169 protein-coding genes, 2 tRNA genes and 3 pseudogenes (1 of these 174 cut by a window edge) are annotated in these 181,022 nt (G+C 71.5%); 83 read left to right on the top strand and 91 right to left on the bottom strand.

Annotation, left to right across the window (positions count from 1 at the left end; all coding sequences use genetic code 11):
* Positions 1–294 precede the first annotated feature (294 nt).
* The 6 genes from ABTY62_RS06545 to ABTY62_RS06520 all read left to right on the top strand — a co-directional run bounded on the left by ABTY62_RS06545 (position 295) and on the right by ABTY62_RS06520 (position 7,123).
* A complete protein-coding gene (locus ABTY62_RS06545) occupies positions 295–1,521 on the top strand; it encodes an amidohydrolase family protein (protein WP_352128263.1) in 1,227 nt (408 codons plus the stop codon).
* Between the two features lie 42 nt (positions 1,522–1,563).
* The gene (locus tag ABTY62_RS06540; RefSeq protein ID WP_352128289.1) at positions 1,564–2,490 is read left to right on the top strand and encodes a TIGR03619 family F420-dependent LLM class oxidoreductase; all 927 of its coding nucleotides are present in this window, start codon (positions 1,564–1,566) and stop codon (positions 2,488–2,490) included.
* Between the two features lie 26 nt (positions 2,491–2,516).
* The gene (locus ABTY62_RS06535) at positions 2,517–3,299 is read left to right on the top strand and encodes an SDR family NAD(P)-dependent oxidoreductase (RefSeq protein ID WP_352128262.1); all 783 of its coding nucleotides are present in this window, start codon (positions 2,517–2,519) and stop codon (positions 3,297–3,299) included.
* Between the two features lie 146 nt (positions 3,300–3,445).
* Positions 3,446–4,573, top strand: a complete 1,128-nt coding sequence (locus ABTY62_RS06530; RefSeq protein WP_352128261.1) for an LLM class flavin-dependent oxidoreductase — start codon at positions 3,446–3,448, stop codon at positions 4,571–4,573.
* 29 nt (positions 4,574–4,602) lie between these two features.
* A complete protein-coding gene (locus ABTY62_RS06525; protein WP_352128260.1) occupies positions 4,603–6,360 on the top strand; it encodes an N-acyl-D-amino-acid deacylase family protein in 1,758 nt (585 codons plus the stop codon).
* A gap of 4 nt (positions 6,361–6,364) precedes the next feature.
* Complete coding sequence (locus tag ABTY62_RS06520; protein WP_352128259.1) at positions 6,365–7,123, top strand: SDR family oxidoreductase; 759 nt, start codon at positions 6,365–6,367, stop codon at positions 7,121–7,123.
* Here ABTY62_RS06520 and ABTY62_RS06515 read toward each other — a convergent pair whose 3' ends face one another.
* Positions 7,124–8,650, bottom strand: coding sequence for a CehA/McbA family metallohydrolase (locus ABTY62_RS06515; protein WP_352128258.1), 1,527 nt, complete (start codon positions 8,648–8,650; stop codon positions 7,124–7,126).
* Positions 8,651–8,803: 153 nt separating this feature from the next.
* Here ABTY62_RS06515 and ABTY62_RS06510 point away from each other — a divergent pair, with 153 nt between their 5' ends.
* Both ABTY62_RS06510 and ABTY62_RS06505 read left to right on the top strand, forming a co-directional pair.
* A complete protein-coding gene (locus ABTY62_RS06510) occupies positions 8,804–9,652 on the top strand; it encodes a TIGR03619 family F420-dependent LLM class oxidoreductase (RefSeq protein WP_352128257.1) in 849 nt (282 codons plus the stop codon).
* Positions 9,653–9,810: 158 nt separating this feature from the next.
* A complete protein-coding gene (locus ABTY62_RS06505) occupies positions 9,811–12,414 on the top strand; it encodes a bifunctional FO biosynthesis protein CofGH (RefSeq protein ID WP_352128256.1) in 2,604 nt (867 codons plus the stop codon).
* A gap of 95 nt (positions 12,415–12,509) precedes the next feature.
* On the opposite strand, the gene ABTY62_RS06500 is transcribed toward ABTY62_RS06505, so the two are convergent.
* Positions 12,510–13,220, bottom strand: a complete 711-nt coding sequence (locus tag ABTY62_RS06500; protein WP_352128255.1) for a type 1 glutamine amidotransferase — start codon at positions 13,218–13,220, stop codon at positions 12,510–12,512.
* Positions 13,217–13,501 carry a hypothetical protein gene (locus ABTY62_RS06495; RefSeq protein ID WP_352128254.1) on the bottom strand — a complete coding sequence of 95 codons (285 nt, stop codon included), beginning with the start codon at positions 13,499–13,501 and terminating at the stop codon, positions 13,217–13,219. Before ABTY62_RS06495 ends, ABTY62_RS06500 begins: the two co-directional genes overlap by 4 nt.
* A gap of 202 nt (positions 13,502–13,703) precedes the next feature.
* On the opposite strand from ABTY62_RS06495, the gene ABTY62_RS06490 reads away from it, so the two are divergent.
* Positions 13,704–14,588, top strand: a complete 885-nt coding sequence (locus ABTY62_RS06490) for an NAD(P)-dependent oxidoreductase (RefSeq protein ID WP_352128253.1) — start codon at positions 13,704–13,706, stop codon at positions 14,586–14,588.
* A gap of 224 nt (positions 14,589–14,812) precedes the next feature.
* Positions 14,813–15,955 carry an ADP-ribosylglycohydrolase family protein gene (locus ABTY62_RS06485; RefSeq protein ID WP_352128252.1) on the top strand — a complete coding sequence of 381 codons (1,143 nt, stop codon included), beginning with the start codon at positions 14,813–14,815 and terminating at the stop codon, positions 15,953–15,955.
* On the opposite strand, the gene ABTY62_RS06480 is transcribed toward ABTY62_RS06485, so the two are convergent.
* On the bottom strand, positions 15,940–17,271 hold the full coding sequence (locus tag ABTY62_RS06480) for a glycosyltransferase 87 family protein (RefSeq protein WP_352128251.1): 1,332 nt from the start codon (positions 17,269–17,271) through the stop codon (positions 15,940–15,942). The genes ABTY62_RS06485 and ABTY62_RS06480 overlap by 16 nt on opposite strands.
* 176 nt (positions 17,272–17,447) lie before the next feature.
* Here ABTY62_RS06480 and ABTY62_RS06475 point away from each other — a divergent pair, with 176 nt between their 5' ends.
* Both ABTY62_RS06475 and ABTY62_RS06470 read left to right on the top strand, forming a co-directional pair.
* Positions 17,448–17,900 (top strand): nuclear transport factor 2 family protein, encoded by a 453-nt coding sequence (locus ABTY62_RS06475; RefSeq protein WP_352128250.1) that lies wholly within the window; start codon positions 17,448–17,450, stop codon positions 17,898–17,900.
* A gap of 74 nt (positions 17,901–17,974) precedes the next feature.
* Entirely contained in the window at positions 17,975–18,496 is a 522-nt protein-coding gene (locus ABTY62_RS06470; protein ID WP_352128249.1) for an anthrone oxygenase family protein, read from the top strand.
* 42 nt (positions 18,497–18,538) lie between these two features.
* On the opposite strand, the gene ABTY62_RS06465 is transcribed toward ABTY62_RS06470, so the two are convergent.
* From ABTY62_RS06465 to ABTY62_RS06455, 3 genes are all read right to left on the bottom strand, one after another.
* A complete protein-coding gene (locus ABTY62_RS06465) occupies positions 18,539–20,110 on the bottom strand; it encodes a sodium:solute symporter family protein (protein WP_352128248.1) in 1,572 nt (523 codons plus the stop codon).
* Positions 20,111–20,477: 367 nt separating this feature from the next.
* Positions 20,478–21,260 carry an SDR family oxidoreductase gene (locus tag ABTY62_RS06460; RefSeq protein WP_352128247.1) on the bottom strand — a complete coding sequence of 261 codons (783 nt, stop codon included), beginning with the start codon at positions 21,258–21,260 and terminating at the stop codon, positions 20,478–20,480.
* Between the two features lie 336 nt (positions 21,261–21,596).
* Positions 21,597–22,778, bottom strand: coding sequence for an aminotransferase-like domain-containing protein (locus ABTY62_RS06455; RefSeq protein WP_352128246.1), 1,182 nt, complete (start codon positions 22,776–22,778; stop codon positions 21,597–21,599).
* A 151-nt stretch (positions 22,779–22,929) separates the two neighbouring features.
* On the opposite strand from ABTY62_RS06455, the gene ABTY62_RS06450 reads away from it, so the two are divergent.
* Positions 22,930–23,781, top strand: a complete 852-nt coding sequence (locus ABTY62_RS06450) for a hypothetical protein (RefSeq protein WP_502997408.1) — start codon at positions 22,930–22,932, stop codon at positions 23,779–23,781.
* 79 nt (positions 23,782–23,860) lie between these two features.
* Here ABTY62_RS06450 and ABTY62_RS06445 read toward each other — a convergent pair whose 3' ends face one another.
* The 3 genes from ABTY62_RS06445 to ABTY62_RS06435 all read right to left on the bottom strand — a co-directional run bounded on the left by ABTY62_RS06445 (position 23,861) and on the right by ABTY62_RS06435 (position 26,134).
* Entirely contained in the window at positions 23,861–24,070 is a 210-nt protein-coding gene (locus ABTY62_RS06445; protein ID WP_311730236.1) for a DUF397 domain-containing protein, read from the bottom strand.
* A 183-nt stretch (positions 24,071–24,253) separates the two neighbouring features.
* Positions 24,254–25,126 carry a helix-turn-helix domain-containing protein gene (locus tag ABTY62_RS06440; protein WP_311730237.1) on the bottom strand — a complete coding sequence of 291 codons (873 nt, stop codon included), beginning with the start codon at positions 25,124–25,126 and terminating at the stop codon, positions 24,254–24,256.
* 258 nt (positions 25,127–25,384) lie between these two features.
* Positions 25,385–26,134 carry a GOLPH3/VPS74 family protein gene (locus ABTY62_RS06435; protein WP_352128244.1) on the bottom strand — a complete coding sequence of 250 codons (750 nt, stop codon included), beginning with the start codon at positions 26,132–26,134 and terminating at the stop codon, positions 25,385–25,387.
* A 269-nt stretch (positions 26,135–26,403) separates the two neighbouring features.
* Here ABTY62_RS06435 and ABTY62_RS06430 point away from each other — a divergent pair, with 269 nt between their 5' ends.
* Together ABTY62_RS06430 and ABTY62_RS06425 are read left to right on the top strand one after the other, a co-directional pair.
* Positions 26,404–28,659, top strand: a complete 2,256-nt coding sequence (locus ABTY62_RS06430) for a D-alanyl-D-alanine carboxypeptidase family protein (protein ID WP_352128243.1) — start codon at positions 26,404–26,406, stop codon at positions 28,657–28,659.
* 248 nt (positions 28,660–28,907) lie between these two features.
* Entirely contained in the window at positions 28,908–30,893 is a 1,986-nt protein-coding gene (locus tag ABTY62_RS06425; protein ID WP_352128242.1) for a DUF8823 domain-containing protein, read from the top strand.
* A gap of 93 nt (positions 30,894–30,986) precedes the next feature.
* Here ABTY62_RS06425 and ABTY62_RS06420 read toward each other — a convergent pair whose 3' ends face one another.
* The 7 genes from ABTY62_RS06420 to ABTY62_RS06390 all read right to left on the bottom strand — a co-directional run bounded on the left by ABTY62_RS06420 (position 30,987) and on the right by ABTY62_RS06390 (position 42,153).
* Entirely contained in the window at positions 30,987–32,312 is a 1,326-nt protein-coding gene (locus tag ABTY62_RS06420) for an ABC transporter substrate-binding protein (protein WP_352128241.1), read from the bottom strand.
* A complete protein-coding gene (locus ABTY62_RS06415; protein ID WP_352128240.1) occupies positions 32,309–33,274 on the bottom strand; it encodes a GlnX family signal transduction membrane protein in 966 nt (321 codons plus the stop codon). The genes ABTY62_RS06420 and ABTY62_RS06415 overlap by 4 nt, the downstream gene beginning before the upstream one ends.
* Positions 33,271–34,872, bottom strand: a complete 1,602-nt coding sequence (locus tag ABTY62_RS06410; RefSeq protein ID WP_352128239.1) for a vWA domain-containing protein — start codon at positions 34,870–34,872, stop codon at positions 33,271–33,273. Before ABTY62_RS06410 ends, ABTY62_RS06415 begins: the two co-directional genes overlap by 4 nt.
* A 12-nt stretch (positions 34,873–34,884) precedes the next feature.
* Complete coding sequence (locus ABTY62_RS06405; RefSeq protein WP_352128238.1) at positions 34,885–37,242, bottom strand: serine/threonine-protein kinase; 2,358 nt, start codon at positions 37,240–37,242, stop codon at positions 34,885–34,887.
* 34 nt (positions 37,243–37,276) lie between these two features.
* Positions 37,277–38,989 (bottom strand): trypsin-like peptidase domain-containing protein, encoded by a 1,713-nt coding sequence (locus ABTY62_RS06400; protein WP_352128237.1) that lies wholly within the window; start codon positions 38,987–38,989, stop codon positions 37,277–37,279.
* 54 nt (positions 38,990–39,043) lie between these two features.
* Positions 39,044–41,182, bottom strand: a complete 2,139-nt coding sequence (gene otr(A) / locus ABTY62_RS06395; RefSeq protein ID WP_352128236.1) for a tetracycline resistance ribosomal protection protein Otr(A) — start codon at positions 41,180–41,182, stop codon at positions 39,044–39,046.
* Positions 41,183–41,538: 356 nt separating this feature from the next.
* Positions 41,539–42,153, bottom strand: coding sequence for a TetR/AcrR family transcriptional regulator (locus ABTY62_RS06390; protein ID WP_352128235.1), 615 nt, complete (start codon positions 42,151–42,153; stop codon positions 41,539–41,541).
* A gap of 124 nt (positions 42,154–42,277) precedes the next feature.
* Between ABTY62_RS06390 and ABTY62_RS06385 the strand changes: the two genes are divergently transcribed.
* Positions 42,278–43,099: an NAD(P)H-binding protein gene (locus ABTY62_RS06385; RefSeq protein ID WP_352128234.1), complete on the top strand. Its 822-nt coding sequence runs from the start codon at positions 42,278–42,280 to the stop codon at positions 43,097–43,099.
* A gap of 31 nt (positions 43,100–43,130) precedes the next feature.
* Here ABTY62_RS06385 and ku read toward each other — a convergent pair whose 3' ends face one another.
* Positions 43,131–44,198: a non-homologous end joining protein Ku gene (ku, locus tag ABTY62_RS06380; protein WP_352128233.1), complete on the bottom strand. Its 1,068-nt coding sequence runs from the start codon at positions 44,196–44,198 to the stop codon at positions 43,131–43,133.
* 30 nt (positions 44,199–44,228) lie between these two features.
* Here ku and ligD point away from each other — a divergent pair, with 30 nt between their 5' ends.
* Positions 44,229–45,131 (top strand): non-homologous end-joining DNA ligase, encoded by a 903-nt coding sequence (ligD, locus tag ABTY62_RS06375; RefSeq protein WP_352128232.1) that lies wholly within the window; start codon positions 44,229–44,231, stop codon positions 45,129–45,131.
* A gap of 124 nt (positions 45,132–45,255) precedes the next feature.
* Positions 45,256–46,206 carry an ATP-dependent DNA ligase gene (locus ABTY62_RS06370; RefSeq protein ID WP_352128231.1) on the top strand — a complete coding sequence of 317 codons (951 nt, stop codon included), beginning with the start codon at positions 45,256–45,258 and terminating at the stop codon, positions 46,204–46,206.
* A gap of 78 nt (positions 46,207–46,284) precedes the next feature.
* Here the strand turns inward: ABTY62_RS06370 and ABTY62_RS06365 are convergent, their stop codons facing one another.
* Together ABTY62_RS06365 and ABTY62_RS06360 are read right to left on the bottom strand one after the other, a co-directional pair.
* Entirely contained in the window at positions 46,285–47,217 is a 933-nt protein-coding gene (locus tag ABTY62_RS06365; protein ID WP_352128230.1) for a 1-aminocyclopropane-1-carboxylate deaminase/D-cysteine desulfhydrase, read from the bottom strand.
* A gap of 90 nt (positions 47,218–47,307) precedes the next feature.
* A complete protein-coding gene (locus tag ABTY62_RS06360; protein ID WP_352128229.1) occupies positions 47,308–48,144 on the bottom strand; it encodes a class I SAM-dependent methyltransferase in 837 nt (278 codons plus the stop codon).
* A gap of 164 nt (positions 48,145–48,308) precedes the next feature.
* On the opposite strand from ABTY62_RS06360, the gene ABTY62_RS06355 reads away from it, so the two are divergent.
* From ABTY62_RS06355 to ABTY62_RS06315, 9 genes are all read left to right on the top strand, one after another.
* Positions 48,309–49,352 carry a trypsin-like peptidase domain-containing protein gene (locus tag ABTY62_RS06355; protein ID WP_352128227.1) on the top strand — a complete coding sequence of 348 codons (1,044 nt, stop codon included), beginning with the start codon at positions 48,309–48,311 and terminating at the stop codon, positions 49,350–49,352.
* Entirely contained in the window at positions 49,349–49,930 is a 582-nt protein-coding gene (locus tag ABTY62_RS06350) for an effector-associated domain EAD1-containing protein (RefSeq protein WP_352128226.1), read from the top strand. The genes ABTY62_RS06355 and ABTY62_RS06350 overlap by 4 nt, the downstream gene beginning before the upstream one ends.
* A gap of 2 nt (positions 49,931–49,932) precedes the next feature.
* On the top strand, positions 49,933–50,583 hold the full coding sequence (locus ABTY62_RS06345) for a hypothetical protein (RefSeq protein ID WP_352128225.1): 651 nt from the start codon (positions 49,933–49,935) through the stop codon (positions 50,581–50,583).
* 59 nt (positions 50,584–50,642) lie between these two features.
* The gene (locus ABTY62_RS06340) at positions 50,643–52,043 is read left to right on the top strand and encodes a radical SAM protein (protein WP_352128224.1); all 1,401 of its coding nucleotides are present in this window, start codon (positions 50,643–50,645) and stop codon (positions 52,041–52,043) included.
* 3 nt (positions 52,044–52,046) lie between these two features.
* Positions 52,047–53,222, top strand: a complete 1,176-nt coding sequence (locus tag ABTY62_RS06335; protein ID WP_352128223.1) for a formylglycine-generating enzyme family protein — start codon at positions 52,047–52,049, stop codon at positions 53,220–53,222.
* Positions 53,186–55,762: a hypothetical protein gene (locus tag ABTY62_RS06330; RefSeq protein WP_352128222.1), complete on the top strand. Its 2,577-nt coding sequence runs from the start codon at positions 53,186–53,188 to the stop codon at positions 55,760–55,762. The genes ABTY62_RS06335 and ABTY62_RS06330 overlap by 37 nt, the downstream gene beginning before the upstream one ends.
* A gap of 33 nt (positions 55,763–55,795) precedes the next feature.
* Positions 55,796–57,052 carry an HNH endonuclease gene (locus tag ABTY62_RS06325; protein ID WP_352128221.1) on the top strand — a complete coding sequence of 419 codons (1,257 nt, stop codon included), beginning with the start codon at positions 55,796–55,798 and terminating at the stop codon, positions 57,050–57,052.
* A 49-nt stretch (positions 57,053–57,101) separates the two neighbouring features.
* On the top strand, positions 57,102–57,566 hold the full coding sequence (locus ABTY62_RS06320) for a hypothetical protein (RefSeq protein ID WP_352128220.1): 465 nt from the start codon (positions 57,102–57,104) through the stop codon (positions 57,564–57,566).
* Positions 57,567–57,698: 132 nt separating this feature from the next.
* Positions 57,699–58,625: an aminoglycoside phosphotransferase family protein gene (locus ABTY62_RS06315; protein ID WP_352128219.1), complete on the top strand. Its 927-nt coding sequence runs from the start codon at positions 57,699–57,701 to the stop codon at positions 58,623–58,625.
* On the opposite strand, the gene ABTY62_RS06310 is transcribed toward ABTY62_RS06315, so the two are convergent.
* Positions 58,622–59,308, bottom strand: coding sequence for a TetR/AcrR family transcriptional regulator (locus ABTY62_RS06310; protein ID WP_352128218.1), 687 nt, complete (start codon positions 59,306–59,308; stop codon positions 58,622–58,624). The genes ABTY62_RS06315 and ABTY62_RS06310 overlap by 4 nt on opposite strands.
* A 122-nt stretch (positions 59,309–59,430) precedes the next feature.
* On the opposite strand from ABTY62_RS06310, the gene ABTY62_RS06305 reads away from it, so the two are divergent.
* Both ABTY62_RS06305 and ABTY62_RS06300 read left to right on the top strand, forming a co-directional pair.
* Complete coding sequence (locus tag ABTY62_RS06305; RefSeq protein WP_352128288.1) at positions 59,431–60,375, top strand: beta-ketoacyl-ACP synthase III; 945 nt, start codon at positions 59,431–59,433, stop codon at positions 60,373–60,375.
* Between the two features lie 27 nt (positions 60,376–60,402).
* On the top strand, positions 60,403–61,134 hold the full coding sequence (locus tag ABTY62_RS06300; RefSeq protein WP_352128217.1) for a TSUP family transporter: 732 nt from the start codon (positions 60,403–60,405) through the stop codon (positions 61,132–61,134).
* A gap of 80 nt (positions 61,135–61,214) precedes the next feature.
* Here the strand turns inward: ABTY62_RS06300 and ABTY62_RS06295 are convergent, their stop codons facing one another.
* Positions 61,215–61,832, bottom strand: a complete 618-nt coding sequence (locus tag ABTY62_RS06295) for a LysE family translocator (protein ID WP_352128216.1) — start codon at positions 61,830–61,832, stop codon at positions 61,215–61,217.
* Between the two features lie 113 nt (positions 61,833–61,945).
* On the opposite strand from ABTY62_RS06295, the gene ABTY62_RS06290 reads away from it, so the two are divergent.
* Entirely contained in the window at positions 61,946–62,398 is a 453-nt protein-coding gene (locus ABTY62_RS06290; RefSeq protein ID WP_352128215.1) for an Lrp/AsnC family transcriptional regulator, read from the top strand.
* Here ABTY62_RS06290 and ABTY62_RS06285 read toward each other — a convergent pair.
* Positions 62,358–63,278, bottom strand: a complete 921-nt coding sequence (locus tag ABTY62_RS06285; protein ID WP_352128214.1) for an AraC family transcriptional regulator — start codon at positions 63,276–63,278, stop codon at positions 62,358–62,360. The two genes, ABTY62_RS06290 and ABTY62_RS06285, sit on opposite strands and share 41 nt — an antisense overlap.
* A gap of 76 nt (positions 63,279–63,354) precedes the next feature.
* Complete coding sequence (locus tag ABTY62_RS06280; RefSeq protein WP_352128213.1) at positions 63,355–63,945, bottom strand: TetR/AcrR family transcriptional regulator; 591 nt, start codon at positions 63,943–63,945, stop codon at positions 63,355–63,357.
* A gap of 95 nt (positions 63,946–64,040) precedes the next feature.
* Between ABTY62_RS06280 and ABTY62_RS06275 the strand changes: the two genes are divergently transcribed.
* Positions 64,041–65,105 carry an FAD-dependent oxidoreductase gene (locus tag ABTY62_RS06275; RefSeq protein WP_352128212.1) on the top strand — a complete coding sequence of 355 codons (1,065 nt, stop codon included), beginning with the start codon at positions 64,041–64,043 and terminating at the stop codon, positions 65,103–65,105.
* Between the two features lie 12 nt (positions 65,106–65,117).
* Here ABTY62_RS06275 and ABTY62_RS06270 read toward each other — a convergent pair whose 3' ends face one another.
* Entirely contained in the window at positions 65,118–65,759 is a 642-nt protein-coding gene (locus ABTY62_RS06270; protein WP_352128211.1) for a GNAT family N-acetyltransferase, read from the bottom strand.
* A gap of 123 nt (positions 65,760–65,882) precedes the next feature.
* Here ABTY62_RS06270 and ABTY62_RS06265 point away from each other — a divergent pair.
* Positions 65,883–66,344: pseudogene (locus ABTY62_RS06265) on the top strand (pyridoxamine 5'-phosphate oxidase family protein).
* Between the two features lie 3 nt (positions 66,345–66,347).
* On the opposite strand, the gene ABTY62_RS06260 reads toward ABTY62_RS06265, so the two are convergent.
* Positions 66,348–70,031, bottom strand: a complete 3,684-nt coding sequence (locus ABTY62_RS06260; protein ID WP_352128210.1) for an nSTAND1 domain-containing NTPase — start codon at positions 70,029–70,031, stop codon at positions 66,348–66,350.
* Between the two features lie 242 nt (positions 70,032–70,273).
* On the opposite strand from ABTY62_RS06260, the gene ABTY62_RS06255 reads away from it, so the two are divergent.
* Complete coding sequence (locus tag ABTY62_RS06255; protein ID WP_352128209.1) at positions 70,274–70,780, top strand: hypothetical protein; 507 nt, start codon at positions 70,274–70,276, stop codon at positions 70,778–70,780.
* Between the two features lie 436 nt (positions 70,781–71,216).
* Here the strand turns inward: ABTY62_RS06255 and ABTY62_RS06250 are convergent, their stop codons facing one another.
* The 3 genes from ABTY62_RS06250 to ABTY62_RS06240 all read right to left on the bottom strand — a co-directional run bounded on the left by ABTY62_RS06250 (position 71,217) and on the right by ABTY62_RS06240 (position 73,282).
* On the bottom strand, positions 71,217–72,005 hold the full coding sequence (locus ABTY62_RS06250; protein WP_352128207.1) for a hypothetical protein: 789 nt from the start codon (positions 72,003–72,005) through the stop codon (positions 71,217–71,219).
* 271 nt (positions 72,006–72,276) lie between these two features.
* Positions 72,277–72,405 (bottom strand): DUF397 domain-containing protein, encoded by a 129-nt coding sequence (locus ABTY62_RS06245; protein WP_352128206.1) that lies wholly within the window; start codon positions 72,403–72,405, stop codon positions 72,277–72,279.
* Complete coding sequence (locus tag ABTY62_RS06240; RefSeq protein WP_352128204.1) at positions 72,368–73,282, bottom strand: helix-turn-helix domain-containing protein; 915 nt, start codon at positions 73,280–73,282, stop codon at positions 72,368–72,370. The genes ABTY62_RS06245 and ABTY62_RS06240 overlap by 38 nt, the downstream gene beginning before the upstream one ends.
* A gap of 180 nt (positions 73,283–73,462) precedes the next feature.
* On the opposite strand from ABTY62_RS06240, the gene ABTY62_RS06235 reads away from it, so the two are divergent.
* On the top strand, positions 73,463–73,894 hold the full coding sequence (locus ABTY62_RS06235) for an ATP-binding protein (protein WP_352128203.1): 432 nt from the start codon (positions 73,463–73,465) through the stop codon (positions 73,892–73,894).
* Positions 73,895–73,913: 19 nt separating this feature from the next.
* On the opposite strand, the gene ABTY62_RS06230 is transcribed toward ABTY62_RS06235, so the two are convergent.
* The 3 genes from ABTY62_RS06230 to ABTY62_RS06220 form a co-directional block, all read right to left on the bottom strand.
* Complete coding sequence (locus ABTY62_RS06230) at positions 73,914–74,183, bottom strand: prevent-host-death protein (RefSeq protein ID WP_352128202.1); 270 nt, start codon at positions 74,181–74,183, stop codon at positions 73,914–73,916.
* Between the two features lie 63 nt (positions 74,184–74,246).
* A complete protein-coding gene (locus ABTY62_RS06225; RefSeq protein WP_352128201.1) occupies positions 74,247–76,520 on the bottom strand; it encodes a protein kinase domain-containing protein in 2,274 nt (757 codons plus the stop codon).
* Between the two features lie 239 nt (positions 76,521–76,759).
* A complete protein-coding gene (locus ABTY62_RS06220; RefSeq protein ID WP_352128200.1) occupies positions 76,760–77,284 on the bottom strand; it encodes a hypothetical protein in 525 nt (174 codons plus the stop codon).
* Between the two features lie 314 nt (positions 77,285–77,598).
* Between ABTY62_RS06220 and ABTY62_RS06215 the strand changes: the two genes are divergently transcribed.
* Positions 77,599–78,327 carry a VOC family protein gene (locus tag ABTY62_RS06215; protein WP_352128199.1) on the top strand — a complete coding sequence of 243 codons (729 nt, stop codon included), beginning with the start codon at positions 77,599–77,601 and terminating at the stop codon, positions 78,325–78,327.
* Positions 78,328–78,338: 11 nt separating this feature from the next.
* Here the strand turns inward: ABTY62_RS06215 and ABTY62_RS06210 are convergent, their stop codons facing one another.
* A complete protein-coding gene (locus tag ABTY62_RS06210) occupies positions 78,339–78,755 on the bottom strand; it encodes a hemerythrin domain-containing protein (RefSeq protein ID WP_502997413.1) in 417 nt (138 codons plus the stop codon).
* Positions 78,756–79,063: 308 nt separating this feature from the next.
* Between ABTY62_RS06210 and ABTY62_RS06205 the strand changes: the two genes are divergently transcribed.
* The 4 genes from ABTY62_RS06205 to ABTY62_RS06190 all read left to right on the top strand — a co-directional run bounded on the left by ABTY62_RS06205 (position 79,064) and on the right by ABTY62_RS06190 (position 83,574).
* Positions 79,064–79,765, top strand: coding sequence for a DUF4232 domain-containing protein (locus ABTY62_RS06205; RefSeq protein ID WP_352128197.1), 702 nt, complete (start codon positions 79,064–79,066; stop codon positions 79,763–79,765).
* A gap of 213 nt (positions 79,766–79,978) precedes the next feature.
* Complete coding sequence (dctA, locus tag ABTY62_RS06200; protein ID WP_352128196.1) at positions 79,979–81,367, top strand: C4-dicarboxylate transporter DctA; 1,389 nt, start codon at positions 79,979–79,981, stop codon at positions 81,365–81,367.
* A gap of 71 nt (positions 81,368–81,438) precedes the next feature.
* Positions 81,439–82,350 (top strand): LysR family transcriptional regulator, encoded by a 912-nt coding sequence (locus tag ABTY62_RS06195; protein ID WP_352128195.1) that lies wholly within the window; start codon positions 81,439–81,441, stop codon positions 82,348–82,350.
* Between the two features lie 129 nt (positions 82,351–82,479).
* Entirely contained in the window at positions 82,480–83,574 is a 1,095-nt protein-coding gene (locus tag ABTY62_RS06190; RefSeq protein ID WP_352128194.1) for a tartrate dehydrogenase, read from the top strand.
* A gap of 8 nt (positions 83,575–83,582) precedes the next feature.
* Here ABTY62_RS06190 and ABTY62_RS06185 read toward each other — a convergent pair whose 3' ends face one another.
* The 3 genes and pseudogenes from ABTY62_RS06185 to ABTY62_RS06175 form a co-directional block, all read right to left on the bottom strand.
* On the bottom strand, positions 83,583–84,053 hold the full coding sequence (locus ABTY62_RS06185; protein WP_352128193.1) for a helix-turn-helix domain-containing protein: 471 nt from the start codon (positions 84,051–84,053) through the stop codon (positions 83,583–83,585).
* 47 nt (positions 84,054–84,100) lie between these two features.
* Entirely contained in the window at positions 84,101–84,511 is a 411-nt protein-coding gene (locus tag ABTY62_RS06180; RefSeq protein ID WP_352128192.1) for a VOC family protein, read from the bottom strand.
* Positions 84,512–84,686: 175 nt separating this feature from the next.
* Positions 84,687–84,797 (bottom strand): annotated as a pseudogene (locus ABTY62_RS06175) (cold shock domain-containing protein); the annotation flags it as partial.
* Between the two features lie 166 nt (positions 84,798–84,963).
* Here ABTY62_RS06175 and ABTY62_RS06170 point away from each other — a divergent pair.
* The 3 genes from ABTY62_RS06170 to ABTY62_RS06160 all read left to right on the top strand — a co-directional run bounded on the left by ABTY62_RS06170 (position 84,964) and on the right by ABTY62_RS06160 (position 87,811).
* Complete coding sequence (locus ABTY62_RS06170; protein ID WP_352128191.1) at positions 84,964–86,454, top strand: FG-GAP-like repeat-containing protein; 1,491 nt, start codon at positions 84,964–84,966, stop codon at positions 86,452–86,454.
* A gap of 207 nt (positions 86,455–86,661) precedes the next feature.
* Positions 86,662–87,393, top strand: coding sequence for a ferritin-like domain-containing protein (locus tag ABTY62_RS06165; protein ID WP_352128190.1), 732 nt, complete (start codon positions 86,662–86,664; stop codon positions 87,391–87,393).
* A gap of 121 nt (positions 87,394–87,514) precedes the next feature.
* Positions 87,515–87,811, top strand: a complete 297-nt coding sequence (locus ABTY62_RS06160; protein ID WP_352128189.1) for a GYD domain-containing protein — start codon at positions 87,515–87,517, stop codon at positions 87,809–87,811.
* 150 nt (positions 87,812–87,961) lie between these two features.
* On the opposite strand, the gene ABTY62_RS06155 is transcribed toward ABTY62_RS06160, so the two are convergent.
* The 10 genes from ABTY62_RS06155 to ABTY62_RS06105 form a co-directional block, all read right to left on the bottom strand.
* The gene (locus ABTY62_RS06155) at positions 87,962–88,474 is read right to left on the bottom strand and encodes a hypothetical protein (RefSeq protein WP_352128188.1); all 513 of its coding nucleotides are present in this window, start codon (positions 88,472–88,474) and stop codon (positions 87,962–87,964) included.
* A 572-nt stretch (positions 88,475–89,046) separates the two neighbouring features.
* Positions 89,047–89,307 carry a hypothetical protein gene (locus tag ABTY62_RS06150; protein ID WP_352128187.1) on the bottom strand — a complete coding sequence of 87 codons (261 nt, stop codon included), beginning with the start codon at positions 89,305–89,307 and terminating at the stop codon, positions 89,047–89,049.
* On the bottom strand, positions 89,304–91,751 hold the full coding sequence (locus tag ABTY62_RS06145) for an N-6 DNA methylase (RefSeq protein ID WP_352128186.1): 2,448 nt from the start codon (positions 91,749–91,751) through the stop codon (positions 89,304–89,306). Before ABTY62_RS06145 ends, ABTY62_RS06150 begins: the two co-directional genes overlap by 4 nt.
* A gap of 543 nt (positions 91,752–92,294) precedes the next feature.
* Complete coding sequence (locus ABTY62_RS06140; protein WP_352128185.1) at positions 92,295–92,804, bottom strand: hypothetical protein; 510 nt, start codon at positions 92,802–92,804, stop codon at positions 92,295–92,297.
* 596 nt (positions 92,805–93,400) lie between these two features.
* Entirely contained in the window at positions 93,401–94,378 is a 978-nt protein-coding gene (locus ABTY62_RS06135) for a thiopeptide-type bacteriocin biosynthesis protein (RefSeq protein WP_352128184.1), read from the bottom strand.
* A gap of 32 nt (positions 94,379–94,410) precedes the next feature.
* Positions 94,411–95,559, bottom strand: coding sequence for a lanthionine synthetase C family protein (locus ABTY62_RS06130; RefSeq protein WP_352128183.1), 1,149 nt, complete (start codon positions 95,557–95,559; stop codon positions 94,411–94,413).
* Positions 95,556–98,594, bottom strand: a complete 3,039-nt coding sequence (locus ABTY62_RS06125; RefSeq protein WP_352128182.1) for a lantibiotic dehydratase — start codon at positions 98,592–98,594, stop codon at positions 95,556–95,558. Before ABTY62_RS06125 ends, ABTY62_RS06130 begins: the two co-directional genes overlap by 4 nt.
* Positions 98,595–98,664: 70 nt before the next feature.
* Positions 98,665–98,853: an FxLD family lanthipeptide gene (locus tag ABTY62_RS06120; RefSeq protein ID WP_352128181.1), complete on the bottom strand. Its 189-nt coding sequence runs from the start codon at positions 98,851–98,853 to the stop codon at positions 98,665–98,667.
* Positions 98,854–98,914: 61 nt separating this feature from the next.
* Entirely contained in the window at positions 98,915–100,117 is a 1,203-nt protein-coding gene (gene fxlM / locus ABTY62_RS06115; protein ID WP_352128180.1) for a methyltransferase, FxLD system, read from the bottom strand.
* 540 nt (positions 100,118–100,657) lie between these two features.
* Positions 100,658–101,464 (bottom strand): TauD/TfdA family dioxygenase, encoded by an 807-nt coding sequence (locus tag ABTY62_RS06105; protein WP_352128178.1) that lies wholly within the window; start codon positions 101,462–101,464, stop codon positions 100,658–100,660.
* Between the two features lie 167 nt (positions 101,465–101,631).
* Between ABTY62_RS06105 and ABTY62_RS06100 the strand changes: the two genes are divergently transcribed.
* Entirely contained in the window at positions 101,632–102,087 is a 456-nt protein-coding gene (locus ABTY62_RS06100) for an NUDIX hydrolase (RefSeq protein ID WP_352128177.1), read from the top strand.
* Between the two features lie 61 nt (positions 102,088–102,148).
* Positions 102,149–103,303, top strand: a complete 1,155-nt coding sequence (locus ABTY62_RS06095; RefSeq protein WP_352128176.1) for a helix-turn-helix domain-containing protein — start codon at positions 102,149–102,151, stop codon at positions 103,301–103,303.
* 568 nt (positions 103,304–103,871) lie between these two features.
* Here ABTY62_RS06095 and ABTY62_RS06085 read toward each other — a convergent pair.
* Positions 103,872–103,947, bottom strand: a tRNA-Arg gene (locus ABTY62_RS06085).
* Positions 103,948–104,155: 208 nt separating this feature from the next.
* Here ABTY62_RS06085 and ABTY62_RS06080 point away from each other — a divergent pair.
* Positions 104,156–104,671, top strand: a complete 516-nt coding sequence (locus tag ABTY62_RS06080; RefSeq protein WP_352128175.1) for a SigE family RNA polymerase sigma factor — start codon at positions 104,156–104,158, stop codon at positions 104,669–104,671.
* The gene (locus ABTY62_RS06075) at positions 104,655–105,440 is read left to right on the top strand and encodes a hypothetical protein (RefSeq protein WP_502997407.1); all 786 of its coding nucleotides are present in this window, start codon (positions 104,655–104,657) and stop codon (positions 105,438–105,440) included. The genes ABTY62_RS06080 and ABTY62_RS06075 overlap by 17 nt, the downstream gene beginning before the upstream one ends.
* On the opposite strand, the gene ABTY62_RS06070 is transcribed toward ABTY62_RS06075, so the two are convergent.
* From ABTY62_RS06070 to ABTY62_RS06020, 11 genes are all read right to left on the bottom strand, one after another.
* Entirely contained in the window at positions 105,430–107,220 is a 1,791-nt protein-coding gene (locus tag ABTY62_RS06070) for an IucA/IucC family protein (RefSeq protein WP_352128174.1), read from the bottom strand. The genes ABTY62_RS06075 and ABTY62_RS06070 overlap by 11 nt on opposite strands.
* Positions 107,217–107,807 carry a GNAT family N-acetyltransferase gene (locus ABTY62_RS06065; protein ID WP_352128173.1) on the bottom strand — a complete coding sequence of 197 codons (591 nt, stop codon included), beginning with the start codon at positions 107,805–107,807 and terminating at the stop codon, positions 107,217–107,219. The genes ABTY62_RS06070 and ABTY62_RS06065 overlap by 4 nt, the downstream gene beginning before the upstream one ends.
* A complete protein-coding gene (locus ABTY62_RS06060; protein WP_352128172.1) occupies positions 107,804–109,111 on the bottom strand; it encodes a lysine N(6)-hydroxylase/L-ornithine N(5)-oxygenase family protein in 1,308 nt (435 codons plus the stop codon). Before ABTY62_RS06060 ends, ABTY62_RS06065 begins: the two co-directional genes overlap by 4 nt.
* A gap of 27 nt (positions 109,112–109,138) precedes the next feature.
* A complete protein-coding gene (locus tag ABTY62_RS06055; protein WP_352128171.1) occupies positions 109,139–110,722 on the bottom strand; it encodes a pyridoxal phosphate-dependent decarboxylase family protein in 1,584 nt (527 codons plus the stop codon).
* 148 nt (positions 110,723–110,870) lie between these two features.
* Positions 110,871–111,797 (bottom strand): siderophore-interacting protein, encoded by a 927-nt coding sequence (locus tag ABTY62_RS06050; protein ID WP_352128170.1) that lies wholly within the window; start codon positions 111,795–111,797, stop codon positions 110,871–110,873.
* Between the two features lie 49 nt (positions 111,798–111,846).
* Complete coding sequence (locus ABTY62_RS06045) at positions 111,847–112,893, bottom strand: ABC transporter substrate-binding protein (RefSeq protein ID WP_352128169.1); 1,047 nt, start codon at positions 112,891–112,893, stop codon at positions 111,847–111,849.
* Between the two features lie 129 nt (positions 112,894–113,022).
* Positions 113,023–114,051, bottom strand: coding sequence for a PDR/VanB family oxidoreductase (locus ABTY62_RS06040; RefSeq protein WP_352128168.1), 1,029 nt, complete (start codon positions 114,049–114,051; stop codon positions 113,023–113,025).
* Positions 114,048–114,248 carry a hypothetical protein gene (locus tag ABTY62_RS06035; RefSeq protein WP_352128167.1) on the bottom strand — a complete coding sequence of 67 codons (201 nt, stop codon included), beginning with the start codon at positions 114,246–114,248 and terminating at the stop codon, positions 114,048–114,050. Before ABTY62_RS06035 ends, ABTY62_RS06040 begins: the two co-directional genes overlap by 4 nt.
* The gene (locus tag ABTY62_RS06030; RefSeq protein ID WP_352128166.1) at positions 114,245–115,354 is read right to left on the bottom strand and encodes a Rieske 2Fe-2S domain-containing protein; all 1,110 of its coding nucleotides are present in this window, start codon (positions 115,352–115,354) and stop codon (positions 114,245–114,247) included. The genes ABTY62_RS06035 and ABTY62_RS06030 overlap by 4 nt, the downstream gene beginning before the upstream one ends.
* 109 nt (positions 115,355–115,463) lie before the next feature.
* A complete protein-coding gene (locus tag ABTY62_RS06025; RefSeq protein ID WP_352128165.1) occupies positions 115,464–115,757 on the bottom strand; it encodes a DUF4190 domain-containing protein in 294 nt (97 codons plus the stop codon).
* A gap of 3 nt (positions 115,758–115,760) precedes the next feature.
* Positions 115,761–115,916 carry a hypothetical protein gene (locus ABTY62_RS06020; protein WP_311726461.1) on the bottom strand — a complete coding sequence of 52 codons (156 nt, stop codon included), beginning with the start codon at positions 115,914–115,916 and terminating at the stop codon, positions 115,761–115,763.
* A gap of 147 nt (positions 115,917–116,063) precedes the next feature.
* Between ABTY62_RS06020 and ABTY62_RS06015 the strand changes: the two genes are divergently transcribed.
* Entirely contained in the window at positions 116,064–116,795 is a 732-nt protein-coding gene (locus ABTY62_RS06015; protein WP_352128164.1) for a TetR family transcriptional regulator, read from the top strand.
* Here ABTY62_RS06015 and ABTY62_RS06010 read toward each other — a convergent pair.
* Positions 116,761–118,119 carry a M6 family metalloprotease domain-containing protein gene (locus ABTY62_RS06010; protein ID WP_502997406.1) on the bottom strand — a complete coding sequence of 453 codons (1,359 nt, stop codon included), beginning with the start codon at positions 118,117–118,119 and terminating at the stop codon, positions 116,761–116,763. The genes ABTY62_RS06015 and ABTY62_RS06010 overlap by 35 nt on opposite strands.
* Positions 118,120–118,368: 249 nt before the next feature.
* Here ABTY62_RS06010 and ABTY62_RS06005 point away from each other — a divergent pair, with 249 nt between their 5' ends.
* Positions 118,369–119,016, top strand: a complete 648-nt coding sequence (locus ABTY62_RS06005) for a TetR/AcrR family transcriptional regulator (protein WP_352128160.1) — start codon at positions 118,369–118,371, stop codon at positions 119,014–119,016.
* Positions 119,017–119,218: 202 nt separating this feature from the next.
* Complete coding sequence (locus ABTY62_RS06000; RefSeq protein WP_352128159.1) at positions 119,219–120,727, top strand: MFS transporter; 1,509 nt, start codon at positions 119,219–119,221, stop codon at positions 120,725–120,727.
* 145 nt (positions 120,728–120,872) lie between these two features.
* On the opposite strand, the gene ABTY62_RS05995 is transcribed toward ABTY62_RS06000, so the two are convergent.
* Entirely contained in the window at positions 120,873–121,376 is a 504-nt protein-coding gene (locus ABTY62_RS05995) for a MarR family winged helix-turn-helix transcriptional regulator (RefSeq protein WP_352128286.1), read from the bottom strand.
* Between the two features lie 196 nt (positions 121,377–121,572).
* Here ABTY62_RS05995 and ABTY62_RS05990 point away from each other — a divergent pair, with 196 nt between their 5' ends.
* The gene (locus ABTY62_RS05990; protein WP_311726456.1) at positions 121,573–122,334 is read left to right on the top strand and encodes a dioxygenase family protein; all 762 of its coding nucleotides are present in this window, start codon (positions 121,573–121,575) and stop codon (positions 122,332–122,334) included.
* A gap of 8 nt (positions 122,335–122,342) precedes the next feature.
* Here ABTY62_RS05990 and ABTY62_RS05985 read toward each other — a convergent pair whose 3' ends face one another.
* Both ABTY62_RS05985 and ABTY62_RS05980 read right to left on the bottom strand, forming a co-directional pair.
* Entirely contained in the window at positions 122,343–123,455 is a 1,113-nt protein-coding gene (locus ABTY62_RS05985; RefSeq protein ID WP_352128158.1) for a questin oxidase family protein, read from the bottom strand.
* Positions 123,456–123,603: 148 nt separating this feature from the next.
* A complete protein-coding gene (locus ABTY62_RS05980; RefSeq protein WP_352128157.1) occupies positions 123,604–124,026 on the bottom strand; it encodes a hypothetical protein in 423 nt (140 codons plus the stop codon).
* A gap of 475 nt (positions 124,027–124,501) precedes the next feature.
* Here ABTY62_RS05980 and ABTY62_RS05975 point away from each other — a divergent pair, with 475 nt between their 5' ends.
* Positions 124,502–125,503 carry a sigma-70 family RNA polymerase sigma factor gene (locus tag ABTY62_RS05975; RefSeq protein WP_352128156.1) on the top strand — a complete coding sequence of 334 codons (1,002 nt, stop codon included), beginning with the start codon at positions 124,502–124,504 and terminating at the stop codon, positions 125,501–125,503.
* A 136-nt stretch (positions 125,504–125,639) separates the two neighbouring features.
* Here the strand turns inward: ABTY62_RS05975 and ABTY62_RS05970 are convergent, their stop codons facing one another.
* Positions 125,640–126,377, bottom strand: coding sequence for an SDR family oxidoreductase (locus ABTY62_RS05970; protein WP_352128155.1), 738 nt, complete (start codon positions 126,375–126,377; stop codon positions 125,640–125,642).
* A 267-nt stretch (positions 126,378–126,644) separates the two neighbouring features.
* Between ABTY62_RS05970 and ABTY62_RS05965 the strand changes: the two genes are divergently transcribed.
* The 3 genes from ABTY62_RS05965 (at position 126,645) to ABTY62_RS05955 (ending at position 130,517) form a co-directional block, all read left to right on the top strand.
* Positions 126,645–127,406: a DeoR/GlpR family DNA-binding transcription regulator gene (locus tag ABTY62_RS05965; RefSeq protein ID WP_352128154.1), complete on the top strand. Its 762-nt coding sequence runs from the start codon at positions 126,645–126,647 to the stop codon at positions 127,404–127,406.
* Complete coding sequence (pfkB, locus tag ABTY62_RS05960; RefSeq protein ID WP_352128153.1) at positions 127,403–128,347, top strand: 1-phosphofructokinase; 945 nt, start codon at positions 127,403–127,405, stop codon at positions 128,345–128,347. The genes ABTY62_RS05965 and pfkB overlap by 4 nt, the downstream gene beginning before the upstream one ends.
* 85 nt (positions 128,348–128,432) lie before the next feature.
* The gene (locus tag ABTY62_RS05955) at positions 128,433–130,517 is read left to right on the top strand and encodes a PTS fructose transporter subunit IIABC (RefSeq protein ID WP_352128151.1); all 2,085 of its coding nucleotides are present in this window, start codon (positions 128,433–128,435) and stop codon (positions 130,515–130,517) included.
* A gap of 130 nt (positions 130,518–130,647) precedes the next feature.
* On the opposite strand, the gene ABTY62_RS05950 is transcribed toward ABTY62_RS05955, so the two are convergent.
* Positions 130,648–131,646, bottom strand: coding sequence for an NAD(P)/FAD-dependent oxidoreductase (locus tag ABTY62_RS05950; RefSeq protein WP_352128150.1), 999 nt, complete (start codon positions 131,644–131,646; stop codon positions 130,648–130,650).
* Positions 131,647–131,695: 49 nt separating this feature from the next.
* Positions 131,696–132,895, bottom strand: coding sequence for a P1 family peptidase (locus ABTY62_RS05945; RefSeq protein WP_352128149.1), 1,200 nt, complete (start codon positions 132,893–132,895; stop codon positions 131,696–131,698).
* Positions 132,896–133,027: 132 nt separating this feature from the next.
* Here ABTY62_RS05945 and ABTY62_RS05940 point away from each other — a divergent pair, with 132 nt between their 5' ends.
* Together ABTY62_RS05940 and ABTY62_RS05935 are read left to right on the top strand one after the other, a co-directional pair.
* On the top strand, positions 133,028–133,573 hold the full coding sequence (locus ABTY62_RS05940) for an AMP-binding protein (RefSeq protein ID WP_352128148.1): 546 nt from the start codon (positions 133,028–133,030) through the stop codon (positions 133,571–133,573).
* A gap of 3 nt (positions 133,574–133,576) precedes the next feature.
* On the top strand, positions 133,577–133,774 hold the full coding sequence (locus tag ABTY62_RS05935; protein ID WP_352128147.1) for a hypothetical protein: 198 nt from the start codon (positions 133,577–133,579) through the stop codon (positions 133,772–133,774).
* A 37-nt stretch (positions 133,775–133,811) separates the two neighbouring features.
* On the opposite strand, the gene mscL is transcribed toward ABTY62_RS05935, so the two are convergent.
* From mscL to ABTY62_RS05910, 5 genes are all read right to left on the bottom strand, one after another.
* Positions 133,812–134,258, bottom strand: a complete 447-nt coding sequence (gene mscL / locus ABTY62_RS05930) for a large conductance mechanosensitive channel protein MscL (protein ID WP_311726444.1) — start codon at positions 134,256–134,258, stop codon at positions 133,812–133,814.
* An 81-nt stretch (positions 134,259–134,339) separates the two neighbouring features.
* Positions 134,340–134,828: an RcpC/CpaB family pilus assembly protein gene (locus ABTY62_RS05925; protein ID WP_352128146.1), complete on the bottom strand. Its 489-nt coding sequence runs from the start codon at positions 134,826–134,828 to the stop codon at positions 134,340–134,342.
* A 431-nt stretch (positions 134,829–135,259) separates the two neighbouring features.
* Positions 135,260–136,108 (bottom strand): S-methyl-5'-thioadenosine phosphorylase, encoded by an 849-nt coding sequence (locus ABTY62_RS05920; RefSeq protein ID WP_352128145.1) that lies wholly within the window; start codon positions 136,106–136,108, stop codon positions 135,260–135,262.
* Positions 136,109–136,209: 101 nt separating this feature from the next.
* Entirely contained in the window at positions 136,210–136,575 is a 366-nt protein-coding gene (locus ABTY62_RS05915; protein ID WP_352128143.1) for an FmdB family zinc ribbon protein, read from the bottom strand.
* A gap of 196 nt (positions 136,576–136,771) precedes the next feature.
* Positions 136,772–138,280, bottom strand: a complete 1,509-nt coding sequence (locus tag ABTY62_RS05910) for a potassium/proton antiporter (RefSeq protein ID WP_352128142.1) — start codon at positions 138,278–138,280, stop codon at positions 136,772–136,774.
* Positions 138,281–138,489: 209 nt separating this feature from the next.
* On the opposite strand from ABTY62_RS05910, the gene ABTY62_RS05905 reads away from it, so the two are divergent.
* Positions 138,490–141,234 (top strand): penicillin acylase family protein, encoded by a 2,745-nt coding sequence (locus ABTY62_RS05905; RefSeq protein WP_352128141.1) that lies wholly within the window; start codon positions 138,490–138,492, stop codon positions 141,232–141,234.
* Positions 141,235–141,382: 148 nt separating this feature from the next.
* Here ABTY62_RS05905 and ABTY62_RS05900 read toward each other — a convergent pair whose 3' ends face one another.
* Positions 141,383–142,003: a 5-formyltetrahydrofolate cyclo-ligase gene (locus tag ABTY62_RS05900; RefSeq protein ID WP_352128140.1), complete on the bottom strand. Its 621-nt coding sequence runs from the start codon at positions 142,001–142,003 to the stop codon at positions 141,383–141,385.
* Positions 142,004–142,084: 81 nt separating this feature from the next.
* Here ABTY62_RS05900 and galU point away from each other — a divergent pair, with 81 nt between their 5' ends.
* The 9 genes and pseudogenes from galU (at position 142,085) to ABTY62_RS05855 (ending at position 149,761) form a co-directional block, all read left to right on the top strand.
* Positions 142,085–142,987, top strand: a complete 903-nt coding sequence (galU, locus tag ABTY62_RS05895; protein ID WP_352128139.1) for a UTP--glucose-1-phosphate uridylyltransferase GalU — start codon at positions 142,085–142,087, stop codon at positions 142,985–142,987.
* Positions 142,988–142,991: 4 nt separating this feature from the next.
* On the top strand, positions 142,992–144,383 hold the full coding sequence (gene glp, locus ABTY62_RS05890) for a molybdotransferase-like divisome protein Glp (RefSeq protein WP_502997405.1): 1,392 nt from the start codon (positions 142,992–142,994) through the stop codon (positions 144,381–144,383).
* 217 nt (positions 144,384–144,600) lie between these two features.
* A complete protein-coding gene (locus ABTY62_RS05885; protein ID WP_352128138.1) occupies positions 144,601–146,163 on the top strand; it encodes a hypothetical protein in 1,563 nt (520 codons plus the stop codon).
* A 164-nt stretch (positions 146,164–146,327) separates the two neighbouring features.
* Positions 146,328–146,810 (top strand): cyclic pyranopterin monophosphate synthase MoaC, encoded by a 483-nt coding sequence (gene moaC, locus ABTY62_RS05880; RefSeq protein ID WP_352128137.1) that lies wholly within the window; start codon positions 146,328–146,330, stop codon positions 146,808–146,810.
* A pseudogene (locus ABTY62_RS05875) lies at positions 146,807–147,298 on the top strand (MogA/MoaB family molybdenum cofactor biosynthesis protein); the annotation flags it as partial. The gene moaC and the pseudogene ABTY62_RS05875, both read left to right, overlap by 4 nt.
* Positions 147,299–147,456: 158 nt before the next feature.
* Positions 147,457–148,080, top strand: a complete 624-nt coding sequence (locus tag ABTY62_RS05870; RefSeq protein ID WP_352128283.1) for a GNAT family N-acetyltransferase — start codon at positions 147,457–147,459, stop codon at positions 148,078–148,080.
* 163 nt (positions 148,081–148,243) lie between these two features.
* Positions 148,244–149,380 (top strand): divisome protein SepX/GlpR, encoded by a 1,137-nt coding sequence (gene sepX / locus ABTY62_RS05865; RefSeq protein WP_352128134.1) that lies wholly within the window; start codon positions 148,244–148,246, stop codon positions 149,378–149,380.
* Between the two features lie 87 nt (positions 149,381–149,467).
* Positions 149,468–149,541 (top strand) — tRNA-Ala (locus ABTY62_RS05860).
* A gap of 43 nt (positions 149,542–149,584) precedes the next feature.
* Entirely contained in the window at positions 149,585–149,761 is a 177-nt protein-coding gene (locus ABTY62_RS05855; RefSeq protein ID WP_352128132.1) for an NUDIX hydrolase, read from the top strand.
* Between the two features lie 137 nt (positions 149,762–149,898).
* On the opposite strand, the gene ABTY62_RS05850 is transcribed toward ABTY62_RS05855, so the two are convergent.
* The 3 genes from ABTY62_RS05850 to ABTY62_RS05840 all read right to left on the bottom strand — a co-directional run bounded on the left by ABTY62_RS05850 (position 149,899) and on the right by ABTY62_RS05840 (position 154,479).
* Entirely contained in the window at positions 149,899–150,867 is a 969-nt protein-coding gene (locus ABTY62_RS05850) for an alpha/beta hydrolase (protein ID WP_352128131.1), read from the bottom strand.
* Positions 150,868–150,900: 33 nt separating this feature from the next.
* The gene (locus ABTY62_RS05845; RefSeq protein ID WP_352128129.1) at positions 150,901–151,476 is read right to left on the bottom strand and encodes a TetR/AcrR family transcriptional regulator; all 576 of its coding nucleotides are present in this window, start codon (positions 151,474–151,476) and stop codon (positions 150,901–150,903) included.
* 252 nt (positions 151,477–151,728) lie between these two features.
* Positions 151,729–154,479, bottom strand: coding sequence for a hypothetical protein (locus ABTY62_RS05840; protein ID WP_352128128.1), 2,751 nt, complete (start codon positions 154,477–154,479; stop codon positions 151,729–151,731).
* 131 nt (positions 154,480–154,610) lie between these two features.
* On the opposite strand from ABTY62_RS05840, the gene ABTY62_RS05835 reads away from it, so the two are divergent.
* Positions 154,611–154,982: an SDR family NAD(P)-dependent oxidoreductase gene (locus tag ABTY62_RS05835; protein WP_352128282.1), complete on the top strand. Its 372-nt coding sequence runs from the start codon at positions 154,611–154,613 to the stop codon at positions 154,980–154,982.
* A gap of 129 nt (positions 154,983–155,111) precedes the next feature.
* Here the strand turns inward: ABTY62_RS05835 and ABTY62_RS05830 are convergent, their stop codons facing one another.
* A complete protein-coding gene (locus ABTY62_RS05830) occupies positions 155,112–155,804 on the bottom strand; it encodes a TetR/AcrR family transcriptional regulator (protein WP_352128127.1) in 693 nt (230 codons plus the stop codon).
* 54 nt (positions 155,805–155,858) lie between these two features.
* Between ABTY62_RS05830 and ABTY62_RS05825 the strand changes: the two genes are divergently transcribed.
* The gene (locus tag ABTY62_RS05825; RefSeq protein ID WP_352128126.1) at positions 155,859–156,977 is read left to right on the top strand and encodes an FAD-dependent oxidoreductase; all 1,119 of its coding nucleotides are present in this window, start codon (positions 155,859–155,861) and stop codon (positions 156,975–156,977) included.
* 22 nt (positions 156,978–156,999) lie between these two features.
* Here ABTY62_RS05825 and ABTY62_RS05820 read toward each other — a convergent pair whose 3' ends face one another.
* Both ABTY62_RS05820 and ABTY62_RS05815 read right to left on the bottom strand, forming a co-directional pair.
* Positions 157,000–157,353, bottom strand: a complete 354-nt coding sequence (locus tag ABTY62_RS05820; protein ID WP_352128125.1) for an antibiotic biosynthesis monooxygenase family protein — start codon at positions 157,351–157,353, stop codon at positions 157,000–157,002.
* A gap of 103 nt (positions 157,354–157,456) precedes the next feature.
* The gene (locus ABTY62_RS05815; protein ID WP_352128124.1) at positions 157,457–158,407 is read right to left on the bottom strand and encodes a LysR family transcriptional regulator; all 951 of its coding nucleotides are present in this window, start codon (positions 158,405–158,407) and stop codon (positions 157,457–157,459) included.
* A 95-nt stretch (positions 158,408–158,502) separates the two neighbouring features.
* Between ABTY62_RS05815 and ABTY62_RS05810 the strand changes: the two genes are divergently transcribed.
* On the top strand, positions 158,503–159,660 hold the full coding sequence (locus ABTY62_RS05810) for a nuclear transport factor 2 family protein (protein WP_352128123.1): 1,158 nt from the start codon (positions 158,503–158,505) through the stop codon (positions 159,658–159,660).
* 13 nt (positions 159,661–159,673) lie between these two features.
* Here the strand turns inward: ABTY62_RS05810 and ABTY62_RS05805 are convergent, their stop codons facing one another.
* Positions 159,674–159,967, bottom strand: coding sequence for a GntR family transcriptional regulator (locus ABTY62_RS05805; protein ID WP_352128122.1), 294 nt, complete (start codon positions 159,965–159,967; stop codon positions 159,674–159,676).
* 289 nt (positions 159,968–160,256) lie between these two features.
* On the opposite strand from ABTY62_RS05805, the gene ABTY62_RS05800 reads away from it, so the two are divergent.
* From ABTY62_RS05800 to ABTY62_RS05785, 4 genes are all read left to right on the top strand, one after another.
* A complete protein-coding gene (locus ABTY62_RS05800) occupies positions 160,257–160,616 on the top strand; it encodes a hypothetical protein (protein WP_352128121.1) in 360 nt (119 codons plus the stop codon).
* A gap of 190 nt (positions 160,617–160,806) precedes the next feature.
* Positions 160,807–161,154: a hypothetical protein gene (locus tag ABTY62_RS05795; protein WP_352128120.1), complete on the top strand. Its 348-nt coding sequence runs from the start codon at positions 160,807–160,809 to the stop codon at positions 161,152–161,154.
* Positions 161,151–162,278, top strand: a complete 1,128-nt coding sequence (locus ABTY62_RS05790; protein ID WP_352128119.1) for an AAA family ATPase — start codon at positions 161,151–161,153, stop codon at positions 162,276–162,278. The genes ABTY62_RS05795 and ABTY62_RS05790 overlap by 4 nt, the downstream gene beginning before the upstream one ends.
* On the top strand, positions 162,247–162,966 hold the full coding sequence (locus ABTY62_RS05785; protein WP_352128118.1) for a DUF4276 family protein: 720 nt from the start codon (positions 162,247–162,249) through the stop codon (positions 162,964–162,966). Before ABTY62_RS05790 ends, ABTY62_RS05785 begins: the two co-directional genes overlap by 32 nt.
* Positions 162,967–163,156: 190 nt before the next feature.
* Here ABTY62_RS05785 and ABTY62_RS05780 read toward each other — a convergent pair whose 3' ends face one another.
* From ABTY62_RS05780 to ABTY62_RS05770, 3 genes are read right to left on the bottom strand one after another with little or no spacing between them, the layout of a single operon-like run.
* Positions 163,157–163,831, bottom strand: coding sequence for an HD domain-containing protein (locus ABTY62_RS05780; protein ID WP_352128117.1), 675 nt, complete (start codon positions 163,829–163,831; stop codon positions 163,157–163,159).
* A gap of 1 nt (position 163,832) precedes the next feature.
* On the bottom strand, positions 163,833–164,081 hold the full coding sequence (locus ABTY62_RS05775; protein ID WP_352128281.1) for a hypothetical protein: 249 nt from the start codon (positions 164,079–164,081) through the stop codon (positions 163,833–163,835).
* A 5-nt stretch (positions 164,082–164,086) separates the two neighbouring features.
* Positions 164,087–164,542, bottom strand: coding sequence for a hypothetical protein (locus tag ABTY62_RS05770; protein ID WP_352128116.1), 456 nt, complete (start codon positions 164,540–164,542; stop codon positions 164,087–164,089).
* Between the two features lie 83 nt (positions 164,543–164,625).
* On the opposite strand from ABTY62_RS05770, the gene ABTY62_RS05765 reads away from it, so the two are divergent.
* Together ABTY62_RS05765 and ABTY62_RS05760 are read left to right on the top strand one after the other, a co-directional pair.
* Positions 164,626–164,967: a PadR family transcriptional regulator gene (locus ABTY62_RS05765; RefSeq protein WP_352128115.1), complete on the top strand. Its 342-nt coding sequence runs from the start codon at positions 164,626–164,628 to the stop codon at positions 164,965–164,967.
* A complete protein-coding gene (locus ABTY62_RS05760; RefSeq protein ID WP_352128114.1) occupies positions 164,964–165,665 on the top strand; it encodes a hypothetical protein in 702 nt (233 codons plus the stop codon). Before ABTY62_RS05765 ends, ABTY62_RS05760 begins: the two co-directional genes overlap by 4 nt.
* 15 nt (positions 165,666–165,680) lie before the next feature.
* On the opposite strand, the gene ABTY62_RS05755 is transcribed toward ABTY62_RS05760, so the two are convergent.
* Both ABTY62_RS05755 and ABTY62_RS05750 read right to left on the bottom strand, forming a co-directional pair.
* Positions 165,681–166,352 (bottom strand): SCO2207 family protein, encoded by a 672-nt coding sequence (locus ABTY62_RS05755; protein ID WP_352128113.1) that lies wholly within the window; start codon positions 166,350–166,352, stop codon positions 165,681–165,683.
* Positions 166,353–166,463: 111 nt separating this feature from the next.
* Positions 166,464–167,711 (bottom strand): hypothetical protein, encoded by a 1,248-nt coding sequence (locus tag ABTY62_RS05750; protein ID WP_352128112.1) that lies wholly within the window; start codon positions 167,709–167,711, stop codon positions 166,464–166,466.
* A gap of 52 nt (positions 167,712–167,763) precedes the next feature.
* Between ABTY62_RS05750 and ABTY62_RS05745 the strand changes: the two genes are divergently transcribed.
* Genes ABTY62_RS05745 through ABTY62_RS05735 form a run of 3 tightly spaced genes read left to right on the top strand, consistent with a single transcriptional unit; the run spans position 167,764 to position 169,399 of the window.
* Positions 167,764–168,270 carry a S1 RNA-binding domain-containing protein gene (locus tag ABTY62_RS05745; protein WP_352128111.1) on the top strand — a complete coding sequence of 169 codons (507 nt, stop codon included), beginning with the start codon at positions 167,764–167,766 and terminating at the stop codon, positions 168,268–168,270.
* A gap of 57 nt (positions 168,271–168,327) precedes the next feature.
* A complete protein-coding gene (locus ABTY62_RS05740; protein WP_352128110.1) occupies positions 168,328–168,753 on the top strand; it encodes a DUF6210 family protein in 426 nt (141 codons plus the stop codon).
* A 25-nt stretch (positions 168,754–168,778) separates the two neighbouring features.
* Positions 168,779–169,399 (top strand): hypothetical protein, encoded by a 621-nt coding sequence (locus ABTY62_RS05735; protein WP_352128280.1) that lies wholly within the window; start codon positions 168,779–168,781, stop codon positions 169,397–169,399.
* Here the strand turns inward: ABTY62_RS05735 and ABTY62_RS05730 are convergent.
* The 3 genes from ABTY62_RS05730 to ABTY62_RS05720 all read right to left on the bottom strand — a co-directional run bounded on the left by ABTY62_RS05730 (position 169,377) and on the right by ABTY62_RS05720 (position 171,509).
* Positions 169,377–170,405: a hypothetical protein gene (locus ABTY62_RS05730; protein ID WP_352128109.1), complete on the bottom strand. Its 1,029-nt coding sequence runs from the start codon at positions 170,403–170,405 to the stop codon at positions 169,377–169,379. The genes ABTY62_RS05735 and ABTY62_RS05730 overlap by 23 nt on opposite strands.
* A 160-nt stretch (positions 170,406–170,565) precedes the next feature.
* Positions 170,566–170,940, bottom strand: coding sequence for a VOC family protein (locus ABTY62_RS05725; RefSeq protein WP_352128108.1), 375 nt, complete (start codon positions 170,938–170,940; stop codon positions 170,566–170,568).
* Positions 170,937–171,509 (bottom strand): TetR/AcrR family transcriptional regulator, encoded by a 573-nt coding sequence (locus ABTY62_RS05720; RefSeq protein ID WP_352128279.1) that lies wholly within the window; start codon positions 171,507–171,509, stop codon positions 170,937–170,939. Before ABTY62_RS05720 ends, ABTY62_RS05725 begins: the two co-directional genes overlap by 4 nt.
* Positions 171,510–171,796: 287 nt before the next feature.
* On the opposite strand from ABTY62_RS05720, the gene ABTY62_RS05715 reads away from it, so the two are divergent.
* A complete protein-coding gene (locus ABTY62_RS05715; RefSeq protein ID WP_352128107.1) occupies positions 171,797–172,960 on the top strand; it encodes a trypsin-like serine peptidase in 1,164 nt (387 codons plus the stop codon).
* 48 nt (positions 172,961–173,008) lie between these two features.
* Entirely contained in the window at positions 173,009–173,524 is a 516-nt protein-coding gene (locus ABTY62_RS05710; protein ID WP_352128106.1) for a DUF1269 domain-containing protein, read from the top strand.
* 532 nt (positions 173,525–174,056) lie between these two features.
* Here ABTY62_RS05710 and ABTY62_RS05705 read toward each other — a convergent pair.
* On the bottom strand, positions 174,057–174,533 hold the full coding sequence (locus tag ABTY62_RS05705) for a GNAT family N-acetyltransferase (protein ID WP_352128104.1): 477 nt from the start codon (positions 174,531–174,533) through the stop codon (positions 174,057–174,059).
* Between the two features lie 66 nt (positions 174,534–174,599).
* Here ABTY62_RS05705 and ABTY62_RS05700 point away from each other — a divergent pair, with 66 nt between their 5' ends.
* The 3 genes from ABTY62_RS05700 (at position 174,600) to ABTY62_RS05690 (ending at position 177,141) form a co-directional block, all read left to right on the top strand.
* Complete coding sequence (locus ABTY62_RS05700) at positions 174,600–175,397, top strand: exodeoxyribonuclease III (RefSeq protein WP_352128103.1); 798 nt, start codon at positions 174,600–174,602, stop codon at positions 175,395–175,397.
* A gap of 32 nt (positions 175,398–175,429) precedes the next feature.
* Positions 175,430–175,933 (top strand): tetratricopeptide repeat protein, encoded by a 504-nt coding sequence (locus ABTY62_RS05695; RefSeq protein WP_352128102.1) that lies wholly within the window; start codon positions 175,430–175,432, stop codon positions 175,931–175,933.
* A 230-nt stretch (positions 175,934–176,163) separates the two neighbouring features.
* Positions 176,164–177,141 carry a barstar family protein gene (locus tag ABTY62_RS05690; RefSeq protein ID WP_352128101.1) on the top strand — a complete coding sequence of 326 codons (978 nt, stop codon included), beginning with the start codon at positions 176,164–176,166 and terminating at the stop codon, positions 177,139–177,141.
* Between the two features lie 7 nt (positions 177,142–177,148).
* Here the strand turns inward: ABTY62_RS05690 and ABTY62_RS05685 are convergent, their stop codons facing one another.
* From ABTY62_RS05685 to ABTY62_RS05670, 4 genes are all read right to left on the bottom strand, one after another.
* Complete coding sequence (locus ABTY62_RS05685; protein WP_352128100.1) at positions 177,149–178,081, bottom strand: helix-turn-helix domain-containing protein; 933 nt, start codon at positions 178,079–178,081, stop codon at positions 177,149–177,151.
* Between the two features lie 77 nt (positions 178,082–178,158).
* The gene (locus ABTY62_RS05680; RefSeq protein WP_352128099.1) at positions 178,159–178,389 is read right to left on the bottom strand and encodes a hypothetical protein; all 231 of its coding nucleotides are present in this window, start codon (positions 178,387–178,389) and stop codon (positions 178,159–178,161) included.
* Positions 178,386–178,859, bottom strand: coding sequence for a winged helix-turn-helix transcriptional regulator (locus tag ABTY62_RS05675; protein ID WP_352128098.1), 474 nt, complete (start codon positions 178,857–178,859; stop codon positions 178,386–178,388). The genes ABTY62_RS05680 and ABTY62_RS05675 overlap by 4 nt, the downstream gene beginning before the upstream one ends.
* 72 nt (positions 178,860–178,931) lie before the next feature.
* Positions 178,932–181,022, bottom strand: the 3' portion of a protein-coding gene (locus ABTY62_RS05670; RefSeq protein ID WP_352128097.1) for an amylo-alpha-1,6-glucosidase. 48 nt of this gene lie beyond the right edge of the window; the window shows 2,091 of its 2,139 coding nt (coding positions 49–2,139); its start codon lies beyond the right edge, outside the window — the gene reads right to left on this strand; its stop codon occupies positions 178,932–178,934.

The following is a 181,022-nucleotide window of genomic DNA, read 5'->3' as shown; positions in this document are numbered from 1 at the left end:
CGCACGGGTAAGTTTGCCTTGCCTCAGCCCCCTACGTCAGTAGGGGCCTGGTCTCTCCACAAGCCCGCCATACTTGCCCGGCCGCCGCGTTCGCCGGTGTTTCGTACGCGCTCGGGGCGCGACCGGAGTGATCCCTTCGGGTGATGCTCGCTACGGGAAATGAACACTCCAGGCTGCCTCAACTCGCAAGTCCTACGGCGTAATTGAGCCATCAACCAGCAATCGGTCCCGGGGCGGGACCGGCCGCGCGCACCGTAGCTGACGAACCGTCAGATCGGCGCTACCGTGACACGCATGGAGAGCTTCCCGAAGATAATCTCGGTGGACGACCACACGGTCGAACCCGCTCACGTCTGGCGGGACCGCCTCCCGTCGAAGTACCGCGACATCGGCCCGCGCGTCGTCCGGGCGCCCCTGAAGGAGATGACCTTCGTCGGCGGCAAGTTCGCCCCGAAGATGGGCGCCCCCGGCGACGACGGGCCGATCGCGGACTGGTGGGTGTACGAGGACCTGCACCGGCCGCTCACCCGCCTCGACACCGCCGTCGGATACAGCAGGGACGAGGTCAGGCTCGAGGCCATCACGTATGAGCAGATGCGCCCCGGCTCCTTCTCGGTGCCCGACCGGCTCGCGGACATGGACGTCAACCACGTCCAGTCCGCCCTGTGCTTCCCGACCTTCCCCCGCTTCTGCGGGCAGACCTTCACCGAGGCCAAGGACCACGAGCTCGGCCTGCTGGCGCTGCGCGCGTACAACGACTGGATGGTGGAGGAGTGGTGCGGGCCCGAGGCGCGGGGGCGGCTGATCCCGCTCACCCTCATCCCGCTGTGGGACGCCGAGCTGGCCGCCGCCGAGGTGCGCCGCAACGCCGCGCGCGGGGTGCGCGCCGTCTGCTTCTCGGAGATCCCGCCGAACCTGGGGCTGCCGTCGGTGCACACCGACGCGTGGGACCCCTTCTTCGCGGCCTGCGACGAGACCGGGACGGTGGTCGCCATGCACATCGGCTCGTCCTCCCGCATGCCTTCGACCTCGGCGGACGCGCCTCCGGCGGTCGGTTCGACCATCACGTTCGCCAACTGCTGCTTCTCGATGGTCGACTGGCTGATGAGCGGCAAGCTGGACCGGTTCCCCGATCTCAAGATCATGTATGCCGAGGGCCAGATCGGCTGGATCCCATACATCCTGGAGCGCGCCGACGTGGTCTGGGAGGAGAACCGGGGCTGGGGCGGGGTGGCCGACAAGGTGCTGCGGCCGCCGTCCGAGCTGTTCGCCGAGCATGTCTACGGGTGCTTCTTCGACGACGCCTTCGGGCTGCGGAACCTGGACGCCATCGGGGCGGGCAACGTCCTGTACGAGACCGACTACCCGCACTCCGACTCGACCTGGCCCAAGTCGCGCGAGGTCGCCGAGGCCCAGATGGGACATCTGCCGCGGGACGTCGTCGAGCGGATCGTGCGCGGCAACGCGATCGAGCTGCTCGGGCTGACGGAGGACGGCCTCTGGGCCGGGCCGGGGGCGTGATCGCGCGTGCGCATCCTGCCCGAAGGGCGGCTGAGCTACGGAATGCAGCTTCCGGTCCAGTCGCAGAGCACCATGTTCACCGAGCCGTGGGAGGACGGGGCCGGCCCGGCCGACCTCGTCGAGATCGCCCGCGCCGCCGACCGGCTCGGCTTCGCGTACATCGCGGTGTGCGACCACGTCGCGATCCCCCGGCGGCTCGCCGACGCCATGGGCACCGTCTGGTACGACCCGGTGGCCACCCTCGCCTATCTGGCCGCCGCCACCGAGCGGGTGCGGCTGCTCAGCCATGTCGCGGTCGCCGCGCTGCGGCATCCGCTGCTGAGCGCCAAGCAGTACGCCACGCTCGACCACCTGAGCGGCGGGCGGCTGATCCTGGGCGTCGGGGCCGGGCACGTACGGGAGGAGTTCGAGGCGCTGGGCGTGGACTTCGCCGCGCGCGGCGCCCTCCTGGACGAGACCGTGGACGCGCTGAAGGCCGCGCTGGGCCCGGGGGAGTTCCCCGAGTTCCGCGGCGAGCGGTTCGCGTTCGCCGGGCTCGGGCAGGCCCCGCGCCCCGTACAGACGCCGCGGCCGCCGATCTGGGTGGGCGGCTCCTCCGCCGCGGCGGTGCGCCGCGCGGCGGTGCGGGGGGACGGCTGGCTGCCGCAGGGTGACCCCCGGGACCGGCTGCCGGGGCAGATCGCCAGACTCCGCGAGCTGCGCGAGCGGGCCGCCCGGCAGGACCCGGCCTGCGCCGAGCCCGCCGAGATCGGGGCCATCGCGGAGCCCCTGTACGTGGGCGAGCCCGGCTGGGAGGTGGGGCGGCGGACGCTGGCCGGGAGGCCGGACCGGCTCGCCGAGTCGCTGCGCGCGTACGCGGCCATGGGGGTGGACCAGATCCAGGTGCGGTTCCGCTGCCGCGGCCGCGCCGAACTGATCGACCAGATGGCGGCCTTCGCCGCCGACGTCGCTCCGCACCTCGACGACTGACCGCATCTCAACGACCGGGAGGCACAGTGGGCAAGCTGGACGGGCGCGTCGTCATCGTCACGGGCGCGGCGCGCGGGCAGGGCGAGCAGGAGGCGCGGCTGTTCGTCGCGGAGGGCGCGCGGGTGCTGCTCGGCGATGTGCTGGACGAGCAGGGCGAGGCGCTCGCCAAGGAGCTGGGGGGCGCGGCCCGGTACGTCCATCTGGACGTGGGGCGGGAGGCGGACTGGGGCGCCGCCGTCTCGGCCGCCAAGGACGCCTTCGGCGGGGTCGACGGGCTGGTCAACAACGCGGGCGTGCTGCGCTTCAACGAGCTGGTCGGCACCCCGCTCGAGGAGTATCTGGCGGTCGTCCAGGTCAACCAGGTCGGGACGTTCCTCGGGATGCGGACGGTGGCGCCGGAGCTGGCGGCGGCCGGCGGCGGCACGATCGTGAACACCGCCTCGTATGTGGCGCTGACCGGCATGGCGCTGGTGACCTCGTACGCCGCGACCAAGGCCGCCGTCGTCGGGATGACGCGGGTGGCGGCGCTGGAGCTGGCGCCGCAGGGGATCCGGGTGAACGCGATGTGCCCCGGGGCGATCGACACCGCGATGACCAACCCGGCCCAGCTGGACCCCGGTGTCGATCCCGCGGAGGCGTCGGCGGCGGTGGACGAGCTGTTCAGGAAGCTGGTGCCGATGGGGCGGATCGGGCGGCCGGAGGAGGTGGCCCGGCTGGCGCTGTTCCTGTCCTCGGACGACTCCTCGTACATCACCGGCCAGCCCTTCGTCGTGGACGGCGGCTGGCTGGCGGGGGTCGCGGGCTTTTAGGCACGGCCCTACAGGGGCGTGCCTGAAAGAGGTACGGCCCTATAGGGGCGGCCCTTGACGGTCAAACCTCGTGGTGTCAGAGTCAATCGGAATCTGACGGAGCGTCAGATAGGCTGCACGATAGAACACTGAGGCGGTGACCCTCCATGGAATTCGGACTCTTTGTGCAGGGATATGTGCCCAGGAGTCGGCAGGAGGCCGACCCGGAGGCCGAGCACCACGCACTGATCGAGGAGACCGAGTACGTCATCCAGGCGGACCGGTCCGGATTCAAGTACGCGTGGGCCTCCGAGCACCACTTCCTGGAGGAGTACTCCCACCTGTCGGCCAACGACGTCTTCCTCGGCTATCTCGCGCACGCGACCGAGCGGATCCACCTGGGCTCCGGGATCTTCAACCCGCTGCCCCAGGTCAACCACCCCGTCAAGGTCGCCGAGAAGGTCGCCATGCTCGACCACCTCTCCGGCGGCCGCTTCGAGTTCGGCTCGGGGCGCGGCGCGGGCAGCCACGAGATCCTCGGGTTCCTGCCGGGCGTGACCGACATGAACCACACCAAGGAGATCTGGGAGGAGACGATCGCCGAGTTCCCCAAGATGTGGCTCCAGGACGAGTACCAGGGCTTCGCGGGCAAGCACTGGTCGCTCCCGCCGCGCAAGGTGCTGCCGAAGCCGTACGGGGCCTCGCACCCGGCCATGTGGTACGCCGCCGGGTCGCCCTCCTCGTACGCGATGGCGGGCCACAAGGGGCTCGGCGTGCTCGGCTTCTCCGTGCAGAAGGTCTCCGACATGGAGTGGGTCCTCGACTCGTACAAGAACGCCGTCAAGGAGGCCGAGCCGGTCGGCGGCTTCGTCAACGACAACGTGATGGTGACGTCCACGGCGATCTGCGCGGAGACCCACGCCAAGGCGGTCGAGATCGCGGTGGGCGGCGGGCTCAACTATCTCCAGTCGCTGCTGTTCCGCTACCACGACACCTTCCCGCGGCCCGAGGGCATCCCCGAGTGGCCCGAGCTGCTGCCCGAGTACACCGAGGAGATCATCGAACTGCTGATCGCCGAGGAGCTGATGATCTGCGGCGACCCGGACGAGGTCCTCCAGCAGTGCAAGCGGTGGGAGCAGGCGGGCGCCGACCAGCTGTCCTTCGGGCTGCCGATCGGGATCGGCAGCGAGGACACCATGAACACGATCAAGCTGATCGGCGAGCACGTGATCCCGAAGATCGACACCGACCCGGTCCACCGTACGACCCGCTTCCGCCAGGCGGCCCGCGACTGAGCGCAACCGAGCGTGAAGGGAGAACCACCGTGCTCGACCACCTCATACGCGCCGCGACCGTCGTGGACGGCACCGGCGCCCCCGCCTACGTCGCCGACGTCGGCCTGCGGGACGGGCGGATCGCGGTCCTCGCCGAGCCCGGCACCGTGACGGAGCCGGCCCGGAGCGCCGAGGACGCGACCGGGCTGGTGCTCGCGCCCGGGTTCGTCGACCCGCACACCCACTACGACGCGCAGCTGTTCTGGGACCCGTACGCCACCCCCTCCATGAACCACGGCGTGACCACCGTCGCGGGCGGCAACTGCGGCTTCACCCTCGCCCCGCTCAACCCGGAGCGCCCCGAGGACGCCGACTACACCCGGCGGATGATGAGCAAGGTCGAGGGCATGTCGCTGGTGGCGCTCGAGGAGGGGGCGCCGTGGAACTGGCACACCTTCGGGGAGTACCTGGACGCGCTGGAGGGCCGCACCGCGGTCAACGCGGGCTTCATGGTGGGGCACTGCGCGCTGCGCCGCCATGTGATGGGCCCGGACGCGATCGGCGGACAGCCCACGGCCGCGCAACTGGAGGAGATGGTGCGGCTCCTCCACGCCGCCATGGACGCCGGGGCCTGGGGCCTCTCCACCACCCAGTCCTCCACCCACTCGGACGGCGACCGCAAGCCGGTGGCCTCCCGCCACGCCCGGCCCGAGGAGCTGATCGCGCTGTCGCGGGCGGTCGGCGAACACGAGGGGACCCAGATCGAGGCGATCGTCGCCGGCTGTCTCGACCGGTTCTCGGATGACGAGATCGACCTGTTCGTGGAGATGTCGGCGGTCGCCGGACGGCCGCTGAACTGGAACGTCCTCACCATCGACGCGGCCGTGCCGGAGCGGGTGCCGCGGCAGCTGGAGGCGAGCGAGCGGGCCCGCAAGGCGGGCGGCCGGATCGTCGCGCTGACCATGCCGATCCTCACCCCCATGAACATGTCGCTCGGCACCTTCTGCGCGCTCAACCTCATCCCCGGGTGGGGCGACATCCTCGGGCTGCCGGTCCCCGAGCGGATCGCGAGGCTCCGCGACCCCGTCGTGCGGGAGGAGATGCTGCGCCGGGCGCACAGCCCCGAGGCCGGGGTCTTCCGGCGGCTGGCCAACTTCGAGCGGTACGTCATCGGCGACACCTACTCGGCGGCCAACGCCGGGCTGACCGGGCGCGTCGTGCGCGACATCGCCGCCGAGCGCGGAACGGACGCCTTCGGCTGCCTGGTGGAGATCTGCGCCGCCGACGAGCTGCGAACCGTGCTGTGGCCGATGCCGACCGACAACGACCCGGCGAGCTGGGAGCTGCGGCGGCAGACCTGGGAACATCCGGACGTCATGCTCGGCGGCTCGGACGCCGGGGCCCACCTGGACCGGATGTGCGGGGCGCCGTACACCACCCGCTTCCTGGGGGACTGTCTGCGCGGGCGGCGGCTGGTCGGCCTGGAGCGGGCGGTGCGGATGCTCACCGACGACCCGGCGCGCCTGCTCGGCCTGCGGGAGCGCGGCCGGGTCGCCGAGGGCTACCACGCCGACCTGGTGCTGTTCGACCCCGAGCGGATCGACGCGGGCCGGGCCACGCTGGTGCACGACCTGCCGGGGGACAGCCCGCGGCTGGACTCGCGGGCCATCGGCGTCGTGAGCGTGCGGGTGGGCGGGGTCGAGACCATCCGGGACGACCAGATCACCGGAGCGATCCCGGGCAAGGTGCTGCGGTCGGGGCGCGACACGAGGACCGTGGACACCAGGGCCGTGGGCGCGGGGGGCTGAGCCGATGGCCCGCGCGGCCCTGGTGACGGGCGCCTCGCGCGGCATCGGACTCGCCGTGGCCCGGGCGCTGGCGGCGGACGGGGCGGCGGTGTGTGTGACGGCGCGGGGCACGGACGGCCTGGCGGAGGCCGTACGCCGCCTCGGCCCGCACGCCATCGCCTGCCCGGGGGACATCGCGGACCCGGCCCACCTGGAGGAGGCCGTCTCCCGCACCCTGGCGGAATTCGGCCGCCTCGACGTCCTGGTCAACAACGCCGCCACCAACGCCCCGCTCGGCCCGCTGATGACCGCGGACCCGCTGGACTGGCGCACGGCCTTCACGGTCAATGTGGAGGCCCCGCTGCGCCTGGTCCAGGCGGCCTGGCGGGGGTGGATGCGGGAGCACGGCGGCGCGGTCGTCAACATCTGCACCGAGGGCACCCACGGCGTCGGCCCGGACCTCGGCGCCTACGGCACGACCAAGACCGCCCTCCTGCGCCTCACCCGGCAGCTCGCCGCCGAGCTCGCCCCCGCCGTCCGCGTCAACGCCGTCTCCCCGGGGCTGGTGCGCACCGAGATGGCCCGCTTCGTCTGGGAGCGCGACGAGCCCGCCATCGCGACCACCCTGCCGCTGGCCCGGATCGGGGAACCCGAGGACGTGGCGCGGGCGGTCCGGTGGCTGGTCTCGGCCGAGGCGTCCTGGATCACCGGCGCGGACCTGGTCGTGGACGGCGGCCGCCGCGTCCGCGCGGCGTACCGCCCACGACCCGCGCCCCCGTCCTAGTTACCGCTCGCCCAGCCAGATCGGGTTGGTCATCGCCGCCATCGGGCCCGGTATCCCGGACGCGCCGCCGTCCGCCGGGGCGTGGCGCACCTCGGCCCGTACATACGCCGCGTAGGACGGCGTCGTACGCCACTCGGCGGTGGTGGAACCGGAGTCGGGGACCGCTGTGCCGAACAGCTGGCCCTGGTCGGTGATGAGCCGGATCGAGCAGCCCCGGCCCACGCCGGAGACCTTCAGCCGGACCGTCACCTCGTCCTGCCGGCCGACCTTCAGCCGCTCGCCGATGCCCGCGTGCTCCCCGCGGCCGCCGACGACCTCGAGGGTGAGGTCGATCGCCGAGGACTCCGCGATCCAGCAGCGCCCGGCGCGGATGCCGTCCTGGATCGCCGTGCGGGACAGGTCGTCGGCGAGCACGACCGTCTGCGGGAACCCGACGACCTGCGGCTCGCGGTGCGCGTCGCTGTGGCCCACGGCGGGCAGCCAGCGGCCCTCGCCGCGGGCGGCGGCCACCAGGGTGTTGTCCCACTCCTGCACCGTGACCTCGTCGTCCGGGGTGAAGTCCGCGTTCCACACCTCGACCGCGTCGGCGTCGTTGAACCCGAACTTCCAGTTGCAGCCCACACAGGTGCCGTGCGGATGGGCCGGGATGACCAGGCCGCCCGCCTGCCGGATCTTGCGGGCGTACTTCCCGAAGGCGTTGTCCCGGGCGCGGTAGCGCCAGTCGATGAAGACGCCCGGGTCGGTGCCGAGGGCCACCACATGGCCATTGCGCGTGGTGACCTCCTCGCCGGTGAGGATCAGCAGGTCATCGCCCCACAGCCCCGCCCACGCCGGGTGCGAGGAGGTGGTGTTGTGCTCGGTGGTGGTGATGAAGTCGAGCCCGGCGGCCCGGGCGGCGGCGGCCACCTCGGCCGGGGTGCGCTTGCCGTCGGAGTGGATCGTGTGCAGATGGGAGTCGCCCCGGTACCAGGCCCGCCCGCGCCCCTTGGCCCGCTGCGGCGGATACACCGGCTTCGGCGTCTCGCCCGGCTCGCCGAACCGCAGCGTGACGGTGACCTTGTAGTCGAGGCCCTGCGGGGCCACCGTGTACGGGCCGAGCACCACATACCAGGTGCCCGCCCCGACCGGGCCCGCCAGATACCCGGGCGTCGCCTGCTCGGCGCTGATCGCGAACTCGGTGCGGGCGCCGCCCGACCAGCCGCGGAAGCCGCGCCCGCCCAGGTCGGTGCCGCGCTCGTCGAAGATGCCGATGTCGCAGGCGTTTCCCTGGGTGCCCGCCGGGACCGCCGGCCTCTCGTACGAGTACGAGACGGCGATCTCGCGCACCCCGCGCGGGACTTCCACCGGGAGATACACGAAGTCCGGCGAGCCCGTGGGCAGATGGCCCGTGACCGTCTTCGTCCGCTCCCCGCTTCCCTCGCTTCCGCCGTCCCGCTCCTCCGCCTGGGCGAAGGTCACCGGATCGAGGGTCAGCATCCCCGCCGCGCCCGCCAGGGCGGAGAGTCTGAGTACCGAGCGTCGCTGCATGAGTGCCCCCTGAGGCCGTTGTGCGGTCCGTCACCAGCGCTCACACCGTTGTACGCGGGAGTGACACGTACGGAAAGGCCTGTGGATAACTCGATGGCGGTGAGGGAACATACGCGCAGCCACATCCGGCCCCCCACGGAGGTGCAGCCCGCCATGCGGATCGCGACCACCATCTTCCTCACAGACGAGACCGTACGCCCCACCTGGCTCGCCCGCGAGCTGGAGAGACGCGGCTTCGCCGGCCTCTATCTCCCCGAGCACACCCACATCCCCGTCAGCCGGGACACCCCCGCCCCGATGGGCGAGCCGCTGCCGCGTCACTACGGGCGCACGCTCGACCCGTTCGTGGCCCTCGGCCAGGCGGCCGCGGTCACCGAGCGGCTCGCCCTGGGCACCGGCATCGCCCTGGTCGCGCAGCACGACCCCATCGCGCTCGCCAAGCGGATCGCCACCCTCGACTTCCTCTCCGGCGGGCGGTTCACTTTCGGCATCGGCTACGGCTGGAACGTGGAGGAGGCGGCCGACCACGGCGTCGACTGGCGCGGCCGGCGGCAGCTCGTACGGGACCGGGTGGCGCTGATGCGCGCGCTGTGGGCCGAGGAACCCACGGCCCACAGCGGCGCGTACGGCTCGGTGCGCGCCAGTTTCGCGCACCCCAAGCCGCTGAGTGCCCACCCCGCGACCGGGGCGCCCGGCCCGCGCACCCTGATCGGCGGCGCGGCCGGGCCCCGGCTGTTCGAACACATCGCCGCCTACGCGGACGGCTGGCTGCCGATCGGCGGCCGCGGCCTGACCGAGACCCTGCCCGTGCTGCGCCGGGTGTGGCAGGAGGCGGGCCGGGACCCGGCGGCGCTGGAGGTGGTGCCGTTCGGGGTGGAGCCGTCGCCCGGCAAGCTCGCGCACTACGCCGACCTCGGGATCGAGGAGGCCGTGGTGCAGCTCCCGGCGGGCGAGGAGGGCGAGGTCCTGCGGGCGCTCGACGGGTACGCGCAGTACCTGTGACGGCGTGCGGGGACCCTTCCCGGAGGCCCGCCTCCGCGTTCCCCTCCCGTGCCCCTGTACGTATTCCCGTCCGCGCGTCCGAACCCTCGTGAGGAGCCCCACAAAACCGCTGGCCCGGGCGGTCTGGCAGTGTCAGATCCCGCTCGTATGCTCGGAGGATGACCACGAGCGCGCAGGGATCCGAGCCGTCCGCCCAGACTGCCCCCACCCCCAACGCGATGCGCCGCGCGCTCAAACGCGCCCGGGACGGCGTGGCGCTGGACACCGCCGAGGCGGCGGTGCTGCTCCAGGCGCGCGGGGCGGACCTCGCGGATCTGACGGCCTCCGCGGCCCGGGTCCGCGACGCGGGCCTGGAGGCCGCGGGCCGCCCCGGGGTCATCACCTACTCGCGCAGCGTCTTCATCCCGCTGACCCGCCTGTGCCGGGACAAGTGCCACTACTGCACCTTCGTCACCGTCCCCGGCAAGCTGCGCCGCGCCGGCCACGGGATGTTCATGTCGCCCGACGAAGTCCTCGCCGTCGCCCGGCGCGGGGCCGAACTGGGCTGCAAGGAGGCGCTCATCACCCTCGGGGACCGCCCCGAGGACCGCTGGCCCGAGGCCCGCGAGTGGCTGGAGGCCGAGGGCTACGACGACACCATCGCGTACGTACGCGCCATCTCCATCCGCATCCTGGAGGAGACCGGACTGCTGCCGCACCTCAACCCCGGCGCCATGACCTGGACGGACTTCCAGCGGCTCAAGCCCGTCGCCCCCTCGATGGGGATGATGCTGGAGACCACCGCCGAGCGGCTGTGGAGCGAGCCCGGCGGCCCGCACTACGGCTCCCCGGACAAGGAGCCCGCCGTGCGGCTGCGCGTCCTGGAGGACGCCGGGCGCAGCTCCGTCCCCTTCACCAGCGGGCTGCTGATCGGGATCGGGGAGACCTATGAGGAGCGCGCGGACTCGCTGTTCGCGCTGCGCCGCGTCGCGCGCTCCTACCACGGCCTCCAGGAAGTCATCGTCCAGAACTTCCGCGCCAAGCCGGACACCGCGATGCGCGGCATGCCGGACGCGGAGCTGGACGACCTGGTCGCCACCGTCGCCGTCGCCCGCCACATCCTGGGCCCCACTGCCTGCATCCAGGCGCCGCCGAACCTGGTGGACGGGGAGTACGCGCGGCTCATCGGCGCCGGAATCGACGACTGGGGCGGCGTCTCCCCGCTGACCATCGACCACGTCAACCCCGAGCGCCCCTGGCCGCAGGTGGACGAGCTCGCCGAGCACTCCGCCGCCGAGGGCTTCCGGCTGCGGGAACGGCTGGCGGTGTACCCCGAGTTCGTCCAGCGCGGCGAGCCCTGGCTCGACCCGCGGCTGCTGCCCCACGTCAGCGCCCTGGCCGACCCCGCCACCGGCCTGGCCCGCGAGGACGCGATGCCGGTCGGCCTGCCCTGGCAGGAGCCCGACGAGGGCTTCACCGCCTCCGGCCGCACCGATCTGCACCGCACCATCGACACCGAGGGCCGCACCGGCGACCGCCGCGACGACTTCGACGAGGTGTACGGCGACTGGGAGGCGCTGCGCGAGGCGGCGGCGCCCGGCATGGCCCCGTCCCGTATCGACGCCGACGTCCGCGCCGCCCTGTCCGTCGCCGCCGACGACCCCACCCGGCTGACCGACCCCGAGGCGCTGGCCCTCCTGCACGCCGACGGCCCGGCGCTCGACGCGCTGTGCCGGATCGCCGACGACCTGCGCCGCGCGACGGTCGGCGACGACGTCACCTACATCGTCACCCGCAACATCAACTTCACCAACGTCTGCTACACCGGCTGCCGTTTCTGCGCCTTCGCCCAGCGCCGCACCGACGCCGACGCCTACACCCTCTCGCTGTCCCAGGTGGCCGACCGCGCCCAGCAGGCCTGGGACGTCGGCGCGATCGAGGTGTGCATGCAGGGCGGCATCCACCCCGACCTGCCCGGCACCGCCTACTTCGACATCGCGCGCGCCGTGAAGGAGCGCGTGCCGGGGATGCACGTCCACGCCTTCTCCCCGATGGAGGTGGTCAACGGCGCGACGCGCACCGGGCTGTCCATCCGCGAATGGCTGACCGCCGCGCGCGAGGCGGGGCTCGACACGATCCCCGGCACCGCCGCCGAGATCCTCGACGACGAGGTCCGCTGGATCCTCACCAAGGGCAAGCTGCCCACCGCCACCTGGGTCGAGGTCATCAAGACCGCCCATGAGCTGGGCATCCGCTCCTCGTCCACGATGATGTACGGCCATGTGGACCAGCCCCGCCACTGGCTGGGCCATCTGCGGCTGCTCGCCGGGATCCAGCAGGAGACGGGCGGCTTCACGGAGTTCGTGACGCTCCCCTTCATCCACACCAACGCCCCCGTCTACCTCGCCGGCATCGCACGCCCCGGCCCCACCGCCCGCGACAACCGCGCCGTCACCGCCATGGCCCGGCTCCTGCTCCACCCGCACATCCCCAACATCCAGACCAGCTGGGTGAAGCTGGGCGCGGAGGGCGCGGCCGAGATGCTCCGCTCCGGCGCCAACGACCTGGGCGGCACGCTGATGGAGGAGACCATCTCCCGCATGGCGGGCTCCTCCTACGGCTCGTACCGCTCCGTCCAGGACCTCGTGGCCATCGCCGAATCCGCCGGCCGCCCGGCCCGCCCCCGCACCACCACCTACGGCGAGGTCCCGGCCGAGCGCCAGGCGGCGGCCCTGGCCTCGGACGGCCATCTGCCGGAGCTGCTGCCGGTGCTCGGCGACTGAGGGCGCGCGGCTACAGCTCCCGTGAATGTGCGGTGAGTATGGGACGGCGACACGCCGACACCACGGCGTGCCGCCGTCCCATACTCACCACAAACTCAGGCGCCGGACACACAGCCGCGGACCACGGCGGCGAAGTTGCCCGCCAGCCGGCGCGCGGCCTCCGTCGACGCGGGCTCCGCCGCCTGCGCCTCGGCGCGCAGGGCGGCCAGGTCAAGCCCCTTCTCGGCCAGCGCCGCCTCGTCCCAGCCGGCGAGCCGGTCCGCGCCGGCCTCGGGGTGGAACTGGACGCCCCAGGCACACTCCCCGACCCGGAACGCCTGCACCTCACACGCGTCGCTCCGGGCCAGATGAGTCGAGCCGGGCGGAAGGCGGGTGATCTGGTCGCGGTGGTTCTGGATGACGCGGAACCGCCGTGGCAGCCCCGCCAACAGCCGGTCCGCCCCGGCCTCTTCGCGCAGCTCGACGGCGCACGAGCCGCGCTCCGGCAGCCCGTACGCCCCCTCCACGCGGCCGCCCTCCGCCACCGCCAGCACCTGGGCCCCCAGACAGATCCCGAGCAACGGCACCCCCTCGGCCACGGCCCGTCGCGTGAGGTCCCGCTGCGCCGGCAGCCAGGGCGCATGCGCGTCGTCGTCCGGCAGAAACCCGCCCCCGAGCAGCACCACGGCGTCGTACCCGGCCGGACGGTCCGGCGCCTCGGCGCCCGCCCGCTCCACCACGTCCAGCCCCTCGTCCCGCAGCCACGGCAGCAGCCGGCCCGGCCCGCTTCGCTCCGCGTTGCGGACCATCAGCACCCGTGCGCTCACGGCGTGTCCCGGGGTTCGGAATCCGTGTCGGCCGGCCCGCCCTCGACCGCCGCCAGCCCCTTGGCCTCCGCGTCCAGCCGCCGCCGCTCCTCCTCGCCGAGGAACGGCAGCAGCGCCCCGCAGTCCCGGCAGGCCCGAGCGAAGCCGGCGTGGAACGTCGGCCGCGCCTTGAGCGCCCCCGGGCGGGCGAACCGCAGCCGCAGCCGCTTCTGCATCGAATCGGACGACGTGAGCTCCCCGACCGGGCTCAGCCGCCCGGACCCGCATATCGCGCAACGCATGGCGGGAACGATACGCCCCGCCGCCCAACCGCCGGGATCATGACACGCGGTTGCGGCGGCAGAGCCTTTCGCATACCTGAAGGTAAGTACGCACTTTTTTGTGGGTACTTGAGCCAGCCCACGGCAGAGAACAGAATCGACGAGAGCCCGGCGCGCAGGGGAATTTTCACGGACTCGAAAGCATGAAATAGGTGGTGCTGTCATGGCAGGAGAAAACCGTACGCCGGTGACGGTCATCGGGCTCGGCGCGATGGGCCAGGCACTGGCCGGGGCATTCCTCGATGCCGGTCATCCCACGACCGTATGGAACCGCTCGGCCCACAAGGCCGATGCCCTGGTCGCCCGCGGGGCGGTGCGGGCGCAGACGCCCGCCGAGGCGGTGAAGGCCGGCGAGCTGGTGGTCGTATGCGTCGTGGACTACGAGGTGAGCCAGGCGATCCTCGAGCCGCTGGGTGCGGAGTTGGCGCGGCGGGCGCTGGTCAACCTCACCTCGGACACCCCGGAGCGGGCCCGCGAGGCCGCCGCGTGGGCGGCGGGGCGCGGCATTGACTACCTCGACGGGGCGATCATGGTGCCGACCCCGGTCATCGGTTCGCCGCAGGCCCTGCTCCTGTACAGCGGGTCGCGGACCGTGTTCGAGGCGCATGAGACAACGCTGAAAGCGCTGGGCGGAAACAACCGTTATCTCGGCGCGGACCACGGGGTCGCGCCGCTGTACGACCTGGCGCTGCTCAATGTCTTCTATTCCAGCATGGCCGCCATGGTCCATTCCCTGGCTCTGGTGGGCGCGGACGGTGTCACGGCCAAGGAATTCCTGCCGTACATCAAGGAATTCTTCGCCCTCCTTCCCGCAATGGCGGACCAGGTCGCGGATGGTATCGACAACCGTGACTATCCGGGGGATCTGGGCAATCTGACGATGGAGGCGGCGGGGGTCGACCACATCCTCGAGACGAGCGAGGCCCGGGGCCTGGACTCCGGGCCGCTCGCGGCCGTCCGTGCCCTGATGGGGCGGGCGATCGCCGATGGCCGTGGCGGCGACGGCTTCGCGAGCGTCATCGAGGACATCAGGAAGCCTGTCGACTAGCGACACGCGCTGCCGCGCGGCCTGAGGAGGCCGGGTCCGGAAGTCCGGGCCCGGCCTCCTCCGTGTGCCGCGACCCAAGGTCCCCTTCTGTTAGCGCAGTGTTTCGGAATGAGGCGATCCGTAGGGCCCGCCGTGTTGACGCCTTCACAATCATCGGCGGATCGAAGGCGATCAATCGATGTCCATTACAGTGCGAAGCCTGTCCTACGGCCGTTCGTGCAGCGATGGAGAGGGGCGAGGTCGTGACGGCAACCGCCAGTGCGGCGACGGGCGTATGGGGCCGCGCCGAGCAGCAGGACTTCCGCAGCCGGGTGCGCGGCTGCCTGCTCGGCGGTGCGATCGGGGACGCGCTGGGCGCGGCGGTCGAGTTCTCCTCGCTCGCCGACATCCGGGCGGAGCACGGCCCCGAGGGCGTCACGGACTTCGTCCCGGCGTACGGGCGGCGCGGCCGCGTCACCGACGACACCCAGATGACGCTCTTCACCGTCGACGGGCTGATACGCGCGCAGGTGCGGCGCGACACCGGCGCCTGGCATCCGCCCAGCGACGTCCACGCCGCCCACCGCCGCTGGTACGCCACCCAGCGCGACTGGGGGCCCGACGAGCGCCGGCAGGACGCGGGCTGGCTGGGCCGCGAGGAGTGGCTGTACGCCCAGCGCGCGCCGGGCCGGGCCTGTCTGACCGGGCTGGCCGACGACGCCATGGGCACCCTGGACAGCCCCAAGAACCCCGACTCCAAGGGGTGCGGCGCGGTGATGCGCTCGGCGCCCTTCGGGCTGCTGGTGGGCTGGGAGCCGCAGCTGGTGTTCCAGCTGGCCATCGAGTGCGCGGCGCAGACCCATGGGCACCCCACCGGCTATCTGCCCGCCGGGGCGTTCGCCCTGATCGTGCACGGGCTCGCGCGCGGCGACGCGCTGGACGGCGCGGTGCAGCGGGCGCTGGCCCACCTGGCCACCCGCCCCGGCCACGAGGAGACCACCGACGCACTGCGCTACGCGCTCGGCGCCGTACGGCAGGGGCTGCCCACGCCCGAGCGGGTGGCGTATCTGGGGGAGGGCTGGACCGGGGACGAGGCGCTGGCCATCGGGCTGTACTGCGCGCTGGTCGCCGAGGACGTGCGCCACGGCCTGCTGCTCGCCGTCAACCACGGCGGGGACAGCGACTCCACGGCGGCGGTGTGCGGCAACATCCTGGGGACGCTGCACGGCGAGACCGCGCTGCCCCCCGCGTGGCTCGCGGAGTTGGAGGGGCGCGGCACGATCCTGGAGCTGGCCGACGACTTCGCGATGGAGATGACGCAGGGCCCGGCCCTGCACGGCCCGGCGGCCTCCGCCCCCGCCTGGCTGGCCCGCTACCCGCGCGCGTAGCTCGGCCGGGCGGGGCGCGGGGCATCGCCGCCCGGGGTGTGCGGCGGCCGGGTGCGCAGGGCCCGTACGGTCAGCCGCGCGGCGACGGCCAGGAAGACCGCGCCGACGACCGGATAGACGGCGGTGAGCAGCATCTGGCCGGGGTTCTGGTGCAGTTCCACGCGCTCCGGCAGGTCATGGGGCACGTACCACATCATGAAGGAGCAGAACAGCAGGGCGGTCACCGCCGTGAGCCACCTCCACCGCGCGGTGCGGCGGCGCAGCGCCTCCGCACCGAGCAGCAGCACCATGGGCACCGCCCACACCCAGTGGTGGGACCAGGAGACGGGGCTGACCATGAGGGCGGTGACGCCGCAGGCGACCGCCGCCCACGCCCGGTTGCCGGGCAGCCGGCCCTCCGCGAGCTGGGCGGCGACGGCGACGGCCAGGCCGGCGCAGGCGAACAGGGCGGCCGCGGCGAGCCACCACAGGCCCGGGTCGGGGGCGTGCAGCAGGCGGGCGAGGACGCCGCGCAGGTTCTGGTTGCCCGCGCCCTCGACATCGCCCGGCCGGTCGGTCGCGAACAGGATCTCGGTCCAGTAGCGGTGTGAGTCGTGCGGCAGCGCGAGAGCCGCCAGGACCACGGTGCCGGCGAACGCCCCGGTGGCCACCGCCGCCCGGCGCAGATGCTCGTTCCAGAACGGGCCGTCGGACCGCAGCCGCCGCACCCCCTCGACCAGCCCGGCCAGCGCGAGGAAGACCGCGAAGAGCGCCGGGGTGATCTTGATGCCCGCCGCGATGCCCGTGCCGACCCCGGCCCAGTGGTGGCCGCGGTGCCCGGACCGCCGGGTCAGATCCCACAGCACCAACACCGTGACCAGCAGATTGATCTGCCCGTAGCGCAGCGTCGTCCACACCGGCTCGCACCACACGCCGACCGCGGCCAGGGACAGCACGGCCGCCGCCCTGGGCACCACGCGCGGGCGGCCGATCAGGCGCAGCGCCAGATGGACGAGCGCGACCATCAGGGCGAGGTTGAACGCCGTCGCCAGGGTCCGCATCAGCCCGGTGCCCAGGAAGGTCAGCGGGGTGAAGAGGAGCGCGGCGAACGGGGGATAGGTGTTGGGCAGGTTGTGCACGGTGGCCCGCATGTCGTACAGGTCCAGGGCGTTGCGCACGGTCCAGCCCTCGGCGCGGTAGACCAGCAGGTCGACCATCGACACCTGGGCGGCGCGCTGCGCGATCCAGAAGCCCGTGAAGGACACCAGACAGAGGACCGCCGCGCAGAGCGTGGGCCGGCGGAGCCGGGAAACGGTGATCGTCGGTGTCGCGGTCACGGGGGAAGAGCTCCAGGTCCACGGGCGGCGGCGGTCGGCACGGAGGGCCGACGATAGTACGTACGGAAGTGGGGCTCGGCCGGGGGCCATTACCCCGCGGGTAATCGACGTCTCTCCCCGGCCCCGTGAGGATCGTGCACGGCACCGAACGCACCACCGCACCGGGAGAGACCGAGATGGCCGCGACAACCGACACCACCGACACCACCGACGCCATGACCACCGAGCGCACCCGCGCCACCGTCCAGGAGTTCCTGGCCCGGGTGGCGGCCGGCGACCTGGAGCGCCTCGGCGCGCTGTTCGCCGAGCGGGTCGACTGGCTGATCGCCGAGAACCCGGACGTCCCGTGGATCCGCCCCCGCAGCACGCGCGCCGACGCCGTGGCCCACTTCCGCGAGCTGGCCGAGGGAGTGGCCCCGGCCCTGGACGGGAACACGGTCGACGCGGTCGTGGTGGAGGGGACGGAGGCCATGGTGACGGGCGTCCTGGCCGGCACCGTACGCGCCACGGGCAAGCGCTACCGGTCCCCCTTCGCGATGCGGGTGACCGTCGAGGACGGGCTGATCACCCGCTACCGCGTCTACGAGGACAGCCTGATGTTCGCCGCGGCCTGCACGCCCGACGCCTGATCCTGGACGCTCGCTTATGCGGACGAGCCTTTCGGCCATGGCCCGTCTCACCGCGCGGCGCTTGACTGGGGGGCATGATGAACCACCACGCCCTCCAGACCCCCGTGCTGATCGCCGCCACCGTGGCCACCGGCCTGAGCGCGGGCCTGTTCTACGGCTACGCCTGCTCCGTGATGCCCGGTCTCGGCCGGGCGGACGACCGTACCTTCGTCGAGGCGATGCAGCGGATCAACGTGGCGATCCTCAACGGCTGGTTCGCCCTGGTCTTCGGCGGTGCGCTGGTGCTCTCGGTGCTGGCCGCGGTGGCGCATCTGCGCGGCGACGGGCGGCCCGCGCTGCCGTGGATCGTGGCCGCGGTCGCCCTCTACCTGGTGATGCTGATCATCACCTTCCGGGTCAATGTGCCGCTGAACGACGCGCTCGAGGCCGCCGGCCACCCGGACCGGATCGGTGATCTCGCGGCGGTGCGCGAGCGGTTCGAGGAGCGGTGGGTGCGCTGGAACGTGGTCCGCGCGGTCACCTCTACCGCGGCGTTCGCCCTCCTGGTCGGGGCCCTGGTGGTGAACGGACGAGGGGCACCGCGGGGCGGGATCTGAACCGATCCACGGTGCCGCCCCGCGGTGCCTGCCCGCCGCTGGTCAGTCCGCCGCGCCGGCGACCGACTCGCGACCGGCCGCGCCACCCTTCGGCACCGACCGCGCGGCACTCGCCGAACCCGGCCCGTCGTCATCCGAGTTGAGCGAGTCGAGAATGGCGTCGCGCTCCGGGGTGTCCTCCGGCTTGATGAAGCCGATCACGATGTAGAGCACGAGCGAGACCGCGAGCGGGATGGAGACCTGGTACTCCAGGTTCACTCCACCGTCGATCGCGTCGTTGATCGGGTAGTTCACGAGATAGAAGGCGAACAGCCCCAGCGCCCAGCTGACCAGCGCCGCCGTCGGGCCAGACTTACGGAACGGGCGGAGCAGGCCGAGCATCAGCGGGATCGCGATCGGGCCCATGAGCCCGGCGACCCACTTGATCACCACGGTGATGATGTCCCCGAAGAAGTCCGAGTTCACCTGGGTGGCGATGGCCATGGACAGGCCGAGGAAGAGCAGCGTGGCATAGCGCGCCGCGAGCAGCCCGGTACGGGTGCTCCACCCCCGTACGGACTTGAAGATCGCGGGCATGATGTCCCGGGTCACCACGGCCGCGATGGCGTTCGCGTCCGAGGAGCACATGGCCATCGTGTGCGAGAAGAAGCCGACGACGACCAGGCCGAGCAGGCCGTGCGGCAGCAGGTCCTGCGCCATCAGCGCGTAGGAGTCGGCGGGCTTGTCGGTGTTGATGATCAGCGGCGCCACCCACATGGGGAAGAACAGCACCAGTGGCCAGACGAACCACAGGGCGGCGGAGAGACGGGCCGAGCGCTTGGCGGAGTGGGCGCTGTCGGTGGCCATGTAGCGCTGCGCCTGGTTCCACATCCCGCCGTTGTATTCAAAGGTCTTGATGAACAGATAGGCGAGCAGGAAGGTCATCGTGTACGGACCGACCGTCGGCTCGTGATGGGTGTCCGGCAGGTCGTCCCAGACGCCCCACAGCGCGCTCACGCCGCCCAGCTTGTGGAGCACGGCCACCAGCATCGCGATGCCCGCGATGAACTGGATGACGAACTGGCCCAGTTCGGTGAGCGCGTCGGCCCACAGTCCGCCGACCGTGCAGTAGATGGCGGTGACCACACCCGTGATCAGAATGCCCTGGTTGAGGGAGATATCGGTGAAGATGGACAGCAGGGTCGCGATGGCCGCCCACTTGGCGCCCACGTCGACGATCTTCAGCAGCACCCCGGACCAGGCGAGCGCCTGCTGGGTGGGCAGGTTGTAGCGGTTCTTGAGGTATTCGAGCGGCGAGGCGACGCGCAGCTTGCTGCGCACCCGGTTGAGCCGGGGCGCGAAGAGCTGGGAGCCGATCGCGATGCCGATGGCGATCGGGAATGACCAGGTGACATAGGAGGTGATGCCGTATTGATAGGCGATGGCCGCATAGCCGGTGAACATGACCGCGCTGTAGCCGGACATGTGATGGGAGATGCCGGAGAGCCACCACGGCATCTTGCCGCCGGCGGTGAAGAAGTCGCTGACGTCGTCCACGCGTTTGTGGGACCAGACTCCGATGGCGACCATCACGCCGAAGTAGCCGATGAGTACGGTCCAGTCGAGGCTGTCCATGCCCCCTCCAGGGGTCCGTCTTATGAACAGGACCGCACTTCGCCGCGACGTTCGTCATGGGCGGGTTCCCCCGAGCGGGAGCGGGGTACTTCCGGGATTGAACCGCTTGTTCGGGCGGCCGGTCAAGAGATATCCGGTCACGAGTGTGAACAGAAATCAGGACACAGAACGATTTTGCTCGCTCTTGACCTACCGGACAGTTGTCGTGAACGCGTCCGCGAACCCACGATGAGCGGGCACTTCGCCAGACGCACGCCCACGCTCGACCGCTATCGGACGGGCCGTACGGGAGCGGGATCCCGTCAGGCCGGAGGAGGAGGGTGCGACCCCTTGCGCGACCCCCTGTGCAACCCGTGCAACGCTCGCGTCACCGCATCAGCTCACCGGCGTTGACCAGCAACGACTGGCCGGTGATCGCCCGGGCCCGGTCGGAGGCCAGAAACACCGCGGCCTCCGCCACGTCCCCGTCCGTCGCCAGCTCGGGCAGCGCCATCCGCCCGGCGAGCCGGGCCAGCACCTCGGCCTCCGGCACGCCCTCGGAGTGCGCGGCGAAGGTGACGTACGCCTGCACCGGCGGGCCCCACATCCAGCCGGGCTGCACGGTGTTCACCCGGACGCGGTGCGGGCCCAGCTCGCGCGCCAGCGAGTACATCGCGGAGACGAGCGCGCCCTTGGAGGCGGCGTACGCGGCCTGTCGCACCTGGGTGGGGGCGGCGACCGACGACTGCGTGCCGATCATCACCACCGAGCCGCCGTTCCGCTTGAGCGCGGGGAGGCAGGCGCGGGTCATCCGGAGCGTGCCGAAGAGGTTGGTGTCGACGACCCGGCTCCACGAGGCGAAGTCGGCCTCCTCCAGGCCGCCCATGTAGCTGTCCAGCGCGGCCACATGGATGACGGCGTCGATCGCGCCGAAGCGCTCGACCGCGAGCGCGGCGAGGGCCTCGCACTGCGGCTCGTCCGCGATGTCGGTCGCGCGCCACGCGGTGTGGCCGCCCCCGGGGTCGGCCTCGGCGGCGGCCTTCGCCAACTGGGCCTCCGTGCGCGCACCGAGCACGGCGTTGCCGCCGTCCCGCACGCATGCCGCCGCGACCCGCAGGCCGAGGCCGGGGCCGACCCCCGAGACGATGACGGTCTTGCCGCGCAGCAGCATGGGGTGCCTCCCCGGCGATCGCGATGGCCCGACGGATGATCTGACGGTCCGTCAGGCTAGAGCGCGTACCTGGAGAAGGCCATACCGCACACACGCGGATCTCCCCCTGCCCGCGCGGGGCCGGGCGGCTGCGTGGTGTCCGGCGGATCCTTTCCCCTCCCCGCCCCTTCCCGCAGTGTCGATGTGCGGCTGCGCCGCGTGGCATGGGCTTCGCCCCTGGACCCCGGGGTCTGGGGCGAAGCGCCCCGCGCGGCGGAGCCGCACATGGGCAGGGGTCGGGAAGGGGCGGGGTGGGGGACGAGCACTCCGCAGGCGTCGAGACCCTCCGGACACCCCCTAGTGGAGCGCCTTCGCGAGGCGGCGGAGGCCTTCCGCGATCTCATCCGGGGTGTGGGTCACGAACGTGAGCCGCATCGTCGCCCGGTCCGGCTCGCCGGCGAAGAACGGCGCCCCCGGCACATACGCCACATCGTGCTCGACCGCCACCCGCAGCCGCTCCGTCGCGTCGTACCCCTCGGGCAGCGACGCCCAGATGAACATGCCGCCGTCGGGGCGGTTCCAGCGCGAGCCCTCGGGCAGGGCCTCGCCGAGGCCCGCGAGCAGCGCGTCGCGCCGCTCGCGGTAGGCGTCGCGGACGCGGGCGAGGTGGGCGTCCAGGTCGGAGTCCGTCAGATAGCGCGCGGCGGCCATCTGGTCGACCGTCGTGCTGTGCAGATCGGCGGCCTGCTTGGCGATGACGCAGGCGCGGCGGAGCGCCGCGGGGGCGCGGAGCCAGCCGAGCCGCAGCCCCGGCGCCATGATCTTGGAGAAGCTGCCCAGCAGCACCGTGCGGTCGGCGGCCTCCGGGCGGCTCGCGATCCACGGCACCGGCTCGCCCTCGAAGCGCAGCTCCCCGTACGGGTCGTCCTCGACGATCCACAGCCCGCGCCGCTCCGCGACCTCCGCCACCGCGCGGCGGCGCTCGGCGGGCAGGGTGCGGCCGGTGGGGTTCTGGAAGGTCGGGATGGTGTAGAGGAGCTTGGGCCGCTCCCGCTCGACCAGCGCGTCGAGCGCGGCCGGGTCGAGGCCGTCCTCGTCGCCGGGCACGGGCACGATCCGCGCGCCCGCGAAGGAGAAGCACTGGAGCGCGGCGAGATAGGTCGGGTTCTCGACCAGGACCACATCGCCCGGCTCCAGCAGCGCGGTCGCGAGCAGGGTCAGCGCCTGCTGCGAGCCGCTGGTGACGAGCAGCTCGTCGGGGTCGGTGGGCAGCCCGCGCGCGGTGAGGCGGCCCGCGGTGGCGGCGCGCAGCCCGGGGTCGCCCTCGGTGGTGGAGTACTGAAGGGCCCGGCGCGGGGCCTCGGTGAGGACGCGCGCGAAGGCCTCCCGTATCGGCTCCGCGTCGAAGAGCTCGGCCGCCGGGAGCCCGCCGGCGAAGGAGATCACCTCGGGGCGAGCGGTGAGCGCGAGGATGTCGCGTACCGGGGATCCGGCGACCGAGGCGGCGCGGGCGGCGAGGTCGGGGAGGGCGGCACGCATGGGGCTCCTTCGCTCGTATGAACGCATTCCGTTGGGCGTACGAGGCTTGTCGTAGGCAGCCTAAAGAGATCACTGCATTGCGCAACGGCTTTGTCCGAGATGCGGTCGGCACCCTCCCCATCTGACGTCACGTCAGCTACACATGGAGGACATGAGCAGTGACTCGAGTGAGGACACGCGCGGCGAGACATACGCGGAACTGGCCTCGGTCGGCCCGTACGGAGTGCGCCCCGGCCACGCCCTGATCACCATGGTCGAGCCGCACCCCGGTCACGAATACGCCTACAACCGCTGGTACGAGGACGACCACTTCATCGCGGGCGCGATGGCGATGCCGTGGATCTTCGCGGGCCGCCGCTGGGTCGCCACCCGCGAGCTGCAGGAGCTGCGCTACCCGGAGAAGTCCGCGGTCGCCCGGCCGGTCACCGCGGGCTGCTACATCACGGTCTACTGGCTGACCGAGGGGCGCTACGCGGAGCACATGAGATGGACCGTCGGCATCAACAAGCGGCTCAACCGGGACGGCCGGGTCTACCAGGACCGTACGCACGTCTTCACGGCGTTCCAGGACCGTGAGGCGACCGTCTACCGGGACGGCGCGGCGGGCCCCCGCGACTTCCACGCCCTCGACCACCCCTACGCCGGGCTGGTCGTGGAGGTCATCGACGCCGAGGGCCCCGAGCGCCGCGCCGAGCTTCTGGAGTGGCTGCGGGCCCGGCATCTGCCGAAGCGGCTGGCGGGCTCGCCCGCGGCGATGGTCACCGTCTTCCGGCCGACGCCGCTGCCGCTGGACCGGATGTCGTACGTCAAGCAGGTGGAGGGGGTGGAGACGCGGCTGACCCTGCTGTGGTTTCTCCAGCGGGATCCACGCGAGTGCTGGGAGGCACACTTCACCGGCCTTGACGACGACGTGGCCCGCTCGGGCCTCGGCCGCGTCGAACTGGTCGCCCCGTTCATCCCGACGGTTCCCGGGACGGACCGTTACGTCGATGAGCTGCGATGACGGCGACGGCGTCGAGCCCTCTCGGCTGGGACGGCGGCCGGACGAGAGGGCTCGGTGCCCAAAGGGCGGATGGCGGAGATCAGCCGAGGCTGAGGGATCCGCGGCGGACGTCGGAGACGAAGGCCGACCACGACCCCGGAGCGAAGCTGAGGGTCGGACCGTGCGGGTCCTTGGAGTCGCGTACGGCCACCTCGTCGACAACGGGAGAAGCGACCTCCACACAGGCGCCATTTCCCGCGGAGTACGAGGATTTCACCCACATACTCGTCTTTCCTTGCTGAATGGACACATTTGCTCCGATACGCATTGTTGATGAGATGCACCCCGTTTGGAGGCGAGACCGACGTTACTCGTCAACATCGTCGGGAAAGCCGGTCGTTCACTCGACCGGATGGCATATTCCACCGGCCCCTTCCTGGCCGGTGCACGGAGGTGTAGGGTCCGGGCTTTTGTGGTCCATTCAGCCTGCGGGTCAGCTCTCCTCGGCCCGGCGCGCGTGGTCCCGCGCCACCTCCGAGATGAACTCACGGCTCTGGTCGGCATTCAGCGCCTGGGCCCGCAGATGCTCATACATCATGCTGTAGCTCTGCACATCGGTGTGCTTCTCGAGATAGAGGTCGCTGGTCACACCCTCCAGATAGACCACGCTGGTGTCCGACTCGTCCGAGAACTCGAGAATGGTGAACTGCCCGCTCATCCCCGGGTGGGAACCCATGTCGAACGGAATCGCCTGCACGGTCACATGCGGCTCATGGCTCATCCGCACCAGATAGTCCAGCTGCTCGCTCATGACCTTCGGACTGCCCACCACCCGGCGCATCGCCGCCTCGTCCACGACCGCCCACAGCCGCAGCGGCGCGGCCGGGTCGGTGATCCGCTCCTGTCGCCTGAGGCGGACCTGGACCCGCTGGGCGATCTGGTCCTGCGGGGCCTCCGGCAGCGCCCCGCTGATCACCGCCTCGGCGTACTCCGGGGTCTGCAACAGGCCCGGCAGCACCTGCGGTTCATAGACCCGCAGCGATGCCGCGTCCGTCTCGAAGCCGATATAGACGCTGTACGGGACGTCGCCGAAGGCGTTCCACCAGCCCTGCTGGCGGGACTCCTTGGCCATTTGCATAAGGGAATCAACGAGCGCCTTGTCTTCGACCTTGTAGGTGCGGCACAGGTCGCGTACGTCGCGCTGGCTGATGCTGCGACGGCCGTTCTCCAGTCGGCTGATCTTCGACTGGGAGACCATCAGCTCCTCCGCCACCTCCTCCGCCGTCATGCCCTTCTCCTGGCGGAGCCTGCGGAGTTCCTGGCCCAATCGGCGTCGCCTGACCGTGGGGCCGACGTTCGATGTCACGGGACGTGCACCTCCGGCTTCGTACTGCTGATTCATGCTGTTCAGCAGCCTGCCACTACCGGTCGGCGCCGCGCTGGGAAATGGCGGCACAGGGTGCCTCTCGGGGCACACCCGACGCACGCGAGCGCGCGGGGCGGCGGGCCGGCCGGTCCTCGGGGGACAGGCCGGCCCACCGCCCCGCGCGCGTCAGCGGCTCCCGAACCGGGTCGGTGGGGACTGTGTGGTGCGGTCGGTCGGGTGGAGCGGTGCGTGCTGTGCTCAGCGCGCTCCGACGCGGGCCATGCTCCCGCGGCGGGACGGCTGCGCCGGAACTCCGGACGCGGGCATCGCGGCCCGTGCCCCCGGCTGGCGGCCTGGTGCGGCCTGTGCGCGCCGCGGCTGCGCCGCGACACCGTTCTGCACGTCCATGACGGCGTGTGCCACGAGTCCGCCCATGGGGTCGTGCCTGATCAGATCCCGGAGCCTGGAGCGCGAGGAGCGCCCCTCGTTCCCGGGATACAGGTGCTTGCCGAGCCCGACCGCGTGGGCCAGGGCGGCGAGCGCCGCGGTCCGCGGGTCCGGCGGCACGCCGGTGCGGATCGCGGTGTCCAGCCGGGCCCTGATCTCCCGGCTGATCGCCGATTCCGTCGCCTGGTAGCGAGTCGTCGGCAGCACCCCGCACATCTGGCCCTCCACGGCATGCACCATGCCGCAGCGCTCCAGATGCGTGAGATACGTCTGGCGCAGCCCCAGCCGGGGCCCGCCGATCCAGTGGACTGCGCGCACCGGGCTGCCGCGGCGGCGCAGCAGCTCCAGCGCGGAGTCCAATGTCGGATCTCCGGTCGGCCGTGGCAGCACCACGGCGATACGATCCCCGTCAGGGGCTATCCGTCCGGCCAGAGCCAGCTCTACTAGCTGTGCTCCGGCAAGACCGAGGTCGAGCGACTGCGGCTGCGCCGTGGTTCCCGTGGTCGGGTCCAAGGCGAGCAGCAGAAGCTCCTCCGGAATTGTTCTGCGGCTCCTGCCCATCCATGCCTCCCCGCGTGGATGAATGACAGGGTGACCCCTCTCACATTGGTCTGTCGAGAGTGCCTGAGGGATTTGATATGGAACCGATAGGTATGTCTTTCTCGTCTATCGGGTGGGCGGCAACCTGAAGGCACTCTGTCGGCTCTGTCAGGGTGTCATGGCGCACGGCGGCACTCGGGCGCACAGGACACTGGTAGATGGTTGGGGCAGCGGGACGCGATGCCGACAGGCGGTGCGCGTCCCGCAAAACGTATTACAAGGAGGCATCGGTGGCGGGCGAGTCCCCCGGCAAATCGGAGCAGCAGAAGTCGTCGGGGGAGACGACTCGCGGCGAGCACGATCCACGGCTCGCGGTCTTCCGCGAAGGGGAGGCCGAGGGCGGTGGGTCGGCGGTCGCCGTCGTGGACGAGGACCCGAAGGCGGGCGTGAGGGCGGAGCCCGAAGCGGAACCGGATGCGGAATCCAGTGTTCGCGAAAGCGAATCGGGTGAATCGGTCAAATCGGGCAAGAGTGACAAGTCTGACGAATCGAAAGATGAGTCGGGCGAGGAGCCGGACGAGGAGCCCTCGGGCGAGCCGGTGGACCGGCGTACGGCCGTGCTCCGCACGCTGAAGACCGAGCCCGCTGACGACGAGAGCGCCAAGGCGGCTGACGACGACGGCGCCAAGGCGGACGACGAGGACTCGGCCGCGCCCGTGGACCGGCCGACGGCCGTCTTCCGCACGCAGAAGGCCGAGTCGGCTGACGACGACGGCGCCAAGGCGGACGACGAGGGTCCGGCCGTGCCCGTGGACCGGCCGACGGCCGCTTTCCGTACGCAGAAGGCCGAGCCCGCTGACGACGAGAGCGCCAAGGCGGATGACGAGGACCCGGCCGCGCCCGTGGACCGGCCCACGGCCGCGTTCGGCCTGCTGCGCCAGAAGGAAGCCCCCCGGTGGGCCCAAAGCGGCGATGAGGGCGACAAGGCGGCCGACGCGAAGCCCGCCGAGGACAAGGCCAAGGCCGACGACAAGGCCGAGGACAAGCCGGCGGAGAAACCCGCCGAGAAGCCCGCCGAGAAGCCCGAGGGGGCCTCGGAGCGCACCAGCCGCTTCGTGCCGCTGAGGTCGACCGACGACGTCCCGGCCGCGCGGCCCCCCGCGCGCCCCTCCGCCCCGCCCCTGCCCGAGTCCGAGCGGACGAAGCAGCAGCCCCTGCCCGAGTCGGAGCGGACCAAGCAGCAGCCGCTGCCGCCCGTCGGCCAGCCCGCGCCCATCGACCTGCTGGCGCAGCTGACCAACACCCCGCCCCCGCCGGAGACCCCGCTGCGGACCGCCGTGCGGCGGGTCAAGATCTGGACGCCGCTCGCGGTGCTCCTCGTCATCGTCCTCGGCGTGGTGCAGGCGATGCGGGAGCTGCCGGCCCCGGAGCTGAAGGTGGCCGAGGCCGGGTACACCTTCGAGGGTGACAAGATGTCGCTCCCCTGGCCGGACCAGGGGCAGTCCGCGGTCGAGGTGGCGGACGTGGGCAGCCTGGGCACCTCCGGGGCGCAGAAGCCGGTGCCGATCGCCAGCGTCACCAAGGTGATGACGGCGTACATCGTCCTCAAGGACCGACCGCTCAAGGCGTCCCAGCCGGGTCCCTCCATCAAGATCGACGCCCAGGCGGGCAAGGAGGCGAACTCCGAGGACGAGTCGCGGGTCCCCGTCGAGGAGGGGCAGACCTTCACCGAGCGGCAGATGCTGGAGATGCTCCTGATCCCGTCCGGGAACAACATCGCCCGGCTGCTCGCCCGCTGGGACGCGGGGTCGGAGGAGGCGTTCGTGAAGAAGATGAACGACGCCGCCAAGGACCTGGGCATGAAGAACACCGTCTACACCGACCCCAGCGGCTTCAAGGCGACCACCAAGAGCACCGCGTCCGACCAGCTCAAGCTGGCCAGGGCGGTGATGCGGAGCGAGGCGTTCCGGGAGATCGTGGCGACGCCCAACATCAAGATCCCCGGTCTCAAGAACGTCATCTACAACAACAACAATCTGCTGGTGAAGCCGGGCGTGATCGGCATCAAGACCGGGTCCAGCACCCCGGCCGGCGGTGCGCTGATGTGGGGCGCGGAGCGGACCATCGACGGCAAGAAGCGGCTGATCCTCGGCGTCGTCCTGGAGCAGCGGGCCCCCGGCATCCTCCAGAACAGCCTGGATCTGGTGCAGACGAACAGCTACAAGCTGATCTCCGCGGTCCAGGACGGCCTCACCTCCGCCACGGTGGCGAAGAAGGGCGAGGTCGTCGGCCACATCGACGACGGCCTGGGCGGTACGACGCCGGTCGTCGCGACCAGGGACCTGACGGCGGTCGGCTGGGGCGGCTTCGAGGCGGAGCTCGAGCTGACCGACGGCGGCAAGACGCCGCCGCACTCGGCCAAGGCGGGCACGGTCGTCGGCGAGCTGAGCGTGGGCAGCGGCGAGAATCGGGCGAAGGTCCCGGTCGCGCTGAAGACGGACCTGTCCGAGCCGTCGCTCGGCTCGAAGCTGGTCCGTATCGCCTGATCAGGTGAGGGGTACGAGGCCTGGCACGGGTGTCCCGGCGCGCAGTGCGCCGGGATACCCGGTCGGCCGTCCGTAGCAAGTTGTCCACACCACACCCCACCGCCTCGCCCAGAAGGCCTTTTGTGGGCCTTCGCGTGCTAGCGTCGCCTGCGCCTCCGGTGTCGGTCCTGCCGTGGCGAACCGGGGTGAACCGGCACAGGTTTGAAGGATGATGGGGGCAGACCTCGGGGAAGACGGGGAGAGCCGCAGTGACCACCGTGGATCCGACACGGGCCGATAACGGCGGGAGTTCCGAAGAGAACACCGCACCGCGAATACGACTGCCCGCGCAGCGCTGGCCCGCCGAGGGCGCGGACGCGGCGGAGGGCGCAAGCCCCGCTGAGGACGCGGGCTCACCGGCGGGTGCCGGCCCGGCCGAGGACCCGGGTCCGGCGCTGACGCACAGCGATGAGCAGCGGGAACAGGAGCGGGAGCAGACGGCGGGCCGGTTGCGGCGCGTCGCGCGCTTCCTGTCCCATCCCGTGCCCGCCGCCCTGCTCCTCGCCGGGGTGCTGCATCTGCTCTGGGTCGCGCTGCTGGCGAACAGCGGCGGCGACCTGGCCGCGCAGGACGCCTGGGCGGAGTTCGCCCTCCAGCATCCCGACTCGGCGTACAACCTCGCCTGGTACGGCGGGATGCACCCGGTTTCGTACAGCGTCATTTCGCCATATTTGATGGCGGTCTTCGGCGTGCGTACGACGATGATGATCGCCGGGACGCTGTCGGCCGGGCTGCTCGCGCTGCTGCTGGTGCGCAGCCGTGTCGTGCGGAGGCCGCTGTGGCCCGCGCTGTACGGCGCGTTCGCGCTGGTCTGCAACGCGATCTCGGGCCGGGTGACGTTCGGGCTCGGCGCGATGTTCGGCCTTGGCGCCGTGGCGGTCATCTTCGCCTGGCCCACCAAGTGGCGGTCCCGGCACTGGCACCACAAGATCCTGCGGGCCCTGCTGGCGGCCGTGCTGGCCGCGCTCGCGACCATGTCCAGCCCGGTGGCCGGGCTGTTCGTGGGGATGGTGGCCGCCGCGCTGTGGCTGACCCGGCGCCACCCCGCCTCGTACGCGCTCGGTGTGACGCCGGTCATCGTGGTCGGGCTGTCGGCCTGGCTGTTCCCGTTCTCCGGCGAGCAGCCGATGGGCTGGGCGTCGACGATACTGCCGGGCCTGACCGGCGTCGCCGTCTTCCTGTTCGCGCCGCGGCGCTGGCGCACCGTCCGGGTGGGCGGGGCGCTGTACACGATCGGGGTGGTGCTGACCTGGCTGATCCCGTCCCAGATCGGGACCAACATCTCCCGCCTCAGCATGATCTTCGGCGGGGTGGTGCTGATCGCCGCGCTGGCCGCCCGCCGGGTGCCGCCGCGCCGCAAGCTGCTCTCCACGGGCGCCGGGCGGGCGTGGGTCGCGCTGGTGCTGTCCCTGGTGACGGTCACGGTGTGGCAGGGGGTCAAGACGGGCGACGATGTCATCCACACCACCCCGTCGGCGTCCTGGGCGCGCGAGCTGGCGCCGCTGGTCCACCAGCTGAACCGGGTGGAGGCCAACCGGGGCCGGGTCGAGGTGGTCCCGGTGCGCAGCCACCGCGAGTCCTCCGCGCTCGCCACGTACGTGAACCTGGCCCGCGGCTGGAACCGCCAGCGGGACCTGGACCGGAACCCGATCTTCTACGACGACACGCTCACCGCGGCCGAGTACCAGGCCTGGCTCAAGCGCTGGGCCGTGCACTTCGTGGTGCTGCCGGCCGACGAGCCGGACCACGCCGCGCGGCAGGAGACCGAGCTGATCACCCAGGGCCTGCCGTATCTGCGGGAGGTGTGGGGCGACGACAACTGGAAGCTGTACGAGGTCAAGGACCCCACTCCGATAGCCGATCCGCCGGCCACGGTGCAGCTGGCGGGCGCCGACGAGCTGGTCCTGAACGTGCGCGCCAAGGGTCCGGTGCTCATCCGCATCCCGTACTCCCCGTGGCTGGGCCTGGTGGACGCCAAGGGCAACAGCGTCAAGGCTCCGGAGCCGGACGGGGGCGACGGGCTGCCGGTCAACCGCAAGGGGTGCCTGACCAAGCAGGTCTTCGAGCCGAGCGAGGAGGGGCAGCCGGAGGACGAGTGGACCGTGCTGCACGCCCCGCGCCCGGGCATATACCGGATAGCGGGCAAGTACCAGCTGCCGCGCGGCACGCCCTGCCCGGACGAGATGGTGCCGTAAGGCAACAGGGCCGACAGGGCCGACAGGGCCGATAAGGGCGATGACGCCGATCGGGCGGGTCCGGGGATTCCCGGGCCCGCCCGATCGGCATGGTCAGCCGCACACCGTCGAGGGCCAGGGCTGGGCCTCGTCCGGGAGCGCGCTGTGCTCGGTGCTCTGATGGACCTTCTCCAGACTGCCCAGCAGCGTCCCCAGCCGTTTCTCCTTGTCCGCGGCCGAGTAGCTGAGGAACGTCAGGGCGGCGCGCTGGAAGGCGAGCCGCATGCGCGGCGGCATGGCGTCGGACGCGTCCAGGCACAGCGAGGAGGACTTGAGCGTCCGGGCGATGGACCGGGCGACGCCGTCCGTCTGGACGGTCACCGGCACCTTGCTGTTCGCGGAGAACGGCCGGGTCGAGCCGCGCGGGGTCTCCTCGGCCCACGCCTGCTGCCCCTTGGCCGTGGCGAGATAGCGCATGAGCTCCAGCGCCTGCCCGGTGTGCCCGGTGTTCTTGAACAGCGCGGCGAAGTCCCCGGACACCTCGTACGCGCCCGGGGGCGAGCCCGGGAGCCTGAGCACATCGGCGGAGAAGCCGAACCTGGCCTGGCGGGAGTGGGGGGCGTAGCCGCCGCGGATGAAGGAGCCCTGGTGTTCCAGCGCGCACGACGGCCGCTGCGCGAACAGCTTCTTCCCCGCCGCGCGGAAGTCGGTGCGCAGCGCGGTCCGCGCGGCCGGGCCCGAGAGCAGCTCGCCCCAGGTCCGCCACGCCTCCTCGACGCGTGGATCGTCCCAGGCCAGGTCGCCGGAGGCCCACTGCTCGTAGACCTCCTTGCCCTGGAGCCGCAGCAGGATGTCCTCGATCCAGTCGGTGCCGGGCCAGCCGGAGGTGGCGCCGTCGCCCATGCCGACGCACCACTGGCGGCTGTCGGCGGCCAGGGCGGGCAGGTCCCCGGGGGTGTGGCGGGTGCCGTCGTACCAGACGATGCTCTTCAGATCGGCCTTGACGGCGATGCCGTAGACCGGTCCGTTCTCGGGCAGCCTGGGCGTCCACAGCGGCGGGTACTCCGCCGGGACCACCTCGTCCAGCTCGGCCAGATAGCCGCGGGCGGCATAGGCGGTCAGCTCCCCCGAGCTGGGCAGCACGGCGATGTCGGGCGGGGTGCCGGACCGCACCTCGGAGAGCAGCACCTCGCGCAGCGCGGTCGTGCCCTGGTACTCGACGCGGATGTGGTGCTCTTCGGTGAAGGCGTCCAGCACGCGGCGGAAGGCGGACGCCTCGGCGCCGGTCCAGGAGGCGAGCACACGGATCGTGCCGCCCGACGGCTGGGCGCCCGCGTCGCCCGAGCCGAGGGCGAACAGGAGCACCAGCCACAGGCCGAGCACGGCGGCGGTGACGTTCCGGGGGCGGGTGGGGCGGGCGGGGCGGGTGGCGGCGCTCATCGGGCCCGGAACCGGTACTCGTCGATGCGCGGCTGGAGCCCGACGAAGACGAGCGCGGCGAGGAGCACGCCACCCATCGGTATCCACACCACGGCGCCGGTGCGCCAGTGGGTCTCCTCCATCTTGGTACTCACCCTCTTGTTGGTGGTGTCGGGGGCCTTGCCGATGTTCGTCTGGCGCAGGCTGGTGCGGGCCTGGGCCAGCCGGTCCTGCGTCTGGTAGGTGAGGACGGCCAGGGTCGGCACCGTGAGGAGCAACAGCCCGGTGGCCACCAGCAGGAAGGGGTTGAACCGGCGGCGGAAGCGCAGCCGCAGGAAGCGCTGGGTGCGCACCAGCAGCACCACCGGCCAGGCGCAGGCCGCCGGGACCAGCACCCACCAGGCGAGCGACAGCAGCCAGCCGAAGGAGGTCTGCTGGTCGAGCAGGCGGAGCTGTTTCCTCTCCACCTGCGCCAGCCGGGCGAGGATGTCGCTGTCGCCGCTCCGCGCCCTGTGGCCGGAGCCGTCGTCGCCGCGCAGCATCGTTTCGGCGTAGCCGAGATACGCGTCGCGGAGCGCGGCGTTGTCGCGGTTGACGTACGCCTGCTGGACCAGGTCGCCGTAGGAGGAGACCAGGCCGGTGACGGTGAGCAGCGTCTGACGGGCCGAGGGGCCCGCGGTGGTGGACTTGAGGGCCTGGGCCAGGGCCTGGTTGGCGGTCGACAGCGTGGTGCGGTAGTCCTCGCCGAGCCCCTCGATGTCCCCGGTGCCGCCGACGAGGCTGCGCTTCGCGTACTCGTACGACTCGTCCAGGGCCTCGTTCGCCGCGGCCACCTGGAGTATCGCGGGGGCCGACGCGTCCCGTACGGCCTGGGTGTTGCGGCTGACGCCGTAGTACGCGGTGAACAGCACGGCGGAGGCGGCCACCGAGAGCGCCAGCAGCGTCACCAGACGGCGGATCAGAAAGCCGCGGGTGCCGTTCACACCGCACCGGCCGGGGTGCCGGGGCCGCCGGGGCCCAGGGTGGTGTTGCACTGCTGGCAGAAGGCGGCGGTGGCGGGGGCCAGGCGCTTGCAGTTGGGGCACTCGACGTCGGGGCCGGCGGGCGCGGCGGGGGAGAGAGGCAGCCCGGGGGCGGGGGCGCCCGGGTCCGGGCCGCGGAAGTGGCTGCTCTCGTCGGACAGCACCATGGTGGAGTTCAGGTCCAGCGGCCTGATCTCCTCCCGCAGCCGCACCTCGCCCGCCGCCGCGTTCACGATGTCGACCAGCCCGCGCAGCCGGTCCAGCATCTTCTCGTTGCCCAGCTGGTGCGCCAGCCGCACGGCCCGGCCCCAGTGCTCCAGGGCCTGCTGCGACTCGCCCGCCATATACGCGTCGTAGGCGGCGGTGACGGTGAGGCCGAGGGCGTCGTCCGTGCCGTAGTGCGCGAGCCGGGGGTGGATACGGGAGGACAACAGCGGGTCGTCCGTCCAGCGGACCAGCACGGACTGCGCGGCGGGCAGCCGGATGCCGGCCGCACCCCTGTCCGGATCCGCGTCGAGCGACAGCTCCACCTCGGCCAGCTCGATCTCCTCGTCCTGCGCGTCGCCTTCCGGGTCGGCCAGGACGCACAGGTGGTACTCGCGCACCTCGTCGGCCCAGGGCGCGGTGCTCCACTCCCAGGTCCGGGAGTCGGGCCGGGTGCCCTCGCCGGTGAGGTCGAGACGCGTCGGGTACACCTGCTTGACCAGGCCGACCGCGCCGCCCGCGCGCGTCCGCACCCGGAGCCGCAGCCCGGTCAGCGCCCTGGCCATCGAGCCGCGCGTCATCGCCGCGAACTCGGCCGGCAGGTCGGAGTCGTCGAGCACCGCGTCGGCCCGGCCGCGCAGCCGCCGCGCGATCTCCTTGAGCTCGGCGGCGTCCCAGTCGTCGCCGATGCCGCGCGCGTCGCAGGTGAAGCACGAGGCGCACTCGTCGAGCACCCGCGCCAGATGGCCGGGCTCGTCGCTCTCGTTCTTGCCGTCGGTGAGCAGCAGAGTGTGCCGGAGGGGCGCGGGCTGCTCGGTGTGGAGGCGGCGGGCGAGGTCGAGCCAGGTGCCGATCGCGGTGCCGCCGACCGCGGCCAGCTTCATCGCGGCGTGCGTGGCGGCCGCCTTGGTGTCGGGCCCGGCGACGGCCACCCCGCCGGTGGGCGGATACACCACCTCGGCCCGCTCGGTGCCCCTGACCACGGCGAAGCGCGTGCCCTTGCGCAGCGCGGAGAGGGCGGCGACGGTGGCCTTGCGGGCCGCCATGATCTTCGTCGGGGGCCAGGTCATCGACGAGGAGCAGTCGATGACGATGACCTCGCAGGCCGCGGCGCGGGCCGCGGCCGGGCCCAGTCCCTGGGCCTCGACCCGCACGATGGCGTGCATCTCGGCGCGGCCCGCGGCGGCCGGGAGGTAGGCGTTCTGGTCCACGCGCAGGGTGATGGCCGGGCCGTCGTGTCCCTCGCCCGTCCCGGCGCCCCGGCCCGCGGCCGGGCCGCCGCCGTCCGCCGCCGGGAGGTCCGTCCTGGCCGGCCCGGCCCCCGCGCCATCCGTTCCCGCTCTTTCCTCGCTCATCCGATCCCCTCGTCAGACGCGGGTCATGGGCCTGACGGCGTTGGCCCGGTCGACCAGCGCCTCCAGGGCCTCGGGGCTGTCCGCCTGCTGGGCCAGGGCCCGCAGGGCCTTTTCGAGCAGGGCGCGCACCACGGACTGCTCGTCCCGCTCCCCGAACAGCGCCCCGGCCTCACTCGCGTCGTCAGCGGCGCCGTACCGGAGAACCCAGTCCAGCGCGGCCTCCAGTACCTCGGCGGTCAGCCGCTCACGGGCGTGGCCCGAGGCCCGTCCGTCGTCCAGATACAGCCGCGGCAGCCGGGTCAGCGCCTCCGCGAAGTCCGTCTCGGTCGGCAGCCGGTCGGGGTGGCCCAGCCGGCCGGCGAGCGCCCGCACCGTGGCGATCTGGGCGGCGTCGTGGTGGCGCGAGACTTTCGGCACCCCGCCGAGGACGTCGACCGCCCCGGTGCGGTCGCCCGCGGCGAGCCGCAGCCGGGCCAGGCCGAAGGCGGCGCTGCCCTGGGAGCGGTTGCGCTGCCAGACCGCCTCGTAGAAGCACTCGGCGGCGCCGTGGTCGCCCAGGTGCTCGGCGCAGTAGCCGAGGGCCAGCTTGGGCGCGTACTCCCCGGGCAGCGCGCCGTACACCGCGTCGAACTCCTGCCGGGCCCTGGCCACGGCGCCCTCGGTCAGCCGCACCAGCGCGCGGTGCCAGTTCAGCCGCCAGTCGTACGGCGCGCCGCTGCCGATGATCCGCTCGACGGCCCGCAGCTGGGCCTCGGCGTCGGCCGGCTCGCCGAGTTCGAGATAGGCGCGGCAGATGCGGAACCGTATCTCCGCGGACTCGTGAGGAAAGGCGCCCAACTGCTCGATCAGCCGCCGCGGGCCGCTGCCCGTCGGGGTGTTGAGCAGCGCCGCGCCCGGGTCCTTGGCATCGGGGAACGGCACCGGCAGCCCGAGCGGCACCTCGGCGGGGTCGGGCCGGCCGTCCGCGAGCACGGGGCGGGCCTCCCCGGCCAGCCAGCGCTCCAGGCCGGGGATCCGGCCGAGCCCGGAGTCGAGCAGGGCCGCGGTGGGGGAGAACAGCGTGGAGGGCTCGGGCTGTTCCCGCTCCAGCCGCAGCGAGTGGAGCTCGCGGAGCACCCCGCGCAGCTGCTCGGCCATCTCGCGGGCGGACCGGAACCGCCGCCGCGGGTCAAAGGCCGTGGCGCGGTCCAGCAGCCGTCGGTACGACTCGGCGCCCAGGCCCGGCGGCCGCTGATCGGCCCGCACCGCCTTGTCGGAGAGGTTCCGCAGGGTGCGCCCGACCCCGTAGAGGTCGTGCAGCTCGGTGAGGTCGGCGGCGCCGCGCTCGCGGACCTCGGGGGAGGCGAACCATTCGGTGTAGGTGACCGGGCCGTCCCGCTGCCCGAGCCGGCGGATCGCGCCGAGGTCGATCACCTTGACCCGGCCCTCGTGGTGCATGACATTGCTCGGCTTGATGTCGCAGTAGACCAGCTTCTCGCCGTGCAGATACTCCAGTGCGTCCAGGATGTGCGCGCCGTAGGTGAGGATGTACTGGTAGAGGCGGGAGTCGTCGAACGGCGGCTCGGACCGCTTGATGCGGTTCCTGATCCCGACGAGGGTCATCCCGGCCACGAACTCCATCACGATGTAGCCCCGCGGACGGCCGCTGTCGCGATCCGGGTGGGGCACATAGTTGATGATGCGCAGGATGCCCTGGTGGTCGAGCAGGGTCAGATAGCGGCGCTCCTCGACGGCCGCGCGCTGCGCCGTCTCGTCGTCGTCGTTGATCAGCCCCTTGATGGCGACGGGCTGGCGGTCGAGCTGGGTGTCCTCGGCGAGATAGACCCAGCCGAGCCCGCCGTACGCGACACAGCCGACCACCTCGTACTGGCCGCCCAGCAGATCCCCGGGGCGCAGCTTCGGGGTGAAGTCGAAGGGGTGGCGGCAGCGGGGGCAGACCCCGGCCCAGAGCGCGGGCTGCCCGGCGTAGGACGCGCCGACGGTCTCCTCGCAGCCCTGGCCCGCGCAGGGCTGTCCCTTCGGGGGCGGCTGCGGATCGTCGTCGATCAGGTCGCGGAGGGAGGGGAGCTCGACCCGCGGCAGGTCCATCAGGCCGTCGCCCGCGGGCCGGACGGTGAACTTCCCGGCCACGGCGCGCCGTCGGGCGCGGGCGGCGGTGGCGGTCGACTCGGACTCCAGGATGCCGGAGGCCTCCGGGCTGCCGGAGGCGGAGCCGGGCGCGCCGGGGGAGGCGGCGCCCGGGGCCGGGCCCCGGGCCTTGTGGCCGCACTCCGTGCAGAAGCCCCGGGCGTTGATCCAGCCGTGGCAGTCGGGCCGGTCGCAGAGCGCCGCCCCGCCCGGCGGGCCGCCGCCCCTCGTCCCGTCCGTCATCACGTCTCCTCCCCGGCTCTCCTCGGGAGCCCGCTCACGGCCCGATCTCGTTGACCGCGCGCACGAACCGGTCGACCGCCTCCTGCGCGGCCGCCACGTCGTACGGCACCGAATCCAGCAGCTCGACCGCCGCGCGCTGGAGGGGGATCAGCTCGGGGTGCTCCGACACGGCCCGGGCCCCCGCGCTCGCGGCGGACGCGCGCAGCAGCCCCTCCAGCTCGGGGATGCGCTTCAGCTGCTCGTCGGCCGCGCACAGCGCCGCCTCGGCGCGCCGCAGGACCGTGGCCGCCGCGTGCTCGAAGGCGGCCATCTTGGCGATGATGTGATGGGTGTAAAGACCGGGGTCGCCGCGCAGCCGGAGCAGATTGACGCGCAGCGCCGAGGCGCTGCGGGGGTACGGCGCGTTCAGAGCGGGGGAGAGCAGCGCGCGCCGCTCGGCGGCCTCGCGCTCGAGGCCCTCCGCGCGGGTCACCTGCCCGGCCAGCTCGCCCATCCAGGCGTCGATCCGCTCCCGCTCCGGGCGGAACAGCCGCTCGGCCAGGCGCAGCGCGGGCGCCTGCGGATCGCGGAAGACCAGCATCAGCCGGCTGCCCCGGTCGGCGAGGATCTCCATGAAGCGGACCAGGGCCTCCGGGTCGTGGGCCCGGTCCACGCTCACCGCCACGATGGTCAGCGGCACCGCGTTGGCCCGGATCCGGCTGAACGGCGAGGTGTCGCCGAGCGCCTTGAGGTCCATCCGGTCGGCGACCCGTTTGGCCACGTCGGTGTCGGTGCGGTCTGTGACGTCGACGGCCAGGTCGAGGCTGCCGATCGGCGGCACCGTGTTGCGCGGCGCCGAGGACACCGCCTGCTCGGCGCCGACCCCGGCCAGCTCGCGGTCCGCGAGCGTCACGGCCCGGCTGAGCGTCTCGTACCGGTCGCTGTCGTCGTCGGCGATCACGACCGTCTCGACGTCCGCGATGCCCTCCCGCCCGGCCAGGCTCTCGCGGCGCAGCCACAGCGCCAGCCGCTGGGCGAAGCCGATGTCCTGCACGCCGTCGGTGAGCGGGGAGACCAGCCGCTCGTCGACGCCGGGGTCGCCGTCCACCCAGCGGCGGACCCCCGGCAGATGACGGAGGACCGTCTCGACGGGGATCATGTACGAGAAGTGGCGGCGCTCGGCGCTCGGCACGCTGTCGGAGTCGTCGTAGCGGCTGACCACGATGCCGATGACGCGCTGGGTCTCCTCGTCCTCGACCCCGGCGCCGCTGAAGCCCCACCGCACCACGTCGCCGCGCGACTCCGGGTTCAGCTGCACCCACTCCGCGCGCGGTCCCGCGGTGCCCGCGATCCGGGCCGAGAACCACATCCCGTTGTCGTTGCCCTCGGGGAAGCCGAACATCCGCACCGGCCGCCGGGGCTTGGGCGGCAGCCGGAACAGCCGCGCCGCGTACTCGGCGGGCTGGGGGCGGCTCAGCGTCAGCAGGGCCACATCGCCGCAGTCGTCGGCGCGCTGGGGCACCCAGCAGCCCTCGGCGACGCGCGCGGTGACGGGCTCGGCGTCGGGCACGCCGACCAGGTCGACCCGGACTTCCACGGCGGGCACCGGCCATCCGTCCGCGGGGATGACATGGGCGCACGTCAGCACCGTCTCGCTGCCCAGAAGGATTCCGGCGCCCAGAACCTCGCCGGTCGTACTACGGATCCGGACCCGCCAAGTCCCGTCGTGGGCGGGTGCATTGGCGGGATTGTCGTTTTCCGCCCCCATGTGGCCCGAGCATACGCCCGGGACGTACGGAAGTGACCCCAACCGGCCGATGAGTCACGGGAAAGGGTGACTGGAGGGGGCGGAGTCCGCGCGTCCGGCCTGCGGTGCGCGGGGTGCGGCGGACGGGGTTTCCCGCCCCGGGCCGGTTTCCCGCCCCGGGCCGGTTTCCCGCCCCGGGCCGGTTTCCCGCCCCGGGCCCAGCGGGCGGTCCCCGGACGGCCGGGACCACCACACGCCCTCGCCGCGGGTGAGCCCCGGCAGCCACCGCTTCACCCCGTGTACCTCCCGGGCGGGGATCCGGCCCTCGAGCAGCCAGACCGGCGCCCCGCCCGCCGTCTCCGCCACGCCGGCGATCTCCGCCTCCGCCGCGGTGAGCCGGGCGGTGACCGGGGCCAGCGTGTCGTGCGGGATCTCCAGCTCGAAGGCGTGGCACGGCTCGTACACCCGCGTCCCCGCGCCGCGCAGCGCCCGCTCCAGCACCACCGGGGTCAGCTCCCGGAAGTCGCGGGCGGTGCTGAGCGGGCTGGAGAAGCCCGAGCGGATCAGGGTGACACGGCAGTCGGTCACCGCCCGGCCGCCGTGGCCCTGGAGGAGGGTGTCGTGCACGGTCTCCTCGATGGCGTGGTGGAACGCGCGGGGCAGCGCGCCCAGTTCCGTCTCGTACCGGAAGGCCACCCCGGAGCCGGCCGGGGCGGGCTCGACGCGCAGCCCGATGGTCGCCCAGAGGCCGGTGTGATGCCGCCGGGCCATCTCCTCGCACGCCTCGCCGACGCCCACGGGCCGTTCGACATGGACCGGCCGGCTCGGCTCGAAGTCGGCCTCGATGCCGAAGTCCCGGGCGAGCGTCGCCGCGATGATCTCCTTCTGGACCTCCCCGTACAGCAGCACCGAGGTGGTGCCGCCCGGCAGGGCGCGGGTGTGGATGAGCGGGTCCTGCTCGGCCAGGCTCAGCAGCGCGGCGTGCAGCCGGGCGGCGGGGCCCGGGCCGGGCTCGCGGGCGCGGACGACCGTGCTCAGGCTGGGCGCGGCGAAGTGCGCCTGGTCCGCCTCCGGGCGCGCGGAGCCGCCGGGGGCGCCGGGGGCGCCGGGGGCCTCAGGGGCTTCGGGGGTGGCGTCGGCCGGGCCGAGCCGGTCGCCGACCCGCACCTCGGGCAGGCCGCGCACCTTCCCGATGTTCCCGGCGGTCAGCCGGTCCGCGCCGGGCCGGCCGACGACGTCCAGCGAGGTGAGCTGGCCGGTGTACGCGACGGGCGTGCCGCCCGGCCCGCGGCGGTGGAGCGTCACCTTCTGCCGTACGGTCAACTCGCCCGCGAACAGCCGCAGATAGGCGGTCTTCTGTCCGGCGCCGGCCCGCCGCTCGATGGCGAAGACCGTCCCGTACGGGGCTGCCGCCGCTTCCGCGCCGACGGGCGCGGGCGGCAGCAGCCGCGCCATCCCGCGGGCGAGCGCGCCGACGCCCTGGCCGCTCAGCGCCGAGCCGAAGAACACCGGGTGGACGCGGCAGTCCGCCGTCCCGGCGGCCAGCGCCGCCCGCAGCTCGGCGGGCGTGGGCGGCGGCCCGTCCAGGACCCGGGCGAGCAGCGCGTCGTCGGTCTCGGCCAGCGCCTCGGCCAGCTGGGCGTGGACGTCCGCGTCGTCGAGCGACCGCGGCACGGCGCGGGCGTCCCGCGTGCCCGGGCCCCGTACCGCCGTCATCGCGACGATGTGCGGGGCCAGCCGGTGCCGGATGTCCGTCAGCAGCCCGCCCTGGCGGGCGCCCGCGCGGTCGATCTTGTTGACGAAGAGCAGGGTCGGCAGCCGCAGCCGCCGCAGCGTCTTCATCAGCACCCGGGTCTGCGCCTGGACGCCCTCCACGGCGGAGAGCACCAGGACCGCGCCGTCCAGCACGCCGAGGGCGCGCTCGACCTCGGCGATGAAGTCCGAGTGGCCGGGCGTGTCGATCAGATTGACCTGTGCCGACCCGACGGTGAAGGAGGCGACCGCCGAGCGCACGGTGATCCCGCGCTCGCGTTCGATGTCGCCCGTGTCGGTCTGGGTGGTGCCGCTGTCGACGCTGCCGAGGCGGTCGATGGCGCCGTGGTCGAAGAGCAGGCGCTCGGTGAGGCTGGTCTTACCGGCGTCGACGTGCGCCAGGATGCCGATGTTCAGGGTGCGGGCGATGCGCGGGGCCCGCGGGGTGTGCGAAGTGGGCATGGGTGCTGAAGTCCTCGAGAACTGTCGTCCGGTGGGGGCGCTGAGTAGTTCCGAGGAATCGGCGCATCGCATGCTCCTGCTGGTCGTCGGATGGACGCGGGCCATCCTGTCAGCGGGAGCGACGGCGTCAAGCGAATTAAGGCCCCGGCCCGCGGATCTTGACGCCTGCGGCAGACCCACGCGGCGGAGCCGCATACCGACCGCCGCTCGCACACTGCCCTCCCCTCGCCCCTGCCGAGGCCTGTCGCCGCGCGGGGCTCCGCCGCGCGGCGGCTTGCCCCCCCGGCGCCGGGGTCTGGGGCGGAGCCCCAGTTGCGGGAAGGGGCGGGTAGGGGAAAAGACCGCCCGGACGCCCGCTAGGGCGCGAGGTGGCGGACGATCCGGCGCAGCTGCTCCGTGTAGTGCTCGCGGAACTCGGGTGAGTCCGGCTCGACGCCGAAGAGCTGCCGCACGATGTGCGGCATCGCGACCGGCGCCGAGACCAGGCTCATGAACAGCAGCATCGCGGCGGCCGGGTCGAGGTCCTCGGCCAGCTCGCCGGCCGCCTGGCGGCGGCGCAGCCCGGAGAGGTCTTCGGGGTCCGGCTCCACCGCGCCGCCGGTGAGGCCGTTCCAGAGGTTGAGGCGGGTGGGCCGGGGGTCGGCGAAGGACTCGTCGAGATAGCGCACGATCAGCTCGTGGAGGGGGAGGGCCGGGTCGGCGATGGTGGCCTCGCGCCGCAGCCACTGCTGGTGCAGTTCGAGGTAGAGGCCCTCTTTGCCGCCGAAGTAGTAGCTGATCAGCTGCTTGTTGACCCCGGCGCGGTCCGCGATGTCCTGGACGCGGGCGCCCGCGTAGCCCTTCTCCGCGAACTCGTCCATGGCGGCGTCCAGCAGCAGCCGCCGGGAGCGCTCGGAGTCGAGCTTGCGCTCCTTGGGGGCGGGGGCGCGGCGGGGCTTCTTCGGGGCTTCCTGTGGAGCTCTCTCCTTCACCCGGTCAGGCTAGCCGCAGGGCCGGGCGACTTCACCCACCTATTTGTTTGACAAGTTCATCCGCCTGGATGAATCGTGGGGGGCGGTCAACCCCAAGGGCACTTCGGAGCGAGGAGAATTCGTCATGATCGTGGTGACCGGAGCCACCGGAACCGTCGGCAGGTATGTGGTGGACGAGCTGGTCGCGGCGGGCGCGGAGGTCCGCGCGCTGACCCGCGACCCGGACGCGGCGCGGCTGCCCGAGGGGGTGCAAGTGGCGCGCACCGCCGACCTTCCGCTGGACGGCGCCACGGCGGTCTTCCTCAACGCGGCGGTGGTGTGGCAGCAGGGCCCCGCCGAGCTGTTGCGCGAGGCCGCGCGGGCGGGGGTGCGGCGCATCGTCACGCTCTCCTCCTCGGCCGCGGCGGAGCCCGGCCCGGGCAATGTCATCGGCAACCACCACCATGAGCTGGAGACCGAGATCGAGGGATCGGGGCTCGCCTGGACGCATGTGCGGCCGGGCGCGTTCGCCTCGAACGCGCTCCAGTGGGCGGCGCAGATCCGCAAGGGCGATGTGGTGTACGGGCCGTACGCGCGGGCCCACACCGCGCCCATCCACGAGGCCGACATCGCGGCCGTCGCCGCCCGCGCCCTGCTCAGCGAGGACTACACCGGCCAGAAGCCGCTGCTGTCCGGGCCGCGGTCGCTGACCTTCGCGGAGCAGACGGCCATCCTCGGCGAGGCGCTCGGGCGGCCGCTGCGGTACGAGGAGATCCCGGCGGAGGCGGCCCGGGAGGCCATGACCGGCGGGGGCGTGCCGGAGGCCATCGCGGACTCGCTGCTGCGGATGTTCGCGGAGTGCGTCGACCGCCCCGCCGAGATCTCCCCGGAGACGGAGCGGATCACCGGGCGGCCGGGGCGTACGTTCGCCCAGTGGGCGAGCGAGCACGCGGCCGCGTTCAGCTGATACCGGCTGACACCGGCTGATACCGGCCCCGTCAGGAGGCGGTCCGGCCGCCCGCCCGCTTGGCGGCGGCCTGCTTCTTGGCGGGGGCCTTCTTGGCCGCCGCCTTCTTCGCGCCCGCCTTCGCGGCCGCCCTCTCGCCTGCCCTCTCGCCCGCCCTCTCGGCGCCCTTTTTCGCGGCCGCGGCGGTCTTCTTCGCTGCCGGAGCCTTCTTCGCGGGCGCGGCGGCCTTCTTGCGCGCCCGCAGCGGGTGGACCGTCGCCTCCGCTGCCTCCCCGGCCTCCCCGGCCCCCTCGGCCTCCGCCTCTTCCCCGGCCTCCTCGCCCCGGGCCTGACGGGCGCTGCGCACGCTGTCCCGCAGCGCCGCCATCAGGTCGACGACCTGCGCCCCGGCCGGGGCCTCGCCAGGCGCGGCGGTGGGCGTGGCCCCGGCCATCTTCGCCGCCACGAGGGAGTCCAGCGCCTCCTGGTACTCGTCGTGCAGCTCGCTCAGATCGACCTCGCCGAGCGTGTTCATCAAGGTGTCGGCCAGGTCGAGCTCCGCGTCCCGGATCGTCACCTTCTCCTTGGGGGCCACGCCGACCGGGGTGCGCACCTCGTCGGGCCACAGCAGCCGGTGCATGGCGATGGCGTCGCCCACGACGCGCAGCATGCCCAGCCGCTCCCGCCCCCGGTGCGCGTACTTGGTGATGGCGACCTTCTCGCTGCGCTTGAGCGCCTCGCGCAGCAGGGCGTACGGCTTGGCGGCCGCGGGGCCGTTCGCGCCGAGGTAGTAGGCGTCGCCCATCTGGAGGGGGTCGATGTCCGCCGCCGAGACGAACGCCTGGATCTCCAGGGCGCGGGTCGTGGGCAGCGGAAGGCGGGCCAGGTCCTCGTCGGTGATCGGGATCAGCGTGCCGTCCGCGTCCTCGTAGGCCTTGCCGATCTCCGCCGCGTCGATCTGCTTGTCCTCGAGCTCGCAGACCTTGCGGTAGCGGATCCGGCCGCCGTCCTTGGTGTGGACCTGCCGGAAGGAGACCGCGTGGTCCTCGGTCGCCGGATACATCTTGATCGGGATGCTGACCAGACCGAAGGAAATGTTCCCATTCCAGATGGATCGCATGCTTGATCCCTTTCGTGAGATTCTTATCGTATGTCCCCTATCGCGGAGGTGGAGGGGCGGCGTATCGCGCTCAGTAACCTCGACAAGGTCCTCTATCCGGCCACCGGCACCACCAAGGGCGAGCTGCTGCACTACCTGGCGGCCACCGCCGGCCCGCTCCTCCGCCATCTGCGCGGCCGGCCTCTCGCCTTCCTGCGCTTCCCGGACGGCCCCGACGGCCAGACCTTCTTCACCAAGAACCCGCCCCCGGGCATGCCCGACTGGGTCGAGACGGCCGAGGTGCCCCGCCACGAGGGGGAGACCTCCCGCCAGGTGCTCGTCCAGAACCTGGCCTCGCTGATGTGGGCCGGAAACCTGGTTGTCGAGTTTCACGCCCCCATGTGGCGGGCCGATCGCGACGCCGGTCTCGCCGACCGCCTCGTCTTCGACCTCGACCCGGGCCCGCCCGCCACGGTCGTCCACTGCTGCGCCGTCGCCGAGTGGCTGCGCGAGCGGCTGCACGCCGACGGACTGTCCGCGTACGCCAAGACCAGCGGCTCCAAGGGGCTGCACCTGCTGGTGCCGGTGGAGCCGACGCCGTCCCGGCAGACCACCGGCTACGCCAGGAAGCTCGCCCTGGAGGCCGCGGCCGCCGTGCCCGGGCTGGTGACGTCGAAGATGACCCGCTCGCTGCGGCCGGGAAAGGTGTTCGTCGACTTCAGCCAGAACGCCGCCGCCAAGACCACCGCCGCCCCCTACACCGCCCGCGCGCGCCGCGAGCCGACCGTCTCCGCGCCCGTCACCTGGGGCGAGGTCGAGAGGTGCGAGGACCCCGCGCAGATGGTCTTCCGGATCGACGACATGACGCCCCGGCTGGACCGCCACGGGGATCTGCTGGAGCCTCTCCTGGACCCCGGGCTGGCCCGCCCCGTGCCCGAGGGGGCGGACCCGTGACGGCGGCGGCGCGGCGGCTGCCCGGAGCCGGGCCGACTCCTGGCACGCCTCCCGGCACGCCTCCCGGCACGCCTCCCGGCACGCCTCCCGGCACGCCTCCTGGGCCGACCCCCGGAGCCGCGCCGTGATCCCGCACTGGAGCCCGCCCTCCCGGGCGCCGCTGCTGCCGCCCGTGGAGGTCGCGCTGGCCCGCCCCGTCCACGCCTTCCCCGACCCGGCCGGGAGGCGGCTGGCGTACGAGCCGAAGTTCGACGGCCACCGCGTAGTGATCTTCCGTACGGACGACGACGTCCTGCTCCAGGCCCGCTCCGGCCGCATCGTCACCACGGCCTTCCCCGATCTGCGGGCCGCCGCCGAACAACTCCCGGCCGGCACCGTCCTGGACGGGGAGGTCGTGGTGTGGACCGGCGGCCGTACGGACTTCGGCGCCGTCCAGAAGCGCGCGGCCGCCACCCGCGCCCGCGCCGCCCGGCTCGCCCGCGAACTCCCCGCCTCCTACGCCGCCTTCGACCTGCTCGCCGCGGGCAACGAAGACCTGCGCCCCCTGGCGTACGAGCGGCGCCGCGCCCGCCTCGTCGCCCTGCTGGAGTCGTACGGGCCGCCGCTCCAGCCCGTCCCCATGACCACCGACCCGGAGCTCGCCGCCACCTGGTACGACACCCTCCCGGCGATCGGCGTCGAGGGTCTGGTCATCAAGAGCCTGGGCCAGCCCTACCGCGCGGGCCGCCACTGGTGGAAGCTTCGGCACTCCGAGACGCGCGAGGCCGTGGTGGTCGGCGTCGTCGGACCCCGCCACCACCCGCGCTCCCTCGCGCTGGTGCTGCCGGGCGACGACGGCCCGGTGGTCTCCACCCCGCTCTCCCCGGCGGTGCGCGCCCAGATCACGGCCGCGCTGCGCGGCCTGCCAGCCGCCCTCGAGCCGCCCGGGGACGAGCCTGCCCCCACCGCCAAGGACATGGTGGGCACGGAGATCTCGTACCGGCCGGTGGCCCCGGAGCTGACGGTCGAGGTACAGCGGGACAGCACGGCCCGCCACGCGGCGACCGCGGTGGTGCGGCTGCGCGCGCCGGAGTAGCAGCCGAGTTCGTGGTGAGTATGAGACATCGACACGCCGACGCCACGGCGTGTCGATGTCTCATACTCACCACAGACGTCAGACCGGGTCCGCCGGCCCCGTGATCACGGCGGTGACCCGGCTCCCCGGCGGCAGCCACTCCCCACCCGCCAGGTCGTACACGCACCGCAGCATCTTCGCGACGTAGCGCCGCTCCAGGGCGAGGCCGTGCCGCTCCTCGAAGTCCTCGGCGAAGGCGGCCAGCTCCGCCGGGACGCGGCCGTATCCGCCGCCGTGGTGGTCGTGGTCGATCCGCCAGCCGGGGAAGGTCCGCCCCCACCCCCGCTCGTGCAGCCGCGCCACCTCGCCGTCCAGATACCGCGCGCCCCTGACCACCGCGACCCCCAGCGCCCGGGCGCCCTCCGGCAGTGCGGCGGCGATCCCGGCCAGCGTGCCCCCGGTGCCCACCGCGCAGCACACCACATCGCCCGGGCCCAGGCCGGGCAGCTCCGCGACGATCTCCGCCGCGCCGCGCGCGGCCGCCACGTTCGTACCGCCCTCCGGCAGCACGTAGCACCGGCCCCAACGCTCCTCGAGCCGACGGACGGTCTCCGGCGCCGCCAGCCCGCTCAGCGTCTCCCGGAACCGCGCCCGGTCCCAGAACGCCAGCTCCATCCCGTAGCCCTCGGCCAGCGCCAGCGACCAGTTGCGCTCCGCCCGGGCCAGCTCGTCGCCCCGTATGACCCCCACCGTTCCCAGCCCCACCGCGGCCCCGGCCGCGGCCACGGCGCGGATGTGGTTGGAGTACGCGCCGCCGAAGGTGAGCAGCCGGGAGTGCCCCTGGTCGAGGGCGGCCCGCAGATTGGGGGCCAGCTTGCGCCATTTGTTGCCCGGCACCGTCGGATGCACGGCGTCGTCCCGCTTCAGCCGCAGCTCCACGCCCCGCGCGGCCAGGCGCTCGTCCTCCACGAGCTGGAGCGGGGACGGCAGCCGGGGCGCGAGTGCGACGGCGGGATCGATGGGCAGGCTCACCTCTCCATTCTGACCGCAGGAGCCCGTCTACCGGGCCGTGCCGCCGACCGGCCCTGGCGCCGGCCACGACCGTCCGTATCGGGCGCGCCGTCAGGCGAACCGCGCGATCGCGGTCATGGTCGGCCGCAGGTTCCGTACGCCGGGCAGCCGGTACAGCACGGGCGTCACCGCGCCGAAGTACGGGCCGCGGCCCCGCGGCAGGTGCAGCTCGCGGACCTCGACCACGGCCGGGTGCGCCGTGCGCACCTTTTGCAGCTCGCCGGCGTTCATACCCCACGGCATGGCGGGCATGATGTAGCCCCGTGAGGGGCGTGTCTCGGCGCGCTGGGTGCCGGCGCTGAGCCAGCGGGGCACGGCATCGAAGACCAGCGACCCGCCCCGGAACCGCTCGGCGCACGCCGCGATCAGCTCCCGCACCTCGCCCGGGCGCAGATACATCAGCAGCCCCTGGGCGGTGATCAGCACCCCGCGCCCGGGGTCGACCTCGTCCCGCCAGGAGAGGTCGAGCACGGACCGGGCCAGGATGCGCCGCCGCTCGGTGTCCGGTAGCAGGGAGCGGCGCAGCTCGGCGGTCTCCGGGAGCTCCACGCACAGCCATTGCGCCCGGCCGTTGTCGACCCGCCAGAACTGAGTCTCCAGCCCCTCGGCGAGGTTGACGACGGTGCCGGTCGGGTGTTCGGCGAGGAAGTCCCGTACGGCGCCGTCGAAGGACCGCACGCGCAGCCCCTGGCCCTGGGCGAGCAGCGGGTGCGGCGGGCCGAAGGTCTCCTCGAAGGGGAAGTCGAGGCGGTCGACGAGCTCGATGGCCTTGGGGTCGTGGAGCACCGTGCGGGGCTGCCGGGCCTCGTACGCACGGTGGTAGAGGTTCCACAGCAGGGTCTCGGGGACGCGGCCGAGCCGCACGGGCACCTTGTCCTGGTTCGCCATGTCGCTGCTCCCTTCCGGTCGCACTCTCCAGGGAAGCGTAATGACCCGCTCGCCACGGGGCGGGCGCATCGGCCGTACGAGGCCGTTAGCGGTGTCACACGGCTCCCCTATGCTGGAAGCCGTCCCGCAGGGCATTGCTCCGCTCTCAGCCGCTGGTGGTTCGAATGCCGCACTTTCTCGACACACTGCCCTTCGACTGGAGCAGGCCCGAGTCCCGCGAACTGCACGAGTTCCTCGCCGGCGTGTATTTCCGGGAGGGGCCGGTCGTCGAGTTCGCCGTGCGGGCGGGGGTGAAAGCGGCGTCGGTCGCCTGGGATCGGCCGATGCATTCCGTTTGGCACGACCTGATCACCAAGGCCCGTAACCAGAATCGGCTGCGCGCGCTGCTCGAGCAGGTGGCGGAGGGCGATGAGGCGGTGGGGCTGCGGCTGCGGGAGCTGATGGCGGCGGAGCCGGTGGTGGAGGCGCCTGCCGCCGCCGATTCCGGGGTCGTCTGGAAGGGGTTCGACGCCCGGGGCGGATGGGAGCGGCAGATATTCGACGAGCCGACCCTGCTCGATGTGGCGTTCATGCGGCGCGGTGCCGAACTCGCCCCGGGTGTGGTGCGGTTGCTGGTGGAGCTGCCCGGCGGCCGGGCCTACGGGACGGCGTTCCGGATCGGCGCCGACCTCCTGCTGACCAACCACCACGTCCTCTACGGCATCGGCCCCGGCCCTGGCCGCGCGACCCGCGCCGAGGCCTGGCTGCACTACGAGCTCGACACCGCCGCCCGGCACCGCGCCCATACGGTGGTGCGCTGCCGCCCCGAGACGATCACCGGTGACCCGGCGCACGACTGGGCCGTGATCCGGTCGGACGGACCGCTGCCGGACGACATTCCCGTCATCGAACCGGCCACGGCCGAGCCGGTCTCGGTCGGCGAGCGGGTTTATATCATTCAGCACCCGAAGGGCGGGGTGAAGAAGATAGGGATGCACCACAACATCGTCCGCCATGTCGATGACGATGTGATCCAGTATTGGACCGACACCGAGGCCGGGTCGTCCGGCTCGCCCGTCTTCAACGAACGCTGGCAATTGATCGCCCTGCATCACCGATGGGTGGCCGTCGAGGAAGAGCACGGAAAGCGGGAATTCCGTAATCAGGGGCGCCGGATCTCCCGGGTGGCCGAGGAACTCGCCGCGGCGGGGGTGCTCCAGGCGATATGAGTCTGCTGGACAGCGCCCCTTTCGCCGCCGACGATCCACAGGCGCGGGAGCTGCTCGCCGCGCTCCTCACCGCGTACGACCAGGGGCCCGAGGTGCGGGCCTTCGTGCTCGCGGCGGGGATGCGCGCGGCCGAGTTCGCGTGGACGGGGCCCATGGCGGAGGTGTGGCCGCGGGTCCTGCGGCGGGCGGCGGACCAGGGGCAGCTGCGGCGCCTGGTCGGCGTGATCGCCGAGGACCCCAACAGCGCGGCGTACGGGATCATCGCCCGGCTCGCCGCCACTCCGCCCATCACCGCATCCGCGGCCCCCGCACCCCTCTCCTATGGGCCTGGCGACGTACGCCGACTCGTCATGGACGCGCTCGACGACGACGAACTCAGCGCACTCTGCCTCGATCATTTCCCGGCGGTGTACGGACAGTTCGCCCACGGCATGAGCAAATCGCAAAAGACGCTACGGCTGATCGAGTACTGTGCGCGGCGTGATCGGCTACCGGACCTCGTACGACGGGTGGGCGAGGTCAACCTCGTCAAGCTCCGCGAGTTCACCGACCGCCTGGAAAACCGAGACGAGAACTGAGCATGGACGAGCGTGAGCTGAAACTGAATTCCCTGTCGCGGTACGCCAAGACGTCCCCGAAGTTCATCCTCGAGGAACACGGACACTGCGAGGTGCCCGCCGGATGCGGCGGTGTGGTGCTCCGGTGGCGCAATCCGCGGGCCGGAGTCCCCTTCACGATGTGGCTGGAGACCGACGGACCGGGCGATATGTATCTCGACGGCACGGCGCCTTCCTCGTCCCGCCCGCTGGTCCCCTTCGGAACGCATGTCCTCGCGTTCGCGATAGCCGAGTGCGACCCCGCGTACACCACGCTGATGTTCGCCGGGCTCCACAAGCCCGATGAGGACATCCATGTGCAGACCACCGCCCCTCAGAACGTCGCGGAGACATCCGTCCTCTCCGCGGCGGACGGCAGTTGGAAGTACTCGTTCGACGAGCCGGAGGACGACGCCTGGATGCGCCCCGGTTTCGACGACAGCGGCTGGCAGCCCATGGTGGACCGCCCCGACCGGCGGCCGCCGGAGGATCCGGAACAGGCCGCGGAGCCGTACCGGGTGCGCAGGCTGAAGGGGTTCGGCGCGGCCGGCCTGGGGGTTTCCGGGGGTTCCGGGCGGGGTGGCCGGGTCTGGGTCCGTAAGGTCTTCACGATCGCCGATCCGGAATCGGCCTGAGCGGCCCGATGCCCGACGACTGCCCGACCACAGTGGCCTGACACACACGGAGGTTAACGATGCCGGAACGGGCCCCGCTGGTGCTCACCCCGCAATTCTTCGGCAGCCTGGTCTTCGACCGCCGTACGTCGCGATATCTGCCGTTCGACGCGGAGTCCACCGACATACTGCGGCGGCTGAGCGCGCACCCTGTCGACCGCGTCCTCGAGGAGACGGCCGACGCGGAGCGGCGCGGCCGGATCGAGCGATTCTTCGAGCACTTCCACGACCTGGGGTTCTTCACCGTGGACGGCCGGTTCGCCGGAGTGATCCACGACGACCTGGAAGTGCTGCCGGACCACCTCACCGGCCCGCTGGCCGTCCACCTGGAGGTCATCGCCTCCTGCAACCTCGGCTGCACCCACTGCTTCGCCGGTGACCTCCCGCGCCGGGAGAAGCGGCTGAGCCTGGAGGAGATCGACCGGCTCTTCGCGGAGATGGCGCGGCTCGGCGCGTACCGGCTCGGGCTCACGGGCGGTGAACCGCTGCTGCGGAAGGACATCTTCCAGATCATCGATCTGGCCCTGAAGCACGGCCTGGCCCCGTGCATCACCACCAACGCCCTGCTCATCACCGAGGACATCGCCAAGGAATTCGGAAAGCGCGAACTGGTCTGGCTGAATGTCAGCCTCGAAGGCGCGACCGCGGAGACCAATGACCGGGTGCGCGGCGCCGGCACCTTCGACAAGGTGCTCGACCGCCTCGCCGTGCTCCGCGAACACGCCCGCTTCACCCTGGCCTTCACCATCATGCGGACCAACCTCGAAGAGATCGACGCCTGCGCCCGGCTCGCCCATGAGGTGGGCGCGGACACCGCGGTGTTCCGGCCGCTGTACCCGGTCGGTGTCGCCGAGCGGAATCAGGAGCTGATGCCGAGCTTCGCGGACTACACCGAGGCGCTGAACGGGCTCTCCCGGCTGGGCGAGGAGAGCCACAGCAACCCCGCTGACCCCGCTGCCCCCGTCGATCTGCACCACATCGACCCGTTCAGCCCGCACTCCCGCGAAGACACCCAATCCGTCATCCACCAGAACTACGGCTGCGGCGCCGGAAACCTGGTGTGCTCCATCTCCGTCTCCGGCGACGTCAACCCGTGCAGTTTCCTCGGCCCCGATTTCGTCGCCGCCAACGTGCGCGAGAACTCCCTGGCCGAGATCTGGCACCGCAGCGCGGGCTTCCAGTCGATACGGGCCCTCCCGCACACCGACCCGGTCGGCGACCACGGCCAGACCGCCACCTTCGCCGGCGGCTGCCGCGCCCGCTCCCTCGTCCTGGCCGGCTCGGTCAACGCGCCCGACCCCTGGATCGCCGAACAGGTCGACGCGGAGCGGCGATCGGGATCGGCGGTCCGCAACCCGCTCGTCGTGCTCGACGTGTCGGCCCGGCCGGGCGGCCGCTCCTGCCAGGGAGCGTGCGGGTAAGCCATGGGAGCCTCGTTCGACACCCGCGCCGCGTACGACACCGGCTCCGCGTACGACTGGCTGCGCACCGACCACACCACCACCGGCAGCGCCCAGGACCTGCTGCGGCTGGCCCGCGAGCTGGAGGACCGGGGCGACCTGCGGACCGCCGCGACCGCGTACGACCGCGCGCGCATCGTCGCCCCCGCCGACCCCGGGATCGCCGAGGCGCGGGGCGACCTGCTGGAGCGGATGGCGGTGGAGGAACACGGCATCGTCTTCCGCTACGTCCCGGCCGGCTCCTTCGTGATGGGCTCCGCCGGGGGCGACCTGGACGAGCGCCCGCTCCACCCGGTGCGGGTCGACGACTACTGGCTGTCCGAGACCCCGGTGAGCTGGTCGGCCTACTGCGACCTCATGGGCTGGGAGCCGCCCCCGACCGGTATGCCGCAGGAGGAGGCCGGGGCCGGCGGATCGGGGGACCCCGGCTGGTTCCTGTACGAGGCGAACAAGATCCGCCTCCAGTACTGCGAGGACGCCACCGTCCGAGCCACCGACTGGCACGCCCATGCCCCGGCCCACAAATGGGTGAGCGGAAGCGGCGAGCCGGTCGACTCCCGGGCGCTGTTCGGCACGCCGCGCCGGGACGACCCCCGGCGGCCGTGGGCCTACGACCGCAAGCCCATGGTGGGCGTCTCCTGGCAGGAGGCCGAGGAGCTGTGCGAGCGGCTGTCCACCGACGCCGTCCGGTACGGCCTGCCCACCGAGGCGGAGTGGGAGCGGGCCGCGCGCGGCGGCCTGGCCGGCCGCCGCTACCCCTGGGGGGACGAACCCCCGACCCCGGAGCGCTGCGACGCCGACCGCTTCGACGAGTTCTCCATCCTGCCCATGCGGCGCCTGCCCCCCAACGACTACGGCCTGTACGCGATGAGCGGAGGGGTGTGGGAGTGGACCGCCGACTGGTACGACGCGCAGTACTACCGGGACAGCCCGGGAGCCAACCCGACCGGGCCCGCCACCGGCCGGGAGCGGGTGCTGCGCGGCGGGTCCTGGGCGGACTGCGCCGAGGCGGTCACGGTGACGTTCCGGATGTCCCGTGACGCGGACACCTGGCGGTCGGGCGGATGGGGCGCCCATATGACCCCCAACATCGGCTTCCGGCTGTGCCGCAAGGGCGCCGCGCCCGCGCCGAGGCCATGACCGGGTACCACCCCGGCGCCGTACGGGGGCTGATCGACCGGGCCCTGTCCGAGGACGAGATCCGGGACCTGTGCTTCGACCACTACCCCGAGGTGTACCGGGAGCTCGCGGCGGCCATGAGCCGCCGCGAGTGCGTGCGCAGGCTGGTCGCCTGGTGCGAGGGCCGGCACGGGCTCGACGCGCTGGTCGCCCGCGTCGCCGAGATCAACGCGGAGGCGGTGGCGGAACACGCCGAAGCGCTGACGGCCACGCCACGGCCCACCGCCCTGGACCCGTACCCGTACCCGGACTCGTACCCGGCACCAGTGTTGCCCGCCGCGTCGCCCCGCCCCCTGACGGCGGGCATCATTCACGCCCTGCCCCCCGCCCCCGGCTTCGTGGGCCGCGCGGAGGAACTGGCCGCCCTGCACCGCTTCTGGCAGGGCGGCGAGCCGGGCGTGCTGGCGCTGCTCGGTCTCGGCGGCGCCGGAAAGACCGCGCTGGCCGGGGAGTTCCTGACCCGGCTGAAGCGGGCGGGCGATCCGCCGCCCGACGAGCTGTTCATCTGGAGCTTCTACCTCAACCAGGACGTCAAGGAGTTCCTGGAGGTCGCCTACACCTACTTCAGCCACGGCGCGGTCGTACGCGGCAGCCCCATGGGCACCTTCTACCTGCTCACCGAACTGCTCACCAGGCCCGGGCGCAGACTGCTCGTCCTGGACGGCCTGGAGCGGGTGCAGCGCCCGGCCGCCGACCGCCGCGGCACCTTCGGCGATCTGACCGACCGGCTGCTCGCCCAGGTCATCGACCGCCTGGCCGACGGCCTGGGCACCACCAAGTGCCTGATCACCAGCCGCCTTCCGCTGCCCAGGCTCGCGCCCTGGCAGGGCCGGGGCTACACGTGTCTCGACATCGACCAGCTGTGCCGCGAGGACGCGGTGGCCCTGATCCGCGACCGCGGCGTACGCGGCGACGACGAAGCCCTGCACGCCCTGGTCGACGAGTTCGGCGCCCACGCCCTGACCCTCGACCACCTCAGCGGCTACCTCGTCGCATACGCCGACGGCGACCCGGCCCGTGCCGCCGCTCTGCCCGAGCCCCGGGCCGACTCGCAGGAGCCGCAGGAGCAGCGCCTGGCGCGGGTGCTCGACGCGTACGAGACCGCGCTCAGCGAGCGGGAGTCGGCCCTGCTCGCCCGGCTGTGCGTCTTCCGCTTCGGCGCCTCCGCCGACCAACTGCATTCCGTCTTCGCGCGCAGCGCCGGCCCGCAGATCGCGGGCCCGCTGCGCGGCCTCGACCGGAGCGACATCCTCACCACCCTGCGCCACCTCCACCAACTCCACCTCATCCTGCGCGAATCCGCCGACCTGTTCACCGTCCACCCGGCGGTCCGCGACCACTTCTACCGCTCCTTCACCGACCCGCGCACCGTCCACCAGGCCGTACGCCGCCACTACAGCGCCCTGGTCACCGGCCCCGGCGTGCTGCCGCCCGACCACCCAGAGACCCTGGACCTCCTCGAAGAGCTGGTCCACCACTCCCTCGAGGCCGGCCATGTCGCCGAGGCCGAGGAGGTCTACCGGCTCCGCATGGGCGGCTACGAACACCTCGCCTGGCAGACCGGTCAGTACAGCCGCTGCGTCCGCGTCCTGGAGGAGTTCCCCACCTGCCCCGACCCCGGCGGCCTCCTCTGGTGCTACCGCGCGATCGGCGACCTCCCCGCCGCCCTCGCCCGTATCGACCCGGACGACACCTGGTGGCTCGCCATGATCGGCACCCTGAGAGGCCGCCTCGCCGAGGTGGCCCACCTCCTGCGCGGCGCCCGCCACGACCCCATGCTCGCGGTCGCCCGCGCCCTCACCGGCACCCTGCCCATCGGCGAACTGGCCACCGCCCCGGTCTGGCCCGGGATCCCGCTCTCACCCGCCGAGTGCCTCCTGGACGCCGGCCTGCCCGAACCGGCCCGCGCCTACGTCACCCGCGCCCGCGCGGCCCTGGCCGACGCGTCCAGGGACATCGCCTGGAACGACGAGATCGCCCGCTACGACCTGATCGAGGCCGCCCTCGCCTGCCACTCCGGCGACCTGGTCCTGGCCCAGAGCCTGCTGGACAAGGCCACCCAGTGGATCGTCACCTCCGGCTCCCAGGAACACCTCTGCCTCCTCCACCTCGGCCGCGCCCGCCTCGCCCGCGCCCAGCGCCGGCACCCCCTGGCCACCACCGCCGTCCGCGAGGGCCTCCGCACCGCCGAACAGTGCGGCTTCGGCCTCTACCACCTCGCCCTCCTCCTCGAAAAGGCCGACCTCGCCCTCGACCTCGACGACCCCCACACCGCCGCCACCACCGCCACCACCGCCCTCGACACCGCCTCCGACCCGGCCCGCCACCACGTCTGGGCCACGGCCCGAGCCGGCCACCTCCTCGCCGCGGCCCAAGCCCGCCTCGGCGACCACCCCCAGGCCCGCGCCCAACTGACCCGCACCATCGCCCTCCAACGCGACATCGGCGACCCCCGGCTGGCGGGCTCACTGGAACTGCTGGAGCGGATCGAGGCGCCATGACCGGCCGAGCCTCGGTGGCGTACCGTCCACTCCATGGCGTTGACGGACATCACCGGCTCGGAGGTCATCCAGGCCATCGAGGAGTTTGAGCGGCTGGGACGCGCAAGGTTTCTGCGTACCTACCAATTCGGCCGCGCGCGCCGCTATCTGCTGTCCCACGAGGGCAAGTTCTACGACTCCAAAGCGATTGTCGGTGCCGCCCACGGCTATCTGCCAGGTCGGCGCCACCTCACGGCGAAGGACTTCTCCGGCGGCGAGAGCCATGCGGTGGGGCTGCTCCGCCGGCTCGGCTTCACCGTCGTGGACGACCCTGCCCCCAGCCGGACACAGCAGCCACCACAGGCAAGACAGGCCCCACAGGATCAACTCCTTGCCCGGCTGGCTCGGCTCAAGGTCAACCGGGCGTCCGGCCGCCCGGCTCTCTACCAGCCGATCGCGCTGCTCTGGGCCACCGGGCGGGCTCGCCGCGGCGAGCGGCGACTGCTCCCCTGGGACGAGACCGAGCAGGCGCTCCGTGACCTCCTCGAGCGCCACGGCACGCGAGGCGAGCGCCCGCGCCCCGACTACCCCGTCTCAGCCCTGTACCACGCGGGACTGTGGGTGCTGCACGACCACTCCGGCCCCGTCCCCAAAGCTCACGGCGACGCCGCGCTGAGACGCTGGTTCGCGGAGAACCAGCCGCTCGGCGGGGTGTCCGAGCCCGTGTACGACCTTCTCAGACGCTCGGGAGAGGCGCGTGTCGCGATCATCGACGCGCTGTTGTGCGCATACTTCGACGGCCTGGACTACATCCCGCTGCTCACGGACGTCGGGTTGTACGACGAGGCGGTGGCCGACGACGCGGACGTCGACCCCGCCGACGACGGCGCCCAGGACACCGGCATACCGCACGCGGTTGTCGTGGCCGCCCAGTACGAACGGCTGTGCCGGATCGTCGAGCACCGCGAGAGCGAGAACCGCGGACGGCGCACAACCCGCGCGTCGGCCAACCCCATCAGATCGGGCTCGGCCCGACGCGCCGTCCTGCTGCGCAGCGAAGGCCGCTGCGAGAACCCGCGCTGCACGGGGCAGCCCGCCGACGTGACTGCTTCCGGCGCCCCCATACTCGAAGTCGACCACGTGATGGACCTCGCCCAGGGCGGACGCGACCACCCGAGCCACATGGTCGCCCTCTGCCCGAACTGCCACGCCATCAAGACCCGCGGCCGCACCCGCGAGGACCTCCGCGCGACCCTGCTGGACGTGGCGCGGGAACGCCACGCCCGGTGGCGCAACTCCGAGAGCCCGTGAGCGAAAGGCCCGCTGGCATCGTCCGCCCGCTGCGCCCAGGATGTCCGTCGTGGACGGAGTCACGGGAAGCACGGTTCTCGCCTTGATCGGCGTCCTTCTGGGGACCACGGGCACTCTCGTGGGCCAGCATTTGGCGACGCGTGTCGAGGTGCGACGCGACCGGCAGCAACGCGCGGACGTGGAGCGTACCGAGCGGAAAGAGGCCATAGCGGGGTTCCTCGCCGCCGCCCAACGGGTGGAACTGGTACTGGACCGCCGGGGACTCGGCCTCCCGGCTCCCGAAGATCCCGAAGACGAGAAGCTGCACGACCTGTGGCTCGCCAAGAAGGCCGTCGAGCTGTCCTGCTCCCACGAGGCGGCCCAAGCCGCTCACGACTACACCAAGGCGCTGCATGCGCAGATGCGCGACGCCACGGCGACCGGCGGCCCGCCGATCAAGCGCGAACGCCGGCACGCCTTCATGGAAGCCGCCCGCGACGAACTGGGAAGCGGCCGCCCTCGTATTCAGCGATAGCCCCTGATGGGTGGGGGATAGGGTGAGGACATGCTTTGACGCCTGCCCGCAAGCCGGGCACCCCCGCGGCCTCCTTCGTACGGCCCATTCGGGCCCCATCCGATTCCGGACCCCACGAAGGAGACCTTTCGCATGAACACGTCGACACCCATCGACGTCCCCGACGCCTTCGCCGCGTCCTACGGCGCGCACGGCGCCTCCGAGCGCGCCTGGATCGCCGGGCTGCCCCGGCTCGGCGCCGACTTCCTGGACCGCTGGGAGCTGCGGCCCGACGGGGCTGCCGCGTTCGGCATGGCCTCGCTGGTGCTGCCCGTGCGCCGGGCCGACGGTACGCCCGCGGCCCTCAAGCTTCAGCAGCTGAGGGAGGAGACCGCGGGCGTCGCGGCCGGGCTGCGGGCGTGGCGCGGCGATGGCATCGTGCGCCTGCTGGAGCACGACGAGGAGAGCTGCACACAGCTGCTGGAGCGGCTGGACGCGAGCCGGACCCTGTCGTCAGTGGCCGACGACCAGGCGGCCATGCGGGTCCTGGCCGAGCTGATGGCGCGGCTGACCTCCGTGGCCGCCCCCGAGGGGATCCGGCGGCTGGACGACATCGCCGCCGCCATGCTCGACGAGACCCCGCGGGCCGTACGGGCGCTGCGCGACCCCGCCGAGCAGCGGCTGGTGCGCAGCTGCGCGTCCGCCGTGGCCGAGCTGATCGGGGAGCCCGGGGACCGCCTGCTGCACTGGGACCTGCACTACGACAACGTCCTCGCCGGGGAGCGGGAGCCCTGGCTGGCCATCGACCCCGAGCCGCTGGCCGGCGACCCGGGCTTCGAGCTGCTGCCGGCGCTGGACAACCGGTGGGACGACGTGGTGGCCACGGGCGATGTCGACCGCGCGGTGCTCCGCCGCTTCGACCTGCTGACCGAGGCCGTAGGGCGGCTGGACCGGCGGCGGGCGCTCGGCTGGACGCTCGGCCGGGTGCTACAGAACGCGCTGTGGGACATCGAGGACGGCAAACCGGCGCTGGAACCGGTCCAGGTCGCCATCGCCACGGCCCTGCTGCGCCGCTGCTAAGCCGGGCGGTCCTGGCGGATCTTGACGCCTGCGGGGGACTCCTCCTCCGCTGGAAGGGCCTCGGTCCGGCGGTCCTGGCGCGGGGCGAGCAGCCGGTCGAGGGCGCGGCGGGTGCGTTCGGGGGCCTCCGGGGCGGCGAAGAGCTGGATCTCCTGGTTCAGGGCCATGTAGAGGCCGCCCATCTCGTACGCGACTTGCTCCGGGTCGGTGTCGCCCGGCAGGTCGCCCGCCGCGACGGCGACGCGCACCTCACCGGCGAGCCGGCGTCGCCACAGCCGGAACAGGCGGGCCACCGCGTCGCGTACGAGCCCGTCGCGGGCGTCGAACTCGATGGACGCGGTGGTGAAGAGGCAGCCGCCGGGGAAGGTGTCGCGCGCCGTCTCCAGGTAGGTGATCCATGCCTCGCAGATGGCGCGCAGCCGGGGCAGCCCCGGCTGCGCGTCCCGCGCGGGCTCCCACACCAGCCGCGAGAAGACCGCCGCCGCCTCGTCCAGGGTGGCGAGTTGCAGCGTCTGCTTGGTGCCGAAGTGGCCGAGCACACCGGCCTTGCTCATCCCCAGGTCGGTGGCGAGACGCCCGATGGTCAGCCCTTCGAGGCCCTCGACGGAGGCGATGGCGACACCGCGCTCCACGATGCGCTCCCGCGTTCTGCGGGCTTCGGCGACCGACTTGCGTGGGCTCATGGCGCCAGGATACCCAGCCCGCCCCCATTTAGCTTCCGACCGATCGGTTGCTATATTCCGGGCGAGGCGACGCGAGGCGACGGGCAGCGTCGTACGACCCGAGGAGAACAGCCGTGTCAGCCGTGTCAGGAAGCCGCATTGCCGCCCTGGGGCACTACCAGCCCTCGCGCGTGCTCAGCAACGACGATCTGTCGGCCATGGTCGACACCAGCGACGAGTGGATCCGGCGCCGCACCGGCATCGCCACGCGCCGTATCGCGGCGGCCGACGAGTCGGTCACCGACATGGCGGCCGCCGCCGCGGGCAAAGCGCTCGCCGGATCCGGATTGCGGCCCTCCGACATCGGCCTGATCACGGTGGCCACCTGCACCGCGATCGACCGCTGCCCCTCCACCGCCGCCCAGGTCGCGGCCCGCCTCGGCATTCCGTCCGCCGTGGCCTACGACCTGAACAACGGCTGTGCGGGCTTCTGCACCGCACTCGCGAGCGCGGACCACTCCGTACGGGCCGGCGCCGCCCGCCACGCCCTCGTCATCGGCGCCGAGAAGATGTCCGACGTGACGGACTGGAGCGACCGCAGCACGTGCGTGCTGCTCGGCGACGGCGCGGGCGCCGCCGTGATCAGCGCCGCCGAGGACACCGGCATCGGCCCCGTCGTCTGGGGCTCCGACCCCACCCGCGGCGACGCCGTACGCCTGGTCGACGACTGGCACCCGTACTTCGCCCAGGAGGGCCAGACCGTCTTCCGCTGGGCCACCACCGAACTCCCCGACGTCGCCCGCGAGGCCTGCCGCCGCGCCGGCCTGACCCCCGCCGACCTCGCGGGCGTGGTCACCCACCAGGCCAACCTCCGCATCATCGAGGCCCTCGTACGCCAACTCGGCCTCCCGGAGGACGCGGTGATCGCCCAGGACGTCGTCGAGTCCGGCAACACCTCCGCCGCGTCCGTGCCGCTCGCCCTGTCCAAGCTGACCGAACGCGGCGATCTGCCCTCGGGCGCGCCCGTGCTGCTGCTCGCGTTCGGCGGCGGGCTGTCCTGGGCGGGCCAGGTGGTCACCTGCCCCTGAGGGGCAGGCCATGAGAAGCTTCCGGCCATGAACGGTGGGGCGGCAGAGCTGCTGCTCGGCGGCGTCGTCCTGCTGGGCGCGTCCGTGCAGTGGCTGACGGGGATGGGGTTCGCCCTCGTCGCCGTGCCCGCTCTCGTCATGCTGCTCGGCCCGGCCCCGGGCGTCGCTCTCGCCAACTGCGCGGCCGGTGCCATCTGTGCGGTGGGGCTCACCGGCGGCGGCTGGCGGCGGGTGCGGCTGGGCGCGATGGTCCCCCTGGTCGCGGCCTCCGCGTGCACCGTCCCGGCCGGCACGTGGGTGGCCGCCCGGCTGCCCGAACCGGTCCTCCTCGCCGTCATGGGCGGCCTGGTCACCGTGGCCGTGCTGCTCGTGATGGCCGGCACGCGCGTACCCGCCCTGAGCGGCGTCAAGGGAGCCCTGACCGCGGGCGCCGCGGGCGGCTTCATGAACTCCTCGGCCGGGGTGGGCGGCCCACCGGTGTCCCTGTACGCGGTGAACGCGGGCTGGACCGTCCGCGAGTTCGTGCCGAACGCGCAGTTCTACGGGATCGTGGTGAACGCGTTCTCCATCGCCGCCAACGGCGTTCCCCGGCTGGACGCGGGCGTGTGGGGGTTCGCGGTGGCCGGAATGGTGGTGGGCGCGGCCATCGGCAAGGCCCTCGCCGAACGCGTCCCGGAGAGGGGAGCCCGACTCCTCGTCCTCCTCCTCGCGTTGGGCGGCGGGCTGACCACGCTGATCAAGGGCGTCTGGGCGCTGTGACCCAACGGCCCGGCCCGGCGACGCCCCGGGCCCCCCTCGGCCCGGCCCGGCCCGGCGACGGCCCAGGCCCCCCTCGGCCTCTAGCCGAGCAGCTGCTCCGCCAGCAGCAGCCCCCCGATCGCCACCATCGCGGCCCCGGAAAGGCGGGTCACCGCTCGTGCCGCCGCAGGCCGAGCCCGCAGCACCAGCCGCGCCGCCGTGCCCACCCCCGTGTAGACCGCGGCGCAGTTGGCCGTGTGCACCAGCCCCAGCAGCGTGATCTGCGCCGCGACCGGCCAGGTCGCGCCCGGGGCGATGAACTGCGGCAGCAGCGCCAGGAACAGCAGCAGCGCCTTCGGGTTGAGGCCGCTGATCCCCGCCCCCTTCGCCGCCCGCCGCACCCACGAACCGGCGCTGTCGTCCGCGCCGGCCGTCGGGGTGGCGGGGCGGGCCAGTGTGGCTATGCCCAGCCACACCAGATACCCCGCGCCCACCACCGTCAGCGAGGTCAGCACCAGCGGTGACCGGGCCACCAGCGCCGCCACCCCGGCCGCGACCACCGCGGTCAGCGCCACGTACCCGGCCAGCAACCCGCCCACCGCCGGCAGCACCGTACGGTCCCGCAGCCCGGCCGCGATCGCGTACGCCCAGTCCGCCCCCGGAACCAGCACCAGCAGGAAGGACACCGCCCAGAACGCGGTGACACTACCGACCGCCATGCCCTGCTCCTCTCCCTCTCTCGCGTCTCACGGGAGGGAGATTAGGTGGATAAGGCCGGAATGTGTTTCCAACCTTTCCAGGAGAGCGGCCCGCGAGTGGAAGAATCTTCCTCATGGATGAGGTCGATCGAAATATCCTTGCCGAGCTACAGAGCGACGGACGCCTCACCGTCACCGAACTGGCCGAACGCGTCCGCCTCAGCGTCTCGCCCTGCCACCGCCGCCTGCGCGCCCTGGAGCGCTCCGGCGCGATCAGCGGCTACCACGCGCGGCTCGACGCCGGTGTCCTCGGTCTGACCTTCGAGGCGCTCGTCTTCGTGACCATGCGCTACGAGGACCGCGAGACCGTGGCCGCCTTCGAGCAGGCCGTCACCGACATCCCGTACGTCCTCCAGGCCCAGCGCCTCTTCGGCGACCCCGACTTCCTCCTGCGCGTGGTCACCCGCGACTTGGCCGCCTTCCAGCAGCTCTACGACGACCGCCTCGCCACCCTCCCGGGTGTGCAGCGGCTCAGCTCCACGCTCGTCATGAAGAGCGTCGTAGAGAACCGCCCTCTGCCGCTGTGACACCCTCTGTGAGATTCGGCAGCTCCAGCTCCACCGGAAGCCACAGCTCCGCGTCGGCTTCGGCCCCGTCCGGCGAAAAGCGGGTGCGCAGGATCTCCGGGCCGGGGCGGCTGCGGTAGGGATTCGACGGGAACCACTCCGTGAACACGTCCCGCCACAGGTACTGGATGGCCTCCGGCGCCGGCCCCGAGGTGGCGAAGACCGCCCAGGTCCCGGCCGGAACGGGGAGAACGGCCATGCCCTCGGGGGGCACCGCCGACGTGATCACCGCGTGGTAGTAGTCGAGTTCGGTGCCTTCGGCGCGGCTCGGGTCCAGGTCGTCGCAGACCGCGACGATGCCCCGCGGCTCCTGGTCCGACAGTTCCTCCAGACGCTCCAGGGCCTGCGGTTCGATCCCCCGGACGAAGTCGATGATCGCCTGGTTCGGCCCCACGTGCACCAGTGGCACCCGGGCCTTGAGCCCGACGACGCTGAAGGCCGACCTGTCCACAACCCGATAACGCATGCTGCTGCTCCCCTCGATGATGAGTCGGAAGGTCAACCGGGGCTGGGCGACGAGCGCGGCACCAGTCCGCCGGGCCTCACCCGGCCCGACGCCGTGCATGGCCCGGAACGCCCGAGCGAACGCCTCGCCCGAGCCATAGCCGTAGCGCACCGCGATCCCCAGCAGCGACTCACGCCCCGCGAGCACCTCGGCCCCCGCGACGGTGAGCCTGCGCCGCCGGATGTACTCCGACAGCGGCATCCCCGCCAGCGCCGAGAACATCCGGCGCAGGTGGTACTCCGAGGTGGCCGCGATACGCGCCAGCCTCGACCCGTCGATGGACTCGTCGAGATGGCGCTCGATGTGCTCCAAGGCCTGGTTCAGCCGCTCCAGCACGCCCGGTCTCCTTCCTCTCGTGCGCTCACCACGCTAGGCAGCGCACATCCCCCGGGACCCGACATCCTGTGCCCGATCAGGTCGGGTCCTCCGGGTACACCGCCTGGAGCAGCCCGTGCACGAAGCGGTCGAGGTCGTCCAGGCCGGCGGCGGTCAGGGTCTGGGGGCCGTTGGCCAGCAGGTGGGGGATGGCGGCGTGGAGGGCGAGGGTGACGACGGCGGCGCGCTGCGGGGTGGCGGGCAGTCCGGCGGCCCTCTGGGCCAGTTCGAATCCGGCGAAGTCGGAGGTCGCGATGGGGTCGAGGATGGCCGACAGCCAGGGTTTGCGGGCCGCTTCGGCCTGCAACTCCAGGTAGGCCAGCAGGCGGGGGCGGCCCGGTCCGGCGACGTTCTCCAGGAGCGCGCGGAGCATGGCCGCCAGGCCGTCGCGGCCGCTCGGGCCCAGTCCGGTGGCGGCCAGGCGGGCTGCGGTCTCGCGGTACTGCTCCAGGCAGCGCTCGGCCACCGCGCGCAGCAGGGCGTCCCTGGTCGGGAAGTAGTTCTTGGTGGTGCCCGGCGGCACCTCCGCGGCCGTGTCGACGGCGCGGTGGGTCAGGCCGCGTCCGCCCGCGTCGGCCAGCACCTCGATGGCCGCGTCGCGCAGCCGGTCCCGCCGCTCCGGATTCACCGTCGGCTCTCCTCCTCCTGGTCGCGGTTGCCAGGGTACCGCAGCCGTGGTACCACAGATGTGGTGACGATTCGCGTCCGCCAGGGGAGGGACACATGACCGGCACAGCGGTTGTCGTGGGTGCGGGAGTCGGCGGCCTCGCGACGGCGATCGGGTTGCGCCGCGCGGGCTGGACGGTGTCGATCCTGGAGCGGCGAACGGAGCTGGAGCGCTACGGCACCGCCTTCGGTATCCACCCCACCGCGCAGGCCGCGCTCGACCGCCTCGGCGTGGGCGAGGCGTTCCGCAGTCGGGCGGTCCCCTACCGGGGCGCGAGGATCCGCACCCCGCGGGGGAAGGTGCTGGCGAGCCTTCCGCTGGAACGGATCGAGCGGAAGGCCGGCCGCCCCGAACTGCTCGTCGCCCGCCCCTATCTGATCGACGCCCTGCTGGGCGAGCTGGACGCCTTCGGGGATGTGCCGTTGAAGTTCGGCGAGAACGTCCGCGATATGGCGGCCCTGGTGGCCGGTCACGACCTGGTGGTCGGCGCCGACGGAATCCGCAGCGCCGTACGCGCCTCCTGCTTCGGCGACCGCAGCGGCCCGCGGCGCATCGGGACCGTCGCCTGGATCGGCATCGCCGACTTCGAGAGCGGCGTCTACGGCGAGACCTGGGGCCAAGGCCGGTTCTTCGGCATGACCCCGGTCGAGCAGGGCCGCACCAACTGGTACGCCACCGTCCCCGAGGCCACCACCGCCGAGGAACTGCGCGGACACTTCGAGGGCTGGCACGACCCTGTCCCGCGCATCCTCGCCGAGACCGCCCCATCCACCTGGATCCGCTACGAGATGCGTCATCTCTTCCCCGCCCTGCCGACCTTCGTCCACGACGGACGCGACGGACGCGACGGAAAGGTCGCGCTGGTCGGCGACGCCGCGCACGCCATGACCCCCAACCTGGGCCAGGGCGCCTGCACGGCGATCCTCGACGCGGAGGCCCTGACCCGGGCCGTTTCCGAACACGGCCCGGCGTCCGGCCTGCCCTCCGCCCTCCGCGCCTACGACGCGGAACGCCGCCGCAGCGCCCAGCGGGTCGCCTTCGCCTCCCGCAACCTGCACCGCTTCATGGCCACCGAACACACCCGCATGCGCGACCTGCTGGTCCGCATGATGCCCACGTGACCCTTGGTGCGCCTACGCCGCGATGAGCAGCGCCTCGGCGCCGACCGGTCGGAAACCCGCCGCCTGAAAGGCGCGCACGCTGCGGGCGTTGCCCGCGGCCTGTTGCGACCAGACCGGCCCGCCGTCCGGCACCAGATGCCGCGCGGCCGTGGCCAGCGCCCGGCCCAGCCCCCGGTGACGTACGTCCTCGTCCACCTCGATCGCCGTCTCCCAGCGCCCGGCCACGCCCCGGCCGAGAACGACCACACCCCCGTCAGCCGCCCAGACCCGGACATCGTCCCGGCGCTTACGCGCCCTGGACACGCGCGGGTGATCGGGGTCGGCGAGCTCGCGAAGCTCCAGCGGGGGATCGCCCGGCAGCGCACTCGCCACGGTGAGCAGGTCTATGGTGTCGGTCGACCGCCCCGTACGGGCCAGGAACGCCGCCAAGAAGCGCGGATTCATCGTGGCCGCCAACTCGTCGCAGTCGAGGGAGGCCAACGTGGCGCGTACCCACCGCGGATCCTCATCGGTGAACACCACGGAGTGCGCGGTGAACGCGATCACCCCGGCGTCGCGGTGGCTCGGCTGCGGCACCACGGTCGTGCCGCCGTCGGGCGGCGGGAAGCGCCCGTGTGCCGCCGCGTTCAGGATGCTGGTCAGGGTTTGGGGCATGGTGATTCTCGGCTCCGGCTTCGATGGGACGTGTGGGACATATTCAGGAGGGTGGACTCGGGCTGTGGTTCTAGGACCACGGCCCGAGGTGTCCGGGCCCCGTGGCCAGTACCGTCGCGAGACATGAACATGGCCAAGGAACCGCGCAGCACTGAACAACGGCGGCGTGACGTCCTCCAAAGACTGCGGACAGAGGAAGACGTCTGGGTCGCGTCGGCGGACGCGGACGGACTGCCGTGCCTGGTGCCGCTGTGGTTCCTCTGGGACGGCACGGCGATGTGGATGTCGACCAGGCTGACCAACCCCACCGGGCGCAACCTGCGGGAAACGGGCCGGGTTCGCCTTGCGCTTGGCGATACGCGGGATGTCGTTCTGATCGACGGGCGGGTGGAAACCTTCACCGCGGAGGAGGTGCCGCCCGCCGCGGCGGACGCGTTTGTGTAGAAGTGGAGCTGGGACCCCCGGAAGGATCACGCCTCCTACGCGTATTTCAAGGTGCTTCCGCAGGTGATACAGGCATCGCATGGGGAGCATGAGTTCAAGGGCAGGCATGTGATGCGCGACGGAGAGTGGACCGATGGGTGAGTCTCATGACCGGCACACGGGGCTGGTGGGTTGGTCGGCGAGGTAGAGCGACCGTTCACCCGAGGTGAAGGACCTGTGGACCGCTTGGCAGACCCTCCTGATGGAGGAGGCTGGGTCAGGGAGAGAGACGTTCCACAGATGGATCGTCTCGTCGGCGCTGCCGCTGGCGAGGGTGCGGCCGTCGGGGCTGTACGCCACGGAAACCACGTAGTCGGTGTGTCCGGTGAGGGTGGTGCGTGTTCTGCCGGTTGCCACGTCCCACAGTCGGATGGTCTTGTCGATGCTGCCGCTGGCGAGGGTGCGGCCGTCGGGGCTGTACGCCACGGAAACCACGTAGTCGGTCTGTCCGGTGAGGGTGGTGTGTGGTTTGCCGGTTGCCACGTCCCACAGTCGGATGGTCCTGTCGCCGCCGCTGGCCAAGGTGCGGCCGTCGGGGCTGTATGCCACCGCGTCCACGCTTGCAGCGTCTCCGGTCAGAGTGGCGCGTGGCCTGCCGGTTTCCACGTTCCATAGCCGGATCTTCCCGCCCTCCTCACCGCTGGCCAGCGTACGACCGTCCGGTCTGAAGGCGATCGACGTCACCCCCTTGGTGTCTGCGGTCAGGGTGGCCCGTTGTTTGCCGGTCGCAGTGTTCCACAGCCGGACTTTTCCGTCCCATCCTCCGCTGGCGAGGGTGTGGCCGTCGGGGCTGAACGCGACCGATTCCACGACGTCGGTGTGTCCGGTCAGGGTGGCCCGTTGTTTGCCGGTCGCCGTGTTCCACAGCCGGACTTTTCCGTCCCTCCCTCCGCTGGCGAGGGTGTGGCCGTCGGGGCTGAACGCGACCGATTCCACGACGTCGGTGTGTCCGGTCAGGGTGGCGCGTGGCCTGCCGGTTGCCATGTCCCACAGCCGGACCTTCCCGCCGTCCTCCCCACTGGCCAACGTGCGGCTGTCCGGGCTGAACGCCACCGAGGCCACGGCCTCGCGGCGTCCGGTCAAGGTGGTGCGCGGCCTGTCCTTCGTGACGTCCCACAGCCGGACTGTCTTGTCGTCGCTGGCGCTTGCCAAGGTGCGGCCGTCGGGGCTGTATGCCACCGATTCCACGACGTCGGTGTGTCCGGTCAGGGTGGCGCGTGGCCTGCCGGTCGCCACGTCCCACACCCGGACCTTCCCATCGCCCCCACCGCCGGCCAGGGTGCGGCCGTCGGGACTGAACGCCAGCGTCCCCACGATGTCGTCGTGTCCGGTCAGGGTGGTGCGCCGGTTGCCCGTCGCCACGTCCCACAGCCGGACTGTCGTGTCATCGCCGGCGCTGGCCAGGGTGCGGCCGTCCGGGCTGAACGCCAACGGGCCCACGGGGGCATCATGCGCGGTCAGGGCGGTCCGTACCCTGCCCGTTGTCACGTCCCACAGTCGTACTTTCCTGTCGAAGCCGCCGCTGGCCAGGGTGTGGCCGTCCGGGCTGAACACCACTGATTGGGGGCCTTCGTCGTGTCCGGTCAGGGTGGTGCGTCGTTTGCCGGTCGCCACGTTCCACAGCCGGATCTTTCCGTCCCATCCTCCGCTGGCGAGGGTGCGGCCGTCGGGGCTGAACGCGACCGAATCCACGATGTCGGTGTCTCCGGTCATGGTGGCGCGTGGCCTGCCCGCCGCCACGTCCCACAACCGGATCTTGCCGCCTTCCTCACCGGCGGCCAGAGTGTGGCCGTCCGGGCTGAACGCCACCGACAGCACACTCCCAGTGTGTCCGGTCAGGGTGGTGCGTCGTTTGCCGGTCGCCGCGTCCCACAGCCGGATCTTCCCATCCTCCCCAGCGCTGGCGAGGGTGTGGCCGTCTGGACTGAACGTCACCGATCCCACGAAGCCGGTGTGCCCGGTCAGCCGGCGCTTGAGAGGAAGAGCCGCGGCGGTGAAAAGGCTGGCGGTGGCCTCCTTCGTGGGGCCGGTCCGGTACGCCTGGACCGCCAGGAGTGAGGCCAAGTCGGGGTTGGAGGCCAGGAGGCCGTCCGACTGGGCGGCCAGTTGACGGGAGAGCGCGATCTGTTGGGCGGTGAGCGCCTGGTGTCGTTGCTGCTCGCTGGTCCGGTATTGCTGCCAGGCGATCAGTCCGGCCGTGAGGGCGAGGACGAGCAGGATCGAGACGGAGGTGGCGAACTGGCGCAGGCGCCGGGTGGTGCGGGTAGCTGCTGCTTCTTCGCGGTGGCGGGTGGTGGAGCTGCTGGTGAGGAAGTCGCGTTCCAGGGGGGTGAGGTCGCTGTCGGTGTCAGCGGTGGGGAAGGCTTCTTCGGCGGTGGCGAGGCGGGTGCCCCGGTAGAGCGCGCCGGGGTCGCGGCCGAGGGTCTGCCAGGTGTGGGCGGTTTCGGTGAGCTGGCGGTGGACGCGCAGGCGGTCGCGGTCCTCGTCGATCCATTTCTGTAGCCGGGGCCAGGCGGCGATGAGGGCTTCGTGGGCGAGGTGCACCGTGCTGCCGTCGAGGATGACCAGCCGGGACTTCACCAGCCGCTCCAGCACCTCGGCGGCGGCGGGGGAGGTGTCGGCCTCCAGCTCTTCCCGGGGCGCGGGCCGCCGGGTGTCCTGTGCTCCTTCTCCCGGGGTGATCAGGCGCAGCAGGATCCGCCGGGCATGGGCGGCTTGCTGCGGAGTGAGATGGGTGTAGAGGTCTTCGGCTGTCTGGGCGATGGCGCCGTGGACGCCGCCGGCGGCTTCGTAGGCGGTCAGTGTCAGGGCGCGCCCTTTGCGACGCTGCCAAGTCGCCAGCAGGGCGTGGGACATCAGCGGCAGGGCACCGGGTTCGCCGTCGACTTCATCGACGATGACGGCGGTCAGGGTGCGTTCGACGATGAGGCCCGCGGCTTGGGCGGGTTTGACGATGGCCTCGCGCAGTTCATCGCGGCTCATGGGCGGGACCAGGAGGGTGGTCTCTCGCAGCGCGTCGGCGAGTGGACGGTGGCCGGCCAGGTGCCCGAAGAAGTCCGCCCGTACGGCGATCAGTACCCGTAGCCGACTGTCGGGGGCGGCGGCGGTCAGCAGGCGGTCGATGAACGCGGCGCGTTCCTCCGGGTCGGCGCAGAGAGTGTAGAGCTCCTCCATCTGGTCCACGACCAGCCACGTGTCCCCCTCCCCGCCCTCCTTCGGGACCAGCCGCCGGTCGTGTTCGCGCAGGGGGTGGCCGCCGGGGGTGATGACCCGCAGGGCCGCCGGACGTAAATCCGCATCGTCGGTCGCGCGCAGGCGGGGGATCAGTCCGGCTCGCAACAAGGAGGACTTGCCGCTGCCGGACGCGCCGACCACCGCCGTGATCCGGTGGTGGCCGGCCAGGCGCAGCAGGTCGTCGATGAGCCGGTCGCGGCCGAAGAACAAGGCCGCGTCTCCGGGTTCGAAGCGGGCCAGGCCCCGGTACGGAGGCTCGGCGTCCTCATCGGAGCGCGGCTCGGTGGCTTCCTCCGCAGCCGCCTGCCGCCACCGCTCTTCCCACTCCCCGAGGTCCCCGTCGCAGGCCCGTACGTAAGCCAGCACCACCGGCAGGCTCGGCAGCCGCTCCCCGGCGGCCGCCTGGGACAGCGTGCTCGCACCGTGGTCGGTGCGCGCGGCCATGGCCCGGTACGTAGGGCTGCCGGCCTCCGCCCGCAGCTTCCGCAACTCGAACGCCAACCGCTGCACCGGACCCGCGCTCGGATCCAGCGCACTCTCAGGACGCCCCGCCATCGGTCACTCCTCCCCCCGCCTCCCCCCGGACGCGGATCGACCGCCCGCCAAGCTACGCACGCCCCGTCGGGTCGGCAAGAGCTGTGAGCTGGGGCGCAGGCATTGATCAGACCGGCGGAACAGGGCTGCCATTCAATTCCGCGGCCGCTGAACTCGATGTCAGGCACCAACCGGGCCGACGCCACGAGGCGTTCGCCGGACCGGTGTTCACATATCCACCCATCCGGAAGGACGCATTCACCATGACCACACACAGGCGTACCGGGCTCGCCATCGCAGCCGTCATGTGCGGCGCGGCGGTCGCCGCCGGCCCGGCCGCGGAGGCCATCGCGGCTCCCGCGCCGACCTCGGCTTCGAGCGCGGTCATCCAGCAGTCGGTCTCGGCGCAGGGCTCCACGGACACGGCGAAGGGGGCGGCCACCGTGCAGGCGGCGGCCCACCGTCAGTGGCGGAGCTGGATCTCCGGCGACTACCTCAACCGGCACGGCAAGAAGTGGGTGTCCCAGCCCTACAAGTCGAAGGGCAAGTGGGCGGGCGCGTTCGTGCGGTGCTACAACAACCGCGCGCAGATGCGGGTGCGGATCTTGAACGTCGATGCCGGACGGTACATCGCGGACAAGAAGGAGCGCTGCAACCGCGACGCCAGCATCAAGGCCTGGACGAACAAGTTCCACCGCGGAGACAAGCTCAAGATCATCCTCCTGGGCAACCAGGGCTCCTACGTCTCGGCGTACTACAAGACCCGGTGAGCAGAGCGGCGCCGGGCGGGAATGCCGTACGCCCACCCGGCGCCGCCCACCTCCGCATCAGGGCCCACAGGGCGTGGGCCCGTGACTGGACACCATCTCTGACCTGCGCGGACATTCCTGGACTGTCCCGGACGCGCGGAATCGTTGCCGTGGCCGCCGGACACTCGGAGGCTGTTGTTCACCGCCTCGTGGCGGCAGCCCCGCGTCGGCATCCGTCGATGTCAGCGACGGCAGGCAAGCGGCTCAGGCCCCCGGACCTTTGAGACGTCCGGTACGTGTCCGTGCCGCAACTCCACTTCATCAGCGATCACAAGGAGCATCACCATGCACAGCACACTCGTGAAGTCGACGTTCCACGGCCGGTTTCAGCATCAGGAAGAGGAGGACGATTACTACCAGGGCCGCTGTTGCCGCCCATCGACTGCCTGCTGAAGTGTCAGCAGGCCACGGACAGGTCTCTACAGTCGCGGCAGCGGGAGGGTTCTGCCGCACGGAAGGCGCGTTCGCAGCCGTCGCAGGTCTGCCAGGGCAGGGGAGCGGCCGGGGGTGTGCGGGGCACGTGAGCGGGGGAGTCGGGGACGGGGAGGGGCGGTTCGTTGAGGCGGAAGGCCAGGATGCGGGCCGGGCGGCCACGTAAGCGGTCCGGGAGGCCGGTCGTGAGCGCGCCGGTGATCTGCCTCGGCCCCACGCCCGCCGCCAGCCACTGCGTGACGGCCGGGGCCAGCTCGGCCACCTCGCGCCTGGACAGGATCAGCCGTGGGTCGGCGATCCGCAGCGAGGTGAGGACGGCGACGGCCTGTTCGTCGGCCTCGCCGAGTGGCGGCGGGGGAGCGGGAGCGGGGGTGGGTTCCGGCGCTGGTGGGGCGGGCAGGTCCCGTTGCGGTACGTCGCGGAAGTACGTACGCGTACGAATCAGCCCGCCGGGCCCGCGCTGGCGGCGCCGCTCCAGATAACCGGCGGCCTCCAGCTCCCTGAGCGCCCGCGAGATCAGGATCTCGCCCTCCGTGAAGTGCTCGCACAGTGCGGCGATGCTCACGGGTGCGCCGTCCGGTAGCGAGAGGATGTAGGCCGCGACGCCGATCGTGACCGCGCTTCCGCGCCGTTGCGCGAGGGCGTTGGAGATCACCGTGAAGTTGGCGTCGAGTCGGGTACGGATGTGGATCACGCCGGAGGTCGAAGCTCCGGCGTCGGCGCGCGCATGCGCGTTAGACTGCGGCTCAGCCATCGGGAAGGTCATTTCTTCCTGATCGGTCAGGCCCTCGTTCGGGATTGCCGTCCCTGCGGGGGCCGTCGTCTGTCTGGGGTTGTTGCGGCGAACGTAACCGCCTGCATCCCGCACCCGCAAGCCGGTCACTCGTACGGGTGACGCGCGGGAAGGGAGGGTGGGTGGGGGGTTCTTTCCGCAGGTTCTTTAGGGGAGTTCGTGGCCCACCGGGCCCCCGCGTACGAGGTCCCGGCGGGGCAGGAACGCTGACTACGACCGGCTCCCGGTGGGCTCAGGGACGGTGGCCGGTCTTCAGTCTGGCTATGAAGACCGTCCAGGACGTCGCGGGGAAGAGCAGCGCCGGGCCTTGAGGGTTCTTGCTGTCACGGACTGGTACGACGCCAGGGATCCCGTCGGCCACCTCCACGCAGTCGCCACCTTCCTGATTGCTGTAGCTGCTTTTGCGCCAGGCGGCGTCGTTCAGATCGGGACGGGACACTCGCTCCACGGTGGTTGCCCTCCATCACGGATCGGATCATGTCGAGGGACATGAATGGGGGCAGAGAGACTGCCCGCAGCCGATCGTAGGTCACCGCAAAGTGACTGACTTCGCCTGGTTCTTCGATGAGTTGGCCGTAATGGGCGCCCTCGGTGTAGGCCACCTCCGAGCTGTCCGGCAACGTCAGAACGGTCATGGAACCGCCCATCACGTCGTGCTCGCCATGCTCGAACGGCAGCACCTGCACGGTGATGTGGCGCTGCTCCGCTGCCTCCAGCAACCGGGCCAACTGCTCCCGCATAACGGCCGCGCCGCCCACCGGGCGTCTCAGCACCGACTCGTCCAGGACGACCCACAAGTCGGGGCGGTCGGGGGACGTGAGCAGGTTCTGCCGACCGAGGCGGGCGGCGACCCGCTCCTTCAAGTGCTCCTCGCCCGTGAGCGACAGACCAACGCTGAGGACGGCCCTCGCGTAGTCCTCCGTCTGCAATAAGCCAGGCACTACATGCGCCGCGTACTGCCTGATCGACACTGCCCATTCCGAGTACCTCATGAACGCCCGCGACCAGTCCGGGAACGCCTCGCGGTACACGTACGGCCACATGTCGATCAGCAGATTGTCCGCCCCGAGGATCGTGTCGAGCACCTGCGTCAGCTCCAGCGTCGGTTTCGCTCCCGAGGCCCGCTCGATCTGGGTGATCCGACTGGCCACCACATGCGCCTTCGCGCCCAGCTCAGCCTGGGTCAGCCCGGCGGCGAGCCGGAGTCTGCGCACCTGCGAACCGAACAGCGCGGCCATGGAGGACTGGGGATCAATACCTTTGGCCAAAACATCACTTCCGTTCCTTACGGGATGAGAGGTAATGCCTTACGGCCTTTTGAGCGTAGGCCTGCCAGGCGACCATTGAGTACGGAACGTCACGATCCGCACACGCTGTGAATCGTACGAAAGCTCGATGGGCAGAAATGGACAACAACCGTGCTGAAGGCGAACACCCTCCCGGACGAAAGCGTGCAGCTCCCCTCGACACCGCGCGGGGCGCGGCTCGCCAGGAGGCTCGCCGTGCGGAGCATGGGGGAGTGGGGGTATCCGCCCGCCTCGGACACGTCCTGCACCGTGGCGCTGTTGGTGGCGGAACTTGCCTCCAATGCCGTGCGCCACGGGTGCGTGCCCGGGCGGGACTTCCGGCTCCGCATCACCGTCGAAGTGCCGACGCGCACCATTCGCATCGAGGTCTCGGACGCCCGTGAGGACCGGCTCCCGGTCAGGCCGCCGACTCCCTCAGCTGAGGAAGAGACGGGTCGAGGGCTGCTGCTCGTGGAGCAGCTGGCCACGCGCTGGGGCGTGACCCCTCGTAACCCGGTCGGGAAGACCGTCTGGGCGGAGGTGGCGGCCGGGGTGTCCGACTGACTGGTCCGCTTGGCTCAGCTCAACGGGCATAGGGGTCGTCCGGCCCCTGTTCGGTGGTGGCGTCCTGGTCGGCGCGGAAGGCGTCCAGCGAGATGTCGGGAGCGGTGCGGGACATGGCCGCGAACTCGCCGCGCGGGACGAACCGCCTGCGGTGCCGCAGTGGGGCCAGCTCGCCGATGCGGCGCCCGTCCCGCGTGAGGGTGAAGGCCTGACCTTCCTGGACGGCGTCCATGATCTCCTTGGGCCTGGTGCGCAGATCGCGTTGGGCGATGTCAGGCTTTCCGCTCATATCGTTCACGGTAGTCGTCGGTACCAGCCGGTGCCACAGGGTGCCAATGGCTTCGCGTCGGAACTACTCGCCCGCGTGGCCCGCCACCGCGGTGGCCGACAGCGCGGTGATGCTGTCGCCGGTGGCGACGTAGAGCCGCCCGAAACCGGCCGCGGCTTCGAAGGTCTCCGACGGCTTGTGCTTCCACCGTGACTTACCGTTCGTCGCGTTCACGGCCCAGATGAACGGCCACCGATAGTCGTCGTCCGGCTCGTAGTAGTAGCCCACGTCGCTGGCGATCCGCTGGCCGACCAGGACGTAGACGGTGGAGTCGGCGACCAGAAGGTTCACCAGGCCGACCTTGCCTTCGGGGATCACGGAAGAGCGCCACTTCTCTTCACCGGACCGGGGGTCGAGCGCGTGGAGCGTCAAGGTCGTCCGGCCGCCGGCGTCCGCGGTCTGCGTGGTGACGAAGACCTGCGAGCCGTTCGCGTTCGCCGCCGGGATGCCGAACCCCCCGTACCCCTTTGCGGGCTGCTTCTTGGTCCAGATGCGGACTCCGGTGGCGGGGTCGAAGGCGGTCAGACGGTCGGCCGCGTAGATGAGGGGGCCGTCCGACGCGCACAGGTTGGGGAGTTGGCTGACATCGCCCATGGCTTCAGGCAGAGGTGCCGTCCATCCCGGAGCGCCCTTCTTCCGGGCGTTGAGCACCTGGAGGCGGCCCTGCTGTCCGCTGCCGTAGGTGGAGAGCAGGTGAAACACCCGGTTTCCGGAGGGCGGCACGACCACGGTGGCGAATCCGGCGGACTTGGCGAACTCGCGCTCCCAGATCTTGCGGCGCGACGCGATGTCCACCGCCCAGACCATGTTGAAGTTTCCTCTTTCGATCGTGCTACCGGTGGCGTAGACGATCCCGTCCTGCCCACCGGACATCGAGCCGATGTAATACGGGTGCGGGGCAACGGGCGCCGACCACGTCCGCTTCCCTCTCGCGAGATCCACGGCGACGACTTGTGCGTCCACGTCGCTCGCGGCATCGACGGGGAGCGGGCCCCCGGCGCCGAGATAGAGCATGCCGTCACGGACCACACCGGCGCAGACTCCCCTGGCCCCGAGGACGTCCACGCCCAGCAGCGGCAGTCTCCAGCGCGTGTTTCCCGCAGTGTCGAAGCTCCAGACCGCTTCGGCGGACTCGTCCGAGTCCGGCCGAGCCCCGATCCACAGGACGCCGCCCTTGTGCGCGATGAGTGAGTCGATTCTCGGGACGCTGCTCCGCCACAGCGGACGCGCTTCCGCCACATCGCCGATCCTGGGCGTCGAGTCCGAGCCCGTGCCCCTGCCCTCGCCGCCGCCACTGCCGCCGCCGATGCTCTTCGCGGCGATCACCCCACCACCGATCAGGACGGCCGCTCCTCCGGCCAGGCCCAGGACCGCCCGGCGGCTCGGTCGCGTGGCCGTCGGTGACTGCGCGGCCGTCGGCGTCTGGATGGTCTGGACGGCCGGCTCGGTGTCGAGCGCCGCGAACGGCACCCTGCTGTCCACGACTTCGGTGACCTGACCGTCCGGAGCCAGCGTGGCCAGGACGTCCGCGATGGCCGGCCGATCGTCCGGCTCCTTGGCCAGACATGCCTGGACGGTGTCCCGGAGGGCCCCCGAGAGGTCGCCGAGCCGCGGCGGTTCGCTGATGATCCGGTGCACGATCGCGGGAATGGTCTCCGCGTCGAAGGGGCCGCGTCCCGTGGCAGCGAAGCCCAGGACGGCGCCGAGCGAGAACACATCGCTCGCGGGCCCGGCCTGGTCCGCGCGCACCTGTTCCGGCGACATGAAGGCGAACGTGCCGATGACCACGCCCAGGGACGTCAGCGCACTGGCGTCCACAGACCGGGCGATGCCGAAGTCGATGATGCGCGGCCCGTCGTCCGCCATGATGACGTTGCTGGGCTTCAGATCGCGGTGCACCAGCCCACACCCGTGGATCGCCGCCAGTCCTTCGGCGAGCCCGGCCCCCAGGGCGCGCAGGGCGTCCGGGGCGAGCGGGCCGTCCGTGGTGACGACCTCGTGCAGGGAGGGGCCGGGGATGTACGCCGTGGCCACCCATGGCGGTGTCGCGTCAAGGTCGGCATCAATGACCTGTGCGGTGTGGAAGCCGCCGACGCGCCGTGCGGCCTCGACCTCCCGGGCGAAGCGGCGGCGGAACTCCGGATTCCTGGCGTGCTCGGGGCGGATCACTTTGACCGCGACGAGGCGACCGCCGGGAGATCTGCCGAGGTAGACCTGCCCCATACCACCCGCGCCGAGCCGCCCCTCCAAGACGTAGGGGCCGATCCGTTTGGGGTCTGTCGGGAGCAAGTCGTCCATCAGCGTCCTTTCCGGCCCCGGGCGTCGTTCCCGGCCCCCATGCCCGCTGCCCCTGACCGGAGTTGTCCGGGAGACAGTCGAGCGCAGTTTGCCAGACGACATGCGGTGAAGGGCAACGGAGCGGCGGAACCACGTGCCTGGACGGGCGGTCGGCCTGCTGTGGCCGGCCGAGGAAACGCGTGTAGGCCCCCGGGCGGCCAACGCCGCGCCGGGAGCCAATCACTGCTGGTCGATGCCGCCTAGAAGCCCTTGCAGCGGGCCCCCGACTGCCAGGGCGCCTTGGCGCCGACGCAGACGTACACCACGACGCCCTTCGAGGAGGAGTCGCCCCACTGGAAGTGCTTGACGCCGCGCGACGGCCCGTCCGTGGCCAGCGGGCCCGACCACTGGCGCTTCCAGTGGCCGGTGTGCTTCTTGTCCCACCTCACGTACGCCCGGGCGGCCTTGCCGTCCCTGCTGCTGGTGTCCTGCACCCAGGAGGACGAGTAGTCGATGCGCGCGTTGTATCGGTTGTCCCAGCAGATGTGGGTGGCGGCGCGGGCCCCCGACACACTGCCGCGTGCGGAGCGGTGGTGCGGCCAGTTCCTGCCGCACTCCAGCCCCGCGGCCGCGGACGCGGTGGCGGACGCGGTGGCGCTCTTCTCTCCCGTGGCGGCCTTGGCGTCCGAGGACGCGGCGAAGGACGTGGTCGCCTGGGGGAGAATGAGGCTGCCCCCTAACACCGCTGTGCTTGCAGCGAGTATCAGCCTCTTGCTCTTGGACATATCACTCGATCCTTTGTCGCTTGTTGCTCCATGGGTCTTTGACCTGCGAGAGGTTGTTCTCCCGCAGGCGCTTGCGCGCTCTCGGCCCCCTGGTCGCGCGGGCCATGGGCGCGGCTACGGGTTCATTCTGTGGACCGGGGGCGGTGAAGTCGTTCGCCGAGAGCGCCCAGTACTTAGCTTTCTGCGCCAACTGCGCATACCGGCACGTCGCGACCGAAACACGGATGCGGCTGCCCTACGGAGACCCCTAGGCTGCGCCCGCAGGGAGGGCCAGGCGCCGTATCGACCATCAGTGGATCGGAGATGCACGGGGTATGACCAGTCAACTGTTCGCGATCTGCTTCAACGCGACCCGGCCGTCGGACCTGGCGCGCTTCTGGTCCGGGGTCCTGGGCTGGGAGGTGGCCGACGGTCCGGACGACGACGTCGCTGTCCTGTCCCCTGATACCGCCGGGTTCCGCATCCGTTTCCTGCCGAGCCAGGAGCCGAAGATCGGCCAGAACCAGGCGCACTTCGACCTGACGAGCACCTCCGCGGAGGATCAGCGGCAGACGGTGGCCAGGGCGCTGGAACTCGGCGGGAAACACATCGACGTGGGCCAGCTCCCGGAGGAGGGGCATGTGGTGCTCGCCGATCCGGACGGCAACGAGTTCTGCGTGATCGCGGCCGGCAACAAGTTCCTCGCCGACACTGGCTCCATCGGAGCGCTGGCCTGCGACGGTACGCAGGAGGTCGGTTACTTCTGGAGCGAGGCGCTGCGCTGGCCGCTGGTCTGGGACCAGGATCAGGAGACCGCGATCCAGTCGCCGAACGGCGGTACGAAGATCACGTGGGGTGGTCCTCCGGTGGCGCCGAAGACGGGCACGAACAGGCTGTACTTCGAGCTGGCGCTCCCCGCCGACGCCGACTGGGAGGCGGAGGTCGACCGCCTGATCTCGCTCGGCGCGACGCGCACCGACATCGGCGACGGCGAGGGCGAGGGCGTCCGAGTGCTGATGCTCGACCCCGACGGCAACGAGTTCTCCGTACAGAGGCCCCGGTAGCCGGTTCAGGGTCAGAGCGGGCCCAGCACATCTCGGGGTACGGCTGCCAGCTCAAGGGTTTCGAGCACAGTGAGCAGTTGCCGCTCCTCGTAGCGGAAGTGGTTCTCCATGATCGCGGCGATGCCTTCGAGGTGCTGGTCGAGCTCCTCGGGCGGCGCGGCCCGGTCGACCGCGGCACGGAGGCTGCCGAGCAGGTGGGCGATCATCGAATGATCCTGCTCGAGCGAGCGCAGCACCGGGCGCAGCTCCGGGTGCGCGGCTGCGATGGCCGGGAACAGGGTGCGGTCTTCGCCCTGGTGGTGGCCGTCGAGAGCCGTGCAGAAGCCGTGGCAATACAGCAGCAGTTCACGGGTGGCCGATTCGCCGGGGGTGCCGTCGGCGAGGGAGGCGCGGGTCACGGACAGCGCTTCGCGTAGTCGGCGGTGCACCTGACGGAGTTCTTGGCTCCAGGCAACGAGCCTGGTCGTCTCGCGCTCAGTCACGCGAGAGCGAAGGGTGCGACGAATACATCGTCGGCCTCCTTCGATCCGGCGCCTCCATGCCTGACACGGTCTGCCACCGGCACGCGACGCTTTCCGCACACTACCGCACCTGCTGGGTCAAGCAGTGTCTTTTCCCTGGTCACTGTCGTGTTAGTGGGATGTTAGTGGGGCGGCAGTGGTGCGGTAGTGGGCCCGGTCAGAGTTGTTGTCGTACCGAGCAGACGACGACACCAACTGCCCTTGGGGGACCCGAAATGCGCTCCGACACCACCGCCCGTATCGCCCGCCGCCGCTCCTTCCGCGTCGCCGCCGCGGTGCTGACCGCGGCCGCCGCGCTGACCCTGACGGCGTGCAACGGTGACGCGCAGTCCGCGGGTCCGGCTGACGCGGCTCCGGCCGGGTCCAGCAGCTCCTCGGGTTCCTCGGGTTCTTCGGGTTCTTCCGGTGGTGCGCAGGGTTCCGACGCGAAGGGCAAGGGTGGCGAGCAGGCGGCCGCCGAGGGTGGCGGCAGGGCGCATGCGGGTGTCGAGCGGTGCCGGACCGAGAACCTGGAGGCCGCGTTCGCCACGGGTGAGGACGCGCTCCCGGTGCCGGATGAGGACGGAGGCTCGACGACCGCCTCGATCGTGCTGATCAACAAGAGCACCAGCTCCTGCCGGATCGGCGGTTTCCCGGGTGTGGATCTGACCTCGATCAACGGTGGCGAGCGCTGGTCGCTGGCCCGGTCCTCGGAGAAGTGGAGCTCCTTTGAGCTGGAGGGCGGCCAGAGCACCTCGTTCGACCTCAACCTCGCCTTCACCAACGAGGAAGAGGGCTTCTACCAGCCGGCCTGGGTCGAGATCACCCCGCCCAACGAGACCAAGTCCCTCAAGATCGAGTGGCCCTGGGAGAACGACTCCCTCGTCGACCAGCGCGGCGCCACCCGCCCCGCCACCTTCGTCAACCCCATCGGCTGACCAACCCACAGCTGCCCCACGGAAGCCATCAAGGTCCGCAGCCCCGGTGCGTCACACCAGGGCAGCGGACTTTCCGTTTCAGCATCAGATAGGCACTGCCTATACGGGGCATCGATTTTTGGTCGTGGACCCTCCCGCGGACAGCCCGGTTCACTGTGGCTCACGTCAGCGCGGACCGATCGGGCTCGGCCTCGCGCGATCAGGGAGGCTGCAATGACGCATACCCCGGACAGCGAGCGAGTCGCGGCGAAACCGTGGTACCGGCAGTTGTACGTCCAGGTGCTGGTGGCCATTGTGATCGGCATCGTGCTGGGCTGGAGGTGGCCGGATCTGGCCACCTCCATGGAACCGATCGGCACGACGTTCATCACCGCGATGAAGATGCTGATCGGCCCGATCGTCTTCCTGACCATCATCGGTGGGATCGCCGGGGTCGCGGACCTGAAGAAGGTCGGGCTGACCGGCCTCAAGGCGTTGACGTACTTCCAGATCGGCACGATCGTCGCCCTGCTGACCGGGCTGGTGGCGATCAACGTCTTCCGCCTCGGCGACGGCGTGCACGCCGATCCGTCGACCCTGGACACCTCGGGCGACGCCGGTCAGTACATCGCGAAGGGCGAGCACCAGCACTGGTGGGAATTCCTCACCAATATCGTGCCGAGCAACGTCTTCGGCCCGTTCGTCGAGGGCGACATCCTTCAGGTGATCTTCCTGGCGGTGATCTTCGGCATCGCGCTCAAGGCCGTGGGGAAGGCGGGCGAGCCGTTCATCGCGGGCGCGGGCCGGCTGACCGAAGTCGTCTTCAAGGTGCTGTCGTTCGTCATGAAGGCCGCCCCGCTCGGGGCCTTCGGCGCGATGTCGTACGCCATCGGGAAGTACGGTCTGTCCACGCTGACCAGCCTCGGATCGTTGATCCTGCTCTTCTACGCCACGTCCGTCCTGTTCGTCGTGGTCGTGCTCGGCGGTGTGCTCGCCGCGTATGTGAAGCTCAACATCTTCCAGCTCTTCCGCTACTTCAAGGAGGAGTTCTTCCTGATCCTCGGCACCTCGACCGCCGAGCCCGCGCTGCCGGGGCTGATGCGCAAGCTCCAGCACATGGGGGTCGAGCGCTCCACGGTCGGGCTGGTCGTGCCGACCGGCTACAGCTTCAACCTCGACGGTGCGGCGATCTATCTCTCGCTCGCCACGCTCTACATCGCCCAGGCCACGGACACGGCCCTGTCCATCACCCAGCAACTCGGCCTGCTCGCGGTCATGCTGCTGACGTCCAAGGGCGCGGCCGGTGTGGCCGGCGGCGGTTTCATCGCCCTCACCGCCACGCTGTCGACGGTCGGGCACGTTCCGGCGGCGGGCATCATGCTCATCTTCGGCATCGACAAGTTCATGTCGGAGTGCCGGGCGCTGGTGAACTTCTTCGGCAACGCCGTCGCCACCCTCGTGGTCGCCAGGTGGGAGAACGGCGTGGACCTGGCGAGGGCGAGAGCGGTCCTCTCCGGCCGCGCGGCGGACCGGCAAACCATGACCCCCGTGCCCGTCCAAGCCGGCCACGGATCCGGCCACGGATCCGGCTACGTCTACGAAGGTACGGAAACCAGCAGCTAGAGGTGGACCGGGCGGCGGCTGCCCGGCGGATAGGTTGGCCCTCCGCAGCCGAAAACGACCGGGGAGGCACCATGGACGCCCGGCAGCTCGAGTACTTCCTGGCCATCGTCGAACACGGCGGCTTCAGCAAGGCCGCCGCCGCGCTGCACGTGGCACAGCCCTCGCTCTCCCAGGCCATGGCCAACCTGGAGGCCGACCTCGGAGTGGCCCTTTTTCACCGGGTCGGCAGGGGAGTGGTGCTCAGCGAGGCGGGCGCGGAGCTGCTGGAGCCCAGCCGGCGCGTCCTGCGTGACCTGGCCGCCGTACGGGACACCGCCGCCGCGCTCACCGGGCTGCACGGCGGCACCGTCGAGGTCGCCACCATGCCCTCGCCCGGCATCGAGCCGCTGACCACGCTCATCCAGCGCTTCGCCGAGCTGCATCCGTCCGTCACGGTGAGCACGCAGGCCGCCTTCACCCCGGACGAGGTCGTCTCGCTGGTCCGCAGCGGCGCCTGCGAACTGGGCCTGCTGGGCAGCGCCGCGCCCGCGCACCCGTCCGGGCTGGACGTGCTGCACGTCGAGGACCAGCCGTTCGTGGTCGTCGCGGCGCCCGGCGGGGCGATCGAGGACGGGGTCACGATCCGGCCCGAGGACCTCGCCGGGCAGAAGCTGATCGCGTCCCGTCCGGGCAGCCTGATGCGAAGCATCGTCGACGACATCACCGCGGGCGGCACCGGGACGGAGATCGTGGCGGTCGTCGACCACCGGACGTCCATCCTGCCGCTGGTCCTCACCGGGGTCGGCGCCGCCGTGCTGCCGTCCTCCTGGACCCGGCTGGCGCGCCGCTGCGGCGCCGTGGTCGCGCCCATCGAACCGACCGCCCACCTGCATGTGGCGATGGTCGGCCTCCCCGCCCACCTCACCCCCGCGGCCCACGCCTTTCTCGCCCTGACCAGGTCATTCGCCCAGCGGCGGGCGCGGAGCGGCGGACCCGAAGGCTGAGACGCAACGCTTGAGCGGAACCCATCGGCCGCACCTATGGGTCGCATCGGAAGCACATCTTGGACGCGCCGCGACCGCCCTGTGTTGACTCGAACCGACCGCACCCCAGCGAGCCGGAGGGCCGCCGCCATGACCGCACCTCGTACGTTCCGTATCGCCGCCATCCCCGCCGACGGCGTGGGCAAGGAGGTCGTCGCCGCCGGACGTGCCGTCCTGGACGCCCTGGCCGAGGACTCCGCCGAGGACTCCGCCGGGGCCTTCGCGTTCGAGTGGGAGGAGTTCCCCTGGGGCTGCGAGTACTACGAGCGCACCGGCAGGATGATGGACGAGGACGGTCTCGACCAGCTGAAGGACTTCGACGCCATCTACTTCGGCGCGGTCGGCTGGCCCAACGTCCCCGACCACATCAGCCTCTGGGGCCTGCGCCTGAAGATCTGCCAGAGCTTCGACCAGTGGGCCAACATCCGCCCCGTCCACTTCCTCCCCGGCGTCACCAGCCCGCTGCGCAAGGCCGACGACACCGAGCTCGACTGGGTCGTCGTCCGCGAGAACAGCGAGGGCGAGTACGCCGGCCTCGGCGGCCGCAACCTCTCCGGGCGCGGCCAGGGCGGCGAAGTCGCCGTCCAGACCGCCCTGTTCACCGAAGTCGGCTGCGAACGCATCATGCGCTTCGCCTTCGACCTCGCCCGCACGCGCACCCGGCGCAAGGTCTCCTCCGTCACCAAGAGCAACGCCCAGCAGTACGGCATGGTGCTGTGGGACGACGTCTTCAAGCGCGTCTCCGCCGACTACCCGGACGTGGAGACCGAGAGCGTCCTCGTCGACGCGATGTCCGCGAAGTTCGTCCTCCGCCCCGAGGACCTCTCCGTCGTCGTCGCGTCCAACCTCAACGCCGACATCCTCTCCGACCTCGGCAGCGCCCTCGCCGGCAGCCTCGGCCTCGCCGCCAGCGCCAACCTCAACCCGGAGCGCCGCTTCCCCAGCATGTTCGAGCCCGTCCACGGCTCCGCCCCCGACATCGCGGGCCAGGGCCTGGCCAACCCGATCGGCGCGGTCGGCAGCGCCGCCCTGATGCTCGACCACCTCGGCCTCCCCGCCCAGGCCGCCCGTCTCCACCGGGCCATCGAAACCACGACCGCCGCCGGCATCCTCACCCGCGACCTCGGCGGCACGGCCACCACCGACGACGTCACCAAGGCCCTCATCGACGGGCTGAACGCCTGACGGCGCCCTCAGGCGGGGCAGGCATCAGGGCGCAGGCCCCGCGGATGTGGTGACTGGCCCGGCAAACCCGTCCGGGTGGGTGAAGGGCCCGGCATCTTCGCCGTCCCGCTCGCCATCTGGCGCCGGTAGGCGCCGGGCGGCATGCCGACGAGCTCGGTGAAGCGGGTGCTGAAGGCGCCCAGCGACACGCAGCCGACCGCGAAGCAGACCTCGGTGACGCTGAGATCCCCGTGGCGCAGCAGCGCCGTCGCGCGCTCGATGCGCCGTGTCATCAGGTACGAGTAGGGCGACTCGCCGTAGGCGAGCCGGAACTGGCGGCTGAGGTGCCCGGCCGACATCTTCACGCCGCGGGCCAGCGCCTCGACGTCCAGCGGCTGCGCGTACTCCCGGTCGATCCGGTCGCGAACGCGACGCAGCAGCGCGAGGTCGCCCAGATGCTGCGCTGCGGCGCGTGCACGCCCCCATGAGGGGTGACACATGAGAGAACTCCTTTTCAGCGTGCCTGCGTAGGTGGGCGGCGGATGGCTCAGCGCAGTTCCTGGATGCGGACCATGTTGCCCGCGGGGTCGCGGAAGGCGCAGTCGCGGATGCCGTACGGCTGCTCGGTCGGCTCCTGGACGACCTCGGTGTCGCCGGCCTGGACGTTCTCGAAGGTTGCGTCGAGGTTTTTGGTGGCCAGGAGGATCCAGCCGTAGGTGCCCTTGGCCATCATCTCGGAGATGGTGCGGCGCTCGTCCTCGGTGGTGCCGGGATCGGTGGCCGGGGGCGCCAGGAGGATGGCGGTGCCGGGCTGGCCGGCGGGGCCGACGGTGATCCAGCGCATCGTGCCCTGCCCGACGTCATTGCGGACCTCGAAGCCGAGGATGTCGCGGTAGAAGGCCACGGACGCGTTCGGATCGACATGCGGAAGAACGCTCGTGTGAATGGTGATGTCCATGCCCATCACGCTAGGTGCGGCTCTGTGACCAGCGCTTCTCGATTCCTGATCGATCCGCACCCCCGCTGACTCACGCGCCGCCTGACGCCGCGTCCGCTCTGCGCGCCCCGGCCGCACCATGCTCACCACGGTGGACCGGCTGCTCAAGTGCCGTCTTTGATGTCAGATTTGGGTGTCAGGCCGGCCGGGGCGCGATGCTATCCGCGCCGTAGTCATAGCCATCCTGCTTGAAGCCGGGGGCTTCCCACGTCAGATCCACCTGCTGTCCGGGCGACAGCGCGCGAAACGTGCCCGGGCCGCGGTCGGCGGGCGCCGGGAACGGGCGTACTGCTGGTTACACAACGATGACATTGGGGCGTACAACGGGGGACCTGCTTCCCGTGTCGGACTGTGTGGGGGCGCGGCGCGCGGCGCGTGCCGTGTTGAACTCGACCACGCTGAAAGGCAGTTGTATGTCCCGAGCAGGACGCAGGATCCGTACCGCACGGCTGGGCTCGCCCCTGGCCGCCGCGGTGCTGCTCGCCGGAGGGCTCAGCGCCTGGGCCCTCACCGGAGCCCCGGCCCAGGCCGCCCCCGCGTCGGTGGACGTCCAGGACGACTTCAACGGCGACGGCTACGCCGACCTCGTCATCGGGGCGCCGACCGCCACGGTGTCCGGCAAGGCGAAGGCCGGCTATGTGGCCATCACGTACGGCTCGGCGAACGGACTGTCCACCGCCAACAAGAAGATCGTGAGCCGGTCGACCAGCGGGATCCCCGGCTCCGCGACCGCGGGCGAGCGCTTCGGGCTGACCTTCACCAAGGGCGACCTGGACGGCGACGGCTACAGCGACCTCGTGATCGCGGGCGGCCCCGGGGGCTCCGTCGTGCTGTGGGGCTCCGCCTCCGGGCTCACCGGCGGCACAAAGCTCGCCGGGTACGGGCAGGCCCCGCAGGCCGGTGACTTCGACGGGGACGGGAAGACCGACCTCGCGCTGTTCGCCCACAGCACCGTCGCGGGCGACGACCCGCCGAGCGCCAAGGCCGCCCTGTGGAAGGGCCCGATCTCACGGTCCGGCACGCCCGCCGCCGTGCTCAACATCCTCGACAAGTCCGAGTGGTGGGGCTACGACGAGGACGACGCCTCCTGCGCCACGGGTGGCGGCTGCGAGGAGGACGGCGACTCGATCAGCGGGCCCATCGTCAACGGGCACGTCGGCGACGTCAACGGCGACGGCAAGGACGACATCGTCCAGTGGATCTACACCGGTGACGGAACCTGGGGCAACCGGCTGCTGAACGGCGGCGCGTCGGGCTTCACCAAGTCCTGGGTCCCCGGCGAAGGCGCGGGCAGCGGCGTCGCGGGCACCGGCGTGGGCGACGTGAACGGTGACGGCTTCGACGACGTGGTGGTCGGCGTCGACGGCTGGAGCAGCAAGGTCCGCGTCGCCTACGGCTCGGCCTCCGGCCTGTCCGAGGCGAACACGAAGTCCTTCGACCAGGACCTGCCCGGCTTCTACGGCGCGGAGGAGGAGGGCGACGGCCTCGGCACGGCGGTCTCCGTGGGCGACGTGAACGGCGACGGCTACGCCGACATCGCCCTCGGCATCCCCGGCGAGGACTTCAGCGGCCTCACCGACGCCGGTTCCTTCGCCCTGGTGCCCGGCAGCGCCTCCGGCTTCATCGGCACCGGCAGCCAGGTCTTCCACCAGAACACCCCCGGGGTGCCCGGAGTCGCCGAGACGGGCGACGAGTTCGGCGCCACCACCGCGCTCCTCGACATCAACGGCGACGGCCACCGCGACATCGCCGTCGCCTCCACCGCCGAGAACGGCGACAACGGCGCTGTCTGGGTACTGCGCGGCACGCCGACCGGTCTGACCACGACGTCCGCCCTCGCCTTCGGCCCCGGCGACCTGTCCGCGCCCGCCACGAAGGCGCTGTTCGGGTACAGCCTGCGCTGACCGGCCGGGCGGAGTGACGGTACGGGCCCCGCACGGCCGGCCTCGCTCGCGTGGCCCCTGGCTGCCGGCCAGGGGCCACGGCGCAGGCTCCGCGCGTCTGCCTGCGTTCGCCATGCTCAGCGGTCGAGCGCAGGGGAACGGTTCGCTGTCCGTCAGCGTCGTCCCTCTCCGGGGCACGGTGGCTGTGCCCCGGAGAGGGGAGACCGGGTGCATACGGGCGGCTTCGCCAAGTGGACAAGGCGGTTCGAGGACGCGCGCGAGCGCAGGCGCGCCCAGGGTGACCCGGACTGGGAGCAAGGCGCGACGCTGCATCCGGCGGTGTCGGCCAGCATCCAGCGCTTCCAGGTCGGCGAGGCCGGTGACGGCGCCAACCTCGTCGGCAAAGCGGATGAGGCCGGCGACGGCGACTACGCACAGGCAGTCCGGCTCTTTGTCGCCGAGGAGCAGAACCACGCCCGTCTCCTCGCTCGGCTGTTGGCCGCAGGTGGTGCACCGACGTTGACCGGCCACTGGAGCGACAAGGTCTTCGCCCGGCTGCGGCGTCTCATGGGCCTGCGCATGGAACTGCTGGTGCTGATGATCGCTGAAGTGGTGGCACTGCGTTACTACCGGGCTCTGCGCGATGGCACCGACGACTCGCTCACTTCGGATGTGGCGGCGCGGATCCTGTCCGACGAGCAGCGCCACGTCCCGTTCCACTGCGAGCGACTGCACACCTCCCTGGCGGAGCTGCCCCGCGCGATGCGCCGCCCGGTGATGGCCCTATGGCAGCTTCTTCTGCTCGCGGTCTCCCTCGTCGTCGCCGCCGACCACGGTCGGGCGCTGCGACGACTCGACATCGGACGCCTGCGATTCGTGGCTGATGTCGCGGCCTCGTCCGGCGCGGTCGTCTCCGCGGTGCTGTCGCCCCGCCCAGACGCATGGACGAGCGCGGGCTGACAACAGACAGCCCACCGCTTCCCGCCCATCACCGCTCGTTCGGGTGCGCACCTCGTGCGGGTCCCAGCCCGGGTGTCCAGGCTTGACCTTGGGATGTGTCTCCTCGTGAAGGTGAAGGAACATGCCGACGTACATCGCCTTGCTGAGCTGGACTGATCAAGGGGCCCAAAACTACAAGGACACCGCGAAGCGTGCCGAGACCTTCGGCTCAGCGCTACAACAGCTCGGGGCCAAGCTCCTCAGCATCTACTGGACCATCGGTCCATACGACGTTGTGGCCGTCGTCGAGGCGCCTGACGACGAAACCGCCACGGCAGCACTCATGCAACTGGGTGGGGTGGGCAGTGTCCGTTCCACGACTCTGCGGGCCTTCGGCCGGGAGGAGGTGGAGCGCATCATCGCCAAGGCGGCCGGCTGACGATCACCACACGGGCTGACCCTGCGGCCTCGGCGCCGATCTGCCCACCGCTCCCCTGGGCAGAGGACAGAGGGCAGATCGGCTTGGGCTTCAGCGACCAGAACGGCGTGCTGAAGGTGCCCGCAGACGGCTATGCGTCAAGTGCCGGCGTCAGGCCGAGCTGGTGCCCTTGAAGCCGTAGTGGCGGACGTCCTTGCCGTCCTCGTCCCAGTTGAGCCTCAGCGCACCGTCGGCGTACCCGCTCTTGCTGCCCACGTACTTCTTGATCGCGGACGAGGTCCACGAGCCGTTGCCGCTGCCGTCCATGGCCGCCATCTTGGCCCGGATGTCGAAGTCTTTCCTGGCCAGGACGGTGTCCGGGCCGGCGTCGGCGCGCTTGAGATACAACCGGAAGTGGGCGCTGTCGAAGGTTTCCTTCAGGTCGGATCCGGAGTACCACGGGGCCGCGTCCCAGGTCACCTTGGCCTTGGCATAGACGTAACCACCGGACCGGGCCACGCAGTTCTTGACGGTGAAGTCCCAGTTATCCGCCCACGGACCGGAGTACCCCGCGTCATCGATGGTGCGGGAGCTGGTCTTGCACTTCCAGCTCAGCGCGGACGCCGGGGAGGCGGCCAGCACCGATGCGCCGACGACGGTAGCGCCGACCAGCGCAGCCGACATGACCTTCCTGTGCACGGACGACCTCTGCGCAGGTGATACTCGATGCAGACTCAGTTTCATGGGTCCCCCTTGGGTTGTTGTTGGGTTTTACTTTGCCAAAGCAGTGGTCGATCACCTTACAGTGCCTTCTCGGTCGCACCTTCCGACATCAAGTAGGGGCGGCAACCCCGCACTTGGCCTCATGCCAGGAACGCGAGGCCGCCAGTTGGTGGCATGCACCTGTCGATCATCTGGACTCTGAGCGGACTTAAGTGGCACGGAGCCAGACAAAGCGAAGGGCCAGCCGGCGAGGAAACCCCTCCTGAGGTGGCCCTTTGTTCTGTGCCCCGGCAGGATTCGAACCTGCGATACCCGCTTTAGGAGTGGGATCGAATCCTGGCCGGGTGGTGCCGGAGGCTGCTGCCTGGAGCTGTTCCACTTGGTCAGCGCCACGCGGCTTCGTGCCCAATCCCGCTCGTGACACATCATGCCGGGCTGTCCGCTCACGCACCGCTCACGCGTCGGGGGTGCTTCTCGCCTCTGGTGGAGCGGGCGCTGGTGCATGCGAGCCCAGCAAGATCTACAAGGAGCTGCTAGCCGCGATGACGCAACTGTTGGACTACCGGCACCACGGCTAGACAGAGCAGCGCGGTTCCTCCGAACGCTGTGCCTGCCGAGAGCAGGGCACCGGAAGCAGGGGTGCCGTCGACGACCTTGAGGAATCCGACGCATGCCGCGACGAGGGCGGAGAGCAGCACCATGACCAGCAGCCAGGGAATCCAGGCACTGTTCGCGGGTTCGGAGGCCGACGTGGGAGGGGTTGTCGGAGCGGACGGTTGGTGCCGGGTGTTCACAGCGGTGCTTCCTTCTCGAATTGGTGGCGGGGGAAGGTGTCAGGGGCGGGTTCGGCAGACGGGTCCAGTAGCGCACCGGCCAGGGCGATGCGGGTGCGCCGTACTGAGGCGGCGACGGCCAGATGCGCGCGGTCCAGCTCGTCAAGGCCGTTCAGCGCGGCCACGATCTCCTGCTGCTCGGCCAGGTCCGGCAGCGGAATCCGCAGTGACCCGAGGGATTCGGACCGGAGCGACGGGGCCGCAGTGGCCGCGGCCCGGTCCCGCATCCAGGCGACGGACTCGTCCAGGCACAGGTAGTAGAGCAGGTACTCCGGCATTACCCGGTCCTCATGCCCCTCGGACACACGGAGCCGGATGATATTGGGGCTCATCAGCCAGCCGGCCTGATGCTGCTGCACCAGCGCCGGCGGAGCGATCGCACCAGAGCGGACACACAGGATGTCCTTGTCCCGCAGTTCAAAGTTCCTCAACCGACGGGCCGTCTCCTCTGCCACCCGTTCGTCCGCCTCGTCGCTGATGCGCCGGTCCTTCAGATGCCGTGGGAACACCACGGGAACCAGGCCGTTGGCGCTGCGCTGCTTCTTGCCGAGCTTGGAATAGGACGGTCCGGCCTGGATCTCGCACAGTGAGTCGAGGCTGGCCATGGAGGCCGGCTGGTTCCTCCGGAGCAGCAGTCCATGGTCCCCGACGAACGGCAGTCGGGCGGCGGCGCCCTGTATATCTCGTAGGTGCTGCTCGGCGTCGCTCAGCCGCTCCCAGGCGGACACGACCTCGTGCTCGAAGTCCTCCCTTCCGTCGCTCCGGTGTTCGACATGGTCAAGAGGGTTGAGCGAGTAGTCGCTGCGCCGCAGTGCTTCCCGGGATACCCGGGCGGCGGGCACATGTGGCTCTGCGGTCGTCATCCCGAAGGGAGGTGCGATCCCTCCCGTGTTTCTGTGGGCGCGGTAGGCGTCGAGGAGAGATTCGGCGTCCAGGGCATCGAGGACCCGGCGCGAGCCGTTCTTCATTCCCATGTGCCGTGCGTCGAGGAACAGTGTGCTGTCGCACGGGTTGTTGGGGTGGCGCAGCATCCACACGGAGACTGGTACGGCGGTGCCGGTGAACAACTGGGCTGGCAGGGCGATGACACAGTCGACGACTCCGCTCTCCACCAGATTCCGCCGGATGGTCCGTTCGGCCTTGTGACCGGAGTTGCCTGCCTTGTTGGGCATGATGATCCCGGCTCGGCCCCGCTCGCGCAGCTTCGCCAGGCAGTGCTGGACCCAAGCAAGGTTGTCGTTGTCGAGGGGTGGAGCCCCGTACTCCCACTGTCCCTCGCGGCGTTCTCCGCGGCCTGGGTCACTCATGTTGAACGGTGGGTTGGTGAGCACGATGTCGAACGACTCCAGCGGGGCCCGCTCCGGGCCGTCGTGCCAGGGGACTGTGCGCTTGAGGTCAAGAGTCGGGGAGACGCCATGAAGAAGGAGATTCATGGTCGCCAGACGCCAGGTGTCGGCACGCCGGGTCTCGCCGTACGTCCGCAGCGTCTCCTTGCGCGGCAGACCGTCCTTGTCCAAGGCACAGGAGGCCATCGCCTCGATGAGGAACCCGCCATCGCGGGCGTAGGGGTCGTAGACGGACTCCGGTTCCCCGGGACCGAACTCCGAGCAGGCCAGCCGCGTCATCAGCCGGACCACGGCGCGAGGAGTGAAGAACTCGCCGCTGCCAAGCGCGGCCCTTTGCTCGTACTCGTCGAGGATCAGCCCGAACACGTCCTCGGCGAGGCGGCTCATCGCGTCCACGACATTGCGAAGGTCACGGGCGGTCCGTGGCTCCAGGCGCCCCAACGCCTCCTGCATGCTTGAATGGACGCCGAGGCCACGCATGTCCTCGTCGGCCGCGCGTCCGATGTCCCGGAGCAACTGGGCGGCCTCGTCGAGACTGCTGAGGGCACGGGCGCGGGCGGCCAATGTGTCGAAGCGGTCCGCGGCGGCGCCGCGGAGATAGTGGAGACAGAGCAGCAGGTTCAGATAGTCGAGCACGCTGGCCGCCCCCCGTACCCGATCGACGAGACTGCCCATCAGATCGGTTACGAGTTGCCGGCTCTCGGGGCGGGGTTCATCGACAGTGCCGGTCGGGATGCGGTACGACGGCCCGGTGCCGAGATGGCACCTCGCCGCGTCAGCCGGGGGCTTCCCGGCTCCTTCCCATTTCCGGGTCCGGTCCCCGTAGGTGGTGCCGACGGGCTCTCCTGCGACGAGCCGTCCGGGCGGCACCGGCCGCCGGTCCAGCCAGTCCATGATTTCCGACCGTCGGAAGTAGTCCTGCCCGTTGGAGCGCCGCGGCGAGGGGAAGTCGGTCTCCTGTCTTTCCCAGGCCGTCACGGTCGGTCGGCTTACGCCTGCGAGCGTGGCGATCTGTGCTCGTCCGAGCAGCGGATCCTCACCGGTCGGCAGATACGACATGAGCGCGGGGCCCCCTTCAATTGCGCCATGAGCAATGGTCGATGGAGAGTGAGCCTAGAAGCGCACGACTCTGCTGAACAACTGCGCACCTGAAGTGCGCAGCCTCTCCCATAGGCAAGGACTAGAGGTGTTCGTGTGTCGTCGGCCCCTGTTACGCCGGTCTGGCCGCCATCCCTGATGGCTCTATTGCCACGTGCCGCTTGAAGAGGGTGTTGGGATCAGCTCTCCTTCAAGGCGGCAGTGGTCACTGGAGGGCCGGCTCGGCTCAATGGCGCCGCGTGCAGAGGTCTGCACTTGAGATCCGCATCCCACCTCCGGGAAGTGAGCAGGTCCGACCTGCGTCTGTGCCACTGTTGAACTTGTCCATGACCGGTTGGCGCGAGGGGATGGCGTGCGGCTGTCGCGGGGTGGTGGGGCGGGAGGCGGTCTGTTTGCTCGCCCGCACGCGTGGGGCCTCCGCCGCTCCTCTCGCTGGACGAACTGCCCTTCAGCCGCCCTGTCGACCCCCGGTGGTGTGTCACGCAGGACAAAGGAGGCGCACTGTCAGTCCTCGGTATCGGGCCAGCCGGAGTAGACCGATTCGGAGCCCGGTGCCTCCTTAGCCCCCATCAGTGCGGAGCTGACATCCAGCGCACATGGGTCGTTCGGGTGGAGCCTTAGATAGTCGGTCGCGTACTGATTCACAACAGGCTGCAAGTCTCCCAGGTACGGGGACCGCAGCAGACTGACGAGAAGGACGTGCGAAGCCGGGTCCTTGATTCGTGGCGCTACCCACTTCACCGCCGGTGGAAGGATTTCGACCGCTGTGCTGGCAATGGCGGCGTTAACAATCAATCGATGGAGATCGAAGCAGGCCAGGGCGTCGTAGGCGGCCTTGGCCTCCGCTTCGGGCGTGGTGGCGCGCTGGTGGATCTGCTCGCGGAGGCGGCACAGATCCGGGGCGGGTTGGTCGGTGATGCGGGCGAGGTCGCCGAGGCAGGCGGCCGGGCGGATCAGGCAGGGCAGTCCTAGTAGCAGGGCTTCGGCCGCGCAGCGGCTCCAGCCCTCCCGCATCTTCGGGGTGAAGACGCCGACGTCGCAGGCGCGCAGGAGGCGGAGGTAGGCGGGGCGGGGCAGGCCGTGGTGGGTGCTGGTGGAGGGTGTAGACGACGGCCAGTACCTTCTCGCGCTCCACCAGCGTCAGCCACTGGCGGGACTCGTCCGTCGCGGACTGTGCGATGGCGCTCAACGCCGACATGGCCCCCCGTTGTTTCTCTCGTGCGGGTTTCCCCGGGCTCGGACATTCACAGATCTCTCGTCTGATCCGATGCCCGGCCCGGCGGACAAATGCCTTGCCGGGCCCTTGCGGAAACCTCCTAAGCGCGGTGACCGGTCCTCAGGTGACAGAGGCGGAGGCATGGAGCACGTCGGGGATACGGCCCCGGCCGATTGCCATTTGAGGAGCCTTCTGCAGCTCATGCGAGACACCATGCAGAGCGCCGGTAAGCGGGGAGCGAGCCCACGGCTTGCGGCCCTGGGCGAAGACGTGATCCCCGGGTGTTCGCGCCCCCACGGCTTGCAACGGCCGAGCCTCATGAGCACGAAGATGACCGGCTCGATCGAGCAAGGGGGCGCTGATCCGATGGACGTAGTGCCGCGTCGGCGTGATGTCAGTCGCCGAGGATCGCCTGCCTGGCCGCTCTCGCCCAGATAGCTTGCTGCTGCACGGTGAATCCCATGCGGTTCCAATGGAAGAGGATGTGCCTGGCCAGGATGGCGCGTGTGCCGAGGCTGAGCCGCCCTGTGCGGCCAGCGTCTGCGATGGCCTGTCCGGAGTGTTGCAGTCCAGTGATCCACTTGGCGAGGGTCGTGAGCGGGCCATCGGCCGCGAGCGCGGGTTCGGGGTCGGTTGTCAGGAGCTTCTGAAGCTTGCCCGTCATCGCGGTGACCCCCTTCATGGGAACTCCGTCGGGCAGTGGCCTCTTCGCTTCAACGCGTGCCCACACGTCGCCCTGTTCGCTCCACTCCTGCCCGGCTGCGCGTAGGAACGCGCTGATGACGAGGAACGAGGTCGCCTTGGCGTCGAGGAGTTCGTTGGAGTCCACTTTCGGGTCATGTACGTAGTCGAGAACGCCGACGCTGTCTGTGTGGAACAAGCCGTGGGCCATCCTCATGCCGTCCGGGCCGCCGAATGCGGCCGTCTCCGGCTCGTGCAGGCTCGGCCACCAGCGCTTGACCAGCCCCATGGCGACCGTGCGGTCGAGGGCGTCGGTCAGGTGCTGCGCCACGTCCTCGGCGGTCGACTTCGGTCCGGGAGTGACTCGGAGGCGCCAGCAGGGGTGCTTGCGGAGGAACCACCATGCCGTGACTGTTCCGGTGTCTGTCGCCGTCCGCAGGGTTGGCAGCACGTAGGTGATGAAGGCGTGCTCGGCGGTCGTGTAGTCGGCGAACTCGATGCACACCTGGTGCCAGCCGGTGGGGTTGGGCTGAGTGTCGAGTGCGGCGCGGCCGGCGGCGCGGTATAGCTCGACGGCTTCGGCGAGACGTCCCGGTGACCAGCGGACTTGGGTGGCGGCGTCCGCGACGGGGGCTCCGGCAAGGACGGCCAGGATGGCTGTCTCGGTCGTACTGGTGTTGTGCGGATCCACCGTTATGCCTCTCCACGGGATGAGGAAAGTGGTCAGATGAGGAGCAGGCAGGCGTCCCAGTCGCTGGCGGGGGTCGTGTCTGGCTCGGCGCTTTGGAAGGCGAGGGCCGCTCCGGCCGTGCCTTCGAGGAGCCCCGTTTCCGCCGGGGGGCCAAGGCTGAGGAAGCGTTCGCTGAGCTGCGGCAGGCGGTCGGTGATCAGGTCTGGATTCTCCGCGTCCTGGGCAACGCGTTGAACGACGCGCATCAGGCCGGCGACGCCGTGGCACAGGCCGCGGTTGGTGAGCTGGTCGAGCTGGTGGGGGTCGGCGAGACAGTAGAGCAGGGCACGCTCGGCCATGCGCTTGCGGTGGACATCGCCCTGCGCGGTGGCGGCGAGCTGCTGGGCGCGGACCAGGCCGGGAGTGCCGTAGCACCAGGATGGCGCCGTCGGTTTGGTGGGCGCTGTGGTGGTTCTGGTGATCCAGCGCGGCCAGTGGGTTCCTCGGTGGTCGCTCTGGCGTATCCGGTCGAGCCAGCGGCAGATGCGGGCCATCGCGTCATCGTGACCGTTGACGGTGATGCCGTGTCGTTTGGCGAGGGCGAGGAGTGCCAGTGGACCGGTGATGCCGTGGGCGAGACCTGCGTTGGCGTGGCCGCCGGGGGTAGGTTCGCCGAGGCGAACGGGGGCGTGCCATACCCACCAGCCGGGCAGCGTTTCCCCGCCCCGGCTGGGGATCGGTTCGGTGAGGCGCACCAGGTACTCCAGGACTCCCTTCATCTCGTCGCTGGCGGGGGCGCGGCGAAGGAGGAGGGCGCCCAGCCCGGTCAGGCCGCGCAGGAGGTCGTACTCGGCGAAGCTGGTCTGCGTTCCTTGGTCGATGCGCGCGTGTGCGGCGTCGAGGCGGCGGCGGGTGTGCGCGGCCACGAGCTCGTCAAGGGTGTGCAGCGCGCTGGCATATCGGTTGTTGTCAGCGGCGGCCAGGTGCAGGGCGTACGCCATCGCGGGGGCGCCGAGGAACAGGTTCGCGTCGTTGTTGTCGATCAGCGGGCCGGTGGCGGCGAGCTGGCGATGTACGGACTGCCACGAGCCGATACCGCGGTGGGCTCGCTCGATGTGGAGCAGGGCGATGCCGAGAGGGCCATGAGCCAGGGACTGCCGGGTGGCGGTTTCCTTGTCGACGATGGGCGGAGCGGTCGTCACCGGAGGGCTCCTTTGGTTCGTGCGGTCCAGGAGATGGCGGCGGCGCGTGCCAGACGACGGCAGGTGGCTTCACCATCGGGGTCTATACCGGCCGCCCGGTTGTGGTGCATGTGCAGCAGGAAGGGCAGGACGGTGGTCGGGTCGCCACCGTCGTCTGCGAGGGCAGCGCGGTACGTCTCCAAGGCGCCGCGGCGGTGGGCCCAGGTTGTTGCGACGCCTTCACCTCCGGGCAGGGCGCGCAGGGCGGCGAGATCGGTGTCGGGCGCGCTCATGCCCGTGGTCTGGGCCTGAAGATCTCGTGCGGGTGCTTCCCCCTCCGTCTTCAGCAGGTTCTCGACCAGCCAGCGGCGGCCAGTCGCCGGGTTGCCGGTGAGGACGGTGGCGATGTCCGCGAAGCTGGCCGCGGTGACGGCCGGACGTAGCTCGGCCGGGAGGCTGAGCATCATCTGGGCAGTGGCTGCATTGGAGTCCGCGGCGAAGTAGTGTTCGGCAGCGTCGAGGGCACGTCCGGTGCCGTAGCGGCCGGTCTCGGGCTCGTCGGTGTCCCACTGGATGTGGCTGATCAGCCCGTCATTCCGGAGAGCTGCTGCCCAGGTCCCGACGCGCTGTGCGGCATCGCCGAATGCGTGCGGGCCGGGCAGTCGGAGCCGTAAGCGCAGATGGGCGCCGGAGTCGTTGTAGCGCGTGAACCACCACAGTGGTGACTCGTCTCCCCACTCCTGGAAAAGGGCGGGCAGGTGCGTGGCCAGGATCTCTGGGGCGCGGTCGGCGTGAGAGTAGACCTTCAGGAACGTCCACCGGCTGGTGCCGGGGATGCGTCCGGAGTTGCGGCTGACAACTGCTTTCGTGCTCGCCGTGGACGGTGAGGGTGGCAGGGTTGAGGCGAAGGGCATGGTGATCTCGTGGGCGTGGCCCAGCCAGCCGAGCGCGTCCTCGTCGGGCGCTTCGTGCATGGTCACCGCGTCCGTGTGCACCAACTCTGCTCGCAGCAGTTGCAGATGAGTGGGGTTGTGCAGGTCGAGGCGCAGGCGCTGGTCATCGGAGCCGAGGTAAACGGTTCGGGTCACGCCGTAGCGGCAGCGCCAGTCCGTGAAGCGGTGCATCCAGCCGGGCTCGCTCTCGCTGCCGATGTCGCGCTGCCTCAGTCGCCAGCAGGCAGGGGAGAGGATCGTGCGGCCGATGCGGACCTCAGGGAGGAACGGCAGTCGGGTGGCCGCACCCCATGCGAACGGGGTGAGGGCGGCGACGTGCGAGCGGTGTACTCCGGTCAGGAAGCGGACCAGAGGATGGGTGGCGTTGGTGAGTTCCACGGCGTTCATCACCGTCGGCTCGATGTGCTGGCCGGTGGACAGCGACATCAGGTAGAAGCGTTGGGTGTCCGCGCTGACGGCGAGATCGTCCAGGTCGAGCGTGGCGGTCGGGTTGTGCTCGCCCAGGGAGAGCAGGTGTGGGGCGATGGCGGGTGCGCGGCTGACGTTCTGGGTGCGGAGCCGTAGCGGCGGGCTGGAGATTTGAGCGATGGACGCGTCGGTGTCGAGGGTGGGCATGGCGGCGTAGGCGGCACGCATGCGGTCCCGGTCAGGCTGCTTCAGCATGGCCAGGAATCGGCCCGTTGTCCTGCCCGCGCCCAGTGACAGGCCCGCGAGGTTCAATGCGAACCGGCCGCTTTGCAAGGCGTCCAGAGAGTCTGCCAACACCGTGAAGCACATTTCGATGTGAGCGGGAACCTGGGCGACGTCGCCAACGGTGAGGGCAGCGCAGTCTTCCTCCGTGAGCACGATCTCGTGCACACGGTTCACCGCGGCTTCCTGGGCGAGCGCGAGGAGGCATTCGTCGCGGCGGGTCGTGGCCACGACAGGACGTTTCAGGACCGAGCCCCGGTAACCGGCCGGGAAGCCGAGCCCGACGTCAGGATCGACGAGATCGCAGACCGGGACGAGCGCGCCCATGCTGTACCGCTCCAGGAAGCGGGCGTGGTAGTCCTGCCAGGCCGGATACCCGGCAGGGTACGGCGAGATGCGGGCGATGACTGCAAGAGCGCGCTCTGCCTCCTCGGCGACAACGGACGGCAGAGTGACGTCGCAGTCGGGCCGCAGGTTCGCCACGAGGGGGCGGTCAGGGGTGCTGCTCAGGGCCGTCATCCGTCGGGTCGCCTCGGTGCGGACGGTCCGTTGCCCGACGGGTGTGGCGGTGTCGTGCCGGGTGAGGAGCTGGTGGACTTCTCGGAGAGCGGCTGCGGTCTCGGAGACAGCGTCCGCGCCGATGGCGTCGAGCTGGGCCACGAGATGGCCGAGGGAGTCGTCGGCCGTCATGGGCGCCCGCAAGCTGGTCAGAAGAACCCGGTTCGCCACGAGGCCGCGCACCATGTCCTCGATCACCGCGCTGGGGGTGTTCGGGTAGTCGGTGCTCAGCTTGGCCACGATGTCTCCGACGGTGATGGGCGACTGGGCGACGCGGAGCACCGTCTCGACAGCGGGGGTGCGCCGCATCGTCACCTCGACGGGGCCGTCCTTGCCCGGATGCTGCGGTACGACGATCTTGGTGCCCCGGACGATGCAGGTGGGGTCGGCCATGACGGGCAGGCGCCGCAGCAGGTCGGGTGCTGTCTCTAGGGCGGTGATGATCGCAGTCAGCCACTCGTCGTCCGCACGGGCGGCCACGTGGTGCTTGGTTCCCCAGCGGGCTTCTGCTGTGTCACCCAGCCGTACGGGCGCGGGGCCGGCGAAAAGGCCGAACGGCGTGGCGCGGTGCTGCATTCGTAGCAGGTAGCGGACCAGGGAAACCGCGGTGCGCCGCACCGGACGGGGGCGCTGGGTACGGCAGCTGAGGATGCCATTTACGGCATCGGCCAGGAGCGGACTGGCGAACTCGATGGCCGTGGCCGTGGTGTCGTTCGCCCAGACCTGTTCGATCCACTTCCGCCAGCGGTCGACGTCATCGGCGGTGGTGCCGTTCAGGTCCGGCCAGGGAGGCAGTGTGGCCGCCAGTGGACGAACTGCGGTTCTGATCAGAACCGCGTCAACGGCGTCGTACATCGCTGTGCCTCCTTCGTCGTCTCGGGTGGTGCGTGCCGACGGCCCCTGACCGCCGGCACGCACCGGTTGGTCAGCCGCAGGTGCTGTTGGAGCAGGCGGACTGGCAGGTCGCGGTGCAGCCGTCACCGGTGTCGTTCAGCAGTCCCGATACGACCGGGGCGTTGGCGAGGATTTCGATGTTGAGGTCGAAGTCCGAGGTGGCGTCGGTCGCGTAGCTCGTCCTGGTCTTGGGCATGGGGCTGGTCTGCTGTGCTGACATCTCATGGCCTCCTGTTGCGGTGGGATGTGCTCCTGCTGCCTGGGCCGCGGCGCCTTCGGCGCTACGGCCAGGTGATCGCGACCCGCGTGTGCCGCCGGTTGATGACGCGACCCGCGGGAAGTCGGCCGTCCGGTGTGTCCGCCGGATAGACCTCGATGTGCGCGTGGTGGCTGCGGTGCTCTTGGTCCCAGACCTGAATTTGCTCGACCATCCGGTCGGCCATCTCCTGGGCGCTGGAGCCGTGACCGATGACGCCGAGTTCAAACCGGTCGGGGTCCTCGGTGGGCCGCACTGTGCGGTAGGCGAAGCTGCCGCCCTCGACCAGCGTGGGAATGCCGAGCGGAGAGATCGAGGCGACCAGCCCGCAGGCGCGGGCGGCCGGCTTCGCGATGAGCAGCGGCAGGTTGTCGAAGACGGTCGTCAGCCACAGGTCGAGGTGTTCCTTCGACTCGTCGCCTGCCAGCGTCACCCCGGACCACACCTCTACGGGCGGCGTGCGCAAGACCGCGCGCAGGGCCTCGGTGTCGGGTTCCGGATGGCCGTCCAAGCGCAGACCGACCTCTTCCTCCTCGACGTCATGCAGCACGACCAGGCGGACACGGTGCTCACCAGCCCCCTGCATCGGTACGAACCCGCACAGCTCGAAGCCGTCGCTGACCAGCCGCTCCCCGTCGCGTACGAACGCCACTGTGCGGGTCATGCCACGCATCCGCAGCGGAATGACCAGTCGGCCACCGTCCACGAGCTGGTCGATCCAGGCTGGAGGGATGTCGGCGGCCTGGACCGTGACGATGATCCGGTCGTACGGGGCGTGCTCCGGTACTCCGTGCTCGCCGTCCCCGGTGACGATGCGGACCCGGTCGTCGTAGCCGGTCTCGGGCAGAAACTTCTCCGCGCGTGCCGTCACCTCAGGGTCGATGTCGGCGGTGACGACCAAGCCGTCCTTCCCGACGATCTCCGCGAGGTACGCGGCGTTGACGCCGCCGGAACCGATCTCCAGCACGCGCATCCCGGGGCCGATGTCGGCCTGCTCGATCTGCATGGCCTGGATGCGGGGCGCGGAGACGGAGCTGAGCTGGACGCCGTCGGAGTCCGTCTTGGTGATCACAGCGTGCTCCGCGAGATAGGCCGTGGCCAGGTCCTCCTCGGGGGTGGCGAGGTGACGTGGCAATTTCCGGAACGCGGCCACGGCATGGCTGCTCCGCAGGGCCCCCATTTCGATGAGCTGCCTGACCATCTCGTCACGCAACTGCTGTGCGCTCATGGGAGTTTTTCCTCCTTCGTTGGTCACGTTATTCACGGGCTTCCTCTTTCTGGACGGGTGGAGGCCGGGGGCCCGGGGCTTGCGGCATGCCCCATTGCTGGGCGCGCTGGCTGGGGAAGCGGTTGAGGGGTTCGGCCGTCGGCAGAAAGCAAGTCAGGGGGAGGGCGGAACCGTGGAGACCGCGAGCCCGATCACGAATCCGCAGGATGCGGAGATGAGAACGATGAGCAGCGGGTCTGCGTAGCGAGCAAGCCGACTCATGGTGCGGCTGTTCACGGCTTCCACCTGGCATATCCGGCCTGGATAGAGTTCCGGCGCACTGCCTTCATCGGCCCCACCGTCCGTTCGCCACACTGACCTTGGCACGCAGGGTTTCCATGGCCGTTGGCTTGCGCAGGGCATCCGGCGGTACGTCCCACTCCTTGCCGCCCTGAGGCGGTCGAAGCTGGAGGTACGGTCCTACGCTCCCCATGACCAGGCCGATGTCGCCCGTCCGCTCATCGACCATCGAGGTTCCTGGGGATAGTTGGCGTGTGTCGGTCACGTCCGGCACCTCCTTGTCATCGTGGCCAGCGGCGCTGCCGAGGGGTGCGGAGCGAAACCCTCGGGGAGAGAGAAGTGGGGCTCGCCGAGCGCGCGGAGGAGCTGCCGGTCTCCGGAGAAGCGGGTGCGGGCGTGCAGCCAGCGGTGGTTGTCGAGCAGATAGCCCTGCCCGGCCTGGAGGGTGATGCGGTGCTGGCTGTCGGTAATGGCGCTCCGGAGCCGGGGGAGGTATGGCTGGGCGATCGGGCTCCACCGGGCCAGGCCGTCCTGGCGTAGCCGTATGGAGATGCGTCCATCGGTGTGGGCGGTGATGACCTGGGTGGCGTGGCCGGCCCCGGATCCGAAGTAGGCGGTCCGTGGCTGGGCGAAGGCGACGGCTGCTTCGCGGCAGCTGCGCACGAGTCGGGCGTGGACATCGCGGCCGTCGGCGAGGAGGGCGTCGCCTCCCATCGGCGCGGGCCGCAGGCACACCAGGAGCATCAGGCGCGGTGGCCTGGGGACGCCAGATCGCTCGGTGTGCGCTTGCAGATCGCCGCTGCCGAGCCCGGCGAGGCCCGCGCGGTGGGCGTGGCTGCCGGTGTCGCGGATCAGCGTCAGGCCGTCCGGCGCGCTGTGCGGGTGCGGTGTGATGACCATCAGCTGTGAAGCCAAGGCCAGCATGTCCTGGCGACTGTGCAGCCCGTCGACGGTGACGAGGCCACTCTCGCGGAGCTGCGCGGCGATCAAGTCGCCGGCGCGCGGGGCACGGACGTTGACGTAGTGGCCCGAGAACAGGGCCACGGGGTCGGCTGCGGCGTGGCGCATCGCCGTACTCCTTTGATCGAGGTCGGTGTGGACAGGGTGGGCAGTCGCGTCGTGCGGGGTAAAGCGACTGATTGTCGACTCGGACAAATCGCCCAGCGCGGATGTGGGTCGAGCGGGGCGTGCTACGTTCCGAGAGCCCGGTCGCACACCGCAGGACGAGGATCGTCATGACGTACACGCCGCCGCTATGGCCCGTCTCCGTGAAAGGCGTCGCACTGGACGCCCAGGATCGCGTGGTCCTGCTGAAGAACGAGCGCGACGAGTGGGAGTTGCCCGGCGGTCGTCTGGAGATCGGCAGCCCGGACGGAGCCGCGCTGCCGGATGCCAGTCCCGAAGCCGCGCTGGAACGGGAGATCCAGGAGGAGACCGGCTGGGAGGTCAAGGCCGGCCCTCTTATCGACGGCGGTGTATGGATCTACCAGCCCATCCCCGGGCGGAGGGTGCTGATCGTCACCTACGGCTGCACCGTACTGACCCTCGACCGGACTCCGGTCGTCAGCCATGAGCACAAGCAGCTCGGCGTGTTCACCGCCGACGAGGTGCCCGGGCTGAACATGCCCGACGGCTACAAGCAGGCCATCGCAGCTTGGTACGGCCGCAGGGACGTGGAACTGGACGCTTAACGAGCGGATGTAGCCGACCGTGAGCGGGGGCGAGATCGCGCAGCGAGTGGAAACGAACCGGTTGCCCAGTCCGCGGCCTTCGGCCCGGCATGCCGAGTGGCACTGGGCGACCCCGCAGGCCCAGCTCATTCTCGGCACCGGAGACCTGTCGAGCATCCTGCGGTTCTACCGCCGGGTCCATGGCATGAACCAGACCGAGCTCGGCGCGCTCCTCGGCTACGACAAGACCTACATCTCCGCCCTCGAACTAGGGAAGCGCGCCCTCGACGACGTCAGCTCCCGCCGCCGGGTCTGCGACTGCTTGGAACTGCCGCCGCACGTCCTGGGGATCACCGATCCCGCTGACACGGATCACCGGGCGATGCTGCAGTTCGGCGAGTCCACCGTCCGGCTCGCCGAGATCGCCCGGCAGTCCGGCCACGCCTCTGAAGCCGTCTCCGAGCTGTGGCCGCTCGTCGCCCGGCTCGAAGCCCGCATCGAAGACGGCCACACCGAGCGCGATGTGCTGCACCTGCTCGCCCGAGCTCGCGTAGGCCTCGGCGTCGCCCTGGGCAATGTGCTTCCCGAGGAGCGACTGGCCACGGCCGCCCACTGGACTGCCAAAAGCCTCGATATCGCCGAGTACTTTCAGGATCGGGGCATGACCTCGTACGTGCTGCGCATGCATGGAAACGAGCTGCGCAAGGCGAACCTGAGGGGCGCGGCCGTCCAGCGGCTGTGCCGCGCCGTGGCTACAGCACCGGACGACAACGCCCGGGCCGCTGCCCTGCCACTGCTCGCCAGGGCAGCCGGCGCACTGGGCAACGGCGAACTATTCGACCGGGTGATGCGGGAGACCGACGATCTGCTCTTCCGCGTCGACCACACCAGCTTGTTCAACCCCTTCTCGCTCCACGAGATCCGGCTCCGTGGTCTTGTCTCGACCGGCCGAGCAGCTGTGGCCATGCGGCTGGTGGAGCACAGCCCGCTGCCCACGACGGTCGTGGCCCCACAGTGGCGCGTCATCGAGCTGATCACCGTCGCGCACGTCCAACTGCTCGCCGACGACCGCAGCGGCGCTGCCCAGTCGCTGGACATCGCGATCCAAGAGGCGGCCATGCAACGCCTGCCCCACCAACTCCAGCGCATCGTGCGCACGGCGGGGTCCCGCCTGCCCGCCCAGTACGCCGCCGCCTCCCAGTCCCTTGACCAGATACGCAACGAGATGGCTGCTTAGCCGACCTCCGCCATACCGTCGCCAGTTCTGCGGGGTGTCTTCCTGCCGTCTTACCGCCGTGGCCTACGGGGAGCAGGTGCCACCGGCACGGCACCGGCAAGAGATGCATGCGTCGGTTGGACAGAACGGTCCGAGGCAGGCCAGGCCTGGGCGGCCACGGACCGGGCGCTGGGGGCACGGAGTTCGCCGAGGCGACGGATGCGCCAGGTCAACACTTCGGCGGGGTGGCGTGCGTCGTCCAGCGGCCGCTGATGGATGGCTTGCTGGAGCACGATGGCCGAGTTGTGTCCGACGCTCTCGGCTTCTGCGAGGGCGGTGGCCAGAGCATCCCAGGCAGGGTCGTCCAGGATCTGCTGGGCATGGGAGGGCACGCCGTTTCTTCAGCCGCGCTGGCTACGAATCCCTCAAGGCTGCTCAGGCTGTCCATTGGGAGAAATTTCGGAGCCTGGCGATCCGTCCGCTCACGCACCGCTCACGCACCGCTCACGCAAACGGCCCCGGACGAGGAGTCCGGGGCCGAATAGAGCGCTTCCCTGTAGGAGAAACCCCAGGTCAGCGGCTTAATGCCTGGTGCCCCCGGCAGGATTCGAACCTGCGACACCCGCTTTAGGAGAGCGGTGCTCTATCCCCTGAGCTACGGAGGCGTACGGAGCGCGACGCTCTGCTCCCGCAGCGCGCACCGGCGCCAGTGTAGCGGTTGCGCCGTGGGGGCCGCAGGGCTGATGTGCAGGGGTGCTGGTTGGCCGCCGGTTGGCGGATTTCGAGTGGGAGGCAACCCGGTACCGGCGTCATGGCGTTCACCATGTGTGAAAGACACGGTTCGGACAGGGGCGCGATGGCGAGGACACGACAGTGACGGGCGCAACGCCCGGCTTCGAGGAGTTCGTCGCCGCGCGCGGACCTCGGTTGTTGCGGGTCGCCTGGCTGCTGACGGGGGACGCCCACCTGGCCGAGGATCTGTTGCAGACGGTGCTGGCCAAGGTGTGGCCGAAGTGGCGGCGGATCGCGGCGGAGAACCCGGAGGCGTACGTACGGAAGGCGCTGGTCAATACGCATGCCTCGTGGTGGCGGCGGCGCTGGCGCGGGGAGGTGCCGCACGACGAGGTGCCGGATACGCGGGCCGTGCCGGATCAGTTCGAGGGGGTGGATCTGGAGCAGTCCCTGGCGGCGGCGGTGCGCCGGCTGCCGGTGCGGCAGCGGGCGGTGGTGGTGCTGCGCTATTTCGAGGACCTGAGCGTGGAGGACACCGCCGGGGTGCTGGGGTGCTCCACCGGCACGGTCAAGAGCCAGGCGTCCAAGGCGCTGCGTACCTTGCAGGGTCTGCTGCCCGCCGCCGAGCTGGTGGAGGGCTGTGAGCGCCATGGGTGAGCCGGACGGGACGGGGCGCTTTCTGCCTGGTCAGGGCGGTGACGACCGCCGCGAGGCGGCGCTGCGGGCTCTGCTCGAGCGGGCCGTGCCCAGGCTGCCCGCCCCCGCCCAGCGCATGGGCCGGGTCCGGCAGCTGGTGGTACGGCGACGGCGGCGGCGGGTGGCCGGGGCGGTCGGGGCCGCCGGGGTGGCCGGGGGAGTGGTGGCCGGTGTCACGCTGGCCGTGCTGGGGCAGGGCCCGGTTGCCGGTCCTGGGGACAGCGGCGCTACGCATCAGGTGCCCGCCGCTTCGCCCACCGCCGTCGGCTCCGCGTTTCGCTATCCCGGCCTCGACGGGCTGACGGTCCGGCTGCCGGACGGCTGGAGCGGCCTGGTCGTGCGGGGTGCCGGGGATCTGGGTCCGGTGGGGCTGGCCGGGAATCGGCCGGAGGCCGTGGGCGAGGACCGGTGTACGGACCTCCGGCGTTACTGCCTGGTGCCTGGCGGGCTGCGGCGCGGCGAAGGGGTCATGGTCCTGCGGCCGGGGCGCACGGAGTCCCCGGCGAAGATCGGCCAGGGGGCGCGGCTGGAGGACACGCCGCCCGGCGACTCCTGCCGCCTCGGGGGTGGCACGCGAGAGCTGGTGGGCCGTCGTGCGGCCGGGGAGTCCCGGCCGCATGAGCTGATCACCGTGTCGGTCTGCCTCAACCGGCCGTCCGCCGACACGCTGGAGCAGGTCCGCTCCATATTCGGCTCCGCCGCCCTCACCGATCCGAGCGCTACCCCCTGAACCGCGCGATGGGGTTCTCCAGCGTCCCGATCAGCTGGAGCGTCCCGGCCGGGTCCTGGAGGTCCACCATCTGCTGGTTGTTCCGCAGCTGGAGCCGGTTCAGGCAGGACAGCGCGAATTCGGGGGCGAACATGTCGTACCGCTCGAACTTCTCCGCCAGCTCCGGCGCCGACGCCTGGTAGTCCGAGACGCACTCCGCCACCGTCCGCCAGAAGGTCTCCTCCTCCAGCAGGCCGTCGGTGACGAGGATGCCGCTGAGGAAGCGCAGGAAGCAGTCGAAGACGTCGGTGAAGACCGACAGCAGCTTCAGCTCCTCGGGGACCTCCACCCGGATCCGCGCGACGGCGGGCGGAAGGACCGCGTCCGGGTCCATGACGGCGATCTCCTCGGCGATGTCCTTGAAGATCGCCCGCCGCACCGCACCGTCCTCGATGACGAGGATGACGTTCTCGCCGTGCGGCATGAAGACCAGGTCGTACGCGTAGAAGCAGTGCAGCACCGGCCGCAGATACGCGTCCAGGTAGCGGCGCAGCCAGCGCGCGGGGGGCAGGCCCGACTCCTCGACGAGGGCGCTGACGACAGCGCCGCCCTCGGCGTCGGTGTGGAGGAGGGAGGCCATGGTGGCCAGCCGCTGGCCCGGTTCCAGGGTGGGGACGGGGCTCTCGCGCCACAGCGCGGCGAGCATCTTGCGGTACGGGGAGTACTTGTCGGTGGCCCGCTCGTACTGCCGGTGGTGGTAGCCGATGGCGGCCCGCTCGCGGATGATCGAGAAGTCGGCGGCGCGGAGGAGGTCGTCGCCCGCGATCAGGCCCGCCAGCCAGTCGTTGATGGCGGGGGTGGCCTCCATATAGGCGGCGGAGAGGCCCCGCATGAAGCCCATGTTGAGGACGGACAGGGCCGTTTTCACATAGTGCTTGGACGGGTTGTCGGTGTTGAAGAAGGTGCGGATCGACTGCTGCGCGAGGTACGCGTCGTCGCCGCTGCCCAGGCACACCAGGCGCTGCTGGGCGATCTCGGCGGCGAAGGTGACGGACAGCTTGTTCCACCACTGCCAGGGGTGGACGGGGATGAGGCGGTAGTCGGCGAGGTCGAGGCCGAGTCCGGTCAGGGTGCCGGCGAAGCGGGCCAGGGTGGCCTCGCCCAGCTCGCCGCCGATCAGCCCGTCGTAGTCGAGGTCGGAGGAGGAGGTGAAGGTGGCGTGGTCGCGGTGGGCGGCCAGCCAGATCAGCTGGACGGGGCTCGCGGTCTCGGGGGCGTACGAGAGGTATTCGTGCACCCCGAAGCCCAGCCGCCCGTTGTTCGCGACGAAGCAGGGGTGGCCCTCGGTCATGCCGGTCTCGACCGTCTGGAAGTCGGACTTGGCGAGCTCGGCGGCGCCGAGCGGCTCGCCGCCGAGCTTGTACGCGGCGCCGGCGAGGGTGGAGCTGATCTCCTCCAGATAGACCGGCAGGATCGCGTCGCCGAGCCCGAGCCGCCCGCGCAGCTCCAGGAAGAAGTCGAGCGCGTCGAGGGGGAGTTCGGAGCCGTCACGGGTGTCGTGGCGGGTGATGCCGTCCGCGTCGACCAGCCAGTGGTCCAGGGCGAGCTGGCGGGCCGCGAAGCGGTAGGCCACCGAGCCGTCGTCGCTGGTCACGGCGTAATGGCCGGAGGTATTGGGCAGGGGCTCGGGGGTCAGCAGGCGCTCGTGGGCGAACTCGGCGAGCGCCTTGCGGATGAGGAGGCGGCCCGCCCGCTCCCAGAGGGCCGGGGTGAGGTGGGCGACGGCGTCTCGGGGGCTCATCGGGGCATTCCTTCGGCAGACAGACGGGTTGCGGTCGCGGCTTGGAATCGGGCTCGGGTGCAGAAGCTGAGGTACGCGTCCTTCTCCGGCTTGGCCACCGTGCCCGCGACCTCGAAGCCGACGGCCGCGTTGAGCTTGTGCACCGCCGTGTTGCGGACGTCCGGCTCGACCACGACGCGCCGGGTCGCCGGGTCGGCGAACAGGAACTCCATGACGGTGGTGATCACCGCGCGGGTGAACCCGTGCACCGGGGCATCGGCCGGCGCGCACAGGAAGTGCATCCCGACGTCGCCCTCCTGGGCGGGGTAGAGGCCCGCCAGCTCCACGCGCGCCGGGTCGTAGCGCTCGACCAGGAAGGCGGGGCGGCCCTCGTGGAGGCCGATGAAGGCGTCGTGGTGCGGATGCTCCGCGATCTTCCCGTACTCGAAGGCGACCTGCGCCACATCGGCGTCCTGCATCAGCCAGAAGGACGCCTTGGGGTGGGTGACCCAGTGGTGCAGCAGCTCGGCGTCGGCCGCCGGGTCCAGGGGGTGTACGGAGAAGCGGCCGAGCCGGGCGTCGGCGCGGGTGAAGAGGGCCGCGCTCATCGCAGCGCCCCCTCGGGGGCCGCGAACTCCTGGAAGGCGATGGACTTCTCGACGGGATAGTGCTCGCGGCCCAGCAGCTCGCGGATGATGCACGAGTTGCGGTAGGCGGCCATCCCGAGGTCCGGGGTGACGAAGCCGTGGGTGTGCAGCTCGGCGTTCTGTACGTAGATCTCCCGCCCGGCCGTGTCGACACTGTAGCCGCGGGCGACCGCGAACCGCCCGGCCTCGTCCCAGGCGATGCGGTCCCGTACGGGTGCCAGGAACTCCGGCACCTGGTGGCGGTAGCCGGTGGCCAGGATCAGCCCCTGGGTGGTGAGGGTGAAGTCCTGGCCCTGCTCCTCCTGGCGCAGCCCGAGGGTGTACGAGCCGCCGGCCGGGTCGTACGAGGCCTCCCGCAGCGCGGTGTTGGTCAGCAGCCGGGTCGGGCAGGGGCCGCGGCGGTGCTTGATGTAGAGCAGATCGAAGATGTCGTTGATGAGATCGGAGTTGATCCCCTTGTAGAGGTTCTTCTGCGCGGAGTTCAGCCGGTCGCGGGTGTGCGCGGGCAGCCCGTAGAAGTAGTCCACGTACTCCGGGGAGGTCATCTCCAGCGTGAGCTTGGTGTATTCGAGGGGGAAGAAGCGGGGCGAGCGGGTGATCCAGTCGAGCCGGTAGCCGTGTGCGTCGATGTCCTGGAGCAGGTCGTGGTAGATCTCGGCGGCGCTCTGGCCGCTGCCCACGACGGTGATGCTCTCCTTCGCCTGGAGGGCTTCCTTGTGCTCCAGATAGCGGGAGTTGTGGATCAGATCGCCGCCCAGGCCGCGGCAGGCCTCGGGGACGTACGGCGGGGTGCCGGTGCCCAGCACCAGCCGCCCGGCCCGCCAGGTGTGCCGCTCGCCGGTGGCCGTCTCGGTGGAGTGGACGACGTACCGGCCCTCGGCCTCGTCGTACTCGACGGACGTGACCTCCTGGCCGAAGCGGACCGAGCCGAGCCGGGCGGCCACCCAGCGGCAGTAGTCGTTGAACTCCTCCCGCAGCGGATAGAAGCTCTCGCGGATGTAGAAGGAGTACAGGCGGCCGTTCTCCTTCAGATAGTTGAGGAAGGAGTACGGGGAGGTGGGGTCGGCGAGGGTGACCAGGTCGGACAGGAACGGCGTCTGGAGCGTGCTGCCTTCGAGGAACATCCCCGAGTGCCAGTCGAAGTCCGGCTTGCGCTCCAGGAACAGCCCGTTCAGCTCGTCGATCGGGTCGGTGAGCGCGGCCAGACCGAGATTGAAGGGGCCCAGGCCGATGGCGATGAAGTCATGGGAAGAGGCGGTGGACACGTGGGTCTCCGGCGGGGTGGAAGGCGGTCAGCTGGCTCGGGCCCGGGTGAACTCCGGTTCGGCGACCGGGGAGGAGAGGTATTGCTCCGCGTGGGCGGCGATCAGGTCGAGGACGTGGGCGATGTCGCCGAGCGAGGTCTCCGGGTTGAGCAGCGTGAACTTCAGGTGGTGCGCCCCGTCCACGACCGTCCCGGCCACGACCGCCTCGCCGGAGGCGGCCAGCGCCTCGCGCGCGTGCAGATTCGCCAGGTCCAGCAGTCCAGGGGGCGGCGGCGCGGTGGACGGCCCCCCTGTGTAGCGGAAGACCAGCGTGCTCAGCTGCGGCCGGGTGACCACCTCGTACCGCGGATCGGCGTCCAGCAGCCGCCAGGCCTCGGACGCCCGGTCCACCACCTCGTCGAACAGCTCCCCGACGGCGTCCGCGCCCATGACGCGCAGCGTCAGCCACAGCTTGAGCGCGTCGAAGCGCCGCGTGGTCTGGAGCGACTTGTCCACCTGGTTGGGGATGAGCCGCTCGGCGCTGCGGGCCGGGTTGAGGTAGTCGGCGTGGTACGTGGCGTGGCTGAGCGTCGTACGGTCGCGCACCAGGACGGCGCTGGAGCTGACCGGCTGGAAGAAGGACTTGTGGTAGTCGACGGTGACCGAGTCGGCGCACTCGATGCCGTCCAGGAGATGGCGGCGGCGCGGGGAGACCAGCAGGCCGCAGCCGTACGCCGCGTCGACGTGCAGCCAGGCCCCGGCCCGCGCGCACAGGTCGGCGATCTCGGGCAGCGGGTCGATGGAGCCGAAGTCGGTGGTTCCGGCGGTGGCCACGACCGCCATGACGACCAGGCCCTCGCGGCGGCAGCGGTCCAGCTCGTGGGCGAGCGCGACGGTGCGCATCCGCCGCTCCTGGTCGCAGGGGACGGGGATGACCGCCTCGTAGCCGAGCCCGAGGACGGCGGCGGCCTTGGCGATGGAGAAGTGGCTCGCCTGGGAGGCGAGGATGCGCAGCCGGGGCAGGATCCGGGGCTTGGTGAGCGGCGCGCCGGCCGCCGCCGTCTCCTTCTCCACCAGCTTGCAGGCCTCGTCGCGGGCGAGCAGCATCGCGTGCAGATTGGACTGCGTTCCGCCGCTGGTGAAGATGCCGTCCGCGGCCTCGCCGAGCCCGAGGCGCGCTGCCGTCCAGTCGATCAGGCGCCGTTCGATCAGGGTGCCGCCGGCGCTCTGGTCCCAGGTGTCCAGCGAGGAGTTGACGGCGGAGAGGACCGCCTCGCCGAGCAGCGCGGGGATGACCACGGGGCAGTTGAGGTGGGCGAGGTAGCGGGGGTGGTGGAAGTAGACGGCGTCCTTGAGATAGACGCGTTCGAGTTCGTCGAGGGCGGCGGCCGGGTCGCCCAGCGGCCGGTCCAGATCGATACCGGAGATCTCGGGGGCGAGTTCGGCGGGGGTGACGCCCGTGAACGGGCGTGTGGTGCGGGCGACGGTGGAGGCCACCAGGCCGACGCCGTCGGACACCGAGCGCCGGTAGCGCTCGGCCGTACGGTCGTTGAAGAGGTGGGCCCTGCCATCCGCCGCCCCGGGTATCGGCTCTGACGACGGGTCCTCAGCGGGGTGCGCGAGGAGACTCACGGTCTGTCCCTTCTGGATGCGGGCATGCGGGCATGCGGGCATGCGGGCCTGGGTGTGCCCTGGACTGCCCTGGACGGGGTGCGGGGTGCGGGGTGTGGGGTGCGCGGTGCGGGGTGTGGTCCGGCCGTGGTGTGTGGCGGGGGTGTGGTCAGTCGTCGTCCGACGCGGGGCCGGTGCCGGACACGGCCTCCTCGACGAGCTGGTCGTCGGTGGCGCCCAGCCGCCAGTAGCCGGTGAAGGTGACCGCCTTGCGGTCGAAGCCGCGCTCGCGCACGAGGTGGCGGCGCAGCGCGCGGACCGTACCGGCCTCGCCCGCGATCCAGGCGTACGGCGTGCCCTCGGGCAGCGCCGCGGAGCCTACGCCGTCCAGGACGAGGGCCGGGCGCGGTTCGGCGGGGTCGGCGCCGTCGCGGATCAGCCAGACGATCTCGGCGTCCGCCTCGGTGGACAGCTCCTGGAGGTCCTCCGCGTGCTGCACCTCGATCCAGACCTTGGCCCGGGTGCCGGCGGGCAGCCAGTCGAGGATCCCGGCGACGGCGGGCAGCGCGGTCTCGTCGGCGGCGATGAGTACCCAGTCGGTGCCGGGCGGCGGGCGGAAGTCGATGCCGCCGTTGTCGGGGACGACCGGGCCGAGGACCATGGCCCGGTCCCCGGGCCGGGCGTTCGCGGCCCAGCGGGAGGCCGGGCCGCCCGCCGCGGTGGAGCGGTTCGTGTCGGTGGCGTCCGCGCCGTGCAGGGCGAAGTCCACGTCGAGCTCGTCGGGTTCGCGCCGCTGCTCGCGCACGGTGTACGAGCGCATGACGGCCCGTTGGGCGGGGTCCATGGCCCGCCAGACCGGGAACCACTCCAGGCCCGCCTCGACCGGCACGAGCGGGGCGTCCTGGTGGGGGTGCGGCAGGAACAGCTTGAAGCGCTGGTCGCGGCCGCCGGATGCGAGGTCCTTCAGAGCGTCGCCGCCGAACGTGATCCGCACCATGGACGGGCCGAGGACCCGGGTCCTGACGACCGTCACGTCGAAGAAGCGGAAGGGGGCGGCGGCGGGGGCGGGGGCTGTGGTGGTGGCTGCGGTGGTCATGGAAGCGGACTCTTCCCTTCGCTTGCCGTGGGTCAGCTGACCGCCGGGGTCAGCTGACCTTCTTCGCGTCCTGGATGGCCTTGGTGAGGGACTCGATGAGCGGCGCGGCGCCCGCGTACGAGAAACGCGGCTCGCTGCTCCACGCGGTGATCTGGCCGGCCTTGACCGCGGGGAGCTTGGACCAGGTCGGCTTGGCGGTCAGGTCCTTGGGCTGGAGGGTGGCGGTGCGGTTGTCGAGGAAGAGCAGGTCGGCGTCGTACTTGTCGGCGTTCTCCCAGCTCAGGCTCTCGAAGTAGCCGCCCTTGTCCGTCTTCTGCGGGACGACGAAGTCGACGCCGAGCTCGCGGAAGTAGATCAGGTCCGCGTTGACCGCCGGGTTGGAGACGTAGAAGAGCTCGGCGCTGCCGGAGCAGGCCATGACCTTGATCTTCTTCGACTTGACGGTCTTGCGCAGCGTCTCGGCGGCGGCCTCGAACCGGGCCTTGGCGTCGGTGACCTTCTTGGCCTTGAGGTCGGCGCCGAGGGAGGCGGCGAGTTCGGCGTAGCGCTTGATGGGCTCGACCATGGAGACCCGGCCGGTGGTGAGGGCGGCGCTGGGGGCCAGGGCGAGGATCTTGTCCTTGGCCTCGTCCGGTACGTAGAACAGGGCGCCGGGGTCGAACATGTTGGTGATCAGCAGCTGAGGGTTGAGCGAGGCGTACTTCTCGACGTTGAACTGGCCCCAGGTGTTGCCGAGGGACGTCACCTTGTCCACGTCGAGGTCGCCGGCCTGGACGTCCGGCTTGCCGTTCTTCAGCTTGGTCGGGCCGAAGACGCCGACGATCTGGTCGTCGATGCCGAAGTCGTACAGCGCGGCCGCCGAGCCGATGTACGCGACGATGCGCTCGGGGCGGCCGTCGAGGCTGATCGCCTTCTTGCGGTCGTCGGTGAACGACCAGGAGCCGCCGCCGCTTTTGTCCCCGCTCTTGCCTTCGACGCCGGAGGATTCCGAACCGTTTTTGCCCCCGCACGCGGTGACCAGGGCGCCGAGTCCGGCGAGGCCGCCGGCGGCGAGCAGGCCGCGGCGGGAGAGGGGGAGGGCATGGGGGCGGGGCATGGGATGCCTTCTCTCGATGCGTACGGGGGCAGCCACGGACAACGCCCGAGGTCTTAGTTAGGTTAGCCTAACCAACCTCGATGTCCAGTGGGCGGGGTCACTCCGCGGCCGTACGCATCAAGTCGCTGGTCAGAGGTCGAGGACGAGGCGGCCGCCCCGGCAGCGCGACACGCAGATCATCATCGTCTCGCCCGACTCCCTTTCCTCGTCGGTGAGTACGGAGTCCCGGTGGTCCACCTCGCCCTCGACCACATCGGTCTCACACGTCCCGCATGTCCCCTCCTCACACGAGTACAGAACCGGAACCCCCGCCGCCTCGACCGTCCGCAGCACGCTGCGCTCCGGCGGCACGGTCAGGGTCAGCCCGGAGCGGGCCAGGACCAACTCGAAGGAGGCGGTGGCTGGTTGTGAGGGAGCGTCCGTGCGGGGGTGGAAGCGCTCGGTGTGGAGCGAGCCGGAGGGCCAGGCGCGGCAGCGCTCCTCGGCCGCCCGCAGCAGCGGCTCGGGGCCGCAGCAGTAGACGAGGGTGGCCTCCGGTCGGGGCGAGGCGGGCGGGGCGAGGTGGGACGCGAGGTCGAGCAGCCCCGACTCGTCCTGCGGTACGAGCCGCACCTTCGACCCGTAGCGGTCCGCGAGTTGGCCGGCGAAGGCCATCGAGGCGCGGGTCCGCCCTCCGTACAGCAGCGTCCAGTCGGCCCCCGCCGCCTCGGCCGCGGCGGCCATCGGGATCAGCGGTGTGATCCCGATGCCGCCCGCGACGAAGAGGTAGCGGGCGGCGGGGCGCAGCGGGAAGTGGTTGCGCGGGCCGCGTACCCGGACGCTCGCGCCCTCGGTGAGTGCGTCGTGGACGTACGCGGAACCGCCGCGTCCGTCGGGGGCGCGGTGGACCGCGAGCTGCCAGCGGGCGCGGTCGGCGGGGTCGCCGCACAGCGAGTACTGGCGGGTCAGGGACTCGCCGAGGAGGAGGTCGATATGCGCTCCGGGCTGCCAGGCGGGCAACTCGCGGCCGGTGGGGTGGCCGAGGGTGAGGGTGACGACATCCGACGCGGCGTCGGCTCGGCCGGTGACGACGAGGGTGTCGGTGAACTCGCCCTCGGGGCCCGCCGCCGCCCCCGAAGGAGCGGTGGTGGCTTGGAGGGTGTCGGGGCCGGGGGTCACGGGGTGCGGCCTTCCTGTAGTGGGTCGGGGGCGTCGGCGGGGCGGATGTGGCCCGAGGGGTGGGCCAGCATCCACGCCCACAGCTCCACCGGGTCCTCCGCCGAGCGCTCGGCGCCGCAGTGGCAGACGCCGTGCAGGAGGTCGGTGCCCGGCAGCCAGTCGATCCGGTAGACCTCGGCGGTGGGCGGTCCGCTCATCCCCCGGTCACCGCGTCGGCATTGATGGCGGTGCCGGCGGTGCCGGCGGCGCCGGCCGGTGCGGGACGTTCGCCCGTGCCCTCGGCGGCGAGGCGGGCGAGGATGCGGCGCGCGGCGAGGCCGCCGGTGTCGATGTTGATGCTGAGCTCCTGGTAGCCCTCGGGCTCGGTGTCCAGGCTCTTCTGGAGCAGGTTCAGCGCGTCCACGTCCTGCATGACCACGGTGCGGTTGAAGTCGTGGAGGAAGGTGGTGACGCTCTCGTCGTCCTGGGCGAAGTCCCGCGAGACGGCCCAGAAGTCGTACACCGTGTCCTCCGTCGAGGGCGTGATCGCGTAGGTGATCTCGACATGGAAGGCGTCGGGATCGGTGCCGTCCGGCCGGGGCGGCACGCCGACCGGGGCGATGCGGCTGTGCAGCAGATACAGGCAGGGGGCGTGGTATTCGATGTCCTGCCAGCGGGTGATGCGGCCCTCGATGCCGGTGGAGCGGGCGTAGAAGGGCGGGCACTCGGCGTCGTCCATGTGCCGGCTCACCCGCACCACGCCCGCGCCCTCGTCGACCGTGGTGGTGATGGGGGTCTCGGCGACCTCGGGGGTGCCGATGTAGCCGCCGTGCAGATACGTCTCATGGGACAGGTCCATCAGGTTGTCCACCAGCAGCCCGTAGTCCGCGCCGATGGGCTCCATGCCGCCGACGGTGGTCCAGCGCGGGTCGGCCAGCCACGGCGCGCGCGGGATCGCGGCGGGGTCGGCGAGGGCCGGGTCGCCGATCCACACCCACACCAGGGAGTCCTGCTCGACGACCGGGTACGAGGGGACCCGGGCGGTGCGCGGGACGCGCTTCTGGCCGGGCACGAAGACGCAGGTGCCGGTGGTGTCGTAGGTGAAGCCGTGGTAGCCGCAGACGACGCGGTCGCCGTCGAGCCGGCCGGCCGTCAGAGGGTAGCGGCGGTGGACACAACGGTCGTGGAGTCCGACGACCGTGCCGTCGGACTCGCTGCGGTAGAAGGCGATGGGCTCGCCCAGGATGGTGCGGCCGAGGAGTTCGCGGCCGATCTCGCGTCCGTAGGCGGCGACGTACCACTGGTTGCGTGCGAAGGGGGTCATGCCCTCAGCCTGGTGACGCACGTCACGCACGGGCAACGGCCCTTCCACTGGGTGGAAGGGCCGTTGGGGGCTTGGCGTTCCGGGGGCTTGGGGGTGACGTGACGTGACGTCAGCCGAACTGCCAGAAGACCGTGTTGTCCACCGTCACCAGGACGATCAGCAGGACGATGTCGGCGAAGCCGAGGGCGAGGCCGAGCAGGGCCCGGCCGCGGCGCTGGGTCTGCCGGGCGATCGCCAGTGTGGCCAGGACGATCGCGCACGGTCCGAAGACGGCGTTGAAGAGCAGCAGTCCGATCAGGCCGAGGACGAACGAGGCCACGGCCATGCCGTCGGCGTCCCGCCGCCGCGCGGCCGAGTCGTCGCGGGCGCCGGCAGGGCTGGGGCTGGGGGCGGTCAGGGCCATGGGTCAGCTCTCCTTGTGCCCGGTGCGTTCGCGGATGAAGAAGACCAGCAGCCAGGTGGCGATGGCGGCGGAGGCGGTGAGGAAGACCGGGAGCGGGGTGTGAGCCGCCGCTCCCAGAAGGATCCCCATCAGGGCGAGAGCCGCGACGATGAAGAGCATGGGTGCCTCTCTCGGGAGTCGGATCCGGGTCCGGGGTGCGGGTGGCGTGCGGTTCAGTGAACAGTTGGAAAAACAGTTGTTCACTGACTTCAGGATACCCCCGCACGCCGCTGGAAAAAGTCGGCGAACGGTTGTTTACTGAATGACATGAGTCACACCCTCGGAGCCCGGCAGGCCCAGAAGCTGAAGACCCGGCGCGCGCTCCTGGACGCGGGGCTGCGGCTGCTGGAGGACCAGAGCCTGAGCAGCCTGGGGCTGCGCGAGGTGACCCGCGTGGTGGGCGTGGCTCCCGCCGCCTTCTACCGGCACTTCCGCGACATGAGCGACCTGGGCGTGGCGCTCGTGGAGGAGTCCCTGGGCAGCCTGCACGCGATGGTCCGGGTGATCCTGGCCGAGCAGGACGGGGACGAGGAGCGGATCGACGCCACCGTCGAGGCCGTCGCCGAGCATGTGCGCCGCTATCCGGCGCACGTCCGCTTCATCGCGCGCGAGCGCCACGGCGGCGTACGGCCCGTGCGGGAGGCGATAGCCGCCGAGCTGGCGCGCTTCACGGACGAGGCCGCCGAGGCGTTCGCCCCGCAGCTGACGGGGGAGGGCTGGTCCCCGGAGGACGTCCGGATGCTCGCCCAGCTGTATGTGGACCACATGGTGATGACCGCGGCGGCGTTCCTTGAGGCGCAGACCGAGGATCCGGGGGCCGGGGATCCGGGGGTCGGGGACCCGGAGGCCGTAAGTGCCGGGGACCCGGAGGCGGTACGTGCCGGGGACCCGGAGGCGGTGCGTGCCGGGGATTCGGAGGCCGTACGGCGCGTGGCGGCCACCGCCCGCCGCCAGCTGCTGCTGATCAGCCTCGGCCGCCACCACTGGCGTACCGCGTGATCTCGACGCGGTAGTCGCCGCGGGAGTCGCGCTCGGTGACCCGGACCCGGACGCCGGTGCCCAGCGCCCCGCCGGTGAAGGTCTCGCCGGGCGTGAAGGCGGCGTCGCTGAGCCCGGGGTGCACATTGCGCTCGTCGGTGCAGCCGCCGCTGCCCGGGGTGCTGTCCACGACGGTGATCGGTCCCCGGCCGGAGTCCACCTGGGTGTCCACCCAGGAGACCAGGACGCCGGGCTTGCACACCGCCTCGTCGTTGCCCTCGTTGGTCCGCGCCTCCACGGCGTATCCGGCGTACTGCGAGACCGGCACGAAGATCAGTTTGGTGCCGCCCGCCCGGCCGAGCGGGCGCAGCGCCCGCCGGGTGATGCCGGGGCGGGCGACGCAGTCGACCTGCCCGGCGCCGAGCCAGCCGAGCTTCCACTTGTGCCAGGCCAGCAGGTCGTTCCCGGCGCCCCAGTCCTCGGACATGATGTCCCAGTGGCCCGCGCTCTCCCCGCCCCGCCGGGTGTAGAGGTCGGGGAGTCCGAAGACATGGCCGTTCTCGTGCGGGAGCACGCGGTAGCCGGTCTTCGGGAGCGTGCCGGAGCCGTCGTCCTGGCGGCTGTAGACGAAGGAGACATTGGCCAGGGGCACGCCGTCGGCGATCGGGGCGCGCTGGTTGCCGGAGTAGGTGACGGACAGCACGGCGCGCGCGGCGGGTGGCCCGGCGTTCGGGGTGACGAGGACGTTTACGAGGTCGTAGCGGCTGAAGTCGACCTTTGGGTCGGCGGCCTTGGCGATGTCCGCGACGAGCCTGCGATAGCCCGGCTCGAAGGGGCTGCCGCGCTTGATGCCGTAGCTGCGGAAGGAGTGCGGCATCCGCAGCCAGTGTTTGATCGGGGCCGTGGACCGGTACTTGAGCCGGCCGTACGAGCTGCGCTTGAACCAGCGCGAGGTCTGCGGGAAGAACTCCGCGTAGCGCTTGCGGGCGGTGCCCCGGCCCTTGATGTCCGGGAAGTCGATCATGAGGGTGAGTGCCTTGACCGTCCCGGCGCTGGGGGCGTAGCCGGGCCCGGTCGGCAGCCCCTCGGTCATCTGGAGCCCCTCGCCGGGGATCAGCGCACAGGGCGCGAGGGCTCCGTACGCCGGATTGGCCGGCAGGGCCGGGGCGCGCACGGGAGGGGCGGGGGCGGCCGGGGGCGGGCCGGGGACCGCCACCGGGGCGGCCGCCACGGTCACCGTGAGCACGGCGGTCGCGGCGAATACGCTGCCTCGGCGGGGCCTGCGTATTCGGGGGCGCGTTCGATGGCGCGTACGGTGGCGAGTCGTCTCGCTTGAGTGCTTCATGGCGAGTCCACCGTCTGGCGGCGCCCGTCCGGGCGCCCGTGGGGTGCGTCCGGGCGGGGGAAACGGCTGCTCCGTCCGGGCGGCATGGCCGCCGGACAGGTGTGAGGCAGGTCACGTCCGCTCGTGAAATTTCCGGGGACGCCCTCCCCGTTTAACCGTACGTACCAAACGGGGACCGAGTCCCCGGAAATGTTGAACACCGAATCGTCGTGCCGGAACGTGCCGGACCGTGCCGGAAGGAGTGCCGCTGTGGGAATCGTCACCACTCAGCAGCCCGTGCGGCCCAGGCTGCGCGCCGACGCCCTGCGCAACAGGGAGCGGATCGTCGCGGCGGCCCGCGAGGTGCTCGTCGAGCACGGGGCCGAGGTCTCGCTCGATGAAATCGCTCGACGGGCGGGGGTCGGCAATGCCACCCTTTATCGGCACTTCGCGGACCGCGGGGAGCTGGTGCACCATGTCACCGTCTCGGTGATGGAGCGCATCGCCAGCCAGGCCGAAGCAGCCCTGGCGGAGGAGTCCGACCCCTTCGCGGCGCTGCGGCGCTTCGTCCACGCGGCGGCCGAGGAGCGGGTCGGTGCGCTGTGCCCGCTGCTCTCCGACGGCATCAACAAGAACCACCCCGACCACGTCGCCGCGCAAGCGCGCCTGGAGGACGCCATCGGCGCCCTGATGGCCGCCGCGCGCGACTCCGGCCAGCTGCGCGCCGACATCGACGTCGGCGATCTGATGGTCGCCCTGACCCAGCTCACCAGGCCGCTGCCCGGCGGCGCCTGCCTGAACTTCGACATCTTCGTGCACCGGCATCTACAGCTGTTCCTGGACGGACTGGCTGCCCCGGCGCGCTCCGTACTGTCCGGCTCCGCGGCCACCTTGGAGGATCTGAAGCGTCGTCCGTGACGCACATCACGCGTCGTCCGGTGACCTGGACCGATTAGTTCTCGTTCGTTCGCCAGTCTTCTCGTCGTCAGCAACGGCCCGTCGTGCCCGTTCCGGCATGCCGCCGCGTCATGGCTGTACGCCGCCCCGTTGCGCCGGCCAGTCCGTCACGTCTGTCAAACGTCCCGTTTTTCACTCTCCGCACCGCTAGGTAGGCCCACTCATGCCTGAAACGGCATCTTCCGTCGATCCCCGGCGCTGGAAAGCGCTGATATTCATCGCCCTCGCCCAGCTGATGGTCGTGCTCGACGCGACCATCGTGAACATCGCCCTGCCCTCCGCCCAGGACGCCCTGGACATCTCCGACGCCAACAAGCAGTGGGTCATCACGGCCTACGCGCTGGCCTTCGGCGGTCTGCTGCTCTTCGGTGGACGCCTCGCCGACCTGTGGGGCCGCAAGCAGACCTTCGTGGTCGGCCTGGTCGGCTTCGCGGTCGCCTCGGCGCTGGGCGGCGCCGCGCTCAACTCGCCCATGCTGATGGGCGCCCGCGCGCTTCAGGGCCTCTTCGGCGCGCTGCTCGCCCCGTCCGCGCTCTCGCTGCTCGCGGTGATGTTCACCGACGCCAAGGAGCGCGCCAAGGCGTTCGGCATCTTCGGTGCCATCGCGGGTGGTGGCGGTGCCGTCGGTCTGATCCTCGGCGGTGTGCTGACCGAGTACATGAACTGGCGCTGGACGTTCTTCGTGAACATCCCCTTCGCGGCCATCGCCGCGGTCGGCGCGATCTCCGTGATCCGCGAGCCCGCCGAGAGCCGCAACCCCGCCAAGCTCGACATCCCCGGTGTTCTGCTGGCCACGCTGGGCCTGGTCTCGCTGGTCTACGGCTTCACCCGCGCCGAGAGCGACGGCTGGACCGCCGGTCTGACCATCGGCCTGTTCGTCGCCGCCGTGGTGCTGCTGGCCGCCTTCGCGGTCGTCGAGTCGCGGGTCAAGGCGCCGCTGCTGCCGCTGCGGGTGATCACCGACCGGAACCGCGGTGGCGTGTACCTGGCGCTGGGCCTGGCAGTCATCGGCATGTTCGGTCTGTTCCTGTTCCTGACCTACTACATGCAGGTCGTGAAGGGGTACAGCCCGGTCAAGAGCGGTCTGTCCTTCCTGCCGATGATCGTCGGTATGATCACCGGCTCGACGCAGATCGGCACCCGGCTGATGACCCGGGTCCCGGCCCGGCTGCTGATGGGCCCGGGCTTCCTGGTCGCCGCGATCGGCATGCTCCTGCTGACCCAGATCGACCTGGACACCTCGTACCCGCTGCTGATCCTGCCCGGGTTCCTGCTGCTGGGCCTCGGCATGGGCACCGCGTTCATGCCGGCGATGAGCCTGGCCACGCATGGCATCCAGCCGCGTGACGCGGGTGTCGCCTCCGCGATGGTCAACACCTCGCAGCAGGTGGGCGGCGCGATCGGCACCGCGCTCCTCAACACCATCGCCACCAGCGCGGGGAACGAGTACGGCAAGTCGCACGCGGCCACGGCCCGCTCGCCGAAGGTGCTGGAGCTCCAGTCGATGGTGCACGGCTACACCACCGCCATCTGGTGGGCGGTCGGCATCCTGGTGGTCTCCGCGGTCATCGCCATAACCTTCGTCAACGCCGGACGGCAGGACGGCGGCCCGGCGGCCACCGGCTCCGGCGACGGCGCGGCGGAGGACGCGATCCCGGTCATGGCGCACTGATCCGCGTCATCCGGCCGTCGTAGGGCCGCACGCGGTGCGATGAGAAAGCCCCGCTCCGGGAGGAGCGGGGCTTTCCGCCGTTTCGCGTGCCGTGCCATGCCGTGCGGCGCGGCCGGGGCAGGGGTCAGCGCAGCCGGGACGGGGGTCAGCGCAGCCAGGGCAGGTCGGCGCCCTCCGGCTGAAGACCGTCCGCGACGATGCGGCAGATGTCGCCGAACTGGCGGATCTGCTCCGGTGTGAGCCGGTCGAATATCGCCGCGCGCACGGCCTCGACATGGCCGGGCGCGGCCTTCTTCAGCACCTCGAACCCCTCGTCCGTCAGGACGGCGTTCTGGCCGCGCTTGTCGGAGGCGCAGTCCTCGCGCCGTACCCAGCCGTTCTTCTCCAGGCGAGTGATGGCGTGCGAGAGACGGGACCGGGTGATCTTCGCCGCCTCGGCCAGTTCGGTCATCCGCAGCCGGTGGCGGGGCGCCCAGGAGAGCTTCACCAACAGGCCGTAGTACACATGCGGCATGCCTGCGTCACGCTGGAGCTGACGGTCGAGATGGTCTTCGAGCAGCATGCTCGTCTGGATGTAGGCCTGCCAGGTGCGCTGCTCGTCGTCGGTCAGCCAGCGGGCGTCTTCATCGGCGTCTGCGGGGTTTTTCATCGCTTCCACGTGTCCATTGTAGGAGCCAGTCCTTGAACTTTAAACAAGTGCGGGCTACAGTGTGCCCGTAAAATTTCTCTTGAGACTTCAAGTTCTGGCTTCGGGAGCCGCCATGTCCGCCGCCACCACGCCGTCCGCGTCCGCCTCTTTCTCTGCCTCTGCCTCATCCGCCTCTTCATCCGTACCGGACGGGCGCATGCCCGCCCTCTATCTCAGCCACGGCGCTCCGCCGCTCGCCGACGACCCGATCTGGCCCGGCCAGCTCGCCGCCTGGTCGGCCGGGCTGCCCCGGCCCAAGGCGATTCTGGTGGTCTCCGCCCACTGGGAGGAGGCGCCGCTGGCGCTCGGGGCCACCCGGACCGTGCCGCTGGTGTACGACTTCTGGGGCTTCCCCGAGCACTACTACCGGGTGCGCTACGACGCCCCCGGCGCGCCCGAGCTCGCCGAGCGGGTGCGCAGGACGCTGCGTACGACGGGCACGCCCGTCCAGGACATACCGGACCGCGGCCTGGACCACGGCGCGTACGTCCCGCTCGTCGAGATGTTCCCGGACGCCGACATCCCCGTCCTTCAGGTGTCGATGCCCACCCTCGACCCGGGCGAGCTGCTGGCCATCGGCCGCAAGCTCGCCCCGCTGCGGGACGAGGGGGTGCTGATCGTCGGCAGCGGCTTCTTCACCCACAACCTGGCCGCGCTGCGGAACGCGGGGCCGACGCCGCCCGGCTGGTCGACGGAGTTCGACGACTGGGGGCACCGGGCGCTGGACGCCCAGGACATCGACGCGCTGCTGGACTTCGAGCGCAAGTCCCCGGCGGGCCGCCTGGCCCACCCGCGCACCGAGCACTTCGCGCCACTGTTCGTCACGCTCGGAGCCGCGGAGTCCGACCTCGGCAGCCAGCGCAGCGTCATCGACGGCTTCTGGATGGGGCTGGCCAAGCGGTCCGTGCAGTTCGGCTGACGGGGGCATCAGGCCATCGGCTCGATGAGCGCGCATGCGCGCAGGGCCCCGGCGAGGGCGAGTTCGTCGCTTTCGCCGGTCGGCGTCGCCGCGACGTCGAGCACCGTGTCGGCCAGCTTGATCACGTGCTCGTCGCCGTGCGCCGCGGCGTGCGCGAAGACCTCGCCGGACCGTTCGGCGGGCGTCGACCCGGCCGGTACGGCCGGCAGCTCGCCGGGCGGGGCGGCCGAGGGCGGCGCGTACGAGGCCAGCACCGCGGCGCTCGCGGCCCATGCCGCGTCCAGGCTCGCCGCCCACAGCTCACGGGGGAGCGCGGGCAGGGTGCGCAGCACGGCGTTGGGCGCGGTCACGGCGTGGACCAGCATGATCGGCGAGCCGTGAGCGTGGGTGGCGTAGCGGTGCGCCGCGGCCCGTACCAGCCCGGCCAGCAGCTCGCGCGCCTCGTCCGGCCCGGGCGCTCCGGGGGCGGTGGCGCCGGCGGGGGCGGGCCAGGCCGGGAACGTCGTGATCTGCGCCAGCCGGTCGCGGATGCCGCCGTCCTGGTCGGCGATGCGCGGTACGGCGGCCAGCGCGTCGGCGGGGGTGCGCGGGGCGGGCCCCGGCAGCACGCCGAGCGGGGGCAGCGGGGCGTGGCGGGCGGCCCAGTAGCCGAGGGCGTGGGCCAGCTCGTGGGCGCGCGGCCCGGCGGCCGCTCGGCCTGCCGTCGGGGACTGCCCCGTCTCGAGGAGGAGGGTGCGTACCGCGTGGCCGACGCGGATGACCGGATGCGTCGCCCCGCCGGCGATCCCCGGCAGCAGCCGCGGCCACCACTGGGCGAGGACATCGCGCCAGGGGTGGTCGGCGAGCTCGCGGGTGAAGTACGCGGTCCAGTCGGTGATGCGGCGCGGGTCGCCGAGCGCCTCGGCCCAGTTCGCGTCGGTGACGGTGGCGTAGGGAGCCGGCATGTCTTCGAGCTTGTCGGCGTAGAGGTCGAGCCAACGGTGCACCGAGGGGGCCCGCCCGTTCCGGACCAGGGCCTCGACGGCCATCGGGGCGTGGTTGGTCAGCCAGCCGCCGCGCTCGGGGCCCGCGGTGTGCAGCCGTTCCAGCGCTTCGTCGAGTGTGCCGCTCGTATCGTCCATGCACGCCACGCTAGGCAGCGGGGCCGGGTGCCGTAACGGTCCGGCGATGTACGGGTGCGGGGGCCCGGGGACCTACGCCGCGCGGCCCGGGTTCCTGGTCCGGGGGCCTGGATGGGGCCTGGACGGGGCCTGGATCGGGGCCCGGCGGTCAGTCGGCGTGGGTGCGGAAGGCGTAGTAGGACGCGGCGTACATCGCCAGCCCGCCGGCGAGGCCCATCATCGAGGAGCGGAACACGGAGTGCCCGCTCACGCTGTACAGGAAGCCGAAGGCGCAGCCGAGGAGCGCCCCGTACGCCGCCGCCCTCAGCTCCGGCATCAAGGCGGACTGGGTCCTGCCGATGAGATAGCAGAGCGCCCCGGCGACCACGGCCGCCACCAGGCCGAGCAGACCGGCCCAGGGCGCGGGGGTCCCCTGGTTGTGATCGATGAACATCACGTATCCGCCATAGAGGATGCCCAGCACGGTCGGGACCACCCAGGAGGCCGAGGGGTGCGCACGGACCTGGACGTGGGGGAGACTGAGATGTGGACGATGGCGGTGGTGCGCCGGGGCTGCGGTGGGGGCGTTCATGGCGGGCTCTCCTTCGTCGGCGCCCTGGTGCGGGCGCCCGGAGTCAGGCGCCCTGACCTCTCACTCTCCAGCGCACACCCGGGTGACGGCCCCGGCAACTCGGCGGATGGCCGAGTTCCGGCGCACGCAACCAGAATCGGGCCGGGCACGTCTTCGGGGGTGAGAGCACCGCGGGCGCCGCCGTCCGACGGTGAAGGGTCGGCATCGGGGGTGATGGCCATGGCCCGGACCGCGTGGTCCGCAGAGGTGGGCGAGGGGCCGTGGGCCGCCTTCGGTACCCGTCCTGACCTGCACTTCCGGGTGTTATAGGGGCAAATCGACACCGTGCGTCCGGACAGGGTACTGCATGATCGCGAAATGCTCTGCGGGTCAGGGGAATTCTGTCCGGATTCCAGTCGTTGTTTCCATCGGACGGGGCACCCGGCAGGAATATCCGTCCACAGTCCGCGCCCGATCCATCTGTAAGGGAGCACGCATGGCAACCCGTGCCGTCGCCCGCAATCAGGCCACCGGCAGTGGCACTGATGGGGCCAACAGTGTTCGCGCCACAGGCGGGGAGATCGCCGATCGCGACCTGGTCGGCATGTATCTCGACGAGATCGCTCGCACCCCGCTGCTCGACGCGGCCAAGGAGGTCGAGCTGTCTCAGGCAATCGAAGCGGGTGTCTATGCCCAGCAGATCCTGGACAGTGAGATCGAGGACGCCGCGGCGGCCGGCGCGAGCCGCGAGGAGCTGGAGGCGATAGCCGCCGAGGGCGCCCGAGCCAAGGACGTCTTCATCCGCTCCAACCTGCGCCTGGTCGTGGCCGTCGCGCGCCGGTACCCGCGCAGCGGGCTGCCCCTCCTCGACCTGATCCAGGAGGGAAACGCCGGCCTGGTGCGCGCGGTGGAGAAGTTCGACTACACCAAGGGCTTCAAGTTCTCGACCTATGCCACGTGGTGGATCCGCCAGGCCATCACGCGCTCGATCGCCGATCAGTCCCGCACCATCCGGCTGCCCGTCCACCTGGTCGAGGAGCTCGGCCGGATCCGTCGGGTGCAGCGCGAGTTCAACCGTGAGCACGGCCGCGAGCCGGAGCACTCGGAGATCGCCCAGGAGCTCGGCTCCACGACCGAGCGGGTCTCGGATGTGCTCGACTGGGCCCGCGACCCGGTCAGCCTGAACATGTCGGTGGACGACGAGGGCGAGACCCAGTTCGGCGATCTGCTGGAGGACACCTCGGCCGTCTCGCCCGAGCAGTCGGTGATGACACTGCTGCGCAGCGAGGAGCTGGAGGGTCTCATCGGCCGGCTCGACGACCGCACCGCGTCCATCATCAAGGCCCGGTACGGCATCGACGACGGGCGGGAGCGCACGCTCACGGAGGTTGGCAAGCAGCATGGCCTCACGCGTGAGCGGATTCGCCAGATCGAGAAGCACGCGCTGCTGGAGCTCAAGAAGATGGCGCGCCAGACCGGCTTCGACGAAGCGGCCTGAGCCACCGTCCTCCCTTGTTGTCCCTTTCCTTACCCCTGATCTGTTCACCCACCCACAGACGAGCCCCGGCGCCTCTTCCCCCCCCAGGCGCCGGGGCTCAACCCTGTGTCGGGTGCTGCTCCAGGGCGTCCGACGCTCAGACGGCGAAGCCGCCGTCCACGGCGATCGACGCCCCGGTGATGTAGCGGCCGTCCTCCCCGGCGAGGTGGGCGACTGTCGCGGCGATCTCCGACGGCTGCCCGTAGCGGCCGAGCGCGGTGAAGCCGCTCTGCATGCCGGCACCCTCCCCGTCGGCGGGGTTCATATCGGTGTCGACGGGGCCGGGGTGGATGAGGTTGGCGGTGATGCCGCGGGGGCCGAGCTCGCGGGCCAGCGCCTTGGTCAGCCCGGTCAGGGCGGTCTTGCTCATCGCGTACAGCGAGCCGCCGGGGAACGCGACGCGCTCGGCCATGCAGCTGCCGATGTTGATGATGCGCCCGCCGTCGGTCAGATGGTGGGCGGCGGCCTGGGCGGCGAGGAAGGGTGCGCGGACGTTGACGGCGAGGACGCGGTCCACGTCCTCCAGCGCCAGATCGCCGATCGGGCCGAGCACACCGGTGCCCGCGTTGTTGACCAGGATGTCGAGCCGCCCGAACTCCGCGGCCGCCCCGGCCACGGCCGCACGCACCGCGCGCGGGTCCGCGCTGTCGGCCTGGACGGCCCAGGCCCGGCGGCCCAGGGCCTTGATCCGGTCGACGACGGCCGCCGCCCGGTCCTCGCTGTTCTGGTAGGTCAGGGCGATGTCGGCGCCCTCCTCGGCGAGCCGGAGCGCCACCGCCTCGCCGATGCCCCGGCTGCCGCCGGTGACCAGTGCCGCCTTGCCGTCGAGTGCCATGTGCGTCCCTCGTCCTGTCTTCAGTCGTGTTGCTGTGGTTTGAGTCGTCCTGGAGGACATGGCTCGATCCTCGTGGCGTAGGGGCGAAGTTTCCGGCGGCATTCGGACGTCGCGCTGGCCCGCCACGTATGCCCGATCGCGTCCGGCTTTGGCCCGGGCGTGTCCGTACGAGATTGTTTTCTGCCCGAGTCTGTTTACTTCCTGGCATTGGGGACGTAATCTGGCCGCGAAATCACAGGTTCGGGCATGGAAAGGACGTAAACCCACATGTACGCACCGGAGCGGCAGCAGGAGATCCTCCGGCTGGCCCGCGAGAGCGGGCGGGTGGATGTGCTGTCCCTCGCCGAGGAGTTCCAGGTCACCGCCGAGACCGTGCGGCGCGATCTGCGGGCGCTCGACCGGGCGGGCCTGGTCCGCCGCGTGCACGGGGGTGCCATCCCGGCCGGCCGTCTCGACTTCGAACCCGACCTCGCCGAGCGCGAGAGCACCGCCGCCGACGAGAAGGACCGCATCGCGCGCGCCGCCGTCGCCGAGCTGCCCGCCGACGGCAGCGTGATCATCGACGCGGGCTCGACGGCGGCCCGGCTGGCCGCCGCGGTCCCGCTGGAGGCGGACCTCACCGTCGTCACCCACGCGCTGCCGATCGCCGCCCGGCTCGCCGACCACCCCGGCATCGCCCTCCACCTCGTCGGCGGCCGGGTTCGCCACCGCACGCGCGCCGCGGTGGACGCCTGGGCGCTGCGCGGCTACGGAGAGGTCAAGGCCGATGTCGTCTTCCTCGCCACCAACGGCTTCTCGCTCGAGGGCGGGCTGACCACCCCCGACCTCGCGGAGGCCGCGGTCAAGCGCGCCATCGTGGCCGCCGCCCGCCGGGTCGTCCTCCTCGCCGACTCGTCCAAGTTCGGCCAGGAGCACTTCGCCCGGTTCGGCGACCTCGGCCTTGTCGATCTGCTCATCACCGACACCGGGCTCAGCCCGCAGGACGCCCTGGCCATCGAGCGGCAGGGCACGGAAGTAGCGCGCGTATGATCCTCACCGTCACCCCCAACCCCAGCCTGGACCGCACCTACGAGATCCCCGGGCTGGAGCGCGGCGCCGTGCTGCGGGCCGCCGCCGACCGGGTCGACCCCGGCGGCAAGGGCGTCAATGTCTCACGGGCCGTGGCCGCCGCCGGGCACCGCACGGTCGCCGTGCTGCCGCTGGGCGGGCCGGAGGGCGCGCTGCTGGCGCGGCTGCTCGGCGGGCTGGGGATCGAGGCCGCGGGCGTCCCCGTGCAGGGCTCGACCCGGGTCAATATCTCCGTGGCCGAGCCCGACGGCACCCTCACCAAGATCAACGCGGCCGGGCCCGAGCTGACCACCGCCGAGGCGGAGGCGCTGCTGGAGGCCGTGCGGGCGCAGTCGGCCGACGCCGACTGGATCGCCTGCTGCGGCAGCCTGCCGCCCGGGCTCGCCCCCGAGTGGTACGCCGAGCTGGTGGCGCGGGCCCACCGCGCGGGCGCCCGGATCGCCCTGGACACCTCGGGACCCTCGCTCACCGCGGCCCTCCGCGAGCGCCCCGACGTCGTCAAGCCGAACGCCGAGGAGCTGGCCCAGGCCGTGGGCCGCCCGCTGGCCACCGTCGGCGACGCGGTGAAGGCGGCCGAGGAACTGCGGGCGCTCGGCGCTCGCGCCGTCCTGGCCAGCCTCGGCGCGGACGGCCAACTGCTGGTCGACGAGACCGGCAGCTACTTCGGCTCGGCGCCTGTCGCCGCCGTCCGCAGTAATGTCGGTGCGGGCGACGCTTCCCTCGCCGGATTCCTCGCCGCGGGCGGCCTCGGGCCGGCCGCCCTCGCCTCGGCCGTGGCACATGGCGCGGCCGCCGTACAACTGCCGGGAAGCGTCATGCCCACCCCGGCCGACCTGGACCCGTCCGCCGTCACCACGACCGCGGACGTTCCGCTGGACCGCGCTCTCACGGAGCCCGCGTGACCAGCCCGACCCCCGTCCCACCCCCTGTCCCCATTTCGCCCGCCCACCTTCCCCGGGGCGGCACCGCATGCAAGGGAGCCGCGAGATGAGTGAGCTGATCACCGCGGATCTGGTTGACCTGGACCTGTCCGCCGACACCAAGGAAGCGGCCGCCAGGTCGCTCGCCGAACGCATGGTCGCGGTCGGCCGCGTCACGGACCTCGACGGCTTCCTGGCCGACGTGGCGGCCCGTGAGGCGCAGATGCCGACCGGACTCGACGGCGGCATCGGCATACCGCACTGTCGCAGCGAACATGTCACCGAGCCGACGCTGGCCTTCGGGCGCAGCGCCGCGCGCATCGACTTCGGCGCCCCGGACGGTCCGGCCGACCTGATCTTCCTGATCGCCGCGCCCGCGGGCGCGGACAGCGATCACCTGACCATCCTGTCCAGCCTGGCGCGCCAGCTGATGAACGCCGAGTTCACCGGCGCGCTGCGCGCCGCCGACGACCCGCGGCAGGCGGCCGCCCTGATCCGCGGCGACCAGCCGGAGCCGTCGGCGGCGGCCGAAGCCGAGCCGGGCGACACCGGCGACGCGGCCGAGCCGGCCGCTCCCGCTCCCGTTGCCGCAGCCGGAGCGGAGCCCGCGGCACCCGCGGTCTCCGCGCCCTTCCGGATCGTGGCCGTGACCTCCTGCCCCACCGGCATCGCTCACACCTATATGGCAGCCGAGTCGCTGGAGAACGCCGCTCGGGAGGCCGGGATCGAGCTGGTGGTCGAGACCCAGGGCTCGGCCGGGTTCGACAGGCTCGCCCCCGGCACCATCGCCGCCGCCGACGCGGTGATCTTCGCGCATGACGTGGAGGTGCGGGAGAAGGAGCGGTTCGCCGGGAAGCCGACCGTCGACGTCGGGGTGAAGGCGGGCATCAGCCGCCCGGCGGAGCTGATCGCCGAGGTGCGCGGGAAGGCCGCGCGCGGCGAGATCAGCGCACCCGCCGCCTCCTCCGCGGGCGCCGACCGCCCGTCGCCGATGGACGCGGCCGGTGAGCACGGTGACCGCTTCGGCACCCGGCTGCGCAAGTGGCTGATGACGGGTGTCAGCTACATGGTCCCGTTCGTCGCCGCGGGCGGTCTGCTGATCGCGCTGGCCTTCGCGATCGGCGGCTACGAGATCGCGAGCGCCAAGTCCGTCGCCGACCACTTCGTGTGGACGGAGCAGGCCAGCTGGGCGGCGCTGCTCTTCCAGATCGGCGGGGCGGCGTTCACCTTCCTGGTGCCGGTCCTGGCCGGCTATATCGCCTACGGCATGGCCGACCGGCCCGGCCTGGTGCCCGGCTTCGTCGGTGGCTATATCGCGACCACCATCAAGGCGGGCTTCCTGGGCGGCCTGGTCGCGGGCCTGATCGCGGGCGCCGTGGTCATGGGCATCCAGCGGTTCAAGGTCCCTGCGCCATTGCGCGGCATCATGCCGGTGGTGGTGATTCCGCTGATCTCCTCGGCGATCGTCGGCTTCCTGATGTTCGTGGTGATCGGCAAGCCCATCGCCTCCGCGCAGAGCGCCATGACCGACTGGCTCAACGGGCTCTCCGGCACGAACGCCATCATCCTCGGCGTCATCCTGGGCCTGATGATGTGCTTCGACCTGGGCGGCCCGGTCAACAAGGTCGCGTACGCCTTCGCGACCGGCGGCATCGCGGTGTCGGACCCGAGTACCGGCAGCCTCAAGATCATGGCCGCGGTGATGGCGGCCGGCATGGTCCCGCCGCTGGCCATGGCCCTGGCCACCAACGTCCGGGGGCAGCTGTTCACCAAGACCGAGCGGGAGAACGGCAAGGCGGCCTGGGTGCTGGGGGCGTCCTTCATCAGCGAGGGCGCGATCCCCTTCGCGGCAGCGGACCCGCTGCGGGTGATCCCCTCCTCGATGGTGGGCGGCGCGGTCACCGGCGCGCTGTCGATGGCCTTCGACTGCACGCTCCGCGCCCCGCACGGCGGCATCTTCGTGGTCCCGCTGATCGGACAGCCGTTCCTCTACCTGCTGGCCATCGCGGCGGGCACGGCGGTCTCGGCCGGTCTGGTCATCGTCCTCAAGGGCATGCGCAAGACGACCCGGCCCGAGGCGGCCGCGGTCGCCGACGGCGAGGCCGCGGCGGGCGGCGCCGGCGGCGCGGCGAAGGTGCCCGCCACCGTCTGACCACCGGAACGACAACCACAACCGCAACCAGAACCAGAGCCACGGCCACCCCCACGGCCGCAGCCACTGCCGCGGACCGCGGCGTCCCTTGCCCGGCGGTGAGGCGGATCGACTCCGCCTCACCGCCGGGTCATGCGTGGGGCGGTACGTCATCCGTCACCTCCGTCGGCAGGCCGCGCGACGCGTAGTAGGCGCCGAGCGCGGCTTCGCTCCCGGACCCCATGGCGGTCGCGATCCGCTGGAAGCGGGCGGAGCGCAGATCGCCCGCGGTGAAGACCCTCGGGTGCTGAAGGGCGGGCGGGCAGTAGCCCGAGGCGTCGGCGGAGAGGTCCCCGCCGGGCGGCGTGGGGCCGCTGCCGAGGTTGCGGAACCCTCGGTGTCCGGTGAGAGTCCGCCGCTCGCCCTCCAGGGTCAGCGCCTCGGCCGTCACCGGCGCCCCGGGCGAGGGCGGCTCCCCGGGCGCGGGCGGCATGAGGGTCAGATGACGCACCGGCACCAGCTCGACCCGCGGGTCCTGGGCGATCTCCTCGGCCTTGTACGCGTCGCCCGGCGGACAGGCGACGACAAACCGGCTCTCCAGGCCCGGATGGGCCCGCAGATAGGTGCCGAGCGGCCGGTCGGCACCGAGGACCAGCGTGCTGCGGCCGGCGAGCGCGGCGGGGTCCGCCTCCCACAGCGGAGGCAGCTCCAGACCCCGGTGACCGCCGATCCAACCGGCGTCCTCGGGCCGCAGCGACCCCACGCCGGTGGCGACCACGGCGTACGGCGCGGTCAGCAGCAGCCCGGGGCCGGTCGCCGCCCCCGCGGGCACGGTGACGACCTCCACCCGGTCCTCATGGGTGTCGATCCGCACGGCCCGCCGGCCGAGTTCCGCCCGGCACAGACCGGAGCGGGCGACATCCGCCCTGATCGCCGCCGCCAGCGCGGGGCCGGTGGGGAAGCCGATCACATTGCTGAGCACCGGAACGCGCTCCAGCGCCCGGCACAGCGAGTCGTCCGACTCGACGAGCACGGACCGGATTCCGAGGCCCGCCGCCATCACCACGGCGGCGCAGCCGGCCGGGCCCCCACCGACGACGATCAGGTCGGCGTCCATGGTGGTCTCCGCCTCCGTCTCCGTTTCCGTCATCGCTCCCCACCCTTCCCTCGACTCCCTGCCCCTCGTCACGGGGCTCTGCCTACGGGGCTCCCACCCCGCCCTCCGTCTCGTCCTCCGTTCCGGCCTGCCCGGGGCCGTACAGGTCGCGGTACGCCGGGAACACGCCACCCGGCCCGTCCACCCCTTCGGCCGCCAGCACCGCCTTGACCACCGCCCGCGTCAGCACATCCGCCCCGGCGGCCAGGATCTCGTTCAGCGCCCCGGCCTCCAGGTGCACCCCGAACGCCGGGTCCTGGCTGCCTTCCGTGCCCTCGGGCACAAGCGGGCGGTCGCCCGTCGCCAGGGCGAAGACCGTGTCGCCGTCGGACAGCAGATGCACAGGTCGCACCGCGCGCGCCAGGCCGTCGTGTGCCGTGCCCGCGAGCTTGTGCGCCTGGGCCCGGGTGAGCGCCGCGTCCGTGGCGACCACCGCCAGGGTGGTGTTCAGCGGCGGCCGCACGGACGCCGCCGAGCGCCGCTCCGACTCGGCCCGCGCGGCCGCCAGGCGACGCTGTGCCCTGGCGTGCTCCGCCTCGGCGGGGCGGCGGGCCCGGCCGCCGGCCGCCGGTGCGTACGCCTCGGCGAACCACTCCCCGTACAGCTCGCCCGTCAGCGGGTCGATCACCGAGCCCGCCGCGTTGACCGCGGCCAGGGCGGCCACGGTGATCCCCGACGGCAGGACCACGCTCGCCGATCCGACGCCTCCCTTGACGCCGCCCGCCACCGCGCCCGTGCCGGCGCCCACATTGCCCTGCGCGACCGGCGCGCCCAGGTCCGTTCCGGCCGCGGCCTCGATGGCCTCACGGCCCAGCGCGGCGTCCGGCCGGGCCCGCCAGTCGCCGCCCCGCCCGAGGTCGAAGAGGGCGGCGGCCGGTACCACCGGCACCACCTGCGCCGGGTCGGGGCCGACCCGGAAGCCACGGCCGTGCTCCTCCAGCCAGGCGGCCACCCCGGAGGCGGCGTCCAGGCCGAACGCGCTGCCGCCGGTCAGCACGAGGGCATCGACGCGCTGGACGAGGTTGCGCGCGTCGAGGGCATCGGTCTCGCGGGTGCCGGGGCCGCCGCCCCGGACGTCGACCGCGGCGATCGCACCCCCTTCCGGGGCCAATACGACGGTCGTGCCGGTGAGTTGGCCGCCACCGGTCCGCCGCGCATGACCGACGCGCAGTCCGGGTACATCCGTCAGGGCGTCGGCCCGGCCGGGGTGGGCAGGGCGGGGTGTCCTCGGGTCGGTATCCATGGGCGCTATGCGTAGCACGGACCCGCCCGCGCGGCAGCCGGGCCCCGCATCAACAGGACGTTCATCAGACGTTGATGGGGTGGCGGCAGGCTGTGCGATATGCCGTTCGCCCGCGTCCGAAGGAAGATCAACGTGCCCCGTACCTCTCGGACGGAGGAGCTCCCGACCCTGGCCGCCGCCGCGCGGCAGGCCCCCCGGGTCGCCCTCCGCTGGATCAGTGAGCCGGACTGCGAGGAAGAGCTGACCCATGCCGAGCTGCTGGACCAAGCAGGCCGCGCGGCGGCGGCCCTGACTCGGCTCGGCGTGCGGGCGGGGGACCGGGTGGCGGTCCATCTGCCGCTGATCCCCGAGTCCGTGATCGCCACCCTCGCCTGCGGCCGCCTCGACGCCGTACGCTCCACGCTTCCCATCGGGCTGCGGGTGCACGAACTGCGCGACCGGCTGGCGGAGATGGACGCGAAGTTGCTGATCACCGCCGACGGCAACTGGCGGCGCGAGGAGCCGCAGCCGCTCAAGCCGCTGATCGACCGGGCGCTGGCCGGCAGCGTGCGCATACCGAAGGTCCTGGTCGTCCACCGGCTGGCCCGCCCCGTGTCCTGGACGCCCGGCCGGGACCTGTGGTGGCACGAGCAGCTGGCCGCTGCCGCCGACTCGTCGTCCGGCCAGCCGTACGCTTGACCCATGAGCAACGCCCCCGACCCCGGACCGCGCGACCCGGCCGCCGCGCTGATCTTCGACGACCCGCTGGCGGAGCGGTCCTCGGACGACACGGACCGTGGCTGGGGCGAGCGCCCGTCCGGCCGCGACTCCGGAGACGGCACCGACAGTGCCGCGGATCTGGCCCGCTTCCTGGACGAGAAGCCGCCCCACCACCTCTGAGCGCCGAGGGCGCCGGGAGCGCCGGGGGCCCGAGGGCTCAGGTGCCCGATCGGCTGCCGCGCTGCGCGACCAGCTCGTCCCTTATCTCGCGGAGCAGCGCGATCTCGGCGCTCTCCTTGTCGGCCTGCTCTTCCTCTTCCCTCTGCTCCTTGGCGGCCTTGCGCGCCAGATAGCGCGACATCGGCAGCACCATCAGGAAGTACACGACCGCCGCCGTGATCAGGAAGGTGAGCACGGCGCTCAGCACCGTGCCCCAGAAGATGGGGATGCCCTTGACGACCTCGCCCGCCGCGTTCGTCTCGCAGGGCGCCTGCAGACAGGAGTGGTACTTCTCCAGGTCCTTGGTGCCGAAGGCGCCGACAACCGGATTGATCAAGCCCTTCACTATGGAGTTCACGACCCCCGTGAACGCGGCTCCGACCACGACCGCGACGGCCAGATCGATCACGTTGCCCCGCATCAGGAAGGCCTTGAAGCCATCCATGACGCTCTTCTTCTCCTCGCTCAACCCTCTGCCTCTCTCTCGCCGCGCCGGTTCTGGAGCGGACGGCTCCGCAACCTACGGTCAAGATCGGCACAGCGCCACCGCCAACCGCGACGTGGTCGCCGCGCCGGCCAGGGCGGCAGCCGTCGTCCGGGGCACCGCGAGCACCACCAGCGCCCCGCCGCCCATCGCTTGGGAATCCCCGGTGTCGAAGTCGCCGGGGTCGAAGTCGCCGGGGTCGAGATCCCCGGCCCCGGTCTCCGCCGCGGCGCGCACCGGCCGCGGCCGCGGCACATCGGTCACCTCCACGCCGCGAGCGATCACGTGCGCGGCGGCAGGGCCGCGAGTCTGACCGGTCCCCGGGGCGGCCAGCACATCCACCCGGTCGCCGGGGCGCAGCAGCCGCACCGCCGCCGCGTCGGCGATCCGGACCGGAGCGGACACCACGGCCGGGCGCGGCTCGCGCCGGACGCTCTCCGGCGGTGAGGAAGCCGCCGGGCTCGGGTCTCCGCCGCCGGACGGCGCGGCGGCCGCCAGCGCCGCCGCGGTCATCGCCAGCCCCGCCGCCATCGAGCGCCGTCGCCGCCGTAACGCACGCCGGAGCCGATGGCCGCCGCGGCCCACCCGCACCGGCCCGAACCGGGGAACCGCGCACGTCGGGGGAGTGCGACGGGACCGCTCGGCCCAGGACGGCGCCGGGCGGGGCCGGGACACGGGCAGAGGGGATGAGGAGAGGGAAAGAGGTGGAGGAGAGGGAAGAGACGAAGAAGGGCAAGGAGAGGGACGGAACGGATCGGACACGGCAATCACCGCCTGTCGTGCGAGGCCGGGAGCTTCTGACCCCTCCACGATGCCCGCCCGCCCCGAATCCCGCTCCGGCCTGTGCACAACCCCCAGGCTGTGGACAACTCCGTCACCCGCGCGGGTAAAGCCGACACGGGTGGACCCTCGTGGGTAAAACCCTCACGGGTAAAGCCCGCGCGGGTAGAACCCCTCCGCCGCTAAGGCAGTTCGATCCCCAGGTCCCAGCCGTCGTGCCCATGCCCGCACAGACAGTCCCGCGCATCGGTGGCCGGCAGCGCGCCCACCGCGTCGAAGAGCACGTCGCGCAGCCGCTCCAAGTTCTCCCCGAACACCCGCAGCACCTCGCCGTGCGAGACGCCCTCGCCCGTCTCCGCCCCCGCGTCCAGGTCCGTGACCAGGGTCAACGACGTGTAGCAGAGCTCCAGTTCACGGGCCAGCACGGCCTCCGGATGCCCCGTCATGCCGACCACCGACCATCCCTGCGCCGCGTGCCACCGCGACTCGGCCCGGGTGGAGAAGCGCGGCCCCTCGATCACGCACAGCGTGCCGCCGTCCACCGGCTCCCAGCCGCGCCCGCGCGCCGCCGCCACCGCGGCCTGCCGTCCGGCCGGGCAGTACGGATCGGCGAAGGTGGTGTGCACCACGTTCGGCACCCGCCCGTCCGGCAGCGGCTCGCCGTCGAAATAGGTCTGGACACGGCCCTTCGTACGGTCCACGAGCTGGTCCGGTACCAGCAGCGTGCCCGGTCCGTACTCCGGCCGCAGCCCGCCCACCGCGCACGGGCCGAGGACCTGGCGCACGCCGACCGAGCGCAGCGCCCACAGGTTGGCGCGGTAGTTGATCCGGTGCGGGGGCAGGTGGTGCTTACGGCCGTGGCGCGGGAGGAATGCGACCCGCCGCCCCGCGACCTCGCCGAGGAAGAGTGAGTCGCTCGGCGCGCCATAGGGGGTCTCGACAGTGATCTCGGTCACATCGTCGAGGAAGGAGTAGAACCCCGACCCGCCGATGACCCCTATCTCCGCATGCGTGCTGCTGGTGTCCGCCATGCGGTCACCCTAGCCAGCGCCGCCCGCGCATACGAACATCCCGCCGACTCGCCCCTGGGGGCGGGTGGCGGGATGTCGTATGTGATTGAGACGGCTGCGGGTCAGGCGGCCGACGAGCTGCCGGCCGACGCGGCCGACGACGAAGAGCCCGAGGAGGACGTCGAGGAGGTCGACGACGAAGACGTGTCCGAGGACGAGGACGAGGACGAGGACGACGACGAAGCCGACGAGGAACCCTCGCTCTTCGCGGACGCCGACTTGGCTGTGCCGCTCGTGCTGCTGGACGAGGAGCCGCGGCTGTCGTTCCGGTAGAAGCCGGAGCCCTTGAAGACGATACCGACCGCCGAGAACACCTTCTTCAGGCGTCCGTTGCAGTTGGGGCACTCGGTGAGCGCGTCGTCGGTGAACTTCTGCACCGCCTCGAGGCCCTCGCCGCACTCGGTGCACTGGTACTGATAGGTCGGCACTTACTCCTCCTGGCACTCTCACTCAGTGAGTGCTAACGACGCTCCATAGTGCAGTATTCCCGCTCGCCAGTCCACTGCGGCGGGCAATACGGTGACCCATTCCACGTGGCCGCGGGTCCCCGGCCGCCCCGGGCCGGACCCCGCGTGCCGGACCCCGCGTGATCGCGAACCGGCCCCCGCCCGTACCGCCGCCGGGTCACTGGCCGGTCGTGCCCAGCCAGCCCGCCAGCTTGCCGCCCTGGCCCACCGCCCGCAGCCGCTCCTCCGCCGCGTCCCGCACCGGGTCCGTGGCCACGACCAGCAGCTCGTCGCCGCGCCGCAGCACGGTCGACGGCTGCGGTACGAAGCTCTTCTCGTCCCGTACGACCAAGGTGACCGCGGCCCCCGTCGGCAGCCGCAGCTCGCCGACCTCCACGCCGTGCATCTTGGAGTGCTCGGGGATCGAAACCGACAGCAGATGGCCGCGCAGCCGCTCCAGCGGCGCCGACTCGATACCGAGGTCCGCCGCCGCCTCCTCCTCGCCCAGGCGCAGCCGGCGCGCCAGCCAGGGCAGCGTCGGGCCCTGCACCAGGGTGTAGACGATCACCAGCACGAAGACGATGTTGAAGACGCGGCGGCTGTCGGGCACGTTCGAGACCATCGGGATGGTGGCGAGCACGATCGGCACCGCGCCGCGCAGCCCCGCCCACGACAGCAGCGCCTTCTCCCGCCAGGGCACCCGGAAGGGCAGCGAGCTCACCAGTACCGAGACCGGCCGGGCCACGGCCGTCAGCACCAGCCCGACTCCGATGGCCGGCCAGACGTCGTCGCCCAGCTCATGCGGGGTGACCAGCAGGCCGAGCAGCACGAACATCCCGATCTGTGCGATCCAGCCGAGCCCCTCGGCGAAGCCGCGCGTCGCCGGCCAGTGCGGCAGCTTCGCGTTCCCCATGATCAACGAGGCCAGATAGACGGCGAGGAAGCCGGAGCCGTGGGCCAGCGCCCCGCCCGCGTACGCGATCACGGCGATCGCCATCACCGCGATCGGGTACAGACCCGAGGCGGGCAGTGCCACATGCCGCAGCCCGAACGCCCCCAGCCAGCCGATCGCCAGCCCCACCACCGCGCCGATGGCCAGCTCCAGAGTGATCTCGCCGAGCAGCACGTACCACGGGCTCACCCCGCCCTGGGCGGAGAAGGCGACCACCAGGATCACCACCGGGGCGTCGTTGAAGCCGGACTCCGCCTCCAGGGCGCCCGTGAGCCTCCTGGGCAGCGGCACCTTGCGCAGCACCGAGAAGACCGCCGCGGCGTCCGTGGACGACACCACCGCCCCGATGATCAGCGCCTGCCGCCAGTCGAGCCCGACCAGATAGTGCGCGGCCGTCGCCGTGACCCCGACGCTCACCGCGACGCCGACCGTGGACAGCACCGCGGCGAGCGGCAGGGCGGGTTTGATTTCCCGCCACTTCGTGCCGAGGCCGCCCTCGGCCAGGATGATCACAAGGGCGGCATAGCCGAGTACCTGCGTGAGCTCGGCATCTTCGAAGACGACGCCGATCCCGTCCTGCCCGATCGCGACGCCGAGGCCGAGGTAGATGAGCAGGGTCGGCAGCCCGCTGCGGCTCGAGACCCTGACGGCCGCCACTGCTACGAGCAGGACGAGTGAGCAGATCAGCAGGAGTTCGTTGAGGTGGTGGACAGTCAGCGGCCGAACCTTTCTCACGGGAGCGGCCGGAAGGCTCCCCGACCGACCGGAACTTCATTGCCTTACCTAACATTTTACGGGTTCTTGACGCGGGTGGCTCACATCGATTTTTCAGGGGCGATGGCCGGGGGACGGCCCCAGCCATGACTCCGCGTAGGGGAGGCGACAGCGCTGCGCCTATGGTTGCTCCAGCACTCCAGGATCACCCTGCCCCTCGAAGGACAGCGATGCCCGCCAACAAAAACGGCCCTTCTGGCAAAAAGAAGGGCCGACGTGCCCGCCTGATCGTGATCGCAGTCGTGCTGCTGCTCGTGGGGGGCGTCGGGTACGGCTCGTACTGGAGCATCAGTACGGTCCGTGCCTCTTTCCCGGAGACGACGGGGTCGCTCCAGCTCAAGGGCCTGTCCGGGCCCGTCCAGGTCAAGCGTGACGGCTATGGCATACCGCAGCTCTACGCGAACACCCCCGAGGATCTCTTCCGCGCCCAGGGGTACGTCCAGGCCCAGGACCGCTTCTGGGAGATGGATGTGCGCCGCCACATGACGGCGGGCAGGCTCTCCGAGATGTTCGGCTCCGGACAGGTGGAGACCGACGCGTTCCTGCGCACCCTGGGCTGGCACCGGGTCGCGAAGCAGGAGTACGACACCAAGCTGTCGCCGGCGACCAAGAAGTACTTGCGGGCCTATGCCGACGGCGTCAACGCCTACCTCGCGGATCACAAGGGCAAGGAGTTGTCCGTCGAGTACGCGGCCTTGGAGTTCGAGCACGACTACACGCCCGAGAAGTGGACCCCGGTCGACTCGGTGGCCTGGCTCAAGGCCATGGCGTGGGACCTGCGCGGCAATATGCAGGACGAGGTCGACCGGGCGCTGGCCTCCAGCCGGCTGAAGCCCGAGGAGATCGAGGAGCTGTACCCGTCCTACCCGTACGGCCGCAACAAGCCGATCGTGGACAGCGGCGCGGTGAACGACATCACCAAGGCGTTCGACCCCAAGGCGACCGCCACGGACACGTCCGCCGACTCCACCGCGAACGGCGCTGCGGGCGCCACCGGGGGCTTCCAGACCCAGCTCTCCTCGCTCTCCAAGACCCTGGACGACATCCCGGCGCTGCTCGGCCCGAACGGCACCGGCATCGGCTCCAATTCCTGGGTGGTCGCCGGGCGGTACACCACCACCGGCAAGCCGCTGCTCGCCAACGACCCGCACCTGGCCCCGCAGCTGCCGTCCGTCTGGTACCAGATGGGCCTGCACTGCAACCAGGTCAGCAGCGCGTGCCCGTACGACGTGGCGGGCTACACCTTCTCCGGCATGCCGGGCGTGGTCATAGGTCACAACCAGGACATCGCCTGGGGCATGACCAATCTGGGCGCGGATGTGACCGATCTCTACCTTGAGAAGGTCACCGACGAGGGCTACCTCTACGACGGCAAGCAGATCCCCTTCAAGACCCGCGAGGAGACCATCAAGGTCGCCGACGGCAAGTCCAGGACGATCACGGTCCGCTCCACCAGGCACGGTCCGATCGTCTCCGACCGTGACGACGAACTCGGGGACGTCGGCAAGAGCGCGCCGGTCGGCAGTGAGGTCGGCGACGTGGCCCCCGACCGCGGTGACGGCTACGCGGTCTCACTCCGCTGGACCGCGCTGGACCCCTCCAACACCATGGACGCGGTCTTCGAGCTCAACACCGCCAAGAACTTCACGGACTTCCGCAAGGCGGCCCGCGACTTCGCCGTCCCGTCCCAGAACCTGATCTACGCCGACACCAAGAACCACATCGGCTACCAGGCGCCCGGCAAGATCCCCATGCGCGCCAAGGGCGACGGCCGCTACCCGGCGCCCGGCTGGGACTCGCGCTACGAGTGGAACGGCTACATCCCGCAGGCCGAGCTGCCCTGGGACTACGACCCCGAGCGCGGCTACATCGTCACCGCCAACCAGGCCGTCATAGGCAAGGACTACAAGTACAAGCTGACCGACGACTGGGGATACGGGGCGCGCAGCCAGCGGATAACCGACCTGATCGAGTCGAAGATCAAGGACAACGGGAAGATCTCGACCGACGACATGCAGTCCATGCAGATGGACAACAGCAGCGAGATCGCCGAGCTGCTGACTCCGTACCTGCTGAAGATCGACGTCAAGAGCGACTACGTCAGGGGCGCGCAGAAGCTCCTGGAGGGCTGGGATTACACCCAGGACTCGGACTCCCCGGCCGCCGCCTATTTCAACGCCGTCTATCGCAACGTTCTTATGCTCGCGTTCGGAAATAAACTTCCGAAGGAGCTGCGGGTGAAGGGCCAGTGCCTGCGGGTCCGGCCCGCCGATGACTCCGGCCCCGCCGAGGACCTGGACGGCAACGCCCGGCTGGTGCGCGAGTGCGGCCAGCGCGACGCGGCGTCGGCCCAGCCGGACGGTGGCGACCGCTGGTACGAGATCATTCGGAAGATCATCAAGGATCCGAAGAACAAGTGGTGGAAGACCACCGGCACCCGCCTCGAGCCCGCCGCCACCAACCGGGACGAGCTCCTGGCGGAGGCCATGAAGGACGCGCGCTCCGAGCTCACCGCCAAGCTGGGCAAGGACATCAACAGCTGGAGCTGGGGCCGGCTGCACCAGCTCACGCTGAAGAACCAGACCCTGGGCACCGAGGGCCCGGGCGTGGTGCAGTGGCTTCTCAACCGCGGCCCCTGGAACCTGTCCGGCGGCGAGGGCGCGGTCAACGCCACCGGGTGGAACGCGGCGGGCGGCTACGGGGTCACCTGGGTGCCGTCGATGCGGATGGTCGTCAACCTCGACAATCTGGACAAGTCGCGGTGGATCAACCTCACCGGCGCCTCCGGGCACGCCTACAACGCCCACTACACCGACCAGACGGAGAAGTGGGCGAAGGGCGAGCTGCTGCCCTGGTCCTTCAGTAAGAGCGCGGTGGAGAAGTCGACGGACGACGAGCTGGCGCTCACGCCCTGACACCTCCGTCCCCTCCGTGAGACGACTCCGCGAGTCGACTCCAGAAGGCGACTCCACGAGGCGACGCACGCCCCTCGCCGAGCCCCCGCCCCCGTGGCGGAGAGGCTCAGCGGGGGGCGTGCGGCTGTGTCGGGCGGCGCGGGCGGCCCTATGCGGGGCCCTGCGTAGGGCCCTGGGCGGCGCGGAAGCGGTGCACCGCCGACGGGGTGATCGCCGCGTGCACCGGCCGGTCGTGGGCCTCGCCCGGGACATCGTCGAGCACCTCACCGTCGTACAGCAGCACCACCAGCGCCGGGCGGGCCCCCGCCCGGTCCAGCCGGGCCAGCACGCGGTCGTACGAGCCGCCGCCGCGGCCCAGCCGCACCCCGCGCCGGTCCACCGCCAGCCCGGGCAGCAGCACGACGTCCGCCCCGGTGACCGCCTCCGGGCCCAGCCGCGGCCCCTCCGGCTCCAGCAGCCCCCGCCGGGCGCGCACCAGCCGGCCGGGGCCCTCGTCCCGGCCCCAGTCGAGGTCGTTGTCCTCCATCAGGACCGGGAGCAGCACCCGCACGCCACGCGCGCGCAGCGCCTCCCTCAGGCCCTCTGTGCCGGGCTCGCCGCCGATCGAGACATAGGCGGCCACCGTGCGCGCCTCCGCGAGCTCCGGCAGCTCCAGCGCGCGACACGCCAGGCGCGACCGGGCGTCCGCGATGTCATCCGCCGTCAACCTGGCTCTTACCGCCAGGAGGCTTCGCCGCAACTCCGGCTTACTACCTTCGATGTTGATCATTGAGCGCGCAAACCTCCTGTCTCATGTCATATTCACCGAATCCTCATGATCCGCCCAAAGGCACCCGATAGGGTTCGGTACATGACTCAAGCGCGTACTCGGATCAGCAAGGCTGTCATCCCTGCCGCGGGGCTCGGAACCCGCTTCCTGCCGGCCACCAAGGCCACCCCCAAGGAGATGCTGCCGGTCGTCGACAAGCCGGCGATCCAGTACGTCGTCGAGGAAGCCGTCACCGCCGGGCTGTCCGATGTGCTCATGATCACGGGTCGTAACAAGCGGCCCCTGGAGGATCACTTCGACCGCAACTACGAGCTCGAAGAGGCCCTGAGCCGCAAGGGCGACGAGACCCGACTCGCCCGCGTCCAGGAGTCCAGCGATCTCGCGACCATGCACTACGTCCGCCAGGGCGACCCCAGGGGCCTGGGCCATGCCGTGCTCTGCGCCGCCCCGCACGTCGGTGACCAGCCCTTTGCCGTGCTCCTCGGCGACGACCTCATCGATGCCCGCGACCCGCTCCTGTCCCAGATGGTCGAGGTGCAGGAGCAGCACGGCGGCAGCGTCATCGCCCTGATGGAGGTGGACCCCGCCCAGATCCACCTCTACGGCTGCGCCGCCGTCAAGCCGACCCTGGACGGGGAGGTGGTGCGGGTGACCGGGCTTGTCGAGAAGCCGGACCCGGCCGACGCGCCCAGCAACTACGCCGTCATCGGCCGCTATGTCCTCGACCCCGCCGTCTTCGACGTGCTCCGCGCCACCGAGCCCGGGCGCGGCGGCGAGATCCAGCTCACCGACGCGCTCCAGGCGCTGGCCGCCGATCCGGACCTCGGCGGGCCGGTCCACGGGGTCGTCTTCAAGGGGCGCCGGTACGACACAGGCGACCGTGGCGACTATCTGCGTGCCATTGTCAGACTCGCGTGCGAACGTGAAGACCTGGGCCCGGATTTCCGGGACTGGCTTCGCCGTTACGTCACCGAGGAGATGTAGCACTGTGAGCAGCACCGCAGCCCGCGCCACTGACCAGGGCCCCAGCGAAGACCCGGGCCGGGGGCCGCGGCCCGGTGCGTCCGGCCGGGGCGAGGGGCGGGGCGGGGGCGAGGGCGGTGACCGCTTCTGGACGGTGGCCGAGCACCTGGACGACATCCTCGGCCATCTCAACCCCCTCGACCCCATCGAGCTCCAGCTGCTCGAGGCCCAGGGCTGCGTCCTCGTCGAGGACATCACCGTCCCCTCCGCTCTCCCGCCGTTCGACAACAGCTCCATGGACGGCTACGCGGTCCGTACGGCCGATATCGGGGCGGCGACGGAGGACTACCCCGCGGTGCTCACCGTCGTCGGCGACATCGCGGCGGGCAGCGAGTCCGCGCCCGCCGTCGGCCCCGGCGAGGCCGCCCGCATCATGACCGGCGCCCCGCTGCCGCCCGGCGCCCAGGCCGTCGTGCCCGTCGAGTGGACGGACGGCGGCCTCGGCGAGGGCCCGGTCACCACCATGCCCGCCCACAGCGAGGCCCCCGAGGGCGCGAGCGGCAGAGTGCGCGTGTTCCGCCCCGCCACGACCGGCCAGCATGTGCGCGCCCGCGGCTGCGACGCGGCGGCGGGCGAGCTGGCGCTGGGGGCCGGCACGGTCCTGGGCGCACCGCAGATCGGCCTGCTGGCCGCGCTCGGGCGGGCCAGGGTCAAGGTGCGGCCGCGGCCGCGCGTCGTGGTGCTGTCGACCGGCAGCGAGCTGGTCCAGCCCGGCCAGGAGGCGGGCCCCGGCCGGATCCACGACTCCAACAGCTTCCAGCTCACCGCCGCCGCGCGGGACGCCGGGGCGATCGCCTACCGGGTGGGCTCGGTCGCCGACGACGCCGGGACGCTGCGCGCGACCGTCGAGGACCAGCTGAGCCGGGCGGACATCGTGGTCACCAGCGGCGGCGTCAGCGTTGGCGCGTACGACGTGGTCAAGGAGGCCATGGGGGAGGTCGAGTTCCGCAAGCTGGCCATGCAGCCGGGCAAGCCCCAGGGCTTCGGCCGGGTCGGCCCGGACCGCGTCCCGTTCATCGCCCTCCCCGGAAACCCGGTCAGCGCGTATGTCTCCTTCGAGCTGTTCGTGCGGCCCGCCATCCGCACCCTCATGGGCACCGGCCCCGTCCACCGCCCCCTGGTGCGGGCGCGCTGCCCCGAGGGCGTCGCGTCCTCCCCTCGGGGGCGCCGCCAGTTCCTGCGCGGCTGGTACGAGCCCCCGGGCGTGGACGGCGGGGCGGGTCTCGTCACCCCTGTGGGCGGCGCCGGATCCCACCTGGTCAAGGCGCTGGCGCACGCGAACGCGCTGATCGTCGTCCCCGAGGAGACCACGGAGGTCGCCGCGGGCGCCGAAGTGGACGTCGTCCTGCTCACGTGAACGCACTCGTCGTCGCCCGCTGCGGGTTGGCAGCTGTTGTTTCGGATGTTGGCCGTGATTGGCCGGTGTGTCCCTCGTCCGGGTGAATGGGGGCGGTTTCCGGGAGCCTGTGTGTGCGGGAACGCATGATCGGTGGTGGCAATTGAGTTCGTGATGTCCTGGGGGGAGGGGGAGGGGGAGGGGGAGGGCGGTGGCGCGTCAGCGGGGGAGGAGGCGTGTGTTGCGTACGATTGCGCCGTCGTTCACTGTGTCCGCGCCGTCGGGTGCCCGGATTCGGGACCGGCTGCGCATCGATGTCGGGGATGAGAAGGCCCTCACCCTGGTCGGGCAGCACCTCGGCCGTCATCAACGGGCGGATCTCGCTGAGCGCGTGGCGATCGGCCTGGTGCCGGTGAAGGAAGCCCGGCGGGCCGAGCGGAAGAAGAAGCTGACCGGCGTGTCGTCGTCGCGCTGGGCCGGGGCGATGACCCGTGTCAGCGAGGACCAGTACCAGCTCAGCGTGCGCTGCCTGTGCGACGAGCGAACCGGGCTCCGCCGCGCTATCGGGAAGATCGCCCGCCGCCTCGCGGTGCCGTGCGGGCAGCGCAGGGGCAGGGTGCGCGGCTACCAGGACCGGGGCGAACGCTTCCAGAAACAGCGCCGCCTCCAAGCACTCCAAGCGCGCCTTGCCGTGGTCGAGCGGCGCATCGCCGGGGGGCGGCCGTCCGTGGTCGTGGGCGGGCGTCGTCTGGCGAAGCTGCGGCATCACCTGGATCAGGCCCGTCTCACCGCCGGGGAGTGGCGCGGGCGGTGGGATGCGGCCCGGCTGTTCCTCACCGCGGATGGCGAATCCGGGGCCCCGCACGGGAACTACACCATCACGGTGGATCCGGCCGACGGCAGCGTGAGGATCGTGCTGCCCGAACCGCTCAGGCATCTGGCGAACGCGCCACGTGGCCGCTACCGGTTGGCCTGCACCGTCACGTTCCACCACCGCAGGGAGGAGTGGCTGGACCGCGTCACCACGCATCAGGCTGTCCGCTATGACATCGTGCGGGACCCGGTGCGTGGCCGCTGGTACCTCGACGCCTCGTGGTCGGCGGCGAAGGACACGCTGCCGTCACCGCAGGAGATCCGGGCGGCGGGCGGGCGAATGCTCGGGGTCGATCTGAACGCCGACCACCTCGCAGCCTGCGTGCTCGACCCGCACGGCAACCCGGTCGGCGAACCGCTCACAGTGCCGCTGGAGTTGACGGGCGAGGCGTCCCGGCGGGATGGCAGAATGCGGGCCGCTGTCACCTCACTGATCCAGATCGCCAAGATGCACGGTTGCACCGGGATCGTGGTGGAGAACCTGGGCTTCACCGAGGCCCGGCACACGGGCCGGGAGACGATGGGGCGCGGCTGGCGGGGCAAGGCCTTCCGCCGCACAGTGGCCTATCCCCACCGCCAGGTTCCGGGAACGCCTGCGCGGCATGGCCTACCACCAAGGGCTGACCCTGATCGCTGTGGACCCGGCCTATACCTCCCGCTGGGGCGCCCAGCACTGGCAGGCACCTCTCGACGATCAATCGAAGACCATGGTCACCGGGCATCATGCGGCCGCGGTGGCGATCGGCAGACGCGGCCTGGGACAACGGATCCGGCGTCGGCCAGGTGTGACCGCTTTCGACCGGAGGATCGGACAGCGGAGAGCTACCGGCCAGACCACATCCACACCCAGGCCACGTGGGACCACGAGCCCACCCAGGACCACAGGCACGCCCCACCAGGGCGGCAAGACCTGCCGGAGCCGAAGTGACCCGCCCGTGCCGCTCCCCGCACCCAGGACCGTTCGGGGTGCACCCGGCACCAGACACCTCCCACCTGGACCGGAATGTGCTGATGTGGCCGACGCAGGTCAACACCACTAGGAACGGTACGGTGTCGTCCCACAGGAGCCACCTGGCCCGGACCGGGAGAACGATGAGCAGCGCCCAGGACCATCTCACCCATCTCGACCCATCGGGCGCGGCGCGCATGGTCGACGTCTCGGACAAGGACGTCACCGCCCGCACCGCCCGCGCCAGCGGCCGTGTGCTCGTCGCCCCGCGCGTCGTGGAGCTGCTGCGCGGCGACGGCGTCCCCAAGGGCGATGCGATCGCCACCGCGCGGATCGCGGGCATCATGGGCGCCAAGCGCACCCCGGACCTGATCCCGCTGTGCCATCCGCTCGCCGTCTCGGGCGTGACCGTGGACCTCGCGGTCGCCGACGACGCGGTGGAGATCATCGCCACGGTCCGCACCACCGACCGCACGGGCGTCGAGATGGAGGCGCTGACGGCGGTCAGCGTGGCCGCGCTGACGGTGATCGACATGGTGAAGGCCGTCGACAAGTCCGCCGTCATCACGGACGTCCGGGTGGAGGAGAAGACGGGCGGCAAGTCCGGCGACTGGAGCCGGGCATGAGCGGCTCACCGACGTACCGCGCCCTGGTCGTCACCGCGTCCAACCGCGCCGCCGCCGGGGTCTACGCCGACAAGGGCGGCCCGCTGCTCGTGGAGGGGCTGGCGGCGCTGGGCCTGGCGGTCGACGGGCCACGGGTGGTCCCCGACGGCGATCCGGTGGAGGCGGCCCTGCGTGACGCGGTGGCCGCTTCGTACGATGTCGTCGTGACCACGGGCGGCACGGGCATCTCGCCCACCGACCGCACCCCCGAGGCGACCCGCCGGGTGCTGGACTACGAGGTTCCGGGCATCGCGGAGGCGGTCCGCGCCGAGGGCCTGGCCAAGGTGCCCACCGCCGCGCTCTCCCGCGGCCTGGCCGGGGTCGCCGGGCCGACCCTGATCGTCAACCTGCCGGGGTCGACCGGCGGCGTACGGGACGGGCTCGCGGTCCTGGGGCGGCTTCTGGTCCATGCGGTCGAGCAGTTGCGCGGCGGCGACCACCCCAGACCGGCCGACTCTCCTGATCCCGCCGGCCCCGCACACCCCGCCGACACCAGTCGCTCCACCGACACCGGTGGCCCCACCGACACCGATGGCCCCGCCGACACCGGTCGGCCCACCGACCCCACGGGTCCCACCGCCCCCACCGGTCCGGCCGGGAGCGCGCGCTGAACGCGCCCTGGCCGGTCGCGCTGGCGGACGGCGACACGATCCTTCGCCCCATAAAGCTGCGCGACCAGCGCGCGTGGCGCGAGGTCAACCAGCGCAACCGGGACTGGCTGCGCCCCTGGGAGGCCACCATTCCGCCGCCCCCGCCCGGCGGCCCCGTCACCCACCGGCCCACCTACCGCCAGATGGTCCGCCATCTGCGCGCCGAGGCGCACGCCGGGCGGATGCTGCCCTTCGTGGTGGAGTACCAGGGGCGGCTCGCCGGACAGCTGACGGTGGCCGGAATCACCTGGGGCTCGATGTGCTCGGGCCATATCGGCTATTGGGTCGACGAGGCGGTCGCCGGCCGCGGGGTGATGCCGACCGCCGTCGCGCTCGCGACCGACCATTGCTTCCGTACGGTCGGACTGCACCGCATCGAGGTGTGCATCAGGCCCGAGAACGGGCCGAGCCGCCGGGTGGTGGAGAAACTGGGATTCCGCGAGGAGGGGCTGCGCCCCCGCTACCTCCATATCGACGGCGCCTGGCGCGATCACCTGGTCTTCGCCCTCACGGCGGAGGAGGTTCCCGAGGGTCTGCTGGCGCGGTGGCACCGGATGCGGCCGGGCGCATCACAGAAATAAAATATTTGTTCGAAATAAGTGTTCGATAACCTCCGCCAATTGAGCACATTCCCATCCTGGTCATCCCAACAATCACAAAAAAAGTTCGAGATATCAGCCAGATCGTGCGACACACCGCGCCAATTGGCAGATGGCCTCGCGCGGACCCCTCTACCGTGTGACCGTGAGCAGCAGTGGCCTCATCTACGCAGTCATCGTCGGGGCCTGGGCCGCCTATTTGGTGCCGATGTGGCTCCGTAGGCAGGACGAGCTCAATGAAGCCCGTCCCACGGAGCGCTTCAGCACCGCCATCCGGCTGTTGTCCGGACGGGCGGGCATGGAGCGTCGTTACGCCAAGGAACGGGCGGAGCTCGAGGCCCTCGGGGGCCTGGAGGACCAGGACGGCCGCGCCGACGACGCGGACCGCCCCGAGGCCGGGGGAGACGCCGCCGGCCCGGACCGGCGGGTGGCCGAGCCGGGCGCCGTGACCGACGCGGTCGACGTCCGGGCCTTCGCCGACCCCGTGACCATGCGCGCGCCCGTGCCGCCCCACGCCGCACCGCCCGCCGACGGCCCCGCCCCGGTCTCTCCTGCCTCTCCCGCCTCTCCCGTGGGAGCCTCCGGCCCGTCCCCCGGCACCGCGGCCCGCAACCCGCGCGCGAAGGTGCTGGCGCGCCGCCGGCGCACCACCATCGTTCTCTTCGTCGGCTTCACCCTCGGCGCGGTCGTCGCGGCGGTCGGCGGCCTCACCTTCCTGTGGGCCCCGGGCCTCCCGGCCGTCCTGCTGAGCGCGTACATCGCCTACCTCCGCACCCAGGAGCGCCGCCGCTTCGCCTTCACCATGGACCAGCGCCGCGCCGAGCTGGCCGCCCAGCGCCTCCGCGAGCGCCGCCCGCGCCCCTGCCCGCCCGCCGAGGACCCCACTGACGACGGCCCCGCCGAGCCGCCGGCCCGCGCCGAGGCCGACCGGGCCGCCCCGGCCGCCTCCCCGCACGCGGCCGGCCGCCGCGCCCTGGTCGAGCAGACCGACCACGCGGAGTGGGTGGACCAGCAGCGCGAGCGCGAGCGCGGACCCTCCTCCGGCGAGAGCTGGGAGCCGGTGCCCGTCCCCCTGCCCACCTACGTCACCGCGCCCGTCGCCCCCCGCGCCACCGGCAACGTCGACCTGGGCGCCCCCGACGCCTGGAGCTCCGCCCGCTCCAGCGCCGCGGAGCCCACCCACGCCCCCGATCCCGCCGCCCGCGGCCCCCGCGAGCGCGGCCGCACCCCCCTGTTCGACCAGTACGCCGACGAGGACCGCCCCCGCGCCGCCAACGAGTGACCCTGACCAGCGGGGACCGTCCTGGCACCGGCGAGGAACGGATTTCCGAGCACCCCGGAGGGGATGCTAGAGTTTCACTCGCTGCAAGGGCCTGTGGCGCAGACTGGTAGCGCACCTCGTTCGCATCGAGGGGGTCAGGGGTTCAAATCCCCTCAGGTCCACAGCTCAAGGCCCCCGCCGGGGAAATCCGGCGGGGGCTTTTTGGTGTCGTACGGCAGCGAAGTACAGCAGCCGCCCATCGGTTCGCTGCTGGTGGTCGACTGGGCGCCGAACGACGCCGAGGGCGACAAGGTCCTGTATCTCTTCGACGGCGGAGAGCTGAGCCCGGATACGGCAGCGTTGATCAAGCTCGCGTCTGACGAACAGCCGGCCCCCGAGTGAAGCGAGCCATATCCGCGAGGGCCCAGGGGCACCCGCTGTATCTGGAGCACGGCGAACCACCAGCCGAGGAGTCCGTCTGACATGACGGCTGAACCGTGGTGGGAGAGTTCAGCCGTCCACGGGCCGGGGTGGTTCGGTCACGTGGTGTGCTTGGTGACGAAGGCCGCGATGGCGTCCTGCATCTGCTGCAAGCCGGGCTCTTCGAGGGGGTAGTGGCCGGCGTTGTCGAGCATGACGGTCTCGACGGGGACCTTGGTGATGCGGGAGAGCACCGGGAGGCTCAGGTGGTGTGGGCTCCAGCGGTCCTCGGCGGGCTGGGTCAGCAGCACCGGGCAGGCGTCGAAGTCGCCGGGTTCGACTGCGGGGACGTAGTTCATGTAGCGGTCCAGGAAGCGGATGCTGACCCAGTTGGCGGCGGAGGTGCGGTCCTTCATGAAGACCTTCATGGCCTCCGGGTTGTTGGCGAGGGCCGACATCTTTCCGGCCAGGCTCATCGGGTACTTCATCGAGGCCGCCGGGGTCTTCGCGAACAGGCTCATGGCGGGGACGCCCGCGCGCGCGGTGAGCTTGTCGTGGGAGGTTTCGTCGCGTACCTGCTGGTCGCGCTGGTCGAGGAAGGTCATGCCGACGATGCCGGTCAGGGTGCCGCGGGGGGCCTTGGAGGCGACGTGGTAGGTGAGCATGCCGCCCGCGCTGAGCCCGTAGAGCACGATGGGGCGCTCGTCGCGGGACTGCTCGTGGGCGAGGAAGTCGACGACCAGGTCGACCCAGTCGTCGTAGGAGGGGGTCGTGCCCGGCTTGACCTGGGTGAGGCCGTAGCCGAGGTTGTCCAGGGCGACGGTCTCGAAGCCGCGGGCGGCGAGCGGGGCGCCCAGGATGAGGGACATCTGGCGTCCGTTGGTGCCCACGCCGTGGTGCAGGACGACCTTGGCCTTCGCCGCGGGGTTGGGGTAGCGGTCGAGGTGGACGCGGTGTCCGCGCCAGGTCCAGAACTCTTCCTCGGGTGCGGTGTCGTCGGTCAGGTGCAGGCGGGCGGGAAGGAACCGCTGAAGATCGCGCCATGCCTGCTGGTCGCGGTAGTGGGTGGGGGCGGGGGCGGTGCTCATGGTGGTGCCTTCCGGCTGCGGCCTGCTGGTGGGTCAGGCGAGAGGTGAAGGGGCAGGGCGGCTCAGCGCGCCGCGGGTGATCATCTGGACTCCGGCCTTGAGGTCCCGGCGGGCCGCTTCGGCATCGCGCAGGTCGTCCTCCAGGCCCCGGGTGAACGTGAGCAGCACGCCGGCCGCCTGCTGGGCGATATCGGGGACGACGGCGGCCAGGGCCGAGGTGACGAGCTCCGCGAGGTGGTCCATGTAGGCGGTGACCAGCTCAGGGGTGTGGGCAGAGGCCGCGGACAGCAGCTCGTAGGCATGCGCGGGGCTGTCGCGCCACAGACGGATCGCGACCTCCAGTTTCACCGTGAGCACACCGAGAACCTTCTCCTCGGGCGTGCCGCCGGCGGCTGCCGCCTGCTCGGCCGCCGCCGAGGCTTCCTCCAGCCTCGCCTGGACGACCTTCGCGAACACGTCGTCCTTGGTCCCGGCGTACTTGTAGACGGTCGGGCGCGACAGCTGCGCCTCTTCGACGATGTCGGACATCGTCGTGCGGCGGAAACCGTTGCGGCAGAAGCAGCGGTAGGCACTGTCGAGCACGACCTGGGAAGACGGAACCTTCGGCATGGCTACGAATTTAACACTCAAGCGCAAGTGTGTAAATTTCTGGTGAGCCCCTGCTTGCGCGGCGCGTCCAGATCCGCCCGCGGGATCTCGTCGACCACCGGCTTGAATGGATCCAGTCGCGGGTCTCGATGAGCTTCGTGAGCTGCTGGTCGTCGTCGATCTCGCGCACGGCTTTTCGAGGTGCCTGAGTCTGCACTCTGAAGATCACCTATGCGGGCGATGAAGATCGCCGGAAAGCATGCGGTACAGGACTCAGTCGGCGCCCGGACAAGAGAAGTCGAAGACGAACGGTTCTTCTGCCCCGCTGGTCGTCACGTGGGGGCCGAAGGAGTCGGACGGCCAGACGCAGTGGGTGATTTCCGTGCCGAGCCAGGTGACGGCCACGCATTTCCAGCTCGCGGTGTCCCAGATACCGAGCGTGTACGGGCGTTCTACGAGGGCGACCCACCGCCCGTCCGGGGCTGCGCTCAGCAGCCCCGCACCGTCAAGCTCGGCGCCCCGGTCGAGACGGAGCGCGCCGTTCTCGTTTCGGGAGATGGTCCATGCGACCACGGTGACTCCCCGTTGGGTGGCGTGCATGCCACGCCAGGCCAGCCATGCCCCATTGGGGCCGGCGACGAGTTCGGATACCTGCCCGTAGAACCTGCTGGTGTGCAGGAGATGGCCGGTGGCGGAATCCCACAGTCGGATGACGGCGTCGTCGCCGTCCCTGCTGTCGGTTGCCAGCCATGCCCCGTCCGGATCGACGGCACAAAGCTGGGTGCTCTCCTGCCCGGTGAGCAGGGTGCGCACCGTGCGGGTGGCCGTGTCCCAGAGGCGGAGGACGCCATCGGTACAGATCGTCACCACGTGGCTGCCGTCGGGTGTGGCCACGCACGTGTCGACGGCCGTCGCATGCCTGCTGAGCGTTGCGCGGACCTGGCCGGTGGCCGGATCCCGGAGGTGCACTGTGTGGCCGTCGTCGGCCACGGTGGGCGACCAGCCTGGATCGGCGGCGGCGGTTTGACGCGCGCGGTCCACACGCTCGGGCGGTTGTGGCGGTTCAGCTGCCACCGAGCTGTCATGCCGAGCCGGGATGTCCCACACGCGCAGGACGGCCTCGAACCGGTCCAGGGTGGCGAGCCAGCTGCCGTCGGCGGCTCCGGCGAACGCTCCGAACGCGGGAACGCGCGTGCGCATGCGGCCGGTTGCCGCGTCCCAGATTCGTGTCGAGTCCCCGTCTCCGACGGCGAGCCACGTCCCGTCGGGCGACGAGAGGAGAGCCGTGCCGCTGTCGGGCAGCACGTGGCGGGTCCGCCAGGTGGCCGTGTCCCACACCCGCACGGTGCCGTCACGCCCGGCCGTCGCGAGCCACGTCCCGTCCGGCGACACGGCGCGGCTGTGGATGGTGTCCGTGTGCCCGGCCAGCACTGCCAGCAGAGTGCCCTCACGGGTGTCCCACACCCGTACCGTGCGGTCCCGGTCGTCAGTGACTGCCAGCCAGGAGCCGTCAGCGGGCGCGTCGGCGAGCAGGGCGTTGTGGCAGCCGGGAGTGAGCGGAACGGCGAACCGCAGCGTTCCCGTGGCGGTGTCCCACACCTGGGCCTCGTCGTTCGCGCTGATCAATGCCAGCCATGAGCCGTCGGGAGCGAGCGCCTCACCAGGGCCTGTGAATGCCTTCATGGGCCCCAGGACACGTGGTGGGCTGCCGCCCTCCAGCTCGTGAATGGTCACCGGCCCGGGGCGCCCGACAGCCAGCCACCGGCCACCCGCTGCCATGTCAAAGCCCATGTTGTGCAGTTGGGTCCGCACCTCGCCCGTCGCCGCGTCCCAGACCGTCACCGTCTGGTCGGGAGGAAGGGTGCTGGCGGCGAGCCAGCTTCCGTCCGGCGCGGCGACCAGGTGGGCTGGATGGCCACCTGGCACGGGAATCCTCTTCAGCGTCTCGCCGGTCCGCGCATCAAGCACGCATATCGCCTGCGTGCTGCGTTCGGCGACGGCCAGCCACGATCCGTCCGGCGCCGCCACCGCCGCGGGTACCGGCGAGCTATCGCCGTCGGCGAGTACACGGCCGGTGCCGATCTCCCACACTGTGACGCGCTCACCGATCCCGGCAAGCGACGAACTGTCGTGGGCCACGACACAAGCGGCCTCGGCGCTGCCCCGGGCCGGAATCGTCCGCCGGGGCGCCGGATCGGTCCCAGACGGCCACGAGTGCGCGAAGAGGCGCGGCCGGGGTGGCAGGCCTCGCACGAACGTGTCCAGAAGTGGTGCGAGTTCGGGGACGCCGCGCAACTGGTTCACCAGCTCCGACGGCAGGCAGTCGCGGGCCTCTGCGGCGCGCCGCTCGGCTTGGTCCGGTATCAGTACCGCCTTCGGGTCGGCGTCCCACTGCCTGGCCCGGTCGAGCACGTGTGCCGACCGCGCGAGCGACCGGGCCAGCGCCCGTGCCCAGTCCGTGTCCACGAGCGCCGCGTCCGCCTCCGCCGCGGCGGTGCCGCAGGCCCGGATCTTTGCCGTCAGCCAGCGCAGGTCGCCCAGCAACCCGGCGAGTTCCGTCACTCGGCCGGACTCCAGAAGATGGCCGGGCAGATGCTCCCACAGGTACCCCTCGCTGCACGGCAGCAGCCACCAGGCTGCCCCCTCGCCGCCGGGGGGAAGGCGCCGGCGAGCGACCCGCACCAGGGACGCATGCACCCCGGTGAGCGTGGCCGCGTCGAGCCGAGCCCGCAGAAACGCCCGCACGTCCGGGTCCAGTCGCACCGTGGGGCCGTGGTCGGCGAGGATCGACAGGTCGGCGAGATCGGCGCACAACCGCTCGCCGGCACGGTGGTCGAGTGCGCCCCGCTCCCGCCACAGGGCCAGGAGCACCGTACGTTCGACGCGAGCGCCTGTGGCGAACACCGCCAGTTCGCCCCATAGCCGCCCGTGGTCGGGGGCCAGCAACTCCAGGGCCGCTGCGACGTCTTCAGGCTTGGTATTCCCCCGCCCCCAGGTGAACGCGCAGTCCCTACCGTTCGTCACGTCGCATTGCAGCGGATCCGCAGACTCAGGCCCTGCCTGGTCGTCACCCCGGTCGGGTGGAACGAAGTCGGGGAGGATGTTGGCATGCCGCCGCAACCTAGCAGGGTCAGGGGCTTCGCAGGGACTCGCCCATCGGCGGTGACGACCAGGACTGGGCCAATGTCACGGCCATCAACGTCCTGGGCGCCAGGGTCGCGGCCAACGCCGTCCTGCCGGAGCTGCGTGATGGCCGCGGGAGCCTCCTGTTCACAGGCGGCGGCTACGCGCTGTCGCCCTCCAAGGAATTCGCGTCCCTGTCCGTCGGTAAGGCCGCGCTGCGTGCGTACGTGCAGGTACTTCACGACCAACTGGCGGGAACGGGCGTGCACGCGACCAGCGTCACGATCGCGAGGGAGATCGGCGGCGGAGAAGCGCGCTTCGATCCGGCAGTGCTCGCCCAGGCATATCTCGAGCTGCACAACCAGCCCGAGGCCGAATGGCAGCACGAGCTGATGCGTTACTGAACCCTCCCAGGGTTCGCTCCGCGCCGAAAGGCTCCATGTCGACGACGTGGAGCCCTTCAGCGTTGTCAAGTTTCGGGCGGGTGGGCGGGCGGTTGGGCGAGGCGTCCGGCATCGCGAAACCGACCTGCGTCACGCCTGCGGCCGGGTGAGTTTGGCGGCCACGGCGTCGAGGACCCAGTCCAGCCCGGTCGCGAAGGATGCCTCGGCGTCCATGTCCGTGCCGTCGTACACGGCCTTGGCCAGCGCCGGGAAGCGGCCCGTGGCCAACATCTTCGTCACATGCGGGCCGGAGGCGCGCTGCCAGTCGCGCTTGGACAGGCCCGTGGCGCGCTCGGCTCGCAGGTTCGCGATCTCGCGCCTGATCGCGCCGGTGAAGTAGGCGCTGACCGTCTCCACGGCGCGCATGACGGTGTCGATGTCGGCGAGGCCGTCGAGGGCGGCCAGCGTGGCTTCGGTCACGGCGAGGCCGTTCGGGCCCAGGCTCGGGCGGCCGCCGAGCAGGTCGGCCAGCCATTCGTGACGGAGGGCGGCCTGCCTGGTGCGGTGGGCGAGGATGCTCAGCGCCTCCCGCCAGTCGCCGGGCTGCTCCTCGGGGAGGATCTCGGCCTGGACCTCGTCCACCATGAGGTCGAACAGCTCCTCCTTGGTGGAGATGTATCCGTACAGCCGCATCGGGCCGGCGTCCAGCCGGGCGGCGACCTTGCGCAACGACACCGCCTGTAGCCCGCCCTCGTCGGCCAGCGCGACGGCGGCGGCGACGATCCGCTCCCGGTCGAGCGGCACGGGGCGAGTCGGCGGCTCCGGCCGGTCCCACACAGTCATGTGTCACACCATACTGTTGCGATGCATTGTATGGGTCCAATACAGTGTATCGACATGAGACACCGAATCGCCGTGGTCGGGAGCGGCCCTGGCGGCCTTACCTTCGCCCGCGTCCTGCACCGCCATGATCACCCCGTCACCGTCCTCGAACGCGATCCCGCCCCCGACGCCCGCCCTCCGGGCGGCACGCTGGATCTGCACGAAGGGCTGGGCCAGCTCGCGCTGGACAAGGCGGGGCTGCTGGCGGAGTTCCAGGCGCTGTCCCGTCCCGAGGGGCAGGCCATGCGCATCCTGGACGCGGACGGGACCGTCCTGCGCGACTGGCGACCCGGTCCGGATGACCGGGCCAATCCCGAGATCGACCGCGGGCAACTCCGTGACCTGCTGCTCGGCCCTCTCGACGTCCGGTGGGGGCGGGGTGTGACGCAGGTGGTGCCGGGGACCCCGGACGGCGTGCTGGTCCATTTCGCGGACGGGCGACAGGAGACGTTCGATCTCGTGGTCGGTGCGGACGGCGCCTGGTCCCGGATCCGCCCGGCGGTCTCAGCGGTGACGCCGCACTACACCGGCGTCACCACGGTCGAGACCTCCCTGGACGATGTCGACGCCCGCCACCCTGACCTCGCCCGGTTGATCGGCGACGGTTCCCTGGCTGTGTACGGCGTGAACCGAGCGCTCGTCGCCCAGCGCAACAGCGGCGGAAACGTCAAGGTGTACGCCCAGTTCCGCGCGCCCCTGGACTGGCACACGGACCTGGACCTGGCCGATGCCGAGGCCGTGCGATCGAGCCTGCTGGCTCTGTTCGACGGCTGGGCCGCTCCCGTCCTCGACCTCCTCGGCCACGGCGCCGCTTTCGTCCACCGCCCCCTCTACGTCCTGCCCGTGTCCCACACCTGGACCCACGTCTCCGGGGTGACGCTCCTGGGCGACGCCGCCCATCTGATGCCCCCCTTGGGGGCGGGCGCGAACCTCGCGATGCTGGATGGCGCCGAACTCGCCGAGTCCATCGCCACCGGCTCCGGAGATCTGGGCGAGGCGGTCCGCGCCTTCGAGGAACGGATGTGGGCACGGGCCGGCAGGTGGGCGAAGATCACGACGGCCGGTCTGGAGCGACTTGTGAGCCCGGACCCCGCGGAAGCCCTCGCCCTCTTCGACCAAGTCCAGCCATCCTGACCGCCGAGCGCGCGACCCGCGCCTACGCTCGCGTGAACCCGTGGCTCCGCTCCACTTTCGCCACATGCAGCGTGTAGCTCTCGTACCACTCGGCTTGCCCGCGCTTTTGCGCCGCGCGGTGCTCGGCGTTGCTCCGCCACTCCGTGAGGGCATCGGCGTCGCGGAAGTACCCGACGGTGATGGCCAGCCCGCCAGGAGTCTGCGCGTAATCCATCCCCAGGTACCCCGGGACGTCCTTCACCAGGTCTTCCATGCGTGCGACGGTCTCGCTGTAGCCGCTCTGGTCCTGGGTGCGCACCGCAGTGAAGACAGCGACGTAGTAGGGGGGTTCAAAGGCCTCGACGGGCGTGACAGGTGCTTCGGAGTGATTGCTCATGGCGCCACTGTGAGGCGGGACGCGCCCGACGATCAAGGGTCTTTCCTGAACGGGATACATAAGGGATCCAGCTCTTGACCAAAGCTCTCTGAGTCGACGTTCGTCAGCGGACGCGTGGGTGTGGCGGGTGCTCGGCCCCGGCCTGCTGGTGAGCGGCGTGGGCAGGGCGGGCCGAGGCGAACGCGGCGGCGAGCTGATCGTGGAGAGACCCTGCACAGGGGTGAGGGTCGCGGCGTGGTGCGACCGTGTAGATGCCCCGGGTCGGGGGATCGACGAGACCCACTGTGGTGACGTCGGTGCGCAGCGCGCACGTCAGCACCCCGGGTACCAGCGCGATGGCATGACCGGTTGCGACCAGGGCCAGCTTGCCGTACAGATCGGCCGCGGTGAGATCGATGCGGGCGCTGACTCCCGCACGGGCGGCGTGCTGGCGCAGGAGTGCCGCAGAGCCGTCGTTGTCCTCGACCCAGGTCTGGTCGGCCAGCGTCTGCATGCGCACCGGGCCGCCCCCGGCCTGCGGATGGCCGACGGGCAGGACGACGACCATGTCGTCCAGGCCCAGGAACCGCCGATCGACCCGCGGGTCATGGGGCAGCCCCGGCGGTGCGTCAGTGACGACGGCGATGTCGAGATCACCGGCGATCACACGCTGGTGCAGCTGTGTGCTCAGGCCGGGGACCAGGCTCCACCGGATGGATCCGGCCTGCTTCAGCAAGCCCCGGATGGCCTCGGGAACGACCCCGGAGGCGAGCGAAGGGGCGGCGCCGACAGCCAGCGGCCGACCGTACGGCCCGTCGTGAACGTCTCGTGCGGCCCGTACGGCGCGGTCGGCTTCGTTGAGCGTGGCGAGGGCGTGCCGCCGGAACACCTCGCCCGCGGCAGTCGGACGCACACCGCGCGCATGGCGATCCACCAGCGGTACGCCGATCCGCCGCTCCAGCCCGGCGATCTGCCGGGAGACTGCCGATTGCGTGTGGTTGAGCTCGGCAGCCGCCGCCGACAGCGATCCGAGGCGGCACACGGTCACGAAGGTCCGCCATACGGTCAGGTCCATGGGGCCAGTATGCGCAGCTGGTATGCGTATCTCGCAGGGCTGGCCTGCTGAATCTGCGCTTGTCGCAGCCCTCGCGGTGCACCACTGTGGCGCGCATGACCGCACCACACACGCTCGCTGTTCTCGGCTTGGGGCGCATGGGCGCCGCGCTCGCGACACGACTCGCCGCCCAGGGCTGGGACGTCGTCGGCTGGACACGCTCCGGGCGCACCTCAGGCACCGTCCAGGTGACCGGCGATCCGAGCGCCGCCGTGGCGAAGGCCGACCTCGTGCTCCTGTCACTGTTCGACGGACCTGCCTGCCAGCAGGTCCTCGACGACGTCCGCGACTCGCTGCGTACGGACACGATCGTGCTGAACACGAGCACGATCGCCCCCGCCGAGGCGTCGGAACTGGCCCGGCGACTCGGCCCGTCCTATGTCCACGCGCCCGTGCTCGGCTCCGTACCGGCCGCTGCTGCCGGCACCCTGCAGATCCTTGCCGCCGCCGACCAGGACACGCTCGATCGAGCCCGACCGGTTCTGGAAACCCTGGGTACCGTCCGGCGCGTGGACGACGCCTCCACCGCCGCCGCGCTCAAGCTGATCGCCAACAACAGCCTCGCCGGCGCCGTCCTCGCGCTGCGTGACTCACTGCGCCAAGCCGACGCCCTCGGTCTGCCCCGTACCCAGGTGCTGGATGTCCTCGAACTCGGCCAGCTCGGCGGGCTCGTGGGCCGTAAGCGGCCCTTCCTCCTCGGCGAACCGCCCGCTGCGACGGCCGAGTTCACGATCGGTGCGCTGGCCAAGGACATGGCTTTGCTCGCCGCCGCGTCGAACACCCCCTTGCGCAGCGCGGCCGGCCTGGCCGACACCCCTGCCGGCCCTGAGGCCGACATCGCCGTCGCCGCCACGGTCCCCGCCGTCGGGGACGCCGTAGTCGAACCGCTTCGCGCTTACATCAGCGGACACGCCACGGGGGACCCCGCCCACTTCCGCGACGCGTTTCTGCCCACCGCCCACATCGAGGGAATCCGGGACGGCGCGTTTGTCTCGTGGCGCCTGGACGAGTACTGCGCTCTCTTCCAGGGACGGCCGGCCTTGGACGAGCCGACCCGTTCCCGCCGCATCGACTCCATCGATGTCCACGGCACCGTCGCGACCGCCACGATGACGCTCTCGCACGGCCCAGACACGTTCACCGACGTCTTCCTGCTGGTGCGCGTCGGCGACGGGTGGCGCATCGCGAACAAGGCGTACCACCGGCACTCCTGAGGGAGTGGGGCCGTCAGTTGGCGGTTTCGTTTTCGTCGGGGGCGCCGGTGGGCGGTTGCTCGGCGCGGACGAAGGTGCCCTTGATGGGCACAGTGATCACGAGACCTTGATCGCGAAGGTCGCGGATGGCCCGGCGGACGGTGTTGACGGCCACGCCGTACTGTTCCGCGAGGTCACGCTCTGCCGGAAGGCGCGCCCCTTCAGGTAGGCGTCCGGAGCGGATCTGCTCGGCGATGTGGTGCATAACCTGCAGATACACGTAGACGTGGCTCGTCAGGTCGGGCTTCCAGTCGCGATCATCAGCCATGGCTGCACGCTAAGACGCCTCGAAGCAGCTCACCACATGAGGTAGCAACCATGTGCATCCCAATGCTTCCTATTACTACCTACTGCTTCCTAACGCACTGTAGGGTTGGGGCAACAGAGACCCCGGCGGCCTGGCAGGGCCCCGGGGCGCGGCCAACGCTGACAAGGAGCGTCGACATGCGGAACTTTATCCGCCACACCGCCTATTGGTTGAGCCTTCTGCTCACCCCCGGGACGGGCACCCATCGCGCAGGCGCCCGTCCGACCCGCACGTTGAAGGCGGCCGCCTGATGGAGCCGACGGAGTCGACAAAGTCGATGGAGCAGGCCACCGCGCTCCGGCTGCTGCCCTGGCTGTCCCCGGAGGGGAGGCCGTGCTACCTCTCGTCGGGCAGCGAGGGCGGGCACCTCTCGCGCCTCGCCGACGTGACAGAGGCCCGGCTGCTGGCCACGGGTGCGGAGGTGCTCGGCCTCGCGCGCAAGGTGCTGGGCGACCCCATGTCGCCGTACACCGAGGTGCGGTACTCCGGAATCCGGCTTGCCGAGTGCCTCGGCGATGCGCTGCGCGTCGCCGAGTCGCGCGGGCTTCGCCTTCCCGTACCGGATACGGACGTCGAGGACGCCAGAGGCGACGGGACCCGCGACGAGTAACCCACTGGCTCCTCAGGGCTCCCGTTCGGCTGGGATTGTGCCGTCCGGCCGGACGGGAGCCTGTGGACCCGGCATCCCCGGGGTTGGCCAAATGCGTCCGTGCCGCCCATCAGTGCTCGTCGGGCTGGTGAGGCGGGCTATGGTCGTATGCGCGGCCGCGCCGAAGGAGTACAAAGGAGCAACATCGCTCATGACCGCCCACGCTGCGGAATCCACACCGTTCATCCCGCCCATGCCCGAGCGGAACCCGAAGGCGCTGCGCGAGGCGATCGCCCGGCAGGCTCCCCAACTCCTTCCTGACTTCGACGAGCACTGGAAGTGGGCCGTCGCCGACGCGTACGACATCAGCACCGTGCCCGCGTTCATGGCCCGCTGGTGGGGCGAGTACGCGATCGCCCGTGATCCGAAGCTCGACGCTCACGTGAGGGATGTCGAAGCGCGCGCCGCCGAGTGCGCCGACCTGGCCGAGGCCAAGACGCTGCTCGAAGAGGCATCCAGCATCCGCCACCAGGCGCTTCGCGTGGAGCCCGGCCGGTGACACACAGGATTCGGCGTATCGCCGTCAGCGGCTACAAGTCGATCAAGAAGGTGGAACTGGACCTGGGTCCTGTCACCGTGCTTGTCGGCCCCAATGGTGCAGGCAAGAGCAACTTCATCGAGGCGGTTGACCTGCTCGGACGCATCGCCGACGGGGAGCTGGCCATGGAGGTCGGGCTGCGCGGTGGCGCCGCGGCGCTGATGCACGATGAGGCCAAGGGGACCGCGGGGATCGGACTGCGAGTGGAGGCGGCCGACAACGACCTCGTCAATGGCTACGAGGCGTATTTGGTTCCGTCACGTCGCGGAGAGCTTGTTTTCGCGCGGGAAGTGGCGGAGTTCCATGACACGGGCCGCTACACGCAGCCGCTGAAACAGGAGATCGGCCCCGGTCACCACGAATCACGACTTGCCGAGGTGGCCGAGGAGGGATCGCGCGGAATGGGCGGCGTAGCCCGCCACACCTTGGACATACTGCGCGGTTGTCGTGTCTACCACTTCCACGACACAACCCCCGGCGCTCCGGTGAAGCAGCCGGGCTACGCCTCCGACACGGAGGCTCTGCACCCGGACGCACGCAATCTCGCCGCCTTTCTGCTGCGCCTGCGTGAGGAGTTCCCGGCGGAGTATCGGACCATTGTGCGTACGGTCCGTTCCGTCGCGCCCTTCTTCCGGGACTTCGTCCTCACCGAAGACGTGGCGAAGCGGGTGCCGCTGCGATGGACACAAACCGGGTCCGACACCGTCTTTCCGGCCGACGCGTTGTCCGATGGCACCCTGCGCTTCATCTGCCTGGCCACGCTGCTGATCCAGCCGCGACCACCGGCCCTCCTAGTGCTGGACGAGCCCGAACTCGGGCTGCATCCGTTCGCCCTCACCGTCCTGGCGGAGCTGTTTCGGTCGGCGTCCACCCGCAGCCAGGTTCTCACCGCCACCCAGTCCGTCACTCTGCTCGACCAGTTCGAGCTCGGCGAACTCGTCGTCACCGATCGTGTGGGCGGCTCGACGAAGCTGCACCGGCCGGATCCGGAGACCCTCGCTGCTTGGCTCGACGACTACTCGCTCGGCGACCTGTGGCTGAAGAATCTGCTGGGTGGCCGCCCCCGGCCCGAGCCGGAGCGGTGAGGCGGAGCTGATGCGTCAGGTGCACGTACTGGTGGAGGGCGCGACGGAGGAACGCCTGGTGGGGCAGGTCTTCCAGCCCGAGCTGAGCAGGCGAGGTGTTTGGCTCACTCCGGTCGCGCTGAAGACCCGGCGGGCGGTGGGACGGCCGCACGACAAGGGAGGGGTGAGCAAGTGGTCCAAGATCGAGCACGACATCCGCGCGCTGCTGCGGAATTCGGCTGTCGACACGGTGACCACCATGCTGGACCTCTACGGACTGCCCTCCGATACCCCTGGGCTCGCCGATGCCCCGGCGGGTGACGCCTACGCCCGTGCGCTCCATGTAGAGGACGCCATGACACGGGCTGTCGCCGATCGCCGGTTCCTGTCCTTCCTCGTCCTGCACGAGACGGAGGCGTGGGTGCTCGCCGCCGCGAGCGAACTCTCCGAGCTGGTCGCATCACCAAGGCTGGCCGACGTATTGCAGGCCCACGTGACTGCTGCGGGTGGACCCGAGCTCGTCAACGATGGCCCCGACACCGCTCCGTCGAAGCGGATCCTCAGGGCGTACCCCGGCTACCGCAAGGTCGTGGATGGCCCTGACGCGGTCGAACTGCTCGGCCTGGACGCACTGCGCGCCGCCTGCCCGCATCTCGACGCCTGGCTGAAGCGGCTCGAAAGCGGGCCCGGAGGGAACACGGCACCCTGACCGGAACCATCCTCACCGTTCACGGCGTCCTGCGCCGGATCTCGGCTCCTGAGCCGCGGCGGTCAACTCCCGGGCGGATGGTATACCCCTGATTCGCTCGTCCTGTCCGCATGCCGGGACCACGCCTCCCACGAGGTGACCGCGAATTACCCGTGACGCCGACCAGCGCCGCGACTTCGAGCCCGCTCGGTCAGTTGGTCGGCGGGTAGCCGTCGTAGTCGTGCCAGCTCGGTTCCTGGGTCATCAGTTGCTGCCAGGTGGGCCAGGGTGTGCCCGGTCTCTGGCGGAGGAGTTCGCCGGGCATGGTGAACGGCGGGGCTTTGTGGGGTTTGGCGAGCGCCTGGTCGACGATCGTGTCGTAGAGCACGGCGGAGGAGTGCAGGCGGGGGAGTACGGCGTGGACCTCGTCGGCGTAGCCGGGTGGCAGGGGGTGGGTCGGGTCCGGGCCGAGGTCGTAGCCGGCGCCCGCGGTGACCAGGGCGATCTCCGGGCGTTTGCGGGCGGCCAGGTCGGGGTGCAGGTGGAGGGCGATGGCGTTCCAGACGATGTCGACGCGGTCGGCGGCCATCCCCTGGTGGGTGAGGAAGTGGGCGGCCAGGTCGGCGCCGTCGAGGTTGAGGGTCTGGTCGCCGTCGCCTTCGCGGCTGAGTCCGGCGTCGTGCAGTAAGCAGCCGAGGAACAGCAGCTCGTCGTCGTAGTCGTGGTCGGGCCGCAGTCCCCGGCACTCGCCGAGGAAGCGGCCGTAGAGATAGGTGCGCAGGCTGTGGTTGAAGATCGCCGGCGCTTCGATGCCGCGGGTGTGGTGCAGGGCTTTCAGGGCCAGGGCGGTGCGGGGGAACGGTAAGCCGGCGTACGGGTCGGTCATCTCAGGCCTCTCGGGGGTGGATTCGGCGGAGGGCGAGCAGGCCGCCGATGCCGGGGATGACGGCGAGCCGGCGGGCTGCGGGGGTGGCGTCGGGGGTCATGAAGGTGCAGACGATGACGGTGAGGTAGCACAGGCCGTGCACGGGGCCGCCGAGGGCGGTGACGGCCTTGGTGTGGATGGTGGCCAGGTTGATCAGCAGGGCCGCCAGGGAGGCCGCCTCGACGGCGGCCGCGATCCGCAGGGTGCGCATGGTGGTCACGCTCCGGTGGTGGAGCCGGGGCGGACGATCATCAGGACGACCACGATCGCCCACAGCAGATTGAAGATCCCGGTGAGCATGCCGAGCCGGGTGGCCGCCGCGCCGTCCGGCGTGGCCAGCAGGCGCTGCTGGGCGGGGAGGATGGTCAGCGCCAGCAGGGCGGCGGCTATCGCGGTCAGGGTGATCGAGGTGATGAGCCAGGCGTCGCCCAGGACGCCGAGCTGGGCGCCGGTGGCGAGGCCGAAGACCGGGACCGCCAGGCCGAAGACGGCGTAGCCGCGGCAGACGCGATGCAGAAGCGCGGCTGTCGCGGGGCCTCGCCGCGCGCCCGGCTCCTGGTCGGCGTCGCCCGTGGTGCGGGCGAAGCGGGGGAACATCGAGGCGGCCACGGCGATCGGACCGATGGCCAGGATCGCGGCCAGGACGTGTACGGACAACAGCAGCTTGGTCACTGCGACTCCGCTTGAGTGAGTAGCCTACATATTGGCTGCCAATATATAGCGCACCTACAGGTGGATGGGTAGGCTGCTCCCTCATGAAGGGCGATGCGGTGCGCGGGCACCTGGACGCGCTGCTGCTGGCCGCGCTGGAGCAGGGGCCGCTGCACGGCTACGCGATCATCACGGCCGTGCAGAAGCGCAGCGGCGGCGCCCTGGAGCTGCGCACGGGCACCATGTATCCGGCGCTCAACCGGCTGGAGCGGCTCGGGCTGCTGCGCAGCGACTGGCAGTCGGCCGGGGAGCGCCGCCGCCGTTGCTACGAGCTGACGGACGCCGGACGGCGGAGCCTGGCCGAGGAGCGCACGGCCTGGCGCGAGCTCACCGCGGCGATCGGCGCCGTCCTGGACCCCTCGCCGGCGCCGAGGCCGGCCACGTGACGGCCCTTGGCCCCGACCCGATCGACGGGCATGTCGCCGCTCTGGCGGCCGCGCTGCACGGCCCGGCGCGGGTCAAGGAGCGGATGTTGACCGAGGCGCGCGACGCGCTCATCGACGCCGCGGCGGACATCGGCGACGGGGGAGGCCCCGACGGCCGGGGCGCCGAGCGCGCCGCCCGCCAAGCGGTGGACGACTTCGGGAGCGTCGAGGACGTCGCACCCGCCTTCCAGCGGGAACTCACCATCGCCCAGGCCCGTCAGACCGCGCGCGTCGTCGCGCTCACCGTCCCGTTCCTGATCGTCTGCTGGTACCTGACGGCGATCGTGGGCCATGGCCGGCAGCTGCCCCACTCCGCTCAGATCCTGGCCGCCCATGTGGGCGGCGTCGCGGCCGCCGCCGCGCTGCTGGCGGGGGTGTCGCTGGCCGCCACCGGCGCGCTGGCCCGCCGACTGCCCACCCCGCCCCGGCTCCCGCTGATGGTCGCCTGGACCGGCACCACCGCCGGTACGGCCCTGGCGGTCAGCGCGCTGACCCTCACCACCGCGTCGGTCCTCGCCGGGAACTGGCCGCTGAGCGCGCTCATGGGCGCCGTCACCATCGCCTCGCACATCAGGGTCGCGGCCTCCGCCCGCGCCTGCCGCGAGTGCGCCCGGCTGCCCGTCGTCGCCCCGCGCGGGATCTCCCCCCAGCGGGGCTGACGGGCGTACGGACCCCTAGCCGACGCGCTCGATGACGGCCCGTCGGATGAGGAACTTCCCGGGCTCGCGCACCTGCTCGAACGCGGCGTTGTTCAGCAGGGCGCAGCTGCCCGAGGTCGAGGTCACGCTGACCGTGGTGGACTTGTTGTTGTCCAGATTGGTGACCTTGAGCCGGGTGCCGACCGGGAACTGGTTGCTGGAGGCGGCGGGCGCGCCCTCCTCGCCGGAGAGGGTGACCGTGGAGCCGGCGCAGACCACCTCGCCGGAGGCCCCGTCGGCGCCGCCGCCCGGCTGTTGTGCGCCGCCGGTGGGCGGGGCGGTGGGCGGGGCGGTGGTCTCGGGGGCCGTCGTCGCCGGGGCTGAGTCCGCCGGGGCCGAGGGTGTGACGGCCTCGGTGCAGCCCGCCACCTGGCGGCGCTGCTGAATCTGTTTCACCACCTCTTCGCGGTTGGCGATCCTGGCCTCGGACTGGGCGTCGGGGTTGGCCTGTTGGCCGGCGATGAAGTTCAGATTGTTCCGCAGCGCGGTGTCGAGCCCGGCGCAGTTCTCCGTGGGCGCCTTGGCCTGAGTGGTCTCCGAGGCCTGGCTGACCCCGACGCCGACGGCGAGGCCGCCGCCCACGAGACCTGCCGCGCCGATGGTCAGGGCGATCTTCTGGGGCCGGGTCACACGACGCTTCCGGGACATGCGGAACTCCTCGCTCGATCGGTCCGTGCTGTGCGGTGCCTTTCGCAGCCCAGATACGGTCGCGCGCCACGGACCGTTCAACGAGGTCCAGACCTTTGGCGTCGGTGCAGGTCAGAGCCTTGGCGTAGGAGGGGCGGCGAGCGGCCCCGGCCGGTCGGCCGGACCGGCGTCCTCCATGACCAGGTCCGGGAGGACGGCCAGGGCCAGCTGCCGGGGAGTGGCGTGGGGCGTGGCCGTCCGCTCCGCGATGGCGGGGCGCCAGGAGGTCAGCCGGCGCAGGGCGGTGGCGAGGCCCGGCTCGTCGTCGGCCAGGAGCGCGGCGATCAGCGCGACGGTGTCGGCGCGGGGTGAGCCGGCCGGGGCGGGGAGATCCTTCAGACGGGGGACGAGCCCGGCCGCGGCGCCGTCCGAGGCCGCGGCGGCCAGCGCGGCGAGTACGAACCGGGCCGCGTCGCCCTCCTCGTCCCAGCGGGCCAGGAGACGCGGCAGCGCGCGGCCGATCGCCCGCCGCGTCAGCTGTACGTCGGCGCGCTCCTGCCAGACGTCGCCGAGCGCGGCGACGCGGTCGGCCGCGAAGACGGCGAGCGAGGCGCCGGCCGCGGCGAGCCGGAGGAGGTCGCCGAGCACGGTCACCCGGACCACGGGCGGAACGCCACCGTCGCGCGCCAACTCGGCCAGGAAAGGGACGGCCTCGACGGTGTCGTCGGTGCAGTCGCCCTGGTGGGCCACGGCATCGGCCAGTTCGCCCAGGAACTCGCCCGTCGACTCGTACGGCTCCCCGAACGCGAAGTCCTCCTCCAGCAGCCACCCGACGGCGTCGGGCGCGTCGTCCGCGCCGCCGTACATCCGCTCCGCCACGGCCACCACCGCCCGGACGACGTCCTCGGGCCGGTCGGGCAGGGGGGACGCCGGGCCGGGCCACCGCGGTCCCCAGCCGGGGGGCGGGGCCGGGTCGGTGGGCAGCGGGGCGGGCGGGGCGACCTCGGCCTCGGCGCGCTCGTGCACCAGGCCGTCCCGGGTGAAGATCCTCTGGAGGGTGGACGCGTGACCCTCGGCACAGCCCTGGTGGAATCCGCCGAGGGACCGGGCGAGCCCGGCCATCCGTATGCGCTCGTGTCTGAGGAACGGCTCCAGCGCCAAGCGGTCATGACCGGTGTGGACCGCGAGCGAGAACACCTGCCACCAGCCGGCCAACTCGGGGTCCGGCACCTGGCCATGGGCCCGTATCGCGGTCAGCCGGTGCCCGGCCCCGGCCAGCTCCGCCGCGGCCCGCCGCGCCGCGTCCTCGGTGGGCAGACACAGCGTGTACCGGACGCCCCACGGGGGTGGGGAGGAGCCGATCGAGCCGGTGCGTGCCATGCGATCGATGATGCACCGGGCCACTGACACTGACAGCTGCGATGCTTGCCCCGTGGCGAGCGGGGCGATACGGGACTTCCTCGGCGGGCTTCGGCCGGGCGGGATCGTGACCGGTGCAGTGGAGAGCATCCACACCTTCGGTGTGTTCGTGCGCATCGACGGCGAACCGGACGGCCGGTGCACCGGGTTCATCCGGATCCCCGAACTGGCCTGGACGCGCTACGAGCACCCCTCCGACATCGTCCGGGTGGGAGAGCGGCTCTCCCTCGAAGTCCTTCACGCGGACCTCGACCGCGGACAGGCGTCGCTGTCGTTGCGGGCGCTGCGGGAGGACCCGCTGGTGGCGTTCGCGGACACGGTCGGGCAGGTGGTCACAGGACTGGTCACCAAACTGGTCCCGTTCGGCGTCTTCGTCCGGGTCGCCGACGGCATCGAGGGGCTCGTGCCGCTCCCCGAATCGCGGCAGGTGGCGGGCGAGGGCGACGAGCTCACAGTGAAGATCGTCGAGGTGGACCTGGAACGCCGCCGCGTCCTGCTGTCCGCCGTGTCCGCGGGCTGAAGCGGGCGGCGTCGAAATCCTGTTGAGGCGGCGGGCGCGAGGCCGCAGACTGCGGGCATGGCCGGTCAGCGATTTGTCTTCCTCGACCCCGACGGGTCGTCGGAGGAATGGCTCTATGTGGTGGTCCAGGCGGCCACCGGGGTGTTTTACCAGCAGCAGTACGGGGGGACGGCCTGTCGGCAGGGGAAGGTCGAGGGATATCTGGTGCCGTTGTTCGGGCCCGATGCGCTCGACGGGCTGTGCGAGCTGTTCGAGGGGCACTTCCGGGGGGCCGGGACCCGGAATCATCCGTGGACGGCCGACGAGTCGGCCAAGCTGCGGGAGATCGTCGAGGGCGTGACCTTCTGGGTCTGCGACGGTGACAACGAGGAGCCGCATCAGCTGCGACTCGACGAGGACCGGCTCGCCGACGCCGACGAGGCGTGGATCCCCGTGACCACGCCGGACGGGCCGGGCGTGCTGCTGTGGTGCAACTCCGACTGAACCCACTGACCTCGTCGTGATCGTCATGGACGCCGCCCTGGAGACGTACCGGGCCCGCGACTTCTCCCTGTGGCCCGTGGCCGCCCCCTCGGCCGACCGCGTGCTGCTCCTCTCCGGCGGGCAGTCGCCGCTGGAGGTCGGCACGGCGATGGCGGTCTGGGTCGGCTACAACCACGACCTCGACCCCGGCGACCCCCTCGCGGCCGACGGCCTCGAACTGGTGCGGCGCACGGTCGAGGCCGAGTGCACCATCGCCCCGGGCGGGCTGTGCGTCGCGGACACGGTCAGCGGCGCCCTCGTACGCTCCGGGTGCTGCTGCGGTCTGGAGACCTGGCGCGAGTGGCTGGACCTGGCGGACGGGGCGGAGCCGTGGCTGGGCCATGACCCGTCCCCGCGGGTGGAGCACCTGGGGCGGGTGGTACGGATCTGGCCGGATGGGCGTGACGGGTGTGAGGGGCGTGACGGGCCGCCCGTTGAGCTGGCCGTCGCCGAGCTGGACGGGTTGCTGGAGGACGTACGGGGCAAGCTGCGCGGGTTTCTGGGGCTCGCCGGACAGTGGGCCGAGCGCTACGCGCCGTCCCTGGCCCGGGCCCTGGTCGAGCGGCTCGACACGGATTGGGAGATCAGCGCGCCGTTGCGCGGATGATCGCCTCGGCGGTCTGCCAGAGGCGGGGGAGGAACCGGGTGACCTCCTCGGCGCGGCGGCGGAGGTCGGCGGGCCCGGTGATGCCAAGGTCGGCGACGGCGGCGCGGAAGGGCGGGGTGAGCGCCCGGTGGGTCTCGGGGGCGTCGGCGGCCAGAATGGTGTGGCAGCGGGCGAAGGTCGCGATGATCCAGAAGACGGCCTCGTGGTGGCGGCCGCGGTCGATGAGGTCCTGACTGCCGTCGATCGCGATGGGCCGCGCGGCCGGGGTGATGTCGCTGGAGAAGAAGAACGGGGTCCTCGCCACGGCGGCGGTGGCGTCGAACGTCGCGGCGAGCGCGTCCAGATGGTGCCGGACGCGCTCGGCGGGCAGGTCGGCGCAGCCGAGGAGGGAGAGGAGTTCGGGGTAGAGGCCGAGCTGGCCGTGGTCGGCGAGGACATCGCGGGCGGCCAGATAGCGCAGCCGTACGGTGGGGTTGCGCAGGGCGGCGGCGAGCAGCACGTGGGTGGTCACGCCGGTGGGGAACAGCCAGGACGTGACCTGCTGGTGGAACGGCGCCGAGGCGTCGATCGCCGCCAGCCCGTTCTCGATCCTGCGGCGGGCGTCCTCGCATCTGCGGCGCACCCAGGGTCGGGCGGCGAAGTCGCGCGAGACGCGGGCGTGCAGGGCGCGCAGCCCGCCGGTGGGGTCGTCGATGACCGTGTCGCCGCGGAAGCTGCCGGCCAGGTGGTACGAGGCGAGCACGGCGTCGGGCGAGGCGAGCTGTGCCCAGGGCAGACAGCTGATCTCCAGCAGGGCGCCGTGGTGGCGGAGTTTGCCGGGCTTGGCGGGCGGGTCGTCCTCGGCGGTCACGACCACGACATCGACGTCGGAGGTCGGCGGCAGCTCGGCGTCGTCGGGCAGGCCGACCGTCGAGCCGCTGAAGTACGCCCCGCGGAAGCCGGGTTCGGGGCGGGCGTACGTCTCCACCCACCCGGCCGCGGCGGCACGTGCCGAGCCGACCTTCATCTCGCGTCCTCCCTGCGTTGTCGGACCCCCGTGGCACAGTCGACCACATGGACACGGATCGCTTCTGGAGCGTCATCGAATCCGCGCGGGCGGACGGCGACGAGGCCCTGTTCTACGAGGAGACGATCCGTCGGCTGCCGCGCTTGATGGCCTGAGTCCGTTACGCCGGGGACATCACCTCGTACAGATTTCCCGCCGTGTCCTGGAAGAACAGGCCCCGGGGGCACAGGGGGTGGTCGATCCGGCCGTTGTCGGGCTCGGTGGGGTCGCTGCCGTAGGAGATGTCCGCCGCGCGGATCCGGGACAGGATCGCGTCGAAGGTGGCCGGGTCCACGTCGAAGGCCAGATGGTGCCCTTCGGGGTCGGCCACCGTCATGAAGTCAAGGGTGAGCGTGTCGTTCACCCGCACGGGGGCGAAGTGGCCGTTGCGGCCCGCGGGCGGAAGCTCCTCCAGGCCCATCACGGAGGCGAAGAACCGGGCCGCCTCGCGGTGGTCCACGGCGGGGACGATGGTGTGGTTCAGCGTGACGGTCATGTGCCGCTCCCGGGTTGGTTGAGGGTGCCGTGCAGGAGGACGCCGACGAACTCCACCGGATCGATGTCGGCGCCCTCGGCGCCGAAGTGCAGCTGGGTGAAGAGCATGCCGAGGAAGATCGAGGCGACTCTTTCGGGGGGCAGACGGAGGGCCGCCCGGTCGGGCTCGACGAGTTCGGTCAGGGCGTCGCGGGTCGCCCGCATCGACGTCTCCCGGGAGTCGGAGGTCCGGGAGTCGGAGGGGCGGGCGGCGGGGGAGCGTTCGCGGCGGTGGCCCGAGGCATGCAGAGCCCCGGCCACCGCGCCCATCCGCGCCAAGTGGGCCCGCATCGCCTCGGCCGCCTCGGTGAGCCGGTCGGCGAGCGGCTGGTCGAGGGAGATCGAGGCCAGCTCGCGCAGCACATGACTCGGGTTCATGGCCTCGGCCGTGCACGCGCCCAGCACCTCCTCCTTGTCCTTGAAGGCGCGGAAGATCGTCGCCTCGCCGATGCCGGCGGCGCGCGCGATCTGCGCCGTGGTCACCGCGGCGCCGTACTCGGCGACCAGGGGCAGCGCTGCCGCGACGATCATCGCCCGGCGCTGCTCGGTGCTCATGCCCGGCGCGCGCCGCCGGGCCGGTGGTTCTGCCTTCGCCATGCCTCCCACCATACGGAGTGAGTACTCACTCCGTCAATGTCATGGATTCGTGCTGACCCGGTTCGTGTTGTGTGCGGGCTGTTGGCCGGGCAGGGGGCTGTGGGCGGGGACGCGGGCATAGTGGGTGCCTGTTCCGGAAGGGGCGCGCGTTGCGTGTGGGGAAGTGCCACACGGCGCAGCAGCACACAGCACCACACAGCACCACTCAGGGGGCAAGCTCCATGCCATCGATACGCCGCTCCGCCGTGGCCGCCGCGGCCCTGGCCGCGCTGCTCGCGGTCTCCGCCACGGCCTGCGGGCCGGGCGACGACAACGCCGGGTCCGAGCCGAGCGCTTCGGCCACCGCCGGGGACAAGGCCAAGGACGGGCTGAGGATTCCGGACGGGGTGCCGACCAGCCTGGACGACCTGAAGAAGTGGAAGGACGGCGCCTGGAAGGACTGGGACAACTGGGCCCGCAAGGCCTCCGACTTCGCCAACCCCGTCATCAAGAACTTCTGGCAGCCGTCCAGGATGGCCAAGGCCACGGACGCGCCGAACACCGTCACCACGCAGAGCGCCGGTGAGGGCCAGCCGGCCACCGACCCCGAGCCGCCCGCGACCCGGGCCGAGCAGGTCTCGCGGCCGTACCACCTGAACATGGCGCCGGTCGGCAAGGTCTTCTTCGACAGCCCCGAGGGGCCGATGGTGTGCTCGGGCACGGTCGTCGACGACCCGGCCCACCCGGGCAAGTCCAACCTGGTGTGGACGGCGGGCCACTGTGTGCACTCCGGCAAGAAGGGCGGCTGGATGCGGAACATCGTCTTCGTGCCGTCGTACAACGACAACGGGCTGCCGGCCGACCGGACCCAGACCGCCGCGAGCCGGGAGGTCGCCCCGTACGGCGTGTGGTGGGCGGACTGGTCGCAGACCTCCTCGCAGTGGATCGACGAGGGCGCCCACACCGGCAACGTCGGCTCGGCGTACGACTTCGCGGTGTTGCATGTGAAGCCGGAGAACGGTGGCGGCAAGTCGCTGGAGGAGACCGTGGGGGCCTCGGTGCCGGTCTGGTTCGGGGCGCCGTCGGCGGACCGGGTCAGCTCGATCAGCGCGTACGGCTACCCGGCCGCGTCGCCGTACGACGGGGCGCTGATGTTCAACTGCCTGGACCGGCCCGGCCGGCTGTCGTTCTCGCCCTCCGCGCCGACCATGTACCGGATCGGGTGCACGATGACCGGCGGCTCCTCCGGCGGCGGGTGGTTTGTGAACCGCGACGGCAAGACCGTGCTGGTGTCCAACAGCTCCATCGGCTCCAACGCGCACACCTGGCTCGCGGGGCCGCGTCTGGGCAGCGAGGCCAAGGGCGTGTTCGACGCGATCAGCCGGAAGTTCGCGGCTGGCGAATGAGGGGGCTACGGGGTGCGCGGGGGGCCGGCTGCGGCAAGAGTGGGGGGTATGGGTGAGAGTGTTCTGTTCATGGACCTCGCCGGGCCGGAGGCGGGCCCTCGTGCGCTCGACGCGCTGCTCCGCGCCGACGACGAGGGCGCGCTGTCGCTGTGCGAGGGCGCGGTGATCGCGCGGGCCATGGACGGGACGCTCGATCTGCCGGACTGCGTGGACGGCGCCGGGGCCCGCTGCTTCACCGTCGACGGCCTGATGGGCGGGCTCGTGGGGCTTCTGGGCGGGCCGCTGGGGATCATGATCGGCTTTGGCGAAGGCGGCTTCATTGGTGCGGCGCGGGATGCGCGGGAGGGTACGGGGGCGGCGGAGAGGTCTACGGGGGTGAGCGCGGCCCTGGAGATGCTGGCGGCCGAGGTGCCGCCGGGTACGACGGTGCTGTTCGCGGATGTGCGGGAGCCGTCGTCCGGGGCGGCCGACCGGGCCCTGGCGCCGTACGGGCGCCCGGTGGCCCGGTATCCGGCGGACCAGGTGCGCAAGGAGATCGCGTCGGCGGTCGCGGATGCGTTCTAGTGGGGCGGCGGGCTGTTCCCCTCCCCGCCCCTTCCCGAAACTGGGGCTGCGCCCCAGGCCCCCGCGCCGGGGCTCCGCCCCAGACCCCGCCTCCGGGGCTCCGCCCCAGGCCCCGGGGCCCGTGCTTCGTCCCCGCAACCGGGGCTTCGCCCCAGGGCCCCCTTGCCCGGGGCCTTGCCCCGGGCCCCGCAACTGGGGCCCGCCCCAGACCCCGTCGGCTGGGGCTGCGTCCCGGGCCCCCGCAACCGGGGCTGAGCCCCCCACGCGGCGGAGCCGCACATCGGCAGGGGCCGGGAAGGGGCGGGGTGGGGGCTGCGTCGGTTTGCTGCTCCGCAGCGTGGCCGCCGCCGGCGTCAAGATCCGCCGGACAGGCCCTAACCGGGGCTCCGCCCCTCGCCCCCGCACCCGGGCTCCGCTCCGGGCCCCGCGACCGGGGCTTCGCCCCAGGCCCGGCGGCCGGGCCCCGTAGCCGGGGCTGTCTCGGGCCCCAGGGGGCCCGCCGCCGCGGCGGGGCCGCGTAGCAGGGCGTGCCCTACGCCAGCGGCTTCGCGTAGCAGCGGCTGGACTCCTCGAAGCGGTACAGGCCGAACTTGGGGACCGGTGCGTAGCCGGAGGAGGTGTACAGCGTGATGGCTTCCGGCTGCTCGGTGCCCGTCTCCAGGACCATCCGGACCCGCCCCGCCGCGCGGGCGCTGTCCTCCAGGGCGGCCAGGATCTGGCGGGCCAGGCCCTGCCCCCGGGCGTCCCGGATCACGAACATCCGCTTGATCTCGGCATCCCCGTCCGAGTAGCCCGTCTCGCTCTGCTTCTGGCTGCGCCAGCCGCCGCTGGCCACCGGGCGGCCCTGGGCGTCGTACGCGAGGAGGTACAGGCCGTGGGGCGGCTCGAAGTGGGCCGGGTCCATGGCGGTCAGGTCGCCCTCGCCGTAGCGCTCGACGTATTCGGCCTGCACCTCGTCGTTGAGCTTGACGGCGTCCGGGTGGTCATAGGGGATGGGGCGAATATCCATGCGAAGGATCGTACATTCATGCGGGATCGTTGGGGTACTCGGTTTTTTCTGGCGTATCGTGCCGGAATGCTCACCGTGACCTCCGTGAATGTAAACGGGCTGCGCGCTGCGGCCAAAAAGGGCTTTCTGCCCTGGCTCGAGGGAACCGCCGCCGACGTGGTGTGCCTCCAGGAGGTGCGCGCCGAGCCCGGTGAGCTGACCGCGCCGGTTCGCGAGCCCGACGGCTGGCACACCGTGCACGCCTCGGCGGCGGCCAAGGGCCGGGCCGGGGTCGCCGTCTACACCCGGCGCGAGCCGGAGGGCGTACGGGTGGGATTCGGGTCCGCGGAGTTCGACGACAGCGGCCGCTATCTGGAGGTCGACCTGCCCGGGGTCACGGTCGCCAGCCTCTATCTGCCGTCGGGGGAGGTCGGCACGGAGCGGCAGGAGGAGAAGGAGCGCTTCATGGGGGAGTTCCTGCCGTATCTGAAGGAGCTGCGGGAGCGGGCCGCGGCCGGGGGGCGCGAGGTGCTGGTGTGCGGCGACTGGAACATCGCGCACCGGGAGGCCGACCTCAAGAACTGGAAGGCCAACCGCAAGAAGGCCGGGTTCCTCCCCGAGGAGCGCGCGTGGCTGAGCCAGGTGTACGACGAGGCGGCGTACGTGGACGTGATGCGCAAGCTGCACCCGGACGTCGAGGGGCCGTACTCGTGGTGGTCGTACCGGGGGAAGGCGTTCGACAACGACGCGGGGTGGCGCATCGACCTGCTGGTTGCCACGAAGGGGCTGGCCGAGCGGGCCGCGAAGGCGTATGTGGAGCGCGCGGCGAGCTATGACCAGCGGTGGAGCGACCACGCCCCGGTGACGGCGGTCTTCAGCGGGTGACACCGGCGGTCCCGGGCTGAGATGCTGCGCCGATGAGCACGGTGGCAACTGACTGGGAACAGCGCGTCGCGGACCTGTGGACCGCCTTCGACGACCACACCCCCGCCGACTTCCTGGCGGCCATGACGGCGCTGACGGCCGAACTCCCCGACGGCGACCCGGTCGCGTCCTTCGAGCTGGCCTCCGCGTACGACGCCACCGACCGCGAGGAGGACGCCGCCCCGCTGTACCGCGCGGCCCTGGACGCCGGTCTGGCCGGCCCGCGCCGCCGCCAGGCGGTGATCCAGCTGGCCAGCACGGTGCGCAACCTCGGCCGGCCCGAGGAGGGCATCGCGCTGCTCACCGCGGAGCGGGACGCGGGGTCCGATGAACTCGACGACGCCGTGGCCGCGTTTCTCGCGCTGACGCTGGTCGACGCCGGGCGGGAGCGGGAGGCGGTGGCCCTCGCGCTCTCCGCGCTGTCCCGCCATCTGCCGATGTACAGCCGCTCGCTGACGCACTACGCCGACGAACTCGCGAGCGGAGCCGCTCGCTGAGCGCGGCGGCGCATGGGCCGCGCGTCCACCGCTGGCCGGAGGGGTCCGGCCGGGCCGGCGCCCCCGCGTTCGCCCTGGCCGACTCCGACGACGCGAGCGTCTGGGGCGTCTGCGCCGATGTCTCGGGCCTGTTCGTCGCCCCGCCCCTCCACCCCTACCAGCTTCTGGGCTGCGTCCCCGCGGGTCCGCTGCGCGACATCCTGCGTGAGCGCGGCACTGCGCCGTACGAGTTGGGGCACCTTTGGCTGCGGCCGATCGGCGACGACCGGTGCCCGCAGGATTCGGAGCGGCTCGACGCCTGGCGGCTGGAGGACGTACGGGTCACCGGCCATCGCCCCCATCCCGGCGACCCCTCCCTGATCGACGTGTTCATCGAGGGCGCCGACGGCTACCCGGACCCGCCCGACGATCCGTACCTCGCGGCGGGCCTGCTCCTGCACAACGGCCGTGAACACCTCGGCACCTGCGCGGACTTCTCCGACGTCGTCGCGCCCGACGATGACCGGCCTGTGGCAGTGGCGACCAACTCGCTGCACCTCCTCGGCTGTGCACCCGGCGACCGGCTCCAGTCGGCCCTCGCGGCCGGGACCCGCCGCCGGCTGGGGCTGGGGGAGGCCCTGCTGCTGGTCCTCGACCGGAACGGCGCGGAGTCCACGGACCTGTATGTGACCGCCGAGATCGCCGACTGGAAGCCGTCGTCCCTCGGCCCCGGCCTCCTCGACATCCGCCTCACCGACGGCCTCTGGGACCCGCCGCCCCCGCGGGCCCGCCCCTTCTGGCAGCGGTGGTACGACGGTCCGCCGACGGCCCCGAACCTATGGGCCGGGTACGGGACCCGCGACCGCGAGATCTGGCTCGACTGCGTGCGCGAGCGGGGGACCCGCCGGTCCGTCCCGGCCGCGCCGCCCGGGCGCGTGTACGAGCTGGACGGGCGGTACGTCACGGATCAGCCCGGTCTCTACCTCGCGCTCGGCGAGGCCATGCGCGGCCCCGGCGGCTACTTCGGCGGCAACGCCGACGCGCTGGCCGACTGCCTCTGCGGAGGCTTCGGGGTGACCACACCGTGCACGCTGGTCTGGCACGACGCACGGATCGCACGGCGGAGCCTCGGCCAGGTCCTGGACTGGCAGGGGGAGCCGTACAGCCATTTCGACCTGGTGCTCGAGGTCTTGAGGGAGCGCCGGGTCGAAGTGCGGCTGCGGGACTGAGCGCCTCTCAGCACTCTTCGGTGACGTCCCAGCAGGTCTCCTCCGGGAAGGGGTCGCCACCGCCGGACGGCGGCGGGGTGTCCGTCGAGGGCGGCGGATCGTCGGGGACCGCCGGCGGGTCGTACGTCCACTCCGGCGTCGGCGAACTCCGCGTGGGCTTCGTCTTCTTGGGCGTCGTCGTCTGCTGGGACGGGGTCGGTGACGAGGTCTCCCGCGTCGCGCCGCGCGAGGGTTCGTCGTCGGCGGGTTCGGCGTCGGCGTCGGTGGCGCCGGTGGTGGCGTCGTCCGCGGGACGGCTTTTTGTGCTGGAAGGAGTGGTGGCCGCCGGTGCCTCCGTCCGGCTGCTCTCACGCGGCTTATCGGGTTTGTCGCCGGGGTGCAGAATCGCCGTGGCCGCGGCCGTCAGGATCACGATCGCGGCGGTGGCCGTGATGATCACGCCCGGCCGCCGAAGCCGACGCCCGGCCGCCTTCAGTCTCTTCCTCTTCGGCCGCTCGGGCTCTTTTGGTACCGGGTCCGGCTCCGAGGCCGGCTCCGGGGCCTCGGCCACGGGCTCGGTGGCCGGCACCGCCGGGCTCTCGGGGGCGTCTTCGCCCTTCGGCTCCACCGGCTCGGAGGAGTCCTGCTCCTGCTCCTGCCCCTGCTCCTGCTCCTGTCCGAGCTCGACGGCCAGGCGCTTGCGGGCCCCCACCCACGCCTCGACCGCGGCCTTGTCACCGCCGCAGGCGCGGACAAAGGCCGCCACCAACTCCTCCCGGGGCAGCTCCTGTCTGTTCAGCGCCCCGGCGAGCGTGGCGCGCGGGAGTACGTCCCCCACCGCACCGGCTCTGCGTTCCAACTCGCGATAGCTCAGATCCGCCCACTGCCTCAACCGGCGCATCTCCGCTACGAACCGCGTGGCGTCCTTGACGTCATGCGGCAGTGGAATCCTTCCGTCCACCTCGGTCCCCGTCCCCCGTGTGTTCTGTTCGGAGCTCACTCCTCCCCGGGCAGCTTAGGCGCTCGCGGGAATCGGGGTCACTCGCCGCGCATGTGCCGTTCGACGACGTCTCGGACCCTGGGCCGCAGCCCGGATTCGGCCGGGTCCATCCCCTCCGCCCTGAAGACGGCATCGGTGAACTCGTCCGCGTCGGCGGGCGGCGCCTCGCGCAGCCGGCGCTGTTCGTCCGGCGGAAGGCAGAAACCGAGGTCGACGCACAGCTCGTAGAGGAGCTCGTGGACCGCGCTCGGCGACAGCTGATTCGTCATGCCCGGTGACGGTACCGGTGATTCCCGGCCCGGCCACCCGGGCTCTCGAACCGCTCCTGCGCGGCCAGCACGTCGTCCGTGTGGCGCTTCGCCCACGCGCCCATCGCGCGCATGGGGACGAGCAGGGCGGTGCCGGCCTCGGTGAGCGCGTAGTCGACGCGCGGCGGCGCCTCCGCGTACGTACGGCGCTCGACGAGGCCGTTGTACTCCAGGCGCCGCAGCGCGTCGTTGAGGACCTTGGCGCTGATCCCGCCGATGCCCGCGATCAGCGCCCGGGGCCGCATCGGGCCGCCCGCGCCGAGAGTGTAGACCACGACGCTGTCCCAGCGGTTCGCGAGCACCTCGAACGCGAGGCGGGCGTGGCAGTCCGCGGTGTACGCGTCCGATGTGGCGCCAGGGGCGTCCGTGGCGCCCGTGGCGTCCCTGGCGTTTTCGCGCGCGGCGGCTCGCGGGCAGGTCGGCTGCTCCATGTCCGCATCCTGCCCGATCCGATGCACACCGTGCGGTGTGCATCGGATCGCCCCCGGCCCTCGGGCGTCGCGTCAGGCCATGACCACCGTCAGTCCCTCCGGTGCCGCCACGCTCACCGTCCCGTCCGCCGCCACCGCGACGTCCAGCTGCTCCCCGCCGACCTGGAGCCCCGTCACCGTCAGCGGGGCGTAGGTCCGGGCGAAGGTGGGGGCGACGGTGACCGTGCCGCCGGGGACGTCCGCGTCCAGGCCCAGGGACGCGCCGAGCACCGAGACCGCGGAGGCGGCCGCCCACGCCTGGGGGCGGCAGGACGCCGGGTACGGGGCGGGGTGCGGGCCCGCCTCGGCGCCGTGGCCCGCGAACAGCTCGGGCAGCCGGGCCGCGAACCCCGCCGACGCCGTCAGCAGGCCCGCCGCCAGCGGCGCGGCCGCGTCCGGGAACCCGGCCTTGACCAGGCCGTGCACGGCGATCGCGGTGTCGTGCGGCCAGATCGAACCGATGTGGTAGCCGAACGGGTTGAAGCCCACCGAGTCGCTGCTCAGCGTGCGCAGGCCGTGGCCCGAGTCGAGGTCGGGGCCGGTCAGCCGGGCCGCGAGCGCCGCGCTCTCCTCCCGGTTCAGCAGGCCCGTGCCGAGGAGGTGGCCGAAGCCCGAGGTGACGGAGTCCACCGGCCGGCCGTCGCGGTCCAGCGCGACCGCCGGGTACGCGCCCCGCTCGTCCTCCACCCAGAAGCGGTTCCGGAAGCGGGTGGCGAGCCCGTCGGCCCACTCCTCCCACCCGTCCGCGCCCGGCCGCCCGAACTCGCGCAGCAGCGCCGCTCCGCCCCGCGCGGCCTCGTACGCGTACGCCTGCACCTCGCACAGCGCGATCGGCGCGTCGGCGAGGCGGCCGTCGCGGTGGCGGATGGAGTCGCCGGAGTCCTTCCAGCCCTGGTTGGCCAGGCCCCGGCCGGTCCGGTCGACGTACTTGAGGAAGCCGTCGCCGCCCGCCTCCGCCTGGTCGCGCAGCCACCCGAGCGCCGACTCGGCGTGCGGCAGCAGCTGTTCCACCTGCTCCGGGGCCATGCCCCAGCGCCAGGCGTCGTGGAGCAGGGTGAGCCACAGGGGCGTGGCGTCCACCGTGCCGTAGTAGACCGGCGGGAGGGAGAACGTCTCCGCGAAGTTCTGGGTGCCGCGCCGCACTTCGTGCAGAATCTTGCCCGGCTGCTCCTCCGTGGTCGGGTCGACCACCCCGCCCTGGCGGCGGGCGAGGGTGCGCAGGGTGCCGGCCGCGAGGTCGGTGCCGAGCGGGAGCAGCATGCGGGCGGCCCAGAGCGAGTCGCGGCCGAAGAGGGTCAGGAACCAGGGGGCGCCCGCGGCCAGGAACTGATCCACGCCGCCCACCCCGACCCTGAGCCCTTCGTCGGACTGCGGGTCCACCAGGCGCAGCCGGTCCGCGTCGGCGACCGACTGGTCCAGCCACTGGTCGAAGCGGCGGTCCGCGCTGCGCAGGGTCGGGGTGCGCCACGGCACGGAGTCCGCGGGGCCCGCGGGGAACTGGTCGCCGTCCGCGTACCCCGCCGTGCAGCGCAGGGTCACCGTCCACGAGGTGCCGGGGTCCAGTTCGACGTCGTACGACAGCCGGCCCTCGGACGCGTCCAGCGCGTCCGGCGCGGGCTCGCTGACCAGGCGTACGGCGAACTCGTCGCGCGACCAGGAGAGACCTGCGGTCTCTTCGGCCCGCGCCGGTATCTCGTCCACGGTGTGGCCCGACTTCACCCGCTCCATCAGGGCGAGGTCGGTGGCGGCCGTGATCGTCAGCCGGAAGCCGACCCGCTGGGTCCCGGCGTTGCTGACCTCGAAGCTCTCCTCCAGCCGGCCGGACGCGACGGTCCGGCGGCGCTCCAGGGCGACCGCCGGGTCGGGCGTCACCTCGCCGAGCCCCCGCAGGATCGCCCGGAAGTCCGCCCGGTCGGCCCCCCTGAACCCGCCGACGACCGGGGCCAGCGGGATGGACCCGGTGGAGACGGTCAGCCGGGACAGCGCCCTGCTGTCGCCGTGGTAGAAGCCGTCCGCACCCCCGTCGAGCTGCCCGTCCGCACGCGAGATCACAAAGCTCGGCGCGTACAGGGTGACAACCGCGTCGTGCAGGAACGGCTGTAGGTCCTGGGCCACGGAGGTGGG

Source organism: Streptomyces sp. NPDC097640 (assembly GCF_040302705.1).
Lineage (GTDB): Bacteria > Actinomycetota > Actinomycetes > Streptomycetales > Streptomycetaceae > Streptomyces.
The sequence above is the reverse complement of the archived record's forward strand: the minus strand, read 5'-3'. Positions and strand labels throughout refer to the sequence as shown.

Bases quoted from the DNA above. Each gene is read 5' to 3' on its own strand.
- ABTY62_RS06545 (WP_352128263.1), top strand. From the start codon at position 295: ATGGAGAGCTTCCCGAAGATAATCTCGGTGGACGACCACACGGTCGAA.
- ABTY62_RS06540 (WP_352128289.1), top strand. From the start codon at position 1,564: ATGCAGCTTCCGGTCCAGTCGCAGAGCACCATGTTCACCGAGCCGTGG.
- ABTY62_RS06530 (WP_352128261.1), top strand. From the start codon at position 3,446: ATGGAATTCGGACTCTTTGTGCAGGGATATGTGCCCAGGAGTCGGCAG.
- ABTY62_RS06520 (WP_352128259.1), top strand. From the start codon at position 6,365: ATGGCCCGCGCGGCCCTGGTGACGGGCGCCTCGCGCGGCATCGGACTC.
- ABTY62_RS06515 (WP_352128258.1), bottom strand. From the start codon at position 8,650: ATGCAGCGACGCTCGGTACTCAGACTCTCCGCCCTGGCGGGCGCGGCG.
- ABTY62_RS06510 (WP_352128257.1), top strand. From the start codon at position 8,804: ATGCGGATCGCGACCACCATCTTCCTCACAGACGAGACCGTACGCCCC.
- ABTY62_RS06505 (WP_352128256.1), top strand. From the start codon at position 9,811: ATGACCACGAGCGCGCAGGGATCCGAGCCGTCCGCCCAGACTGCCCCC.
- ABTY62_RS06495 (WP_352128254.1), bottom strand. From the start codon at position 13,501: ATGCGTTGCGCGATATGCGGGTCCGGGCGGCTGAGCCCGGTCGGGGAG.
- ABTY62_RS06490 (WP_352128253.1), top strand. From the start codon at position 13,704: ATGGCAGGAGAAAACCGTACGCCGGTGACGGTCATCGGGCTCGGCGCG.
- ABTY62_RS06485 (WP_352128252.1), top strand. From the start codon at position 14,813: ATGGAGAGGGGCGAGGTCGTGACGGCAACCGCCAGTGCGGCGACGGGC.
- ABTY62_RS06475 (WP_352128250.1), top strand. From the start codon at position 17,448: ATGGCCGCGACAACCGACACCACCGACACCACCGACGCCATGACCACC.
- ABTY62_RS06470 (WP_352128249.1), top strand. From the start codon at position 17,975: ATGATGAACCACCACGCCCTCCAGACCCCCGTGCTGATCGCCGCCACC.
- ABTY62_RS06465 (WP_352128248.1), bottom strand. From the start codon at position 20,110: ATGGACAGCCTCGACTGGACCGTACTCATCGGCTACTTCGGCGTGATG.
- ABTY62_RS06460 (WP_352128247.1), bottom strand. From the start codon at position 21,260: ATGCTGCTGCGCGGCAAGACCGTCATCGTCTCGGGGGTCGGCCCCGGC.
- ABTY62_RS06455 (WP_352128246.1), bottom strand. From the start codon at position 22,778: ATGCGTGCCGCCCTCCCCGACCTCGCCGCCCGCGCCGCCTCGGTCGCC.
- ABTY62_RS06450 (WP_502997408.1), top strand. From the start codon at position 22,930: ATGAGCAGTGACTCGAGTGAGGACACGCGCGGCGAGACATACGCGGAA.
- ABTY62_RS06435 (WP_352128244.1), bottom strand. From the start codon at position 26,134: ATGGGCAGGAGCCGCAGAACAATTCCGGAGGAGCTTCTGCTGCTCGCC.
- ABTY62_RS06420 (WP_352128241.1), bottom strand. From the start codon at position 32,312: ATGAGCGCCGCCACCCGCCCCGCCCGCCCCACCCGCCCCCGGAACGTC.
- ABTY62_RS06410 (WP_352128239.1), bottom strand. From the start codon at position 34,872: ATGAGCGAGGAAAGAGCGGGAACGGATGGCGCGGGGGCCGGGCCGGCC.
- ABTY62_RS06405 (WP_352128238.1), bottom strand. From the start codon at position 37,242: ATGACGGACGGGACGAGGGGCGGCGGCCCGCCGGGCGGGGCGGCGCTC.
- ABTY62_RS06400 (WP_352128237.1), bottom strand. From the start codon at position 38,989: ATGGGGGCGGAAAACGACAATCCCGCCAATGCACCCGCCCACGACGGG.
- ABTY62_RS06385 (WP_352128234.1), top strand. From the start codon at position 42,278: ATGATCGTGGTGACCGGAGCCACCGGAACCGTCGGCAGGTATGTGGTG.
- ku (WP_352128233.1), bottom strand. From the start codon at position 44,198: ATGCGATCCATCTGGAATGGGAACATTTCCTTCGGTCTGGTCAGCATC.
- ligD (WP_352128232.1), top strand. From the start codon at position 44,229: ATGTCCCCTATCGCGGAGGTGGAGGGGCGGCGTATCGCGCTCAGTAAC.
- ABTY62_RS06360 (WP_352128229.1), bottom strand. From the start codon at position 48,144: ATGGCGAACCAGGACAAGGTGCCCGTGCGGCTCGGCCGCGTCCCCGAG.
- ABTY62_RS06355 (WP_352128227.1), top strand. From the start codon at position 48,309: ATGCCGCACTTTCTCGACACACTGCCCTTCGACTGGAGCAGGCCCGAG.
- ABTY62_RS06350 (WP_352128226.1), top strand. From the start codon at position 49,349: ATGAGTCTGCTGGACAGCGCCCCTTTCGCCGCCGACGATCCACAGGCG.
- ABTY62_RS06345 (WP_352128225.1), top strand. From the start codon at position 49,933: ATGGACGAGCGTGAGCTGAAACTGAATTCCCTGTCGCGGTACGCCAAG.
- ABTY62_RS06340 (WP_352128224.1), top strand. From the start codon at position 50,643: ATGCCGGAACGGGCCCCGCTGGTGCTCACCCCGCAATTCTTCGGCAGC.
- ABTY62_RS06335 (WP_352128223.1), top strand. From the start codon at position 52,047: ATGGGAGCCTCGTTCGACACCCGCGCCGCGTACGACACCGGCTCCGCG.
- ABTY62_RS06325 (WP_352128221.1), top strand. From the start codon at position 55,796: ATGGCGTTGACGGACATCACCGGCTCGGAGGTCATCCAGGCCATCGAG.
- ABTY62_RS06315 (WP_352128219.1), top strand. From the start codon at position 57,699: ATGAACACGTCGACACCCATCGACGTCCCCGACGCCTTCGCCGCGTCC.
- ABTY62_RS06310 (WP_352128218.1), bottom strand. From the start codon at position 59,308: ATGAGCCCACGCAAGTCGGTCGCCGAAGCCCGCAGAACGCGGGAGCGC.
- ABTY62_RS06300 (WP_352128217.1), top strand. From the start codon at position 60,403: ATGAACGGTGGGGCGGCAGAGCTGCTGCTCGGCGGCGTCGTCCTGCTG.
- ABTY62_RS06295 (WP_352128216.1), bottom strand. From the start codon at position 61,832: ATGGCGGTCGGTAGTGTCACCGCGTTCTGGGCGGTGTCCTTCCTGCTG.
- ABTY62_RS06290 (WP_352128215.1), top strand. From the start codon at position 61,946: ATGGATGAGGTCGATCGAAATATCCTTGCCGAGCTACAGAGCGACGGA.
- ABTY62_RS06275 (WP_352128212.1), top strand. From the start codon at position 64,041: ATGACCGGCACAGCGGTTGTCGTGGGTGCGGGAGTCGGCGGCCTCGCG.
- ABTY62_RS06270 (WP_352128211.1), bottom strand. From the start codon at position 65,759: ATGCCCCAAACCCTGACCAGCATCCTGAACGCGGCGGCACACGGGCGC.
- ABTY62_RS06260 (WP_352128210.1), bottom strand. From the start codon at position 70,031: ATGGCGGGGCGTCCTGAGAGTGCGCTGGATCCGAGCGCGGGTCCGGTG.
- ABTY62_RS06255 (WP_352128209.1), top strand. From the start codon at position 70,274: ATGACCACACACAGGCGTACCGGGCTCGCCATCGCAGCCGTCATGTGC.
- ABTY62_RS06250 (WP_352128207.1), bottom strand. From the start codon at position 72,005: ATGGCTGAGCCGCAGTCTAACGCGCATGCGCGCGCCGACGCCGGAGCT.
- ABTY62_RS06240 (WP_352128204.1), bottom strand. From the start codon at position 73,282: ATGGCCGCGCTGTTCGGTTCGCAGGTGCGCAGACTCCGGCTCGCCGCC.
- ABTY62_RS06230 (WP_352128202.1), bottom strand. From the start codon at position 74,183: ATGAGCGGAAAGCCTGACATCGCCCAACGCGATCTGCGCACCAGGCCC.
- ABTY62_RS06225 (WP_352128201.1), bottom strand. From the start codon at position 76,520: ATGGACGACTTGCTCCCGACAGACCCCAAACGGATCGGCCCCTACGTC.
- ABTY62_RS06220 (WP_352128200.1), bottom strand. From the start codon at position 77,284: ATGTCCAAGAGCAAGAGGCTGATACTCGCTGCAAGCACAGCGGTGTTA.
- ABTY62_RS06215 (WP_352128199.1), top strand. From the start codon at position 77,599: ATGACCAGTCAACTGTTCGCGATCTGCTTCAACGCGACCCGGCCGTCG.
- ABTY62_RS06205 (WP_352128197.1), top strand. From the start codon at position 79,064: ATGCGCTCCGACACCACCGCCCGTATCGCCCGCCGCCGCTCCTTCCGC.
- dctA (WP_352128196.1), top strand. From the start codon at position 79,979: ATGACGCATACCCCGGACAGCGAGCGAGTCGCGGCGAAACCGTGGTAC.
- ABTY62_RS06195 (WP_352128195.1), top strand. From the start codon at position 81,439: ATGGACGCCCGGCAGCTCGAGTACTTCCTGGCCATCGTCGAACACGGC.
- ABTY62_RS06190 (WP_352128194.1), top strand. From the start codon at position 82,480: ATGACCGCACCTCGTACGTTCCGTATCGCCGCCATCCCCGCCGACGGC.
- ABTY62_RS06185 (WP_352128193.1), bottom strand. From the start codon at position 84,053: ATGTGTCACCCCTCATGGGGGCGTGCACGCGCCGCAGCGCAGCATCTG.
- ABTY62_RS06180 (WP_352128192.1), bottom strand. From the start codon at position 84,511: ATGGACATCACCATTCACACGAGCGTTCTTCCGCATGTCGATCCGAAC.
- ABTY62_RS06170 (WP_352128191.1), top strand. From the start codon at position 84,964: ATGTCCCGAGCAGGACGCAGGATCCGTACCGCACGGCTGGGCTCGCCC.
- ABTY62_RS06160 (WP_352128189.1), top strand. From the start codon at position 87,515: ATGCCGACGTACATCGCCTTGCTGAGCTGGACTGATCAAGGGGCCCAA.
- ABTY62_RS06155 (WP_352128188.1), bottom strand. From the start codon at position 88,474: ATGTCGGCTGCGCTGGTCGGCGCTACCGTCGTCGGCGCATCGGTGCTG.
- ABTY62_RS06145 (WP_352128186.1), bottom strand. From the start codon at position 91,751: ATGTCGTATCTGCCGACCGGTGAGGATCCGCTGCTCGGACGAGCACAG.
- ABTY62_RS06140 (WP_352128185.1), bottom strand. From the start codon at position 92,804: ATGCGGGAGGGCTGGAGCCGCTGCGCGGCCGAAGCCCTGCTACTAGGA.
- ABTY62_RS06125 (WP_352128182.1), bottom strand. From the start codon at position 98,594: ATGTACGACGCCGTTGACGCGGTTCTGATCAGAACCGCAGTTCGTCCA.
- ABTY62_RS06120 (WP_352128181.1), bottom strand. From the start codon at position 98,853: ATGTCAGCACAGCAGACCAGCCCCATGCCCAAGACCAGGACGAGCTAC.
- fxlM (WP_352128180.1), bottom strand. From the start codon at position 100,117: ATGAGCGCACAGCAGTTGCGTGACGAGATGGTCAGGCAGCTCATCGAA.
- ABTY62_RS06105 (WP_352128178.1), bottom strand. From the start codon at position 101,464: ATGCGCCACGCCGCAGCCGACCCCGTGGCCCTGTTCTCGGGCCACTAC.
- ABTY62_RS06100 (WP_352128177.1), top strand. From the start codon at position 101,632: ATGACGTACACGCCGCCGCTATGGCCCGTCTCCGTGAAAGGCGTCGCA.
- ABTY62_RS06070 (WP_352128174.1), bottom strand. From the start codon at position 107,220: ATGAGCCCCCGAGACGCCGTCGCCCACCTCACCCCGGCCCTCTGGGAG.
- ABTY62_RS06065 (WP_352128173.1), bottom strand. From the start codon at position 107,807: ATGAGCGCGGCCCTCTTCACCCGCGCCGACGCCCGGCTCGGCCGCTTC.
- ABTY62_RS06050 (WP_352128170.1), bottom strand. From the start codon at position 111,797: ATGACCACCGCAGCCACCACCACAGCCCCCGCCCCCGCCGCCGCCCCC.
- ABTY62_RS06045 (WP_352128169.1), bottom strand. From the start codon at position 112,893: ATGCCCCGCCCCCATGCCCTCCCCCTCTCCCGCCGCGGCCTGCTCGCC.
- ABTY62_RS06035 (WP_352128167.1), bottom strand. From the start codon at position 114,248: ATGAGCGGACCGCCCACCGCCGAGGTCTACCGGATCGACTGGCTGCCG.
- ABTY62_RS06030 (WP_352128166.1), bottom strand. From the start codon at position 115,354: ATGACCCCCTTCGCACGCAACCAGTGGTACGTCGCCGCCTACGGACGC.
- ABTY62_RS06025 (WP_352128165.1), bottom strand. From the start codon at position 115,757: ATGGCCCTGACCGCCCCCAGCCCCAGCCCTGCCGGCGCCCGCGACGAC.
- ABTY62_RS06020 (WP_311726461.1), bottom strand. From the start codon at position 115,916: ATGCTCTTCATCGTCGCGGCTCTCGCCCTGATGGGGATCCTTCTGGGA.
- ABTY62_RS06015 (WP_352128164.1), top strand. From the start codon at position 116,064: ATGAGTCACACCCTCGGAGCCCGGCAGGCCCAGAAGCTGAAGACCCGG.
- ABTY62_RS06010 (WP_502997406.1), bottom strand. From the start codon at position 118,119: ATGAAGCACTCAAGCGAGACGACTCGCCACCGTACGCGCCATCGAACG.
- ABTY62_RS06000 (WP_352128159.1), top strand. From the start codon at position 119,219: ATGCCTGAAACGGCATCTTCCGTCGATCCCCGGCGCTGGAAAGCGCTG.
- ABTY62_RS05995 (WP_352128286.1), bottom strand. From the start codon at position 121,376: ATGAAAAACCCCGCAGACGCCGATGAAGACGCCCGCTGGCTGACCGAC.
- ABTY62_RS05990 (WP_311726456.1), top strand. From the start codon at position 121,573: ATGCCCGCCCTCTATCTCAGCCACGGCGCTCCGCCGCTCGCCGACGAC.
- ABTY62_RS05985 (WP_352128158.1), bottom strand. From the start codon at position 123,455: ATGGACGATACGAGCGGCACACTCGACGAAGCGCTGGAACGGCTGCAC.
- ABTY62_RS05980 (WP_352128157.1), bottom strand. From the start codon at position 124,026: ATGAACGCCCCCACCGCAGCCCCGGCGCACCACCGCCATCGTCCACAT.
- ABTY62_RS05975 (WP_352128156.1), top strand. From the start codon at position 124,502: ATGGCAACCCGTGCCGTCGCCCGCAATCAGGCCACCGGCAGTGGCACT.
- ABTY62_RS05970 (WP_352128155.1), bottom strand. From the start codon at position 126,377: ATGGCACTCGACGGCAAGGCGGCACTGGTCACCGGCGGCAGCCGGGGC.
- ABTY62_RS05965 (WP_352128154.1), top strand. From the start codon at position 126,645: ATGTACGCACCGGAGCGGCAGCAGGAGATCCTCCGGCTGGCCCGCGAG.
- pfkB (WP_352128153.1), top strand. From the start codon at position 127,403: ATGATCCTCACCGTCACCCCCAACCCCAGCCTGGACCGCACCTACGAG.
- ABTY62_RS05955 (WP_352128151.1), top strand. From the start codon at position 128,433: ATGAGTGAGCTGATCACCGCGGATCTGGTTGACCTGGACCTGTCCGCC.
- ABTY62_RS05950 (WP_352128150.1), bottom strand. From the start codon at position 131,646: ATGACGGAAACGGAGACGGAGGCGGAGACCACCATGGACGCCGACCTG.
- ABTY62_RS05945 (WP_352128149.1), bottom strand. From the start codon at position 132,895: ATGGATACCGACCCGAGGACACCCCGCCCTGCCCACCCCGGCCGGGCC.
- ABTY62_RS05935 (WP_352128147.1), top strand. From the start codon at position 133,577: ATGAGCAACGCCCCCGACCCCGGACCGCGCGACCCGGCCGCCGCGCTG.
- mscL (WP_311726444.1), bottom strand. From the start codon at position 134,258: ATGGATGGCTTCAAGGCCTTCCTGATGCGGGGCAACGTGATCGATCTG.
- ABTY62_RS05925 (WP_352128146.1), bottom strand. From the start codon at position 134,828: ATGGCGGCGGGGCTGGCGATGACCGCGGCGGCGCTGGCGGCCGCCGCG.
- ABTY62_RS05920 (WP_352128145.1), bottom strand. From the start codon at position 136,108: ATGGCGGACACCAGCAGCACGCATGCGGAGATAGGGGTCATCGGCGGG.
- ABTY62_RS05905 (WP_352128141.1), top strand. From the start codon at position 138,490: ATGCCCGCCAACAAAAACGGCCCTTCTGGCAAAAAGAAGGGCCGACGT.
- ABTY62_RS05900 (WP_352128140.1), bottom strand. From the start codon at position 142,003: ATGATCAACATCGAAGGTAGTAAGCCGGAGTTGCGGCGAAGCCTCCTG.
- galU (WP_352128139.1), top strand. From the start codon at position 142,085: ATGACTCAAGCGCGTACTCGGATCAGCAAGGCTGTCATCCCTGCCGCG.
- moaC (WP_352128137.1), top strand. From the start codon at position 146,328: ATGAGCAGCGCCCAGGACCATCTCACCCATCTCGACCCATCGGGCGCG.
- ABTY62_RS05850 (WP_352128131.1), bottom strand. From the start codon at position 150,867: ATGAGCACCGCCCCCGCCCCCACCCACTACCGCGACCAGCAGGCATGG.
- ABTY62_RS05845 (WP_352128129.1), bottom strand. From the start codon at position 151,476: ATGCCGAAGGTTCCGTCTTCCCAGGTCGTGCTCGACAGTGCCTACCGC.
- ABTY62_RS05830 (WP_352128127.1), bottom strand. From the start codon at position 155,804: ATGACTGTGTGGGACCGGCCGGAGCCGCCGACTCGCCCCGTGCCGCTC.
- ABTY62_RS05825 (WP_352128126.1), top strand. From the start codon at position 155,859: ATGAGACACCGAATCGCCGTGGTCGGGAGCGGCCCTGGCGGCCTTACC.
- ABTY62_RS05820 (WP_352128125.1), bottom strand. From the start codon at position 157,353: ATGAGCAATCACTCCGAAGCACCTGTCACGCCCGTCGAGGCCTTTGAA.
- ABTY62_RS05815 (WP_352128124.1), bottom strand. From the start codon at position 158,407: ATGGACCTGACCGTATGGCGGACCTTCGTGACCGTGTGCCGCCTCGGA.
- ABTY62_RS05810 (WP_352128123.1), top strand. From the start codon at position 158,503: ATGACCGCACCACACACGCTCGCTGTTCTCGGCTTGGGGCGCATGGGC.
- ABTY62_RS05805 (WP_352128122.1), bottom strand. From the start codon at position 159,967: ATGGCTGATGATCGCGACTGGAAGCCCGACCTGACGAGCCACGTCTAC.
- ABTY62_RS05800 (WP_352128121.1), top strand. From the start codon at position 160,257: ATGGAGCCGACGGAGTCGACAAAGTCGATGGAGCAGGCCACCGCGCTC.
- ABTY62_RS05795 (WP_352128120.1), top strand. From the start codon at position 160,807: ATGACCGCCCACGCTGCGGAATCCACACCGTTCATCCCGCCCATGCCC.
- ABTY62_RS05780 (WP_352128117.1), bottom strand. From the start codon at position 163,831: ATGACCGACCCGTACGCCGGCTTACCGTTCCCCCGCACCGCCCTGGCC.
- ABTY62_RS05775 (WP_352128281.1), bottom strand. From the start codon at position 164,081: ATGCGCACCCTGCGGATCGCGGCCGCCGTCGAGGCGGCCTCCCTGGCG.
- ABTY62_RS05765 (WP_352128115.1), top strand. From the start codon at position 164,626: ATGAAGGGCGATGCGGTGCGCGGGCACCTGGACGCGCTGCTGCTGGCC.
- ABTY62_RS05755 (WP_352128113.1), bottom strand. From the start codon at position 166,352: ATGTCCCGGAAGCGTCGTGTGACCCGGCCCCAGAAGATCGCCCTGACC.
- ABTY62_RS05750 (WP_352128112.1), bottom strand. From the start codon at position 167,711: ATGGCACGCACCGGCTCGATCGGCTCCTCCCCACCCCCGTGGGGCGTC.
- ABTY62_RS05740 (WP_352128110.1), top strand. From the start codon at position 168,328: ATGGCCGGTCAGCGATTTGTCTTCCTCGACCCCGACGGGTCGTCGGAG.
- ABTY62_RS05735 (WP_352128280.1), top strand. From the start codon at position 168,779: ATGGACGCCGCCCTGGAGACGTACCGGGCCCGCGACTTCTCCCTGTGG.
- ABTY62_RS05730 (WP_352128109.1), bottom strand. From the start codon at position 170,405: ATGAAGGTCGGCTCGGCACGTGCCGCCGCGGCCGGGTGGGTGGAGACG.
- ABTY62_RS05725 (WP_352128108.1), bottom strand. From the start codon at position 170,940: ATGACCGTCACGCTGAACCACACCATCGTCCCCGCCGTGGACCACCGC.
- ABTY62_RS05720 (WP_352128279.1), bottom strand. From the start codon at position 171,509: ATGATCGTCGCGGCAGCGCTGCCCCTGGTCGCCGAGTACGGCGCCGCG.
- ABTY62_RS05715 (WP_352128107.1), top strand. From the start codon at position 171,797: ATGCCATCGATACGCCGCTCCGCCGTGGCCGCCGCGGCCCTGGCCGCG.
- ABTY62_RS05710 (WP_352128106.1), top strand. From the start codon at position 173,009: ATGGGTGAGAGTGTTCTGTTCATGGACCTCGCCGGGCCGGAGGCGGGC.
- ABTY62_RS05705 (WP_352128104.1), bottom strand. From the start codon at position 174,533: ATGGATATTCGCCCCATCCCCTATGACCACCCGGACGCCGTCAAGCTC.
- ABTY62_RS05700 (WP_352128103.1), top strand. From the start codon at position 174,600: ATGCTCACCGTGACCTCCGTGAATGTAAACGGGCTGCGCGCTGCGGCC.
- ABTY62_RS05695 (WP_352128102.1), top strand. From the start codon at position 175,430: ATGAGCACGGTGGCAACTGACTGGGAACAGCGCGTCGCGGACCTGTGG.
- ABTY62_RS05680 (WP_352128099.1), bottom strand. From the start codon at position 178,389: ATGACGAATCAGCTGTCGCCGAGCGCGGTCCACGAGCTCCTCTACGAG.
- ABTY62_RS05675 (WP_352128098.1), bottom strand. From the start codon at position 178,859: ATGGAGCAGCCGACCTGCCCGCGAGCCGCCGCGCGCGAAAACGCCAGG.